Raw genomic sequence first — 230686 nt, 5'->3', positions numbered from 1 at the left:
TGATTTTGCTCGATATCATGTTGCCCTTGATGGATGGAATGGAAGTTTGCCGGGAAGTCCGGAAAACATCAAAAGTCCCGATCATCATGTTGACGGCAAAGGATTCTGAAATTGATACGGTCCTTGGCCTGGAACTTGGGGCAAATGATTACGTGACGAAACCATTCAGCTCGCGCGAATTATTGGCACGGGTGAAGGCACACTTACGAAACGTCAATACGGTCGAAGCGACACCGGCCAATGCAGGACCGGGTCCATTGAAAGTAGGAGAACTGTATATCGATACGAATTCTCATACCGTCACACGACAGGATCAAAAAATCGAACTGACACAACGTGAGTTTGAACTGTTGCATTACTTGGCGAAAAACATCGGTCAAGTCATGACGCGTGAACACCTGCTCCAAACCGTGTGGGGGTATGACTACTTCGGTGACGTCCGGACCGTTGACGTCACTGTGCGCCGTCTGCGTGAAAAAGTCGAAGATAACCCGAGTACACCAATCTATATCATGACCCGGCGCGGTGTCGGCTATTATCTCCAAGACGGGGAGAATGAATAACGATGTTAAAAGGAACGAACTTCTTCAAATCGATCCAGTGGAAACTTGTCGTCATTTATGCGTTGTTGATCTTAGTCGCGATGCAAGTCATTGGGGTTTACTTCGTTCGTTCTCTTGAAAAACAGTACATTACGAACTTCTCAAAATCTGTTGAAGACCGGGCCGGACTTGTTGCGTACAATGTCGGGAAGGAATTCGATAAGACAGGCGATGATGAGGCCTCCAAACGGCAGTTGTCTGAATCTCTTGGACAACTGCTGTCTGAGTTTAGTAGTGGCTCGACGTCAAGGAACGATATTCTCGAAGTACAGATCATTGATCAGGACTCGATCATTCAAGCGACGTCCGACGAGGACAATCAGTCAGCAGTCGGACAACGGGCGACGAATTCACTGATTAAAAAAGCACAAGCCACGAGTTCCTCCCGTGTCGATACCGTTCTTGATCCGACGACGGAAGACAAGATTCGGATCTTTGCAGTCCCCGTCACCTCGGAACGGACAGGTGCAACGACCGGGATGATTTACGTCCGGGCTTCGATGGAGTCGATTTATTCTCAGATGCAGCAAGTCACACGCATCTTAGCGACGGGGACAGTGATTGCACTTGTCATCACCTCGATTCTCGGTGTCCTGTTATCAAGGACGATCACCCGTCCGATTTCGGATATGCGGCGCCAGGCAATCGAGATGCGGCGCGGGAATTTCTCGCGGAAGGTTAAAGTCTATTCCGATGACGAAATTGGTCAGTTGGCACGTTCTTTTAATGAACTGACGGATGAATTACTCGAAGCGAACGCGACGACGGAAGCCGAAAGGCGGAAATTGACGAGCGTCCTCGAAAATATGACGGATGGTGTGATTGCGACGGACCGGACGCTACGTGTCATCCTGATGAACGACCAGGCGAAGGATATCGTCGGTGTCGATGAATCCGGTATCGTCGGGACGAACTTAAAGGATTTACTAGCGCTCGGAGACGACTTTATGATTCCGGAAGACGGGACGATGCCGCCCCGTTTGCTTGATTTCAGCAGCGAGGACGAACTGTTCCTTGTCCGGGCTTTCTTCTCTCCGGTCAAAAAGCACAGTGGACCGATTACCGGGATGATTATCGTCCTGCATGACGTCACGGAGCAGGAACAGGTCGAGCAGGACCGCCGTGAGTTCGTCGCGAACGTCAGTCATGAACTCCGGACACCGCTGACGACGATGCGGAGTTATCTCGAAGCATTGGCGGAAGGTGCGTACCAGGATGAAGAACTGGCGCCACGGTTCCTGGAGACGACACAAAATGAAACGGAGCGGATGATCCGCCTCGTCACCGATCTGTTGCAACTGTCGAAAATGGACAGCAAGGAATACAAGATGAACAAAGTCCGATTTGATTATATTCAATTCTTAAATGATATTCTCGATCGTCATGATATGACGAAACCGGAACGGATTCAGTTCCGCCGTAAGATCATGAAACGGAAAGTCTACATCCGCGGGGATCAGGATAAGTTGATTCAGGTCGCGGATAATATCTTAACGAACGCAATCAAGTATTCACCGGAAGGCGGTACGATCACCGTCCGGACGATGTTACGGGCGAAACGGATCGTCATCAGCATCAAAGACGAAGGAGTCGGGATTCCCAAAGCGAACCTGCAGAAAATCTTTGAACGCTTCTATCGGGTCGATAAAGCACGGGCCCGGAAGATTGGCGGGACCGGACTTGGTCTTTCGATTGCCAAAGACGTCGTTTCGGCACACGGTGGTGACATTTGGGCAGAAAGCGAATGGGGACGCGGGACAACGATTTACTTTACGCTTCCATACGAGGTGATCGAAGAGGTGGATATCGGATGACGAAACAGCGACTGAAATCCATCGCTTTGATTCTTCTGGTCAGTGCCTCAATCGTGCAAACCGCCATGTTATGGACGTATCATCCGAGCAGCGAGTCGATTGAACAGGAACAGGTATCGTTTAATGAAATCGATGCCTCAAAGACGGTCGAAGGCAACCAGTTGGTCAATCCGGAACTCGTCGTCTATTCGAACGGCGAAAGTGCCTATCAGACCCAAATCATCGGTCGGACGATCCTGAACCGGATTGGTGCTTCGTTTGATGTCGGTGTCCTGGTTTTGACCGATAAGGCGTCAGATATTCCCATCAGCAAACGGAGTGTCGAGATGATTTTCCCGACGCCGATCAGTTCAAAGATGCTCGAGGAGTTGCTCGGGGAAAAACAAATTGCGATGTCAGAGCCGATCAAACGGTTATATCTGCTCGATTATGAAGGACCGATCCTTCGACTGGAGTCGATGACGGGACGATTTAAGGATTTTAAATTAATCGGGGATGAGACGGTCTTAAAACGTCTATTCGCCTATGATAAGAAAAAACCGATGACGAAAGTCGAGCTCAAGGGCGGTGACTACACGTATGTCCCAAGCGGCGCGACGAAACTGGAAGAAGTATTCGTCTACGATGATATTTCGCAGGATCCGAAGCCGCTCAGCCGGATCGAGAGCGCGTTCTTTACGGAAAACTCGAACGTCCAACAAATCAAGAGCCGGGATGACCTGGACGTTTTGACGGACGGTGTCAGTGTTTCGACCTACGACCGGGATTATAATGCGTTCCGTTTTAATACGTTGTCTCCGAACACCCAAACCTCGTCCGTCGATTACAGTACAATCGTCAGTTACATCAACATCCACGGTGGATGGCTCGATCCTGTGACACAACGCAGCGGTTTCCGCTATTACTTTGATCAGATGTCGAAAGCGGAAGAGGAACAGGCGGCGACATTCCGATTGTATTTGAACCGATACCCGATTTTCGGTGAAACAGGACCGTTACTTGAACAACCGGACTTTGATCTCGCGACCATCAAAGTAACGTTCGAAGAAAATCAAATCCGTTCGCTCAGCCGCAGCATGATTCGGGCGGATCGGAAGTTGTTGCTCCGGGAAACGACATTGCCATCCATCGATCAGATCGAAAAGCAGCTTCAATCCGCTGATCTGCTGGATGAGATGTCCGCTATCCGGATGGGATATGAGATGACTTATGAAATTGAAACAAGTCGCTATGCCTTGTTTAAGCCAAATTGGTTCATCAAACGAAACGGGAAATGGACCACGGTCGATCAAGCTACCGGAAAAGAGGGATAATGTTTCATGGATTGGAGTAAAGCAAAAACGTTACTGATTTTGACGTTCCTGATCCTGAACGCCTATCTTGCCGTTCAGTTGATGGACCGAATGATTGATCCCCGAATCGTCACGACGAATGCGGACGGGAAAACTGTTTTGAAAGAACGAAAAATTGATGAAAAGAAACTGCAGACGGTCTCGAAAGAAATTGGTTATTTGACGGCGGAAGTTGATACGAGTTCATTGGCTCCTAAACCAGGCTCTTCGATCCAAGATGCCGTCACATCCGTCAAAAATCAAATCGAGTGGTCGGTTCGTCTGACGAAGCCGTTCCCGCTCGAAGCGAAAGCAATGCGGGATTCGGCAACATCGTTTGTCCAATCGTCGGCTGCATACGGGACCGACTACACGTTTTGGAAGTATGACAGCAAACACAATGAGATGACATTTGTTCAGACGTATAAGGAACAGCCGTTATACTCGACACCGCAACAGTCGCGTGAGGATGATGCGATGATTGGTCCGTCACTGCTCGTGCTTCAGTTGAACGAGCAAAAGGAAGTCGTCAGCTACAAACAACGTCACTTAAACAAAGTCGTCCGTCAGGCACAGGATGTCACGTTATTATCGGCGAGTGAGTCCGTCATTCAACTGTCGGAGCAGGGATTATTTCCCGCTTCGAAACGAATGACGAGCCAGAAACTCGGTTACTTCTGTCTCGTGACAGAAGGAACGAAATCGGTGCAGATTTTACCGCCGACGTGGCAGATCGAACTGAACGGAGAAGAACTGTATTTCGTCAACGCAATCGACGGCGGAGTCCAGACCATCGAACGGCTTGATACCGTTTCAGAGAAATGAGGAATGCACGATGAGCCTACACTACAGCGTCCTTGCCAGTGGCTCGACGGGGAATGCCCTCTATATCGAAAGTGAACAGACCCGCCTGCTCGTCGACGCCGGCCTGACCGGAAAAGCGATGCTCGCCCTGTTCGACCAGATTCACCGGTCGCCGGATCAGATTGACGGTTTGTTCGTCACCCATGAACATTCCGATCATATTAAAGGCGTCGGCATCATGGCGCGGAAGTACAACATTCCGCTTTATGCGAACGAAAAGACGTGGGCGGCGATGGAAGCAAAGATCGGCAAAATCGATCCGGCGCTGAAGTTCCTCTGGGAAGTCGGTGAGGTCAAACAGTTCGGCGACATCGAAGTCGAATCGTTTAACGTCAGCCATGACGCGGCCGACCCGATGTTCTTCCAGTTCGCCCATGAAGGAAAACGACTCGCCCACATCACCGATACGGGTTACGTGTCGGACCGGATGAAAGGTGTCATCCGCGGAGCCGATGCCTACATCTTTGAAGCGAACCATGATATCGGAATGCTTCAGATGGGGCATTACCCCTGGAGCGTCAAACGGCGGATTCTCGGCGATTACGGACACGTTTCAAACGAAGATGCCGCGATCGCGATGAGCGAAGTGCTCGATGACCGGACGAAACGGATCCACATGGCCCACTTGAGTAAGGACAACAACATGAAAGAACTGGCCCGGATGAGTGTCTCACAGACGCTCGCAAGCCGCGATGTCGATCTCAGCAAAATCCAGTTGCTCGACACGGATCCGGTCATTCCGACACCCCTCTTGAAGCTTTGATTATGGGAAATTACTGAATATGCTCAAAAGACCCCCACATTTGGCTAACTCGCCACGTGATGGGGGTATACTTGTGTAAAGAGAGTCTAAAAGGAGGCGTGTGTCGATGGATCGACCAGAAGAACCACGGAATGAATCAGATCAGCCTTACGCATCGACCGATGAGACAAGCGGCTTTCCGCCACGGCGGCCCAGTGAAGACGAGCCGGTCAGTCCCTATCGTGAACCATATGAAGAAGAACCGCAGGAACCAAAACGCCGCGGCGGCGGGAAAGCCTTTTTTGTCGGCCTGATCGGCGGAATCATCGGTGCCTTATTGATTGCCCTGATTGCCTGGCCGTTCGTCCGTGACGAAATGACAAGTCCGACGCCGGTCTCAAACGCGACGCCGGAACAGGCGGCGACGAAAGCAACGGAATCGGAAAACGATATCGTCAGTGCCGTCGGTCAGACGAAGGAAGCGGTCGTCAGCGTGACGAACCTGCAAAGCTCGTTCCAGGGTGCCGATCAGGAGACCGGAGCCGGATCGGGTGTCATCTATAAAAAAGACGGCAACAAAGCGTATGTCGTGACGAACTATCACGTCGTCGAAGGTGCAAGCCGGTTGTCGGTCACGTTGTCTGACGGAACGGCACTGGAAGCGAAAGTCCTCGGAGAAGATCCGACGTACGATTTAGCAGTTCTCTCGATTGATGCTTCAAAAGTGACACAAGTCGTCAAACTCGGAGATTCGGATACGTTACGTGCCGGGGAGACGGTTCTTGCGATCGGGAATCCGCTCGGAATCTTTGCGAACTCGGTCACACGTGGTGTCATCAGTGCCCAGGAGCGGACGGTGCCGGTTGATACGAACAAGGACGGGCAGCAGGACTTCAACACCGAAGTCATTCAGACCGATGCCGCGATCAATCCGGGGAACTCGGGCGGAGCGCTCATCAATACGTCCGGTCAATTGATCGGCATCAACTCGATGAAGATTGCCGAAGCGAGTGTCGAAGGGGTCGGTTTTGCGATTCCAATCAACGAAGCATTGCCGATTATGCGTGATCTCGAACAAAACGGTGAAGTAATTCGCCCGCAACTCGGGATTCAGATCCGTGACGTTCAGGAATTCCCAAGCGGGTTCCGGGAAGATCGTCTGAAGTTACCGAGTGACGTCAACCGCGGGATTGTTGTCGTTGGTTTGACGAAAAACAGCGGAGCAGCAAAAGCAGGGATGAAAGAAAATGATGTCATCGTTGAAATCAACGGCAAGGACATCAACTCGTTTGCCGATCTAAAAAGCGTCCTGTACCGGGATGCGAAAGTCGGCGACAACGTCAAGGTGACGTTCTACCGGGGCGGCGAGAAGCAGACACTTGATGTTAAACTGTCGGCGCAAGCGGCGACGGTGCAATAACAGATTCAAATCAACTACTCGTTTACGTGCGGGTAGTTTTTTTGTGTACAGAAAAGATGGTGTCTCCGGTTCTCATCGTGATTCGCTGTCAAGCGCTTTCCTCAGGCGAGGAACAAGCCGCGGGATTCTTGCCTGCCGGCGTCGATGCCCGGGTCTCGTTTTCCTCTGACAGCGCGGGCGAGCCGCGCTTTTTCCTGTAGGAGTCGCGTGCAGCGGACACGATGAAATGGAGGAGGTCGTCGAGCAGTGAACGGAGTGACGTCCGAGCTGTGGATAACTTTTTTCGGTCGGAGAAGTCAATTTTTGTTATACTGGTAGCGGATAAATGTGGACAACTTAAAAGGAGGAGAAGACCTGTGGATAAATATGTCTGTTTAGAACATGTCGAGTTAGCGCTCGACGAAGTAGTTGATGAAACGGAAGAGTACCCGATTTTAGAAGAGGTACCGGCAGAAAAAAACGTCACGTGTGAGTACTGTGAACAGCCCGCGACATATCTTGTGTCAAGCAAAAAATAATTATCAACATGTGGACATGTGGATAACTCTGTGGATAACTCCTGAATTTTCTGTCAGAAAGCGAGAAAAATGATGCAAATTACCATTATTACGGTCGGAAAGTTAAAAGAGAAGTACTTGAAGCAAGGAATTGCCGAATATACAAAACGGCTAGGTGCGTATTGTTCGATTCAGGAAATAGAGGTGCCGGACGAAAAAGCACCGGAACAATTGAGTGACGCCGAGATGCAGCAAGTGAAGAAAAAAGAGGGCGAACGGATTTTAGCGAAGATCGGACCGGATGTTCATGTCTATGCACTTGCTATCGAAGGAAAGCAACGGACGAGCGAACAGTTTGCGACAGAACTCGACCGACTGGGGACGTACGGCAAAAGTAAAATCGCGTTTGTCATCGGCGGATCGCTTGGTCTCGCACCGGAAGTCATGCAACGGGCGAACAATACGATTTCTTTCTCGAAGATGACGTTCCCCCATCAATTGATGAAGATGATTCTGTGTGAACAGATTTATCGGGCATACCGGATTAATCGGAATGAACCGTATCATAAGTAAGTTCAGTCAATACGAAAGACCATATCAAATGCTGTGACGCACTTGATATGGTCTTTTGTATAGCATAGCTTTTCTGACAAGAGATATGATCAAAAAAATGTATTGGAGGTCACTCATGAACTGGATCGAACTAAAAGAGGAATCGGAAATCAAGGAATTGCTCGAGCACTATGCTTATTTTCATGATGGCTGTCTGAAGGAAATGTACATGTGGACCGAAACATATGTCGAGGAGAATCTGAACATGAACGCTCCTGGCGAATTAGATACAAACGTCAAACTGTTATTTCAACGTCAATTTAAAAACCCGTCTGTAATTGAATTGTGGTTTGAAAGTGTAACCAGAATACATATCCTTCCGACACCGGAAAATTTCGCCTCGATACTGTTTGAGGCTGTTATTTTAAAACAGAATAATACTTACTACTGGTCAGATGATATTGATTTTGATCCAAGCAATATCGAACACAACGTAAGCTTTATTTCAGCTAAGAAACTTAGATGGAGAGAACGAAATGATTGGGTGGGGAAACAAAATCGATATGGAGCTATCGAATAAATCGATTTGATCCATGTGTAAACTTGGATTCATAGCGAACCTCTTCATTGATATAACGGTCAGTCCACCTTCTTCTTTTTCGTTAATATTGCTACGACTACACCAAAAGTGACCGTAACCAAACCGATAAAACCCTGTGGGATATGTCCGTACAACAACATGAAAATACCGGCACTGCTCAACGCAACACCTGATCCAATCAACACTTCTCTCACTAAAAAGACTCCTTTCGAAATCAAACTGTATATTTCCTTCACTATAACGAATATTTTTATGAAACAGCAATGAGCCGATTTATAAAGATAAGTCATGAAAAATAAAGAAATGAGTGTCCACCTACATCAAAATTTCTCCTTATGTGTATTAAAAATCAAAGACACATGTAGAACTGACAGCGAGGTCAATCCTACATGTAGGAAATTCAAATTTTTTATGTTCATTCTAATATCGTCGCCAACATCCGTTGCACGACTTTGTGGTCGCGGACATCATTCAGCTGATAATCCTTTCCGGGCAACGTGTAAACGTCGGTTGAGCCGATATGGGAGATGATGAGTTCGAGTTTTCCATCTTCCGGGCAGGTCGTCCGTAATTCCAGTTCGCCGCTGATGACGCCGAACCGGGGTGGTTTCCATGTCGACGGATCTTGGTCATCCTTTGAACGGTTTGAGCTTGCAGAGACTGCAATCAATTGCGGACCGTTGATGTAATTATGAATGCTTGCCATGAATGTTGAAGAAGCAGAACGTTATAGAGTAGTCTTGATGCGCTTCTTAAAATTCTGAGACGTATTCTTGTTCCTGTGTAACGTTCACATATCATTGAAATAGATGCTGTTACATAATATACAGTATGTTTAGAAAGAATAATTTGTATATAAGTTGTTCGTGTTTATAAGATTAGAGATATTGTGGATAAATCACTATTCGCAGCAAATAATAAAAATGATTGTAAATTTAAGGAATGAAACCGATAATCATTATGAAATGCTATCTTTTGTTAGTATATAAATTAATTTAAGAATCGGGGGAAATAACGTGTTACCTATTTCTAATTCAGAGTTAGACCGTATTAAAGCAGAGTGTAATTCAATGGTTAATAAAAGAGCGTCGGCTTCAGCCGCAGCAGCGGTTGTACCTATTCCCGGAGCAGATGTAGGAGCAGATGTCGTCATTATGATGGAGCTTCTTCCTGCAATTAATCGGAAGTTTGGATTATCCCCTGAGCAGATTGATCAGCTCGATTCTGAGATAAAAGGAAGACTCGCGATTATCATTTCTTCAGTCGGCAGCGAACTAGTTGGTAAGTACATTACCAAAACAGTAGTCGCACAGTTACTGAAAAAAATGGGTGCTAAAATGGCAATTAAACAGGTCACAAAGTACGTTCCATTTGTGGGTCAGGCCGTCTCAGCCGGAATTAGTTTTGGTGCAATGAAATACTTGGGAAATGCACATATCGAAGAATGTTATGCGGTATGTAAAAGAGCGATGTAATCCAATCAGTATCAAGAAGTATGAATTGAAGAGGTGATATGATTCATGGCAATCACATCACCTCTTTTTAACGAGAGTTTAGGCATGTGCTCTATGCTCGGGATTTAATGATAAATATTTAAGGAGATTTTTAAAGATGAAAAAAATAGTTATAAACATGTTGGTGCTTTTAGTGGTTCTCGGAGTAATCGGTGCGGGAGCCGTTTTCTATTTCAAACCTTCTCTCATTTCTACAACTAAAAGCTCTGACACTGCTCTCGTAAAAGAACGGTTAGTAGAACTGTCTGAATGGACTACTTTAAAATATGAATATAGCAAGGTCATAATCAGTCGAAGCAGTAAAAATGTACCTTTAATCGATATTAAGTTAGCAGAGGCAATCAAACTAATTGAATATGACGGTTATTTAAAAGCGGGGACGGACCTTTCTAAATTACAGTTATCTTACGGCGAAACAACTAAGCAACTATTTGTTAAGGTTCCAAATGCAACGATACTTGATAATGTAGCGGATACAGATACAGCCAGGGTAACTGACGTCAAAGGTGATATTTTTTCTGATTATCAATCCCAACAGATTTTTGATGACATCAACAAAGAAAAAAGAAAAATTGAAGAGAAAAAAATCAAGCAAGGTTTTTTGAAAGAAGCAGATTTACGAATAAAAAAATTATTAACATCTTTCCTTAAAACAAATGGGTATAACGATGTGACGATTGAATTTTACTGAATGAATTACACAAAACGGTCATGTGCGATGGCCGTCTTTTTTTGAATGATTAATAAAAATAACATAAAAGGTTAATTTAACCATTTAAGATTATAAAAAAGGAAGGGTGAGAACACCATGAAAAAACGATTATTAGGAAATACCGGAATAGAAGTATCAGAAATCGGTTTTGGTGCATGGCAATTAGGCAATGAAAAAGATTGGGGTAAAATGACTGATGCAGATGCGGTGCATTTAGTCGAACAAGCAATCGATGAATAATGTATATTTTTTGATACAGCACCTAATTATGGAGCCGGAAAAAGTGAAGAATTAATCGGGGAAGCGATCAAAGGGAAACGCAATCAAGTCATGATAAGTAGTAAATGTGGTCATCATTCAAATGGAGAACAAAATTTTGAACCGAAACAGCTCTTAGTATCAGTCGAAAACAGCTTACATCGATTACAGACGGATTATCTGGATTGTCTTTTACTACATAATCCACCGTTTTCGACATTGACGAGCGAATCTCCACAATTTGAATTACTCGAACGATTAAAAACAAAAGGTAAAATTCGAGCTTTCGGCGCTTCGGTCGATACGGGAAAAGAAATGAGAGAACTTTTGGATTGTACAAACAGTCAAGTGATTGAAGTGATGTTCAATATGTTTCATCAAGAACCTGCGATGGCGATGAAATCAGCCCATCAACAAGGAGTCGGAATCATCGCTAAGGTTCCGCTAGATTCGGGTTGGTTAACTGGAAAGTATAATCGTCACAGTACATTCAGTGGAATTCGGGATCGCTGGAGTGGCGAAGACATCGAGAAAAGAGCTACGTTAGTTGAAAATGTCCGCCGAATTCTCGGTCAAGACCCCTCGATGGTGCAGGCAGCATTACAATACATTCTTTCATACGAAGAAATATCGACGACGATTCCTGGAGCTAAAAATAGTAAACAACTGCAGCACAATATTTCTGCATCTGAAGGCGAGTTGCCGATGAATGACCTCGAGGAGATACGGATTTTGTGGGAGGATGAGATAAAAAATGCAAAGTTATCGTGGTAAAACGGTCTATACGATTTAAAAACATTCTTTTTTTTGCTAATTTAATATTTTAATGGCTTAAATTAGAATTAAAATATTAAAAAGTAAGAAATATGGTAAAATTGTTATATAAAATTTATTAAAGGAGATATTTTTATTATGAGAAAATTAATGATTCTCGTTAGCCTGATTGTTGCTACAGTGATATTAGTAGCATGTGGTGACAGTGAGTCTTCCTCCTCTAACTCTAAGGACACCAAAAAAACAGAGAATGTAAAAACGAAAGGTAAATTAAAAGAAGAAGATTATGAAAAATTATATAGTGACCCTAAAAAATATAAAGGTTACGAATTAGAGATTACCGGCAAAGTATTTGCTGAACCTGAACAGGATGAAAAAGGTACATACATTCAGATTTGGGCTGATCCAGAAAATGCTGAAAAAAACACATTAATAGCTATAAATGATCCGAAATTTAAAATTAAAACAGATGATTATGTAAAAGTAGAGGGAGTAATCAAAGATGAATTTGAAGGAGAAAATGCTTTCGGAGGAACTATAACGGCACCAATCGTCTTAGCTAAAAATATTGAAGTTGTTGATTATTTAACTGCAGTTTCTCCTACATTAAAGGAAGTCGAAATGGATAAAGAAATCAATCAGTATGGAATTAAGGTCACTTTAAAAAAAATTGAAATCGCTGAGAATCAAACGAGAGTTTATATAAAAATTAAAAACGATACAAAAGAAAAAGCTTCATTCTATCCTGGATCGGCAAAATTAATTGTGGGGAACAAACAACTTGAGGAAGAGTATATTGATTCTGAAACTACTGGGCTTCAAGAAATTCAAAACGAGATATTACCTAGTATAGAAACTGAAGGTGTAATTGTTTATCCTGCAATTAATTTAGGCGAAAAACAAATTAAATTAAACGCTGAAGTGTCTTCAGAGAATTATGATTTGGAATTTAAATCATATATTTTTGATGTATCGATAGATTGAATAGCGCTTAAAAATAAAAAAAGAAGCTAGGATGAATGTTTTTGCATTCTTGTCCTAGCTTTGTTTATTTTAAGAGCGCTCAAGCACCGTCGCGAGCATCCGGTGCACGACTTCGTGGTCGCGGATATCATGCAGCTGATAATCCTTGCCGGGTAATGTGTAAACGTCGGTTGAGCCGACGTAGGAAATGGCAAGTTCGAGTGTGCCGTCTTCCTGGCAGGTTGTTCGCAATTCCAGTTCGCCGCTGATGACGCCGACTTCATTCGTCATCACGCCGTGTGTGGCGGTGAAAGTAGAGGTTTTCGTTTCCATCGAATCGACTCCTTCTTAGTAGGTACACGTGTTCAGCATCGTTTGCAGTGCTGTTTTTTCAGAGGATTGGAGACTTAAGCCCCAACGGCTTTTCGTGTTGATCCACATCTTCGAGTATGCACAGCTGGCGCCGGCACGAGTTGGTTTCCATGTCGATGGATCCTGGTCACCCTTTGAACGGTTCGAGCTTGCAGAGACGGCAATCAATTGCGGACCGTTGAGGTCGTTTGCGAATGCCTGACGTGTCGTTGTCGTCCAGCTGCTTGCACCCGAACGCCATGCTTCCGCGAGCGGCACGACATGATCGATGTCGAGATCGGACGGGTTCGTGAATGTCAGTCCATCATAATAACTGTACCATGAGCCGGACGTGACTGGACAACTGCCGACGTAAGAATCCGCATCGCGTTTCAAGACGACTTGACGGGTGTCACAGCCGCTTCCCTGGCTGCTCCAATGCGGGAAGAGATCACGGGAGTAACCGGTCATTGTACTTTCGGTCTTGACTGTCAGTGAGTTGAGCTCAGATTGAGCCGTCGCTTTTGACGGGATGCCGGACGGGAGTGCGGAAACGGGTGAGAGGTCGAACTGAAACGCAGTGAGAAACAAAACAAACGATACGGCGAGTAGCTTGATTTTCTGGAACATGAACTGCCTCCTCTTATGTAAGTGTGATGAGAGAATCCTCTCACCTAACTCAGTATGCCACCGAACATTTTGGATAGGGTTAAAATAATGTAAACATTACAAAAGTTGAATACTTTTTACCGAAAATATTTTTTTGGAATTAAGCCTAAAGTAATAGAGAAATAAATTACCTAAAAAATTAAAATCAATATCGGATAAAAACAAAGTGAATGATTTAAAATTACAGAGACTTTTAACATAAAAAAATTCAACTCTTGTATAGTAAAGGGGTACCTCTGTTCGATTTGGACAGGAGGCACTCCTTTTTTAGGAGCCACGAGGAATTCAAACGCCAAGGAGCTGAAACGTTACCATGAACAAACAAGACATCAGTGATATCCGTCGCCATTTTAAGGTCGACTCGGAACTACTTAAAATCAACGAAATTTATAATGTATATATCCGCAAGGAAACGAGTGAAATCTTCTATGAAGAAAGCCGGCCGTTCGCTTTTCTTGAACTCGAGCAGCAGGAGTTGTTCCTTGCGAACTTCAAGAAAGTCCTAACCGGGAAACTCGACATCAAGCTGTTTGAAGTCAAGTTCCAACAGCCGGAAGAAGGCGCGACCGGACATACGCAACAACTGTTGTATGAAGGGCTATACACGGAAGAGACGGAAGACTGGACGGAGCAGATGCAACAGATTGCGCTGAAGATGGTCCAGGACGTGCAGTACGAAAACGATATCGTCGTCACGTTCATCCGGGGACAGTATTACAAGACGACGAAACGGCAGGCAGACGAGACAGAAGTGGATAAGAACGATGAAGTCTACACGACACCGTTTATTCTCAGCAGTCTCAATCAAACGGAACTGCCGAAACAGTCGCTTGTCTTCGACTACGTCGATCTCGAGTTCAAGTCGAACCTGCTAATCAATCCGGTCATCAAACTGGCGTCACCAATTGGTGGCTTTTTATTCCCGTGCTTCACGGATAATGCGGCGGACGTCAACCGTGTCCTGTATACGGCAAGCAAACCGAATAAACCGGACCTGCTGTTCATCGAAAATGTCCTGAACGGTGATCAGATCGTGACGGCGGAAGAAGACAAAGCGGTATTTGAAGAGATCGTCAAACTGGTCATCGGCGAATCAGTCGATTCAAAAACGCTCGCGGGTGTCTATGAGGAAGTCAATCACTTGCTCGTCGTAGAAGACGAAAAGGAAGACGAGCCGGAAGATATTCCGATGCTGGACGTCAAAGAAGTCGAACGGGTCTTAAAAGCGAGCGGCATCGAAGACGTCAGTACGGAACAGGTCGAACGTGCCTTTAAGACGGTCATCGATGATACGGCGTACGAAATGAAGGCGAGTAACATCGTCCCGAACTATGAAGCGAAATCGATTAAAATCAATACGAAAGTTGCAAATATCTCCGTCAGTGCTCAAGACTTGAAGTACATTAAGCAGGTCAATTACAACGGCAAACAATGTCTGTTGATCGAAGTCGAGGAAGACACGGTCATCGACGGATTCACGCTCGTTTCAGAAGAAAATATCTTAAGCTAATTTAAAAAAGCCACTCGTTTCACGTCATTCCGACAAGGAAAACACGTGAAAGACAAGTGGCTTTTTTTGAATCATCCAGAATGATTGATTAATCGGATAAAGATGCGTATGATTGGTTTTGTAAGCGGTATCTTTTAAGAAAAAGAGATATCGAACATTTTTTTAGTTATTTACGAAAGCGGTTTCGATACTTATTTTTACAAATGAATGACCTCTTATAAGCACGCTAGTAATTCGATAAAAGGAGGAAGAAACATGGGACAGGAGTATCAGCAATTGGTCGACCGGTTAGCGCAAAAAAAGACCGGTGAACAGCAGAATGGTGTCGACGTCGTCATCAAACCCGTACCGGACCGGACAGAAAGCGGCGTCCTCGATCCGCGCGTCTTGGAAGTCATGACGCAGCAACAACAGGACAGTTCACCGGCCGGTCCTTTTTCACTCGAAGCAGCGCGGGCCGGGATGGGGTGGGTCAACACCGACCTGACGATGACAGACATCACGACGGAAGACATCGTGATTCCAAGTGCGGAACAACCGATTCCGGCACGAATCTATCGTCCCCGGTCGACGGAACTGTTACCGGTAGTGGTCTACTTCCACGGCGGCGGCTTTTTCGGCGGAACGCTTGAACCGGTCGAACATCCTTGCCGGTTATTGGCGGAGCGGGCAAACGTTGTCGTGATTTCAATCGATTACCGGCTTGCACCGGAACATCCATTTCCGGCCGGACTGAACGACTGTTTTACAGCTGTTACATGGGTCCATGAACAGGCGGAAGAACTCGGAATCAATCGCGCGCAGCTAGCTGTTGCCGGCGACAGCGCCGGCGGGAACTTAGCGACGGTCTGTGCCCTGCTTGACCGCGAACAACAGACAGAGATGATCCAGTACCAGGTCCTGCTCTATCCGGTCATCAATCTCGCGGCTCTGCCGACGGATGATTTTACTTGGCGGCTCGATGCCTACGAGATGAACGAAAACCGGAAGCTGCTTGAAGGAATCGTCACAGCCCTTGAAGACACGGATGGACTGTTGAACCGGTTGTACCTGCAAGGGACGACGGACGTCCAGGATCCGCATGTCTCCCCACTGTTCAGCGATAAGCTGGCCGGACTGCCTGAAGCATTGATCATCACGGCAGAATACGATTATCTCCGTCTTGAAGGAGAGGCATACGGACGAAAACTCGCACGGGCCGGCGTCAAGACAAAACGGATTCAGTACAACGGGATGGACCATGCCTTTATCGAAAAGCTCGGACAGTATCCGCAAGCGGAAGATTGCATCACAGAAATCGCAAATGGTCTGAAGAAACGGTTTGCGACTACACAACCAACAGGAGGATGAATCGATGACGACATATACATTAGATTGGAACGCCTATACGGCACTGGCGAGGCAGACGGTCGCAGAAGGGGCGGTCCTGCTGAAGAATGACAAGCAGACGTTACCGCTGTCAGCGGGAACAACAGTTTCGGTGTTCGGACGCAATCAGTTCAACTATTATAAAAGCGGAACGGGCTCGGGCGGGATGGTTAACGTCACACACGTGACAAGTCCGCTCGAAGCGTTGCAAGACCATCCGGATGTGAAGGTAAACCAGTCGTTGCTCGACGTCTATGAAGCTTGGCTAAAAGATCATCCGTTTGATAAAGGCGAAGGCTGGGCGGCGGAACCGTGGTCGCAGGAAGAAATGCCGGTCACGGACGAAGTCGTCACAGACGCAGCGTCGCAATCGGACGTCGCCATCATCATGATCGGTCGGACGGCCGGTGAAGACCGCGATAATACAGCGGATCCCGGCAGTTATCTGCTGACGGACGTCGAGTTGACACTGATCGAAAAAGTCGCGGGAGCATTCCCGAAGACTGTCGTCTTATTAAACGTCGGCAATGTCATCGACATGCAGTGGGCGCTTGATTTCAATCCGAGTGCGATCCTGTACGGATGGCAAGGCGGGATGGAAGGCGGAAACGCGTTGGTCGATCTCTTGACGGGAGCCGTTACCCCATCCGGAAAACTGCCGGATACGATTGTCCGTTCCCTCGATGCGTACCCGTCAACACCGTACTTCGGCCATGAGGACCGGGCGATCTATAAGGAAGACATCTACGTCGGGTACCGTTACTTCGAGACGTTTGCGAAGGATGACGTCCTGTATCCGTTCGGGTTTGGTTTATCCTATACGACGTTTGATGTCACGACGGAAACGGTCGATATGACGGAGCAACAGGTCACATTGACCGTCACCGTCACGAATACAGGGACACGCAGCGGGAAAGAAGTCGTGCAGGTGTATCTCGAGAAACCACAGGGACAACTCGGCAATCCGGCACGCGGACTCGTGACGTTCGCGAAGACACAACAGCTGGAACCTGGTCAACAGGAGACGGTAACGTTGACGGTACCGCTGACGGAATACGCAAGTTACGATGATGCCAGTGTGACGGGGCATAAATCGTCTTACGTCATTGAAGCAGGAGCGTATCACCTGTACGTCGGCACGGACGTCCGGACAGCGACGCACGTGGCGACACAAACGATCGACACGTTACGTGTCACCGAGACATTAAGCGAAAACATGGCTCCGGTCACGGCGTTTGATCGCCTGAAGCCGCACAAGACGGAAACCGGTTATGACGTCACGTATGAAGCGACACCACTGCGGACAATCGATCCGGAAGCCCGTCGTCTCGCCGAACGACCGGCAGCACGCATGTATTCGGAAAATCGAGGTCTGACACTGAAGGATGTCTACGAAGGTAAGACGTCGCTAGACGTGTTCCTCGATCAGTTGACGGATGAGGATCTGGCAGCGATCGTCCGCGGCGAGGGGATGAACTCACCGCGCGTCACACCGGGAACAGCGGCTGCTTTTGGCGGCGTGACCGACCGGCTGACGGCGTTCGGGATTCCGGCGGCCTGCTGTGCTGACGGTCCGTCCGGAATCCGGATGGATATCGGAACGAAAGCCTTCTCACTGCCGAACGGGACACTTGTCGCCTCGACGTTCAACGTCGATTTAGTTGCGGATTTGTTTGAAATGACAGGGCTTGAACTTCGGAAAAATGGTATCGACACGTTGCTCGGACCGGGGATGAACATCCATCGTCATCCGCTCAACGGCCGGAACTTCGAGTACTTTTCGGAAGACCCACATTTGACGGGAATGATGGCTGTCGCCCAGCTCGACGGGATGCACCGGGGCGGCGTGACGGGAACGCTGAAGCATTTAAGTGCCAACAACCAGGAATTCCATCGCCATGATCTCGATTCGATCGTCTCGGAACGGGCCTTGCGGGAGATTTATCTAAAAGGATTTGAACATGCCGTCAAACAGGGACAGGCCTATGCGATCATGACGACATACGGTGCTGTCAATGGTCTGTGGACGGCTGGATTGTACGATCAGAATACACGGATTCTCCGTGACGAGTGGGGCTTTGACGGTGTCGTCATGACCGACTGGTGGGCGAAGATCAATACGGAAGAAACGGAAGCCAACCGGCAACAGACAGCGACGATGGTCCGTTCTCAAAATGACCTTTACATGGTCGTTGGAGAACCGGGGGCGAATCCGTTTGAGGATGATACACTGTCATCGCTTGCGGACGGGACGTTGACACGGGCAGAATTGTTGCGGAGTGCGGCGAACATCTGTCAGTTCATCCTGCGGTCACCGGTCATGGAGCGCACACTTGGTCAGGAAGCGACAGTCGACGTCACCGGATTACCGGAAGAGGCAGATGATTTGAACGAACAGGCCGTGACGCATCAGCAACTTCAAAGCGGTGTCCCGATCGTGTTTGATGAACTCGACACGTCGACTGGAAGCAGCCATGTCTTCGCCGTGACGGCGGAAGAAACCGGCATGTACCACGTCACGTTTGAAGCCCGGTCGTATGCCGGGGAACTGGCACAGATGCCGGTGACGTTGTTTGCGAACAACATGCCGGTCGCGACGTTTACGTTTAACGGGACAAACGGCGAATGGGTGACGCAGACGAAAGACGTCTTCGTCTTTAATCCGCACAACTACTTCAAGCTGTACTTTGCACTTGGCGGGCTTGAGCTCAAAAACATCACCTTTACGTTAACGGAATCGTTCCATATGAAAAACGGGTAAACTTAAACACCAGGCAGTCAGTTGCTGCCTGGTGTTTAACGCGTTTTAAAGGAGGACCCGATGCAATTCTCAAAAATGAAAAAGCAGATCTTATCGTTCGTCGCGCCGTCACTTCGACCGCGTCTCGATTTATATGCCACAGTCGACCGGCACTTTCATGACGGCGAAGCCCGAGTCTGGATGACACTGGACGGGGAAGAAATTTTCCGCGCGGAGGATTTGCGGTTTACGTTCGAAGCGGACTGTCGTTATGAGCTGACGAAGGCTCAATTGCCGGAAAAACCGGAGCGAATTACACTGGAGATTTTTCAAACGGATTGGTTCAACACATCGCGCGCATTATATGAGCAGATTGAACGTGATTTGGAGCAAGAAGGGTGGCATGCCAATTACGACGTGCAAAAGGATTTGCTGTTGTATCCGACGCTCGCGATTGAAGAAGCGTTAACGCATCCCCATGCCTTCATCCGCGGTTTCGCGTTGCTCGACCGGCGCGTCGGGAAACGGCGCTTGGAACGAGTAACATGCGATACACCGTTTGAATTGACCTGTTTGAAGATTCGATTGGAAGCGGAAGTGAACTAACGCCAAAAAAAGAGCAAGGCGCGATGCCTTGCTCTTTTACATGTTCAATTCAAATCCTTAAATCGAAAACGAATTAACAGCGTGAATGCCTTCTTGTTCGACGAATTCGTCAAGCAATGCCCGGACGTCATCCGTTGAGTTCGTGTCCATCAAACGGGCGCGCAGTTCGCTCGCCCCGCGGAAACCGCGGACATAAATCTTGAAGAACCGGCGGAGCGGTTTGAAGAGACGCGGCTCGAATTCAGCTGAATACTGATCGTGTAGGTCGAGTTGCAAACGTAACAAATCAAGTAATTCTTCGCTTGAATGGTCTTTCTTTTCGACTTCGAACGCAAACGGGTTATGGAAAATCCCGCGTCCGATCATGACGCCGTCGACACCGTACTGTTCGACGAGTTCAAGACCATGTTGACGGTCGTTGATGTCTCCGTTGATCGTCAAGAGCGTTTGCGGTGCTACTTCATCGCGGAGTTTCTTGATTTCCGGAATCAGTTCGAAGTGGGCCGGGACTGCACTCATTTCTTTACGCGTCCGCAGGTGAATCGACAGGTTGGCGATGTCCTGCTCAAGGATATGACGTAACCAGTCGTGCCACTCCTCGACTTTCGAATAGCCGAGTCGTGTCTTGACGCTGACCGGCAGACCGCCGGCTTTTGCTGCTTGAATCAGTTCAGCGGCGACATCGGGACGGTTGATCAGTCCTGATCCCTTTCCGTTGACGGCGACGTTCTGGACCGGACAACCCATGTTGATATCGATTCCTTTAAAGCCCATTTCCGCCATTCCGATACTCATCTCACGGAAATATTCCGGCTTGTCGCCCCAGATGTGGGCGACCATCGGCTGCTCATCTTCCGTGAACTCAAGGCGTCCGCGGACACTCTGTTTCCCTTTTGGGTGACAGTAACTTTCTGTATTCGTAAATTCAGTGAAGAAGACATCCGGTCGCGCTGCTTTCGCGACGACGTGACGGAAAACGACGTCCGTGACATCTTCCATTGGGGCAAGTACAAAAAATGGTCGTGGCAGGTCCTGCCAAAAGTTGTTTTTCATCGTATATAAAACCCTTTCCTTAAGGTAATTCGTTTTGCTCAATTAAAATTTCATCAACTATACACTTTAAGCGTAATAAGGAAAAAGTGCAAGCGGATGGTTCAGGAAAGAGGCTGTTGCGGATAATGAATCAACGAGGTGGCCGGTGTGACTTGTCCGTTTGATTGTTTGTAGATGATGTGGTCTGCCGACAGCTCGGTCGGCGACTTCAGACCGGCAGCGGCAGTCAGATTATATAACCCTTCCCGGAGCGAGATGATGTAGTTCGTCACGCGGAAACTTTTTTCATCGACGATCAACGCTTGCTGGAGTTTCGGATCGGTCGTCGCGACTCCGACCGGACAGTGGTTTGTATGGCAGACTTGCGCCTGGATACAACCGACGTTAAACATCAAGCCGCGGGCGATGTTGACGAAATCGGCGCCGAGCCCTAAAGCGACGGCAATCTTATCGGCACTGATCAGTTTGCCGGAAGCAAACAGTTTGATCCGGTCACGGATGCTGTGAGCAACCAGTAACTGATGCAGATACGGCAGCGCCGATTTGAGCGGTAAACCGGCTGCATCCGCAAGTTCCTGGAACGAGGCACCGGTGCCGCCTTCGCCGCCATCAATCGTGATGAAATCCGGGTGTTTACCGGACGTTGCCATATAAGTGACGAGGTCGTGCAGATCGTTGAGATTCCCGACGACGAGTTTGATGCCGACCGGCTTTCCACCGGTTTCCCGTAATAGTTCAACAAAAGCAAGCATCTCTTCCGGCGTCTGAAATTCGTTGAAACGGTTCGGGCTGTCGATACTGACACCGGCTTTGACGTTCCGGACGGAGGCGATTTCCGCCGTGACCTTCTCGCCTTCAAGGTGACCGCCCCGTGTTTTCGCACCTTGGGCCAGTTTCAATTCAAAAGCTTTGATTTGTGTCAGCTCACTTTTCTTTTTGAATTCCTCTAGCGAAAAAGCACCGTCTTCCGTCCGGACACCAAACAGTCCCGGGCCAATCTGAAAGATGATGTCGACGTCACCCTTCAAATGATAGTCGGACAGTCCGCCTTCTCCGGTGTTCATCCAGGTTCCTTCCGCCCGGCCGAGACCGATCGACAATGCCGTAATCGCCCGGTCACCGAGCGCACCGAAACTCATCGCCGACTGACCGATCAGTCCGAACACTTGAAACGGCTGACGGCATGTATGTTCCCCAATGATCGGAGCGTCAGCGGCGGGAAGTAAAAACGGTGCAATCTGCTTTTCGACCAAATGTTCTTTGCGGGTCAGGAGATTATCCTGATCGAGCTGATAGAGGTGAGTCGTAATTTTATGCTGGTTATCGATCCTCAGTTCCTGACGGTTCGTCGGAAAAAGCGCATTTTGCAGATAAAAGCCGGCTGCTTCAAAATCACGTTCGGAACCAAATCCCATCGTTCGCGTATTATATTTACCGGCCAGCACAGCTGTTTTGTAATCGTTCCGGGAAAACGGTTTGTCTTCATTATTATTTAAGAACAAATACTGGCGAAGTTCAGGACCGACTTTTTCAAGGATGTAACGGATTTTTCCGAGCACCGGAAAGTTTCTTAAGATGGAATGCTCTTGTTGTCTGTGATCGATATTCCACAGATAGAGCCCGAGCACCAATGGAACGAAGATGATGAGTGAAATCAATGTCAGGATGATTGTTAAAATGACGGTATCAGTCGACATGGGAGTGCCTCCTTTAGGAGCGGGAGCGGCGGGACGATGAAGAGGGAAAACCAAATACGTGAGTCGAATAAGATAAAACAAGACCGTTCTATCCCGATACCACTTGCCAAAAGAATACAAACCTAACGAATCAGATGAAGGAAAGGATGATTTCTTATGCATACACTGTACATGAAACAGAAAGTATTCAGTTTACGGGGACGTTTTTCGATTCAAGATCAACAGGAACAGGACGTTTATCTTGTCGAAGGCAGCTTTATGAAGCTGCCGAAGACTTTTTCCATCTCGACGGTTGAGGGGGAGGAAGTCGCCGTCATCACGAAAAAAATGCTCAGCCTGTTGCCGAAGTTCTTTATCGAAGTCGACGGGGAGACACTGACGATCGAGAAATCATTTACGTTCTTTAAAGACCGTTATACGATTGATACGGCGGATCTTGAAATCGACGGAGACTGGTGGGACATGGACTTTGAAATCAAACGTCACGGCGAAGTCGTCGGAAGCGTCGAGAAAAAATGGTTCACGTTTGGTGACAGTTATGAAATTCAAGTCTTTGATCCGGACATCGAGAAGATTTTGATTGCGCTTGTCGTCGCCATTGACTGTGTCAAAGAAGATGAAGAATCCAGTTCGTGATAAGAAAGCACTCGGGAGAGGAAACGGATATGAAACAGCTTTTGATGAAACAGTCGTTTGAATGGAACCGCCGATTTACAGTTGCGGATGAAACCGGACAAATCGTGTATGAAGTAAGAGGACAATTATTCCAGATGCAGAAAAATTGGCAACTCGTGCACGAAGGGTCCGAAGTCGGCCGGGTGACGAAACAGACGTTCAGTATGTTACCCCACGTCCTGATTGAACTGGACGGGCGCGTCGTTGCGACGATTCAAAAAACCGGATTTGTGATGTTTTCGAATTACCGGATCGACAGCCGGGAGTTGCACGTCGACATCAACTGGGCGACGATGACATTCAGCGTCATGTATCAGGGGAATAAAATCGGGCAAGGCAAAAGACGCTGGGTCCGTTTCGGTAAACAATACGAATTGACACTGCTTGACGAGACGGCAGAACAACTGTTTTTGAGTGTCGTCCTAGGTCTTGACCGGGCGAAAGCCGATAAGACGGTTTCGACGCTGTTTTCAGATGACTGGACAAGGGGGAAGAAATAAATGGAACGATGGGATATTTATACGGCAGACCGCGTAAAAACAGGCCGGACCTGGCCGCGGGGGACAGAATTAAAAGACGGCGATTACCATCTCACTGTACATGTCTGCCTGTTTAATAAGCAGGGACAGATGTTGATTCAGCAACGTCAGCCGTTCAAAGAGGGCTGGCCGAACATGTGGGACCTCAGTGTCGGGGGAAGCGCGACGGCGGGTGACACGAGTCAAACGGCAGCTGAGCGTGAATTGTTCGAGGAACTCGGACTATCGCTGTCATTCGAAGGACGGCGGCCACAGTTGACGGTGCCATTTGAAGTCGGATTTGACGACTATTACTTAATTGAAACGGAAGTCGATTTGACGACCTTGACGTTACAGGAAGAAGAAGTCCAAACCGTTAAATGGGCGACGGAAGACGAAATCATTACCGGGATCCGGGAAGGCGTCTTCATCTCCTATCATGAACCGTTGATCCGGTTGCTGTTCATCCTGCGCCATCAATACGGTGCTCACCAAAAATAAACAATCCCCAGGTCGCCGGCGACACTGGGGATTGTTTGCAATCAGGCTGTTTTTTTCGAAGCCGGCACCGATTGTTTCGGTTTGGTTTCCGGTAAAAAGAGACTAAAGATGAGGTACGTCGAACAGCTGAGGAAAAAGACGACCATCGAAGCCGTATAACCCATCTGACCAAGCGTGTAACTCCAAATAATCGTAAAGATGGTTTGGGTCGCATACGCAATCGCCCAGAACAGGCCAAACAAGACGGTAATCTTTTGTGGTGTCATGCCTTTCATCTCGTGGGCCAGGTTCATGAAAATTGGATACTGAATGTACATCGCAAACCCGGAGACGAAAGCAAAGATATACGAGACGAGCGGTGAGATATTGCCAAATGCAACCGTGACGATGAAGCTGCCAATCATCACGAAGCCGCTGATCAGAAGAATCGGTTTTCGTGGTGTCCCGCGGCTGCCGATTTTCAGACCGACAAAGGTCCCGATAATGCCGGCGCCGGAGACCAGCAGATTGACGAGCGATCCGTTTAACTCGGTATACGTGTCAAACACCGGTTTGAGTCCGACGAGCGACAGAATATACAGTGTCAGGAAGCCGCCGAACGCGATCGCATACTTCCATAAGAAGCTGTCTTTAATGGCGTCCCGGTAACCATAGGCGGTAACGACTTCGTTTTGATCGCTTGCCGTATTCAAGTCAAATTCTTCACTGAAAATCAACCAGGCGAGGAACAGAACTGCTGTCAAAGCAGCAAAAATCGTTAACGTCAGTTGCCAGTTGTTCGTGAATTGTGTTGCGAAAAACGTAAACAGCAACGAGACGATAAACGCACCGACATTATACGAGACGGTATTGAGCGCATTGATCCGGAGTTTTTCCGTCGGGTTACTGATGTAGCGGGTGACGACCGGATTCATGTAGACGATGACCATCGAGCCGCCGAGCCCCATGACCATCCGGGCTGCCGTGTACGCCCAGTAGTTCGGCAGATAAATGGCGACGATCGCCATCATCAGGAAGAACAGTGCCAGCATCGGTGCCTTCTTGGGTCCGAGCTTCATCAGAATCAATGCCGCCAAGATGTTCGCGAAGACGCGGGCGGTCGTGATTGAGTAGTTGACGAGTTGTGAAATCAACGGGTCAACGGTCCGGTCTCCGAAAAAATGAGCCGTGATTTGCGGGGTTAATGAGGAACCGGCGACCCAGTTCATGGCGAACGTCGCATAGGCGAACCAGAGAACAGCCATCATTAAATACCCTTTTCGTGCGTGACTTGCTTGTGTAGACATAATGTACCCCTTCTTTTCTTAAGCCGATTCGCTGTAAGACAGGAATTCGAACTACTTCACTTTGTTATCAATTGGTTAAATGTAGTCGAGTTCGAAGGGGAAGTAAAATAGATAATTCTTATGTTTTCCATAAGTTAAAAGAATAGATGAAAAGTTATCATATGCATTTGGTGAATACTTGAAAAAATGACGTTTTTCCTTCAGTCTGTTTGCGTATTGAAAGGCAAGCGTTCGCAAGTCAGACCGTCAGAATTTTTGACGAGACGATAGATATCCGGGTTACGCAACTGTTCCCAGTCCGGATAGCCGAAATTTGAATCGATGGATTTTAACAATAGAGCCATCGCGTTTCCGTGCGTCACCAATACGGTGTGACGGGCAGGATGAAGAAATGCCTCATGGAGGACGGATGAGGTCCGTTTCATTGCTTCACGACTGGATTCACCACCGGGAAATCGGAGATTGAGATCGGAAAATGTCGCTTTTAAGTCAGACCGCCAGTCATTTAACGAAGAAGTACTGAGTATACGTTCCTGCAACTGATTCTCCAATTCGATTGGACAATCATACATAGTGGAAAGCGGAAAAACAGTGTCATATGCGCGTCGAAATGGACTCGATATAATCCGGTCGACCGGGATGGACTTAAAAAAGTCAGCGAGTAATAGCGCTTGTTTTTGACCTTGTGGCGTCAACGGAGCATCGGCTGCTTGTCCGGTCGCTTCACAATGACGGATAAGATAATAGGTCTGCAATGTAAGTACCTCCTCGAGATGTAACCATATGAAAGAGTTCTGGTAATAGAATGGAAAATCCTCTTTCAAGTTATGAAAGAAGAAATGAAAGAATTTGATAAAACGGTTGACAAACGATCCTAAGATTACTAGTATTAGAAACAATTCAGGTGATTATGTCACCTCAGCAACCGAATAAAAAGAGAAAGCTATGATTGTCATGGGTCACACTATGGCAGGAGCAGCTTCTGGAGAGACCGTGTAAACGGCGCCGAAGGGTTCACAATCTCAGGCAAAAGGACAGAAGAGTACTAAATCTTTATTTTTTGTGTTGGCTTTGCCGACCGGAAAATGATTATTTGCTATTCTGATGATTTTTTTGAGATTGGACACCCGTCCAGTCTCTTTTTTTGTTGGACTGACAGAACAGTCTGACCGGGGGAAACAGAGAGATCATCAAAGGAGGAGTTCAGGTTTGGAACAGCAAGGATTAAAGCGGGATTTATCGAATCGTCATGTCCAATTGATTGCGATTGGTGGAACGATTGGAACGGGGTTGTTTTTAGGATCGGGGAAAGCGATTCAGCTGGCCGGTCCATCGATCGTATTTGCTTATCTGCTTGTCGGGATTGCGATTTTCTTCGTCATGCGGGCACTCGGAGAGTTACTGTTGTCAAAAGCCGGTTATCAGTCACTGACGGATATCGCGGAAGATTATCTCGGACCGCGCGCCGCGTTCGTAACCGGCTGGACGTATTGGTTCTGCTGGATCATGACGGCGATGGCCGACGTGATTGCCGTCGGTGTTTACGTTAAATACTGGTTTGATATCCCGCAATGGATTCCGGCCGTTATCGCTCTGTTGATTCTGCTCGGCTTTAACCTTCTGACGGTCAAACTGTTCGGGGAACTCGAGTTTTGGTTCGCCTTGATCAAAGTCGTCACGATTTTGGCCTTGATCGGCGTCGGAATCGTCCTGCTCGTCATCGGCTTTAATACGGATGCGGGACCTGTCACGGTCAAGAACTTGTGGCAGCATGGCGGGATGTTCCCGAACGGTGTCACCGGATTCCTGTTGTCGTTCCAAATGGTCGTCTTCGCCTATGTCGGTGTTGAACTGGTCGGTGTCTCGGCCGCTGAAACGGCTGATCCGAAAAAGAACATTCCGTCTGCAATCAATAAGATTCCGTTACGGATCCTCTTCTTCTACGTCGGTGCCTTGCTTGTCCTCTTGATGATCAATCCGTGGACCGGGCTGAATGCAACGGAAAGCCCGTTCGTCAAAACGTTTAGTCTGATCGGGATTCCGGTCGCGGCCGGAATCATCAACTTCGTGGTCCTGACATCCGCCGCATCCGCTTGTAACAGCGGAATGTTCTCGACGAGCCGGATTCTTTATAATCTCGGGAATCAAAAACAGGCACCGGCATCGTTTTCGAAGCTCAATAAAAATCACGTGCCGGCGAATGCGCTGTTCGTTTCGACATTGGTCGTCTCTGGTGGAGCCTTGTTGAGTAAATTACTTCCGGGACAAGCGTTCAGTATCGTGACGACGATCAGTGCGATCTGTTTCATCTGGGTGTGGGGCGTCATTCTCGTCTGTCACTTGAAATACAAGAAGACACAGCCGGAATTGCATGCCGCATCGACGTTCAAAGCGCCGTGGACACCGTTCGTCAACTACCTCGTGCTCGGTCTGTTCACGCTGATTTTAATCGTCATGCTCGTAGCGGACGAAACGCGTCCTGCGCTTCTCCTGACACCGGTCTGGTTCATCGGATTGTTTGTCCTGTATCAGCTGCGGACGAAAAAACATCAAAAAGCAGAACGTCACAGTGCGTGATGCATCAAGTAAATAAACAGAGACCCGATTCCCTGCTAAGTAAGGCAGGGAGCCGGGTCTTTCTTGATGTTGATGAAAAGCTCAGCGATGGAACTGTCCGTCCGCCAATTGCTTTTTCAAGGCGGTCGCCTTTTTACGAATCGCCTGCTGATCGCTTTTATCCCGTTTTGCCCACTGCCGGTACATCATCGACATCCGTTGGTTGCCGGAGAACCGTTCTTCGTGCCGGGCGATGAAGTCCCAGTATAAGGCGTTGAACGGACAGGCATTGTCACCAAGCGCGTCCTTCTGGTTAAAGGGACAGTTCCCGCAGTAATCGCTCATCTTATGGATATAGTTCGCCGAGGCAATATACGGTTTCGTCGATAGCAGACCGCCGTCGGCATGCAAAGCCATCCCGAGCACGTTCGGCAGGACGACCCAGTCATAGGCATCGATATACATTTCGTTAAACCAGTCCGCCGTCTGTTGCGGGGAAATCTCAAACAGATTGGCAAAGTTCCCGAGCACCATCAGTCGCTGAATGTGATGATTGTGCGCCGTTTCAATGACAGGTCGGAGCGACTCCGCGACACACGTCATCTTTGTTTCGCCGTCCCAGAAGAAGTCCGGCAAATCGCGGTTGTGTTTCAGGACATTGACCTGTTCGTACCCAGGCATCTCACTTAAATACACAGCCCGCATGTATTCGCGCCATCCGAGAATCTGCCGGATGAATCCTTCGACGGCATTAAGCGGTGCCTCCTGCTCTTCCAGTGCGGCCGCTGCCGCTTTGATGACTTCGTCCGGTGACAGTAAGCCGATATTGATCGACGAAGAGAGCAGCGAGTGGGATAACGTATCTTCTCCCGTCAGCATCGCATCCTGATAGGTCCCGAACGTCTCAAGCCGTTCCTCGATGAACCGGGCGAGTGCGCGCTGCGCTTCCGCTCGGGTGACCGGCCAGTGGAACGTCTTAATCTCCCCCGGGTGATTGGCAAACGACGTGTCGACCTTTTTCATGACATCACGTGTAATCTGATCCGGACGGAACCGGATCGGTGCTTTAAAATCCACGCCGTCCTTCGCCGGTTTCCGGTTATCCGCATCAAACGACCACTTTCCGCCGACCGGCTTATTCCCGTTCATCAACAAATTGCGTTCTTTGCGAAGCTGCCTGTAAAAGCGGTCCATCTTCCATGGTTTGTCCCCAAGCAGTGCGATGGCTTCGTTCTGCGTCAATAAAAAGAGCGGAACATCCGAACAGACATCGACGGTGATGGATTTCGGGAGAGCGTCCTGAAATTTTTTCATGACACGGCGCATCGGTTCGTCTGTAATGGCTGTGTAGATGAGGTGTGTCGGTTTGTACTGCTTTTGGTGTTGCTTCCACGCTTCATCAAACGAATCGGCTTCCCGGTAATCGACCGTAAATCCTTTGTCCCGGAGTTCGTCTGCGAAATGACGCATCGCTGAAAAAATCAGCACCAGTTTTTGTTTATGATATGCCTTCCAGGTTGAGCGGGATGTCGCTTCCACCATCAGGATGATATCTTCTTCTGGGTCGGCTTCTGTTAGAAGCGGTAAGCTTTGACTGAGTTGATTACCGAAAATCCAGCGTGTCGCCATAAATGGTTCCCCCCTTTTTCCTCTATAAGAGTATATAGCCGCTTTTTCTGAAAGTATGTCTCAGGATGTGCATGATCGCTGCAAGGGAAGTGTATTTATTTTTAGCTGGAGGCACCGGATATTTTAATTTATGAATGACCTGTGATAGGGTTATACTGGAAAGGTAAGTTGTCGTCATACGAGCGCTTTCAACTGGTATGACAGGTCCATAATATCAAACGGGGATAGGAAGGATATCATGAGCAGTATGCCTAAACAAACAGATGTTATTTTAATTGGTGCCGGAGTCATGAGCGCAACACTAGGGGTCTTATTAAAAGAGCTTGCGCCAGACATGAACATTAAAGTATTCGAGAAGTTAGCGAGTGCTGGGGAAGAAAGTTCAAATGAATGGAACAACGCGGGGACAGGTCACGCAGCACTTTGCGAACTGAACTATACGACGGAAAATGCCGACGGAACGATCGACATCAGCAAGGCCGTCAAGGTCAACGAGCAGTTTCAGTTGTCGCGCCAGTTCTGGTCGCACCTCGTCAAAGAACAAGTTTTGCCGAATCCGAAAGAATTCATCATGCCGATTCCACATATGAGTATGGTCGAAGGAGCGGAAAACGTCACGTTCCTGAAAAAACGATTGGAAGCGCTCTCAGCTAATCCGTTGTTTAAAGGAATGGAATTTTCGGAAGATCCGGAGCAACTGAAACAATGGATTCCGTTAATCATGGAAGGCCGGACATCACCGGAGCCGATCGCAGCAACAAAAATCGATTCGGGTACAGACGTCAATTTCGGTGCGTTGACACGGATTTTGTTTGATCACTTAAAACAACTCGATGTCGAAATCAACTACGGTCACGGGGTCGAAGACTTGAAACGGGTCGACGGCGGTTGGGAAGTCAAAGTCAAAAACGAACGCGACAACCGGATTGAACACCATACAGCGAAGTTCGTCTTTATCGGCGGTGGTGGCGGCAGTCTGCCGTTACTTCAAAAAACAGGGATTCCGGAGTCGAAACAGATTGGCGGATTCCCGGTTAGCGGCTTGTTCCTCGTCTGTAAAAATCCGGAAATCGCCGAGCGTCATCATGCGAAAGTCTACGGGAAAGCGAAAGTCGGCGCACCACCGATGTCTGTCCCGCACTTGGATACACGTTACATCGACGGTCAAAAATCACTCTTATTCGGACCGTTCGCCGGCTTCTCGCCGAAGTTCCTCAAGACCGGATCAAATCTTGATTTGATCACATCGGTCAAACCAAATAACGTCTTGACGATGCTGGCGGCTGGCGCAAAAGAGATGGGATTGACGAAGTATTTGATCGAACAGGTCTTACTGTCGACGGAGCAACGGATGAACGAACTGCGTGAGTTCATTCCGAACGCGAAGACGGAAGACTGGGATGTCGTCGTTGCCGGTCAACGGGTTCAGGTCATCAAAGATACACCACAAGGCAAGGGGACACTTCAGTTCGGAACGGAAGTCGTCAGTGCGGCAGACGGTTCGGTCGCAGCCTTGCTCGGCGCATCACCAGGCGCTTCAACAGCCGTACCGGTCATGCTGGAAGTGCTGGCCAAGTGTTTCCCGGATCAACTGCCTGGCTGGGAAGCAAAAATCAAAGAAATGATTCCGTCGTATGGGACGTCACTCGTCGCGAATCCGGAACTCTTTGATCAAATCCATGCCGAAACAACAAAAACACTTGAATTAACGGAAGCACAGCCGATTCGTTAAGAATATTCATCGGCAATAAAAAACCCCGTCCTCTTCAAGAGGACGGGGTTGCTTGTTGTGCATCAGCCGCGTTGACGGAAGAAACGTGTTTTCTTTAGGGCAATCCCGACTGGAATCGCAACAAGAATTCCGACGACGTTTTGGATGAGGTTACCCGGAATTGAACCAACTGGAGCTGTCCAACTGCTAAAAGCAATTCCTTCATGGACAAAGTACACAGCGAGCATTACAGGAACCGATAAAATCATCCCGAGTAGATTAAATTTGACGTTGTTTCCGTTTCGTCCGCCCGACCATGCGATCCAACCGACGATTAAACCTTGAAGACCACGTGCGATAAACGTTCCGGGGAACCAAATCATGAAGCCGGTCAAGATATCGTAGAGTCCCATTCCAACTGCGCCAGCAATCATTGCTGTCCGGGGTCCGAAGAGAATCGCAATCAGGAATAACATTGCTGTTCCGAGATGGACAAATCCGCCGTTTGGAGCAATCGGTAACTGGATTTTAACTAGCAGAGTTGTGATCAAAACAAGTGCAATCGACATTGAAGTGATGACGAGTTGCCGGGTACGAGTGCTTGAATACGGTGCTGCTTTTTGCATGTGTCAGACCTTCTTTATGATAGATTTTGAATACTCTCAATCTATCAGATAGCTGGACTAGCTGAAAGTGTCAATTTTGAACAATTTATAGGGGTCAGCTTGAATCTGAATCTTTACTAATTAAAGTATCGACTTAAAAGAGGATTTCCCGTGACTTCTACGGGAGAAAGCCGGGTCTCGCCTGCCCGAGAAAAGCACAGGAAGAATCATCTTTTATAACGCACGTCTCATCTTCAACTCAAAAAAAACGCCTTGCCGAAGCAAGACGTTTCCATGATCAGTTACGAATCATATAATCGAAAGCACCGAGTGCTGCTGTAGCACCTGATCCCATCGAGATGATGATTTGTTTGTAAGCACTATCCGTACAGTCGCCGGCTGCGAAGACACCCGGGATGTTCGTTGCGCCATGACGGTCAACAAGGATTTCACCGAACTTGTTGCGTTCGATCGTTTCGCCGAGCCAGTCTGTGTTTGGCACAAGACCAATCTGGACGAAAACACCTTCGAGCTCGACATGGTGCTCAGCACCTGTTTCGCGTTCGACATACGTGATGCCGTTCACTTTATCCGTACCCGTGATTTCCTTTGTCTGGGCGTTGGCCACGACCGTGACGTTTGGAAGACTCGCGAGACGGTCTTGTAAGACCGCATCCGCTTTCAGTTCCGGTGCAAATTCAAGCACCGTTACATGTTTGACGAGACCGGCCAAATCGATTGCGGCTTCAACACCGGAATTCCCGCCGCCGATCACCGCAACGCGTTTTCCTTCGAAGAGTGGACCGTCACAGTGAGGACAGTACGCAACCCCTTTGTTCTTGAATTCAAGTTCGCCCGGCACACCGATGTTGCGCCAGCGTGCTCCTGTTGAGAGAATCAGACTCTTCGTTTTCAAGATCGCACCGTTTTCGAGCTCCAGTTCAACAAGGTCTTTTTTCTCAAGACGTGTTGCCCGTTGGAGGTTCATGACATCGATGCCGTACTCTTTGACGTGTTCTTCAAGACTCGCCACGAGTTTCGGACCTTCCGTATACTTCATGCTGATGAAGTTCTCGATGCTCATCGTATCCATGACCTGACCGCCGAAGCGTTCCGCGACGATTCCCGTCCGGATGCCTTTACGTGCCGCATAAATCGCAGCACTGGCACCGGCAGGACCACCACCGACGACAAGCACATCATACGGGTCTTTATCGGAAAAATCAGAAGCGTCGACACCTGTGCCGAGTTTCGCCAAAATTTCTTCGAGCGACATCCGACCGTTTCCGAACGCTTCGCCGTTGACGAAGACTGTCGGGACAGCCATGATTTCTTTTGCTTCGACTTCCTGTTTAAAGGCACCGCCATCAATCATCGTGTGGCTGATGTTCGGGTTCAGAACACTCATGACGTTTAGGGCTTGAACGACATCCGGACAGTTGTGACAGCTGAGACTGATGTACGATTCGAAATGATACGTTTCTTTGATACCTTTGATCTGGTCGATCAGTGCGGCGTCGATTTTCGGCGCGCGACCGCTGACTTGGAGTAACGCCAAGACGAGGGACGTGAACTCGTGACCGAGCGGAATCCCGGCAAATGTAATCCCGCTCTCTTCCCCGACACGGTTGACGCTGAAGCTTGGTGTCCGCGGCAAGGCCGCCTGTTCGATGCTGATGCGTGGTGACATGCTCGCGATTTCTTCGACGAGCTCGCTCATCTCAAGAGAAACGGAGTCTGTCCCGGCGCTGACCGCGAGGACAAGATCTCCTTCCAATAAATCGAGGTATTGAGCGAGTTGTGCTTTAATATCTGCTGCTAAAGCCATCTCAAATCCGCTCCTTAAATTTTTCCGACGAGGTCAAGGCTCGGTGTAAGTGTTGCAGAACCTTCTTCCCATTTAGCTGGGCAAACTTCGCCTGGATTGTTGCGTACGTATTGTGCTGCTTTGATTTTGTTGACGAGTGTGCTTGCGTCACGGCCGATTCCGCCAGCGTTGATTTCAACTGTTTGGATGACACCGTCTGGATCGATGATGAACGTCCCGCGGTCTGCAAGTCCGTCTTGCTCGTTTAAGACTTCGAAGTTACGTGAGATGACGTGTGACGGGTCACCAATCATGACGTACTCGATTTTACCGATTGTTTCTGAAGTTTCGTGCCATGCTTTATGTGTAAAGTGCGTATCTGTTGAAACCGAGTAAACTTCAACGTCAAGCGCTTTGAGTGTTGCGTATTGGTTTTGAAGATCTTCGAGCTCAGTCGGGCAAACGAATGTAAAGTCTGCTGGGTAGAAACAAACGACACTCCATTTTCCACGAAGGTTGGCATCTGTAAGATCGACGAACTCTCCGTTGTGGAATGCTGATGCACTGAATGGTTTTACTTCACTTCCGATTAAAGACATGATAAAAATCCTCCTGTTGGGTTCTATTTAAGAATCTGTTCTAGTAGAAAGAAAAAACTGTATCTATCACACTAGAATAATTCTAATCTAATACTAATTTCATATAACCGCTCTGTTTTGTCAAGGTATAACCTGCAATTTCCTATTCTGATAAACAAAGTGTGAACAAAAAAAGAACTCCTATTTCCCTAAATGAAACAGGAAATAGGAGCTGTATAAGTTATTGCCATTCCGTATGGAACGTTCCTTCGCGATCGGTCCGGGCATACGTATGGGCGCCGAAATAATCACGTTGGGCTTGCAGGATGTTAGCGTTGGAATTAGCCGTCCGGTAGCTGTCGTAATACGTCAGCGACGTGCTGAGACACGGAGCAGCGAGTCCGGATAATGAACTTTCAGCGACTACCTGACGCAGTGCTGTTTGATAATCTTGCACCTTGTCCGCGAAGTACGGCGCGAGCATCAGGTTCGCAAGCGACTCGTCCTTTGCAAAGGCATCACTGATGACATTGAGGAAATCAGCACGGATGATGCAGCCGCCGCGGAAAATCAATGCGATTTCTTCGAGACGCAGGTTCCAGTCATACAGCTCGGATGACGTCCGGTACTGTGTGAAACCCTGCGCGTAAGCAGCGATTTTCCCCATGTAAAGGGCTTGGCGGATCCGTTCGATCCAAACGTCTTTGTCGAGCGTCTCGCGGGCTTCCGGTCCACCGAGGACGGTAGCTGCTGCGACACGTTCTTCTTTGACGGCTGAGAGATAGCGGGCGAAAAGGGCTTCCGTGATGATCGAAGAAGCGATCCCGTTATCAATCGATTGCATGCTTGTCCATTTTCCTGTCCCTTTTTGACCGGCTTGGTCCAAGATGACATCGATCAACGGAAGACCGGTTTCATCATCCTTTTTGCGGAGAATATCGGCTGTGATCTCGATCAGGTAACTTTTCAGCTCGCCTTCATTCCAAGACGCGAAGACATCCGCGATTTCTTCAACGTCGAGTCCAAGACGGACCCGGAGGAAGCTGTACGCTTCCGCAATCAGCTGCATGTCGGCGTATTCGATCCCGTTATGGACCATCTTGACGAAATGGCCGGCCCCTTTTGGTCCGATGTAGACGCAACACGGATCACCGTTCACTTGTGCCGCAATCTTCGTCAAAATCGGCGCGACTTGTTCGTATGATTCTTTTGTACCACCCGGCATGATGGCAGGGCCGGTCCGCGCACCGACTTCACCGCCGGAGACGCCGACACCGATATATTCGATGCTGTGCTGCTGCAATTGAGCAAAACGGCGTTCCGTATCATGGAAGTGGGAATTCCCGCCATCCATGATGATGTCGCCTGCTTCAAGATGCGGAATCAGGGACTCGATGACCGAATCAATCGCACTTCCTGCCGTAACCATGACGAAAATTTTTCGTGGACGGGCAAGGGATTGGACAAAATCTGCGACCTCGTAATAAGGATGTAGCGACAATCCTTCGTTATGTGCCATTAAGTCATCCGTTAAATCACGGGTGTAGTTATAGACAGCGACGTCTTCCTGATGACTTGCCATGTTGAGGGCGATGTTGCGCCCCATGACGCCCAGTCCGATGACTCCGATTGAATGTAGCATAGTATACCGACTCCTTTTTTAGACGACGAGACTGAGCAGGAGGACGAATCCAAGTCCGAAGACGGAAATGATTGTCTCAAGCAAGGTCCACGTCGCGAAAGTTTCTTTCATCGTTAATCCAAAATATTCTTTAAACATCCAGAACCCGGCGTCGTTGACGTGTGAAGCGATCAAACTGCCGGCTCCCGTTGCGAGGACGACAAGTGCGAGATTGACATCCGATTGACCAAGCAACGGAATGACGAGCCCGGCTGTCGTCAGTGAAGCGACGGTTGCCGAACCAAGTGAAATCCGTAAGATGGCGGCGATGATCCATGCGAGTAAAATTGGTGATAATGTCGTATCTTCAAACATCTGAGCGACGAACTTACCAACACCGCCGTCAATCAGGACCTGCTTAAAGGCACCGCCGCCGCCGATGATCAGTAGCATCATTCCGATTTGTGTGATGGCCGTCGTACAAGAATCCATGACGGTTTTAATTGGAATCTGACGCGCCAGTCCCATCGTGTAGATAGCGAAAAGCAAGGAAATCAGCATCGCCGTCGATGCGTTTCCGATGAATTGAACGGCAGATAAAACACTGTTACTTTCCCAACCAAGCGTTTTTTGCAATAACGTTAAAATCGTTGCGATCGACATCAGGAGGACAGGCAGCATCGCTGTGAAGACACTGATACCGAATCCTGGTGTCTCGTCTAAATTAAATTCTTTTTGTTCCCCGAGTGAAGCGATGTTGCCGGTTTTCTTGAATGAATCCGGAACGATCCGTTTCGCAATTTTTGTAAAGATGGGTCCTGCAATGATGACGGTCGGTACGGCTACAATAAAGCCGTATAAGAGAACTTGACCAAGGTCAGCTCCGTATTCCCCGGCAATAACGGTCGGTCCCGGGTGAGGCGGCAGGAAACCGTGAGTGACCGATAACGCAGCGACCATCGGAATCCCGAGATAAAGGATCGAGACGCGCAACTGACGTGAAATGGCGAAGACGATTGGAATCAACAACACCAAGCCGACTTCAAAGAATAACGCAATCCCGATGATGAATGAGGCGACAACGACAGCCCATTGGATGTTCTTTTCCCCAAACTTCGCGACAAGCGTCATCGCAATCCGTTGCGCACCACCTGCGTCGGCAATCAATTTTCCGAGCATGGCACCAAGTCCGAAGATCAAGGCGAGGTGACCAAGCGTTCCGCCGAGACCGGCTTCAATCGTCGTGACGATTTGATCAAGCGGCATTCCAAGTAGTAAAGCGACGACGAACGAGACGATGATTAAAGAAACGAACGTGTTTAATTTTAACCCCATAATTAAAACGAGTAACAGAATAATCCCGATAGCAACAATGACTAATGGCATGTGACTTCCCCCAAAAACTTAAATTAAATTTCTTTTTGAATCAGACCCCGTTGATACGTAGCGATGCGTCGATAATCCGTTTCCAGGACACGTGCCAAACTGATGAAGATCGGCAGTAACTGACGGTATTCGTGCATTGCTTCCTCATTTGGCACATGGCGATGTGTATCGCCGATCATGTCTGCTGCCACTTCGAACGAATCGACTTCCCCTGTCGCATACAATCCGAGAATACAGGCCCCGAGACATGAACTTTCAAAACTTTCCGGAATGACGACTTCCGATTCGAAAATATCCGCCATCATTTGACGCCACACTTCAGAACGGGCGAACCCCCCGGTTGCCTGAATCCGTGTGACCGGACCATCCATACATTCGATTAACGCCAGGAAGACAGTGTACAAGTTATAAATGACACCTTCGAGGGCGGCCCGAATCATATGTTCCTTTTTGTGTGACAGCGTCAAGCCGAAGAAAGAACCGCTGACATCCGGATTCCAAAGCGGAGCCCGTTCGCCTGACAAATACGGGTGGAACAGTAAACCGTCTGATCCGGGACGGACGCGTTCGGCGATTTTCGTCAGGACGGCATATGGATCAATACCAAGACGTTTCGCGGTCTCGACTTCCGCCGAGGCCAGTTCGTCACGAATCCAGCGTAAGACCATGCCGCCGTTATTGACCGGTCCACCGATGACCCAATGGTTCTCGGTTAAGGCGTAACAGAAGATCCGGCCTTTTTCATCCGTTTGCGGACGGTCGATGATCGTCCGGATTGCGCCGCTCGTTCCGATCGTAATGGCGATTTCGCCTTTCCGGATCGCGTTAACCCCGAGATTCGACAGGACGCCGTCGCTTGCCCCGATCAGGAACGGTGTAGAAGGATCTAGGCCAATTTGTTTGGCGTATTCCGGTGCTAAATCGGTAAAGGACGTTGTCGTCGAAACCGGTCGCGACAATTTGGTTGCATCGATGCCTGCGACCTGTAACGCTTCCGCATCCCAGTCGAGATCATGGATGTTGAATAAACCGGTCGCTGAAGCGAGTGAATGGTCGATGACGTATTGTCCAAACAGACGCTGGAAGACAAATTCCTTGATGCCGATGTATTTTTTCGTCCGCGCGGCAATGTCCGGATGTTCTTCGACGAGCCAGCAAATCTTACTGAGCGGCGACATCGGATGGACCGGAGTTCCGGTGCGGTGATAAATCGAGTAACCGTACTGTTCCTTGATTCGGTTCGACCAGACTTCGCTCCGGCTGTCGGCCCACGTGATGCAGGCGGTCAGCGGTTGATCGTGTTCATCTATCGCAATCAAGCTGTGCATCGCACTGCTGAAGGCGACGAACTTCGGTTGCTCGGTCGGATGTTGTTTCGTCATCAACCGGATGCTTTCGAGCACGGCATGGAAAATCTCTTCCGGATCCTGCTCCGCCGTCGAGCGATTCGGCGTGTGCAGCGGATAACCGACATTCGTTTGTCCGACGACTTCCCCTTTTGTCGTAAAGAGTACGGCTTTGGTGCTCGTCGTCCCGATATCAATCCCTAGCATGTGTTCAGTCATGTGGTTCGACTCCTTTCGTCATCAGTTGTTGCGATTTCCATAAATCCTCAACCTCTTGCACATCATCGAAGTTCTGATGCAGCGAAGCAATCATTCGTTTGCGGTCGCCGGTCTCGATTGCTTCGATGTAGAGTGCATGGTTCTCGAGAATCCGGTCAAAATCTTCGATATCGTCTTCGATTCGTTGACGCATCGACAGCAGGATGAAGCTTTCCATGACAGGTTTGAGATTCTGCCACATCATGCTGACGTATCCGTGGTCAATTGACCGGATAATTGTTTCATGGAACAGAACATCCTGATAGGAAAATTCATCTGCGTCTTTGTATTTGACGGCAATTTTCATCATTTCGAGCACCTTGCTCAGTTCACGAACCAGGTCCTTTCGATCCATCTTAACGATCCGCTCGAAGACGAACGTCTCGATTAACAGACGGACATCGTAAATTTCCTGGATGTCTTGTTTGGACAGTCCGACGACAACGGCGCCCATCCGTTCCAGCCGGATGATGCGTTCTGACGCCAACACCTTCAGGGCATCCCGGACAGGAGATCGGCTGACGGAAAAATCAGCAGCCAGTTTGTTTTCGGATAGGACCGTACCGCTCTCGATCTTGCCGGAAATGATCCGCATCCGCAGTTCATGGGCGACACGATCACCGGCGGATGCTTTTGATAACCATTTAATCGGGTATAAAAGATCAGACATAAAAAACACCCTCTTTGTCGAATAAGTATACTTGTATACAAGTAGTATAAACGAGGAAAACTAAAATGCAAGCGCTTTAATTAAATTGTCATCTTTATCAAAATTACGACTTTTCGATGTGATAGGCTAGAGAACGAAAGCGTAGAACAGATCGTAAGACATCAGTCAGATGGAGGGATAAAATGAAAATTTTAGTAGTCGGTGCCGGTGCCGTCGGTGGTTATTTCGGGGCACGATTGGCGGAAAAAGGGGAAGACGTCACATTTTTAGTCCGTGAACGCCGGTTTGAGGAATTGCGTGCGGGACTTCATGTCAAGAGTCTTCATGGAGATATTACCTGTTCTCCGCGTCTGATCCGGACCGGAGAAAAAGGAACGTTTGATGTCATTCTTTTATCGACCAAGGCCTATCATCTGGAGCAGGTGTTAGAGGACATCGAACCGTTCGTCGCAACCGATACATATATTTTGCCGTTGCTAAACGGAATGGCCCATTTAAAGCAACTGAAGCAACACTTCGGAGCGGAACGTGTGCTGGGCGGACTCTGTTTCATCGAATCAACGCTTGATGGAAAAGGACACATCGTACAGACGAGTCCGTCCCACCATCTGTTATTTGGTCCATTGCCGGGAACGCGGACAGACCGCTTGGAAGAATTGAAACAGCATTTGACCGGAACAGCGGCTCCGATCAACTATTCAGATACGATTACCCGCGATATGTGGAATAAGTATCTGTTCATCACGACGTTTTCCGGTGTGACGTCACTTTTCCGTTCAGCGATTGGTCCGATCCGTTCGCAGGAGGAAGGGATGGCGATGATGCGCCGCCTGGCAACGGAGGCTAAAGCGGCGATGGAACGTCAAGGTGCTGTGTTCAGTGATGGGATTGAACAGATTCAACAGCAACAGATCGCACAAATGGCTGAAACGATGAAATCCTCTTTACAACGCGATATGGAGAAAGGTAATGAAGTCGAGTCAGCTCATTTGTTCGGCACCCTTCTTTCGAAAGAGGAAGCGACACAAGTGATGTTACCGGCGGTTTATGCGAATCTCGAAATTTATCGTATGTTGAGAAAAGACGTTTAACTAGTTGTTATATAGGGAATAAGTGTTAGGTTGTACTAGTGACTGAATAACTTCATAATCCACAATAATGTGTAATTTTCAGCTATTCGTTGACTTGCTGAATTGCATTCAACTATTCTTGAGAAGACAAGATGGTTAAAAACCAAAATATATTTTTATATTATTTAAAATGAGAACAGAAGTGAGAGGGGAATTATTTTACATGAAACGTATTATTATCCGTGCGGGTATGACACCGTTTGAACAGTTCGACGCAGAATATTTGATGAAGCATAACTCAATCGGAGGGAACGTCGGAAACCTGATTTATCAATACAGTATTTTCCGCACTTTGATGACAGAAGGCACGACGATTACACCAGATTACTACTACTATGAAGAAGAGCGTGCAGATGAAATCAATGCGAACTTCGATTTATATGTCATTCCACTCGCTGATGCATTCCGTAAAGAATTCGTCCCGACACTTCGTAAATATACAAAATTGATTAAAAAACTAAAGATTCCGGTCGTCGTCATCGGTGTCGGTTTACGCGCACCGTTTGAAGCGAACTTAAACGACGGTTTCTCATTTGATGAAGACGTTAAAGCGTTTGTCAGTGCAGTTCTTGAGCGCTCAAGCATGCTTGGACTTCGCGGCGAAATCACATCAAAATATTTAACGCGTCTTGGTTTCCGCGAAGGAATCGATCACAAAGTCATCGGTTGCCCGTCGATGTATGCGTTCGGTCGTGATTTGAAAATTCGTGAAACGAACATCACAAAAGATTCAATGATCGGTGTCAACTCATCACGTCTTGCACCGCAAAACGTCCTTAACTTCATCACACGCGGAATGGAAGAGTACCCGAACCATTACTTCATCCCGCAATGGATGAAAGAGTTACGCTTGACGTACACAGGGACACATCCGATTGCTGACTTATCGGTCACGAACTATCCGGTCAAGATGTCGGATCCGACTTACATGAACGACCGTGTCCGTTTCTTCCTGAACGCACAGACATGGATCGACTTCTTGAAAGAAGCTGACTTCAGCTTCGGAGCACGTCTTCACGGTAACATCACGGCAACACTTGCCGGAACACCAAGTATCCTGATTCCGAAAGATGCACGGATGCGTGAATTAACGGATTATCACCAATTGACACACATCTGGGCAAATGACATCACAGACAGCACACGCTTGTCGGATGTGATTGAGTCGGCTGACTTCCAAAGCCCGACACGTGTTCAAGCACGTAACTTCGATAACTTCGTTGATTTCTTGAACACAAATGATTTAGAGCATATCTACAAAGAAACGAACTATCCGGAGAACGTTCCGTTTGATCGCGAAATGGCCAAAGCAGAGTTGCTCCCGGTCGTTAAACCGATCACAGGAATCAGTATCGAAGAAGCCGTTTCACGTTTTGAATCATACTTCCCGGCAGAAGAGCAAAAAATCGTGGCAGCTCAAAAACGCGATAAAGCGAAAATGGCTGAAAAAGATAAGAAAATCAAATCGCTTCAAGGCAAGTTGAACAGTCAAACAAAAGAAATGAAGCATCAACAAGGCACATTGAACCGCAAAGCGGTTCGGATGGCATTGAAGACAGCTGATTTGTTTGCGAAGAAATAAGCGACAGACGTCTTATACCAATTTGGTATAAGGCGTTTTTTTTTACATGATAAATTCTGAATTGTGTTGACAATTCAAAACAGGGTTGGTACTGTTATGAAAAATTACATTCTTATCCAGAGAGGTGGAGGGACTGGCCCTTTGAAGCCTCAGCAACAGGTCGAAAGATACTGTGCTAATTCCTGCGGGTGTTGTACCCGATCGATAAGCTTCCTTTGATTGTCGACCGACGCACCCATGTATGTGGGTGCGTTTTTTTAGTTTAACGAGAAAAAGAGGAGTGTGGAGGAGTAATGAAAGAAGGAACGTTTCGTCGGAAAATGGAATCCCGGCATATCGTCATGTTGTCACTCGGCGGTGTCATCGGGACCGGATTATTTTTAAGTACAGGGTATACGCTCGAGCAGACAGGACGGGTCGGAACGATTTTATCGTACTTGGTCGGAGCGCTGGCCGTATATCTTGTCATGCTCTGTCTAGGGGAGCTGGCGGTACATATGCCGGAGACGGGTGCCTTTCACAGCTACGCCACAAAATATATTGGATCCGGAACAGGCTATACCGTCGCCTGGCTTTACTGGCTGACGTGGACGGTCGCGCTCGGTTCCGAATTTACGGCAGCCGGTTTATTGATGCAACGCTGGTTTCCGGATGTTCCGGTCTGGCTGTTCAGTGCTTTATTCGTCGTCATGATTTTAGGCATCAATGTCTTGACGGTCCGCTTGTTCGCGGAAGTTGAATTTTGGTTTTCTGCCGTCAAGGTGCTGACGATTTTAGTGTTCATCGTCTTAGGAACAGCAGCAATCGTCGGGTTCTTGCCCCTTGCGGATGGCTCACAAGCACCGCTTCTCGCTCCGTTGACGGAGGGGGGCCTGTTTCCGAACGGAGCGTTCGCCATCTTGATGACGATGCTCGCCGTTAACTTTGCCTATTCCGGAACAGAGTTAATCGGGATTGCAGCAGGTGAGGCGGTCGATCCGAAACGGACGGTTCCGCTCGCCATTCGAACGACCGTCTTCCGGCTCGTCTTATTTTTTGTCGGGACGATCATTGTGCTCGCAATTCTGTTACCAAACGATTCAAAAGGAGTGCTTGAAAGTCCATTCGTTGCTGTGTTTGAACGGATCGGTCTTCCGTTTGCAGCAGACATCATGAACTTCGTCATCCTGACCGCGATTTTATCGGCAGCGAACTCCGGTCTGTACGCCGCATCACGGATGCTTTGGTCTTTATCCGATCAACGGATGATTACGCCGTTCTTTTCTAAATTAAATGCGAGCGGAGTGCCGACACGTGCCGTTCTCTTCAGTATGCTCGGCGGTCTGCTTGCCCTGTTCTCCAGCGTCTATGCACCGGGTTCCGTCTACATTGCGCTCGTCTCGATCTCGGGACTGGCAGTCGTCGTTGTCTGGATGAGCATCAGCGCCTCACAGTTCATGTTCCGTAAGCGTTATCTGCAAGAGGGGCATGATCTAAACGATTTGGTTTACCGGACACCCTGGTATCCGGTTGTACCGATTCTGTCGTTTTTAATGTGTTTGGCTTCATTGATCGGAATCGCCTTTGATCCGACGCAACGGGTCGCCCTCTATTTCGGGGTTCCGTTTATTGCGGTCTGTTATATTGTTCATCATCTGACGAAAACATCATGGAAACGGAGTGTGGAAGATGTCAAAGAACAACAATCCAGTTGAACGACTGTTAAAAGAAAAACCCTATATTTTATTGGACGGAGCACTGGCGACGGAACTTGAACGCCATGGGAGAAATCTCGATGATCCGCTTTGGTCGGCCCGGGTACTGCTTGAAGAACCGGAACAGATTCACCGCGTCCATGCGGATTATTTTAAAATCGGGGCGGATTGCGCCATCACGTCCAGCTACCAAGCGAGTGTCGCCGGCTTCAGCAGCCGGGGGATTAAAGAAGAGGAAGCGATCGAACTGATGAAACAAACGGTCTATCTGGCACAGCAGGCGCGTGCGGAAACCGGACCGGCAGCGGATCACGCTTTGATTGCGGGATCGATTGGTCCTTACGGTGCCTATCTCTCGGACGGATCCGAATACATCGGTCATTACGGAGTCGACGATGCGCAACTTGAAGCTTTCCACCGTCCTCGTCTGGAAGCGTTAATCGCGGCAGGGGCGGACGTGTTGGCATTTGAGACGATTCCCTCCTTGCAGGAAGCGAAAGTGCTGTTCCGGCTGCTCGAGGAGTTTCCGGAACAATCGGCCTGGCTTGCCTTTTCCCTGCGTGACGCAACACACATCAGTGAAGGAACACCGTTGAGTGAATGTATCGAAGCGTTAGGAGATCATCCGCAACTGGCGGCGATCGGCGCGAACTGTTTTCCGGCATCGATTGCGACAGAGTTCATCATGACATTAAAACAACTGACCGATGTACCGATTATCGTCTATCCGAATTCCGGTGAGCAGTATGATCCGGTCAGCAAGACCTGGTCCGGTGAAACAGTGTGTACGGCTTTCGAAGACATTGCTCCGGAATGGTATGCCGCAGGTGCCCGGTTAATCGGCGGATGTTGTCGGACGACACCGGAGCAGATTGAGCGGATTCAGCAAAAGGTGACAATCGGTTAACTGGAAGTCGTATCTAATGAAGGACAAAAAAAGAGAGCGGAATTTTGCATCCATCCTCTTTTTAGACTGATATTTCGTATTTTCAGAAACTCACCGTTCCCGTAATGCCTGATTAAACTGTTTCAGCAACCGACCGAACGATTCGGCATCTTCATCCGGCCAGTCATGTAATAACCGTTCGATGCTTGTTAAACGGGCTGTCCGGTAAATTTCGAGCTCTTGTTGACCGTAATCTGTGATGTTGTAAAAGAAGGCCCGGCCGTCTGTCGGGTCTTTTATTTTTTCGACTAATTTTTTCTGATCGAGCGCAGCCGCTTGCCGGCTGACGGTCGAGACGTCGAGTTGCAACTCTCGGGCAAGGGTTTTGACACCGACTTGACCGGAGTCGGATAACTGGCGCAAGAGTAAATAGGAAGCACGGTCCAGGTTCCGATTATCGGCCGTTGCCGTCGTCAAACGACGAATAAGAATCGCCAGTTCCAGTTCGATTGTTTCCAGGGATTGATTCGACATATTGTCACCTCTCATTAGCATTCATTGCCCTCATCATTACGCACGGGCTGTCCTCTGTCAATCAAAGGCAGGCTTCTTGACAGGGTTATAGTTGTATTATACAATCATAAATGTTATTTAATTGTATCGTGAAACTTGTTGGTATGAACTTATTTTATATTACAGCGTCTGATGAAGGAGAATTCTGATGAAAGCTTATCAATCGATGAAAGAAACCGTCATTACGGTCAATGAACAGGATACGATCCGGACGGTAGTAGAACGTTTTATTACATCCGGTATCAGTGGGGTTCCGGTCGTCAACGGAGAGAAGGAAGTCGTCGGCTATATCAGTGACGGCGATATCATGCGGGCCATCGGCAAACATAAAGACATCATTGTCGATACGTTTTTATATGTCGATGTCGTCAAAGGCGATGATGAAAACTATGAAGAGCGCGTCCGTCACATCCTGACACGTCCTGTCATGGACATGGCACGCCGGAAGGTCGTGACAGCGACGACAGAAACCGAGATGGAAGAAATTGCAGCGACACTCGGTTCAAAACGAATTAAAAAATTACCGATTCTAAAAGACGGCAAGCTCGTCGGAATCATCAGTCGCGGTGACGTCATCCGTCATTCGTTTAAACAGTTTATTTAAGAAAGAAGGATTTATATGGCTCTTGCGGAAAAAACAACGACACTTGCGCCTGAAACAGTTTTATCGGAAAGCAAGCATGGTTTACTGCATCAACCGATTGCTGTTTGGGCGGTATTCTTTGCCAGTATTACGGCATTCATGGGGATGGGGCTCGTCAATCCGGTTTTACCGACGATTGCCGAAAACCTCGAAGCATCGAAAAGTGAAGTGACACTCTTATTTACAAGCTACAACGCCGTCATGGCGTTTGCGATGCTGATCACCGGCGCAATTTCTTCACGGATCGGTCAAAAAGGAACATTGATGCTCGGGATTGCCGTCATTGCAACCGTTGCCGGTTTTGCGTCACAAGCTGACAGCATCTGGACACTCGTCGCGTTACGCGGCGGCTGGGGACTCGGAAATGCACTGTTCGTCGCGACAGCACTCGCAGCGATTGTCTCCTTGTCATCCGGCGGAACAGCGAAAGCAATCATCTTATATGAAGCGGCAGTCGGTCTCGGGATTTCAATCGGTCCATTGCTCGGTGGAACACTTGGTTCAATCACATGGCGTGCACCTTTTATGGGTGTTGCGACGATCATGGTCATCGCGTTTCTCGTGTTATTATTCCTGATGCCGAAACCAGTCGCAACCGCAACACCGGCGAAAAAGATTTCGTTGATTGCGCCGTTCCAGGCAATGAAACACCGGTCTTTACTGACGCTCGGTATCGTCGCCGCCTTGTATAATGTCGGATTCTTCACGATCATGGCCTATGCGCCGTTCGTCATGAAGCTCCCGGCAAAAGGACTCGGCTTCGTCTTCCTCGGTTGGGGAATGTTGCTTGCGTTGACATCCGTGTTAACCGCACCAAAATTAAAACAATGGCTCGGAACAATCAAAGCAATGGTACTGATGCTTCTCTTGTTCGCCGTCCTGTTGTTGTTAATGGGGATCTTTACCGAAACACCAGCTGTCGTCATCGTCTGTGTCATTCTTGCCGGGGCAGTACTCGGGAATAACAACACCTTGATTACGACGGCCGTCATGGATGCAGCACCGGTCGAACGTTCGACGGCATCCGCTGCATACAGTTTCTTACGTTTTCTCGGGGCAGCCATCGCGCCATTCATGGCCGGTAAATTGGCTGAAATCTATAATGCCAACCTGCCGTTTTATGTCGGTAGCGCGTTCGTCTTACTGTCTGTTGTCATCATCGGGGTCAATCTCAAACACATTCGTCACATCGATACAGCAGATAGCGGGCATTAAATTGAAACAGTAAACGAAACGTCCTTTCTTTCGCTAAATCAGCGGAAGCAGGGACGTTTTTTTGGGGAGCTTAGTATTTCGGATAGGTTGTTTCGAGAAAAGCGACCGAATGGACAATCAGTTCTCTTAAGACAAGCAGGTCGACATCTGCTAATTTAGTGATAGAGATGCAGCTTTTACCGCTCGTGTGTTTGCCGAGGCGCGCGAGGTACTGGTCCCGCTCAATACCAGTCGCAAGATAAAGGCTGATATTCGTCTTGCGCGGCGAAAACCCGACGAGAAACGAGTCGCCTTCGTGACCGGACGCATAACGGTAATGGTAATGTCCGCATCCGACGATGTTTTCTCCCCACATGACGGCCGGTTGCCCCGTCATTTCTTCGAAAATCTGGCGTAACTGTTCGCAGTCCGTTCGTTTCGTGACAGGTGTAATCTGACTTAAAAAGGCATCAACACTCTGATCTGTCGGCAACGTCTTTTGTGATGTACTCATCGGAAGTCTCCTTTCGTAAGAGGACAAACTATACCGGATTCGATATAAAACCATTCCCTGTCTGGCAGGCATTCATTCAAAAAGAGGTGATTTCGTTGAAACATATCATCCCGTTTACAGGATATGAGGAAACGCTGGCGTGGCACATCACGGAAGTGAATCAAGCGTCGGCTGTATTAAAAATCGAAGTTTGGCATCAGGCTAAAAAAATTCATCAGATGACGTTGTCGTTTGAAGAGTATGACCGGTTTGCCGGTGAGTTCCGGATGGTACACGAACGGTTTCCGGGAAGCGTTTCTTTTAAAAATAGTGAGTTTGTCTTTGAATTGATTTACGACCGGCTTGGGCATGTTCAAATCGAATGGTGTTTCGCCGGTGAATCGAAACACGTTCTGCCGTCCGATCAAAGTTACATCGGACAAGCCCTTGCTTTGATTGGTGTCTATACTTAAAAAGGGGCTGACTCAAAAGTCAGTCTCTACAAACAAAAGGGTGGCAGATTCTAATTCTGCCGCCCTTTTTTCGTTTAAACAGAAATCACTGTTTCATGCAATTCCTACAGGAAAGGGCGTGAAAAGACGAGAGATTCCTTTTTGAGTCAGTCTCTTTTCAGACATATGTTTTCAGGGCAAGACGCTTACACAATTCGATCGTTTCCGCATATTCCGACAGCGGAATCGACTCATCAATTTGATGCGCCAGTCTAAAATCGTGGAACGAAGCCACTGCAATCGGGAAGTTCCGGGCCGCCTGACTGAACATGGCACCGTCTGTCCCGCCAGGAATCGCGACACGTTGCGTTGGCTGCTTCCGGATGGATTCCATCGTTTCCGCGACGATCTGTAAGAACGGATCGTCACGGTCCGTCTCGCAGGAAGGAATGTCTTTGATGATTGTCACCTCCATCGAGAAGGTCTCATCTTGTTGAGACAGCCGTTGGTTGACGGCTTCGAGCGCCTGCAGGACCTGCTCCCGTCCAAAGCCCGGTATCGTTCGAATGTCCATATAAAAGGAAGCCCGACTCGGAATGACGTTCGGTCCTTCGCCGCCTGTGATCGACGTAATAGAAGCGACGACCGGACCGAGCTCCGGATGGCTGTGATCGGTAATCGTAAACCGGTCGGATTTGATTTCTCGAATCACACGATACAAATCATCGATGGCGTTTTGACCGAGCTGTGGCGAAGAGCTGTGAGCGCTTTTACCCGTACACGATATTTCGACGCCGACAACCCCTTTTTGCGCATAGCCGAGATAACCGCTTGTCGGTTCCGTAATCAACAGAGCGTCCAAATCATCGGCGTCACCACGGTCTGTTAAATGACGGGCACCGGTCATACCGTTTTCTTCATCCGATGTAATCAGCAATTTCAAGTGGTTCGGCAAGTCATCGTGTTGATTCAATTCGATCATCATACTGACCATCGCCATCACACCGGACTTCATGTCAGAAGCACCGCGTCCGTAGATCCGTCCGTCTTCGATTGCACCGCCGAACGGATCTTTTGTCCATTCACTGATTTTAACCGGTACCGTATCGAGGTGACCCGAGAAACCGATCGTTTTCGGGTGAACGGCAGTAGCACCGGCCTCAATCGTGGCGACGAGACAAACCCGTTTCGGTGACACCTCAATCCAGTCGGTTTTGACTCCGTGTGATGTCAGTAAATCATAGACGTACGCGGCCACGTTCTCTTCCCCGTCGAGTGGATTTGTGCTTGGAATTTGTAAACAACGCTGTAAATAAGTAATCGGTTCTGTAAGCATAGATTCTCCCCCTTTGTTTTACTTTTCCCGTTCAAAAGTAGTTCAGTGAGGTAAACTAATGGCCAAAACATTTAAGCGCACCGAATTTCTTAGGCTCAAACCGTTCAAAAATGAACAAAAAAAGCACGGCTCCACAAGTAGGAACCGTGCTGAACAGAAAACCGTAGCCGTTTATTCCGCGTCTGTTTTCCATTTATCGTCGATTAACATTTCACCCGGCCACGTATAGGCCATAATGCCGCCGTCGGCCGTAATGTCTTCGCCGGTGACGTAAGAGCTGTCATCTGACGCAAGGAACAGAGCAACCGTCGCCATCTCACGCGGTTTTCCGAGACGGCCGAGTGGAGTAATCCAGGCGTTGGCGTCGCGGAACTGTTTGCCTTGTTCTTCTTCTTTTCCACCGACGAGTGTATCGATGAGCGGTGTTTCAATCGTCCCTGGAGAAAGCGAGTTGACGCGGATGCCGTCACGGGCATAATCAATCGCCATCGCCCGTGTGAAGTTGGCAATGCCGCCTTTTGCGGCATTGTAGCCGGAACGATTCAAGTCGGCTGCACGTCCCGACATCGATGACGTATTGATGATTGATCCGCCGTTCTTCAGCATCAATGGAATGACGAATTTACTCGTTAAGAATGTTCCGCGTAAATCGACGGCGATGATTTGATCAAACAGTTCGATCGGATATTCATGGACTTTCCCGCCTTGTTGGTCAATCCCGGCATTGTTGAACAGGACGTCGACCGTTCCATATGTAGACTCTAGATGGTCGGCAAGTTGTTTGACGCTGTCGACTTGTGAGACATCGACATGAAAGGCTTCTGCGTTTCCGCCGGCTTTCTTAATTTTTTCGACCGTTACTTGTGCTTTTTCAAGATCAACGTCCGCGCAGACGACAGTCGCACCCTGTTCGGCAAAGACGAGTGCCGTTGCCTGACCGATTCCTGTGGCTGAGCCGGTAATGACGGCTACTTTGTTTTCAAGTCGTTTCATAAAAAATCTCCTCCTAAAAAAATAATGTCCGTTGTTGTGCTTCACCTTATGAAACATTCCCTGCGTCCATCGTGCTAAACCCATCAAACTGTCTAACGTTTTGGAGGAAAGGGAACAACTCAAACAGGAAAGCGCAACAGGAAGGGAATGAGAACGCTGACATCCGGACAGTTAAAACGAGCAAAAAAACTCTTAACGGAAGCCGTTCAGTATCAGATCGAGTTGAAGAATGGACGGGTGAAAGAAGAACTGATTGAGGGAACGACACCGGTCTTATGGTTTGGTGATGCGACTAAAAAAAGCTGGTTGACGGTGGCGACGAATCCATCCGCCGGACAGTTTTTAAAAAAGGATGGAACGCTGCGGTTTGACTCGACGGGACCGTTCTTTTTACTGGATCCGGGCATGTCTTTAGAGACGTATCTAACCGATGACAATCTGGAACAAAGTATCCGTAAGTTTAATGACTATTTTAAACAAAAAGATATCTACAAAACCTGGTTCGGAAAAGAACAGGGTGGAAAACTGGAAGGATTCTTAAACGGACTGGGTGCGTCCCTGTACGATTCCTCTCTCCAGTCCGTCATCCATACCGATTTCTTTCCGCTTCCGACGAAACGGTATATGGGGACGATTTCGATGCGGCATGAACTGGAGCAATCCGTTTTTGGACAAACCTTTTTCATGAAACTACTGCCGCTGTTTTCCCTGCACGGCATCATTTTACTCGGTCGGGAGCATACGGACCGGTTTCGAAAGCTTGATTCAAGTACAGTCTGGGAAAATCCCTTCTCTTTACCCGATTATCCGGACGCTGTCGTCGAATTCGGATATTCGGCTGAACTTGGTTTGCCTGTCATCGGACTTCATTTTAAACCGAGCGAACAGTTCCTCGGTCTCGGCAGCCGCGTCGATGAAAATGGACGAAGTCATGGGACGTATGGCTCGGCGAACGGGCTGCGGGAGATCGGGCGACATGTCCGCGAAAAACTCGATGCATTCTATAAGGAAGAGGATTGACAGTCGTTTTCGTATCCGTAATAATGGAAATGAATTAGCACTCTTATTGATAGAGTGCTAAAAATGAACAGGAGGTATCGAAAATGGAAACGAAACAATTTAAAGCCGAGTCGAAACGATTGCTCGAAATGATGATTCATTCCATCTACACACATAAGGAAATCTTTTTACGTGAGTTGATTTCGAATGCCAGTGACGCCATGGATAAGATTTATTATAAAGCGTTGACGGACGAGACAATCACGTTCGACAAGGATGCCTATAAAATTACGATTGAACCGAATAAAGAAACACGTCAGCTGATTTTGCGCGATACAGGAATCGGGATGACAAAAGACGAGCTCGAAGAAAACCTCGGAACGATTGCCAAAAGCGGATCGCTCGCTTTTAAAGCGGAAAATGAGTCGAAAGACGGCCATGACATCATCGGACAGTTCGGTGTCGGTTTTTATTCCGCATTTATGGTTGCAGATACGGTGACGGTCGTGACGAAACCGTTCGGCAGTGACGTCGCCTATAAGTGGGAGTCACGCGGAGTCGACGGCTATACGATCGAAGAGGTCGAAAAAGAGACAGTCGGAACAGAGATTACGTTGCATATCAAAGCGAACGAAGAAGAAGAGAACTACGATGAATACCTAGAACCGTATCGTCTCCGGAGCATCATCAAGAAATACTCCGACTTCATCCGCTATCCGATTGAGATGGAGGAGACGGAACAGCGTCCGGTCGAGGGATCAGACGAAACAGAGTCAGTGACGGTCATGAAGACGGTCAACAGTATGGTACCAATCTGGCGCAAGAACAAACGGGAGCTGACGGATGAAGATTACCGCAACTTCTATCAGGAAAAACGATACGGATTTGACGCACCGATCAAACACATTCATATCAGTGCCGACGGGGCCGTCCGTTATCAGTCCATTTTGTTCATTCCGGAGCAACCGTCATTTGATTATTATTCGAAAGAGTTCGAGAAAGGACTCGAACTGTATGCGAACGGCGTTCTGATCATGGAAAAATGCAGTGATCTCTTACCGGATCACTTCAGCTTCGTCAAAGGAATGGTCGATTCGGAAGATTTATCGCTCAACATCTCGCGTGAAATGTTGCAACACGACCGGCAGTTAAAATTGATTGCGAAGAACATCCAAAGCAAAATCAAGACACAGCTCGAAGCATTGCTGCGTGACGACCGCGAAAAATACGAGACGTTTTACCAAGCATTCGGTCGTCAGCTGAAGTTCGGCATCTACAACGATTACGGCATGCAAAAAGATACGGTGAAAGATCTTGTTCTGTTCCATTCGGCCAAGGAGAAAAAACTGGTGACGCTCGCCGAATACGTTGCTGCGATGCCGGAAGATCAGAAGTACATCTATTACGCGTCAGGTGAAAGTACGGACCGGCTGGATAAGTTGCCGCAATCCGAGCTCGTGAAAGACAAAGGATTTGATATCCTGTACTTCACGGAAGAAATCGATGAGTTTGCGATTCAAATGCTCCTTAACTATGACGGAAAAGAATTTAAGTCCGTCATGAGCAGTGATCTCGGGATTGAACAGACGGAGCAGGCGGAAACGACGGAAACACAAGCCGAGATGTTTAAAGCGATGCAGGAAGTACTCGCAGGACACGTCAAAGAAGTCAAAGCTTCGACCCGACTAAAATCACATCCGGTCTGTTTCGCGACGGATGGTGCAGTATCGATCGAGATGGAAAAAATCCTCAAAGCGATGCCGAACAACCAGGATGTCGCAGCGGTCAAAATCCTGGAGTTGAATACATCACATGACGTCTTCCAGGCGATTGAAACAGCGTATACAGAAGACCGTTCGAAATTTGAACGGTACACGAAGCTGATGTATCAACAGGCGTTGTTGATGGAAGGGTTGCCGATTGAAGATCCGGTTGCCTTTGCAAATGAAGTCTGCGCCTTGATGATCTGACATAAAAAGATCGTATAAAGAAAGCCGGACCCGATGAATTCATCAGGTCCGGCTTTTTTGGATGGCTTGTTTACTTCGTCTTACTCCGAGCGAAGTTGCGACGGCACTTCACCGCGGCGTGACAGAACATTCAACATGACGAGGAAAATCACGAAGGCGACGAGTGCACCGAGGAAGCCGAATACGGATGAACCGGTGACACCAAGAATGAGGTAACCGACAGCGGATACTGCTGCGCCGATCAACGCGTACGGTAGCTGTGTCGTGACATGGTCAATATGATGTGAACCGGCACCGGTCGAACTGAGAATCGTCGTATCGGAAATCGGTGAACAGTGGTCACCGAAAACGGATCCGGCAAGAACAGCTGCAAGTGTCGGTAACAATAGACTTGGATCAACTGCCATGATCAAATCGGCTCCGATCGGTAACATGATCCCGAACGTTCCCCAGCTCGTTCCGGTTGAGAACGCCATGACACTGGCAATCAAGAACAATAAGAACGGCAGGTAAGAAGCAGGAATCGATTTGCTGACGAAACTGGCTAAATAATCCCCGGTTTTCATATCGCCGATAACTGCGATGATCGTCCAGGCGAACAACAGAATGACGACAGCGGGCCACATCGATTTTAGCCCTGCCCAGATGCTGATACGGTAATCACGTGCCGGAATTTTTCGACCGATCAGCATCAGGAACGCAACGATTAAACTGATGACGACACCGGAAACAAGGGAACGTGTCACGTCCGTCGCTTCAAAAGCACCGATTAATGTAAAGGATCGGCCGTCCGCCGCAAGGGCTTGTGCACCTGTCCAAAGGAGTGCTGTGACAGTCGCGATGACTAGGACGATGATCGGAACAACCAGATCGCGGACTTTTCCGCCGTCGTGTTCCTTGACTTCTTCCGCCATTCCCATCGGTGTCCCTTTGTTGGAATCAAACAATTCGCCTTGTAAAGCCCGCAACTCGTGCGTCCGCATCGGTCCGACAGCAATTCCCGTATAGGCAATGTAGAGCGTCAGTAACAAAGCAAAGATAGCATAAAAGTTCAATGGCACAATCATCATGAAGGCACTGAACGCCGAGTAATCCGTAATCGAATGCGTCGTTAAAATACCGGCAATGATTGAGATGATGAAGGCACCCCAACTCGATAACGGACTGATGACACAGACCGGTGCAGCGGTCGAGTCGATGATATACGCCAGCTTCGCACGTGAGACGCCACGACGGTCCGTTAACGGACGACTGACGTTTCCGACAGCAAGACTGTTGAAGTAATCATCGATGAAAATCAAAATCCCTAACCCGAAAGCAGCGAGTCTTGCACCACGTGCCGTCTTGACATGCGTCGTCGCCCATTCACCGAAGGCATGGGCACCGCCGGATGTTTGAATCAGTGTCGACAAGACACCGAGTAATAGTAAGAAAACAAGTAATAAGACATTCCATTCATTTAACGCACCGTCTGCCCAAAACAGGCTGAAGATGTTTTTCCCGAGATAAACTGCAGTATCCAACGGATTGAAGCTGTGAAGCAGCAAGGCACCAATCAAAATCCCGACACCGAGTGAGATGACGACTTTGCGTGTAACGATCGCTAAAACGATGGCGACAAGTGCTGGTACGAGTGCGACGATAGAATCTGAATAATTGACCATGGTTGTGGTTTCTCCTCCTTTTTTAGAAGATGAGACCCGTTGCACAGAAAAAAGCAAGGGCACCGGCAACAAAGCCGACACCCTTGCTGGATGCGTCTTTCTTAGCCGAATTGGAGTGCTCCATACAATACGCGTATGGCAATCGAACGGGTCTTTCCCGGTTCGACCAGCATCGTCATGTCTGACACATGACGATACTTCGGCGGTCTCACCTTTCTTCGATCGTCTTCGTTGTCATCCTCAGACCAAATACTCATCAAGACCGCGCCTCTACCTCATCGATAAAATAGTCATATTCTTTTCATAATAAAATTTTATCGCATTCCAAAAAAAAAATTAAGGATGTTTGTTAGGTATTGAAATAAGAATTCAATTGCTTCATCAAATAGTCTTTATTTTCTTCAAACTGTCGCTTCCGATGTCCGTTTGCTCCGGAAGGATGGGGGAAACCGAACAAAACGGTATGTTTTTTGATTCGTCCCTGATGAAGCAATGTCCGGACCGTCGATTCGACGACGCGTCCGAACGGGACCAAAATGACAGGGTCGGGTAACTGATTTAATTCCGCCGCAAAATGCTCATAAGCGTAATGTTGCAACAGTGGTGTCCGGTCAATCTTCGGTTGATGTCCCGTATAATTTTTATCCCGGTAAAAAACAGGATGTCTCAGAATCGAAGTCGTGTGTAACAGTTCCTGATTTGTATGAAATAACGTGGCGGTTGAAGAAATATTCAGCAGATGATGCAGTTCCAGTTCGTCTAACATCGTTGTCAAATTACGGCGCATCGGACCGGCAAAACTGGCACTGTATTTGACGATTTTCGATGTTTCTTCGATTGTCGCGCCATGATGGAAGGCATCAGCCGCTTCTTCATAAGCAATTCGCATCTGTTCGAATCCGGGAGTAATCCCGATGAAAACGACTTTCGCGGAAGGATTGATGTATTCGCCGATCGGTGAATAATAAACGGATAAATCCTGTTCCTGTTGTAATAAAAAACTGTCCACACACAAATCCTGGCGGGTCAGAGGCCGATCAATCGGTAAAGACCGGATGGCCTGTTCAAAAATCGATAATGAATTCAGCATAATAAATCCTCTCTCTTTCTGTATGGGATTTATGATAACAAATAATGGTATTACATACAATTTAAACCCATATCAATATAGTGAGGGGTCTCTTGAGAATAAAAAAACCTTGCGACCAAATTGGAGGCAAGGCGGTTCTGACATGAATTATAAAGAAGTCCGTTCTTTGACAGAAGCGACTTCATACGTGATGATTTCACTGCCGAGCATCGGCGATTCTTCCTGTTTTCCGTCTGTTGGTTCCGGACGTTTATGAGAAGCTTTAAAGTCATCGCTGTTGCGCCAAGCTTCAAAATGCTTCATGTCTTCCCAGTACATGTTGACATTCATTTCATCATGTTCTTCGAGTCCTTGCGTCAAGAGTACTTCAACACGAACAAATCCTTCCATCGTATCAAGACCGCTTGGACGGGTGAAACGTGGTGCCATTGCGGCGGCCATTCCTTTTTTGACTTTAATCCGATTCGTAACGACGATCATTGGATTATCCCCCTTATAGAATGAAATGTGTACATTCATAGTATAGTACGATGAAACCAACAATGCTTGAAAGAAGGAATCAATTATGAATGAAAAAGAGTACGAAGAACGGTTGCGCATCGAGACGATTGATGTTCAGCATCTTTACAATGCGTTCAGCCATTACAATCGCTATGAACCGACGCCTTATGCTGCGCTGGAAGAGTTATGTGCCGTCTATCCTTTCGATTACACGGATACGGTCATTGATTTCGGCTGCGGGAAAGGTCGGTTGAACTTTTATCTGCATGACCGGTTTGATTGTTCCGTCATCGGTGTTGAGATGAACGGACAGTTTTATGAAGACGCTTTGAGGAATCAAGCGGCTTACATGAAAAAAATGAAGCGACGTCAGGGCAGCATCCGTTTTGAACATACGTATGCGGAAAGCTATCCGATTCCGGATGATGTCACGAAATGTTACTTCTTTAATCCGTTTTCCGTCCAGATTTTCATGAAGGTGGTCGACCAAATCTTGGCATCCGTTGAACGACGTCCCCGTCCGCTCGATTTAATTTTGTATTATCCGGCAGACGAATACCGGTATTATTTAGAACATCAGACCATTTTCGAACAGGTGGAAGAAGTCCGTCTGAAAGAACTTTTCGAAAAAAATCATGACGAACGGTTCGTGATTTATCGGGTGGATCTGTCCCAAGAAGTACCAAAACGGGTATAAGGTACTAACGGCAATCACCAGAAAAGTGAGGCGATTCGGATGATTCATTTGCAACACGTGACGAAAGAATTTGCGCCGAAACGAGGTTTATTTGATGTCAGTTTCATGGTCGAACCGGGCATGGTGTTCGGCTTTATCGGACCGAACGGAGCCGGGAAATCAACGGCAATCCGGCAATTGATGGGGCTGATTCAAGCAGACTCCGGTCATGCGACGATCGGTGGATATGACTGTTGGAACCAATCACAGGAGGTAAAACGAATTGTCGGTTATTTACCGGGTGAGATTAATTTACCGGGTGATTTTACGGGTGAACAGGTCCTGCATTTGATGCAGCAACTCCATCAAAGCCAACCGGAACGTCAATCGGCGTTGCTGGAACAGTTTCCCTTCGAGACGAAAACGAAAATCCGGAAGATGTCGAAAGGGATGAAACAAAAGTTGGCATTAGTCGGCTGCTTCATGAAGGATGCCCCGGTCTATCTGCTCGACGAACCGACGAGCGGGCTTGATCCGTTGATGCAGGAACGTTTTTTAAGTTTGATTGATCAGGAACGGCAACGCGGGAAAGCGATTTTAATGAGTTCGCATCATTTTCCGGAGATGGAAAAATCGTGTGACCGGGCAGCGCTGATTAAAGAGGGGCGAATCATTATCGAGTCGGACATCCATGAGCTGGTCCGTTCGAGCCGAAAACAGTACACGATTGAATTTGGTCTGGAAGCACATGCTGAACGGTTTGCACTTCAAGTTGGAAGTCAACGGTTTCAAAATCATGTTTCCTTTTTTACAAGTAACGAACGGACGCTGAATCAAATCATCCGTCTTTTAACCGAATATGATGTCCGGGCGATTCAAACTTCGGCAGATGATTTAGAACATGTCTTCTTGCATTATTACAGTGAGGAGGAACCATCATGATGACGATCGTTTGGTCGTTACTCAAGCATAACGGGAAGCCGATCACAGCCTATGCAGTCGGGACGAGTCTGTATTTATTGATGCTTGCCGCACTCTATCCGTCGATGATGAAGACGGGACTGCTCGAAGCAAAGCTCCAGGCACTGCCACCGGAAGTGTTAAAAGCTTTCCAATACGATAAAGTGACCGGTTTTGATAACGTGCTCGACTTACTCGGCGGAAATTATTACGGACTGATTTTTCAAATCATCGCGTCCCTGTTCCTGTTATCGCTTGCTGCACGCCTGCTCGCACGGCCGATTGATAACGGAGAACTGATTTTATACCTGGCTGCTCCGATTACGCGTCACCAATATACGGCATCGGCGATGATTGTGATGCTACTCGCCAGTACATGCCTGGTGTTATGCAATACGTTTGTTTTAGTAATGGCTGACTGGTTTGTTTCCGGGGTTTCGATTGACGGTATGACACTCGTCCGCTTTCAAGTGAATGCACTCTTCCTACTGTATGCCATCGGTGGATTCACGTTGTGTATCGCCACCTTATTTGATGATGAACGGCGTGCCTTTTCGATTGCCGGCAGTGTCCTTGTGCTGTCGATTGTCCTGACGATTGGAGCCGGTCTCAGTGAAAAAACGGACTGGATGCGTTACGGCTCGATTTTCAGTCTGTTTAACACCCAGCAATTATTAGAAGGAACCCATCACTTCTTTTGGCATCTCTTGATATTAGCGGGTATCAGTGTGTTGTTCCATATCGGTGCGTTTATAAGTTTCCGTAAGCGCAGTTTGTCGATTTGACACAACTGGACCGGAAAATAAGCCAAAGCGGACGTGGAAATTTACAGAAAGTGAACATTTAGGATTTGAACGTTGCGTAAGCGGCTGATTTTTACTAAGATAAAGGAATGTTATAGTTCTGGAAAAAGAAATGAGGTCTCTCTAATGAATAAACCGTCCATTTATGGATTAACACTTGAGCAGATGACTGAATGGTTATCGCATCAAGGTCACAAACCGTTCCGAGCAAAACAAGTTTGGGATTGGTTGTATCGTAAACGTGTCACTACTTTCGCAGAAATGACGAATGTCAACAAGGATTGCCTTGAGTTGTTAGATCAGAGTTTTGCGATTAATTCGATGACGGAATCCGTCAAACAGGAATCGGCAGATGGAACAATCAAGTTCCTCTTCAAATTATATGATGGCAGCTTGATCGAAACGGTCTTGATGCGTCACAAGTACGGTCTGTCAGTCTGTGTCACGACGCAAGTCGGCTGTAACATCGGCTGTAGCTTCTGCGCAAGTGGCTTGATTAAGAAGAGCCGTGATCTCTCGGCTGGAGAAATCGTCGAGCAAATCATGAACGTTCAGCATCACCTCGATGCTGTCGGTAAAGAAGAGCGTGTCAGCCACGTCGTCGTCATGGGTATCGGTGAGCCGTTTGATAACTTCGACAACATGGTCGATTTCTTGAACGTCATCAAAGATCACAACGGTCTTGCAATCGGTGCGCGTCACATCACGGTTTCGACAAGTGGACTCGCAGATAAAATCTACAAATTCGCAGATTTAAAACTTCAAGTTAACTTGGCGATTTCACTTCACGCGCCAAACAACGAACTCCGCACACAAATCATGAAAATCAACCGTGCGATTCCGCTCGAGAAATTGATGCCTGCCATCGATTACTACGTCAAGACGACGAACCGGAAAATCACGATCGAGTACATCCTTTTACGTGGCGTCAACGACCAGAAAGCCCAAGCGATCGAGCTTGCGAAATTGTTCGAAGACAAACGTCATTTGACGTACGTCAACTTGATTCCGTACAATCCGGTCGACGAGCACGGTCAATACCAACGCAGTACGTCGGAAGATATTTCAACGTTCTACGACACATTGAAAAAGAACGGTCTCAACTGTGGTGTCCGTCTTGAACACGGTACGGATATCGATGCCGCATGTGGTCAGCTCCGCAGTAAACAAATCAAAAAAGATACAGTCGCAGCAAAATAAGCAAGTGGAGCTTCCCGTCACTCTGACGGGAAGCTCTTTTGACGTTCTGTTGAAAGTAGCGCATAATGAGAGGTCACGTCTGATTAACAAATCCAACTTAAACATAAACTATAAAAATAAATGAGGTATTCTTATGTCTAAAAAACCATTCACTGATTTTCAACTCAGTACGCCGATTCTAGAAGCGATTGAACAGCTCGGTTATCATACGCCGACCGATGTCCAACAAGCCGTCATTCCGGTAGCTTTATCGGAAAAAGATATCATCGTCAAATCACGGACCGGCAGCGGGAAGACGGCATCGTTCGGAATTCCCCTTTGCGAACTCGTTGAGTGGGAAGAAAACAAACCCCAGGCGTTAATTTTAACACCAACGCGTGAGCTGGCCCTGCAAGTCACGGAAGATGTCATGAACATCGGTCGTTATAAACGAATCAAAGCGACAGCTGTGTTTGGGAAACAACCATTCCGCGGACAAGTCGCAGAACTGAAACAGAAGACACATATCGTCGTCGGGACACCGGGACGGGTGCTCGATCACTTGGAGCGCGGCACGTTATCACTTGAAAAAGTGAAATACCTGGTTCTTGACGAGGCGGACGAGATGCTCAACATGGGCTTCCTCGATCAAGTGGATACGATCTTAAAACAATTGCCGAAACAACGGACGACCATGCTGTTCTCTGCGACGTTCCCACAAGACATCCATCAGCTGAGTGACCGTTACATGCAGTCACCGAAGGAAGTCGAAATCCTGACAAAGGCAACGGAAATTGCAGAAATCGAACACAGTTATATTACGGTAACCGATAAAACGAAATTTGCGGTCCTCAAAGATGTCACGGTCGTCGAAAATCCGGACCGGTGCATGATTTTCTGCCGGACGAAAGAACATGTCGATTTCGTCGCCCAGGGGTTGGCATCAATGGATTATCCGGTCGAAAAAATTCACGGCGGAATGGAACAGGATGAGCGTCTTGCTGTCATGAAAGCCTTCCGGGCAGGTGAGTTCCGTTATCTCGTCGCAACAGACGTCGCAGCACGTGGCATCGATATTGAAAACATCACACACGTCATCCAGTACGACATGCCGGTCGAAAAAGAAAGTTATGTGCACCGGACAGGCCGGACGGGACGGGCAGGAGCGCTCGGAAAAGCAATCAGTTTAGTGACCGAGTCCGATATGCGCCGTCTGCGTGAAGTCGAACAGTACCGTGGTGAGGCCATTGAAAGACGCCAGGCACCGACTGAAAAGGAACTGATTCGGACAGCGGATGCGTTTGAAGAGAAAATTACGACGGCTGATGTCCGGGCTTCGAAAACGGAACAGCTGAATGCCGATATCATGAAGCTCTATTTTAACGGCGGGAAGAAAAAGAAACTTCGTGCCGTTGATTTCGTCGGAACGATTGCGAAAATCGAAGGCATGACCGCGCAAGACATCGGAATCATCACGATTCAGGATACCGTCACGTACGTGGAAATCCTGAACGGAAAAGGTCCGCTCGTCTTGCGGGCGATGAAGACAACAAAAGTCAAAGGCAAACAGTTGAAAGTGTACGAAGCGTTCAAAAAATAAATGGCAGCAGCCGTCTAAAGAGACATCACTCTCTTAAGACGGCTGTTTTTTGTGTCAGGTGTTGTCCGAGATAAAGACCGCTTGCAGCTGCTTGTGACAGGGAGTGCGTCACACCGGAGCAATCGCCGATGGCATACAGTCCCGGAAGATCCGTTTCAAAGACCGGAGACGTCGACAGTACCGGGGCATAAAATTTTCCGTCCATACCGTACAGTAACGTATCCGGTGAAAGTGGTGTCTCGAGGAGGTGTTCAAGACGGTCCAGGAATTCCAACAGAACGGTAATGTCGGTTTCCGGTACTTCCTCCATCAGATGACCGGCAGTCGCTTCTAAAGTCGGTCTGATTTTATTTTCGGCAAGATCAGCTGAGGAAGTCATACGGGCTGAACGCAAATCCCCCAGTCGTTGCACGACGATCCGGTCTGTTCCCTGATTGATCCGTCCGATGACGGAAGCGGCATAGTGATTCGCTTCTGCAAGTGTCGCAAAATAACGCGGTAAAAACAGCGTGAAGTTCAAGTTGGTCGTTCCGGACTCCTGTTCGCGGAAATTCTGACCATCCGGCATGACGAGACCCTCCTGATGTTTGCGGATGATCCGTCCTTTCGGATTCATACAGTACGTGACCGCCGTTCCGGCTGCTGACGCATAGGCCAGCTTCGTTTCGAATGTATCCTGTAACAGTGTCCGGAATGCCGTTTCCTCCATCTCAATCCGAATCCCGAGGTCGAGGCGTGTTTTGTTTTGAGTGAGTCCAAGCGTCTGCAGTTGTGCCTGCATCCACTCCGTACCGGAACGTCCGGTCGCGAAGACGACACGTTGACTCGAAAATGTCTCGTGTTTAGTCGTAAGCAGAAACCCGTTATGTTGTTTCTCGATCGTTTCGACAAACGTCTCAAAGCGAAAGGTAATCTGTTTCTGAAGAACGGCTTCGAGCCGTCTTAAAATACGTTCCGATAATCCTGTCCCGAGATGGCGGACCGTCGTTTCGATCGTTTCAAGACCGGCAGCGCGCGCCCGGGTTGCGAGCTCTGGATTGGATGTCGAATAGGTATCGACCTCGTCCGCGCCGTAACGACACAAGAGGGCATCGACTTGTTGCATCAGTTGGAGCATCTTCTCCGGTCCCAGTTTCTCTGCGAGTTCGCCGCCGAATCCGGCAGAATAGTTGTATTTTCCTTCCGATTTTCCGAGTCCGCCAAAACCGAGGTAGGCTTCCTGTGTTGTCCGTTGCTCAAGCGGTTTTCCGGCATCAATCAACAGAACCGTCTGACCTTGTGCCATCAGTTCGTGTGCCAGAAAGATTCCAGCGACACCGGCACCGATAATCGTCACATCATACATCGTTTGACCAGCTCCTTTTCGTCAGTATACAAAAAAACCGGATTCCTGTTGAGGAATCCGGAGCTTTCAAACGATTATTTCCAGTCTGTGATGTCGTTGATCGGCAAACGAACCGATGGGTACCCGGCGTCAACTGCTTTTCCGATGGAAAGGAGCATGACAGGAAGGTAACGGTCTTTATCCATACCGAATGCTTCAGCGATTTGATCTTTTTCGTAACCGCCGATCGGGTTTGTATCGTAACCGTGTGCACGGGCGACGAGCATCAATTGCATCGAGACGAGGCCTGAGTCGATCAGGATGCTGTCACGAAGTGTATCTGTATCTTCCGGGCTGTAGAAGCCTTTGATGGCAGGGACTTGACGATCGCGGACTTCTTGCGGCATTAATCCTTTTTCAACAGCCATATCGTAGATGGTATCGATGCTGTCGACTGCATTCATATCTCCGAAGACGGCGATGACAGCAGATGATGTCTCGACTTGAACCTGGTTGAATTTAGCAAGTGGAGCAAGCGTCGCTTTTCCTTCTGCACTGTCGATGACGAGGAAACGCCATGGTTGCATGTTGACCGAAGATGGAGCAAGTGTTGCTTCTTCAAGGATTTGTGTCATTTCTTCTTTTGAAATCTTGACGTTTGTGTCGTAGTTGCGGATTGAGCGGCGTCCTTTAACGATTTCCATAAAGTCTGTAGTTGTTTGAGTTGTCATAGTAATAATCTCCCTTTTGTTTGTTCTCTTTTTTTGATGAATATGAGTACTGCTTATTTCCAGTCGGTGATGTCGTTGATTGGCAGACGGACCGACGGGTATCCTGTGTCGACGGCTTTCCCGATTGAAAGAAGCATAACCGGTACGTAACGGTCTTTTTCCATACCGAAAGCTTCAGCGATTTGGTCTTTTTCATAACCGCCGATCGGATTTGTATCGTAACCGTGTGCACGGGCAACGAGCATTAATTGCATCGAGACGAGACCTGAGTCGATCAAGATGCTGTCTTTCAGTGCACTGGCCGGTACGCTTTCATACATTCCTTGAATGGCAGGAACTTGACGATCGCGGACTTCTTGCGGCATCAGTCCTTTTTCAACAGCTGTATCATAGATGTTTTCAAGTTGATCGATTGCTTTCATGTCACCAAAGACAGCGATAACTGCAGATGATGTTTCGACTTGCACCTGGTTGAATTTAGCGAGCGGAGCGAGTGTTGCTTTTCCTTCTTCGCTGTCGATGACGAGGAAACGCCATGGTTGCATGTTGACCGAAGATGGAGCGAGTGTTGCTTCTTCAAGGATTTGTGTCATTTCTTCTTTTGAAATCTTGACGTTTGTGTCGTAGTTGCGGATCGAGCGGCGTCCTTTAACGATTTCCATGAAATCAGTTGCAGTTTGTGTAGTCATTTGAAAGTCTCCTTTTTAGTTAACAGTTGTTTTAGGTAAGGTAAGGGCATTTGTTTCAATTCGTTGGATCATTTGTGCCAGCTGGTGTTGTTCATCTGCCGTGAATCCTTCAAGCAGTTGCTCGAGGAATTCATCTTTTTGCTGACGTAACCGGGTGATTCGTGTGGCGCCTTCTGACGTCAACGAAACGAGAATGACACGGTTATCGGTTGCGGAACGGACACGTTCAATCATGCCCTTCGTTTCCAGGTGTTTTAAATGTCGTGTCACGGCTGCATTATCAACGTTGACACGTTGTTGCAACTCTTTTTGACTGATGGTCGTATCGACCTCGAGTTGCGCTAATAAGTCCATCCGGGTTTGGCTGAAGCCGTCCGTACAGAGATCAAATTTTTGAGCAATCGTCTTATTGACGGAGACGAGCGCATAAATCAGTCGTCCTTTTTCGGTACAGGAAATACTCACGTTCATCACATCCTTCCCTTCGTTCGAAAAATCCTTGACGTATCAAAGATTGATATGTAAATGAATATAACGTGTCTGCTTGCATGCTGCAACTAATATGCTTCATCCACAAAAAAGATACCATTTCAGATGAAATGGTATCGAGTCAGACGACTTAACTGATTTTTTGTTGTTTCCGGGGAATCGTTCCGGCATCAATCGCAGCAATCATCCGGCGGAAATGCCCTAACCAAAATTGCAGGAACGGACCAATCAGGAAAATCGATAAGATCGTTCCGAAGAACACGGGTCCTCCGAGCAGCCAACCGATACCGCAAGCGGTGATTTCCATGAATGTCCGCATCATCCGGATGGATGTACCGAACCGTTCAGCGAGCGTCAGTGTCAGTCCGTCCCGTGGTCCAGCGCCGTACCCGACAGCAACATACAACCCCGCGCCCATCCCGATGATGAAGATACCGGCAATCAGCCACAGTGTATTCTGCCACAGAGAAGAAAAGGAGGGCAGGAGACCGGAACCGAGAACCAGATTCATGAACACGCCGACAAAAATCGCGTTGACGAGTGTGCCGACCTGCGGTGTAATCCGGTCGAGCAAGTATTTGACGAACACCAGTAACAAGCCGACGAGAAGAATAATCGTTCCGACGGAAAACGGCGTTTTATTTTGCAGACCAAGGTGCAGAACGTCCCAGGTCGAGACGCCGAGTTGTGCCGTGATCATCATCGATGAACCGACAGCAAGTAAAAAAAGACCGAATAAGAATAATGCCCATTTCAGAACGGAACGGAACAGCCAGGATGTTTGAATGGTCTGCTTCATGGATGGGAGACACCTCGTTTCAAAATCAAATTGATTCATTAACTGTACCATGTTTGAGGAAAGAAACTAAAGCGAATCCGATATTTTCCATCTTGAGATGGAGGGAATCCGTTCTGCTGATCCGTATACTAATGAAAAGGAGGTCCGTCCATGCAAAAAATCCGTCATTTTTTCCGTTTTACATACCTTGAGGCCATCTGTTGTGTGTTTCCGGTCGCGATTTTCCTGGCACTTGCTGCCTCCCGTTATCTGCCGGCGGAGCCGATTGCCCGCTACGATTTGCTCCTGATCTGGTGTCTCCTCGTACAAATCGTTTTACTTGTCACGCGTTATGAAACGAAAGAAGAGTTTAAATTGATTTTAATATTCCATGCGATTGGACTCGGACTGGAGCTGTTTAAAGTCCAGGTCGGCTCCTGGAGTTATCCGGAAGACGCCTTCAGTAAAGTGTTGGGTGTTCCGCTCTATGCCGGTTTCATGTATGCGAGTGTCGCCAGTTACATTTGTCAGGCATTTCGCCGTTTTGATCTCCGAATTACGCAGTTTCCCCGGCCACTGTTTGCTTTAGCGACCGGTCTGCTCGTGTACGCCAACTTTTTTACCCATCATTGGTTGTTTGATTTTCGTTGGATTTTGATGGGGATTGTTGCTCTCGTCTTTTATAAGTCCTGGGTCTATTTCCGCCTGGATGAAACGGTCTACCGGATGCCGCTTACCCTCTCGTTTGGATTGATTGCCTGGTTCATCTGGCTGGCGGAAAATATCGTAACCTTTTTTAAGGGATGGGTGTATCCGAATCAGCAGGATGGATGGGAGCTGGTCGACTTCGGGAAATTATCGTCCTGGTTTTTACTTGTCATCATCACGATTTTGATTGTCTCTGTCGAAAAATACCGGCTCGGTGATCCGTCAATCGAAATAAAAGCCTAACCATATCCAAAAAATAACCAGGTCTTTTTTTGACCAACCTATACGAAAGTCCCTTGCTATAGTTGAAAAAAAGCAAAGGGGTTGTTGAAGATGATGCAACAGATTGTGGAACGGGCGAAGACGTTAGTCGCTGGTAAAATGAAAGTAGTCGACACGGTGGAAGAATGGGACTTACTGCTCGAGGAAATCCGGGGAATCGATGAATGGGTGCAGATGTCGCGTTACTATACACCCTCCGCAAAACCGGACATTGTGTGGAACGAACCAGAAGAAGACGTCAGATTCGAACAACCTGTCGTTCCTCCTGCACAGATCAATCCTGTCATCGAACAACGTTACGCCTATACGTTTGTCCGTGAATTAAAAGGTGGTTCTTTACGGGAATGGCCGAACAGTCATATCTCGGAAACAGAAATCCGGCAATGGAACCTTGAACATGGAATGGAAATCCGTGTCCAAGTCGTACATCAGGACTCCCGCCGGACGACACTTGAAGTGATGGCTGTTGTCGCAACTGACCGGATGAAGCCACTGTCTGAACGAATCGTTTTTGAAAAATGTATCGTTAAAAATCATGGCATCATTGAATCGACGGTCGAAGGACCATTAAAGGATGAGACGGGTAAGTCCTTTTATTATGCGACACCGGTTGAAGACATGCGCTTTTTCCATCTGAAAGAAGGACAGCTCGTCGATCTCGTCATGTGGAAAGGTCGTCCGGAAACACTGACGATTGCCTGGAAGTATCCGTTCCAATATGAAGAACCGACAGTACAACTGTTAGAAACGTCGAACAGTCCAACCACACCAGGGCCTTCGTCAGTTGAACCGACTCATGGATCAGCCGTCAAAAAGTCGGGACGCTATCTGAAGCAAATGAAACGAAAGTCGAAAGTAAAACAAGAGCAGAAAACGCGCCGGATTCGTGAAAAGAAATCCCGACCGTTGACACCACTCGTCACGACGTCCGTACCGGGGCAGCCCATCGACTTCCTCGATAAGGAACCACTTGATTTTGCACCATTTGAAGGCATGCGGCTCGTCATCGTCGGCAATGAACAGCAAGCACCGGTCTACCGGACGTTTTTCGAAAAAACAGGAATCGAGCTGATTCATCTGTCGGGTGATGCCCAATCTGCGAAAAAGATTGCCAGTCTCGCGAAAAAGACCGATGCGATTGTCGTCGTGACGAGCCGGGTATCCCATGCGGCTTCAGCACACGTCATCGCGCAGGCGAAGAAACATGATATTCCGTTTGCGATGGAACGGCTCGACGGACGACGTTCGTTGTATACGGCATGCCAGCGCCAACTTGAAAAAGCACGCTTAAATCAGTTGAAAACAGGAAAATCCTGAAAAAAGGTGAAACTCCTCTCTTCATGAGCCGTAAATAAGGATAGAACTTATTTTGAGGAGGATCATATTCATGTCATCACAATTAAAAAAATCAGCAAAGGAAGCATTAAGCGGTCGTTGGGGCTTTACGGTCTTGATGTTTTTATTATTCGCAATTCTGCAAGTCATTCCGGAACTACTGTCGTCTGATTATGACGAACCTTTCCAGACGATTGACTTCCTCGGATTGATTGCAACGATCTTATTACTCCCACTTGGTGCAGGATGGGTCTGGTTCTCACTTTCTATCGCACGGGGAGAACAAACAAAAATCAGTGATTTATTTGAGCCCTATAAATATTTCATAAAAGTTGTCCTGCTTTCAATCGTCCAATTTGTATTCTTGTTCCTATGGGCATTGTTATTGGTTGTACCGGCCATTATCAAATCATTTTCGTATATGTTGACTTACTACATTTTGCGGGATGAACCTTCGATTGGTGTATTGGAAGCAATCACCCGGTCACGTCAAATGATGGATGGACACAAAATGGAAGCTTTCCTGTTGATTCTATCGTTCATCGGCTGGTTTTTCCTTGGATTGATTACGATCGGAATCGGATTCTTGTGGATTATTCCTTACGTCAGCGTCACGCTTGCAAAATTCTATGACCGGATCCGCGGCGAAGAAGCACCCGTCGAACAATCGACGTTTGTTGCCCCATATTAAGACCATGAGGATGAGAGCCTGGCTCTCGTCCTTTTTTAATACTGTTATTAATTCCGATTGGAAAACAAGGTTTAATGGTTGCTTTACTCTGCTAAAAAGTGTACGATAATTCCAATAATTCTTATCAAGAGAAGTCGAGGGAATGGCCCGAAGACACTTCAGCAACCCCGCGAGCAGCGGAAGGTGCTACTTCCTAAAGGAATCTTTTCCTTTACAGATAAGAGCAGACATGATTAATCCGTCGCTCTTTTCGATTTTCGAGAAGAGCGACTTTTTTTATAAGGGGGACATAACGGATGGAGTATGGATTTTGGTTACCGATTTTTGGCGGATGGTTACGGAATGTCGAGGACGAACAGATGCCGGCGACGTTCGACTATGCCAAACAGGTCGCACAAACAGCAGAACAAATCGGGTTTTCGACGACACTGATTGCCGAATTGAACTTAAATGACATCAAAGGACTCGAAGCACCCAGTCTTGAAGCCTGGACGACGGCAGCGGCGATTGCCGCGACGACGGAACGTCTCGAAATCATGACAGCGGTCCGTCCGGGGTTCCATAATCCGGCGACGACCGCGAAGATGGCAGCAAACATCGATCAGCTCAGCAACGGACGCTTTACGTTAAACGTCGTCTCGGCCTGGTGGGAAGAAGAAGCCCGGCAGTACAACGGAATTTTCACGGCCCACGACGAACGCTACGCACGGACGGAAGAGTTTGTCACGATCATGAAAGGATTATGGGCAGACGCTTCCCCGTACAGCTTTGACGGCAACTACTATACGCTTGAGAAGACACAACTGCATCCGAAGCCGGTTCAACGCCCGGGTATCAAATTGTATGCAGGTGGAGAAAGTGAAGCCGGCAAACAAACCATCGTCAATCATTGTGACGCTTATGTCATGCACGGCGGAACAGTGGAAGAAGTGTCCGTTAAGATTGAGGATATGAAGGCGCGCCGACAAGCGACAGGGCAACCGCCGCTTGAAAGTTTTGGACTGGCTGCTTATATCATCTGCCGCGATACGGAAGAAGAGGCGGTGCAAGAGTGGCAACGGATTACGGACGTCAAGGAAGATGGTGCCGGGTACGCCGGATACGACGATTTCGTCAGCAAATCCCAACTCGAACAACAGGTGAAACGGAATGACTATTCGGTCTCAAACCGTGGACTTCGTCCTGATTTAATCGGGACACCGGAACAGATTGCCGAACGGATTCTTGCCTTTGAAGACGTCGGCGTTACTCTGTTGCTCCTGCAATTCTCACCGCAACTGGAAGAAATGGAACGCTTCGCGCGCGACGTCATGCCGCTTGTCGAAGAAAAACGAAAGGTAGGTCAAACCAAATGACAAAAATTCATATCTTACACGAAAACCAGGAATGGACGGACCATTTAATTAAACGACTCGAGGAACTGGAGTTGCCGTATGAACAGTGGCATCTCGATGAAGGACAGGTCCCGCTTGATGAAATCCCGCCAAAAGGCGTCTTCTACAGCCGGATGAGTGCGTCTTCGCATACGCGCGGGCACCGCTACGCGCCGGAACTGACGGAAGGGGTGCTCGCGTGGCTCGAGGAACACGACCGGACGGTCTTCAACGGAACACGTGCGTTGCGACTGGAAGTCAGTAAAATCAATCAGTATACGGCTCTTCGAAAAGCCGGTATCCGGGTTCCGAAAACGACGGCTGCCGTCGGACGTGATCAGATTGTTGAAGCGGCGAAAAATATCGGCGTATCTTCGTTCATCACAAAACACAACCGTGCCGGAAAAGGGCTCGGCGTCCAGTTGTTCCACTCGATTGAAGCACTCGAGACGTATCTTGACGGTCCGACGTTTGACGAACCGGTCGACGGAATCACGCTGATTCAAGAATATATCCAGGCACCGGAGCCATACATCACACGCTGTGAGTTCGTCGGTGGAAAATTCGTTTACGCTGTCCAAGTTGATACATCAGAAGGCTTTGAACTGTGCCCGGCGGATGCGTGTGTGATCGATGACTTATTCTGCCCGGTCGGGGAAGAAGCACCGCAAACACCGATGAAATTTAAAGTCGTTGACGGATTTGATGATTCAATCATTCAAAAGTACGAAGCATTCCTGCAAGCGAATCAGATTGCGGTCGCCGGGATTGAGTTCATCAAGGATGCGGATGGAACGATTTATACGTATGACGTCAACACGAATACGAACTACAACTCGGATGCGGAAGCGGCCGCCGGTAAGTTCGGAATGCTCGAACTGGCGAAGTTCCTTGGTGCTGCCCTCGAACATCAAACGGTAAAATAATCATCACGGACCGATTCAAATAAGCCAAATACCCTGTCTGTGTGCAGTTTGAAGTTAGAACTGCACGCATCAGGGTATTTTTCAGTAAAGGGAGGGGGGGTTCGGATGGTAACATGGCACGAAGAAAAAGTCCTCGACGTTCCAATCGAGCAGGCTTGGCATTTATTTGATCACGATCGGTTGCAACGGTTAATTCCGGGTGTCGTCCAGCACGAAGTGATCGAACGCAAACCGGGTGTCGTCGGTTCGACGTATAGGCAAACGTACATGCAGGGGAACCGGTTAGAGACGTACATCGTGACGGATCTTGCGTATACAAGCGAACCGGACTTTAAGCAAAATACGATTGGCTTTACTCTTGCGAAAATCTTTCAGCTCGAGATGACGTTTACACTGAAACGGCTCGACGAAACGAGCTGTCAGCTGATTTATACCGGCAAAAACGAAGGCGCCAACTTTGTCGGGCGAAGTCTGTTGTCACTCGGAGGCGAACGGGAGACGGAAAAAATCGTGCAAGGGTTACTCCGTCGTGTGGAACAGGAAGCCGGTCAGTTGCGTACGTAATCGAAAGAGCCGTCTTGAATCGTCAGACTAAAAAAGCAGGGAGCGGATTTAACATCCACTTCCTGCTTTTTGTTAAGTTCTTATGTGGTTTAACGGTGAGAATACGATTTCTGACCCGTCGGGAGACCGGACAAGTAACCGACACCGCCTGTTTTTTGAATGCCGATGCCTTCCTGCATCGCTTGTTCGAGTTTCTTCGGATCAACGGCTGTAATCTGCTTACCGTTGAGTCCTTCACCCGGATGCTGGTAGTTGCTGAGCAGGTAGCTGTATCCGCCGACACGATCGAGTGAACGCAGTCCTGTCGCTTCCGCTCCAACCGGAACAGAGAGAATCCGTGACAGTTTTTTCGTCTTCAAGTTGTAGGCCCAGACGAAGTTATTCGTGTGCAACGAGCTGTCTTCACCGATGAAGAGTGTGTTCGATGTTGCGGAATAAGCCAGGTTATCCGGATTTGAAACAAGATTCGGATTCGCTGTGTTACCGTAGGCATCCGGCTTCGCTAAATCCTCACCGATGACGAGGGCTTGCATATTCGTCGGAACATAGCGGCTGTCGATGCCTTTAGAACGACCGAGGTCGATTTCAAACGTCACACCGGATTCGCGTTTTTCAAGCTGAATATCATCCTGAACGGCACCATCTTGTTTTTCCGTACTGCCGGAAACATAGGAGAGTGCGATATAGGCTTTTTTGTCCTCCGCATTAACCGTAATCCCTTCCATCTTGTTGAATTCAGACGTTGCCCCAAGTAACGCACCGTAACGACGGGATTCGAGGAAGGCTGCTTCTTTTTCCTTGCCTGGTTTCAGCTTCAGATACTCCACCTTTTTGCTGGCAGCTGTCTTGACTGCTTTAAAGCCGGGTGTTGGAACGTCAGCTGTTTCAAAAATGTCACTAAACTTCGTTCCTTTGTCGATTAAGCGTTTCACTTTTTTATCGGATGCATGTCCGAGTTTAATCCATTCGAGATCCCCGGCACCGCCTTCTGTTGCCTTCGTTTGTTTGAACTTGGCAGCGTACAGCGTTCCTTGTGAGAAGTCTTTCTTTTTATCGGCGACGTACATGAACATCATCGTATTATTGCCGTCATCTCCGAAGATGGCTGTTTTTTGGTCAGGCAGAATCTGCATCATTTCGTGTGAGAAACGACCGGTGCTGTAATGTTTGACGACGGAGGACTTTCCTTTACGGTCGACCGAGATTTCCGGTGTGAAGCCGTAGAAATAAGGATTCGCTTTTTCTTTTGTTCCGAAGTAACGTTCGGCGAAGGCGTTAACTTCTTTATAAGCGGAAGAAGTCGGATCCGACTCGAACGCCCGGGCATCCGGCTCATATTCTTCCGAACCGAGATGTGTGCCCCATGGTGTCGTCGAACCGTTACATGGTGTCCAGAGACCATTGACGTTCTTGAAGTCGATTTTACTCGCTTTCTTGACCGCAAGTTTCCCGGTCTTTTTATCCTGTACGACTTCTGTCAATGTCATCGAAGCGGGCAGTCCCTTGACCTCATTTCCGGCGTTATCGATTGAATCATACTCGAAGTGTGAGACCATATATTTTTTGCCGTGGACTTCAAGCAGGCTGTTTGAGTCCGGTGCGTCAGAGACGAAGTCTTCCGGCTTGTCCGGGACGCTCCGATCGATGATTGGATCACCATTGACGTCAATCGGTGTTCCGGCGGCGATCATCGCGCCTTTATTCTCAACGATTTTATCTTGTGATAAGAACAATTGATTGTAGTCGAGCGGTTTGATTTCGGTTTTGCCGTTTTGATACGTGACCTTAACTTTGGCTTCCGTATATGTTTTGACCATTTCATTAACTGTATTTGGTGCATCCATCGATAGAAACTCGACTTTCTTGATATCCCGTGCTGCATGGGATGTATGGGCATCAGCGAATGTTGGAATCAGACTCGATGACAGGACAGCTGCGGATAGACCGACGATAAGTGTTCGTTTCATGATAAATTCCCCCAAGTTGTTTGTTGTCTTGCTACTTTCTCATTTAATCAGTTGATTATGAAGAGGATGTAAACATAACAGGACAGTTTCGTTTCACTTGGTTAATCTTTCATTTACAAAAGGAGAGACGGTGTCTTGTTCAATGCAGCCAAAACTTCGGAAACTTGTATATCCTCTTTCATCTCAGCAAGAGGATGCCAGTCCATCCCGGATAGGACTTGTTGATCAAGCGGTCGTTCGGGATCCTGACCGAGGAAAGGAACCGTGGTATCAATACGTTCGACGAGAAAGCAGACTTCTTTTCCGGACGAATCGATTTTCGTATACAACGGGCGGATGACACGGACGTTCAAGTGAACCTCTTCCTCGACTTCCCGCACGACGGCCTGTTCGAACGTTTCATCGGTGTTGAGACCACCGCCCGGTAAGGTCCAAAAACTTTGAGTTTCCGTCGTAAGCCGGACCATTAAAATCCGACCGTTCTCAATCAAAGCTGCACAGGCACGGTGACGCAAATGATTTCCTCCTCTGTTCGGACTGATACATCTAGTGTACAAAAAAAGAGACCCGATCCGTTAGGACAGGTCTCTTGTTGATTGCATTAGTTTGTTGCGTACAACGTAGACAATTGTTGTTGAACAGACTCGTTGTTGAGGTATTCATCGTATGTTGTTTCTTTATCGACGATACCGTTTGGTGTCAATTCGATGATCCGGTTTGCAATCGTTTCAACGAACTGATGGTCATGCGAACTGAAGAGCATCGCGCCTTTGTAAGCAATCAAACCATCGTTAAGTGCCGTGATCGATTCGAGATCCAAGTGGTTCGTCGGATCGTCGAGGACAAGAACGTTTGAGCCGCTGAGCATCGCTTTTGATAACATACAACGGACTTTTTCTCCCCCGGATAAGACAGACGCTTTTTTCATGACTTCTTCACCGGAGAAGAGCATCCGGCCGAGGAAACCACGGAGGAACGTATCGCTCTCGTCAGCCGGCGAATACTGGCGCAACCAATCGAGAATCGTTTTGTCCGAACCTTCGAAGAAAGCGGAGTTATCTTTTGGCAGATAAGATTGTGACGTCGTGACGCCCCATTTGAATGTTCCGCTGTCCGCTTCCATCTCACCCATCAGAATTTTGAAGAGTGTCGTGATCGCGATGTCATTTTGGCTGATGAAGACGGCTTTATCCGTTTTGTTTAACGAGAAACGGACATTATCAAGGACTTTGACACCATCGATTGTTTTCGAAATGCCATCGACGATCAACAGATCGTTTCCGATTTCACGTTCCGGTGTGAAGCCGACGAACGGATAACGGCGTGACGACGGACGGATGTCGTCGAGTGTAATTTTATCAAGCAACTTTTTCCGTGATGTCGCCTGTTTCGCTTTAGAGGCGTTCGAGCTGAAACGGGCGATGAAGGCTTGAAGTTCTTTGATTTTTTCTTCTTTTTTCTTGTTTTGGTCGCCTGCCATACGTGAAGCAAGCTGACTTGATTCGTACCAGAAATCATAGTTTCCAATATACAGTTGGATTTTCCCGTAATCGAGATCGGCCATATGCGTACACACGTTGTTGAGGAAGTGACGGTCGTGGGAAATGACGATGACCGTATTTTCAAACCCGATCAAGAATTCTTCAAGCCATTTAACGGCTTTCAGGTCAAGACCGTTGGTAGGCTCATCGAGCAACAGAATGTCTGGTTTACCGAACAAGGCTTGGGCAAGCAGGACTTTAACTTTCTCTCCGCCTGTCAGTTCAGCCATTGTTTTCGTATGCAGGTTTTCTTTAATACCGAGACCTTGTAAAAGCATTGCCGCTTCCGACTCCGCTTCCCATCCGTTCATTTCTGCGAACTCACCTTCGAGCTCGGCAGCACGCATGCCGTCTTCGTCTGAGAAGTTTTCTTTCATATAGATAGCATCTTTTTCTTTCATGACTTCATAAAGGCGCTTATGCCCCATCATGACGGTTTCGATGACTTGGAATTCTTCATATTCATAGTGGTTCTGGCGAAGGACACCAAGGCGTTCGCCCGGCGTGATGATGACGTCTCCTTGTTGTGCTTCGATATCACCGGCAAGAATTTTAAGGAATGTTGATTTACCGGCACCGTTTGCACCGATGAGACCGTAGCAGTTGCCCGGTGTGAACTTGATGTTGACGTCTTCGAATAATTTACGGTCCGCAAAGCGGAGACCGACGTTTTGTACTGTAATCATATAGAGATGAACCCTCGTTTCTAGTGTGTGATGTGCTGTTACGAGTGTACCACAAAATGATACGCTTCGTTTCAAGGACAAAGTTCTTTACATCTTAGACCGGATTGCGCAATTTAGCAACCATGCTTTTAAACAAAATGAAACATTTTCCAATCTGAAGCGTAAGAGTAGTTACAACATTCATGAAGGAGGAGGACGGCGTGGCAACACTTTTCACGTTATTATTTTTTGCACTGATCGTCTTGCTGGCCATTGAACTGTATAAGTATATTCAAGATAAAATTGATAAAGGAGATTCTAAATGAGAGAAATTAAACCGAAAAAACGTATCCGGCCATCGATGATCATCGCCGGTGTGATTGTCGTCGCCCTTCTTGCGATGACGCCATTCATCGTCGAACAAATCGAACCGGGACAGGTCGGGGTCGTCTACAAACCGTCAAGCGGTGTCCAGGATGAAACACTCTCGCAAGGATGGCATATCGTTTCGCCGATTACACGCGTCACCGAGTATCCAATCCGGACACAGACGAAATCGCTCGACAATATGACACTGGCAACAAAGGACGGGAAAAATATCGTCGTCGACTTTACGTACAGTTTTTCGGTCTCACCGGATCAGGTGACGGAAGTTTTTAATAAATTTGGTCCGATTGAAATTGATGAGATTGCAGCCGGTTACTTAAAACAACGCCTTTATGATGCGTCCCGTGAACAGATTTCGAAAGTCACCGTCCTTGAGTTATTCGGGGAACAGTCTGGAAATGTCTCGACGAGTATTCAGACACAGTTTGCCGAAGATGTGAAAAAGATTGGTTTCATCATCGAAGACGTGGCACTTGGAGCACCGAAACCGGATGCGAAAACCCAGGAAGCGATTGATGCGCGTGTCAAAGCGTCACAAGAGCTGGATAAAAAGAAGACAGATCTTGCGATTGCGAAAGCAGAAGCAGAACGATTGCGCGTAGAAGCAAAGGGAGCAGCGGATGCCCGACTCATTGAAGCGCAGGGTCTCGCGAAAGCGCAAAAAGAATTACAAAAAACGTTGACGGAAGAAATGATTCAGTATGAAGCCGTCAAGAAATGGGACGGAAAATCACCACTCGTCAGTGGATCCGGTAGCATGGTCCAATTGCCGATTCCGGATCAGCAAACAACAGCAGAAGAAAAGTAAATATTTGTTTTGATAAGGGTTATCTGTTGTCCGGATAAACCGTATGAATCATGAAAAAAAGCAGATTCTCATGTCGAGAATCTGCTTTCGTTATACCGTCTTATTTAGCTGACTGAGCGAATCGTTCAGCAATTGCCACCACGACTTCCGTTGCCTTCACCATATTATCAACAGAGATGAACTCAAACTTTCCGTGGTAATTTTCGCCACCGGTGAAGATATTCGGTGTCGGGAGTCCCATGTACGACAGTTGCGAACCGTCCGTCCCGCCACGAATTGGTTTGATGATTGGTGTGACACCACGTGATTCCATCGCCGCATGGGCGATATCAACGATTTCCATGTGTGGTTCGATTTTTTCACGCATGTTGTAGTATTGATCATTTAGTTTGATTTCGACACTGCCTGCCCCGTATTTCTTGTTCCATTCTTCGACCAAAGCCGTCAGGAAGTGTTTCCGGGCTTCGAATTTAGAACGGTCAAAATCACGGATGATGTACTGGACCGTCGTTTTTTCGACCGAACCTTCAAACGAAATCAAGTGGTAGAATCCTTCGAATCCATCCGTGAATTCAGGGGCTTCGTCGCCCGGCAACCGGTTCTGGAAAGCCATCGCGTGTTTTTGCGAATTGACCATCTTATCTTTTGCCGTACCCGGGTGGACGTTCGTGCCATGGAAAATGATTTCGGCAGCAGCGGCATTAAAACTCTCATACTCGAGTTCACCGAGCGGACCTCCATCGACCGTATAGGCGAATTTTGCATCAAAAGCAGCGACGTCAAAATGATGCGGGCCGCGCCCGATTTCTTCATCCGGTGTGAAGGCGACACGAATCCGGCCGTGTTTGATTTCCGGATGGGTGATAAGGTGATGCATCGCTGTCATGATTTCGGCGATGCCGGCCTTATTATCTGCACCGAGTAATGTCGTACCATCTGTCGTCATCAACGTATGTCCGACGTAGTTTTTAAGTGCTGGGAAATCCTTTGGTGACAGGATGACAGGAAGTGTCGCATTGAGGACCAAGTCTTCTCCATCATAATCTTCGACGATTTGCGGATTGACGTTTGTTCCCGTGAAATCAGTTGCCGTATCCAAGTGGGCTAAAAATCCGATTGTCGGAATATCCGCATCGGTATTGGCAGGAAGGGTCGCCATGACATATCCGTTTGCATCAACGGTCACATCACTCATGCCAATTTCCTTCAGTTCGTCAACAAGCAGACGAGCGAGCGTCCATTGTCCGTCTGTTGTCGGAACGGTCGTACTTGCGTAGTCAGACTGTGTATCGATTTTCGCATATGTAGTCAAACGACGAATCAAATCATGTTTCAAAGAAAAAACGTCCTTTCTGAGTTAAGGTAGCTTCATCATAGCACGAAGTACGATTGTTAGAGTATTCTGAAACAGGATAAACTGATTTGAAAAAAGGGGGATTTTTTATGAAAGCTTATGTCGTCGAACAGTACGGAAAAGACGCTGCACTAACAGAAAAAGACGTCACACTCGGTCAAACAGGAAATTATGATTTGAAAATAAAAGTCGAAGGGACGAGCTTGAATCCACTGGACACAAAAATGTTTTTTGGTCATGTGGCGGCAGCTCCTGTAACTGGAATTCTCCAGGGCGATGTTACGGGGACAATCATTGAAATCGGAGAGAGTGTGACGTCTTTTTCCGTCGGCGATCACGTCATCGCATTTGGCGGTGGACTCGGCAACCGGTCCGGCGCACTAGCGGAGGAAATGCTGGTTCCTGAACAGATGGCTGTACTCAGACCGGATAATCTAGATATTGCTGCAGCAGGTTGCCTGCCTGTCATCAGTCTGACAGCGATGGAAGTGCTGAAGGAACGGGCAGCCGTTCAATCCGGTATGCGATTATATGTAGCAGGTGGAACGGGTGGGGTCGGCCATCTTGTCGGACAACTGGCTAAACATTATGGATGTGACGTGACAGCGAGTGCTTCAAGTGATGAGAAGGCAACGTGGTTAGAACAACACGGTATTCGTCCCCACCGGTACCGGGATGAATCAGCTGAACAGTTATTAGCGCGTCACGGTCATGACGGATTCGATGTCATCATTGATACCGTCGGCGGAGATCATTTGCAGGAGTCGTTCATCCTTGCAAAGGAACGCGGGAAAATTATTTCGATCGCCACCCGGACTACACAGGATTTGACACCGATGCACAGTAAAGCACTGACGCTGGAAGCTGTTTTTGTTGCGCTTCCGTTGTTGAAGGGAAAAGAGCAGGAAATGTTACGTCAACAAGAGCATCTGGCAGAAGTGGCACAACTCGTCGCGGATGGAGTCATCGATCTCGTCATCGAAGAACAGGTGCCGCGTCAGCTTGATGCATTGAATGCAGCCTACCAAACCTTTGATCAGCGGTCACATTTTGGAAAAGTAAGCATCATTTGAGATGAAAGCTCATTTTCCTAAGAATAATGATTCGATGTTCATTTTACTTTTCCTTTTAATCCCAAAAAAATTCTGCTGATGGTTTTTTCATCAGCAGAATTGTTAATTATATGATTATTTACGCCGGACCAAGACGGATTTTGAAGCTACTTCTTTTAAAGAAGCATGTTCCGGGAAGTCTTCTAAAGGAGTGCTTTCCCAAACGATTTCATACGTTTGACGTAACTTTTTAAATGCTTGATCGACCATCTTCATAAAGCGGGCTTGGTCGAATAAGGGACAGTCTGTCGTAATCAGCAATAAACCGCCGCGATGTGTCATGTGGATCGTTTGTTGAATCAAAGCAGTTAAATCGACTTCTGCCCGGAAATGACGGGCTTGTGTTTTGACGAATGTCGGCGGATGCACGATGACGAAATCAAAGCGTGTTTTCTTATCGGCTTGATCGATATAGTCAAACGCGTCCTGTACAAGAATCGTCTGTGTCGTTGTATCCAGCTGATGCAATTCAAGCTGTTCGATCGTTTTATTGCGGCTCCGTGTCGAGAAATCGACGCTTGTTGTTTCGGTTGCACCACCAAGCAGGGCAGCTGCCGTTAACGTACCGGTATCCGAAAACAGATTCAGGACACGTCGGTCTGCAGCGTGTTCTTTGACGATGGAACGGAGTTCGCGCTGCTGAATATCGAGACCGGTGCGCATGCCGGCATCGAGATGGTACAGCAGAGGGATTCCGTTTTCCTGCAAGACTTCCGGGAAATCACCGCGTTCACCGGCTAAGAAATCGTCGCCTTTGACGGGTTGTCCATCAATCTGGAAAGCCCGTTTTTCGTAAATACTCTTAAAATGAATAAGGGATTCAAGGGCAGACATGATATCAGATTTAAAAGAATAGATCCCTTCGTTTTCAAACGTAATCAGATAATGGTGATCAAAACAATCGATTGTCAGGCCGCCGATTCCGTCTCCTGAACCGTTAAAGACCCGGAACGTATCAATCAAATCACTCTCAAAAAAATCATTTCGACGATCGAGGGCAACCTCGATTTTTTCTTTGAAGAAGGTTTCGTCGATGTCTTGCAGTTCATCAGTCGTCAGTAACCAACCGATCCCTTTTTCCTGCTTGCCAAAATAACCCGTCGCAAGGTATTCTTTATCTTCTGTTGTCAACCGGAGCAAGGCACCGGCTTCTTTAAGATGGTTGGTCTTTTGGAACAGTTCTTTATACAGAAGCGGTTGTCCGTCTTTGATTTGTTCGATGGCTGTCGCTTTGACGACAACCGGATAGATTTCACGTGGCACACGATTTCCTCATTTCTAATTGTGGATAAGTAGTAAAAGTATAGCATATGGAAAGTTATCCACATGTGGATAATTTGAATAAAAAAAGATTGACCCAAATAGCTGTTAGTGTGTGGATAACTTTTGTAAAAAAAGAATCGCTTCTTTTCCATGCGCTTTCCTCAGGCGAGACATAAGCCAGAATTCTCGATTCCATGGAATCGAGAATCGGGTCTTATTTGTCTCTGACAGCGCAGATTCCTGCGCTTTTTCCTGTAGGAGTCGCATGAAAGAAGTGATCCTTTTTCACGAGTTGTAGTTTAGGATAGACATAAATGATTGATTAAAGAGAGGATGAACAGCATGTCAAAAAAGACAATTTCCGTTGTAGGTGCAGTAGTGACTAATTCAAAAAACGAAATTCTGTGTGCTCTTCGCAGTCCTGTCATGTCATTACCGAACCTTTGGGAGTTTCCGGGTGGAAAAATCGAACCGGGTGAACGTCCTGAAGAGTCTCTTTACCGCGAAATTCAGGAAGAGTTAAATTGTACGATTCAAGTAGGCAATCACATTGAAACGACACGGTATGAATATGAAAAAGTGATTGTTGAGTTATCGACTTTTCAATCAAGGATTGTATCGGGTGCACCGGAAGCACTGGAACATGCCGAATTACGCTGGGTACCCGTCAAACAGTTAAATTCTTTGAACTGGGCGCCGGCTGATGTGCCAGCTGTTGAAAAAATTATGAAAGCTTTTTCCACGAAATAGATTCTTCGCTAGTTAAAGGTTCTTTTAAAATCCATTCAACATTAATCGGTTTAGATCCGTGACTGTGTTTATGAATCAGTTCACCGAAGTACGTAAACGGTAAGGACCGGCCTTGTTCTTTTTCAGCCTTGCGGATAAACAGATGAATCTTGATTCCGCGTGCTTCGTGGTGGCGGTACAACTCTCCTGCTTTTCCGTTAGCTGTAGCAATACTTTGGGATTGCCAATGGAAATGATCTTTATCAATAAAGTAGTCTTGATAATTCAACTGATCTTCAATCGATTCATTTTTGTGTAAATTCACGAATAATACATAATCGTCTCCGGCTTGTGCGACTCCTTCACGCCATGAGCCTTCCTGGCTTGGAGATTGTAATAATCGTTGGATGACAGAACGACTGTATGTCATTCTCGAAATCAGCGATTGAGAGCTAGTCAACCAGTTTTCGCCTCCGGAAAGTTGCTCAAATGAGTGGAGACCAGCTTGAATCAGCTCCTGCAAATAGTCGACTAACTCTGGTGACGATGCTAAAACCCGGGTCATCTCTTCCGAGAAGGCATATTCACTAGCGGCAGATTCAACGAGCAAAATAATCCGATCGTGTTTTAAAGAAGTAGACCAGCGATTAAACAAATGCTGAATCAAAGGCAAACGATGTGTTGAGGCTTCCGGTGAAACGGCAAAGCGGGTTGCGGTCGATTGAATGACATCATCAGCGGAAATGCTTTGCTGGGTGAGCAACAATTGAATCATCAATAAGCTGAACGGTTCGCGGATCGGGAACCAACTTTCGATATGTTGAAGAACACGTCGTGTATCCGGATTAAGCAACAAAGCCACTTCTTCATCGGTTGCTACTTTTTCCAGTTGTTTTAATCGCAGGACACTTTTCCATTGTTGAATAATCGTTTCAATGGCCGGTGCATCCGGATGTGTCACCAAATCGTTTAGTGATGGCGTGTCGCCGATCATAGTCATTAGACGTTGATAACTTTCACGTAATTGTTTACTGGCCGAGAATTCAATTTTCTTCATTTGTTCGATGATGAATGCCTCTGTCACATGATCTAAAATCGCTAAGGAACCTTCGGGCAAAATCGGAAAATGATTTTGAACCGCATTGGCGACATGATAACGGTCGATCGAATGGAAAGATTGCTGGCCGGATAACACAAGTGGTGCTACAAAAGCACGTTGGCTGTTGCCGATGAAATCTAAAATTGTGACGTATTCTTTGGATTCATGTTTCCGTAAGCCGCGACCGAGTTGCTGAATAAAGATGGTTGGAGATTCTGTTGGACGTAAAAATAGCATGACGTTGATTTTGGGAATATCGACACCTTCATTAAAAAGATCGACTGTAAAGATAAACGATAACGGATCCTGATCATTTTCCAGCCGTTGAATGGCTTGTTCCCGTTCTGCTTCCGTTTGTTTACTTGTGATAGCCAGTGACTCGATTTGGTGCTTGTTAAACTCAGCAGCCATGTATTCGGCATGATCAATATTGACACAAAAACCGAGTCCGACCCGAGCTGTACCGCTGTGACCGAATTTAGTCATCATCTCAAGAATATATTCCGTCCGAGAAGAACGTTCGAGTGCTTCGACTAAATCTTTTTCGATATATAAGCCATTTTTTTGAGGAATGGCTTCATAATCAATGGCGTCATCATCTTGAATACCAAAGTAATGGAACGGTGTTAATAAATCTTGGGCCAACGCATCGTACAATCGAATTTCGTATGCAATATTGTGGTCCACTAACTTAAAGATATTTAATCCGTCCATTCGTTCCGGTGTTGCCGTAATTCCGAGTAAAAATTGTGGTGTAAAGTAGTTGAGAATTTTTTGGTAAGACTCGGAAGCAGCATGGTGAAACTCATCGATGATGATGTAATCAAAAGTGTTTGGATCGAATTGTTCCAAATGAATTTCTTTTGAGAACGTTTGAATGGTCGCAAAAGTAAATTGTGTATCAAGATCTTTTTGATTTGCCTGGTACCGCCCGAATGTGGCATGGATATCTGTGAAAATTTTCTTAAATGTTTCTTCCGCTTGAGATAAAAGTTTTCCGCGGTGAGCGACAAACAGAACACGTTTAGCTGCGAACTGTTTGACGTCGAAAGCCGCCAAATATGTTTTTCCTGTTCCCGTTGCTGCGATGACCATGGCTTTTGTTTGTTGTTTTAACCGTAAACGGTGTAATTGTTCCAAAGCCGGAAGCTGCATCTCATTTGGCTGAATTACTTCGTATTCAACAAGCGATTCTGCAACGCGGTCATTGACGATAAACTGTTTGATTTTCGGAGAGTCTAAATGGTGTTGTTCATATTGATCTAAAATTGCTGAAGTGCAGGGAATGGCTTCGTTACTGCTCCAGAGATTATTAAAAAGAGTTTGCGCTTGAGAAACTAAAGACGTGAGAGGAGAATGGGGAATTCGAACATTCCACTCCAGTCCGTTGGTTAAAGCAGACTTTGATAAATTGGATGAACCGATAATCGCACTATGTAAATTAGTTTCCCGCGTAAATAAGTAAGCTTTTGGATGGAAAGCCTGATTTTTTTTAATCGGTTCGTAAATTTTAATCTCGATATTTTTAAATTGCATCAGGGTACGCAATGCCTTGGCTTCTGTAATGTTCATATAAAATGAAGTTAAAATACGAATCGGTTTTTGGATGCGTTCCGCTTCTTGAAGTGAGGGGACCAATGCCTGAATCCCGGAATGGCGTGTAAAGCTGACCATCCAGTCGGCGGATTGGGCTGTTGATAATTCACCAATCAAATGATGCAACAGTTTTTCCTGATTTTCTTGACCCGGTGCAATCAAGTCCCATGCTCTTAATGATTTTTCATATTGTACAGGTGTCGTAGTAGAGGATGTTAGTTCACGATGCAAGGGCGCAACCAAAAGCGGTTCGTCTAATGCAGAGAGCCAACGGTTTGTGGTTTCAATCATTTCCCCGGTCAGTTGGTTTTGTTGAAGTTCAACAATCGATTTATAGAAGAGCTCGTTTAAATGGGTCAGTAATTCAGCGGTATAATCTGCCGGTTGAATCGGAGAGCTTTTTTCAAAAGGATGAGATTCAGTATTTTGACTGCGTAATTTTTCTTGAAACGATGACATCTGATGACCTCCAGTAAATTCCAAACTAAGTTCAGTATACGAAGGAATTGGAAATTGTGCAGCAAGAATCTAATCAAAAATAAAAGACCTCATTTCAATAAAGAAATGAAGTCATACTGTATCAGCATACATCGAAAAGAATCCTCAGACTTCCAATTCCACGATCGCCTCTAACGAAACTTTCACATTACCGGCCAGTGCCCGCGTAATCATACACGAACCTTCCGCTTTTTCAGCCAGACGGCGTGCTTTTGTCAGGTTTGCTTCGGTTGTCTCTGCCGGTAGAATCAAGATTGGTCGGTGAATGATGGCGTCATAGGTGAAGACACCATTCGTGACGTCGACGATTCCTTCCGATTCCATCGTGAGAGACACTTTCGGAATGTTGTTGCGTTCGAGCATCGCGGCCAGGGTGATGATGTAACATGTCGCTGCCGCACCCAGCAACATCTCGTCCGGATTGGTGCCTACACCGGGACCGTCCATTGCGTCCGGAATCGAAATCTTCGTTTTTAATTCGCCGGTTTCGATTTGACCGATATCATTGCGGTTGCCGGGCCAGTCTGCTGTCAAGTGAAAATGGTGTTTCATAGTAATCGCCTCCTGTTTCTTCATCATACGAGCCATTCTTCAATTTTTCGCCTAATCTGCTCAAAGCAAAACCACGCCAAGTCAAACTGGCGTGGTTTTGTTGTGTCAGCTGAAGATTTGATCAATTTGATGAATCTCGTCTTCCGTTAATTCGACATCAAGTGTCCGGATGGTATCCGTGACTTGCTCAGCCCGTTTCGCACCTGGGATGATGGCGTCGATGCCGTCCTGTGTTAAATACCAGGCGAGGACGATGTGCGCGACTTCAGCATTTTTTGCTTCAGCAATCGGACGCAACAAGTCGACTTTTGCCAGATTGTCTTTGAATACATCCTCCTGGAACAATGGATCGTTTTTCCGAAGATCATCAAACTTCGTTTCGGCATCATATTTTCCGGCAAGCAGACCGGCAGCAAGCGGGAAGTACGGTACGAATGAAATGCCGTGTTCCCGGATATACGGTAAAATCTCTTTTTCGGCGTCGCGTTTAAAAAGATTGTACTCGCCTTGATAGACGTCGACATGACCGTCCTTATTCGCTTCTTTTAACTGCTCGAGCGAGAAGTTTGAGACACCGATTGCCCGAATTTTCCCTTCGGCTTTTAATTCGGCAAGCGCTGCGACCGCTTCGTCTTTTGGTGTCGTCTCATCCGGGAAGTGAATATAATACAGGTCAATATAATCTGTCCGCAGACGTTTCAAGCTGTCCTCGACCGCTTGTTTCAAAAATTCAGGTGAGTTGTTCATGACGACCTTACCGTCGATGAGTTGATGTGCCCCTTTTGTCGCAAGAATGACTTCCTCCCGCTCCACGGTTTCACTCCAGACTTCTCCGACCAGTTCTTCCGAACGTTCCGGACCATAAATATAAGCCGTGTCGAGGAAGTTGATACCGTTCATCAAAGCGACGCGGACGAGGTCACGACCGGCCTGCTCATCGAGATTCGGGTACAGGTTATGTCCACCGACCGCATTCGTTCCGAGACCGATTGGATTGACCGTTAAATTGGATTTTCCGAGTTTGACTGATTTGTTCATGACTGTTCCTCCTTAGACAATATCAAGTGGTTCTTTTTTAGTAGGTGCCGGGAATGCTTCATCGAGTGCTGCGTATTCTTCGTCCGTTAACTCGACTAATGCGGCTTTTCCGTTTTCTTCGACATGCTTAGCCTGTCCGGCTTTCGGGATGGCGATGACGTCACCGCTGCGAATCGCCCAGGCAAGAAGAATTTGTGCCGGTTTGACGCCATGTTCTTCAGCAAGACGTTCGACAGTCGGATGATCCAGCAACTGGTCCCGTAAGCTGCCGCCTTCTGCGAGCGGGCAATAGGCCATGACCGGAATGCCGTGTTGCTTAAGAAGCGGCATCAACTCATATTCGATGCCACGCGAACCGAGATGGTATAGCACCTGATTGACGGCGCATTGATCACCTTTATCGAGCGCGAGGAGTTCTTTCATATCGTTGACATCAAAGTTCGAGACACCCCAACGACGGATTTTTCCTTCAGCCGTTAATTGCTCAAGGCCGTCGACCGTTTCCTGAAGCGGGATGCTGCCGCGCCAGTGCAATAGATAAAGATCCAAGTAATCCGTACCAAGATTTTCAAGTGTCTGTTCACAGGCTGCACGCAGCTTTTCACCGCCGGCATTATGTGGGTAAACTTTTGAGACGAGGAACACTTCATCACGTCGCTCTTTCAACACTTCGCGAATCAATTGTTCGGAAGCGCCTTCTCCGTACATTTCAGCTGTATCAATCAATTCCATCCCGCTGTCGAGTCCGACATGTAAGGCTTCGATTTCAGCCTGACGCTTACTTTGGTCTTCTCCCATCCGCCATGTCCCTTGGCCAAGTGCACGAACATGCGTCTGATCCGGAAGCGTGACGGTCTTTTGTTTCAGTGCCGCCAGTATGACGGTCCGTTCTGTCTCATTCATCTCAGTTCCTCCTTTAAAAAGCACAATAGTAGGGTTTACCACGGATAGAGCAGAAAAAAACGTCCGCCTTCCGAGCAAACGGAAGACGGACGAGATTACCAGTGCTCAAGTAAAGGTCCTTGTTGTCCATAAACGGGATCCGTCTCGGGACGTTCGACCTGGGCGATTCGCTTCAAGTTATCCGGGCGTTCACACGGATCACCGGTCAACGTATCGTAGTCTTGCCCCTTCGGATAGGCACCAACGACTTTAAACTTACGGCTTGTGTGTAAAGCCTTGTGACCCGTACCGGCAGGAAGGACGACGACATCGCCTGCGGTCAAGGTGAAGGTCTTCCCGAGTGGTCCCCCTAGTTGGAGACTGGCGTGTCCTTCAAGAATACCGATGACTTCGTGGGCGACACTGTGATAATGGTGAAAATCAAAAATCCCGTCCACCCAGCTGTTCTGCCAGTTGTGGGTATTAAAAGTCTCTTCAATAGAAGAAGGATCGTCAAAAGCGTGACGGTAAATAAGTACAGGTAAATTAGGATTATTGGGTATCTCGCCGTCATCATCGAAATAAAAAGTCTCGACGTTCATAGATGAACTCCTCTCTGATGTCAAAATGATACATTTTTTTACCCGAAATATAACTTCCTTAATCGTCCGAGCATCTTAATGGAGAATGGGAAAGGAAGGTGCTACGATACTTGAGTTAATGAAATTTTAAAGGAGGCTTTCCAATGATCGCCATTGAAGCAAAATTAGAAGTACAACCTGCCAAACGCCAGGAATTTTTAGAAGCTACCAAAACATTGATCGAAGGGTCACGGTTAGAAGCAGGTAACATCAGTTATGATTTATTCCAAAGTATCGAAGACGAGAATGTCTTCATGATGATTGAAAAATGGGAAGATCAAGCAGCAATCGAAACGCACAACACAAGTGCCCATTTCGGTCAGTTCGTGGCATTTGCACAAACAGCGCTTGCGAAACCGCTTGATGTTCAATCATTTAACGCGTAAATCACATCCGAAAAACCTGACTGCGGTCGGGTTTTTTTGTTTTTCTCATTGATTTAATATATTACAAAAAAATTAAATGACGAAATAGACTGTTATTTTTTCCATAAATAGGGCATTATCTCTTAAGAGAGTCAAAATTTAAAGGTAGGTCAGGAGGCAAATGGATGAATGAACGGAAACCACAGGCAGATGCTTCGGAGCGCTCCTTCTTCAAGATGCCTCACACGTACGCGATTATCATGGGGATTCTACTGATTGCTGTCATTTTGACGTATACATTACCAGCCGGTCAGTTTGACCGGGAAAAGCAGGACGGACAAACGGTCGTCATTGATGGTACGTATCGTGCCGTTGAATCAGCGCCGGTCAATTTCTTTGGTTTGTTTGAAGCCATTCCAAAAGGGATGGAGGCAGGGGCTGCCATCATCTTTTATATCTTTTTGGTTGGAGGCGTCTTCGGAATCATCCGACAAACGGGTGCTATCGAATCCGGCATCAATCAACTGATTAATCGGTTTGGTCAAAAAGGACACATCATGATCCCGATGACGATGTTCGTCTTTTCCGTCGCCGGTGCGACAATCGGAATGGCGGAAGAAACCATCATCTTCGTCCCGATCGGTATCATGCTGGCGCGGGCACTCGGCTATGATGCGATGACAGGGGCGGCGATTGTCAGTCTCGGGGCAGCCGTCGGTTTTGCCGGAGGGATGTTGAATCCGTTTACGGTCGGAGTCGCGCAGTCGATTGCTGAAGTACCGTTATTTAGTGGGCTCGGTTACCGGACTGCAGTTTATCTTGTCTTTTTAGTCGTCACGATTCTATATGTCATGAACTATGCACAGAAGGTCAAAAAAAATCCGGAAAAGAGTTTGGTACATGATTTGGAAAAACACCGAAAACAAGAAACGGCGACCACTTTTTCCCGATTTTCGAAAAAACATCTGTTTGTTCTAGTGGTGCTTGTCGGCGGAATCACGCTGAACGTTATCGGTATTTTTGAGTGGGGCTGGTATTTGACGGAATTGACGGCGTCATTCCTGATTATTGGTCTCCTTGCCGGGATTGTAACGATGGGTGTCAACCGGACATTCGAAAGTTTGATTGATGGGGCCAAGGCCGTGACGTTCGGTGCCTTGATCGTCGGTTTCGCCCGAGCGATTGTTGTCATCTTAGAGGACGGACGCGTCATCGATACCGTGATTTACGGCTTGTCGAACGCCGTCGGACAATTACCGACTTCTTTAGCTGTCATTGGTATGTACATCGTCCAGTTGATTACGAACTTCTTTATTCCATCGGGAAGCGGACAGGCGGCGACAACGATGCCGATCATGGCGCCACTGGCTGATTTGCTCGGAATTGAGCGGCAAGTCGCGGTCCTCGCCTTTCAGTACGGTGATGGATTGACAAATATGATTTTCCCGACCAGTGCCCACTTGATGGCGTTCCTGGCAATCGCCGGTATTCCATATGAAAAATGGCTACGGTTTGTCTGGAAACTGTTTGCGATCTGGATTGTTCTTGCGTGTGGTGCCTTACTGCTCGCGGTAGTTCTCGGAATTCAATAATCACACCCGACCTTTCGTTCAAAGTGAACGGAAGGTTTTTCATAAGCAGGAAACGGGAATTCTTACGACGAACGGATATGTATGACAATCAAGGGGGATTTTAGACAGATGACTTATTCAATCGTTGGATATTGTGAAAAAGAACAGGCTTGGGGTGTAGCGGTTCAGTCGAAATTTTTAGCGGTCGGCAGTGCCGTACCTTTTGCAAAAGCCGGTGTCGGAGCGATCGCGACTCAGTCGTTTGCCAATACGACATATGGTCCGGAAGGGTTGCGGATGATTGAAGAGGGAAAATCAGCCGACGAAGTCCTGAAACGTTTGACGGAGGCAGATGAAGGTCGGGCCGATCGGCAAGTCGGAATCGTCGATGCGTCAGGTAAAAGTGCGACGTTCACGGGAGATGGATGTAACGATTGGGCTGGCGGGATTGCCGGAAAACATTTCGCGGCACAAGGAAACATCCTTGTCGACGGCAATACGGTCAAAGAAATGGCGCGGGTGTTTGAGACGACGGAAGGACCATTGGCAGAACGGTTACTGCGGGCGCTTGCTGCCGGTCAAGCAGCGGGTGGAGATTCGCGGGGCATGCAGTCCGCCGCACTGTTAGTCGTTAAAGAAGGTGGCGGTTACGGTGGTTTCAATGACCGTTACATTGATTTACGGGTTGACGATCATGCGAGTCCGATTCAGGAACTGGAGCGGATTTATCAGTTGCATACGCTGTATTTGCAACCGAGCAAGCCGGAAGAAATCAAGCCGATCGATGATGCACTCGAATCAGAGTTGATGGATAAGCTGCTTGAACTCGGATACCGAGGTTCGTTTGCAGAAGCCTTCCGGACTTATCTGCATACTGAGAACTTCGAGATGCGGGAACAACCGGACCGTTCGATTGATACCCGGGTCCTTGCATACCTACGGACACAATGAAAATAAGGCTGTTTCGACTTTTGTCGAAGCAGCCTTATTTTAGTGGGTTAGCCCGATGTAGCATGTGTCCGGACCGGTACTTTGTAGCCGGTTGCAATAAAGCGTTCCAGTTCAGGTTCAGACTTGGCGTTCAGACCGACTGTCCCGTCCCCTTTGATGGCGACGTTCGCCAAGCGGACATGTTCGATGTTCGGACCAATCGTGATACCGTGTTTGGCTGAATCTTCAATCCGGACATCGATTAATCGGATATCTTCGGCCCGGTTATCGCCGCCGAATACCTGAATATCCGTTTTGGCTTGTCGGAATCCGCTCATCTTGACCTGGCTCAGCGTGACATTCCGTGCTTTATATTGAATCCCGATCATCGGCTGTTCCTGATAATCATAATACGGATCACCGAGGACCGTGAAATCATGAATGACAACATTTCGGTAGGCTGAGACGATGAGAGCTCGCGGTTTTGAATTTTGATACAGTGACGTATATTGTGGTGTCTGGGCAATCAGCCGGGTCGCAATGATATTGTATGCCGTTTGGGACGTCGGGTCTGTTGCTTGATGATGTCCGATATGACGGAAGTTGAACGACCGGTGATCATCGACAGACAAGTGACCGACGATTTTAACGGTCGAAGCGGCGGATGATGTCGCATGGGCCTTGATTTCAAGTCCTCCGAAACAACGGGTCGTCGCATTGTTGAACAACCAGACGTCACGGGAACCGTCATCAATCTCAATCCCGTTTGAGTTCGAGAAACCGGCCGCATGGGCACGGCCGCTCGGATCGCGCATAAAACAATTTGAGATGAACAGATGATCACTGTGATGGGTCGTGATTCCGTCGTCGCCAAATCCGGATCCCGTCAGACCATCGAACCAGATGAACGAACTGCTGAGATTAGCCCGTGCCCCGTCGCCGTTATAGTTGTAGTACGGCGTTGAAATATCAAAGCAGTGTAATCCCGGATCGACCGCATCGACGTCAAAGACCCACCCGTACGTCACGTGTGCATAGGTCAAGCAACTTGAATGATTGCCCCACGTGCTACTTTTTTTGGCGTCGCCGATCCGATCGATGTTCCAATCCAGCGTCATCCGTTCGACGAGCAGGTGATGGTTACCGAGTAAGTAATTTTGATTCGTGATCAACCGGCGTCCTTTCGGTGCCGCGTCATGCAGTTTTAAAATCGTCTGTCCTTTGCCGTCCCCGGTCAAAATCGTATAACTCGGTAGCCGGATGCCGCGGACAAGATAGGTGCCGGCTGGAACATGGACTTGCCGATGCCCGTCTGCAAGTGCTTCTTTGAAGGCGAGTGTATCGTCCGTTATCCCGTCCCCGACCGCTCCATATGTCCGGACGTCAACTTTTTCGACGTTACTGATCAATTGCTCGAATTCATATGTCAGCCGTCCGAACCAACTGGGCCGGATTTCATCCTGTTCGCTGACGAAGGCTTTCGTTAACGGCAAGATATGTTTATCCCGGTCCGTTAAAAACAGTGGCGAAATCAAGGACCGGAGATACCGGCTTGGATGCGGTGTGCGGCGCGGCGCGACAAACGGACTGTCTTTCATCAGTTGTTCCGCCCGAAGGACAGCCTCACCGTTTGATTTTGTTTCGGTATATTCTGCAATCAGTTGACCATTCTGATACGGATCATGTGTTTCATCTAATCTCAACATGTAGAAACCCCTCTCTAAAAATCACTCTTTTCCTTTTCCCGTCCCGTTTAGGATTGAAGCCCATTTCTCTAAAAAACAAAAAATTCCGATAATTAGTGTTGAACTCGTTTATAATGGATAAAAATGACATTAGAGAGGTGGAAGTATGCGATTTCGGAGTCGTCTATTGATTTTAATTGGTGTAGTCATATTGGGGCTCGGCATCATAAAACCGTTAGCTGAGACGGGATACAGCGCTTTACAAAACGTTGAAGTATTTCCGGGGGGCGGTGCACAACAACAGTGTGTCAGAGATTGTAAATCCGAACCGTTGACGTTTTGGTGGTCGTACCTGTTCAAGAAAAAAGAATTACCGCCCGTACAAGTTAAATATGGATATGAGACGGATGAAAAAGGTGATGGTGGGGGGGAACCACGAAAAGAAAAATTCATTTCACTTGGATTTCATTCGTTTTCAAAAGGCGAAGGCGAAGAAGCTGAGAGCGGATTTCCCTATCTGTTGGTTGCGATTAGTCTTGCAGGTTTGACCGGACTATTTCTGATTGTTCGGCGTTTCCGGAAACGGAAGAAGTGGGATTCTACTGAAGAGGAGGTAATCCCACGTCCGGTTCGAATAAAAAAACGCCTGGGAGAATCGAATCCAGAAGACGAACTGCCGCCATTACCGGTCGAACAGGTCCGGCAACAGGTCGTCCTGTTTAACCGTCATCTTCCCCAAAAACTGAAGCGTCGCGAGACCGAGTCATTCCGGGAATGGTTTGCCCGGATCGGTTTCCAACCATCCCCTGAGTTGCGACAGTTGTATGAAGCGGTCCGTTATGATCCGAATCAATCGCCTGATGTGACAAAGGCCGTATTGACCGACATCGAGCAAGACTTTTCCGCTTATCTCGGACAATTGAAGTGAAACTTTTCCGACCGGTAAGGCGTACAGGTTAAAAGAACGTTATCAGGAAACGGGGGGACTGAAGAGATGTACTTAGCAGATGCCGTGAAACTCAAAAGTATCTTACGGAAACAGCTCGAGCAGCTGGTCGAGGAAGTGGACCGGATTGCGTTCGTTGATCTTGAAAAAGGCGAGGATTTACCGACCGCTCATGATCGGACGCTACTCGATGTCGAGTCAGCGATGGATGAAGTCCGGCGGGATATGCGGACACTCGACCGGTTAGTCTATGCGGCAAATTTATCGACGATGATCGAGACGACGGAAGGTGAAATGCCGCTCGTCGAAGCGATTGAACTGGCAACGCAACTCCGGGCAAAGGCAACACAGTTCCAAGAACTTGCTGCTCGTCCGAAACGCGAATTCCAATACGGATTTGAAGGAACAACCGTCATTCGGCATGCCCTGTACGATCCGGATGCGTACCGGATTAAAGCGCAGGAAATCGAGCGGTCGGCGCACCGGATCTCGAATGCGATCAATGCTGCCAATTACCGGACGGAGATTGATTTTGACGGTACACGTTATATGTAAGCCTTGATCAGGTGAGACTCCTGATCAAGGACGGCGCTTCTGACACAAACCTCTTCCAATCGGGAATCTCGACGGCCACGGCACACCAATGACCCATGACCGATGACATGTTTACCTGTCACCCGTGACTACCTGCGGAAAACCAGTTTCTTTTCGTCAGACGCCAAAAACCGCGAATGCTTCGGCATCGCGGTTTTTTGTATGAACAAAACGTACATAAAAGGTATGCCGATGACTGTGTTCGGGTATAGCTTACTGGAAGTCATTCATGGAAGGGGACTTGGATATGAAAGATACATTTAAAGCATTTGTTGTTCGGGAACAGAATGGAGAATTTACAGGAACACTGGAAACGAAGCGCATTGCCGACTTGCCCGAAGGAGATGTCTTGATCCGCGTCGACTATTCCTGCATCAATTATAAGGATGCGCTGTCGGTTAAGGGCAACCGTGGAGTGACGAAAGAATATCCGCATACACCGGGAGTCGATGCAGCAGGGCATGTCGTCGCGTCAACTGATCCGCGATTTCAAGAAGGCGAAGCGGTTGTCGTCAACGGTTTTGATTTCGGGATGAATACGTCCGGTGGTTTTCAAGAATACATACGTGTTCCGGGAGACTGGATCACACCGTTGCCGGACGGATTCACGACCTTTGAAGCAATGGCTTACGGTACAGCAGGATTAACGGCCGTTCAATCCGTTGACGAACTTTTGCAACGGGTCAAGCCGGAAGATGGGCCGGTTCTCGTGACCGGTGCGACCGGGGGTGTTGGCAGCATTGCCGTTGCGCTTCTGCTGAAACTGGGATTCGTCGTCCATGCCGTCACCGGCAAAGCGGCGGAAGCTGATCGTTTGAAACGAGAAGGCGTGGCAGAAGTCTTGTCCCGGCAATCGTTTTTGGATGAGACGACCCGTCCATTGAAAAAAGGTATATATGCCGGCATCATCGATACGGTCGGAGGACCGTTGCTTGCCTCCGTCATTCGGTATGTTCAATACGGTGGACTGGTTACGACATGCGGGAATGTCGGAGGCGCCGAGATGACGTTGACGGTGTATCCGTTTATCTTACGGGGGGTTCGGTTGATCGGGATTGATGCTGTTCAACTTCCGATTGCTGAACGGGTGCGTCTGTGGCATCAACTGACGAATGACTGGAAACTGCCGATTCGCGAACGCGTGGAGACGAAAAGTCTACGGGAGATTCCAGACGTCGTCGCGTCACTTCTTGACGGAACCCACCAAGGCAGAACTGTCATCGAAATTTAACCACTGCCGGCACAGCATTCGGTGGTATAGTGATTAAAAAAGTGTCTAGGTCAATTCAGGAGGAACAATAGATGAGTCAAAATGAACAACAAACGGAACAAGACCGGTTATCCCGAAAAGAACGCCGGAAGCAGAAGCGGAATCGCCGGAGCGTGGCACTTGGTGGTATTTTAGCAACCGTTCTGATTGTCGGCGGATGGGGTTATATGGTGTCGACGAATGATGCCAGCCAAGCGACGTCGACCGTCGAGTCACCGAAAACGACCGGAGGCGAACAAGAGAAAGAAGCGAAAGACACGAAAAAATCAGCGTCGGCTGAGCAAAAGAAAAAAGAGAAGAAAGCCAAGAAAAAGACGGATCAACCAGAAATCAGCCAAGCTGCATGGGTCACGCGTCCTTTTGCGGATGTCTATCAGGATGCCAATCGGAGTAGCGTTATCTATAAAGCTGATTTAGGGGATGTCTATGAAATTTTAGATGCGGAGAACGGGATGGTTCACTTGAAATTGAGTGATGCGGTCGAAGGCTATATTCCGGAAACAGATGTCCGGATGGATGTTCCGTCGTCAGTCAAAGACAAGACATTGCTTGAGACATTATCACAAGTCGTTGCCAATCAACCAATCGAGAAGCCGGAACAATACCTCGGGCAGCCGCTCGAAAAATTCGAAGCGAAGTACGGTAAGCTCGGGAATACGCAAAAAGATGCCGTCAACACGTATCACTTCTCAAATACGGGTTATCTGCTTGTCGTATCCGACGGAATCGTCGAAGCGATTGACTGGACGAATGCATCAGCCTCCGGTCTGTCGGCTTTAGGGGAACCTGTCGTTGAAACGAGTTACGGTACATGGTACCAGGGTGAGAAATTACAATTGAAAGCTTTCCCGGACAACGGATCAACGCGACTTCGTCTCGCGCGTGACCCAGGGAAATAAGCCGGAACGGTCTGTCTTTGACAGATCGTTTTTTTTCGTAAAAAACCTCCCGAGTCATGGACTCAGGAGGTCGAAAATCCTTGGGAGGAAGTTTTCTTAGTAGACGCCGACAGCATCAAATGATTTCGCTGCTGCTGTTGCTTCTGCACTTGTTGAACCGTAAAGGTCTTTCGCTGATTGAACGACTGCTGCGCGGAGCGAGCTGAAGTTCGAGTTCGGAGTCAAGTAAACGTTGAGGGCACGGTAGTAGATTGCGCCGAGTTTCGGTACGCCGACACCAGTGACTGTGACACCAGTGTGTGTTCCACCGTTACCGAGAAGATAAGCGGCTTTGTTGACGATACCTGAGTTCGTGTGGACACCACCGTTATCCTGTGTACCTGTGTAGCGTTTTGAGTAGTGGTCCGGATCGCCGTAAGCAGCCGGGTTAGACATCGAACGGAGTGCGTCGCCGCTGACACCAGGTGTATAGATGTCTTCTCCTACGAGCCAATCGAAGTTCGATCCGACTGAGTATTCAGCAACTGTTCCCATGATATCGGAAACCGCTTCGTTGATGGCACCCGACTCATTTTGATAGACGAGTCCAGCTGTGTATTCTGTGACGGCATGCGTCAATTCGTGGGCAACAACGTCAAGTGCGCCAGAGAGGTATGTGAATGTTGAACCGTCTCCATCACCATAGACCATCTTCGTTCCATCCCAGAACGCATTGTTGTAGCTCGTTGAATAGTGGACTGAAGAGTTAAGTGCAGCACCTGCGTTGTCATAACTGTTGCGGCCGTACGTGTTTTTGTAGAAATCATACGTTTTTACTGCATTAACTTGCGCGCTGACAGCGGCACGGTCGTATGTTGTATTGAATTGGTTATCAAGATCCGCCCAAAGCGAACCTGGAAGCGTGTTACGGTTTTTTGCATCGTACGTGTAGATCCCTTTACCGCGTGTCGAATCTTGTAAGTAGTAGTAAGAACCGCTCTTCACTGTGTTGAAAGTGGCAGTAGTTCCGAGAACCGTAGTACCTGTACCGACAGAAGTCGTTCCGGTAACTGTGTTGACCGGTTTTGCGTGAGCGAGTTGGTCGTATTTATTAAGAACTTTACCTGAATTCGCATCGATGAAGTAAGTCCAGCGTGATGGCTCTTTGCCGGCGAGGACAGTTGATGTGACTTTGTAAGCATAGACCGCGTCGTCTTTGACTGGATAGATGACGAGTTCTGCTTTAGGAGCCACTTCGAATTCTGTTGCTTTGATGGCTTTTTGATAAAGTTTAAGTGCTTTTTTCTCAGAGAGTGATGCTTTTTTAGCGAGACCAGGTTTCCCTTTGACGTTGATTGCATCATTTACGACTGCTTTCAAAGTACCGTCTTTCGCAACGTTACCGACGACGACACTACCGAAGACCGGGACGCCATCCACTTCTTGTTGGAGACGTACGATGTTAGATGATCCATCTTTTTGGACATCTTGGACAGAGAAATCACCTTTTTTGTTGACGTACTCTTTAACGATTGATGCAGCTGGTTCTGATGATGCTTTCGTCAGTTTACCGGCTTGAAGACCTTCTGCTCCGACGACTGTAGGAACGACAAGTACACTTGCGACAAGCGATGTAGCGAGAAACTTTTTCAAAATAAATCGCCTCCTTGTTTGGGTTGAGTCTAACTATGCCAAAGAAAGGATGAAACGAGAATAAGTCGTTCGCATTAATTAGAATTTTCTGAATATAGTACTTAATACCCGGACTGAATAGTTAAGTGACAGAAAAAAATAAGGAATGACAGAAAAAAACCGCTCAAGAGAGCGGTTTTAAAGGATACGTTGATAGAGATGATGTGTATTGTCACGTGTCTCGTCAATTTTAAAATTCAGCGGATCCAGTGTAATACCTTGCTTCTGCGCAAAGCGCTGCATCTTCTCAAACGATTTCCAAATCTCAATGTCAGGCCCTTCATGTTTCCAAAAAATATAACGGGCAGGAGGAATGTGATGTCCTTTCATCCCTTTAGGAATATGCTCAAGCGATTCTACCGGAAGACCGATACACTGCATATGTTTTGTCCCGCGTTGTCCAAGTGACAAATCAAGTGGATAACTTCCCGGTTCAGCGGGAATTTCATGCGAGCGTCGTGAAAATTCACGCCACAGTTCCGGCATGAGTGTATGCAATTCATTTTCTTCGCATGTCAAACCAAGTCCGACAACATACAATTCGTGACGATCGACAATTTTAGGGTGCATAAGAAACTCCTTTCATGAAAATCAAGAGGCAGTGATGACAGGAGGTCTCTTCAAATCAAGAAACAGTTGTGTAAAGGAAGCATCCCATTGTGTCCCGCTGCCTTCTTCCAAAATGGCGAGTGCTTTTGCAACGGGCATTCCTTTCCGGTAAGGTCGATCGGATGTCATCGCGTCATAGGCATCAGCAATCGCCATGATCCGTCCGAAGACAGGAATCGATTCTCCCGCCAAACCTTCTGGATAACCTTTCCCATCGTAACGCTCGTGATGGTACTTTACCCCAGGAAGAATCGGTTGTAACTTCTCCGGGAGATGAACTTGCGATAAAATATGCACGCCGATGACGGGGTGTTGTTTGATTTTATCGAATTCCTCACCAGTTAAGCGTCCTTCCTTCAAGAGAACATCATCCCGGATTCCGATTTTTCCAATGTCGTGTAAAAGAGCAGATTTACGCAACAGCTCGACTTGATCGTCGGCCAAGCCGGCGGCCCGGGCAATCTCAACCGAATATTCCGCAACACGTAAGGAATGTCCGGCGGTATAAGGATCCCGGGCATCCAGTGTCGCAGCAAACAAGGTAAACAAACTATCGAGTAACTGCTCATTTTCCTGATCACGTCCTTGGATACCTTCGACCATCAAGTTAAAGCCGCCAACCAATTGAGAGAATTCATCGGAAAAAGGATTGTTGATCGTATTCAGCTGACCCGACTCAATCTGGGCAACTCCTTCTTGCAAAGCCAAAATCGGTTTTTGGATATTTTCATATAGAAGCAAACTGCAAAATGTCGCAAGACAAAGGATGACGATTAAGATTAAGGTCGACCAACTCCAGTAGGAGCGCAGGCTCTCGTTCTCTGTCAGCTGGACGGCAGAAGCGAGAACGAACAATAAAATCGGGAAGACACCAATGATCAGTGTACTGATTAACATTTTTTGCCGGAGGCTGATGAAGTCCTTTTTGGTCAGGATAAGCTCACCATGACCATATTGTTGCGATTGAACCGTTAATTCCGCCAACATAGATTCCGTTACACGATACGTCAGGAAAAATTCGATCAGGGCATGTAGAATCGCGACGAGAACGGCACCAAAACAAGCAAGACCGATCAGGTAATATGGCATTTCGAGCCAGCCGAAATGAATGGCGAGTGCCGTTAAGGAAGATGAAGGAATCGACAATCCTAGGAAATGCGGTCCGAGGATCCGTTTAATGGTCAGCAACGGAAAACGGTGAGTCGTCCGAAAAGCAGCAGTAAGTTGTGCTTGGCTTGGAGTCGATGTCTGGAAGAACTGATAGAGCGGACGCATATGTTTTCGATAGATCGTATATTCGAAGCTGAACATTAAAACAACAGAGAGAAACATGATTGTCAGCAAAATTACACGTTCTCGTGCATCGAATGTCAACGTTTCGAAAATAAATAGACAGCCGACGCCGAAAACAGCGACAAAGGATCCAATCAAGTAATTTTTCAAAAGTTGCCGTTCGAATTTTTGGAGAGGTGTCATGAGTTGCCTCCTTTTTGAATTAAGTCATGTATGTAGCGTATCGCGATACGTAACCGACAATCTGTTCTCTTTTAAAAAATGAGGGGAACGATTGATGAACGGTTTATTATTAATATCGGTCAATTTCCGTAAAAATGAACTAAATTCCAAAAATAGGTATAGTTACAAAGTACTAATTGTTCTAAAAGTAATTGATTAAGCAACTAAAACAATATATGATTTGAATATTCAGAAAAGTTATCTCAGTCATGCTTTTCACTACTACATAGGGGGTCAGTTCACGTGGGAAAAAAGAAACAGCTTAGCTTAGCCGTCTTATCCGGAATCACGGCAGCCGCATTTGCCGTTGGTCCAGTTTTACCTGGTGGGAAGGTAAAATCTGTTGAAGCTGCTGAAAAAGCAGTAGCCGGTGCACCGATGGATTTAAACACGGTTGATCAGGAACGTCTATTGAAAGTGCTTGAAAAACGTGGGGTCGTCTCAAAAGCAGCATCTGCAGCAGAAAAACAAAAAGCCGTTCAAAAGTATCTTGATAAAAAAGCAAACGGGAAACCGGAAGCCGATCATGATCATGAGACGGAAAAAGAAGCGAAATTTGATCAAAAAACAAAGGATTTCTTGACGAAACAGAAAGATCAACTGGCGAAACAACTCGCTAAAAATCACAATAACTACAAAAAAGGTAAAAAAGATGGGTTTGTCAAAGTCGATAAAGCCAAACAAGCAGCTTACAATGGTGCTACCCGGACAGACAAAGTACTCGTCTTACTTGTCGAATACAGCGACTTCAAGCATAACAACGTCGTCCAAGAACCGGGATACATGTATTCGAACGACTTTAACCAAAAACATTATCAAGACCTGATGTTCGGGGATAAAGAATTCGAGCTGTTCAACGGCGATAAGGTCAAGACGTTCAAACAATATTACGAAGAACAATCCGGCGGCAGCTATTCAGTCGACGGGAAAGTATCGAACTGGTTAACAGTACCGGGGACGGCAAAAGATTATGGTTCAGACAATCCGAAAGGCGGCAATGATAACCTTCCGGGGGCAAAAGGACCACGCGGTCTCGTTAAAGATTCGTTGAATGCAGCTGTAAAATCCGGCATTAACCTGGCAGAGTATGATCAATTTGATCAGTACGATTTAGACGGTGACGGCAACCAGAATGAGCCGGACGGTCTCGTCGATCACTTGATGATTCTTCATGCCGGAACAGGACAAGAAGCAGGCGGCGGTACACTCGGCGACGACGCAATCTGGTCGCACCGTTGGACACTTGATGGAGTTTATCCTGTTGCGAATACAACTTCAAATTCTACAAACTGGGGCGGCAAGATGGCAGCCTTCGATTATACGGTTCAACCGGAAGACGGTGCAGTCGGCGTCTTCGCTCACGAATTCGGACACGATCTTGGACTTCCGGATGAGTATGATACACAGTATACAGGTCAAGGTGAGCCGGTTGCTTCATGGTCGATCATGAGTGGCGGTAGCTGGAACGGTAGAATTGCCGGAGCAGAACCGACAAGCTTCTCACCACAAAATAAAGAGTTCTTCCAGAACGTCATGGGCGGGAACTGGGCGAACATCCAGAACGTTGATTTCGATTCACTTTCAAAAGCGGGAACGGCTTCATACCTCGATCAAAGTGTCACGAAATCAAAAAATCCTGGAATCATCAAAGTGAACTTACCGAAAAAGCCGGTTAAAGGAATCGCTCCAGCTTTCGGTAAAAAGTATTACTACAGCACAAAAGGGAATGATCTCCACACGTCAATGACGTCACCGGAGTTTGATTTGACGGCTGCGACATCTGCGAAGTTTGACTACAAAGCATACTTCGATGTCGAATTCGATTATGACTTCTTGAAAGTCACAGCAACAGCTGGCGGCGTATCAAAAGTAATCGATGTCATCGGTGACGAGGATACGGACGGCGATCAACGCGCTGAATCTTCAAAAGGTGCATGGGTCGACAAATCATATGACCTCAGCGAATTTGCCGGTAAAAAGGTTACATTGACGTTCGACTACACAGGGGATGCCGGTCTTGCCCTCGATGGTTTTGCGCTTGATAACGCAAAACTGACAGTCGACGGAAAAGTCGTCTTTGAAGACGATGCAGAAGGTACTCCGAAATTTAAATTGGACGGTTTCGTGGCTTCGGATGGTTTCAGCTATGCGGACAACGCATACTACCTCGAATGGCGGAACTATGCAGGCTCAGATAAAGCACTTGAGCATGCACGTGGCGTGAAATACAACACGGGTCTCGTCGTTTGGTATGCCGATAGCAGCTTCACAGACAACTGGGTTGGCGTTCACCCGGGTGAAGGATTCCTCGGTGTCGTCGATTCGCATCCAAAAGCAATCGTTGGAACACTCAAAGGACAACCAGTCGTCACAGGAAGCACACGTTACCAAATCGCGGATGCGGCTTTCAGCTTCGACAAAGCACCAGCATGGCTCATCGACTCGCCATCACGTGGTCTTTACGATTACAAAGGTCTTTCAGGCGTGACGACGTTCGATGATTCTAAATCGTATATCGATCAATTGATTCCGGATGCAGGAAAACTGCTCCCGAACAACGGTCTTAAAGTACAAGTCATCGGTGAAGCGAAAGATAACTCTGCTGGAGCAGTCTGGATCCACCGTTAAGAAAAAAGGAGCAGGTTCGGAGCAATCCGAATCTGTTTTTTTTAGTTCGAAAAGTGGAATCAATTGGTAAAATATTGGTCAGACAACTTGACTTTTAAAGCGCAATCATTTTATACTGACGTTAGCTTAATATTGTTATTGTCACTACTGATTCACATTGCGTCACGAACAATCTTTTCGTCGCTCCATGTATTTCGGGACAATAATGAATTTCTTTCATATGCGCGGCATATGTATTAAGTAATTTATTTTTGGAGGTTGTTCCCATGAACACAGGTAAAGTAAAATGGTTTAACGCAGAAAAAGGTTTCGGTTTCATCGAAGTTGAAGGCGGAGAAGACGTATTCGTACATTTCTCAGCAATCACTGGTGAAGGTTTCAAATCACTTGACGAAGGTCAAGAAGTTGAATTCGAAATCACTGAAGGCGCACGTGGAGCACAAGCTGCTAACGTCGTAAAACTTTAATCTTAACTTTTCAATCGTCCTTTTTCGAAAGGGCGATTTTTTTAATGAGTTAATATCTTGAATTCAAGATATATGTGCGCTATACTGACGATACAAACTATTCATTCAGAAAAGGACGTGGCAAACATGGAATTACTCGGTATTCATCATGTATCCATTTTAACGGGGATGGCAGAACGCAACTATCAATTTTATACACAGGTTCTCGGGATGCGTCTGATCAAAAAAACGGTCAATCAGGATGATACGACGTCATATCATCTCTTTTACGGAGATGCGGAAGGCAATCCGGGAACGGATCTGACGTTTTTTGATATCCCGCATTTAGGGACCGGTGTACCCGGTGCGTCAAGCATTTCGTCGACATCACTCCGTGTCAAAACAACAGCGTCCCTTCAGTTTTGGAGAGACCGCTTTATACAACAAAGCGTGGACCATGATGCGATTGTCGAACGGGCGGGGCGTCAGACGCTGGCGTTCCGTGATCAGGAAGGAACCCGGTTGATTCTTGTCGCAGAAGACGGCGAACAGGGGGTCGCAGGAGGTGTGCCATGGAAACACGATGAGATTCCGGCTGAACATGCCATCGTCGGCTTAGGTGCCGTGACGCTGACCGTCAATGATCCAGAACCGACGGCTCTTGTCTTAACGGAAGTCCTCGGCTTTAAGAAAATCGGCAGTTATCCATCGCTGGCCGGTGATTTTGCGGAGATTGATGTCTACTCGACGGGACAAGGCGGAATCGGGGCAGAAGTTCATCTCGAAGCTCGTCCGGATCTCGACCGGGAACGGCTCGGACGTGGCGGCGTCCACCATGTAGCGTTCCGTGTACCGAACAGTGAAGAGTATGACTTATGGGTGAAACGATTGAAAGAATACCGTCTGCCAAACTCAGGGAAAGTCGACCGTCACTATTTCCAGGCGCTCTATTTCCGCGAACCGAATCATATTTTGTTTGAATTATCGACGGATACACCGGGATTTGCAACGGATGAATCGGTGGAAACCCTTGGTGAGACATTAGCTCTGCCGCCATTTCTCGAACCGCAACGGGAGCAAATCGAAGCCCGTCTCCGCCCACTCGAAATCTGACAATCCTGTGACACAGGTCACAGACTGACGGGCGTCCCGTATACTAAAGACAGGAACCAGGAAAAAGGAGTGACGGGATGTTAGGAACTACGTTAGGTCAATTTCGATTGATTGCGATTTTAGAAGGTATTTCATTTTTAGTCTTACTGTTGATTGCCATGCCCTTAAAGTATATGGCAGGCATTCCGGAAGCCGTTTCGGTCGTCGGAGCCATGCACGGTGTTTTATTCGTCATGTATGCGCTATGGCTTGCTGTCGTTAAATTCAAATACCGTTGGTCGTTTGTAAAAGCAGGGATCGCCTTTATCGCTTCGTTCATTCCATTCGGGACATTTGTACTCGATCGAAAGTTAAAACAGGAAGCAACAAACGCGTAAATTGTGTATACTAGAAAAAGCACGGCTGTGGATAACTGTTTTTGTCGATTCGAAGCAGGTTATCCACAGCTTTTTTCTGTGGATAATTTTTAGGAGGATACTATGTCAACATTTGAAGCACTACACATTCAAGAACAATGGGTCAAGAAATTACAAAAACAAGGCATCAAACAACCAACGCCGATTCAAGAGCAGGCGATTCCGCATTTGCTCGCCGGTCGTGATTTAATAGGAAAAGCGCAAACCGGAACAGGGAAGACACTGGCGTTTCTTCTGCCAATTCTCGAACAAATCGATTTAGAGAGCAAAACGGTTCAAGCGTTGATCGTCGCACCGACACGTGAACTCGCACGTCAGATTGCAGATGAAACACACAAGTTAATCCGGAACATGGAAGATATCCGGGCGCTGGCTGTATACGGTGGACAGGATGTCTTCAAACAAATCCAACGTCTCGGTCGCATGCCACAAATCATCATCGGGACACCGGGTCGGATTTTGGATCACGTCGGTCGCGGAACACTTGATTTGAGTGAATTGAAGACGCTTGTCCTGGATGAAGCGGATCAGATGCTGCAAATCGGATTCTTACCGGAAATCGAAGATATCATCGCAGCAGCACCGGTTGATCGTCAGTTCGTCATGTTATCAGCAACGATGCCGGAAAAAGTCGAGCAACTCGCGAAAACGTATTTGCGTGATCCGATTGAAGTCCAAGTCGAGGCTGAAAAAGTAACGGTCGATGCGATCGAGCAGTTCGTCGTCGAAACGACGGATCGCCGGAAACAAGCGACACTCCGGACGATGCTTGACGAGATGCGTCCGTATGCCGCAATCATCTTCTGCCGGACACAACGCCGCGTCAGTAAGCTGAACGAAGAGTTACAGATGCAGGGATATGCGACGGATGAATTGCACGGCGGATTGACGCAAGGGAAACGTGAAAAGGCGATGGCGAAGTTCTATCAAGGAAAAACACCATTCCTGATTGCGACGGACGTCGCGTCACGTGGTCTTGACGTCACAGGTGTCACACACGTCTTCAACTACGATTTACCGGATGATGCCGAAAGTTACGTTCACCGGATCGGCCGGACAGGCCGTGCCGGTAACGACGGCGTAGCGATTTCAATCGTCACACCGCGTGACGGCCGCAGCTTCCGCGATATGGAGCGGGAACTCGGTGTCGAAGTCACACCGATTGTCGTCGAACTGTCGGATGAAATGATTCGTGCACAGCACGATCAAAGCAAAGGAACGAAAAAACCGGCGGAAGGCCGCGGTAACACACGCCGCTCGAGCAACCGCCGTCCGGGCCGTGATCATCATAAATAAGTAAGTAAGTAAGTAAGTAAGTGAAAATCCCCTTTTCTCCATAGATCATTTGGAGGAAAGGGGATTTTTTATTTGGCGTATACCATTTGTCCGCCGAGATGACCGGTATAAGCGAGTAAACCGCTTCCGACGATTGCGACGAGCAGGCTTAGCATAAGCATTGTTTTTTTGTTGGAACGGTAGCCGAGCAACAGGAGGACAAAGGCAATTCCAAAGGCAACGAGGCTGAACAAGGCGAAATTTTCATGATTCGAGATGGCCGCGTGTGTTGCACTGCTCAGATTGGTTTCTGCATATTCTTCTGCCCCGTCACCCGATAAATACGCTGCGACGCCGGACAGCAGACCGGCAAATAACGTGATGAGGACAAATAATTTTAACTGGACCCATTTGAAACTGAACAGTAATAAGAGTGTTGCGAACAGTAAAAGAGCAATCGGTGCATGAACGAGCAGGGGATGAAGCGGTACGCCACCTAACATAAGATAACCTCCTTGATAAGTAATGGAACATACTGTTACTTTAACCGGGTTATCTGACAGTTAGCTGACGGTCATTAAGAAATTGGAAAAAGAATCGTGAAGCGTGTTCCGGTTTCGGGTGTGGATTCAACAAAGATAGTGGCTTGATGTGCATCGGCAATCGATTTGGCGATGGCGAGCCCGAGCCCGGTTCCGGTACCATGGCGAGAGTGGTCACCGCGGAAGAACCGTTCAAATATCTTATCGTAATTTTCCGGTGGAATGCCGATTCCGTGATCAGCGATGGTTAATCGAACATCGGTTGACGTCTGTTGCAGGTAAACTTCAATATTAGCATCGCTGTAGGCAGCGGCATTTTCTAGAAAGATCGTCAACAGACGGATCAACTGGTTAGGATCGCTCTTGATCAACAAATTGGGCGCGACAGATAAGGCCAATGTCCGGTCGACTAACGTATGTTTAAACCGTTCAGAAGTCTGTGTGACGAGTGTACTTAAATCAATCGGGCTCATGGATCCGGGTTGACCTTCCCGGGCCAACAACAGTAAGTCGGAAACTAAATACTGCATCGAGGCCGTCTCTGCCTTCAAATCCGATAAGATTGTTTTTCCTTCCGTGCTGAGCGGCTCAGTCTCGAGTAACTCGATGCCGCTGTATAAAATCGTCAGCGGCGTCCTTAGTTCATGAGAAGCGTCTGATGTAAAACGGCGCTGTCGGTCAAAGGCTTGTTGGACCGGAACGACGGAACGACCGGCGAGTACGTAACTGAGACCCATCAAGACAAGGGTCGACAAAATCGTGATGCCGGCTAACATGGCGATCAGGCGCTGGAGTGTATCCTGTGTGGCAGAGATGTCTTTCATCAGGAGAATCGTGCCCTGTTCATCATTATCCCGTTGATAAAGCAGATAGTGCCGGTCGTCGAATTCGACTTTTTGAGTTTCTTCATCTGCGGTCATAAAGCGCTGAAGGGTCTTCGCCGGTAAGTCGTCAGGAAGCGATGTGAAGCGGACTGAACCGTCCGGATTCATAATCTGAAAGTAAATCGGATTGCGGATTAACCGGTCTTCGCCGTGCTCGATCCGTTCGAACAGATCGCGGTCGGACACTGACTTTAATTGGTTCAGCTCGGTTTGATCAAGCAGCCGGGCGGTCGTGAAGTAAACGCCGACTAAAATCAGAATCAACAACAGTAAAAACGTTCCGCTGAATAGTAGCGTCAGCCGTTTTCGAATGGTTTCAAGCATGAGGACCTCCGAGCCGATAACCGAATCCGCGAACCGTTTGAATCAAAGCCGGTGCACCGGCAGCATCGAGCTTTTTCCGGACGAGCCGAACGAGTGCGTCGAGTGCATTATCGGTGATATCTGCGCCGATTCCCCAAACGACTTCAATGATCAGCTCACGTCCCATGACCTGCTCCGGGCGGCGGAGCAACAGCGAAAGAAATTCGAATTCACGACGTGTCAGCTCAAGTAACTGTCCGGCATAGGAAATCGTCTGAGTCGTGATATCAAGTTCGAGTTCCTGATACGAAACAGTCGAGACGAATGCCTTTTTCTGACGCCGGCTCAAGGCGCGGAGGCGTGCTAACAGTTCGTTTGCCTGAAAGGGTTTGACGAGATAATCATCGGCACCGCTGTCCAGTCCATGTACCAAATCGATTTCCGTATCACGAGCCGTCAGCATCAGGATCCCGCCTTCGAAACGTTCCCCACGTAATTCAGTCGCCACTTCAATCCCGCTTTTATGTGGCATCATCCAGTCGAGGACCAATAAATCATAACGAAAAGTCTGGCATTGCTCGATGGCTTCGAGTCCGTCATGAGCCACATCGACCTGATAGCCGGCACGTTCCAAATGGAGCCGCAACATTTTGGCAAGCCGCTTGTCATCTTCTGCAATCAAAATCCGCATCCTTGTTCCTCCCGGTTTGTTTTTTCTTATTATCCCACAGTTGTCATCAGCTAGTTGTCAGTTTTTATCGATACAGTAAAGATAACAGGAAACGAGAGGAGAGGAAAAATGTGAAACCGAAACCGTTCGCGAAATGGATTGTGGGACTGAGCAGCAGTGTCTTTTTAGGACTTGCGATTGGTCAGTTGACCGTTGCGACAAACGATCAGCCGGCGAATACCATCAATACAGGAGATTCTTATTCGAACGAGACGACAATCCCGAGTCAGCCGTCTAACGGTGATGACGATGAATGGGGAGAGTCAGATGAAGACAACGGATATTACGACGAAGAGGATGACGACGATGACGGTAATTGGCAAAGCAACGATTCTTCCGGATTTAATCAACCGAGCGGCGGAAGTGACGGTCAGTCGAGTCATTCGAAATAGGAGGTGAAACGAAATGGAGCGGCAACTCTATTCGATGCATAATAACATTCGTTTTATCACGAACCAAAGGATCGAAGAAAAGGAATGGCAGGACATCGAGCAGTTCTTTCATTATGTGGACCGGCAATGGTCACGATTCAGTTCGTCCAGCGAAGTCAGTCAGTTGAATCAACTGCTGATTGGGCAGACGCTGACGGTATCGTTACCGCTTGCACGATTGTTACAACGGGCAATTCGTTATTTTGAACAGACCGAACATTACTTTTCGCCCTTCCTACTTGAACAGCAGCGCGCAAACGGTTACGACCGATCGTTTCCTTTCCGGCAGGCCGTTGAATCAGAAGCAGCCCTGCCGCCTGAAATCAGTCCGTTTTTAGTCGAAGGATGTGAAGTGACGCGGGTCGGTGGAGGAACGATTGACTTAGGCGGAATCGGCAAGGGAGCGGCGGCAATGATGGTTGCCCAACGTTTACGGAAGAACCAGCCACGCGGATTGATTGACGCTGGCGGAGACGTCATTGTCTGGTCTGATGACGAGCCGTGGAAAATTGCCGTCACAGATCCGAAGACAGAAACTGAGATTGCAGAAATCCGGTTACGACAAGGGGCTGTCGCGACCTCGAGCCGGATGTATCGTTCCTGGAAAGTGGGCGACAGGGCGAACCATCATTTGTTAAGTGGTAAGACAGGGCGTCCGATTGAAAGCCGATTCGTCCAAATCACGGCGTCTGCGCCACAACTCTATGAGGCAGAAGTGATGACGAAACTCGCTTTTCAGATGACAGAAGCCGAACGACAGGACAAACTGTTCAAGTGGTTTCCGAACGGACGATTACTATTGATGGATGAGTCAGGAAAAATGGTGGCGGAAGAGAAGGGAGGACAAGCCATATGGACTGGATGAAGTGGTTATTTTCAACGTGGACGATGATTCGTTTGAGCGGGTTGACCGGACATTTCTTTTTGACACTATCGGTGTTAGCCGGTCTACTCGGTTCATTCCCGGCATTGAGAAAACAAAAGGCACGTCTGCATAATATTCACCTGTACAGTGGCTGGGCCGGCTTACTCGCGATTGTGCTTCATGCGACGCTGATCGTCGTCGATACGTATGCCCCTCTGCGTTTGCTTGAAATTCTGATTCCGGGAACGGCCTCCTATGAGCCGCTTTGGAATGCCTTTGGAACGATCAGTCTGTACCTGTTTGGTTTTGTCTTGGTTACTTCTGATTTCTTGAAAGAGGCGCTCGGAAAAACATTATGGAAATTAACGCACTGGCTTGTCCTGCCGGCCTGGCTCTTGATGACGCTACACGGAATTTTCATCGGAACGGATACAGGAACACTTTTCACGACCATTTGGTATGCCTGTTCGACACTGACATTGTTTACACTGATTTTGTACCGTATGCAGGTCCGTCCGAAAACAGCAACACCTAAAAAGCGAGCGTCCTCACTAGTGAAATGAGGACGCTCGTTTTTTAGCGTTGTCTTAACCACGTGGTCCAAGCCTGAAAGGCATCTTCCCGATTGTCGATATAGTTGTGATCACTATCGACAATGATTTGTTCAAAGGCGCTGGCATCCTGAAGCAAGTCATGATGAAGTGATTTGATAGACGTCTCGTCACGTTCCGACGTCACAAGTAAGGCGGAACGTGTTCCGAGTTGTTCTTTCAGTGACAGCAGGTTCCACGTCGCATGATGTCGTTTTAGTTCGTCGAGCAGTATGTCGCCGTCGGTATGGGACAGGAACTGAGCTCCGCGGCTCAAGACACCTTGTAACGCCTCTTCATGTTCCGGATAAGAGAGTACCAGTTGACCGATCAAACCGAAGTTGAATGGAGAGATCCCGATGTAATGCGCAATGTCCGGAACATCGACGAACGCATGAAGTCCGGCAAAGCCGCCCATACTGTGGCCGACGATTGAAATCTGATCGGCTGAGATATCGTGTGCTTGCGTAAAGGCGGGAGAAATGACATGTTGCATGATGGCAGTCGCATCTTCAAGGACATGTTGGAAACGAAATGCTCCCGGACTGCCGATCGTTCCGCGGTAAGACGTCACAAGGACGTGAAAGCCGAGGTTTTGTAATTGAACCGCCCAGTCCATGTTTAATTGTTTTCCGGGGAATCCATGAAACAGGACGATGAGTGGTGCAGGAGCAGCGAGTGCAGGAGAGTAGAGACGGCAAAATAGCGACTCGTCTCCACCGCTCGGAAGTTCGAGTAATGATAAGTTGGCTTTTTTAGTGATCGTTTCCATGACATCCACTCCTTCAGAAAAAGTTGCATCTGCCATTTAGTTTGATACAAATCGTTGAACAAGGCAATGATTAAGTCTATGAATTAAATGAAAGCCCAAAAAAAGACGGAACGCGGGACTCGATCTAAAAATCGAGTCCCGGACTTCCGTCAGATGGTGTTTACCTTTAGAACACTTTTGTCGTCCACGATTCACAATTCCATAAATCCGTTGCGACGGCTTCGTAAAATTCAGGTTCGTGTGAAATCAACAGAACCGTTCCTTTGTACTCCTGAAGAGCCCGTTTGAGTTCTTCTTTTGCTTCGACATCCAAGTGGTTGGTCGGCTCATCGAGAACCAGAATATTGGATTCTGTGTTCATCAATTTACAAAGGCGGACCTTCGCTTTTTCCCCACCACTGAGGACTTCGATTTTCGATTCGATGTGTTTCGTCATCAGACCGCATTTCGCGAGCATAGCCCGGACCTGCTGCTGTGTCAGAGACGGGAATGTGCCCCAAATCTCTTCGATACACGTATTCGAATTCTTTTCCTTGATTTCCTGTTCGAAGTAGCCGATGTGAAGATTTTCTCCACGTTCGACTGTACCGGAAACCGAAGGAATCTCACCAAGCAGACTTTTGAGTAACGTCGACTTCCCGATACCATTTGCCCCGTGTAACGCGATTTTTTGACCGCGCTCAATCATCAAGTCAAGCGGACGGGAAAGCGGCTCATCGTAACCGATGACAAGTCCTTTCGCTTCGAACATCAACTTACTTGGTGTCCGGGCTGTCTGGAAATGAAACTCAGGTTTCGGACGTTCCTGCGCGAGTTCGATGACATCCATCTTATCGAGTTTCTTCTGACGGGACATCGCCATGTTCCGTGTCGAGACACGGGCCTTATTTCGGGCGACGAAGTCTTTCAGCTCGGAAATTTCCTGCTGTTGACGTTTGAAGGCCGACTCATGTTGCTTCTTCTTCGCCTCATGGACAGTCAGGAAGTTGTCGTAATCACCGACGTAACGATTGAGTCCTTGGTTTTCCATATGGTAAATCAAGTTGATGACACTGTTCAAGAATGGAATGTCGTGTGAAATCAAGATGAACGCATTTTCGTAATCATTGAGGTAACGTTTCAACCATTCGATATGTTGCACATCCAAGTAGTTGGTCGGCTCATCGAGTAACAGGATGTCTGGTTTTTCGAGCAACAGTTTCGCAAGCAGGATTTTTGTCCGCTGTCCGCCGCTCAGTTCCTGGACATCACGATCGAGACCGATCTCATCAAGACCTAAACCGCGTGCAATTTCTTCGACTTTCGCATCGATCGTATAAAAATCATTGTTCGTCAAGATGTCTTGTAAGACCCCGACTTCTTCTAACATTTTTTCGAGTTCGTCTGGTTCGACTTCGCCCATCTTTGTATACAGATCATTGATTTCCTGTTCGATGTCGAACAGATATTGGAATGCTCCTTTTAAGGCATCACGAATCGTGAGTCCTTTGGAAAGAACAGCATGCTGATCCAGATAGCCGACACGGACGTGTTTCGCCCATTCGACTTTTCCTTCGTCTGGTTCGAGCTGTGAAGTAATGATGTTCATGAACGTCGATTTACCCTCACCGTTTGCTCCGACGAGACCGATGTGTTCCCCTTTTAACAGACGAAACGAGACATCTTCGAAAATCGCACGATCGCCAAAACCATGGCTTAAGTTTGATACCGTTAAAATACTCATAGTTACTCCCTTATTTCATGAATTCAATTAGACGCCTGTCCGTTTTTTCTGGTTGTTCGTTTTTTTCGTTTTTTGGCTTGTCATTTGTTTTGTTTCTGTTCCGCGCAAACCGGTCGGACGTTTTGTCTGTGATTGTTTTTTTGCTTTTAATTGTTCAATCATTGCTTCTTGAAGAGACAATTTTTTTGGTTGTTCGCTCATGTGTGTTCACCTCGATTAATTCGTTCTTATCCTCTAGTATGCCAAAAAAAACCTGTCTTGAAAACGAACTATACTTAATTCTTTCATTAAATGATTTCTTCACCTAAATAAATCACGTAACAATTTCGGTCTAAATCGACTTCACAGCTGTCTCGTTCAAAGACGCCATGATCGGGTACGCTCAATTTATCTTTGACTAAAAAGCGCATGGCCTGGATATGATTCGGGACGGTCACCGTCTTGATGACCGGATGTGACGCACTTTCCTGGAAGCGTCGGAATTCGAGATGAATCTGGTGCGGCGGATAGACACGGTCCGCCGGATCACGGGGAGACGCTTCCACATGATCGACGATTAACTGATCGTATTCGCCATCCATTTCATTGGAACGCAACTCATATAAGTGACCTTCGATGATATGAAATTCGCAAAGTTGATGCGCAATGATTTCTTCCGGTTCAATGGCAAAGCGGCTATATTGATAAATCGATTTGAACTCATTTTGATCTTCGACATAATAGGCAAGTGACATTTGATTTCCTCCTCAAGTCTTCTTCGTTATTCTACTGGCCTTAACAAAAAAAGTTCCGGAACGACTTAGAAACTTTTTTGGTGGAAAAAGCGTATACTTAGAATAACAAATTGTGACGAGAGGGGTATGTGATGTGAGTTGGATGAAGCAGGCAACACTTGCAGCTACGTTATTAATCGGAACGACGCTCAGTGGATGTGGATCGGACAATGCAAAAGCGGAACGTCCGGATGATCCGGATTGTGATGATTATGAATATGATAACGATGAAGGTGTTTGGTATTGTGATGATTCAAGCTCGACACACTCGGGGTTCTTTTACTGGGGAGGAAGTTACTTTGCTTCGCGCGCCTTGATGCATAGTGCGATGCGAACGAAAGGATACACCCCCCGATCAAAGGACGTTAAAAGTTATAATGCCAAGACAAAAGGATTTGGGACGGGGTCATCGTCCGGCTTCTTCGGCGGATGAGGACACGACAGGAATTGTACGGGGATATCGACGCTTTTTGGGATGTGCTGGATGGAGAAATTTACGCTTTGGCGGAAGTAATGCCCGTTTCGAACGAGACGATTCAGGCATTGCGGACAGCGGCACGAGAAGCGTATACCATCTTTGAAAAAGTGATTCCGATTCTTTGGACGATGGATGACGACGGATTAATTGAACTTGGTTTTCCGAAGGATGCTTTACCTTTTTTACGGTTACAGACGATGCGTCCTTTATCAGTCATCAGCCGCTTCGATTTCATTGTCACAGAGAATCGGATTTCGATCATGGAATGGAATGCGGATACACCGACATTTATTAAGGAATCTTTTGAAGTCAACGATCGGATTGCGCAAAAAGTGGGTTTTAAGCCAATTAATGACGGACGAGCAAAACAGTTGGCGGACAGCGTTGATCGTGCGGTGAAGGCGGCCGGTCACAGGATTCGTCACGAACAGCCGCACGTCGTCTTCACGTCACATGGAGACAATATCGAAGACCGGTGGACGACAGAGTATCTGCAACAATTTGTTGCCGGTGCTACATACTGTCCTCTTGACGAACTTGAGATACGGGCAGAAGATGGGTTGTATGACCAACAGGGACGAAGAATCGATATTCTTTACCGGCAGACGTTTCCGATTGAGATGGCTCTACTCGACCGTGATGAAGACGGAAAAGAGCTGGGACACTTGTTGCTTCAGCTCGTCGAGATGGGATTGCTTGAAATCATCAATCCGCCGTCGGCATTCCTGATGCAGGCCAAGTCGGTCTTGGCTTTAATCTGGCTCTTGCATGAAACAGACCATCCTTATTTGACCGGGCGTGATCATGAGATTATTGCTCAGTATTTCTTACCGACCTATTTGAGTCCGGAGCCGTTTTTACGTCAGCAACAAGCTTTCGTCGAAAAACCGATCTTTGGACGAGAAGGGGATACGGTTACTGTCCGTCAAGGGGACGGGAATGTCCTGTTCAGCAACGAACAACGTTCATTCAGCAATCAGTCGGCCGTGTATCAACGGTATCAGGAATTACCGATGTGGTCATTAGAAGATGAAACAGAAGTCGCATATATGTTTGGTGTGTTTGTGCTTGGCGGGCGACCGAGTGCTGTCGGGGTACGGGCAGGTGAAAGGATCACGGGGAATCGATCTTATTTCTTACCGATCGGACAACGTGAAAATCAAGAGGAGGATGGATGATGAAAGCAGCTATTTTAGGAGCGACTGGTTTAGTGGGGCAAGAACTGGTCGATCAACTACTGGCGCATGATGAATATCAGGAAGTACATGTTCTCGTACGTCGTCCGATGAATCGATTTCATCAAAAACTCGAAGAATGGGTGATTGATTTTGATCATGTGACGGAAATCGAATTACCGGAAGTCGACCACGTTTACTGTGCGCTGGGGACAACGATCAAACAGGCTGGATCGCAAGAAGCGTTTCGTCTCGTGGATTATACGTATCCAATTGAAGTGGGACGGGAATTGCTTGATCTGGGAGCTACTCGATTTGCTCTGATTTCGGCACTCGGCGCCCATCCGAATGCGAAAACATTTTATAACCGTGTCAAAGGGGACGCGGAAAATGGATTACGCGTACTCGGTTACGATGCCTTACTTATTTTCCGCCCTTCGTTATTGTTAGGCGAGCGGGATGAATTCCGATTTGGCGAACAGGCGGCGGCCCGGGTGTCCACTGTATTACGTCCGTTGTTGCGGCGCAGCCCGTACGCGCCGATTGAAGCAGCGAAGGTCGCACAGGCGATGATTCATCATACGCTGCATGAACCACCGGGAGTAACGATTGTTGAATCAAAAGAGATGCAGACTTGAGTGAGCGGATTTTTCGTATCACTCTTTTTTGTGTACCGAAATTAATATTTGACTCCTCAAATGATTTACGGTTGAATGATATAGTGCTGTCTCATAAACAAAAAAAGAAGTGAGACAATTCAGGCAAAACAGTGTATTTGCGTTCAATTGGTTCGTTCATGCTTATCGTTTGGGGAAAGCGGGAAAAAGATTGGACAATGTGCACATATCGAAGGTAGACGAAAGGAGCCGTTCATATGGCAGAGTTTGATCGCGATCAGGTCTACAAGACTGTTCCGCAAAAAGGATTTTTCGGAAATCCAAAAGGACTGTTCACGTTATTCTTTACTGAGTTTTGGGAGCGATTCTCCTACTACGGGATGCGTGCCATCCTCATCTTCTACATGTATGATTCAGTTGCCAACGGTGGTCTTGGAATCGACAAACCGACTGCTGCATCGATCATGGCAGTATACGGTTCCCTCGTATACATGTCCGGTATCATCGGCGGTTGGGTCGCGGACCGGCTGCTCGGTACTTCGCGGACCGTTTTCTATGGTGGAGTGCTCATCATGCTCGGACATATCGTCCTCGCGTTACCGGCCGGAATCACGGCATTGTTCATCTCAATGGGACTGATCGTCATCGGAACAGGGTTCTTGAAACCAAACGTTTCGAATATCGTCGGTGATCTGTACAGTAAAACGGATAACCGTCGTGACGCCGGATTCAGTATCTTCTACATGGGGATCAATGCCGGTGCATTCCTCGCACCATTGATTGTTGGTAAAGTTTCAGATTCAGCAGGATATCACGCTGGTTTTGCACTTGCTGCAATCGGAATGTTCTTAGGTTTGATCGTTTTCGTCTTAACGAAGAAAAAGAACTTGGGACAAGCGGGGACATACGTCTTGAATCCGCTTGAAGGTAACGAACGGAAACGGTTCTTTACGATTGCAGCCGTTGTCATTATCGCACTTGCGGTTCTTGGTACGATTGCATCGCTGACAGGATTGTTGACGATCAGTCGCTTCACGCTCATGGTCACGTTCCTCGGAATTTTGATTCCGATTGCTTACTTCACTTTCATGCTGCGGAGTCCGAAGATTACGGATGATGAACGTTCGCGTCTGCTTGCGTACATTCCGCTCTTCATTGCAGCTGCAGTATTCTGGGCAATCCAGGAACAAGGTTCATATGTTCTTTCGATTTTTGCGGATGAACGGACAAATCTTTCGTTCCTCGGCTTTGGTCTGGAACCGGCCTTCTTCCAGTCCCTGAACCCACTGTTCATTATCGTCTTGGCACCTGTATTTGCAAGCTTTTGGGTGAAACTCGGTGATCGCCAACCGACGACAATGCAGAAGTTTTCGTTTGGTTTGGTATTTGCCGGCTTATCCTTTATCGTCATGATGTTACCGGGCTTGTTGTTCGGAACAGATACGACGGTCAGCCCGCTTTGGCTTGCGCTCAGCTTCTTCCTCGTTGTCATCGGTGAGTTATTCTTATCACCGGTCGGACTATCTGCAACGACGAAATTGGCACCGGCTGCCTTCTCAGCACAGACGATGAGTTTGTGGTTCTTGACGAACGCGACCGGACAAGCGGTCAACGCTCAAATTGTAAAATACTACGGAGCGGATACAGAAGTGGCGTACTTCGGAATTACAGGACTTGTTGCCATCATTCTCGGGATCATCCTGTTCGCTTTCGCACCAAAACTTCAAAAATATATGCGTGGTATTCGTTAAGAAATATTCACGAAAAAAAGACAGCTGGCTTGGAAGCATTCCTTCCAAGATCAGCTGTCTTTTTTTAATCATTCGTTCGGATATGACGCAGTGATTCAGCAAGCAGGGCGACGAGTGTTCCGAGTACGAGACCATTCGACATCAATGTCGTGACGAGTGGAGGTAAATCCGAAGTGGCGCCTTTCGGAAGAAGCAGAGCACCGATTCCGACGAGAACCGGTAAGCCGACCGTAATCATGGCGGTCTGGCGATTTAATTCTCGCGATGCTTCCGTGACCCCGATGATCGCCATACCGGCAACGATTGGAGCAACCATTGCGTATCCGACAGCGACCGGAATCTTTGCAATCAGTCCGACGAACGGCGTGACGATGCTGAGGAACAGACAAACAACGTTAGCAATCGCAAAGGCTTTCCGGTCCGTATTATCGGTTGAAGCGATGAAGCCGGCTGTCCCGGAAATCGCAACAGGACCGACCGTTCCGAACATTCCTGCGAAGATCTGTCCGATTCCGGCCGTGACGCCGGCTGTCGCGACTTGTCCTTTGACCTTCTCGCCGCGTTTTGCACTGATGATTCGTTCAATGACTTTGATGTTCGCCAAGACGTTTGTCATCAGCAATAACGAGATGATCAGGGCTGTCGGCAGTAGGCTCCAGTCGAGCTGAATGCCGCCGAACGGCATTAAATCAGGGAAAGTGAAGAATGGACCGTCGAACGTCGGCATTTCGGCACGACCAATCAAGGCAAACATGCTCCAACCGACGAGCAGGGTGATTAATAAGGCGTACTGACGCAACCGGTCGCTGCGTTCCAAGTAGAGTGAGATGATGACAGTTAAGACAGAAATGACGGCAGGAAGCACCTGAATCTTTCCGTCTTCGATATTCAGCAGTCCTTTCATGACGGAACCGGATAACTGAGCCGATAACAGCAACATGTAAACACCGATGACTTGTGGTGTAAACAAGGGTACGAGTCGGCGAAGTACCCCGGTCAGGGTAAGAATGATACAGATGATTCCGCTTAAGATGAGAAGAAAACCTAACGACTGTAACGTGTTGGAGTAACTTCCGTATAAGGTGATTCCGATAGAAGAGTAGAGCGCGAACACTCCCCACCAAATACCGGCAGGCCCTTCCATGATTGGCAGACGGTGACCGAATAATACTTGAATGAGACTTAAAATCGCAAAAACAAATAAGCAGCGGGATAAAAAGGCGAGGGTATCTGCACTTGACAGTTCAAATGAGGCGGCAATCGCGAGTGGCGGGGCAATGTTAGTACAAATAATAAACAAAAACCACTGAATCGTGGAGACAACAGTACGTGGCAAAACAAATGATTCCCCTTTCGAATAACGGATGCTTTTTTAATCTTAAACCAAATATTGAAAAAGAGATAGATACGCTTACATTAACTGAAAATTCAAAACAATACTTTCATATGTGATTTTGCACATTAGATTGGGTATCATAAAAGAGGAGGGATGAATATGAAAAGATGGTTAAAACGAATCAGCATCAGTTTACTGATTCTGGTAGGGATTTTAGTTGCAGCATTCATGATTTGGGCTCAATTTGATTACAATCCAACAAAAGAAGCAAAACCATATTTCGGTGAATCGGTCGGACAAGGTTACCAGTTCGGGGACGACACGAGTGAAACGGGCTTTATTTTTTATCAAGGAGCCAAAGTGGATCCCGCTGCATACAGCTATTTCGGTCACCAATTGGCACAAGAAGGATATTATGTCGCTCTGCCGAAACTGCCGTTTAATATTGCGTTGCTGGACTCTAAAAAAGGATTATCGATCATCGAAGAGCATCCAAAAATCAAACAGTGGTATTTGGTTGGCCATTCGTTAGGCGGAAGCGCCGCTTCAACGATTTTGGAAGACAGTCCGAAAATCAAAGGCATGATTTTCTTGGCCTCGTATCCGATTGATGCAATCGATACTCCGTCGCTAACCGTTTACGGTGGACGGGACGGGGTTTTACCGGTCGAGGATATTGAGGACAGTAAACAGGATGTCCGCTCCGATGCGGTCTTTCACTTGATCAAAGATGGCAACCATGCCAACTTCGGGATGTATGGCAAACAAAAAGGGGACAATGACAGTCCGTTGACGCCAAAAGAACAACAGGATGAAACGTTGAAGGTGATCCGGGAATTCGTATCTGCACAGTAAAAAAAGACCCGCTCTTCTGTCTGATTGGACAGGGGAGCGGGTTTGATGTCTTCTCATATATGTTACGTCAACCGTCGTGAAACCTCGTCAAGCGTCGGCAAGGCGGCCATGGCGCCTTTGACGGATGCCGCCAGTCCTCCGGAAATCGCAGCAAAGCGGCCGATATCCTGTAATTCGTTTTCATCCCAGTCAAACGAAAACGAGCGGATGGCACATTGATGAAGGAGACCGGACATGAACGCGTCACCTGCTCCCGTCGTATCAATCGCATCGACAGAAATCGCTTGAATCTCTGCCATCGAGCGGTCGGTATAAATCAGCGACCCTTCCGCGCCACGCGTTACAGCCAGTAACCGAATCGGATACTCTGCGAGTAGTTCGGCAGCCCCTTCATCCAGATTCGTCTGGCCGGTTAAAAAGGTCAGTTCTTCCTCCGCCAGTTTCACGATTTGAGCATCCGGTAAGACGGACCGAATCGTGGAACGGGCAGCATCTAGGTCAGACCATAACGATTCGCGTAAATTCGGATCGTAAGAGATCGGGACATTATTGTCTTTCGCGACTTCAATCGCCCGCCGTGTCGCTTCGACCGCATCTCCGGAAATCAACGAGATTGATCCGATGTGCAAGAGGTCCGCCTCGGCGAGCGAATCCGGAATGTCTTTTTCATGAAAACTCATGTCAGCACGATAACTGTTGATAAACTCGAATGACCGTTCACCGTCGGCGGCATTCGTAACGAGGACAAGACCGGTCTTATGCGTCGGATCAAAAACAAGATGATCCGTCTTCACACCGTAATGATGAAGTGTATCCTTTAAAAAGTGTCCCATCGAATCGTCACCGACGGAACCGAGGAAATAACTGTCGGCGCCGAGCCGTGCTAATCCAACGGCGACATTGGCCGGTGCACCACCCGGATTTTTTTGGAACGTTACATTATCGGCATCGAGCGGAATCAAATCGATCAATGCTTCACCAAGACTATAAATTTTCATAGGATGTACCCCTTTCAAAATCTGGCCGGATCCGTTCCACGTGAAGAGCCATATAGCCGACTTCGGATTGCGGCACAGTCGTCTGTAATTCTTGTTCCAACCAGGACGCCATGTTTTCCGCACAACGGAAAGCGTCCGTATAACGGGTTTGAACAGCGGATAAGATGACATCATCCATATCATGCAACGTTTGCCCTTGTTCGATCCGAGCTAAGACGAGCTTCATATGGGTGAAGAACCGGTAATAGGTCATCGAGGTCGTTTCAATCGTTTGACCGAAAAAGGCTTCGATTTGTTCCCGCAACTCGTTTAGTAACGTCGCCGTCTGCAGGGCGGTTGCCATGTTAGGATGCCGTTGCCGCGCATTATACAAGTGGAGAGCGATGTTCGCGGCTTCTTCTTTCGGTAAGGAAACGGCTAACTGTTGTTCAATATGGGCGACTGCCCATTCTCCAATCTGATATTCCGCTGTATACAGTAACCGGATTTCTTCCGCCAACCGGTTGTGGACGACCAGTTGTTCCCGGGCCAGACGGACGGCATGGGCGAGGTGATCGGTCAGACTGACATGAATGTAGTCATGAAAAGGTGTTTTCAGTTCGCCTTCTGCATAAGAAATAATCTGTTCCGACAAATCGATGATATCGAGTGGGGTCGTCGTCAGGATTTCCTTGAACTGTTCAGCATTCTCAAAAGACGGGATGAACATTTTTTCGATTTTCGTCGGATCAACGGGATCCTTCTTTTTCTTGCCGAAAGCAATGCCCGGTCCCATGATGATCCGTTCCTGACCTTGTTCTTTTGTGACGATGGCGTTATTGTTGAGTACTTTATGAATGATCAGTCTGACTACCTCCTTTCTACTTCCATTATACGGGTTATCGGCAGTCTAGGAAAACTGACAAATGCGACCCGAAGAGGATTCTCAAGGGGTCGCATCGTTTAATTAAGCAGCCAAATCCGTCTGTTTTTGTTTTCGTGCATCGAGACGCATCAAGATGACGGTAGCGACGAAGGCCGTTGCGACAGCAATTGCGAAACCAACGAGATAGTTGATCAAGTTGGAGGCGCCGAGCGGAGCGACGATGGCAATCATCGGAATACCGGTTAATCCGTAAGCGTTCGCTGCGACTTGTGTCAAGACGACATATCCGCCGCCAATCGCGCCACCAATCGCACCACCGATAAACGGTTTACCGAGTCGAAGGTTGACCCCGTAGATGACCGGTTCCGTAATCCCGAGAAATGCGGAAAAAGCAGACGGGAGAGCGAGTGCTTTGAGTTTGACGTTTTTCGTCATGAAGTAAACGGCAAGTCCTGCTCCGCCTTGGGCGACGTTTGCCATCGACCAGATCGGAAGTAAGAAGTTTTTACCGATACTCTTATCGGCAAGTAATCCCGCTTCAATCGCATGGAAACTGTGGTGCATCCCTGTGATGACGATTGTTGAGTACAGACCGCCGAACAGGAGACCGGCGACGACCGAGAATTGCTCATAGAAGAAGACGAGTACAAATGAGATCCCTTTTCCGAGCAACGTTCCAATCGGCCCGATGACGATCAGAGCGAGGAATCCCGTTACAAGAATCGTTACGAACGGTGTGACGAGAAGATCGAGTGTTTCCGGTGTCCGTTTACGGACCTGCTGTTCGATTTTTGCCATGACCCAAACTGTCAGGAGGACCGGGAAGACCGTTCCTTGATAGCCGATCAATTCAATGTTCATGCCGAGGAAATGCATCACTTCCGGTTCGCTGTTTCCGAGTGTCCATGGATTCAACAACGACGGATGGGTCATGATTCCACCGATGACGGCCCCGAGGTACGGATTCGCACCAAATTCACGGGCAGCCGAGAAACCGATCAGAATCGGTAAAATGATGAAAGCGGAAGACGAGAACATATCGAGCAACTGGACGATTGGCGAATCACCGCTGACCCAACCGAATGCCTTGATCATTCCGAGCAGTCCCATTAACAGACCGGCAGCGACGATGGCCGGAATCAGCGGGACGAAGACGTTTGATAATGAGCGGGCAAGACGGGCAAACGGATTCAATTTTTGCGAAGCTGCTTTTTTGACATCAAGCGGTTCTTCTCCGTCCGGCTTTACACCAGCGAGTGGGGCGAATTCAGCGAAGACCTTGTTGACAGTACCTGTTCCGAAGATGATTTGATACTGACCTGAACTTGAGAATGCACCACTGACACCGTCCAAGTCTTCGAGTGCCGCTTGATCGACTTTGGATTCGTCATGCAGGACAAGGCGGAGCCGTGTTGCACAATGGGCGGCCGTAATGATGTTTTCCCGACCTCCGACGAGTTCGAGGACATGTGCTGCAGTTTGTTTGTAATCCATGTTGATTTCCTCCTTTTAGGAAAGGCGTGCGATGGAAACAGGCCACAAAAAAAGGCAAGACCGAACAACACCTTCACGAACGAGGTGTTGAATCGGTCTTGCCAGCCGTACTGTCACAATCCGCACTATTTACTTGTTGCCCTCATCATAATGAGAAAAGAAAGCGGTGTCAACTGTTAAATCGGTTCTTTTTGAATGGAAATATCAACCTCGACGCCAAAGTGATCGGAGACGACCGGTGCCAAGATACCGTCAAAGACGACTCCGACGCGATCGACGTCGATTTTTCGGTTCGATAGAACCAGGTCGAGACGCAAGCCGTGTTGATTTTCTTCCCAACCATCAATTTTTCCTTCGACCGTCTCGACACCGACGGTTTCCTGCGCCAACAAAAAGACGTCGTGGAGGCCGCGTTGCACCATGTAGTCATAACCCGTTCCGCGTTCTAAAGCATCATTGTTGAAGTCGCCGAGGAACAGTGTCCATTCGAGTGGATCCATCCGTGCAATCAAGTGATTAAATTGTTCACTGAACGGTTCCTCCGCATCTTCCCACCATCCGAGATGACAGGAGTTGAACGTGATGTGTGTTCCATTGACATCAATCGTCGCCCGGACGATTTTCCGGGATTTCCAGTCCATCGTATCCTGACTCCGGCTGATGTAATAGGAATCAGATTTGATAATCGGATGTTTGGTCAAGAGAGCAAGACCTTCTTCGTAGGCATCATACCCGATATGCGAAAAATCCCAGACGAACGAATAGTCGAGACCTTGTTTACGTAATGCTTGTTGAATCAAGTAGACAAAATTATCTTCACGGATATTGTCATAGAGGATTGGTGTATCCATCAGCTGACTCACTTCCTGTAAAGCGATCACATCATAATCCTGCTGGATGATGTGCGTGACGATTTGATTTAATTTATCAAGTTGTTGTTCTTCCTGCCATGAGTGGCAATTTAACGTAAGTAGTCGCATCTGCTGTTCCTCCTGATTTTCAATAAAGAAAGGTGAAACTCATCATGAGCTTCACCTTTTCTTATTTACCCTAATCCATTTGGTTTATGCGCCGATTCGATCCTGGATATCCGATTTCAGGACATCCGCTTTAGGACCGTAAATGGCTTGCACGCCATTATTTTTTAGGATTAATCCAAGTGCACCATTGGATTTCCAATCAGATTCCGGTGCGACAAGACTTGGATCTTTAACCGTGACGCGTAAACGCGTCATGCAGGCATCGACTTCTTCGATGTTCGCTTGACCACCAAGTAACCCGATGATTTTTGATGCTTGTGATTGATCGGTTGTTGCAGCCGCTTCGTTCGTAGCTTGAGTGTTATCTGAAACGACGACATCATCCAAGTAGTTTCCGTTACGGCCCGGTGTTGCATAGTTGAACTTTTTAATAACAAAACGGAATGTAAAGAAGTTCAAGAAGAAGAAGAAGATACAGACACCGATAAAGCGGATCAAGTCACCGATCAGTCCCGCTTTTGCAATCAGCGGAATCCGTGTCAGCAATTCAATCGCTCCGAACGCATGGATCCGGAGATGCATGACGTCAGCTAACGCAAAGGCAACACCTGTTAAGACAGCATAGACGACGTAAAGGACAGGTGCGATGAACATGAACATGAACTCGATCGGCTCCGTGACACCTGTTAAGAAAACGGCAAGACCGGCAGATAGGAAGACCGGTTTATAAGCTTTCTTTTTGTCTTCATCAACTGACATGTACATGGCAACAGCAACACCGATTAAAGAAGCCAGAGAAGTAACGACTTGTCCTTCTTTAAAACGTGCCGGGACGACACTGTTGATCAAATCGTTGTATCCTTGTGTGTTACCGGCTTGTTTTAGGTTAACGAGATCGGTAATCCAGGCGAGCCATAACGGATCTTGACCTGCGACCGTCGAACCTTGCGCCGCACCCGTTAAGATTTTATACGTTCCACCGAGTTCCGTATAGTTCATCGGAACCGTCAACATGTGGTGAAGACCAAACGGTAAGAGCAGACGTTCCAGTGTTCCGTAAACAAATGGAGCAAGGATCGGTGCCGTATCGCGTGACGTCGCGATCCAGCGTCCGAAGTCATTCAGCAATCCTTGAACGAACGGCCAAACGAGTGATAAAACGAACGCGGCAACAACGGATCCACCGATGACGACGAATGGTACAAACCGTTTACCGTTAAAGAACGCAAGTGCATCAGGCAACTTGCTGAAGTTATAAAATTTGTTGAAGAGTACGGCTCCAAGGAAACCGGAAATGATTCCGACGAATACGCCCATGTTGAGCGCCGGAGCACCAAGGACAGAAGTGAAATAATCTTTCACGATTAAATCAGAACCAAGTAAAGAGGTGACGGTTGCTTTTGGATCAGCAAGCATCGTCGAATTGACACCAAAGATGGCACCGGTAACACGGTTGACTAAAATAAATGCAAGTAAGGCTGCAAATGCTCCGCCGGCCCGTTCTTTTGCCCACGATCCACCGATCGCAACGGCGAACAGGACATGCAGGTTAGTAATGATGGCCCAACCTAAATCTTCAACAATTCTTGCAACCGTTTGCATAAACACGATGTCTCCACCGTACATGCCGATCAACTTCCCGATCGAGATCATGATTCCGGCAGCTGGCATGACTGCGATGACTACCATTAAAGCTTTTCCTAGCTTTTGCCAGAAATCAAATGAAATCTTGTTTTTCATGTGGTCTCACTCCTCTATGTAGCTGTTATCTGTGTAATTAGTGCAAAAAATGTAAGCGATTAATGCAACCGCTTGCACTTAGAATTGTAAGCGATAACTTTTTAAAAAGCTAGTTCTTTTTTATGATTTTTTTGAAATTATATTTTAGTTAGTAAATAGTATGAAGGGAAGAAGTGTTGAAAAGTGAAATTCGGGAATAAATTAACAGGATTAAAGGTAGAAAGTCATGTGCTTAGAAAAGGAGATTACATCATGAGTGAAACGATAAGTCCTCTCGAAAATTATGGAGAGCGGATTCGTACATTACGTGAACGGCAAGAAATCAATCAGGAGCAATTGGCTGAACTGACAGAGACGACACCCGAAATGATGGAACGGATTGAGCAGAGTATCGCACACCCTTCATTTTCGATGATTGAACGTTTAGCAAAAGCACTTAACGTCCCATACGAACATTTAGTGCGGCATATTTGGCCTGCTCAAATCATCCGTCTTCACGAAGAAGGGGCAAAAATCATTGATTTACCGTCAAGTTAATTGCGTTAAAAATCCTCCACTGCCTAAGGCAATGGAGGATTTTTCGAGTCTTAGCGATTGTCGATCGTTTCAGGATATAAATCATGATTAAAGAGACGGTGTTCGGCCATCTGTTCATATTTCGTACCCGGTTTACCGTAGTTGTAGTATGGATCAATCGAAATCCCGCCGCGTGGCGTGAATTTCCCCCAGACTTCAAGGTAACGAGGTTCCATCAACTTGACGAGATCTTTTCCGATGACGTTGATGCAGTTTTCATGGAAATCCCCGTGATTACGGAAGCTGAACAGATAAAGTTTTAGTGATTTTGATTCGACCAGCTTCTCATCCGGAATATAAGAAATGTAAATGGTCGCAAAATCCGGTTGATTCGTAATCGGACAAAGGCTCGTAAATTCAGGTGCATTGAATTTGACGAAGTAATCATTTTCCGGGTGGCGGTTCGGGAAGGCTTCCAGCACTTCCGGCTGATACTCAAAAATGTAAGGGACAGACTTTTGACCAAGTAAGGACAAATCGTTTAAATCTTCTGGACGCATAATTAATCTCCTTAAACGCCGCGATCGTTTGCGAAAACGAGGGCATGTAGTTGTGGAAGAACCCGCGCATGATTAAATCGTTCATCAGTTGCGACGCGTTCCCATAAAGTTTTTAAGCCGGATAACATCCGCGGTGCAATCGTACCTTCTTCCGCAGGATCAGGATTACCGAGTGACAGATATAAGGTTTTTAAGGCATAGCGTTCTGAGATGGCAGCAGCAAAGTCAAGATCCGCCTCGTCAAAGATGACGATTTTAACGGCGCGTTGCTGTTCAGGCAACCGTTTGAAAAAGACATCAAGCCGGTCATAATCGACCGTCATGCCGCTCGAAGGCGGTTTCGGACTGATCGTGACGTCTTCGATATCGAGCACCCAGTTTTGCCAGTAAGAACCTTGAGTTTCGACCGACATCGTGATGCCACGGCTCTTCAAGGCATCGACGAGCGTACCGATCGATGCATGCAACAACGGATTACCACCGGAAATCGTGACATGACCATATGAACCGAGGGCATCGAGTTGCGTCAGGATTTCTTCTGCTGTCAGTAAATCCGGTTTCTCCGATCCGTCCCAAGTAAAGGCGGAGTCACACCAGGCGCAGGAATAATCACAGCCGCCGGTCCGGACGAACATCGTTTTTTGGCCGATTGAACGTCCTTCTCCTTGAAAGGTCGGACCAAAGATTTCAAGAACCGGAATCTTTGGTATTTTCTTCAATTGACTCATGACTCAAGCATCCATTCGCGGCGGACTTCTGCAAAAGCAGTCGGTGTTTCATACAGTTTGACGAACTCGACACGAAGACCGCGTTCATCCGGCAAGTGTTTGCCGAGTGTTTCAAAAATCCAGGCCGACATGTTTTCAGCCGTCGTATTCATGTAAGGAAGCGACTCATTCAAGTAACGGTGATCGAGTAACGGTTCGAGATGCTCTTTGAAAATTTTCTTCAAATCGCCAAAGTCGAGTGTCATACCGCGGTGATCCAGGAATCCGCTGATACCGAGATCGACGTGATACGTATGGCCGTGCAGGGCGCGGCACTTGCCATCGTAGTCATACAGGTGATGCGCCGCATCAAACGTCAATTTTTTGACGATCATGACACGTGATTTTGTATAAATAAGCGAGTCGCCGGTCGGGCGCTCGACTGTTTCGGGTGCTTCGTAGTTGAATTTCATGTGTGTTGGACCTCCTCGATGTAGGCATCTAAGCCTTTTTTCCGTAATTCGCAAGCCGGGCAATCGCCACAGCCATCTCCAATGATTCCGTTGTAACACGTTAATGTCCGTTCGCGGACAAAATCAAACGCGCCGAGCGAATCAGCTAATGCCCAGGTCTCTTTTTTGTCGAGCCACATGAGCGGAGTATGAATCACGAATGGATAGTCCATCGCGAGGTTAAGCGTCACATTCAGTGACTTGATGAAGGAATCACGGCAATCGGGATAACCGGAAAAGTCTGTTTCGCATACACCGGTAATGATATGGCGGATGCCACGTCCTTTAGCGAGGACGGCGGCGAAGGACAGAAACAGGTGATTTCGGCCGTCTACAAAGGTAGAAGGAAGCCCGTCTTCGTTTGTCGTGATCGATTGTGAGTGGTCAGTCAGAGAATTGCTTGTCAGTTGACTGAGGAGTGAGAGATCGAGCTCGTGATGTTTCACACCGAGTTCAGATGCGATTTCGCGGGCGACATCGAGTTCTGCGGCATGACGTTGCCCATAGTTGAAGGTAACGACTTCAACTTCTGAATAATCGGCGAGTGCCTGAAACAGGCAGGTCGTCGAATCTTGACCGCCACTGAAGACGACAAGAGCACGTTCATTTTTCATTGTGTACACTTCCATTCCTAGTTTTTTTGACGGAGGAGGTTACGAACTCCGGAGACACAGTCTCAACTATTCACACTAGCAGAAGGTGACACAAAAGTCGACTGACAATCGAGGATTTCGAAAGACAAAAAAGCACCCTTGAACGAAAGGACGTCCAAGGGTGCAGGAATCATAACGGGTAGTGGTAATACCGTTCTTTGACAAGCAGATCGCGGATGTTCGAGTCTTCTGAGATGACCTTCATCAAGCCGCCTGTTTGTGAGGCATGTGCCTGCAGGGCTTCGATTTTTTGATCAGTGTAGGCACTGACGTCATGGATAAACGTTCCTTCACCGAGTTCGTCACGTGTATTGTTGGCGAAAGCGACGGCCAAAAATTCAGGGCGCTGACTTTCGTCAATCGCACGAAGCGCCCGGACGACGGCACGTGCTGTTGCTTCGTGATCCGGATGGACGGCATATCCCGGATAAAACGAAATGACCCGTGTCGGTTGCGTTTTCGTAATCAATTGTCCGATTCGTTCAGCAAGCATCGCTTCATCTTCGAATTCGACCGTTTTGTCACGGAGTCCCCACATTTGTAAATCGGAAATCTTCATTTTTTCAGATGCGGCAATCAGTTCGCGTTTGCGGATCGTCGCCAGCTGTTCACGGTTCGTAAAGACAGGACGCCCCATGTTGCGCCCCATTTCACCAAGTGTCAGGCAGGCGTACGTGACGGGTCCGCGGTTTTCTGCGTGTTCAATAATCGTTCCAGCCGAGCTGAACGCTTCATCATCCGGGTGAGGGAAGATGACGAGGAGATGATCTTGTTCGTTGTACGCCATTATTCTACCTCCTCTGCGCCTTGCGCGAATGGAGTCGGACTGAGCTCGAAGGCAATCGCAAGACGTCCTTCAATGTCATGTCCGGCAATCAACAGTTGATCGCCTGCAAATTCATAATCGGTTAAACCTTCACCGTACAACCAACCGTGGGCGAGTTTCAGTCCGATCCGGTACGGACCGTTTCCGGTAATCAGACCCCGTTCGTACGTAATCTCAGCATTGCGGAAAAACATGCCGGCACTGTGGAACGTCGGATCCTGGTGGGTCGCGTACGCCCCGTTCGTCGTTTCGACGTGGACATAAAGCGGTGTATTGGCATGCTTGTCGATATAGTCTTGTACAGCGGTTAAATCAAGTGCTTGCATGATGAATCCCCTTTCCTATACAGAAAGAAGTCCGCGATCAGTGCGCGGACTTCTTGAGCGATTAAGACGTTACTGTTCGGTGAGCAGCATGGTCAGTCGGGCCGACATATTCATTCAGGCGGAATGAATGACGAATCGCAGAAGTGATAAACGATTTCGCTGTCCGGACCGCTTGCTCCACAGAAGCTCCTTTTGCGAGTTCAGCCGTAATTGCAGCAGAGTAGGTGCATCCTGCTCCGTGCGTATACGGTGTCTCAATACGCTCGTCCTCAATTAGGATAAACTCTTTTCCGTCATAAAGCACGTCAACTGCTCGTGGATGGTCAATCTTACTGCCACCTTTGACAAGAACGTATTGTGCCCCTTTTTCATGGATCCGTGCAGCTGCCAGCTTCATTTCGTCGATCGTTGAAGGGGTTTTTCCGAGACCGGACAATTGACCTGCTTCAAAGACATTAGGGGTCACGACCGTTGCGAGCGGTGTCAGGACATCGCGTAAAGCATTCGCGGTATCGGGATTCAGAACTTCATCTTCACCTTTACACACCATGACGGGATCGATGACGACATTTTTGACACCGGATGACTTGATTTTTTCAGCAACGACTTCAATGATTTCGACAGTCGGGAGCATACCCGTCTTCATCGCATCTACACCAATTCCTCCAAGGACCGTATGGATTTGTGTCCGGACGAGTTCGGCATCGATTGGGTAAACCGCATGGTGCCAAGAATGATCGGGATCTTGAGCGACGATGACCGTCAGTGCATTCATCCCGTAGACTTCAAGTTCCTGGAACGTTTTTAAATCAGCTTGAATACCAGCGCCGCCACTCGTGTCAGAGCCGGCAATCGTTAAAGCTTTACGTTTTGTCATGTGGAATTCCTCCTAAATAAAATAAGCATATCTTCTTGCCATCAATCATAGCGAATTCTAGTCGAAGCGACAACTGCAGGGACTTAATTGAGACAGAAAATCCCCACCTAGCCGACTAGATGGGGAACGAAATCATTTAATGAATAGGAAATCTAAGATGTAGTAGATGAGTGCCGCCACGGCCATTGAAATCGGCAATGTGATGACCCATGTAATCAACATCCGTTGTGCTGTTCCCCATTTAACACCTTTTTTCCGGTGTGATGTACCTACACCAAGAATGGCAGAAGAAATAACGTGTGTCGTTGAAACCGGTAGGTGAATCGCTGTCGCACCAAAGATGATGGCAGCAGATGTCAAATCAGCCGCAACCCCGTTGACCGGACGGATTTTCATGATCTGTCCACCAACGGTCTTGATGATCCGCCATCCACCGACGGATGTACCTAGACCCATTGCGATCGCACACGATAGTTTAACCCAAAGTGCGACTTCGTGATCGGTTTGGAAACCGGAAGAGATGAGGGCAAGCGTGATGATACCCATCGCTTTTTGTGCATCGTTCGTTCCGTGCGTATACGATTGAAGTGCCGCTGTTGCAATTTGCATATGACGGAAACGACGATTCGTCTTCGCCAAGTTTCCTTTTTTGAAAACTACTTTAAAGATTCCATAGACGATAAATCCAAGTGTGAAGGCAAGAATCGGTGAAATGATCAGTGCCTGTACGATTTTTAAAATCCCTTTGGCTTCAATTCCGCCAAAGCCGACAGATGCGATGGCAGCACCGGCGATTGAACCGATCAGCGTGTGCGAAGAACTCGACGGAATACCGAAGTACCACGTTAAGAGGTTCCAAGCGATAGCAGAGAGTAAAGCAGCGATGACGACATAACTTCCGTGCTCAAGCGTCGACGGATCGACGATATCGCTGGAAATTGTTTTAGCGACGCCAGTAAACGTGATTGCACCTAAAAAATTCATCGTCGCGGCAAGAATGATGGCGTGACGTGGTTTCAAAGCACGAGTCGACACCGAAGTCGCAATCGAGTTCGCTGTATCGTGGAAACCATTAATGAAGTCGAAGCTAAGTGCGAGAATGACGATTATGGCGGTGATGATAAAAAGACTATCCATCTCGTTAGCTCCTCACTTATGCGTTTTTCATGATGATCGTTTCAATGACGTTTGCTGCATCTTGGCAGTAATCGGCAATTGACTCGAGCGATTCATAAATTTCTTTGTATTGAATGATTTTGATTGGATCTGTTTCGGTTGCGAACAATGCTTTGATTGATTTACGACGCAAGTTATCGCAGATGGTTTCCTGCTCTTTTACTTTGATGACGTGTTCACGCATCGGTTGGAGTTTACGTGCGACTAACAAATCCATTGATAAAGCGAGTTCATTGACGGCAATGTGGATTTCATCCACGAAACGAATCATATGCTCGTCTGCTTGTACGATATTGTAAATTTCGAAGATAGCTGAACATTCTTCAAAACCATCAAGGACATCATCAAGTGAATTAGCAAGTGCTAATAAATCTTCACGGTCGATTGGTGTGATGAACGCGTTGTTTAAATCGATGATCAATTGATGCATCAAATCATCACCAGCTGTTTCAAAATCTTTTACTTTATGGGCGAATTCTTTGACATCGGCAATACCGTTGATTTTAAAGTCGACGAAAAATTGTGACGTTTGTTGCAGGTGTCCTGCAATCTCGGATAATTTAACCGCAAATGGATCTTGTTTTTTACTGAACATTTCTTCTGCCTCCATATTAAGAACAAGAATAGAATAGTGAAGTAACTTCACGAGTTCGATTGTATCAGACGCTATTGTAAAAGAATACAACTATGTCCCGTCTTTACGAAATCTTAATAAATCTTAATACTAAGGGGATTGTTGAATTAATAAAGAATTAAAAATTGCGACAATAAGATGGAATTGATTATTAATCGTGTGGAAACTTGTGTTTTCTCTTGTCGATTGTAAGGGAATAGAAGAAAAGCAGGAGAAGGAAGAGCGGAAGCGAATAAGAAATTAAGTTAGAGCGTCATGTAAATCAGGTATAATCATGTAAAGGAAAGAGGAGGACGTTTTGTATGCTCGTTCAAAGTTTGTGTATTCCGAAACACCAGTGTGTCAAGATTTTAGAAACCGCTACGATTCGAGAAGCGTTGCAGACGCTAGAAGAAACAGGATATCGTTGTGTCCCGGTTCTTGATCAGACCGGTCAATTGTTCAAAGGGAACATTTATAAGATGCATATTTACCGTCACGGGATGAACGGTGGTAGCCTAGATGATAACGTCATGACGTTGATCAAAAACACGACGAAATTCATTTACACAGGCAGTAACTTCTTTGAAGTCTTTTTCTCAATTAAAGAGTTGCCTTACATCGCAGTCTTGAATGATGATGGACAGTTCTTCGGCATCTTACCACACGGAAAGATGCTTGGTATGCTCGAAGAAGCATGGAATCGTGATTCAGGCAGCTATGTCTTAACGGTTGCACTCAGTGAACAAAAAGGTGCCCTTGAAAAGATCGCTAAAATCGTCAATAAGTACTCAACAGTGGCGAGTTTGATGACACTTGATGCGAAAAGCAGTGTCATGCGCCGGGTCTTGATCACTTTACCGACGGACTGTGATGAGAAGACGAAAAAGAAAATCGTCAAGAAACTAAATGAAAAAGGACTCCGTGTCGTTGCTGTGGAAGACTTGGCAGTTCGTGTATAATGACTAGGAAATCTGAAGGGACCAGTAAGTGGTCCTTTTTTTGTTGGGAGGAATAACAATGAAAATTTTAATGGTAGGGGCAGGTTCGATGAGTGAATCCTTAGTCAAAGGATGGATTGATTCTGGCATCTCTCCTCAAACGATCACGATGACCAATCGAACTGACCGGACACGTCTGTTTGCTCTGGCGGAGCAATACGGTGTTCGGACGACGGCCGAGGAACAGGTTGAACAATTTGATGTCGTTGTTTTAGCCATGCAGCCGGACGGAGTTCTCGACTACATTCAACAACAGACTTGGACGGATCAACTGGTAGTGTCCGTCGCCGCGCATATTACACCGGCAGACATCGAGGCACACGTTTCATGTGGTGCTGTCTGTGCGATGCCGAATACACCCGTCGCATTTCGGACAGGGATGACGGGACTTTGGTTTGGTGACCTTATCTCGGATCAGAAAAGACAACAAGCGACGGCATTGTTTGAGCGAGTGGGTCAGACGGTTGAAACGAATGCGACAACGATGCCTTATTTGATGGCTGCAGCAGGATGCAGTCCCGCTTTCTTCTATGAAATCGTCGGCGCGATGACACCTGTACTGACAAAAGCCGGTTTTGATGCTTCTTCTGCTAGGCAAATCATTGCGCAGGCGATGAAAGGATCGGCGGAACTGCTGTTGCATGAAGAACGTCCGACAGCGGAACTGATTGATGATGTAGCGGCTCCGAATGGACCGACGGATCGTGGAGTACGTGTTCTCCGTGAACATCACCTGGCGCAAGCGATGTATGCTGCTTTGATGGAAAGTGCGCGGGAAGATCACTAAAAATAACTTGAAACCGTCTACCGGTGCTCGATTCAAAGCACCGGTAGACGGTTTTTTGTATATGTTTGGCTCAAGTGATATAAAGCGTTTCACGTGAAACATTGATTTAATCTTGCAAAGCGGGACAGAACTTCGTATATTTAAAAAAGAAACCGTCCAGACGGTACAGTAAAACGGAAAGGAGAAAGATGATGGTCAGTACAAAAGCGTTAGAAACGCGACGCCGAATCACGGATGCGACTGTTCAGGTCATGCTGACCCAAGGATTTCCCCAATTGACACTTGAAGAAGTGGCAAAACAGGCGAATGTCTCGAAAGGCGGGCTGTTGTATCATTTTTCTTCGAAAGAAGAATTATTGATGGGTGTAATCGAAGAACAGGAACGACGTCAGTTTCAGCAATATCAAACGTACCGGAAAGAGGGTTTTGGTCCGATGGAGGCATTCGTCATGCTGCAAGCGCGACGGGACGAAGAATTTTGCCTCGACATCGATACGGTATTGTTTTTGCTGTCCCTGTTAAAGGAAAATGCCGCTTTTGTCGAAGAACGAAAAAAGCAGGTCCATCACTTTTTTGATCAGTTGATGGAACAGGCAGATCCTGTAGACGCGATGATGATCCGGTTTACGTTAGACGGCCTAAAGATGTCGGAACATTTTCAGTTCGGTCAACCTGAACCTGACGTTCGACAGGCCTTGATTGAACGTTTATTAAAACAAGCACGTAAGATTGATCAAGCATCAAAATAACAAGATGGAATTGAAAAAGAAGAGAGAGAAGGCGGATTTTTACCATGAAGCGTATCATTCAATTTTCAGTCAATAATAAGTTTGCTCTTTGGTTACTGACGATTATCATTACGGTTGCCGGAATTTATGCCGGAACGACGATGAAACTCGAGACGTTGCCGGACATCACGACACCAACCGTGTCCGTGACGACGATTTATCCGGGAGCCACACCGGAACAAGTACTCGATGAGGTCAGCCGTGAACTTGAAAGTAAGGTCGAGAACCTTGGCGGAGTCGAAACCGTCCGCTCGTCCTCTTTCCAGAATGCCTCAAATCTACAAATCGACTACAGCTTCAGTACAGACATGGACGAAGCGGAACAAAAAGTCAAAGAAGCATTGGCTAATGTAGATTTACCGGAAGGCGCACAGGAACCCCAAGTTTCCCGTATTTCATTTGATGCCTTCCCGATCATCGGCTTTGCTGTATCGGACGAAAACCGCTCCTTATCCGATTTGACGAAACTGGTTGAAAACGAGCTCCAACCGAAACTTGAAGGAATCGAAGGAGCACAGACGGTTCAAATCGCCGGTCAGGAAATCCGCCGAATTGAGATTCGATTCGATCAGAAAAAACTGCAACAGTACGGATTGACGGAAGAGAACGTCAAACAACTGATTCAAGCAAATGATTCCCGCTTGGCTCTCGGATTATATGAATTAGGCGATAAAGAACAGGCCGTTGTCCTCGATGGAAAGGCAACGACAGTCACTGAACTGAAGAATCTCCGTTTGCCGTATACGCCACAAGCAACACCAGGCGCAGGGCAAGGACAGACGCAAACACCTGCATCAGGATCAGGTACAGGACAAGGGCAGGCACAAGCACCTGCATCATCTGCACCGACAGATGCAACTGCAGGACAAACGCCGGTTGCAGCAGCGCCGACGCAGGTTCCGACCGTCAAATTGTCGCAACTGGCGAAGATTGAAGACAAAGGAATCGAAGAATCGATTTCCCGGTCGAACGGGGAACGTTCAATCGGCGTCCAGGTGACGAAATCACAGGATGCCAATACCGTCGAAGTCGTCAATGCGGTCAAAGAGACGATTAAAGACTTTGAGAAAGACAACGACGGCGTCAAAGCATCGGTCACGCTTGATCAAGGGAAGCCGATCGAAGAATCTGTCTCGACGATGATCAGCAAAGCATTGATTGGTGCCTTGTTCGCGGTCGTCATCATTCTCTTGTTCTTACGGAACTTCAAATCAACAATCATTGCTGTCATTTCAATTCCATTATCCCTGCTGATGGCGATTTTGGTCTTGAAACAGTTGGACATCTCACTCAACATTATGACGCTTGGTGCCATGACGGTAGCGATTGGTCGGGTCGTGGATGATTCGATTGTCGTCATTGAAAACATTTACCGTCGATTGACGGATCCGACTGAACTGTTAAAAGGCAAGGCGCTCATCATTGATGCGACACGTGAAGTCTTCATTCCGGTCGCTTCATCGACAATCGTCACGATTGCCGTCTTCCTGCCGCTCGGATTCGTTACAGGATTTGTCGGTGAACTGTTCCTTCCGTTCGCCTTGACGGTCGTCTTTGCACTCTTTGCCTCATTGATTGTAGCTGTAACGGTTGTGCCGATGTTTGCTGATTCACTCTTTAAACGCGGGAAGGCACCAAAACCGGAAAAAGAAGACGGTGGAAAACTCGCCAACTGGTACCGTGGTGTACTGAATTGGTCGTTGAACCATAAGCTTGTCGTCTTTGGTCTCGCTGTACTGTTGCTGATCGGCAGTTTCGCGCTTGTTCCGACCATCGGCGTCAACTTCTTGAATCAAGAGAGTGAAAAAACATTTTACGTAACTTACAATCCAAAACCGGGTCAAACATTAGATGATTCATTGAAGGCTGCCGACTTGGCAGAAGGCTATTTTGAAAAGCAACGTGATGTGGATAATCTTCAATTTACAGTCGGTGGAGAAAATCCATTGAATCCTGGAAATACAAAGCAAGCTGTCTTCATTGCCCAGTATGATCCGGATACAGCTGATTTTGCAGATGTAAAACAACAGGCAATCAAACAATTGAATAAAGAGATTCCGACCGGCGAATGGAAAGAACAGGACTTCAGCGGGGGAGCGGCCTCTTCCGGTGTCTCATACTCGGTTTATGCCAATTCGATCGAGGATCTGCAAAAGATTACACCTGAATTCGTGAAAGCGATTGAAGGCGAATCGAAATACGTACGCAAAGTAACGACTGATCTAAAAGAGTCATATACGCAGTACACGTTCGAAGTCGATCAACAAAAAGCTGCTGAATTCGGTATCTCGACAGCACAATTGGCACAAGGAATTGCCAATGTGCAAGGCGAAGAAAAACCACTTTCTACTATAAAAGTAGATGGTAAGGAACTTGATGTCATCGTTCCGAACGAACAGACGACATATGATTCCATCAACGATTTACAAAAAACAGATGTCACGACGCCGCTTGGTGTCCGGAAACTGTCGGATTTCGTCTCCGTTAAAAAAGGGACGACACCGGATTCACTCAGTGAACGGGACGGCAAATTGGTCGCGACGGTCACTGCAGAATTAAAAACAGACAAAGCAACAGAAGCTTCACAAGCCATCGATAAAACAGTCAAAAAAATTGATCTTCCGACAGGTGTTTCGTATAAAGCAGGTGGTGTGACGGAGCAAATTCAAGAATCGTTCACGCAACTCGGACTTGCGATGGCAGCAGCAGTCGCCATCGTCTATCTTGTCCTTGTCGTCACCTTTGGAGGCGCATTGACACCACTGGTCATCTTGTTCTCGCTTCCGTTTGCGATCATCGGCGGGTTACTTGCCCTGTTGATTACAGGCGAAACGATTTCCGTTTCTTCATTGATCGGTGCATTGATGCTGATCGGAATCGTCGTAACAAACGCGATTGTATTGATCGACCGTGTCATTCATAAGGAAAAAGAAGGACTCGATACGCGGGAAGCCTTGTTGGACGCGGCAGGAACACGGCTTCGTCCGATCTTGATGACAGCTCTCGCTACGATTGGTGCCTTATCACCACTGGCACTGGGTCTTGAAGGCGGCGCCTTGATTTCGAAAGGACTTGGGGTAACGGTCATCGGTGGGTTAACGAGTTCAACACTCTTGACGTTGCTGATCGTTCCGATCGTCTACGAATTCTTTGCACGCTTTCGGAAAAAGAAGTCAATGGATTAAGCGGACTTAAGATTTAATCGTTTGAACAGGTTTCCTGAAACGGCTCTAAACTGCCGTTTCAGAACCTGTTTTTTTGTTTGTTACAGAAGTGTTACGGTAAACTAACCCTGTTAATAAACTGTAACACGATGGAAGAAATCAGCATGATAGGATAAAAACAGTAATTATCTGATAATTTAGTTTTTTACATAAACGTACTTACAAAGGAGACAGACGGATGAAAAGTTCATTTTTAGTGCGTATCGTTGTATTGGCAACATTACTCGTCAGCAGCTTCGCGGCTGTTCCACAACAAACGAAAGCCAGTACATCAAAAAAAGTTGTCGTAGCGGTCGATGTGTTGAATGTTCGGTCCAAAGCGACGACAACGGGACAAAAACTGGGTCAACTGAAACTGGGACAAACAGTAACGGTCCTCGGTAAAACAGCAAACAATTGGTATCAACTCCGGTATGCGGGGAAAAATGCGTATATAGCGGCTACATACACAAAAGCATTTAATGCAAAAGCGACGACAGGATTAACTAAAAATGGAGCAGCCGTCGTATCGGTCGCGGAAGGTTTAAAAGGACGTCCGTACGTATTCGGTGCGACGGGGCCTGTCAGTTTCGACTGTTCCGGCTTCACACGTTATGTTTACAACGCGTTAGGTAAGTCGTTACCGCGGACGGCAGCGGCACAATACGGCGCGACGAAACGAACGGCTCCCGTTGCCGGAGATCTCGTCTTCTTCACGCACGGAAGTGGAATTCAGCATGTCGGGATTGTGGTGGATGGATCGACGATGATCAATGCCAATTCCTATTACGGACAAGTCGTCAAAGAATCATTCCGGAGCGGCTACTGGGGATCGCGTTACGTTGCGGCCGGCTCTCTATAAAACAGCGAACCATTCAAAAACCCGCTCTTGACGCATTTGCGAGACAAGAGCGGGTTTTCATCTATTCTTTGACTTCAACAGCCGTTAATCCACTCAGCAGAGCAGTCGGGATTTCGATTTGGGGATGATCGCGCCAATTGTCGCTGATCGCGATGGAGAAGGCTTGGCGGCCGATCGTCTCATAAGGAACGGCAACCGTCGTCAGATTCAGGACGACAGCCAAATCACTGCCGTCGAATCCGATCACGGCTAAGTCTTCCGGAATCCGGTAACCTTGTTTGCGAAGCTCGAGAATGATACCGGCGGCCACATGGTCACTGGCGGTCAACAAAGCACTTGGACGACAGGATTGATTGGACCACTGCCGGGCGATGTCGGCTCCGTCCTCAATCGTCAACGCCTGTTGATAAATCCATGCCGTATCAGCCGGCGCTACGGTATCCTGATAGGCCTGCTTCCGGGCACGGCTGTTTGTACTGTCAGGGCGACCGAGACAAATCCCGATCTGAGTATGCCCGAAAGACTGAAGTGTCTTTAACCCGCTTTGAAACGCGGTATAATGATTGATATAAACGGAAGAGACATCTTCATGATGCTCACAAAACACAATCGGCCCGTATTGTTCGTATCGTAAAATCTCATCGACCGACAGACTGTGGGACACAATAATCAGTCCATCGACTTCACGTTGGGCGAGGGCTTGAAGAACCGTCTGTTCATGTGACGCAATATAGTTCGTCTGCCACGTCAAGAAACGGTAGCCTTCCTCAAAAGCGCACTGGGCAATCCCGTGCAGGATGGCAGCATGGTAGGGATGGTCGACGTAAGGCAGCATGACGCCGATCGTTTTGGTTTGACCGGTCGACAACTGGACGGCAGTTTGATTACGGATATAACCGAGCTTTGTGATGGCGTCCCGGACGGCCCGCCGTTTATCTTCCGCGACGTACGGATGATCATTGAGGACACGCGAGACTGTCGTCACTGAAACCTCTGCTTCACGTGCTAAGTCACGAATGTTGGTCATCAAAAGTTCCTCCTAGCTGTTGGATAATTGTTGATGGATCTGAATCCAGTCCTGTCTCGTGATCGGGCCTTCAAGCCAAGCCGAACGATCGAGTTGTTCCGAAATTCTTTGAAGCAGCTCGACTTGATGAGCTGGCGGCAAGTCCGGAAACTGATCGACCAACGTATGCTTACACAAATAGTAACCGGTCGATGTGTACAGCTGTTCGATCGCTAATTCGTAAGCAACATTTTTCTGAAAGAGACGAGACAGGAATTTTTGAAATGACATGAGAAGACCTCCCTTGTAGTGTATATCAAGACCGTAATGTATGGAACGCGTTTCACGGCAAGCAAAAACTGAGAGGTCCGTCATAAAAGTGGAAAATCCGGACTGGAATTGACCAATGGAAAAAAGAGGTCTATGATTGGTTCGAATCAAGATAAAGAGGGGCGAACGTAAAATGGAATCGACAGACTCGAAGCTGGCATTAAAAATGCTCGTTGTTCTATCTCGCACAATGCATGCAGTAGCGGAACAAGTGAAAGTAGACATCAAGACCCATCAGCTGAATTTATCGGAATTTGGTGTACTGGAATTGTTGTACCACAAAGGCGATACACCACTTCAACAAATCGGCGATAAAATCTTATTAACGAGTGGCAGTGTCACGTACGTCGTGGATAAATTAGAGAACCGGGGTCTTCTTGCCCGACGATCATGCCCGACGGATCGTCGCGTGACGTTCGGAACACTGACAGAGGCGGGAAGAGAATTAATGGAAGAAACGTTCCCGAAACATGAAGCGTTTTTAACAGACTTATTCAGCGACTTGTCCATTTCAGAAAAAGAGCAATTGATTGATCAGCTAAAACGTATTGGCCACCGGGCCGATCACTATACACATTCGGAAAAAGCCTAATCATCCTGATTAAGCTTTTTTTGTTGCTTTCTTTGAAATCAAACTAATTGACAAAAGAAAATGGTGTTGGTATATTTACTTACAGAAATTACTTTAGATAAAAGGGAGAAATAAAAATGACTAAATTACTTTATGTAACTGTAAACCCGAAATCAACAGAACATTCATTCAGCCTTCAAGCTGGTGAAGCTTTCCTCGAAAGCTACAAAGCAGCTAACCCGAACGCTGAAGTCCAAGTTCTTGATCTATATAAAGAAGATGTCCAAGAAATCGATACAGACGTACTCAGCGCATGGGGCAAATTCGCGACAGGCGAAGAGCTTTCAGAAGTTGAAATCGCTAAAGTCGGTACAATGACGAAACACCTGGAGCAGTACATGGAAGCGGACGAATATGTATTCGTAACGCCAATGTGGAACTTCTCTTTCCCAGCCCGTCTTAAAATGTACATCGACAGCGTTCTTCTTGCGGGTAAAACGTTTGCTTACACTGCAGAAGGTCCTAAAGGATTGATGGAAGGCAAAAAAGCACTCCACATTCAGGCAACAGGCGGCGTATACGCTGGTTCTGGCCTCAACTTCGGAGATGACTACCTCCGTCAAGCACTCGCTTTCACTGGTGTAACAGACTACAACTCATTGTTCATCGAAGGTATGGCAATGAACCCAGAAAAAGCAGAAGAAATCAAAGAAGCCGCAATCGCAGAAGCAAAAGAACTTGGTCGTTCATTCTCAACGGTCAACGCATAAGAAACGAAAATACCCGCTGTCCGGTCAACCGGATAGCGGGTATTTTGTGTTTACAGATGCGATTTTTTTCGTAAGACAAGAGATGCAAAAAGGAGCAGGTCCTTTAACTTCTCCAGTCCGCGCGGGTGACTGGAAATCCGGTACAGCCATTCGAGCTTCAACTTTCGGAAGACCTTCGGTGCCCGTTTGCTGTGACCTGACCAGACATCAAACGCTCCGCCGACACCGATGAAAAGACCGTGATCCACTTTGTCATAAACGGATGCGATCCATTCTTCCTGTTTCGGCGCCCCGAGGGCCACTAAAATCAAATCGGCGTCGGCTGTTTGAATGACTTTGGCAGCTTGTTCTTCCTTGCCGAATCCATGAAAGGTCCCAACGAACTGGATATCAGGAAAACGGATTGATAATTGTTGAATCAGCGACTTCATGACTTCCGGACGTCCACCAAGCAAGAAGACGCGTTTCTTTAAAGCATCGGCTGTCCGGAGCAGTTCACGAGCCGTCTCGATGCCGGGTAATGTCGCAGTGAGCGGTTGCCCCATCCGTTTACTGGCTGCCGTCACGCCGATTCCATCAGGCGTGATGAACGTTGCTTGTTGTAAAATATGCTTGTACGCGGGATCACGCAAAGAACGTAAAACCAGTTCGGGATTGGCTGTAACAATAAAGGCTTTTTCATTGTTGTGTAAAATCGTTTTAATATGGGTATACCAATTCGACGGTGTTGCGTCGACAAAAGGCAAACCAAATAACTGTGTTGTTTGAATCATCTTTATTCCACCTCATGTACCATCATAGCAGAATCAAGCCGGACGAACAGGGGCTTGAGACTGAAAAAAAGGAGCGAACGGGATGCATGCAGCCTGGCAGGAGATTTTAAAAGAAGAGAAAGAAAAAGACTACTTTATCCGGCTATGGGATTTCGTCAAGACCGCTTACCGGGAAACGACGGTCTATCCGCCGAAGGATCGGATTTTCCATGCCTTTGACGCGGTGGCGCCGCAGGATGTCCGCTGCGTCATCCTGGGTCAGGATCCGTATCATGGACCAAATCAGGCAAACGGGTTAAGTTTTTCCGTCAATGACGGGATTGCGATTCCGCCGTCTTTACGTAACATGTACAAGGAACTAGGATCCGATCTCGGATGTCCGTTGCCGACGACGGGTAATCTGGAAGCCTGGTCGAAGCAGGGGGTGTTTTTACTGAATACATCACTGACGGTTGAAGCAGGGAAAGCCGGTTCCCATGCGAAAAAGGGCTGGGAATCGTTTACGGATCGTGTCATCGAAGTACTTGGACAGCAGGAGCAACCGATTGTCTTCATTCTTTGGGGAAATCATGCGAAAAGTAAAAAAAGTTTGATTGATACCTCTCGTCACCTCGTCCTCGAGTCCGTTCATCCGAGCCCGCTTTCGGCGAGCCGCGGTTTTTTTGGCAGCCGGCCGTATTCGCAGACCAATGACTGGTTACAGCAACAAAACCGAACACCAATCGATTGGTGTCTTTCGTAAAACATGAAAAAACCAATTTACTCCACAAAGACGGAGTAAATTGGTTTTTTTGAATTGTTTAATCCATCATGAATTTTTCGATGACGAGGGCAATACCGTCCTCATCATTAGAAGCTGTCATGTACTGGGCTTTTTCTTTGACGGTATCGGCAGCATTCGCCATCGCGACACCAAGACCGGCCCATTCGATCATGGTCAAATCATTGTTGCCGTCTCCGCAGGCGATGACATCTGCCTGCTTGATTCCGAGACGTTCAGCGAGTAGGGCAAGACTTGTCCCCTTCGTCACACCGGCTTCCGTAAACTCGAGGAAAAATGGCTTCGAGCGAGCGACAGCAAGCTCACCGGCTAACTCAAGCTGAAGTTTTTGTTCGACTTCTGCTAAACGGTTTTCTTCCGCAAGCATCAAACATTTGACGACCGGTTCTGTAATGGCTGCTTTGAAATCCGGGACGATGATGACGTCCATTCCTGTCAGTTCCCCTTCAATTGTCGTGAAGCCGTTAGCGCGTTCCGTCAAAATTTCATGTCCGACATACGTGTGAATGTCGATGTTTTCCCGTTTACTTAAATCGTAGAGACGATGGACGGTTTCCGGAAGAAGGGTACTGGAGAAGAGAGACTCATTTGTTTTACAGTCGATGATGGAAGCTCCGTTAAAACTCAGGATATAACTGCCGTAGCGGGCAAGCTCCAACTCTTTTGCCAAATCGATCATCGCGTAAGTCGGACGACCGCTCGCAAGCACCACTTTTTTGCCGCGACGCTGTGCATCGAGTAACGATTGTTTTGTTTTTGGAGAAATCGTATGGTCGCTTGTCAATAATGTATCGTCAAGATCAAGTACAATCATTTCGTAAGCCATGAATATAAACCCCTTTCGAATATCTGTTACATCTTAACAAGTTGACTCTTCTTCCACAATATACTCTCGCTTGAAAGAGTGTGATAAAGTTTGAGAAGAGCATGTATGGAAAGGATTTAAGTCTGATGAAATATTTTGTAATTTTCTTATCGACCCTATATTTGGCAGGATGTGGTCTTACATTGCCTCATCCGGCTTCCTTACTTGAACACCCGGCGTTATCGGAATGGGAAAAATCATTAAAAACAAAAATTGAGACCGATTTGCCGACAGAAGCGGAAATCGTGGCTCCCCGGAATCAATCCATTTCAAGGCTGTATGAATTGATTGATTTGAATCGGGATGGACGTGATGAAGCCATCACCTTTTACCGGATCGAACAACGGGGGACATTTCAAATCAAGGTGCTGGTACATGAACGCCTGAAGAAAAAGTGGATTTTACGTGTGAGCCAGCCGATTGCGACAGGACGATCGATTGATCAACTGCATGTCATCCTCGATAAATCCAAAAAAGTGAATCAACTGATGATTGGTGTGACGAGTCTTGAAGAGAACACGGTCTATCTTCTGAAAGATTTGATGAAGCCGTCGATTAACACTACTAAAATCGATACATATGATCGATTGACGATTGCCGATTTGAATCAGGACCGACGTCAGGACATGGTATTGCTTAAAAAAGGACGGACGACGGAACTTGTGTATTATGAGGAAGCCTTGAATCCGACCAACCGGCAAAATGTCACATTGCCGGTCAAAGAAGGTGATTTATTTGCGGATCATGATCTGTTTGAAATTGATACCGTGAATCCGGCGAAGAAAAAAGGGATATTCGTTTCCTTTACCCGTGAGGCAAAAATGCATCTACTCGTCTTTCAACTTGAGCGAGCCCGGTTGACCTCGGTCCGTTGGGGCAAGACATCAGAAATCGTCGAGCCGATGTATACGTTCCCGAAAGATGTCGACCAGGACGGTGTCATCGAATTTGCGCATCAATACACGCCTGAAGGAAGCATCGGACGCGTGGCCGAAGAAAAACCGAGAATTACGGCCTATTACGCATGGAACGGCTCCGACGTGGAACCGTTTCTTGAAAGCGGCTTTGAGCTTCGGGAAGAGCAGTATATTGATCTCGAATACAATTTCGTCATGCGTTTTCCCGCAAACTGGGCGACACGTGAAACGATTGAGAAAAAGGACAATCGGGTCCGGTTCATCAACCGAGAGACCGGGACGATTGATTTTGAACTGGAGATCATTCCAAAAACTCAATATATCGCCAGTCATCGCAAGAAGAAAATTAAAGAAGGCATTGATTACGTGTATGTCATCTCTACCAATCAATCCTATGAAGAGTATGCTGCCAACGTAGCGCTCGTGGAATAAAGTAAAAGCAGGAGGAAGATAAGATGACTAAAATATTAGTGGCTGAGGATGAACATGCGATTCGCAGTTTCATCGTCATTAATTTAAAACGTGCAGGATATGAAGTGATTGAAGCGGAGAACGGACGGGAAGCATTGGACTACTTCGAACAGCAGACATTCGATATCCTGCTGCTCGATATCATGATGCCGGAAGTCGACGGATTCGCAGTTTGTGAACAAGCGCGCTCGAAAGATGAGGTCGTCGGCATCATCATGCTGACGGCACGGACGCGTGAAGAAGATAAAGTCATGGGACTGAGTGTCGGTGCGGACGATTACATCGCGAAGCCGTTCAGCCCGGCTGAACTGTTGGCGCGTATCCAGTCCCTGCTCCGTCGGGTCGAAACGCTCCGTCGCCGGAAACAACCGCGTGAACTCGTCTCAGGTCCTTTTCGCATTGACCTCGGAGCAAAGCGGGTCCAAAAGGCAGGGATTGATGTCGAAGTCACACCGACAGAATACGATTTATTGTGTCATTTCATTAAAAATGAAGATCAAGTCATGTCGCGGGACGAGTTGCTCGACGCAGTGTGGGGCGAAAACTACTTCGGAGACCGGAAGACGGTCGACGTCAACATTCGCCGCCTGCGTCAGAAAATCGAAGAAAATCCAGCAGAACCCCAGTTCATCGAGACGTTATGGGGACACGGCTATAAGTGGCGTAACGAAAAATGAAACGACAGATTTTGATGCGGTTCATGACGATTATTACGGTGACAGTGCTGCTCGTCATCGGAATCCTATCTTTCGTGACGTATAACTATTATTATGTGACGGCGACAGATGTCTTGAAACGGCATGCGAACGCAAGTGCCGTCTTATTTGCAAACAGTGGTCTGGCCTATGATTTTCAAGATTCAGAAGCAACGATTCATGATGTACTTGATTCGTATGCCTACACGGATGCGGAGATCGAAGTACTGGATGCGAAGGGGATTCCCCGTTATTCATCCACGGGTTTCGTCTCGAAGCGGAATATGACGAAACAGGAAGTGACACGTCTGCTGAGCGGGGGAACGATCACGAAACGTTACGATGATCCGGCAACAAATGAACATCTGCTTGAGGTGACGGAACCGATCGTATCCTTCGGACAGACGACAGGAGCACTGCGTTATACGACGTCGCTCGCTAAAATCGATCAACGGGTCATTGAAATTTGTCTGGCGATTCTCTTGTTGGGAGTCGTGATTTGGGGACTGGCCTACATTTATTCCTCCCGTCTCGTCTCGTCGATCGTTCGACCGATTCAGGAAGTCATCGGTGCATCCGATCAAATCGCCAAACAGCATTATGATGTTAAAGTTAATGAAGAATACACGTTCGAACTGGGTGAGCTTGCCCGGACGATCAACTATATGGGACAACAGATCAAACAACAGGAAACATTAAAAGACGAGTTCATTTCCGGGATTTCGCACGAGTTACGAACACCGCTCACTTCCATCAAAGGGTGGAGTGAAACGTTGTTGGCAGAGCCGGAACGATTGCCGGAAGAAGCATCGCTCGGGATGGGTATCATCCATTCTGAGACCGAACGGTTGATTTCTCTTGTTGAACAGTTGCTTGATTTTTCAAAACTCGAAACGAGCCGTTTAGTCTTATACCGGCAAGAAGTGAATTTGACGGAAGTCATTGAAACGGTGACGGCACAGCTCCGGCAAAAACTGGAGGAAAAAAATATTCGGATTATCCGTAAGTTACCGGCACAGGTAATCGGGTTGTACGACGAAAACCGATTGAAACAAGTTTTTTTGAATTTACTCGACAATGCCATCCGCTTTTCACCGGTTGACGGCGAAATTACGATTCGTCTTGTCCGTTCCGAACGTGTCCTCTTTTTATCCTTCAGCGATGAGGGTCCCGGAATTCCGAAAAATCATCTTCGTCACGTCACGGAGAAATTTTATCAAGTTCAAAAAGGAAAAGGGGGAACAGGATTAGGACTGGCGATTTGCCGGGAACTGGTTGAAGCGCATGAAGGAAAACTGTTCATCGATAATCAACCGGAAGGCGGAGCCATTGCGACGATCCTCCTGCCGGTCACGAAAGCATAACGGCAAAGTCAAATGAGAAGCGCTTTCGAAACTGAACTGGTAAAGTAAAATGAGAATCATGCTTCACAGCAAGACGAAACGAATGGAGGAATCAGTCATGGCACTTGGCGTATCGAACGGCAGATTAAGTCCGCTTACAGGGAAACCGAACGCGGTATCGACACAGACGGATAAAGAAGCGTTGAAAATGACACCTTTACCGTTCAACGGAAATCTAGCAGAATCAAAATTTCAAATCATGCGGGTTCTTCAAAGTCTTGACCGGGTGACAGTAGTCAAAGAAGATTCAACGTACATTCATGCGGTCTTCTCAAGTAAGGTACTTCGTTTTAAAGATGATGTTGAATTTTACTTCGATGAAGCTTCGCAAAAAGTCCATTTCCGCTCAGCTTCCCGTGTCGGCTACTCCGACTGGGGCGTCAACCGCAAACGGATGGAAGACATTTCGGCACGATATAAGGAGGCTTCCCGATGAAAAGTTATCAGTTGGTCGTAATTGGTGGCGGAGCAGCCGGAATGACGATTGCGGCCGGTGCAGCCAGTCTTGGTGCGCACGTCGCATTGATTGAACGGCATACACATTTAGGCGGAGACTGTTTGCATTATGGTTGTGTCCCGTCAAAAGCGTTGATCGAAGCAGCGCATGACGTCCATGTCATGAAGCAGACAGCAGCCAAGTACAATATGACTTTGAACGGGGACGCGGTGTACAGCAAAACAAAAGCAAGCGTCGATCGTGCCCGGAACATCATCCAGTCGCATGATGGAACGAAACGCTTCAAAGATCTTGGTGTTGATGTCTATATCGGTGAAGCCAGCTTCTTGAGTGCCAATGAAGTCGAAGTGGCGGGACAACTGGTTGTTGGTGAAAAATTTGCGATTTCGACTGGTTCTGAACCGATCATTCCGCCAATCGAGGGTCTTGATACGATTCCGTACTTAACGAATGAAACGATTTTTGAACAAACAGAACGCCCGGAACGATTACTTGTCATTGGCGGTGGAGCGATTGGTCTCGAATTATCGCAAGCCTATGCCCACCTCGGAACGGAAGTGACTGTGATTGAGGGTGCCAAATCCTTGATGCCAAAAGAAGACCGCAGTATGGTCGAAGTATTGCAACGCCAAATCGAACAGGAATTGACGCTCCATCTGGATACGACCGTCACGAGTGTCCGGAAAGCTGCAAAAGGAATCGAAGTCACGGTCAAATCCGGCGAAGAATCCCGTGTCATTGAAGCGGATGCCGTACTCGTTGCTGTCGGCCGGAAGCCGCGGATTGACGCGTTACGTCTTGATCGCGCAGGTGTTCACGTGGAGAAGGGTTATGTTCAAGTCGACGCTTCCCTTCGGACGAACCAACGCCATATCTTTGCTGTCGGTGATACGATTCAATCGTTACCGTTTACGCATGTGGCCGGTCTTGAAGGAAAAACAGTCGTCACGAACGCGTTGTTCGGATTGCGGACAAAACCAGATTACCGCGCCGTTCCATGGGTGACATTTACGACACCGGAACTGTTCCACCTGGGACTGACAGAAGAAGAAGCACGTCAAAAATACAGCGACATCAAAGTCTATGAAACCGGACTTGATGAAGTCGATCGGTTTGTCATCAACGGCCGGACGGAAGGTCGTGTTAAACTGATTGCCGATAAACGCGGAAAACTGATTGGTGCCCATGCCATTGGTGAGCAGGCCGGCGAATGGATGCAGGAAGTCGTGTATGCGATGGCGCGCAAAGATAAGGTCGGTCAGTTATCCCGTGTCGTTCATCCGTACCCGATTCGTGGGGCGGCGGTCCAACGTGCGGCTGATTTATACTGGCGTGAACGTCTGTTTGACGGTCCATTACCAAAATGGTTAAAACGATACTTTGATTGGAAACAAGGAGAATAATACATGCAACAATCTGCTAAAAAACGTAATTTCGTTCCGGTCGTCATTCTTTTGACGCTCGTCATCAATCTGTTGGTCGCGCTGTTGTTTTTTGCGCCGCCTTTACAAGTCGGTGACGGGTTTGACTGGACGCTGCTTCCTTTTTTAAATGCCATCTTCAACAGCTTTACCTTTATGTTGTTACTCGGTGCCTGGATTTCGATTCGCCGGGGCAACCGGATCAATCACCGCCGCTTCATCGGCGGTGCCATGACGACGACGACATTATTCTTGATTTCGTACGTGACGTATCATGCTGTCAGTGAATCGACGAAATTCGGAGGGGAAGGATTTGTCCGTCCCGTCTATTTCTTTATTCTAATTTCGCATATCATTTTAGCAGCGGTCATCGTTCCGCTCGTCTTGATGTCGCTCGCTCATGCATTGAATCAAAATTTCGAGAAACATAAGAAGTGGACGCGTTTTACGATGCCGCTTTGGTTATACGTCAGTCTGACGGGTGTCATCGTCTACGTGATGATTCGCCCGTACTATTAAAACAGCATATCAAAACAGGCCCATTCCGATTTTTCTCGGAGTGGGCCTGTTTCGGTCTTCGGATCGTCGTAGAGCAAGGGAGGTTACGGCTTGACCTTCGTTTCATCTAAGACATTTTGTGCCTTGATGTCAATCAGTGGACGGATCAAGACTTCAACACGACGGTTTTGGCTCCGACCGTTTTCCGTATCATTCGAAGCAATCGGTTGATACTCTCCGTAGCCGCTGACCGTAAACCGTTTTGGAGCAAGCTGTGGATTCCGCTGAAGGGCACGCATGAAACTGATGGCCCGTTCTGCGCTGAGTTCCCAGTTCGACGGATACTGAACGGTATTAATCGGAATGTTATCCGTATGACCCGAAACCTGGATTTGACGCTGTCCTGCTTTGACAAGCAGGGTACTCATACCTTGAGCGATTTGAATCGCATCCCCTTTTACATCGGCTTGGGCAGGAGAAAAGAGGGCCCGGTCACGGATCGTGAAGACAAGTCCTTCATTCGTGACTTCGACTTTGATATCTTTCTCAAGCTTCTGCTGTTTGATGTAATCATTGGCTTCTTCTTTGATCTTTTCGAGCTCAGCGATTTCGTAGCTTTGTGCTTTTGTTCGGGCATCCGTTTTTTTCGAATCCTCTTCTTCCTGTGAGGTCGATAGGGAACTGTTCGTAATCATGCCGGAACCACCGTTGAAGACAGAACTGAACGATTGGGACATGGCTTTTAGTTTGACGGCATCGACGTTACTCGAAGCGAACAGCACGATGAATAAAGCGAGCAATAATGTCAGGAGATCGGCGTAAGGAATCAGCCAGCCTTCAGAGATGTGTTCATCATGCGGCTTCTTTTTCCGTTTCATACGTCGCACGCTCCTTCGGTGTCAGATAGACAAGTAACTTATCCTCCAGGTTTTTAGGAGATTCTCCGTTCTGGATGGATAAGATTCCTTCAATCATCATTTCATAGAGTTGGATTTCAGTAGCTGACTTTTGCTTTAGCTTCGTCGCAAACGGGAACCAGAGGACATATCCTGTAAAAATCCCGAACAGCGTTGCGATGAAAGCACCGGAAATCGCGTGACCAAGCTTTTCGATATCGGATAAATCGGACAGCGCAGCGACGAGGCCGACGACAGCTCCGAGTACCCCGAGAGTCGGGGCATATGTACCGGCCTGCGTGAAGATGTTGGCATTCGCATGGTGTCGTTCGGTCATGTTTTCAAGATCGCGGGTCATAACGTCTTCGACATATTCTGACGGTTGACCGTCAATGACCATCATGACGCCACGGCGCATGAACGCATTATCGACTTCTTCCAGTGCCGTTTCAAGTGACAATAAACCTTCCTTTCGAGCCTGTGTCGAAAGGGTTAAAAATTGTTGAAGCAACGTTTGTTTTGTCATCAATTGCTGTTCAAAGAAGATGACTTTAAACAAAGCAGGGATGATTTTTAAACGTTCCTTTGGAAATGAAATCATGATTGCTGCCGCTGTACCGACAAAAATGATGACGAGTGCCGCGGGGTTCAGCAATGCAATCGGGGAGGCCCCTTTTAAAATCATTCCTCCGACCAGGGTGATGAGCCCCAGTATAATACCAATAATCGACACGATATCCATTTCATTTGTGCCACCTTTCCCATGTTGTCTGATCGTGAACGAAAAAATAAAAAGAGCAGAAGAGGCGTCTTCTGCTCGGAAATCCAAAAACCGAGAATCACGCGCCGTTTTCATCGATAAGCAATTGAATGCTTTCGTTTCGTTCGTCACGTTCTATATCGGTTAATACATCGTATTTTTTTAATGCAATATACAATTCGTTTAGAATTGATTGATCCACGTGCAACGATAATAACTCCTCGAATTGATAATATAGCTGTGCGGGCATCCATTGCGATTGGCGTTCAAGCCTTCGCGAGACATCTTCAATCGAATGGTCAGCCGTCCTAGGGTCCACTGTTTCCCTCAACCTCCTTTTATGATTAAACGTCGACTTTTATCTATTTTACCAAAAAAAAACGAAAACGTTTAGCAGATTGCAGATTTAATTGAACTATCTCCACCTACACTTCACTAAGAGATGGAAGATTCCTGAGTTATCCGACCTAGCGGTCGAAACCTGATCAGGCTAACCCCGTCGTCCCGACGGTTGAAGAAGCTAAGATGCGTTCTGCTTCTTGTTTGAGATTCTGTCCTGCATTCACATCACGATCGTGGTGGATGCCGCAAATCGGGCATGTCCATTCACGTAAACCAAGATGTTTCACGTCTTTGTGTTGATGGCCGCAACTCGCGCAGAGTTGGCTGGAAGCAAAGGTCTTTCCGACCTTCACGACGGTTTTCCCGTACCAGTCCGCCTTGTATTCTATCATAAGGAAAAACTTCGACCAGCTGACGTCCGAGATGACCTTGCTCAACTTCCGATTTTTCTGCATGTTCTTTACCTGCAAGGTCTCGATTCCGATGACGTCGTGGTTTTTGACGATCTCGGTGGATACCTTGTGCAGGAAGTCGGTTCGCTTGTTGGCAATCTTTGCGTGGATACGGGCGACCTTTCGTTTCTGCTTCTGGTAGTTCTTCGACTCGGAAAGTTTCACTTTTTTATTCAAGGCCATGCGCTGGCGACGAGAGAGCTTACGTTGCTCGCGCGCCAGTTTTTTCTCGAGCGAACGGAAGTAGCGATCGTTCTTGTATACCGTACCATCCGACAGGATGGCAAAGTTTTTCAACCCGACGTCTACGCCGACGGATGAACCGGTCTTCGGCAGTTCGTGGATTTCCTGCTCGACGAGAAGGGAAACAAAATATTTTCCAGACGCGTTGCGTCGGATTGTGGCGTTCAAGATACGGCCTGTGATTTGTCTCGAGTTGGCGAAACGCACCCACTTCAGCTTCGGAAGTTTGAGCTTGTTGCCGACGATTGAGACCTCAGGAAGCTGGTTCTTTTTCTCGATATTGGTCTTGTAGGATTGGACGGGATTGCGCTTCGATTTGAATCGAGGCCGTTCGTTCTGCTTCTTGAAGAAGCGGTCATACGCATCGGTCAGGTGCTTGACGCTCGATTGAAGCGAATGGCTATCGACTTCTTTCAGCCAGTCGAACTCTTGCTTCAGCATCGGGATTTCTTTCGAACAAGAACCGTAAGACAGTCCTTTTCCAGTGGTCTTGTACAATTCATCCCACTTCGCCAAGAAGTGGTTGAAGATGAAGCGCGAACATCCAATCGTCTTCGCGATCAGAATTTCCTGCTCTTTTGTCGGGTAGATTCTGAATTTGTAGGCCTTATGCTTCAACATGATTTTCACCACCTTGAAAGGTATTATACCCGAAAGGGAGGGGGGCGATTCACCTCCCACTTTCACTTCGTTTAGAAATGGGAGTACTTTCGCCTAATTTATATAGAACAAATGTTTTTGAGGGAGTATGATAGATGCAATTGGGTCATTTCATTTAGGAGGAGTACGAATATGTTTTCACATAAAAGACGTTCACGTCTTGCGAAGTTCGGCCGGCTCGGAGAACTGATTTACCATCAGTTATTCGATAAGCCGGCCCGGTTCATTGCGACCGGCTTTACCTTGACCATCTTACTCGGTGGTTTTTTACTGTGGTTACCGGTGTCTCAACAAGCAGGACAGGATGTGTCGTTCATCAACTGTTTGTTCGTCGCGACCTCGGCCGGGACTGTGACGGGGTTATCGCCGATTAATATTGCAGAAGCGTACAACTTGTTCGGGCAAATCATTTTAATGCTATTGATTCAGGTCGGAGGACTCGGATTCATGACGATTGCGCTTGTCCTATTAAGCGTAACGGGACGAAAGATTGGTATCCGGCAACGGATCATCATTCAAGAGATGTTTAATCTCGACAGTCCGGGCGGGACCATCCGTCTTACCCGTAACATCATCCTGACGACCGTCGTCGTTGAATTGATCGGGATGCTGTTGATTGCCCTCGACTTATTCATCCAATATAAGTATACGTTCGGCAAATCACTGTATTATGGACTGTTCCATGCCGTATCGGCCTTCAACAATGCAGGCTTTGCATTATGGGGCGATAACCTGGCCGGTTTTCAACAGGATACGACTTTCATCCTGACGATTGCTGCGTTATTGATGATTGGCGGACTCGGTTTTACCGTCATTGCGGATATTTCTGCGAAACGGAGTTTTAAGAAGATTTCCTTACATTCGAAACTGATGGTATTATCACTTGTCGTCATCAATGGACTTGGGGTCCTCGCGATGATGATTTATGAATGGGTGTCGCACCTCGGATCGCTTCATGACAAATCCTTTTTTGAAGCATTGCACATCGTCTTCTTCCAAGTCGTCACGACGCGGACAGCCGGTTTCCAGACAATCGATTTAACAACGATGGTTCCGTTATCAATCGGATTGATGATGGTCTTGATGTACATCGGGGCAGGATCTGCTTCGACGGGATCCGGAATCAAGGTCACAACGGCAGCTGTCATCTTAAAAAACGTCTGGACGTATCTGCGCGGACAACGGGAGACGGTCTTGATGCGACGGACGGTTCGGCCGCAGGCGATTCAAAAAGCTTATGCGATTGCCATATTTAGTCTCCTGTTCATTGCTTTGATCACGACGTTGCTTGCGTTGTCACAACCGAACATTTCTTTTGTCGGCTTGTTCTTCGAGACGGTATCCGCATTCGGGACAGTGGGTCTGTCATTGAATGTCACAGCGGAATTAAATGACTTCGGGAAAGCCCTGATTATGTTTATGATGTTGCTCGGTCGGGTCGGATCGTTGACGATTCTGTTTACGTTTGCCGCTCAACACGATCGCTTGATTCGTTATCCGAAAGAAAATATGTTGATTGGCTGATGTTCAACAACAGCCAAAAAAAGTGTCCTCCATCCCGTATTGACCGGGATGGAGGACACTTTTTTAATGGGCGCAGGATAGGCGTTCTGAAATCGGTCGGATAACAACCCGTGAATCGGTCATCCGATCATCGCGCGTCATCCGGTTATCTTCGATAATCTGCCACTTTGAACCATGGAGGATGTTCAAAGCTGTCGCGATTTCAAAAAATGAATGACTGGAATTCCCGTTTGCCAGATAAAGACCGGGTGTATAGGTCGTGACAATCGTGTACAGCGTCTGTGCCGTATCTTCTAGAAAGGCACAGGAAGGATACCACTGTGTACTGGCAGGAATCGGACCGGGAACAGCGTGGCGTTCCAAATAATCAATCATATTGTTGGAGCCGGCTGCCTGTCCGATCTGCCAACCGATCCGGACGATGTAGGCGTCGGGATTGACCGCTTGAATCAGACGTTCGCACGTTCGTTTGTAAGCCCCGTACTCATCCATTGCTGCCGGTACGACCGCAGGGTCGTGCGGTCCTTTTTGATCGTCGGAATAGACGGAAGCCGTACTTGTAAAAAGAAACGGAATGTTTCGTTCGAACGACAGTCGTGCAAGTGTTTCGGCGAATTCAGCCGGACCCATCCCGATATGCAGCAACAGGTCGGGTTGAACACGATCGATGAACGCTTCCATGACGGCAGGATCAGTCGTTGAGACGACAGACCGGTCCCAGGCGGTGATCTCGTAGTGATGGGAACGGAAGACGTCCGCGAGGACAGGAGCGACCGTTCCGTTCATACCTGTGATTAAAACGTTCATAGTGTTTCTCCTATCTGTGAATGTTTTGTTTTGTAATAGGCGACAAGGCGAGGAATCAGTTCCGCTAAATCTGGGCAGATGATACCAGTCCCGTCCAAATCACGCAATGTGTTACTCGTATCATACCGGGCAGGATGCACGAAGTAGTCAAGCGTCTGCCGCTGCATCTGCAAGCGTTTGGCGACGCGTGGTGTCAGCAGTGATGTGACGAGACGAAACGGGACGATCCCGCGTGGATAGGACCCGTAATAGACGACGTGCAGCATTTCGTAAATTGCCCGGGCACCATGCGGGAATGGGTCTGTCAGATGATAAGTCGTTCGAACGCCTGCCGGTGCATGACTGAGATACGTCGTCGCATTGACGACATAATCATAAGGAACCAGATTGACGAGTGCATTCGCTCGTCCGGCATAAGGTAACGGCGCAAATCGACTCAGTAACCGTAAGGCATTCAGGACGAAATAAACACCGTCCCATTTGGGTGTTTCACCGGTCTGTGAATGTCCGACGACAATTCCGGGACGGATGATCGTATAGGGTAACGTTCCGACTTCTTCACGGAACCGTACCTCCGCGATGTATTTCGTTTCTTCGTAGGCATTTTTAAAGTCTGCCTGGTGCGCTAATTCATTTTCGGAGATGGTTCCTGTTCGAAGACCGGAAACGTATGCGGTACTGAAGTAGACATAGCGCTCCAAGTGGACGAGGGTATGTGCAAGACGTGTCACATGAGACGTACCGGTGACGTTAATCCGAAAAGCAACATCGTAAGCAGTCGCCAAATCATACAAGGCAGCGAGATGGAAGAGATGGGTGACGCGATGGGACAGCTCCTGCCGAATCGAATCAGGCAACCCCAGCCCCTCTTTCGTGATATCACCTTCCATTAAAATCAACTGTTCTTCCTTAAGGGGGGTCGTCCGTAAAAACTGTTCTTTCTGCAAAACGGCGCTCGCATGTTCATGTTTAAGATGCAACAGATAAAAACAGTCAATTTGTTCTGGAACAAGGGCCAAGCGTTCGATCAGCTTCGTTGCCAAAAAGCCGGGAAATCCCGTGATTAGATAAGTTCGATTCATTTTTTTTCAAAATCCTTTCGTGGATCAAGCTCCAATACAATCGTGAACGTCGATCCTTGATTTAATTCCGATTCGACAGAGATGGCACCTCCATGGGATTCGATGATTTCCTTACAGATGGCGAGTCCTAAACCGGTTCCGCCGATTTTTCGGACGGCTGAATTGTCGACACGATAAAATTTCGTGAATAATTTTTCAAAAGCGGTTGACGGAATCCCGAGCCCGTAATCGGTCACGCTCAAGATGGCCTGGTCTGTTACTTTCTCCAAACGGACATCAATATGATCGGAGGCGGGCGAATATTTGATGGCATTGGATAACAGGTTAATGATGACTTGTTTGACTTTGTCCTCATCGGCAAAAATTACGATCGGATCATCATCCATTGTGGCGTGGATCGTATGTGTCTCTGCCGTCTCGCCGAATGTTTCAATCGTTTCTGCTAAAAGTTGACGTAACGAGAACGGTTTGAAGACATAGTCTTGTTTGCCGCCTTCCATTCGTTGAATGTCTAAAAAATCATTGAGAAGATTGGTTAACCGTTTGGCTTCTTCGTGAACGATTTGAATATACCGGGTTGTCTTTTCAGGTGTCGGTTGTCGGTAACGCAACAGCTCCATGAAACCAAGGATGGACGAGAGCGGTGTCCGTAATTCATGGGAGACGGTGCTGATCAATTCATCTTTGACGTGATCCATTTTCTGTTCTTCCGTCCGATCACGAAAGACGAACAAAAAGCCGTGACGAGAAAAACGATTGCGTTCTTTTTTGATGGACGTCGCATAAAATTCAAAGTAATGATGACTGGATTCGTCTGGCTGCTGCAATGTGAAGCGGAAGGAAATCTCGGAGTGTTTCCCTGCCAATAACTCTTCGACTTGCTGTAGCATGGCGTAACGTGTTGCTAAATCGAGATTCGGAATCATGCTGATCCGCTCCTGGATTTTACTTGGTGCGATACCCGGTACATCCAGTAGTTTACGTGCTTTGACATTCATATAGGCGAAACTGCCGTCTTCCTCCGTCAATAAAAATCCTTCATTGGAAGCTTGGAGAATCGATTGAGTAATATCCCGTTGGCGCATGATGGCATTTTTTTCACGTTCCAACATTTTTTCTATTTTTTTTCGTTCGCTGATGTCACGGACGACAGCAACGCGCATCCGGGTTTTGTCATGTGTGATTTCACGAGGGAACACTTCGATTTCGACAGAGGTGCCGTCTGCCCGCCGTCCGATGACTTCATAAGGTTCTTCATAATGAGTCGTAATTCGGCGAATGACGGATTCTTGAAACTCGGGTTGGATAAAGTCTAGAATCCGGTGTCCTTTCATCAGTTCAAGTCGGGTCCGGAAAATGATCTCGGCTGCCCGGTTAGCATCGATAATGACTCCATCATCGTGAAAGATGACGGCTTCAAGGACGGATTCGGCAATCAGGCGGAACCGTCGTTCACTTTTCACGAGATGCCGCTCGACTTGTTTTTGAGAACTGATATCTGTAATGAACAAGAAGAAACCGCCATTTTGAAGACGTGTCATGTACAAGCGACCATAAAACCGGGAACCGTCTGTTCGATGATATGTCCAGTCGTTTTCTGTATCCCGGCCGTGTAATAAGAGGATATCCTCGTCGGACAGGTTTTTGAGATTCAATTGTTCGAGGTGTTGTTTCCGGAGTCGGAATTCTTCCGGATCATGGATCGAAATCGGTGTCATCTCCCGAGGCAGTGCGGCAGGATCGACACCGAACATCGTCCCGGCTGTTTCGTTGATGGCCGTGATGCGGAAATCCGGATCCGTCACGAGAACAGCGGCATCGATGGTTGAGTCCAGTAATTGATGGAAATCAAGAGACTGGATTGTCACTAAAAAGAAATCCGTTTGTTCGACTGGAGAAATCGTCAACGTGTAAGGGAGAGAAACGACCTGAACCCGGTTTGAAATCGGGAAAAGTGTGTCTTCCAATAAAAAGAATGAAGAAAGCGATGTATCAGCTGATGACAGCCGGAACTGTTTATGAAATGCAGGATTCGCAAAGTCGATGATACCGAAACGATCCACTAGTACAACAGGCTCTTCAAGAGCACGCAACGTTGCATGAATGACTCTGCTGGAAGAAGGAGATGAATGTTCTGCCATGAGCTGCCTCCTTAAAAGAAATGAACGATAAACGGATGTGTGTAAAAAAGTCAGCAGGGTGACGTATTCTCTATATATTCTCCGTCTCGTTACGTCGTTCCTATCACCTGCGCAAGAGAAGCTTGAATTTAGTATGATGAATTCAGAGAACAATCCTGATTAAAGAGGGTATCACACAGAATCAGATGGACGGATTCAGAAGGGTGGAGACAGCACGATGCAAAAACAGACAAAACGAAGAATGATTGCCTTCTTATTCGCAGTGAGCGGGGGAGCCGCTGCTTATTTTTTTTCGAGTTCTTGGGAACCTTTAATCTTGATTGTCAGTATAGTAGGGTGTACACTCTTTTTAATCCTTTCATTCCTGACCCCGTCATTAGCAAACCGGTTGGACCGGATGGAAGGACGAGAGTTTGAGGAATGGTTGGTCGAGCTTTTTGAAAGAGCCGGGTATCGTGTCGAGTTGACACCGGCCTCACGTGATTTCGGAGCAGATTTATTGATAGAAGACGCACAAGGGTATAGGATTGCGATTCAAGCGAAACGATATGGTTCGGTCGTCGGACTCGAAGCCGTTCAACAAGTAGCGGCTGCCGTCCCGTTTTACGGGATGGATGAAGGATGGGTCGTGACGAACTCGACTTATACGGAAGCCGCCTATCGTCTGGCAGAACCGAATCGGGTTCGGTTGGTTGATCGGAACGAATTACTGGAATTTGCTCATGAAATTGGCTTTCGCTAATGTTGTCGAATGATTGTCGACAAAAGGGGGTTGTCAATTTGTTCAAACGGTGCAATAATCATTTTCGTTAACGAAATATCAGTCAGATAAAGAAAATCAAAATTATATGGAATGTCTAAATATACTGGGGACGAAATACCAGCACTTTTTAGCAGTGAGAGGAGAATTTCTGTTGCGCAAAGTTGTCTATGTGCAGGGTTGCGTTTTTTCGCAAGGTCATGCCGCGATTTATGATGAATCCCACCAAATGATTGGTGCGGTTCAACACGACGAAACCGGTCGTGTCCAAGTAATGAATGGTGAAGGTAGAGGGGTAGCGTTTGGTAAGTTCATCCCGACATGCAAGAAATGGGTCGTGATGAACCATGATGGTCAAGAAGTAGGTCAAATGCGTGAGAAATTTTCACTCTTCTCGAAGAAATGTGAGTACAACGTTTACGAGCGCGGTACGTACACGATTTCCTTCGACCTGACAAAAGGAAAATTCTCAGTACGGAGTTCAGCGGGAGAAGTCGTCGCAGAATTGCTGCAAGACGGCGATGAATACCGCCTTGTCAAAGATGCGGATAAGCTTTCGATGTACGAATTACTCTCGGTTCTAAAAAGCCTGACGAATAACGTCAACTATAAGTCACTTACAGCAGTTTAAAACAAAAAAGATGTCCGGCCATCGCTTTGATGGTCAGACATCTTTTTTTGTTAAGTTTGTAAGACATGTTGAAGACGTTGCTTTGCTTCATGCGTCAGGTGCGATATACGGCGTGCATAGAGGCAGAGCTGGAGAACGTGGACCGTTTCAGGGCGGTAAGCGTTAATACGCTCTAAGGACCGTCTCAAGCGTTTTTCCGTTAACTCGATTGGACCGCTTGTTTCCGCATGTTGAGTATACACAAGATAGAAATCGAGCGGACTGATCAAGTCATCTTCATCGATGTTTGGATTCTTAAAGACGATCGTCAATAATTCACGTGTTTCTTCCAGTGAAAACAAATGCTTTAAATCATCAAGTAAGTAAATGATGGCAGCCTGGTTAATGGAATACTTTTTACCACGGTGCGGAACACCGATGATGTCGCGGACTTCACGTTTCGTCCAATTTTGAATCGTCGTTGCCGACATATGTTCCCCGATCAACGCATTGGCAAGGTGGACGATTTCATTGATGGACAAACCGTTTTTGGAAGGGTCAAACTGTTTGAGGCGGGTCATTACTTTCGGCAGATCGGCTTCCTCTTCAGATACGAGTGTTCCGATTCCTTTGCCTTCTTTTAAACGAAGCAGGCAACTGGATAACGTTTGTACAGCTTGAGCATCATACATGCAGAATACTTCCTCTCTAGAACGTCATTTGACCTTATGTTAACAAATGGAGGTTCGAAAGAGCAAACGCCAATCGAACGAAGTACAATGAAACTATCAGAAAAAGGGGGATTCGTATGGAGTGGATTGCGGCAATTGGAACAATCGTCATCGTTGGAATCGTCTTAGCTCTTCTCGAATGGACGGGAAAGAAATTGCAGGTGCAACCCGAGACGATACGGAAGTGGATTCATATCGCGGTCGGGCACTGGGTATTCTTAGCACTCGCTTGGATGGAGCATTGGTATGTCGCCATCACACCGCTGCTTTTTTTCACACTGATCAATTTGATTACCTTGAAACGAGGAACCGGACGAATGAATCAAGTGGAACGGGTTTCGTATGGAACCGTGTATTATCCGATTGCCTTGGCCCTGCTGGTTCTGTTCTTTTTCGAACAGGAACCGATGGCGCTTGTCGCAGGAAGCATGGTCCTTGCCTGGGGAGACGGATTAGCCGCCCTCATCGGAAAACGCTTTGGGAAAACATTCTACACCCGTGGAAAAATCCGTCGTTCATTCGAAGGCAGCATCGCGATGTTTTTAGCATCTTTTCTCGTATTGACAGTGACATTTCTATTTTATGAAGAACCGACCTGGCTTGCGGTCAGTTACGGCTTTTTACTGGCCAACATTGCGGCCTTGATTGAAGCGGTCTCTTACCGGGATACCGATAATCTGTTGATTCCACTGACAATCGGAGCCCTTGTCGCATTCGCCTTGTAAATTACGGACGGTGCAACAGGCGACGCATGAAATACCGGGACCGGATTGTCAGGTAGAGCGGAATGGACCGGATTCCAGCATGACGATACGTCAAGTCGCGGCAAATCGTATTAAAAACGGACCGGTACATCCGATCTTTCGTCTGATCGTAGACGGCCGCCCACATGCTGTGCTCGACCATCAGGGAAAGCATGGAATCGAGCCGGAAGACGGTTGCTTCATCCGGTTCGCCGTCCAGTGCCTGATGGAATAACTCATAACGCATTTCCGCATTGTTGGCGGCAATCGCATGGAACACCATATCGTGGTGGTGTTCCGGAATCTCGAACAGCAGTGCGTAAAGAGACTCCAGCACATGTTCGTCATGCCCGGGCATCGATTGCATCATATCGATGGTCATCAAGGTTCCTTCTCCACCGGGACCGATTTTTTTCAGATATTGGAGGGCATGAGACGCGGCCTCGCCGAAAAATTCCCGCTCGTGATAATGAACGGCTAAATGACGGTGCACACTCGGCTCCTCCGGAAAAAGCGACAACGCATCCAGGAAATGCCGTTCAGCCTCATGCTGAAAATTTTCGACTTCACTCATCAAACCGAGCAGCAGGTGCGCCCGGACATGATCGCCGGTTTCGGCACGTGCCTGTTCGAGTTGCCGACGTGCGGCTGAAAAGTTTTGTTCGTGAAAGAAGGCATAGGCTTTAGCAATCCCGGGAAGCGGATGCCCAGGGTCCAACTGGTGCAGGCGTTCAATTTTTTGCTGAAACAGCTTGGGTTCGAATTCAGACGTCAAATGAGACAACAGATCAAGTTCTGCGAAGGGAATCGTAATCTCATTTGATTGTGCATGTAACGTATGGATCATGTGAAAACCACCTTATGTCGTGTGATATCTTCATAATAATGGAAAGAGAAGACAAGAAACAGCCCATTGCTGAAGCAACGGGCTGTTTCTTGTCTTTAGCAGATAGGCTTAAGCGTGTAGATGAAGCACATCTTCCACCGATTTGTACGTGTATCCAAGATCGCGGGCAACCGCTTCGTACGTGACGAATCCTTGGGCAACATTCAGACCTTTTTCAAGAGCAGCGTTTTCGGCAAGTGCGCGGTGCGTGCCTTTGTTCGCAAGCTCGAGTACATAAGGAAGTGTCGCGTTCGTCAAAGCGAGTGTCGATGTGCGTGGAACTGCACCCGGCATGTTGGCGACCGCATAGTGAACGACACCGAACTTCTCATATGTCGGATCATCGTGTGTCGAAATACGATCGACTGTTTCGAAGATTCCACCTTGGTCGATTGCTACGTCAACGATGACAGAACCCGGCTTCATCCGCTCGACCATTTCAGCCGTGACAAGTTTCGGAGCTTTTGCTCCAGGAATCAAGACGGCACCGACAACGAGATCACTTTCAGCGACAGCTTCTGCGATCGTATACGGGTTTGAAATCAATGTGTTGATTGAATTACCAAAAATATCATCGAGTTGACGAAGACGTTCCGGACTGACATCGATGATTGTTACGTCTGCACCGAGACCAACCGCAAGTTTCGCTGCGTTTGTCCCGACGACACCACCGCCGATGACCGTTATTTTACCCCGACGGACACCCGGAACACCTGCAAGCAGGATTCCCATGCCGCCATGTGGTTTTTCGAGGAACTGAGCACCGATTTGCGATGCCATCCGACCTGCGACTTCGCTCATCGGTGTTAAGAGTGGTAACGTCCGGTTTTTTTCGACCGTTTCGTATGCGATGGCTGTAATTTTTGAATCGACGAGCGCACGTGTCAACTCAGGTTCTGCAGCCAGGTGAAGATAGGTGAACAATGTCAGTTCCGGCCGGAAGTATTGATATTCCGAAGCAACCGGTTCTTTTACTTTCAGTGCGAGTTCAGCAGTCGCCCAAACTTCAGCCGCTGTCTCGATGATTTGTGCCCCTGCTTGCGTGTACTCTTCGTTTGTAAAGCCGCTCCCCATACCAGCAGTTGTTTCAATGATGACCGTATGTCCTTGACCCGTTAATGCTGCTACCCCAGCAGGCGTTAACGCGACACGGTTTTCATTATTTTTGATTTCCTTTAATACTCCGATGATCATAAATGCGATCCCCTTTCGCGAATAAACAAACAGTGTGTTACTTCTCCTTCAGTATACGAGAAATGAAAGCGTTCTACTTTATCGGCGATTTCAAAAATACAAGCAATCCTTTGTGAAAAATCACAAAGGATAACGGTCTGCTTTTAGGTACAGGTAAAGAAGGGCACGTTCCGGAAGTGACTCCATCCGAATACCGGCTTCTTCTTCGATTCTTCGCATCCGGTACAAAATCGTATTCGGGTGGACATGCAGGTGGGAAGCGACCTGTTTGACGTTTCCATCATAATGGAGGAACCACTCCAACGTTTCGCAAAGGGAAGCGGCATGCTTCTCGTCATAGGAACGCAAGCGTTCGATTTCTTCCAAGCGGACAGTCCTTCTGCGTAACCGTTCGGAAAAAATCGGCAACAGTTGAAACAGACCCAGACGTTCATATCGTGTAACCGTGCTGAGTTCAAACGGAAAAGCATCTTTTAACCGGAGAACGATGCCGGTTTCTTCATACCGTTCCGGAATCGACTGGACGCCGGTAAACACTTCACTGCTGGCAGAGATGAAGTTCGTGTAATTAAATCGTTCGGCGAGCATCTGCCGGAACGACTGGATGAACGCATCGAACTGCAGTCGTTCATGATGGGCATCTTGATCGTTTGTGCTGATCCACAAAATAAAATCAGTCTCATCGTACGCGTACAAAAGCGGTCGGACGGTTTGCTGGATAGTCAGCAAATAGCGTAACCGATCCGCGAGACGCGGCGTGATGGCTTCTGAAAACCGGATGACCATCAGACGGCTGATTCCGGGTGGCGCAACATGTAATTTAGAGAAGGTCTTTAAAATTTCCGATTCGGGCATGTCTTCATGCAGCAGTTCAAAAAAGAATTGTTCCGTTTTTTCTTCCTGGCGTTTCTTTTGCATATCGATCGCGAGCAATTGCCGTTGGGCCAGCAAAGCTCCCTTTTTTAAGTCGGATAACTCCGTTTCCGAAAAAGGCGTACTGCGGGCAATCGACCAAATGTACCCTAAAATTTCTGTATCTTGCTTGATCGCAATCGCGACACGGTCATTCAAACCGACACCTGTACGGGCTGAAATGATCAACGGTTCATCTTGTGCCGCAAGATTCTGAATGACTTCGTCTTTCCACAGTTGATCAATGACCGATTCAGGAACGCGTCGCCCGATAATCGTTGCAATCCGGGCCGGGTCCGTATCGGCAGTATGTGTACTATAAGCAAGCAACCGGTGATTCCGGTCCTCGATCGTAATGGGAGCACTCAGTGCGACACCAATCGCTTCCGCTAAATCCTCAAGGGAATGATACGTCGCTTCCAACATAAAAATCAGACCTTCTTTCTCTTTTAAAAATACTGTTGAAGTAAGTATATCTTTGGTTGTGTATAAGAACAAAGAGTTTTCCGATAAGTTGTAAAATTTAACAAATTATAAAGAGTGGATGAATATGAAAACCAGGCACAAAAAAACCTCCCGACAGTTAACCGGATTTACCGGGGAACTGTCGGGAGGCGAAATGATAGGCAGAATCAGCGTCGAACAGACCGTCTCCGGCTGTAAACGACGAGTGTCAGCAAGAAGATAAGACTAAGGGCAATCAAGACAATCAGTGAAGCCGTATTGAAATGAAGGACTTCGAGAAGAACGCTTGTTGCAACGGTCAGATAAAAAATGCCGAGATATTTTTTGACGAACGGGCTGTCGAAATGCGCCAATTGTTTGGCCCCGATCGGCGCACCGAGTAACGCTCCGATGATCAACATGACTCCGACGAGGAGATCGACATCGGTACTTGCAACCGTATAGTTGACGAGACCGGACAAGACGATCAGTAAGGCAGAAGCAATACTTGTTCCGACTGCGCGCTTCAACTCATATCCGGCGATACCGACGAGTAACGGTGTAATGATAAAACCACCGCTGACACCGAGCAACGACGAGATAAATCCGGCAAACAGTCCGATAAATCCAAGCGCCAGATAACGGTTTTTCCAACCGGTCTGTGATCCGGTCGTTGTTTTGGGACGTAAAAATTTATTGGCGAAGTACAGGAGCAAACCGATATACACGATTGAGATGACGAGATGGGCACCGTTTACTTCTTCTAAGCGAAGAACGATTGGCGTTGCGATGGTAGAACCGATGATCCCGACGAGACCGACGACCAGACTGTCACGCCAGACCACATTTTTAAGGCGCAGGTGCGAGAGGGTACCGGATACGGTTGAACCGAGCGTCAACATTAAGCTGGTCGCGATGGCGACGCTCGGGGCAAAACCGAGAATCAGTAAAAGCGGTGTTAAGATGATGCCGCCGCCGATTCCGAAGAAACCGGAGATGATACCAATGAAAAAGCCGAGCGGTAAAAAATAATAAAATTCCATTTGAGACATTCCTTTCACGTTCTTTCATACGGTTAGTATGGCAATCCATTCGCAAAATGTAAAAGGGAACGGCTCCTTCAAGGGTGTTGAAGGAGCCGTTAAGGGGATTATTCTTTTGATGCCGCAACTTCAGTTGCTGTATCAATACCGGTATTGGCTTTGACAAGAATACGTTCGAAGTTACCGGCCACTTCGTCCGATTTTGTAACAAGTGTTCCGACGATCGCACCTAGAAAACCAAGTGGAATCGAAACAATTCCCGGATTCGACAGTGGGAATAACGCTTCCCCGACGAATAAGGCTGAACCGTCGACTGCCCAGATATTTGGACTGAGCGCGACGAGAAGCAGTGAAGAGAAAAGACCGACGACCATACCTGTGACAGCTCCGCCAGTATTGAAACGGCGCCAGAAAATCGTCAGCAAAATGACGGGCAGGTTAGCACTGGCTGCAACTGCAAAGGCCAATGAAACAAGGAAAGCGACGTTCATTGATTGTGCAAATAACGCCAGTACCATCGAAACGAGTGCGACGGCAATGGAAGCGAGGCGTGCAGCCGTCATTTGTTCTTTTTCCGTTGCTTGTCCTTTACGCAGGATATGACTGTAAAAATCATGAGCAAAGGCGGAAGCAGCCGATAAAACCAGTCCGGCCACAACGGCAAGGATGGTCGCAAAAGCAACAGCCGCAACGAAGGCGAACAGTAAGTCTCCGCCAAGCGCCTGCGCAAGGAGAGGTGCCGCCATATTACCGGCTGCATTCGCAGCGATGATGTCATCTGCTCCAACGAAGGCAGCGGCTCCAAAGCCGAGGAAAATCGTTAAGATATAAAACGCACCGATGATCCAGGTCGCATAAACAACGGATTTCCGGGCAGTCGGTGCATCTTTAACCGTAAAGAAGCGGATTAAGATATGCGGCAAGCCGGCTGTTCCGAGAACAAGTGCCAAGTTTAAGGAAATCGTATCGAGCGGTAACTTAAACTTATTACCGGGATTCAAGAAGGAGTCACCGAGCGGTGTGGCTTGTTTCACTTCCGAGAACATCTTCATGATCGAGAAGTCGAATTTAGCAAATACCATGAAGGAAATGACGGCTGTACCGGCCATCAACAAAATCGCTTTGATGATTTGCACCCATGAGGTGGCCGTCATCCCGCCAAACACAACGTACACAGTCATCAGAATACCGACGATGATGACACTTGTCGTATATGGAATTCCGAGTAACAACTCAATCAAAGCACCAGCTCCGACCAATTGCGCAATCATGTAGAAAATGGAAATAACAATCGAGTTCATCGCTGCGACACCCCGAACTTTCGAGGCATTAAAACGGGCAGCAATCATATCAGCCATCGTGTATTTTCCTAAGTTGCGCAACGGTTCGGCAACGAGATAGAGAACAACAAGATAGGCAACGAGAAAACCGATCGAATAAAAAAATCCGTCGAATCCGGCCAGGGCGATCATTCCGGCAATTCCGAGGAAGGAAGCCGCAGACATATAGTCACCGGCAATGGCGATACCGTTTTGAGCACCGGTCAAGCCACCGTCCGCAGTATAAAAATCATTCGCCGTCTTTGTTTTACGGGCAGCGAAATATGTAATGACGAGTGTTAACCCGACAATCGCAGCGAATAGGGCGACAGCGGTATAGTTCATCGTGATTCCTCCTTGATCTGTTCGACCAATCGATCAAACGAACGTGCTTTTTTGTTATAAAGCGTACAAAACGTCCACGTCATGATGAACTGCAGGAAAGCAAATAACCAAGCCCCTGTGATATCACCAAGTAATGGCCGATTCAAGAAGGTAAAATAGCTGGTCATGATGGGAAGCGTAAAATAAAAAATGAGACAAAATACAATGGCCGGTAAGATGAATGCATTTTTTTCGCGCATCAATTGTTTAAACGATGCACTTTCTACGATTGTCTGGGCAGAGCGTGTCGTTTCCGTCTTCGCTGTTTCAGATACCTGGTGCATGAGACGCCTCCTTTGAAAATGAATTTAAATTCATTATAGAGACAGTTCCTTTGGAAAATCTATCCTAATTTAGAAGGGGGAATTCGAGATATTATATTAATATTGGTCTTACCATTTTATTGTAAGCGTTTTCAATGTTGAACAAAATGTGAACGTTATTTTAAAAACATATTAATATGAAAAAATGATTCAAAAGTCCTGCCTGGAAAAATAAAGGGAAATGAATAAAAAACGTTGAAATCCGCATAATTAAAAGACACACCCTGATGGAGGATGTGCCGACAGTTGGTTATATCATTTGTTATTGTCCCCGATTTCCTGTTCAAGATCACGTAGTGACTTCGAACGTCGTGCGAGGGCGCGCCGTTTGATGATTTCTTCGACGCCACGACTGACTCCCCAGATGGCAAGTAAAATCAGGAACAAAAAAACAAGACGGATCGGTCGTTCCAAAAACGTCGACCACTCCTTACCGATTAACGAGAAGATGATGACGACGATCAGTCGACCTGCTCCAGCGGCAATCAAATACGTCCGAAGCGACAGTTGAATCATTGCAGAAATGGCTGTAATGATAAAGGCCGGCATGAACGGAAGGGAAAAGAAAAAACCAAGCGAAATCGGACTCATATGGCGAACCCGTTCAATCCACTGTTGGGCGGCTTTATGTTGTTCAAGCCACCTCGTGACGGGGCGGCGAAATAAATAACGGATACAGGCAAAGACGACAAGAGAACCGAGCATACTACCGACCCAAGAGACGAGTACACCCATCCAAAAGCCATAAGTCGCTGCATTGGCGGAAATGATAAGAACAAGCGGGAGGAACGGAAAAAGTGATTCCAGAAAAGGAGCAATCAATCCGGTCGATGCACCACCCGGAAGATCCTGGAGAAACGTAATCATTTGTTCAATCCACTGACGGACGGTTTGGAGCATTCGGAATCCTCCTTACAAAATAAACTGCTAATTTCTATTTTAACTCTTTCCCCGTCAGAAAGGAAAAACTTTATCGTACCATCTGCTGAACTGGCAATTGTACAATTCAAATGAAGTTGGTATTATACTTAAATGGGTGCGTTTTGCAGGCGTTCCCAGCTAGCTAATAGCTATGACGCTTCGTTCGCCAACGTTCGTTTTACTGCAAAAAACTGACATGGGGGCCAATGAGGATTATGAAACCTTATCGCGTACTATTATTTTATAAGTATGTTCCAATCGACAATGCGGAACAATTAACAAAAGAGCATCTTGCCTATTGCAAAGAGCTTGGCATCAAAGGAAGAATCCTGATTGCTCCGGAAGGAATCAATGGCACACTGTCTGGAACAGTCGAACAAACCGATCAATACATGCAGGACCTGCTTGCCGATCCACGGTTTAGTGACATCGAGTTCAAAATCGATGAGGTCGACGAACATGCCTTCAAGAAAATTTTCGTTCGTTATAAAAGCGAACTGGTCACATGGCGCTTTGAAGATGAATTCAACGTGCCGGAAGAACATGCGGCGTATCTTGAACCGGCCGAGTGGAAAAACATGATGCAAAATGAAGATGTCGTCATTCTGGATGTCCGGAACAACTACGAATACGATCTCGGTCATTTTAAAAATGCCGTCAAGGTCGATGTCGATGCCTCACGTGAATTTCCGCAATGGCTCGATGAAAATGAACACTTGTTTGAAGGGAAAAAAGTTCTGACGTATTGTACGGGCGGTGTCCGTTGTGAAAAATTCACGGCATATTTCCGTAAACGTCAAAACAGCGACGACATCTTCCACTTAAAAGGCGGCGTCGTCATGTATGGGAAAGATGAAGCGACACGTGGAGAAGACTGGGAAGGGGAATTGTATGTGTTCGATGAACGCATTCAAGTACCTGTTAACGAAGTCAATCCAACGGTTGTCTCGACTTGTTATTACTGTGGAAAAGACGAAACACGATACGTGAACTGTGCAAATCCGGAATGTAATCGTCAACACTTCTGCTGTGAAGAATGTGAACCGAAAGTGATGCGTTCTTGTTCAGACGAATGCCGGGAACACCCGCGCAACCGTTATGTAAAAGAACAAATGGAAGAACTGGTAAAGTAATCAGGTATGAATAAAAGCAGGCTGACAACATCCGAATCCAGGATGTTGTCAGCCTGCTTTTTTTAGGATGAAAATAAGAAACGGAGAATATCCGGCATCCGTTTTGCCCATTCGGTTTCATGATGGACGGCACCCGGAATGACTTCATAAGCCGCGTGTTGAACTTTTTTCTGCACCGCTTTCGCCAAAACCTCGTTCGTATGCAGGTAGTCATTTTCTGTCATCGGTCCGCTGACTTCCTTCGTACCGACATCCATATAACAACGATGGTCCTCGGATAAATCCGGACTGCGCTCAATGAATTCCAGTAAAGAAGAAAAGTTCGCCCAACCGGCCGTTGATAAAGCAGCGACACGCGTAAAGACTTCCGGATAAGCAAACAAGCCGTACAGTGAAATGACACCTCCCATCGAACTGCCGATCATGGTCGTATCCGTCGGAATCGTCGCATACTGCGCATCGATATACGGTTTCAGTTCATGAACGATCCAGTGCATGTATTGTTTTCCATTGCCGCCAATCGTCTTGCGATGGGAAGGATAAGCGGTGCGCATTAACAGAGCTTCGTCCGTCCAAGGGGCATACTCATCGTAGCGGTCCATTCCATCATCCGGACTGTCGATGGCGACGATCATCGCATGTAACTGAATGGTATGAAGTGCATGATGGACTTCCCATCCTTTTCCGAAAGAGGCAGTCTCACCGCTGAATACATTTTGACCGTCGTGCATATAAATGACCGGGAGTGCTTCATCGACCGGGAGTTCAGTCGGACGATAAATCCGGATTGTTCGGGGCATTTCAAGTGTGGGAACCAGTCGTTCAATTTCAGTAATCGACAAGATAATCACGACCTTTCAAAGATTAGCGTAATGAGCAGTACAGTTGCGACCGTTGTGTTTGCCGCCGACATAAAGGGCGTGATCCGCTTGACGAAGCGATTCTTCAAACGATCGTTCCGACGGATATTCGACGGTATCGACGCCGAGGCTGATGGTGATGGATAAACGATGTCCGTCGACGACAAACGGCCGGTCGAGGACAGCATGTCGGACTTCTTCTGCAAAATCGATGGCTTCGTTCTGTGGAGCTTGATGAAGTAACAGGACAAATTCTTCTCCGCCGTACCGTGCTGCGAAGACGTTCTGCTTTTTCTGTTGCACGGTCCGGATCCTGCGACCGAGTTCACGCAGAACAAGGTCACCGACCTTATGTCCATACGTATCGTTAACATGTTTGAAGTGATCGATATCAAATAAAATGATCGACAAAGGGTAGCGGTCGGAGGTAAATTGCTGTGCCCCTTCCTCGTAAAACGCACGACTGTTGGCGAGCTCCGTCAAAGCATCAGTCCGGCTCTCAGCATACAGTTGGTAAGTTTCCCGTGAACGGTGCAACACTCGACAAAAAATACGTAACAAACGCGAAATTTCGTCCGCACTTGTCTCATCATAGGCATCCGCGGTTTGATGAAACAGGACGATCGATACATCGACATCTTCGTTTGTAATGGATGGAATCGCAATCATCGAATGACGGTCAACGGGTAAGTCAATTTGAATGTCCGTCCCCCAATCGCACCTTAGACCATGGATGAGTGGTGTTTGCAGCTGCTCGGCCTTCAGGGAATGGAATAAAGGCAGGACATCGATGATTGTTTTCGTCCGGATATTGTAAATGGTTTGCTTACGCTGTTGCTGAATCGATATCCAACCTTCCGAAAAATCAATCAGATGCGGCAGGTCGCGTAATAAGGAGTCAATCGTTTCTTGTTCAAACTGGGAAATCAGCAGATGTTCTTTGGCGTCATCAAACCGTTTGGCTTTTTCATTCGCTTCGATCGTTTCCCCGCGTTGCTGGAGCAATCGTTTGAATAAAAATAAGATCAGCGTCGAGACGGAAGCGGCGATGAGCGGGTTCTCATCATAAAACCAGATTCCGAGCAGAGCGCTTAAGATACTGATACCGTAGACAAGTGTCTGCAGACGGACAAGGCGTACCCAATCATATTTCAGATATAAGATACGGTTGACGAACCGGCATTGGAGATAGGAAACGATCATGACAGTCGTCAAATAGCCGAGAAGCGGAAGGAGTGCTTTCGAGTAAGTAAAGCCGGTTCCAATCGGTCCGCCGAGTACTAAATAGACGAGTGACGGAGAGGCGAGATAAACTAAATCAAACAGGGCGTTGATTGGATACAAGTAGAAAAAACGTTGACGGCGAATTTCTTTTTTATGAGAAAAAAACTGAAAGACGAAGATGCCGATTTGGCTGAGAAGAATGGACGGCCATAATCCGTAATTAAGAAAGATGAATAAAATAATGCCTTCCTGAAACGTATAATAAATGCCTCCACGACGGACGTTGTCGAACTGGAACAGGATGATGAGCGCTAGAAGATAAGTGGCATTGCCAAATGAGAGCGGAAAGTCGATGAGTGTCGGATGTGTCAGTAAAGTGAAGGTAAGCAGACCAGCAACGAGACACAAGGCAAGCCAACTGTTTCGTGCGACTTTTTGATAGTAGACCATGATGTGTCTCCCTCCTTTAACAGTCCTTCCCTACTTATACCCGTTTTGTGGAAATTATGATAACGGATTTACAAAAAAATAAGGTTGAGAGAATGCGGTGAATTGCGTATAATGTGAAAGATATCAAACAATCGATGACGAAGAAAGTAGCGATATGATGTAATCGACCAGCGAATCAGGGAACGGTGGAAGCCTGAACAGATTAGACCATCGTGAAACGCACTTCCGAGATGCTATCCGAATCCGTGTGATCAGGCCTAGCCGGGGGAACCCCGTTATCCCCGTTAAAGTGGGTGTCGTACCGTCGACACCAAGAAGAGTGGTACCGCGGTCATTCCGTCTCTTTGCGTGTTGCGCAAAGGGCGTTTTTTATTGGAAAAAAATAAACTGTTTGGAGGAAACAAAATGAGTTACAAGCAACAATACGCCCAAGTATTACATGATGTGATTGGTGATGCATTGTCACAAGAAGAGATCGAACAGTTGATTGAACAACCAAAACATGAGGATCACGGAGATCTGGCATTCCCGTGTTTCCAACTCGCAAAAGCATTCCGGAAAGCACCGATGATGATTGCAACGGAACTGGCTGAAAAAATCGATAATCCACTGTTCTCGAACGTGCAGGCAGCGGGACCGTACGTGAACGTCTTCCTAAACCGGGAAGTGGTTTCGCGTGAAATCATTAAACGTGTTTTAGAAGAACAGCAAGCTTACGGATCAAGCGAAGCGAACGGCAAAACGATCGTGACTGACTTCTCATCACCAAACATCGCGAAGCCGTTCTCGATGGGACATTTACGTTCGACAGTCATCGGAAATGCGCTGAACCAGATTTCACGAAAAAAAGGATATGATGTCGTCGGTATCAATCACCTCGGAGACTGGGGAACACAGTTCGGGAAATTGATGGTCGCCTACAATATGTGGGGCAAGGAAGAAGACGTCCGGGCTGAGCCGATCAAAGAATTGCTCAAACTGTACGTGCGTTTCCATGAAGAAGCGGAAGAAAACCCAGGCTTAGAAGATGAAGGTCGTGCTTGGTTCAAGAAACTTGAACAGGGTGACGAACAAGCAACAGCACTTTGGACATGGTTCCGTGAAGTTTCGCTCGTCGAGTTCAACCGTGTCTATGAAATGCTTGGTGTCAGCTTCGACAGTTTGAACGGCGAAGCCTTCTATAATGATAAGATGCAACACGTGATCGACTTATTGGAAGAAAAAGAGTTGCTCGTCGAGTCGGAAGGCGCAATGGTCGTCGATCTCGAAGCCGAAGGAATGCCTCCTGCCTTGATTAAGAAAAAAGACGGAGCGACATTGTATGCAACACGTGACTTGGCTGCTGCCGTCTATCGTCTTGAGACATACGGTTTCGAGCAGGCCTTTTACGTTGTCGGCGGTGAACAGGCCCTCCACTTTAAACAGCTGTTTGCTGTTCTGAAGAAACTTGGCTTTGAAAATGTTGACGGCATGCACCATGTTCCATTTGGTTTAATCATGAAAGACGGGAAAAAGATGTCGACGCGTAAAGGACGGATTGTCCTTCTTGAAGAAGTGCTTCAAGATGCAATCAATGTCGCGAAACAAAACATCGCCGAGAAAAATCCGAACCTTGCCAATGCCGAACAGACGGCACGCGAAGTCGGTGTCGGTGCTGTCATTTTCCACGATTTAAAAAATGAGCGCATGAACAACATTGAATTTGATCTCGAGCAAATGTTGAAATTTGAAGGAGAAACCGGTCCGTACGTCCAATATACGAATGCGCGGGCAAATTCATTGTTACGTAAAGGCGAATACGATGGATCAGCGTTTGCGGGTAGCGCAGACGACTATTCATGGGGTGTCGTGTCGATGTTGAACCAGTTCTCGGCAGTGATTGACCGGGCGTTTACACGTCGCGAACCATCAATCATCAGCCGTTACGTTCTTGATTTGGCTCAAAGTTTCAACAAATATTACGGACAGGTTCGTGTCCTCGAAGACGACGCGGAAAAACAATCTCGCCTCGCACTCGTAAAATCGGTTACGATTGTATTGACGGAAGGATTACGCCTGCTCGGTGTCGGCGCTCCTGAAGAAATGTAAGATAAATCAATTAAAGATGGGGTTATCATATGAACAAAGAGACAATGGAACGGTTACAGCACGCATCTACACAAATGAATCAGGAAGACTTGGCTTCATCCATCGCTTTTATTGCTGATTTTCATGGAAAGGTCGCGACATGGCTTCCAGGTGAATCAGTCGATTTCATCTTAGATTTCGTGACAGCACCAGGAGCCGATCAAATTGCTCCGATCAGCGGTGACGCACTCGATACGAAAAGTAACTTCGAGTTCTTCATGGAAAAAAAACAGACGCGCAAAAAACTCGGTGAGTTATTGGCGTTATGGAAAGCCCCCCGTACGAAAGAGACGTTGAATCAAATTGATGCCATCGGTCTAAAAAAATGGTTGGCGCGCAATGAATTTCGTTCGGAAGACAAGCCATGGGATTATTTGAACCGCCTTCATGTCCTGTTGTTCCTCGATCAAATGACTACGGTCATCGATGATCATCAATTGACGACATTGTATGAGCAACTCGTCCGGAAGACACCGGTACCGACGAGCTTCGTCCGTCGTCAAGGTGAAGTCCGCCGTGTCGTGAATCAGTTTGCTGATAAAACAGAATTTACACAAGTGGATTTAGTTCGCGCTTCACTTGTCCGTTTTCTATAAGCGAGATGACATCAAAATCCCCCGTACCCTTCACAAATCGTGAAGGATACGGGGGATTTTGTCATGTCAGACATTCATTTGACTTGATGAAAAGTGATGGTTTCGGCGGTTGTGTCGTACAGCAACCATTCACGTTCGACCAGAACCGGTCCGACGTTGATGGCGTAACGGCCACGTTTGATGGAAATCGGGATATCATGATGAATCGCCAGACGTTTACCCTCTTTGAATAGTCCGTGCACATGACTGTGTCCAAAAAATAAGAGACGGTCGGGATAAGCGGATGTATCGGGTGTCAAATCATAGCTCCATTTCAATTGGTCGCCGTGAATGAACAAAGCAGACGCGATTTGTTTTGTCCGATTTGATGTGCGCAGTTGATCGAGATAACTGGATATCCCTGCTGGAATCAAGGAAAACAACCGTTCTTCCTGATTTCCGAGCAACGTCTCAAAAAACAGCAACTTCAAAAAATCCGGATCAAGCGTCACGATTTGTTCGATTTCTTCAAATGTATACCGTTTAGCCCGCTTTTTTCCGATGTGACACTCATGGACATCTCCAAGCGAAAAGACAATGGCTTGCGGAGCTGTCTGTTGAATATCTGTCAACACAGCACGTGTATCGGATAATGAACTGTGCAAATCCGTGATGAGTGCATACTGCATCTGGCATCGCTCCCTTGTACTAAGAGTATACCCCGCGTTTCATGCGGCTCATCCTATTTTTAATTAAGCCGGGTCGACCGTGATCCCGCGCTCGGCAAAGACCACTTTTGCGACTTCGAGTGCATTGAGGACACGCGGGAAACCGGTGTAAGGGACAAGATGCATGATGGCTTCGACAATCTCATTTCCTGTCAATCCGGCAGTTAAGCCGGTATTAATATGAAGGGCAAGTTGAGGTTCTGTCCCTTGTGTGACGAGTGTAGCGATCGTGACGATTGCCCGGTCGCGATTGACAAGCCCGTTCCGGCTGTAAACTTCACCGTAAGCAAAATCTGTAATCCATTCACCGACTGCCGGTGCGATATCTTTTAACGATTCGGCGATTTTTTCGTGCGTCGATTGAGCTGAATTTGTATCGGTGAACTCGTTTAATTTTTTTAGTCCTACTTCGTGTCTGTTGTTTAAGTCTGTAGCCATGATGAATAACTTCCTTTCTGTTATGAACGATACGATTTATCTTAAAGGAAGAATACCCATGCTACAAATACATGATTTTTATACTTGTCATTCGTTTCAGGAATGGATTTCTTGAACGAATCGAATCCATTCTCGTGTCACATAAGACTGATAGCGCCCGGTTGGAACCGCGACACCAAGTTGCCACGGTACACGGACATCAAGTGGAATCGTCTTGACACCGTTGATTGTCATCTGTTGGGCTAAAGACCGCGGCAGAACGGTCACCGCATTGCCTTCAGCGACGAGTAAACACAGGAAGTCCCATTGCGAGCTGACATGGGCGATTGTCGGTTGAAAACCTGCCGCGTCGCAAGCCTGTAAAACGACATCGTGAAGGGAGAAGGTTTCATTAAAAAGAACGAACGGCATTTCGGCGACATCCGCCAGTGCAATCGATGAGCGGTCAGCGAGCGGATGGTGTTCCGGTAAGAATAAATGCAGTTCTTCTTCAATAAAGGGATACACTGTCAAATGTTCATCGGCCGGAAAGACTGTTGCAATCAAATCGACTTCACCGGCAACGACGGCTTTTTCAAGCGCATGTCCACCGGCTTCCGTAATTTCAATCGTCACCATCGGATACCGTTCACGGAACAGACGGAGCAGACGAGGGAAAAACAAGGAACCGATTAGAGGCGGTACACCGATTCGGAGTGTTCCTTTCGTCAAGTGCATGACGTCGTAGAGGTGGGACGGCAGATCTGCGAGCTGATTCAGTATTTTTTCGCCTTCGACGAGTAAGGTTTCTCCGGCGTCCGTCAAGACGATTTGCCGTTTACTCCGGTCAAACAGTTCGATATCGAGTTCTTCTTCTAAATGGCGGACCATTTTACTGAGTGTCGGTTGCGTGACATGGAGGTGATCCGCAGCCCGGGTGAAACTTTTGAAGCGGGCGACTTCCGTGAAATATTCCAATTGCCGAAAATCCATCTGATTCACTCCTATTCGTTTTTGTTATATCTATCATAACAAGTATTCATTTTTATTATTCATTGACTAAGCGTACAGTAAAAGAAACAAACGAGTAAAGAGGAGTAGATGAAGATGAAACAACTTGAAGGAAAAGTCGCATTGATTACCGGAGCGGCAAGTGGGATCGGTCTTGAAATCGCGGAAGAATTTGCACAGGAAGGCGCAAAAGTCGTCATCGTTGATTTACAGGAAAATGCAGCGAAACAGGCGGCAGAAGCACTTCAAAGTAAAGGATTTGAAGCCTTTGCCGTAGCAGGGGATGTCACGAGCGAAGCAGCCATCAAATCAAGTATCGAACAGACGATGTCACATTACGGACGGATCGATATCGTCATTAACAATGCCGGTATGCAACACGTCTCACCAATTGAAGAATTTTCGACTGAAAAATTTGATTTACTCCAAAGCATCATGTTACGGGCGCCGTTCCTGTATACGAAATATGTCTTCCCAATCATGAAAAAACAAGGGTTCGGACGTATTTTGAATATGTCATCGATTAACGGATTGATTGGATTTGCCGGTAAGGCCGCCTACAACAGTGCGAAACACGGTGTCATCGGTCTGACGAAAGTCGCGGCACTTGAAGGAGCGACGTCCGGCATTACCGTCAACGCGATTTGCCCGGGTTACGTCGATACACCGCTTGTCCAAAAACAACTGTCTTCGCTTGCCGAAACACGGAATGTGCCGCTCGATCGGGTACTCGAAGAGGTCATCTATCCATTAGTACCGCAACACCGTTTACTTCAAGTCAAAGAGATTGCTGATTACGCGATCTTCCTCGCGAGTGACAAAGCAGCCGGTGTAACCGGTCAAGCCGTTGTCCTGGATGGTGGATATACAGCGCAATAAGCATGAAAAAAAATCCCTTTCTCCAATCGGAGTAAGGGATTTTTTGTACTTAACGGAAATTGAGGAACTGGACGTCGACCGATAATGGTAATTCACGGACGATTTGCATGACTTGTTGCAAGTCGTCGCGCGATTTGCCAGTGACACGGATTTGATCGTCTTGAATCTGAGTTTTGACTTTGAGTTTGGATTCCTTGACGGCATTGTTGATTTTTTTAGCATCATCACGATCGATGCCGCTTTTGAGAATGACGCGTTGGCGGACCGTGTTTCCGGCTGCCTGCTCGACTTTTTCGTATTGCAGGTTTTTCGTCGGGACTTCGCGCTTGATGAGTTTCGCTGTCAGGACATCTTTGACTTGATCGAGTTTAAAATTATCATCTGAGATCAGAATCAAATCTTCTTTCTCGAGTTTCATGTCGCTTTTTGATCCTTTGAAATCAAAGCGGTTCGTGATTTCCTTTAAAGCGACCTGCATCGCGTTTTTGACTTCCTCGATGTTGATTTGTGACACGATATCAAATGAATTGTCTTTTGCTGCCATAAGAATCTCCCCTTTCGTTCCACAACCATTTTAACATATTTGTCCGCAGATGCTTTGACTTCGTGCCGAAGTTTCGCCAAAAGAAAATGGAAGAGAAACAGTCGAATCGTTCATCTGGATGAAATTTTGTTATAATGAAAACCATGAAATGAAAGGGGTGCATGGCTTTGAAGCAAACAGCAGATATGTTGACGCTCACACCAGAAGAGCTGGATGAGCGGTATGCCTATAAAGGATCGGATTTAGGAGCGACATTTGATGAAAAAACGATACGGGTCCGTTTATGGGCCCCGACGGCTGAACGTGTCGTGATTCGTTTGTACCGGACATTGCGGGCAAGAAAAGTTGAAGAACTTGAATTGGCGGCGGATCAGCAGGGGACATTCGTCGTCGAACTCGATCGTGCTGTGTATGAAGGTTACTTTTATACGTTTCAAGCCAGCATCAACGGACAGAAAGTCGAAGCGGTCGATCCGTATGCGAAAGCAGTCGGGACAAACGGTAAACGGGGAGCATTAATCGATCCGTCCACAATCCAACCCGAGCGTTGGATTGAAGAACGCCCTCTCTTCCATTCGTCACAAGATGCCGTCATCTATGAATTACACGTTCGGGACGCGACGAGCCATTCGGCGAGTGGGGTTATCGAGCGGGGCACATTCCGCGGATTGACGGAAGCAGGGACACGGACACCATCAGGCGGATTGACAGGTCTTGATTACCTGACGGATTTAGGTGTGACGCATGTCCAAATACTTCCGATTTATGATTTCGGTTCAGTGAATGAGGCAGCGCCGAACGATCCGGATAACTACAACTGGGGATACGATCCCGTCAATTATTTTGCACCGGAAGGATCCTATTCGTCGAATCCGGATGATCCGGCAGCACGGATCCGGGAATTAAAAGCGTTGATTCAAGCCTTGCATGACCGAGGTATTCGTGTTGTGATGGATGTAGTCTTTAATCACGTCTATGATGCGGAAACGGCACCACTTGGACAATTCGTTCCGGGTTATTTTTTCCGTCAGGCAGCAGACGGAACACTTTCGAATGGAAGCTTTTGTGGAAACGACACAGCATCAGAACGTTTCATGATGCGTAAGTTCATTCTCGATTGTGTAACGTACTGGGCAAAAGAGTATCATCTGGACGGATTCCGGTTCGACTTGATGGGCTTGCATGATATCGAAACGATGAATCAAGTCCGTCATGCACTCGACCGGATTGATCCGTCGATCTTGATTATCGGGGAAGGATGGGATCTTGACACACCACTCGCAGCCGATCAAAAAGCCAATTACTTTAATGCTCCGCAGATGCCGGGAATCGCTCATTTTAACAACGGATTACGTGATGGTGTCAAAGGTGACGTTCAGACACCGGCTGACCGCGGATTCATCAGCGGGGCTTTCGAGCGGACAAACGAAGTCAAACGGGGAATCGCCGGAAATGTTTCTTCACAAGGCTTTGCGGATGAACCGAATCAAGTCGTTTCTTACGCCGAAGCCCATGATGATTTAACGATTTGGGACAAATTGTCCGTATCACGGCCGGAAGATACGGATGAAGTCCGTCGGAAACGACAAATGCTTGCGAATGCCATTATCTTAACCGGACAAGGCATTCCGTTTTTACATGCGGGACAGGAGTTTTTCCGGACAAAAAACGGCATTCGGGACAGCTTCAACTCCGGAGAAGTTGTCAATCAACTCGATTATGAACGGGCAGAAGAGTTCCGGTTCGGCGTCGAGTATGTCAAAGGATTGATTGCGCTGCGGCGTCAGTATCCGATGTTCCGTCTCGAAAATACCGCCATGATCCGCAAACATCTCCGCTTCCTCGAAGAAGGAGAAGGCATCATCGCCTATGAATTGAAGCGGACATATGAAGGATATGTTGAACGTCAGCGGGTGTATCACAATGCGACGGAACACGATGTGACAATCGAGTTACCGGGCGGCGAGTTCGAAATTCTCGTCGAAGAAGGGGTTGTAAAAATTCACGCGCCCCGTCTGCATGAAGAAAAACAGCTTGTCGTGAAGGCTTTGTCGACGACAGTCGTTGCCGAACGGAAAGCAGACTATAAAAAATATGCAGTGGCAGGCGGCGCTGCACTGACGATTCTTGGTTTATTGTATGCAGCGAACAAACGGCGTAAACATAATAAATGACGAGTCTTAAGCAACGAGGCAATTAGACGAATCGGAGTTCACTGATGTGGGCTCCGATTCTTTTTTTTTAGAGCCGCATCCCGCAACGTAACAGTCATGTTGCGGTGTCATCATAATGACTTAATGATTTTTCATGTTTGCTGTTTTAATTCAGGGCTTCCGGGAACATACTATAAGTAGTATTTAGAGTGCTGGTTTTTTTGAAAGGATGTATTTTATGTTCGGCTTCAATGATATCTGGAAATTTTTCTTTTCGTTTTTTTTACTCTTACCAATCGTCACGTTAATTCATGAGATGGGGCATTACTTTTTCGCACGTCTGTTTGGCGGTAACATGGAAATCAATATCGGATCGGGGAAATCGTTGTTACGTGTTGGTCCCATCCGCTTGAACCGTATCTATTTCTGGGACGGCTGGTGTCAGTATGAGGCACTTCGTCATGAAAATAAATTTACGAACATTACCGTCTACGCCGGTGGAGCCATCTTTAATCTGGCGAGCATTCTGATTGTAAACGGCTTGATTTATGCGGGCGTCTTTGAGGCTTCGATTTTTACGTATCAATTCGCCTATTTCTCGTTCTATTTCATTTTCTTCTCGTTATTTCCGATTGATCATCCGAACGGTTATCCGAGTGACGGAAAAGCGATTGTTAATGTATTCCGTTATGGAAAGTCCGAATATAATCCACAAGCTTGATTGTACAAAGAATAATGCCCTTCTTTTATGCGGCCAGCGCACGAAAGAAGGGCATGTTTGCATCATTTATCTTCTGAAGATGTATCATCCGCAGAAGAAGAGTCGGATTGTTCCGTTTCTAATTCGACCAGTTTTTGTATCAAAATATGCCGTGGCATGTGCATTAACTGTTCGAGCGGCACATTGAGACGTTTCGAAAGTTCAACAGCTGTATCAGCAGACAGTTGTAGGGGTTTCATAGTATGTGTACCTCCTTTTTGTTTCCTTTAAGTATACAGGACATGCTCTTCGAGCGCATCGACAGTAGCTAGAAATGAAGAAGGTTGATACCGTAGGGAGTAGGAAGTGATGCGTATGTATAAACCAGCCGCTGAGCTGTTGTTCCATGAATCTGTTTCACTTTTTGACCGATTTGGCGATGATCTGATTTTATACCGGGATCAAGGCGGATTTACAAAATGTGATTTGGATTTGAGAATACGGTGGGAGACAGCATGTGCGTATGTTCCGTTCACGTGGTTCTTTGAGCCGGACGGATACCGTGTGTTCATCGTTTTTGAAGAAACTTCATTGTTTGGTTTACTCGATTTAAGAGACGGACGTCTCCAATATATGAATCGCCCCATCCTCTTTGCTGATGCCTGGTTCAGTAATCTGTATGAATGGCGAGACAATCAGATTTTTATGTACTCGGCTGAGACCGATGTCGTGCGTTATTGTTTTGAAAAACAGGAAGGAACTTTTTCAGATTATGACGAAGCTCCTCTATTAGGACGTTTGATTGAACGGGGGTATCATCCGCAGTATGCGTTCGAACGTCTGCTCGCACCGGGAACAATGATTTCCTATGATGTGAATCAATCACGTTATGTCATTTGGGATGCGTTTACGGAACAGGAACAGTTGATTCCGTTTTCCGAGTATGACGATTATTTGTTGGTCGACAGCCGGCAACATCTGTTTTCTGTCACGGATGCCAATCGATTTTATCTGTACGAAAAAGAGCAACTGAAATTTAAATTTGATGGGTGCCAGTCATCGATCCTGTTAAAGACGGTTTTACTGGATGAATCGGCGCAACGTCTGGCCATCGTCTCGACGTCGGCGAATTTCGGAAATACGTGGCTCCAGATTTTTCAAAAGACGTAAACACATCCTTTGTCGTAGCAGGCGAAGGATGTGTTTCTTGTATACAGAGAGGGAGATGACAGATGGAACGTTTTGGTCAATACGTAGTCCGTTTTCGAAAAGGCATCAGCGTTACCTGGGTGGTGCTGTTGCTGATTCTTGGTTATTTTGCGGTGCAACTTCCGGATCAGCTGAAGGGAAACGGCTTTACACGGGACGGGGAATTTCAACAAGTCGAACGCACGTTAGAAAAGGAATTTAAGCAGGATCCACACCAAATCATCGTATTGTTTGAAGGGGAAAAAGAAAGCATCCGACAGGAAATGGAGCGCCATGTTAAAGAATTTCGGAAGATTCAAGGCGTCGGACAGGTCGTCGGTCCACAGGAAAATCCGGAAGCATTAAAAAACGGGAAAGGTTACGTCTCGATCGGGATACCGGACATTGATCCCTCCTGGGTGAAGGCGGTGCAGGAAAAACTGGATCCGCAAAACGGCAATACGATTCGGCTGACAGGAGAGCCGTTGATCGTTGACGATTTGAATACCGCATCGAAAAATGATTTGGTCCGGGCAGAATTGATTGGCGTACCGGCAGCGTTACTTGTCTTATTTCTTGTTTTCGGGACGCCGCTTGCTGCCGTCTTGCCGCTCATCATGGGACTCGTCACGTTCATCTTCGGAGCCGGAACGTTGTATTTCATCGCCGGACAACAGGAATTATCCATCTTTGTCTTAAATGCCGTAGCGATGATTTCTCTCGCCCTCGGAATCGATTTTTCTCTGCTTTACGTCAACCGGTTCCGGGAAGAACGGACAGCCGGACGGTCGATTAGGGCAGCAGCGGAAGTCTCGGTCGCGACAGCCGGACGATCGATTTTATTTTCCGGGATTTGTGTGTTCGTCGGGTTGGCGGGTTTGCTCGTCATTGATGTCGACGTGTTTCAAGCAGTGGCGATCGGGACGCTGGTTTCGGTACTGGGTGCCGTCATCAGCGCCGTGACCTTACTTCCGGCCCTGCTCGCACTACTCGGTGGCAGTCTGGAAAAAGGGCGGATTTTCAAAGCGGACTCGGAGCAGGGGGAAGTCCGGTGGCGTAAGCTCGCCCGGTTCGTCATGAAACGTCCGGTTGCCATTACCCTTTTTTCGCTCCTTCTGCTGTTGCCGTGTTTAATTCCGTTGCGCGACTTGGAACTGAACATTCCGCAAGCAAGCGCGTTACCGGAAGATTATGAATCACGCCTCGCATTTGAAGCGTGGGAAAAAACCTTTGGCGACGATGGGACCGATGCCGTTGTCTTGCTGAAAGCTGATTTTCAAACGGAACAAGGTGTCGAAAAACTGGAAGCGTTGACGACACGACTCGAAGCAGATGCCGGAGTAAGCAGTGTCATTTCAGCGACGGCGCTGGCGGAAGCGAATGGACAGACTGTGACCCAGCTTGCTGCGAGCGAACAGGGAAAAGAACAGTTGGCGCCTTTGATTGCATTTGATCAAGGCATTGCTAGGATCAATGTTAAGCTGACGGGAGATCCGGGAGACAAGAGTTCGCAAAAGTGGGTCCGCGACGTGCGGGACCAAGGATATCAGGTCGGAGGACCGGCGGCCTTTAATCAGGAAATCTATGATGAAATCTATTCGAAGATGCCGCTCGCGTTAGGTCTTGTCTTACTTGCGACATTCATCATCCTGTTGTTTGCGTTCCAGTCGATTTTGATTCCGATCAAAGCCATCTTGATGAATTTGCTCAGCCTCGGAGCAACATTTGGTCTGCTCGTCATTTTATTTGAATCGGGCTGGGTGTTCCCGGCCGAAACAATCGGTATCTTAACCCCTGTGTTCATCTTCTCGCTTGTTTTCGGATTATCGATGGACTACGAAGTATTCCTCGTCTCACGAATGGAAGAATACTACGATGAGACCGGGGATAATGACCTCGCAACGGAAATGGGACTGGCGAAGACGAGTAAAATCATCACCTCCGCCGCCTTGATCATGATTGTCGTCACCGGTGCCTTTGCGTTTACCGGCGTCAGTCCGATTAAACAGCTTGGTGTCGGAATTGCTTTGGCGATTTTCATTGATGCGACGATCGTCCGGATGTTCCTTGTTCCGGCACTGATGAAGCTGTTCGGACACTGGAACTGGTGGTGGCCGGGCGGACGGCGAAAACGAAAATACCGGATCTGATCATCGTTCAGAACATCAGTGAAGCACATCATTAGTCATTTAAAGCAGGGCGGGCGTATACTGACGATATTCAAGTTAAGATTTCAGAGGAGGATATGCTTCAATGGCTAATGAAAAGATGTTTGATACGTTTACACTTCCAAACGGAGTGACCCTTAAAAACCGGATTATGATGGCGCCGATGACGAACTACGCGGCGGAAGAAAACGGTGAAGTTTCAGAAGCGGAGCTTGCATACTACGCAGCACGTTCAGGTGGAGTCGGTGCAGTCATTACAGCATGTGCCAACGTCACAGCAGACGGTCAAGGATTCCCGAACGAGTTTGGCGCAGAGCGCGATGAATTGATTCCGAGCCTGAAACGTCTCGCTACAACAATCCAAGATCAAGGCGCAAAAGCGATTCTGCAAATTTTCCACGCGGGTCGTATGGCACCACCGGAACTCGTCGGCGGACAAACAGTCAGCGCAAGTGCAGTAGCACCAGAACGTGAAGGCGCAATGACACCACGTGCACTGGAAGCAGCAGAAGTCGACGCGATCATCGAAGCGTTCGGTCAAGCGACACGCCGTGCGATGGAAGCCGGATTTGACGGAGTGGAGATTCATGGTGCGAACACGTACTTAATTCAACAATTCGTTTCTCCACATTCGAACCGTCGTGAGGACAAATGGGGCGGAAGTCTTGAAAAACGTCTTGCGTTCCCACTAGCCGTCGTCGATGCGGTCGAAGCCGTTGCAAAACAAGATCCTTCGTTCATCGTCGGTTATCGTTTCTCACCGGAAGAAGTTGAAAATCCGGGAATTACACTCGACGATACGATGCAACTCGTTGATGCACTTGGGAAAAAAGATCTCGACTACCTGCACGTTTCCGTCATGGACTTCTTTGCAGGATCGATTCGTGATCAAAACGAAACGCGTTCGCCAATCAGTCTCGTACAAGAACGTGTCGGTCAACACGTTCCGGTCATCGGTGTCGGTTCACTCCATACACCGGAAGAAGTCGAGCGTTCACTTGAAGTCGTGCCACTCGTCGCTCTTGGCCGTGAGTTAATCATGGAACCAAAATGGGTCGAAAAAGTAGAAGCTGGCGAAACGGAATCGATTCGGACAGAACTCGATCCGTCGGCACAGTCGGAACTCGTCGTGCCGGATGCACTATGGCAAGGAATCACGAGCCGTCCAGGCTGGTTCCCAATCAAACAAACAACAAAATAAGAAATACGAAAAGGAGCAGCTCAGAATTCTGAGTTGCTCCTTTTTTAGTGTCAGTAAGCGACTTCACCCATCCGGACACCACAAAAATGATGCAGTTCAACGGGATGATCCATGTTCGTCCGGTCGAACATATCCTGAAGTAATAATGCACAGATATAGGCATCTTCCTTCGCATCGTGATGCTTAAAAGATACACCTAAAAACTCCGCCATCGTATTTAGCTTATGGTTCGGCAACCACGGATACAGCTTCCGTGACAATTTGACTGTACAGCCATACTGAAATGTCGGCATTTGATATAAGTCATATTTTTGAACCGCTTTTTGGAGCGCACCCATATCGAAAGCTGCATTATGGGCAACGACGAGCTCGGCCTGTTCAATTAATTCAAACAAGCCGTGTGCCGCCATTGCTTCCGGTAAGGCCGGTGCATCCCAGACGTCACTCGGGCGAATGCCGTGGACACGGATATTACCGGCATCAAAGTCTTCTTCCGGATTAATTAAGACCTGCTTGCTTGTGAGGACTTTCCCATCGGATAAAACAGACCAGCCAAAGGCGCAGATGCTGCGGCTGTTCCGGTTTGCTGTCTCAAAATCAATCGCCAGTGTATAACGTTCCATATCATCTCTCCTTTTCAAACAGCATACCGTATTTTGATTCAGAATGCATGTTCGTCTTTTCGTTTAATCAAAAAGTCCGTCTGTCTTTAGACAGGACGGACTACTTTTTGGTTATTTAGCTTGTACCGCTTTTTCTTGGGCTTCAGGTTCCGTATACTCATCGGGCTTAAAGAGCATGATCCGGTCACGGTAGGCAAAAACGACAGCCGTCAAAACGGCCATTAAATCAGCAATCGGGAAGGCGAACCAAACCCCTTGTACTCCAAAAAAGATAGGTAAAATCAGGACGAGTGGAATCGTATATAAGGTCTGCCGCGAGAGCGACAGGAACAAGGCAATCCGCGCCTTGGCAAGTGACTGATACATTCCGTTGATGATCATCTGAATCCCGTAAACGAATGAAATTGCGAATAAAATCCGCATCGCGGTCGAACCTTCATTGAGTAATGTCGCATCTTCCGTAAACATTCCGACCCAAAAACGGGGGAACAGCTGGATTAACAGCCAAAGCGTGATCGACAGGCTCAACCCGTAGCGAATGGCCAGCTTGATTGCTTGTGACATCCGATCAAACTGTTTCGATCCGAAGTTGTAGCCGACAATCGGCTGCATCCCTTGGACGATTCCCATGATTGGCATTCCGACAAGTGCCATGAACTTATTGATGACGGCAAAAGTCGCGAGTTCCGTCGTACCGCCGTAGCGGACGAGCATATGGTTGACGGTGATGAATAAGATGGACTGTGACACTTGCATGATGAAAGACGATGAGCCGATCTGTCCCATCCGACCGACCAGTTTGGGATCAAACCGAAAGGCTTCGCGGTCAAGGACAAGACTTGTTTTTTTCGCTTTGGTAAAGAAAAATCTGAAAATCAGAACGGAACCGACGATTTGCGCGACGACCGTCCCAAGTGCAGCCCCTTGAATGCCCCAGTCGAGTCCGAAAATAAATAGGGGCGTCAAGACGATGTTGATGGCGACTGTCGTCAGCATGACACGCATCTGATAACTGGCACGTCCTTCTGCCCGAAGCATGGCACTCGAAGCCATCGTCAACATGAAGAACGGGGAACCGAGTAACAGGACACGGAGGAAATCAATACTGTACGGCATGATTTCCGGTGTGGCACCAAACACCTGTAACAACGGTTCGACGAAGATGAACGCCGTGATAATCGCAAGCATACTGACGACGAAAACGGTCATCAGGACATTGGCATAGGCACGACTGGCACCTGCCAGATTTTTTTGACCAAGCCGCTGAGAAGCAATAGCCGCACCGCCGATTCCGATTGAGTTCGAGATGGCCATCAAGACGAGCTGAACGGGGAACGCTATGCCGACAGCCGCGACGGCAACTGTCCCGATTCCTTGCGCCACAAAAATCGTATCGACAATATTATAAAGAGCAGTCACAAGCATCCCGATCATCGCCGGGAGCGACAGACCGATCAGGAGTTTGTTGATGGGTGCTTCTCCCAAACGAGCCGTATTTTTATTCATCATCAGGAGAGCCTCCTTTTTTTCAAAACAGGGATATGGATTTTCATTCAGATTAGTCGCTTCGACAACCGGATGCAAGTAATCGAATCAGGCAATGTGCAAAACGATTAAAAGACACTCCGCCGATTGAAGACGAAGTGCCTGTTTGACATAACACGACCGGTTAAGATGGCGTCGGAAGATATCCTTTTGAATATTCAAAAGCGATGAAGAGAACTGCACCAAGAGCCAGATAAGCGAACAACGTAATCGTCTGTTGTTTTTTCGGCATTTGATGGTATTCAACTGATTTTTCAGCTTCGAGTAACGGTTCAATCCGCTGGTCCAGTCGACGCAACAAGGCATCGTAATCATTAGCCGAATCATATTGGTAACGAAGCAAGTCATCGGCAGCACTTTTCGCTTCTTCCGGACTTGCACTCCGTAAATCCTGGAGGTCGTGTCGGAGTGACCAGGCGATCGGATCATAGGTCGAAACGGGTGCATCGTCCGGTTCGTCGACGGTCGAGTCCGTCACAGTCTCCGTTGCTGCCAATTGTTCCTGTTCGACTTTCGCTTGCAGGACACGGCTACGGGCAGCGCGGTACAACATTAAAATCGATTTATTGTCTTCGTATTGTTTCGCAAAACGGTATCGCTTCCAGACGGCACTTCCGCCGAGAAACGCGATCAATAACAAGATGATGCTGAAGTGTGTCACACCGTATGCAATCAGGGCGGCGAGACCGGCGACCCAGACGACAATCGGCAGACCGGCTAAAATCCGTCCGCCGTCAAGCGGGCTGACGGGCAACAGGTTGAACAGGTTCAGCAAGGCCCCTAAATGGAAGATGACAAGCCAGAAATCGTTTCCCGTCACGGCGTATCCGATCAAAAGCGGGATGAGGGAGAGTAATCCGGCAAGCGGACCGCCATATGCCAAAATCGCTTCTTGTTTCGGGGTCCGGAACGTATCCTTGATTCCGATGACAGCGCCCATGAACGGAACGAAAATCGCCGGTCCGGTCTTGAAACCAAGCCGTTTGGCTGCTGCGAGATGCCCCATCTCATGAATGAACAGGAGATAAAGCAATCCGACACCAAACCAGACGCCAAAAATTTGTGCATAAAACAATAACGAGATACCGAACGAAATTAGCGTCCCACCGAATTTAGAGAACTTTAAGAGAGCGAGCAGCACTTTACCTTTTGAGAGCAAAAATGCTCCGGCGACGGCTAAGCCTCCCCAACGTTTTTTATCCATCGTTCATAACCTTCTTTCATCATCTGACTCCTGTCTCTAGTGTACGCCAAAAGACGGGGGAAGGTTTCATTTCAGGTGTTCAATGGAAGGTGATGTAAAAACAACTTCCGCCACCGGGACGAGCTTCACTGCCGACGGACAGATGATGATGTTCCGCCAGTGCAGCAGCAATCGACAGACCAAGACCGCTGCCGGACCGGTCACGGGCTTCATCGAGCCGGTAAAACCGATCGAACAGACGCTTGCGCTGCTCCGCAGATAAAGAGGTTCCACGGTCAAGCACTTCGAGCCGGTCCGGTCGAAGACGGATTTCCGGATCTTTGGCATATTTGATCGCATTATCGATGAAAATCGTCAAAATCCGGACAAGTGCTTCATGATTCGCTGTGACGGTTCCGGTGGCATCGACTGGAATAGCAGTGTCATAGGCATGGTGCATCCGGTCCGCGACTTCCGTCCCGAGCTGCTTCAAGTCGACCGTCTCCGTCGTCGTTTCACCATAGCCGAGGCGGGATAATTCGAGCATCGGTTCAATCAGTCCACTCCGCATCGTGTGCGTTTCGTTCAGGATATTACTAATGGATTCTTCGAGGACATCAGGATTTGTCTTGCCCCAGCGCTTCAGCAGTTTCGCATACCCTTCGATGACGGTCAACGGCGTCTTCATCTCATGCGAGACATCCGCGACGAACTGCCGTTGCTGTTCCATCGTTTGATCGACACGTCCGATCATCCGGTTAAAGACTTTTCCGAGCTGTCCGATTTCATCATTTTGTTGTTCCGGAACGGTCTCAAGTGTGCCGGAGTCGGAAATCCGTTCCATCGTCTGACCGAGTTGACGAAGTGGACGTAACGTTTGATAGGCGATGAAGAAACTGCTGAGAAAAGCGATGATGACGGCGATGATCAAGACGATCGAGAAGGCGAAAATCAACGTCGAGACCGTATCATCCACCGTATCGTCTTCAAACAGATAAGCTTGATCCTGATGGACGACGCCAAACCAGTTACCGGATTTGAATGGTTCGTCGCGGTTTGTCGGAATGCCGGGGAGATCGCGTGCCCGGACATCGCCGTTGACCGTCGCGGAATCGTCGTCGTCTTCATCGTTCGCGATGATCCAGCGTCCGTCGTCACGGGACAGGACGACGGAATCTTCATGCAACGTCAACAAGGCCCGGGTCGAGGAATCATCTTCCATCAGCTCCTCGGCCTGCTCGAGTTGGGTGAAACGGGATTCAATCAAATGATCACGGACGACATACGTGACGACTAAAAAAGACAACAGCAATAAAAGGGTCGTGAACAATGTGACGGATAAGGCAAGTTTCGTCCGTAACTTCATCCTTTCTCCTCCCTTAAGACATAGCCGATGCCACGAACGGTCTGAATGAGGGGAGACTGGCTGCGGTCCATTTTTTTGCGTAAATACCGGATGTAGACATCGACGATATTCGTTTCTCCGAAATAATCATAACCCCAAACCCGATTGAGGATTTGCTCACGGGTCAAGACATGTTCCTTGTTTTCCATCAGATAAGACAACAAATCGAATTCGCGTGGTGTCAAATCAAGCGGGACGTCGTTACGAAATGCTTCATGCCGGTCTAAATCCAGTAAGACATCGGCATAATGAAGTTGATTGGTTTCGACCGCAGCCTGTGTCGTCAAGCGGAGTAAGCCCCGGATTCGGGCCAATAATTCTTCGATTTCAAACGGTTTCGTCACATAATCATTGGCTCCGAGATCAAGACCGGCAACCTTGTCATACACTTCGCCCCGTGCCGTCAATAAGATGACGGGAACCGGATTACCTTTTCCGCGAAGCCGCCGAAGCACCTCGAAGCCGCTGAGCTCCGGCATCATCACGTCAAGTAAGACGAGATCGATGTCGTTCTCAGCAGCTACTAAGCCATCTTTACCGTTGAAGGCGACCTGCGTCGCGTATCCAGCGTGGTTTAATTCCAGTTCAAGTAGGCGGGCGATTTTCGAATCGTCCTCGACGATTAAGATGGTCGGTGCCATAGACTTCCTCCTTACGACTGTTCGTCGATTTCTGTCACTTGCTTAGATCCGTTCAACTCCAGTTCGACTTGTGAACCAACCTGTACATCATTATCCTGTTCCATGTTTTGCGCACGTTCAAACGTCACGTTTTTACCGTTTTGTTCAATGACGACTTGTGTGTCCGTCACACGGACCAATGCACCGCGGATGTCTTGATCTTCCGCTGCAGCATCTTCTTGGCGGTCATCGTTCCGGTCGTCCCGATCATCTGCATCTTCACGGTCGAGCTCCCGGACAAGACCGTCTGCATTCAATTCCAGTTTAACGCGATCGCCAGCTTGTGTCTGTTCAAGTTCGGCCTGCTCGCTGAAGCGGTACGCTTGATTGGAACCGTTTTGCGTCAAGACGATTTGTTCATTGGACAACTCTTTGACGACACCGGTGACTTCATTGCGGTCATCGTCGGATGAATCGTTATCTCGACCATCCCGGTCATCATTCCGATCATCTTCCCGTTCGAGTTCCCGGACAAGACCGTCCTGATTGAGTTCAAGTTTAATCCAATCGCCGGCCGTAGCTTGTTCGATTTCAGCGGATGAAGCGAACGAATAGGATTGATCCGATCCGTTACGGGTGATCGTTACAGAATTGTCGGTTACTTCTTTTAACGTTCCTTCCATTTCCTGATCATCATCCTGTAATGCACTTGGAAGCGACTGTTTGACGTTACCTGAAACTTTTGTTGAGGCCGCTTCGACTTTCTGTTCCACTTGTTCTGATGTCGTAACCGTTGAATTGACGAGCGAGTGTCCCGGACCGGTGAACAGTAGGAAGGCACCTGCCCCTGTCAAAACGGTTCCTGTGATAGCAATCGAAGCGAGCCCTCGTTTTACAATATTCTTTTTAGGTTTGTCCGTACGTTTTTCGTTTGTCATGATAATTCCTCCTCCGTAGTGGTAGCTGCTTTTCTTATTCTTAGAATAGCGACCGTACGTGAGAGGAGACTGAGGATTAGATTAAAATTTGATGAGAATTCAAATCGGTTTGATGAAACGGGCCGGATTCCCGCCAACGACAGTGTTTGGAGCGACATCTTTGACGACGACACTTCCGGCCGCGATGACGGCATTGTCCCCGATCGTTACACCCGGCGTGATGACGGCACGTCCGCCAATCCAGACGTTGTCCCCGATGACGACCGGCTTCCCGAATTCATAACCGCTGTTGCGTTCGACAGGATCTAACGGATGCGTCGCTGTATAGATGTGGACGCCCGGAGCGAGCATACAGTTATCGCCGATTGTAATCGGGCAAATGTCGAGCAGGACACAATCGTAGTTGGCATAAAACCGCGAACCGAATGTGATGTTATAGCCGTAATCACACTTGAAGGACGGTTCGATATAAAAATCTGTCTGCTCAATTTGGAATAATTTCTGGAGGAGAGACTTTCGGGCAGGTAACTCGTTGATGCTGAGTTGATTAAATTGATGGCACAATGTCTGAGCCCGCTTTCGGTCAGCGACCAGTTCCGCATCACCGGCTAAGTACAACTGACCTTGAATCATTTTCTCTTTTTCCGTCATATGAATCATCTCCTATCCTATGTATACCTTCATTAGACTAAACCAGGCACGGAGAAGCAACTCATAATAAAAAAACAGCCTTGATGTCGCCATCAAAGCTGCCTGGTTGAAAAAATTGAATTAAGCGAGTTCGATTCCGCCTGTGACACCATAAATTTGCGCCGTCACATAACTGGCATCATCCGAAGCGAGGAAGACATAAACGCTCGACAGTTCGACCGGTTGGCCGCTCCGTTTAAGCGGTGTTTCCTGTCCGAATTCCGGAATGTTTTCGCTTGGTTGTCCTCCTGAAATCTGAAGCGGTGTCCAAATCGGACCCGGTGCGACCGAGTTGACGCGGATGCCTTTTGGTGCGACTTGTTTCGCAAGTCCGCGTGTAAAGCCGTTGATGGCAAATTTCGTTGACGCGTAATCGAGTAAGTTCGCACTTGGGTTATATCCCTGAACCGAAGTCGTCGTGATAATCGAAGCGCCTTCTTTTAACAGCGGAAGAGCGGCTTTAACGACCCAGAACAGTGAAAAGACGTTGATTTCATATGTTTTGCGGAGCTGCTCCGTCGACAGGTCCATGATGTCCTCGACGGCTTGTTGTTTACCGGCGACGAGTGCCAAAATATCAATTCCGCCAAGAGATTCGTGTGCTTCTTTGACGAGTTGTTGACAGAACGTTTCGTCACTGAGGTCACCGGCAAGTAAGTATGCCTTTTGACCGGCTGCTTCGACAAGTGCTTTGACTTCTTCCGCGTCTTGCTGTTCTTCCGGCAGATAATTGAGGAACACATCGGCACCTTCACGGGCATAAGCGATGGCAGCGGCACGGCCGATTCCGGAATCGCCTCCTGTGATCAAAGCTTTTTTACCTTTTAATTTACCGGATCCTTTGTAGCTTTCTTCACCACAATCAGGAACGGGTTCCATTTTTGCCTGGACAGCCGGCGCCTCCTGATATTGTTTCGGGAAGTCATCATTGAAATATTGTGTAAGTGGATTGTTAGACTGTGACATGAATTGATTCCTCCTGTGATAGTGGTTTCGTTTGCATAAGAAGTATGTTCCCTGTCACTTCACGTCTAAACGTCAATTGGTTAACCGAGTGAAGTTTTTATCAGTTGTCGAAGGAGACTGGGCAAAGCAGCCGCAACAGATTATCGGAATCGACCGGATGAAAAATAAAAAAATCGGAATCCACAGGTGTGGACTCCGATTTGAAGAGAGAGGGGGAAGGCAATGCATTAAACGCGTTCCGATGTCAGTTCTTTCATCCCTTGTAAAGCTGCTTGATTCAGTAAGTTCCATGGTTTGTTGTAGTGCGGTTGGAAGAAGAAGTCGACGAAAGCCAATTCTTCGAGCGTCATGTCGTTTTGAATGGCCACCGATAACGTGTTCATGGCTTGTGTCAGATCAACTTTTGAGATGATCTGCGCCCCGACAAGACGGTGCGTCGTTGTTTCATAGACGAGTTTCAATTGGACATTTTCAGCTGTCGGCATGAACTCAGGACGGTAGGCATCCTGAACCGTCGTACTCGTTACTTCCAAACCGAAGAATGGGGCGGCATCTTCCGTCAGACCGGTTGACGCGATATTCAAGTCGTACAGGCGAAGGCCGGATGTTCCTTGAGTCCCTTGGTAACGGATTGTCGGAGCAAGCAGGTTTTTCCCGACGAGTGTTCCCATGCGGACGGCATTCGTTGCGAGTGGAATGTACGCGTGTGTCCGGGCCGGATTGTAGTAGACAGCACAGCTGTCACCGGCGGCAAAGATGTTCGGATTACTTGTCCGCATATAGTCGTCGACGATGATGGCACCGTTCGGTAACATGTCGATTTGTCCTTTTAACAGTTCCGTGCTTGGTCGGAAACCAACACAGAGAATGACGAGATCTGTTTCAAACGTTCCTTTATCCGTGACGACTTGTGTGACGTTTCCGTCAACACCTGTAAAGCTTTGAACAGTCTGGTTCAGTTCCAAACGAATGCCGCGATCCGTCAATTCGTTTTCAATGATGTCGGTGAATGAACGATCCAGGTATTTATTTAAGATCCGGTCGGCGCTGTCGATGAACGTGACGTCTTTTCCGTATGCTTCAAATGCTTCGACCAGTTCAGCACCGATATAACCGGCACCAACGACTGTGATACGCTCTGCATCTGTCGCTTTTTTTATGATCGTTTGCGCATGGTGATAGTTTTTACAGAGCTCGATTTGATTGAGTTCAATCCCGGGAAGCATCGGGATGATCGGCCATGAACCGGTTGTCATGATCAATTTATCGTACGTATCATAAACGGTTTCACCTGTTACGAGGTTTTTGGCAACAATCGTTTGATTCGTGCTGTCGATTTCGAGAACATCATGTTTTAAGCGCATGTCTGCACCAAGCTCAGCCAGTTCATCCGGTGAAGAATAAAACAGCGACTCCGCATGCTCGACGACGCCACCGACGTGAAGCGCGATGCCACAAGAAAGGAAAGAGACGTTATCGTTTCGTTCATAAACGGTGATATCCAATTGCTCGTGCTGTGAAGTCAATTCTTTAACTGCTGCTGTTCCTGCGTGTGTACAACCGATGACTGCTACTTTCATGAGTAAAGTCCCCTTTTTGTTTTGTTTGTGATAAAAATCACATTCATTTGATATCCTTAGTGTATTACTTCACAAAGTTGTTTTCAAGTAGTTTGTTCAATGATGAGCATAAATTTGTCCGAAATGTGAATGATTGAGCAATGAGAGGTTGTCTGTATCGTTTCTGTTAAAAACGTGTAAAACTGTTTCAGTTTCTGAAGTTCGGGTTATAATGAAAGGGACAACAAAACGAAAGGGTGGAAACCGATGGACACCGAGAGGACCGATCATCTATTCAGCTTACCTGATTTTTAGCACCGCCAATCTTCATTGAACAGGAAGGTAATGGCTTGAAAAAAATCAGGGAGAGCGAAAATAGATGAATACCCAAACGGGACAATTACATCCTCTCCCATGGAAGATACGGGAGAGGACAACACATGAAACGAATTATGACCATCTTAGCCGGAACGCTGCTTATGGCGTTTGGCTACTACACCTTGAATGAACAATTTGGTTTGGCAGAAGGCGGATTTATCGGGTTATCATTGCTCGGACGCTACTTTTTTGACATCAATCCATCGATTTCGATGATTGTACTCGACATACCATTTTTTATCGGAGCACTCTATTTTAAGGGCAAACGGTTTGTCGGGGAAGCGCTGATTTCAGCAAGCGCCTTGTCTCTGTTTTACGAAATGTGGTACCGACTGGATCTGTTTCATTTTCCGGAACAGGCCTGGCCGGCAACGCTGATTGCGGCCGTCGCAAGCGGTATCGTGACCGGATACGGTCTCGGACTCGTCTTGAAAAGCGGCGCGGCAACAGGAGGCGACGATTTATTGTCGATGGGCCTCAGTAAGCTGACCGGCTTATCAATCGGGACGATTTTATTTAGTCTTGATGCCGTCGTCCTTGTCATCTCACTCGTCTATCTGCCGTTGAGCTTAACGTTATATACGTTGCTTGCCGTCGCAATTGCGGGGCGCGTTGTTTCAGTGATGACGCGTGAACCGGTTGAGGTAGCAATTCCAGTAGCAGAGTTGAAATGAACCGAATCAAACCCTCCTGACATCAGGAGGGTTTTTGTTTTAGGATAATAAGAGAAGAAGAAAGGAGCAAAATCAAATGATCAGACAAGCGACTGCAGATGACGCGGATCAAATCGCGCCATTGATTGAACAGGCGATTCATGAAATTGCCGAGACGCTGACCGGAACGCAGGAGAAGGCATTAATTTTGGAGAGGCTCGCGCTGTTTGTTACACAAACCGGAAACCGATTGAGTCATGAGAATATCCTTGTCAAAGAACTCGACGGACGTGTCGTCGGCATCGTCATCACGTATGCCGGATTTGATGCAGCACGGTTGGATGAACCGATTAAGCGTCAGCTCCGCGAGTGGACAGCACAGGACGTGCAAATTGATCAGGAGACGGAAGGGGATGTCTTTTATCTCGATACGTTATCCGTTGATGCAGCATACGGTGGAAAGGGAATCGGGTCTGAACTGTTGCAGGCAGCGGCGGACGAAGGCGAACGGCGTGGATTACGGGCCTTTACGTTAAATGCGGATCAGACGAATACGGGGGCGCAACGATTGTATAGACGTCTTGGATTCGTACCGGTCAAGACGATTGAAATCAGTGGCGGACAATTTGACTATATGGAACGACCGTATTCAACTTGAATGACGAGGAAAGTACTTCGAATCCGGTTCAAGATTCGTTTATACGCAGATAAGACTTCACTTTCCGCTTTTCCCGCAGGAGACTTCGTCTTGCTTCTCAACGCTGCGTTTCGAAAGAACAACAAGTACACATCGAGCATCTGTGGAGGAAATCAAGATTCGTTGACCGTGACTCCTACGGGAAAAAGCGTGTGTTAACGCGCTGTCAGAGTCAAGCGAGACCCGGCTCCTTGATCAGTAGGTCAAGAAGCCGCGGCTTGCGACTCGCCCGAGGAAAGCACGGGAAAACGAATCTTTTATCTCAGTGCTTCTTCATTCAATTTTAACCGGTACAACCGCGCTTCCGCATCTTCCGGTTCGAACCGGGGGTCACTCGTAAAGCGGAAAACTTCCGTCACTTCGATTGGTACATCTGCCGCCCGTAAGCGTTTGAGCAATCGTCCTGTCAGATAGACCTCCTGTGATTTTGGTTCCGCCCGCCATTTGCTGACGGATCCAATCGGGACAATCATAGCGTCAGGACGTGCCATCAAAAATTGACGTTCTTCTTCATCCGTAAAGATGGTCGCGGACGCCGGTAAACCGGTAATGGCTTCCGCCAGCTGAATCGTAGCCGGTGTACTAGTCGCTTGTTGATACAAAGCGATACTTCCGATCAGCAATTGAATACATAAAAACGGAACGAGCCAACGGACCGACAGATGGCGGACGAGTAAAATCACAAGCAGTAAGACGAGTGGTAAGACATGCCGCGGCTTGTCGATATTTTGCGCAAACCAGACCCAAAGAAAATAACCGGTTCCGGTAACACTCCACCAGAGAGGGAACGAACGGAAACGTTGGCAAAACAAGAACAATCCCGATCCGAGACCAATCCAAGTGGCAAATCCAAGACCATGCCATATCATTTGTTTGATTGTTAATCCAAGTCGTTCGAGCAGCGAGGCTTGATCCGTTTGTGCCGTCCCTCCCCAGTCCGAAAAATGACCTGTCACGAAACTGAGCGACAACTGAGCAAAGGAGGCTGGTCCGCCGACAGAGAAGGCGACCGGCAACAACCAGGCGAGCTGAGCAAGCAGGAGAACGGCGGTTTCCGATACAAATTGCCATGCATCACGACGTGACTGCCACAGTAAAAACAAGAGGATGATTCCAAAGAGAGCATACGACAGCCGGGTCGCCATCAGCAGACCAAACAAGAGGTACGGTAAAAGACGGAACTGCCCCTGCCGTGCGCGTTCGACACTCCAGACGAACCAACAAAGAACACCAAGGGCGAGACCGTCCGACATCCCGGTTGCGGACAAGACGACAAGGGAAGCCGTCGACACGACCGTAAAAGCAGCCAGCAGACGAACCGTATCGAATCGTCTGCGTTTGAACAGCAGGTACAGCGGAACCAGTCCGCTCGTGAAGCCAAGCATCGAGACGATTCCAAGGGCACGGACAGGTTCAAGCCCGAGTCGTGCGAGACCGGTCGCGAGTAAGATGAAAAACGGGTACCCGGGGAAATGTGGCTGTAAATTCGCCAAGTCATACTGTCCGACTGCTAACGTGAAGTTGGCGATGTCGTAGCTTGCGACAAACGGGCTGACCAGATAAAGGCGTCCGGCGGTGCACACGAAGATCAGAGCGACACACATGAAAAAAAGCGATCGTCCACGTTGTTGTGGATGACCGCTGCGAACCGTCACGAGACCTCCTTCAGTTTCTTGACGGTTTTTGGCGCGCGATTTTGACGCATCAACATGAAGCCGGCGAAAGCGAAATATCCCCACCACGCGATGACCTGCTCGATGGATGGGTTGTGGCTGTAGCCGAACATCGCCCCCATGAATGTTCCGATTTGACCGCTGATCAAAGTCGTATTGCCGGTGTCCCGTAAATACTGGACTTGATCGATATAGTGTTCCGGCATGAAAGCAACGATATTATAAAGCGCAGCCGGTGTTCCATCTGCATTCGTCAACAGACTGCCGAGCAAGCCGAGATCCTGGAACCGCCCAATCGTTTGCACAAGCATGCCCGCTGCAATGAATAAAATCAAGACGCCGGTCACTTGGAAAAAGCGCTTGACGGGAATCTTCATCGTCCCGGAAACGAACAGGTAACCGAAAATCAAGGCGAGCAGGAGACCGGAGACGGCACCGTAGCTCGTCAGGACTTTTTCGATTTCACCGCCGGAAATCGCTGCGAAGAAGAAAACCGTTTCGATCCCTTCCCGGACGATGACGAGGAACGAATGGACGATCATCGTAATCGCACTGCCGGTCGAGACGGCAGCCGCGACTTTCGCCTGTGAGGCCTGCTGGTTCTCTTTCGCCTCCTTGCCCATCCAAAGCACCATGTGCGTCAAGAGGAAAACCGAGATGATCATGATCCCAAGACGTAAATACGTATCGCTGCCGAAGCTTGCGAAACTCGTAAAGACGACCTGGAACAGGAAGGCGACACCTAAACTCGCGAGTAAGGCAAGTCCAACACCGGCGTAGACCCATTTTTTATATTGTGGTGCATTGAGCCGATCGAGATAACCGAGAATCAAGCCGACGATCAAGACGGCTTCGAGACATTCGCGAAGGGTGATTAAAAACGCCTGAAAATCCATGTGTCTTCCTCCTTATTGAGCGCGTCGTTTCTTACGCTGACCGATGATGACGATGACGATTAAGATGATGACAAGACTGATGGCGACCGTTTTCCAAATATCATCCGTTCCGAAAGACTGACCGAAAATCGAGTCCTCTTCATCGAAGACACCCGTCTTCTCTTCACCTGGCAAAACGAACAGCGGGGTGACGGTATCTTCAATCTGTTTAATGTTTTGATCAAATGTTTTTCGATCGCTTGCTTTTTTCCCGACTCCAAACAAACCGGGGTTTCCAAGCGCCGCAAGTGAATCATCAAAAGCAGTATACAATGAATCACTTGTCTTTGCACCCTCACTTTCCTTGACGTAAGGAGCGAGCACATCGTATGTGCCGCGTGCCTTCGCGAGCAACAACTTGGCCTGTCCGAAGTCATCGAATTGTTCCTGCGCGAAGTGCAGACGACGTTCGATGTTTTGACGCAAAGCGACCCGGTAGGCTTGCTTGGCGGCATCAGCATCTTCCTTGGCTAACGACGCATCGATTTTTTCTTTTGCTTCCGGGAAGTAGAGCGTAAATTCCTTATCGTAGGCATCGATGGTTTCTTTGGCTAACGTGTAGTCCTTTTGGTCAAGCTGTTCTTCAAACTGTTTATAAGCTTCCGCAAAAGCTTCTTTTCCTGGATCGCCGTAGCTGTAGGCGAATGCCGGCAACGGTGTAGTGAGCAGGAACAAGAAGGCGATGACGGTGATGAAAAGCGGTTTTCTCATCCAAGATGCTCCTTTCGTTCAAAACGTTCTTCAGACGACAGTGGGACGATCGGGCGACGCCATTCCCGGTAAATCGCAGGGAGGACGCGCTGGATATAGTTAAAGCGAATAAAGGATTTTCCGGCTTCGCGCACACGGTAACGAATCGGGACTTCCTGTAGCCGGAACCCTTTCCGGACAAGGTTCAGTGTCAGCACTTGAGCGTAGTTGTAGTCGTGGATGATTTCCGCGTGTTTACACGCCGCCCGGGAAAAGGCACGCATCCCGCTTTGTCCGTCATAAATCCGCTGTTTCAGCAACAGACACTGTAACCAGGTAAAGACATGATTGCCGATATAGCGGTACAAGCGCATCCCGTCGATGGTTCCGAGAAAACGGGAACCAAACACGTAGTCGGCCTCATCGAGAAGAATCGGTCGGACGACGTCGGGAATCTGATCCGCCGGGTATTCATTATCGGCGTCAATCATGACGGCGACAGTCGCACCATGGGCGTAGGACCGGAGCAGTCCTTCCCGAACGGCAGCTCCGAGCCCGCGATTTTTAGGAAAACGATAAACATGGGCTCCGTGTTGCCGGGCAATCTCGGACGTCTCATCAGTAGATCCATCGTCGATGACGATCGTCTCGACAGGCAGTCCATCGATTTCAGCCGGAATCCGTTTTAAGACAAGCGGCAAGGAAACTTTTTCGTTATGGGCCGGAAGAAAGACAACGATTTTTTTCATGAGGATTCCTCCTTAAAGGCTTCCGTCAGTAAGACACCGCGGCTGTCGTGCGGGATATCAGCACCAAGCAACTTCGTAATCGTTGGTCCAAGTGACAGGATATGCCGGTGTGTATCAACCTTCAGACCGGCATGGACATGTTTGCCGTACATCCAAAACGGAACAAACCGTTCGCCTTCATCGAGATGACCATGACCGCCGATCCCATCGGCTTGTCCGTGATCCGCCATGACAATCAGTGTTGCATCGTCGAGCTTACCAAGCCGGTCCAGTTCTTCACAAAATTCAGCTAGTAAGGCATCGGCTTCTTCGATTTTCTGAACGTATTCGGAATACAGGGTGCCACGGCTGTGACCGGTCTGATCGGTTCCAATCAATTGAATCGCCAGTAAATCCGGATCTTCGTCCCGGACGATCTGTTTGGCTCGGTCGATGATGTTGCGGTCCGCGACATCATTATGCATGACGGCTGTCACGGTATGAACGTCTTTAGAACCGAACGCATCGACGAGATGGGCGATACCGAGAATCTTACCGGTCTTGCCGACGTCACGCAGTCGATTGAAGGCCGTGTCCGTTTTGACACCGGTCGTGTTCCAGACCATGTTCGAATGGATTCCGTGTTCTTCCGGACGGGCGCCTGTGAACATCGAGCTGAAGCAGACGACGGTCCGGGCCGGATAGACCGTCTCCATGTTCGTATACTCCGTTCCTTCCTGGCGCAATCGCTCAAGGAAAGGAGTGTCTGCTGCCATATAACGATCTTTCCGCATGCCGTCGACAATCAGGACATAGACTTTCGACGAAGCGGGAACCGGTGCATCGACGGTCGACTCCGTCGGTAATTTCGGTTTCCAATCAAACAGATAATGATGCAGGATCCAAGCGAAAACGAACAGTCCGAGCGGGAACCAGAGATAAGACCAGTCAAGCGTCTGTTCGATTGAAGCCGTTTGCCAATAGGCAAGCAACAATCCGACTTTCGGCAGTTGTTCCTGGGCGTTTCCGCTGGTCGAGTCACTGTTTTTCAGCACGAGTTTCCAAAAACGCGTGAAGTTGAGCCAGTCCGTTCCGATCCGGAGATGGTAGTAAATCGTCCCCCAGAAAAAGACGGTAAAGAAGAAGTAGAGACCGGCACCGTACGCGAATAACGGGAGCAGACGGGAATCCGTTCCTTCTATAAACAGCCAGACAATCAACGGCAGCCAAAGATAGTTCCGTAAAAATAACGGGAAATCAAACTTCCAATATAAAACGAGCAACGGCAGTGTCACGAGGAAACCGAAGCCGGCACCGCTGAGTGAACCTTGAACTAAAAGCGTGTAGCTCAGGAAAACACCCAGTGTAAAAATCGGTGTGAAGGGTTTCCCTTCATTCAGTAAGTTCCACATCCGTGCGGCAACTTTTTCAAAGCGGGAAGCACTTTTCATGCAGGTCATCCTTTCGTGTTGTGCTTCTTGAACTGGGTAAACAGTAAGTGAACCGTCTTAAAATGACGGATGAGTACATAAACCGGCGCTAAAAACGCAAACGCGTATTTAAAGAGATGGGTCATCAAGGCAAGCTCATACGGATTCGGAACACCCGACAGATGCAGGACGGTTCCCATGGCAAGTTCGTATGTCCCGAGCCCGCCCGGCGTGAATTGGGCGATGCCGGACAGGACCCCGGCGCCCATCGCGACGAGAATGATGGGAAATGGAACGGTCACTTCGGCGCCTTCGAAAAGACAAGCGACGGCAACGGCTTCAAAAATCCAGGAGAGCAGACCGTATCCGATCAATACCGGCATCGCTTGGATGAATCTGCGAACGAGCAGTAAGAGGACGAGACCTCCTGAGAGTGCCAAGGCAGCGACCCAAACGGTTTGTCCTAATAATACCCCGGCCGCCACGAAAAGACCGAGTACGGATAGGTCGATCCCGCGTTGGGCGACCAAAATGGCGGTCGTCCGTTTGAGAGGACTGCCAATGGCACGGGCTGTCAACAAGCGGACCGCTTCCCCAAGCTTGACGGGGGACAGATGATTAACAGCCAGTCCGATGTAGAGACTCGTCAGATAGACGGCTGTCGGAGCCGTTTTTTCGTCAGCTGTCCGCCAGGCAATCGCCCGGACATAAAAAGCAAGTGCGTAGCTGACCGTTGCGGCCGGTGTCCAGTAAGAAGTCGTCAATGTTTGGATATAGCGCCAGGCAGTCGGCAGTTCCAAGCCGAATCGCAGAAGTAAAAAAAGAGTTGCCAACGTCAAGAAGACGCTCGCAACTCCACGGATCACCGACGTTCGAGATGCCATGTGATCATCCGTTCGATTCCATCAGCGAGCGTAAAGGAAGGAACGTAACCAAACGTCTGCCGGGCCGCCTCGGTATTACTCCAAGTCATCGAGACATCGCCTGTCCGTGCCGGTGCCGAAATGACCGGGACGTTAAACCGTTCACCGAGTAACATGGCGATATCGCGAACCGATTCCGGACGATTGGCACCGAGATTGAAGAGGCCGGTCGCGTTGGCGTCAAGCGCCTGTTCCATGCCCCGGGTGATGTCATCGATATAGGTGAAGTCACGGACCGGATCGCCGAAAACGGTAATCGCTTGACCGTCCAGTGCTTGTTCAATGAAGCGAAACAACGCCATATCCGGTCGACCGGACGGACCATATACCGTGAAAAATCGGAAGATCGTCATATTCAGGTCATACAGATTTTGATAGGTCCGGCAAAACGTTTCCGCACTGTACTTAGCTGCTGCGTAAGGACTCATCACATTTCCCGTCGCTTGATGTTCAAGCAAGGCGCCGGTCTGTTCACCGTAAACGGAAGAGGAGGAAGCAAAAAAGACATGCGGAATACCGTGGGTTCGAGCTGTTTCGAGGACAGTCACCGTCATCGCGATGTCATCTTCGATGTAGCGATGGGGTTCAGTTAAAGAACCCGGGACACCCGGCAATGCTGCTAAATGAAACAGGGCGGCAAACGAGTGGTTGGCACACCACGTTGCCAAATCTTCGTGGACGTTGCCGTCAAAGACGTCAATTCCGTTAGCCTGTAACTGTTTTGCCCTTGTCAGCTTCAATTCGACATCATAATAGTCGGTAAACGCATCGATGACATAGACGGTGTGGCCGCTTGCTTGAAGCCGTAGTGCAAGCGCCGCCCCGATAAAGCCGGCTCCTCCTGTAATTCCGATTTGCATAGCGCATTCCTCCGATTTTAAACGATTAGTTGAGCGGCTCTAACGCGTCAGTGATCTGATCACCTGTTTTTTCTGCCTTCAGATCACCTTTTTCGACAAGAGCATACCAGGCACTCGCATCTGCCAAAACTGTTTGTGCTGTTTCTTTGCCTAAACGATTTTCGAGTGTCGGTTTCATGGCAATGACGAACATGTTAGCTTCCATCGCTTCGACGCGTGCTGTATCGATATCTTTTTTCTCGAGTGCTTCTTGTGTTTCTTCGTGGTAGCCGTCAATCTTTTCCGTTAGTGCTTTGGCGAACAAGCTCTCGATTTCTTTGAACTTAACGTCTGCCGGTTTTGTTTTTGAGAAATCATAGCGTTCTTTTAATGTAGCGACGGCTTCTTCATCGCCGCCGGCAAGTGATTCTTCGATGGCCAGCAGGAATCCGTATCCTTCAGCTTGTTCCATCTGCAATTCTTTTTCGTCTGTGCCGGCTTTGACACCGTCTTCGATTTTTTGAGCGTAACCGAGAGCAGCGAGATAGAACGACCGGTAAATCGATTTATCCGTCAATTGTTTCGCGACATTAAAATCAGCGATGTTTTTTGCCGTAATCGCTTCTTCCTGCGCTGTCAATCCGGAGTTGATGGCTTGAGCGATCGAGTCTTCGTTTTTGAAGCCGTAACTGGCATCCCGTTTTTCAGCCGTCGGAATGAAGACTGTCTCTGACATATCTTGAATGTCGTTGAGTGCAGCTGTCGCTTCGTCCGTTTTTCCGGCTTTAACGGCTTCTTCCGCTGTCGCTTGTGTTGATTTTTGAAGTTTATAGAAATAAGACTGAATGCCTTTGTCCACGAGTTGACGGGCGACATTCTCATCGAGATCTTTAGATTCGACACCTGCTAATGCGGAACTGATGACCTCATCGATCTCAGGAGCAGCTGTCGTGACGCCGCCTTTTAATTTCGAGTCATAGCTCGTTTGAACCATTTTCCAGTCAATTGCTTGACCTTCTTTTGCTTTGTCGAGTTCCGCTTTGATGGAGCTGAAGATTGTCAGTTCATCTTTTAAGGTCGTAGCGGCGATACCAGCGTTTGTTTTCGTCTCAGATGTTTGCTCCGTTTTTTCTTTTTTAGGAGCCGTCGTCGTTTCTTCGCTGTTTCCACAGGCCGCAAGCAGTCCTGCAGTCATAAAGAGTGATGCTACTTTTAAGCGTTTTTTCATAATCTATTCCCCCAGAATAAGATGATTGTGTTAAAAATGATGTCGTTTTCACAAATCTAACTATAGCGAGAATAATTCTCATTGTCAATTGAACCTGAAAATGAAAAAAATGGCTCCCGAGTTGTCTCGAGAGCCATTTTTAAGCGATATTTTACTGAACTTGGTCATACAATTTCGTAAGATAAGCAAATACTTCGTCGGAAGCTTGGAACATCATGACAGAGTGTCCGAAGATTGCTGCCGGATTAAAGCCGTGATCGAGGTCAATCGTTGAAGCAATCGTGACATCACGGTCGCTGTCGAGGACAACACGGAAGTATTTGAATTCTTGGTTGAAGTCGTTGATTGCATTTAAGATTGGGAGATCTTCGACACCGTCTGGTACGTGTGTGATTGTACGGGCGAATAACTCGACATCCGTCGCCGTTTTACTGAAGACGATCATCATCATCGGTTCTGCGCCTGATGGTGTTTTTTCTTGCGTCATAAAGAAAACGTGTGTCTCGTTTTCACGTGCTTCCATCGGAATGCCTTTTTCGACTAAGAATGCTTGGAACTCTTCCAGATATTGTTGTTGCACAGCCGTTACCCCGTTTTCATTTGTTTCCGGCTGACTGTTTTGGTTGATCGGTGTGACTTTGTTATCGTTCGTGTCTTTCGAGTTACGATCCTGGTCCATTTTAAAATCCCCCTTATAAATACTGTAATCTCAGTTTCAAGCATTTTAGATGGAATTGCAACTAATGTCCGTTATCATCGAAGGAACAATTTTATTATAAAGTTCCGACAAGTTTGTGAATCAACGAACAGATAACTTGAAAAGCCATACCTGAATGGGTATATTGGTACACATAGAACACTAGAGATCATTGGAGGAGGAAGCCGGAATGAAAACGATCATTGTAGGTGGAGTAGCTGGTGGAGCAACTGCGGCGGCGCGATTACGTCGATTGGACGAAACCGCAGAAATCATTCTTTTAGAACGTGGAAAAGAAATTTCTTTTGCAAACTGTGGACTTCCGTACTATATCGGAGACGTCATTAAAGACCGGAATAAGTTGCTGGTTCAAACTCCGGAAGGGATGAACGCACGCTTCAATCTGGACGTCCGGAATTTATCGGAAGCGATCCGGATCAACCGCGAACAAAAAACGGTGACGATTCGTAAAGTGGATACGGGAGAAGAGTATGACGAAACGTACGATCAGTTGATTTTGTCACCCGGCGCAAAACCGATCCGTCCAGGCATTCCGGGTCTAGAGGAAGCAACAAATGTCTTTACGTTACGGAACATTCCGGATACCGATAAGATGCGTCAGTATGTCGACGAAGCGCGTCCGGCACATGCGACGGTCATCGGCGGCGGATTCATCGGTCTTGAAATGGCGGAAAACTTAGTCGAACGCGGAGCACGCGTGACGTTGATCGAAATGTCGGATCAAGTCATGGCACCGGTCGATCCGGAAATGGCAGCCATCGTCCATGAACATTTACGGGCGAAAGGCGTCGAGTTGATTTTAGCGGACGGTGTGTCACGCTTTGAAGAAGCGGGGAACCGTGTGGTCTTGACGAGCGGAAAAACGATTCAGACAGAAATGAACATCTTATCCATCGGGGTCATGCCGGAAAGCAACTTGGCTTCGGAAGCTGGACTGAAGCTCGGCATTAAACAAACGATTCAAGTCGATGAGACATTGCGGACATCCGATCCTTCCATCTTTGCGATTGGTGATGCGATCGAAGTCAAAGACTATATTACCGGGGAACCGGTTCATGTCCCGCTGGCTTGGCCGGCAAACCGTCAAGGACGTCTCGTCGCCGACATCATTGCCGGACGAGATGTCCGTTACACCGGGACACTCGGAACAGCAGTCGCAAAAGTGTTTGATTTGACGGTTGCTGCAACCGGAAACAATGAAAAACGTCTTCGTCAGTCAGGACGCCGTTATGAAGCGATTCACCTGCACCCCGGTTCACATGCCGGCTATTATCCGGGAGCGAGTCCGATTTCGATGAAACTGTTATTTGATCCGGTGGACGGAACGATTTTCGGGGCACAGGCGATTGGGATGACAGGTGTCGAAAAACGAATCGATGTCTTGGCAACGGCGATTAAAGGTGGACTGACAGTGCTTGATCTTCCGGATCTTGAATTGTCGTATGCGCCTCCTTATAGTTCCGCAAAAGATCCGGTCAATATGGCAGGTTATATTGCCTCGAATATCGTACTCGGAGACAGCGAAAACGTTCATTGGCATGAGATTGACCAGATTGTTGCGGACGGCGGATTATTGCTCGATGTTCGCGAACCTTCGGAAAATGAACTCGGTTCGATTCCGGGATCAGTCAACATCTCATTACCGACGTTACGTCAATCGCTTGACGAATTGCCGAAAGATCAGACGATTTACGTGACGTGCCAGGTCGGACTCCGTGGATATGTCGCGAGTCAATTGCTGAAACAGAACGGATTTACCGTCAAAAACTTGAGCGGTGGTTATAAGACGTGGGCGACGGTCAACCGTGACCGCGAAGCGAGAAGTCAAGTACGGGAGGAAACAGCTGTGACGACGATAAAAAGCGAGCCGAAACAAGTGGCGAAAGAACAGATTACGTTACTTGATACATGTGGTTTACAGTGCCCGGGACCGATTCTGGAGCTGAAAACGAAAATCGATCAATTACAGGACGGGGATCAAGTCTTTATTAAAGCATCCGATCCTGGATTCCTGCCGGATGTTCAAGCGTGGGCAAAAAAATTGGGGCATACTGTCCACACGGCGGAAATGAATAAAGGCATCGTTGAGGTCCTCCTTGAAAAAGGGAATGCGACGAACCAACCGGTATCATCAGTCGCCGCAACTGCCGATGATGCGACGATGGTCGTCTTCAGCGGTGATCTTGATAAAGCACTTGCTTCATTCGTCATTGCGCAAGGGGCACAGGCGATGGGGAAACAAGTGACGATGTTCTTTACGTTCTGGGGACTCAACGTCATTCGTAAACCGGATGCCCCTGCCGTCGACAAGGCACCGATGGAACGGATGATGGGAATGATGATGCCGAAACATGCTGGTGATCTCCCACTTTCGAACATGAATATGGGTGGGGCCGGTCAAAAAATGATGAAAAAAGTCATGAAGGATAAACAGGTCGATGCTCTAGAGACGATGATGGCGAAGGCTCAAGCAGCCGGTGTCCGGATGATTGCCTGCACGATGTCGATGGATATCATGGGCATTAAAAAAGAAGAGTTACTCGACGATATCGATTACGGCGGTGTCGCCAGTTATCTTGGAGCGACAGATGGTTCGAACCTGAATCTGTTTATCTGAGGCAATTCAATTACCGAGGGACTGACTCAAACGTCAGTCTCTTTTTTTTGTGTAAAATCTAACATGGGATGTGAGGTTTAAGGTGTAAAACTCACGTCATACGGGTTATCGGGCATTAAAATGAATTTGATTTTCTAAAATTATTTTCGTATCATAGAACACATGTGAAAAAAGGTTACATGATCGAACGTTAAAATAAGGGGGAACATCTGTGGAAAAACAACTGATGGATTTTATCGGTAGTATTAACGACTTGTTATGGTCGAGTGTCTTGATCATCTTGTTGGTCGGTTTAGGAATTTATTTTACGATTCGAATGGGATTTGTCCAGTTTCGGATGATTCCGGAAATGTTGCGACTGTTGTTCCAAGGAACGGATAAAGGGAAAGACGGTGTGTCACCGTTCCAAGCCTTCGCCATCAGCACAGCGGCACGTGTCGGGACCGGCAATATTGCCGGCGTCGCGACAGCCATTGCGCTCGGTGGACCGGGTGCGGTCTTCTGGATGTGGTTGATTGCCTTAATCGGTTCCGCTTCGGCATTCGTCGAGAGTACGCTCGCTCAGATTTATAAAGTACGTGACGAAAAAGCATGGCGTGGTGGTCCTGCCTATTACATGGAAAAAGCGCTCGGACAACGCTGGCTTGGTGTCGTTTTCAGTATCTTGATTACCATCTCGTTTGGATTCGTCTTCAACTCGGTCCAGTCCAATACGATTTCATTATCGCTTCAAAGTCAGTACGGGGTAGATAAAACGTGGATTACAGTCGGACTTGTCCTGTTAACGGCACTCGTCATCTTCGGCGGTGTCCGAAGCATTGCAACGGTTTCAGCCTTCCTCGTTCCAATCATGGCAGGCGGCTACATCTTGATTGCCCTCTACATCATGGTGACGAATCTAGAAGCGTTACCGAACGTCTTCGGTCTGATTTTCCAAGAAGGATTACTCGAATTCAAAACACTTGCCGGTGGAGCAATCGGGGCAGCGGTCTTAAACGGCATCCGTCGTGGTCTCTTCTCGAATGAAGCCGGTATGGGTTCAGCACCGAATGCTGCTGCAACGGCAGAAGTATCGCATCCTGTCAAACAAGGTTTGATTCAATCGTTTGCGGTTTTTGTCGATACACTGCTCGTCTGTTCTTCGACAGCGATGATTGTGTTAGTCAGTGGTGTTGCGACGCAGGATGCGAATGGAGCACCGGTTGCCGGAATCGATTTGGCGCAAGGGGCACTCGCTTCTCAGGTCGGTCCGTTTGCTACGGCATTTATGGCGCTCGCGATTTTCTTGTTTGCCTTCAGTTCGATTGTCGGAAATTATTATTACGGTGAATCGAATATCAGTTTCATCAACGATAATAAAAAGGTCATGATGGTGTACCGTGTGATTGTCCTTGGGATGATTGTGTTTGGCTCGCTCGTTCAAACAGCCGGACTTGTCTGGGCACTCGCGGATATCTTCATGGGCTTGATGGCGATTGTTAACTTATATGCGATTTTCCGTTTGTCCAAAATCGCGAAACTGGCACTCGATGACTATTTAGTACAACGTAAGAATGGTCAGGATCCCCGTTTCCATAAAGATTCGATTCCGAATCTGCCGGGGAAAGAAACACTCGAGGCCTGGCAGGATGAAAATCAAAAAGAAAAAGCCATTTAATACAAAAAGGATCAGAGTCATCTGGTCCTTTTTTGTCTGGAGAGATTTTGATAATCGTCATTAAAGCGATGCGAAAGTGGGAATACTAAACAAAAACGACCGGAAAGGAGGGGGAGGATGGAGAATGTTCATTATGTTCGAGTCGCGGATGCCGTCTGGGATTCGTTTGGAGATGATCCCCACATCATCATGGACTGGATTTTGTTTATCCATGAAACACAACCCGATCATGAGCAATTATTCGCACTCGAAGAGACGACCCCACTGTATCAGTTGATGAGCCAAATCGATATCTTCATTGACCAGGAAACCCACTATAATTTGGGACGGGCGATTGTCGGGGAAGAACTAATCGTCAATGAGGAGCATGCGGCGATCGTCGGCATCCTTCCTTTACCTTTACTCATCATCTCGACTGAAGTAATGCGTAATTTTGATCGACAGGCACTGGAAGTAATTTATCAGGAGGCCGGCCGGCAAGGTGATTTCGATGAGGTTTGGGAACAATTCGGGAATCTACGCGCCTATTTTCACCAGGCGGAAGAAGCGCAGGATACGATTCTCGTCTATTATGTATAGGGCTTTCCTTGTACAACTCCATTATATAAGGACATAGAAAAAGAGAGGGGGATGTGACATCCGCCTCTCTTTCCTGTATGTGTAAAGTCAGTGCTTAAAAGTCGATTTCGTCTGGATCCGGTCCGAGACGAACATCCGTTGCCAGACGATCAATCTTCTCGAGATCATCTGCGTCCAGTTGGAAGTCAAAGACGTCAAAGTTTTCCGCAATCCGTTCAGGTGTGACCGATTTCGGAAGCGCGACAATACCGTTATCCAAATGCCAGCGCAAGACGACTTGTGAAGGAGATTTACCGTGTTTTTCGGCAATTTCCTTGAAGTCATTGATTTCGAGGAATTTCCCTTGCATGAGCGGGCTCCACGCTTCAACTTGAATGCTATGGTCCTGTAAATATTCATGCAGTTCGTGTTGCGGAAGTTGCGGATGAAGTTCGACCTGATTGATCATCGGTGTCATTAATCCTTCTTCAGCAAGTGTATCAAGATGATGTTCTTTGAAGTTCGACACACCGATTGCTTTAATTTTCCCAGCTTCGTAAAGCTCAACCATCGCTTTCCATGCTTCGATATATCCTTCAACCGGCCAGTGGATCAGATAGAGATCCAGGTAGTCGGTCTCGAGACGTTCAAGTGACTCAGCGAAAGCTTCTTTAGTGCGTCCGGCACGAATGTCATCGTTCCATACTTTAGACGTTAAGAAGAGATCTTCACGGTTCACGCCGCTTTCTTTAATTCCTTTGGCGACACCACGTTCGTTTTTGTAAACGGCAGCCGTATCAATATGACGGTAACCGACACGAATGGCTTCTGCGACGGCAGCCGGTGCTTCCGTCTCTTCGTCGACTTGCCAGACTCCGAATCCGATTTGTGGAATCGTGACACCATTTGAAAGTTTTGCGTATTGCATGTGTATACTCCTCCTTCAATGAAACGAGAATATGGAATTGCTCGTTTAGTTTAGCATGAACAAGCAAGAACGTCTGTTTCAACGCTCAAGGAAGGAAAAAGCCGGTTAGAAAGCGAAAAGAGGAGGGTAAATCTATAAAGGAAACGAGGTGTATTTTATGAAACGATCTGTTAAAAACGTACCAAAAGGTGTGTGGGCCGGCCTTGCAGCCCTGTTGGGGACACAAGCGGCATGTTTGTTCCTCGGTGCCCGGAAGACGGGACGGAATCCATGGATCTGGGGAGGCGCAGGACTGATTCAGTTCCCGCTTCCGGCGATTGCGTATTTCATTCTTAACCGCCAAGATCAAAAAAAATAAGTCAAACACAAGACCCGTCGCGGCTGCGACGGGTCTTGTGTTTTTTACGAAATATTTTTTTTACGTACATCAGCTGTTTTCCGACGCGGGAAGCCGAAAAGAATCGCAAGAAATCCGCAAACGAACAGCAGGAACGGATAAAACAGATAGGGAATCAGTTCCGGGGAAGCCGTCTTCGTCAACTCCGCTGCAATCAGCAACTGGGCGCCATACGGGATGATTCCTTGGATACCGCACGAGAAGATATCGAGAATGCTGGCCGACTTCTTCCGGTCGATGTCATACGTATCGGCGATCTCTGCAGCGAGCGGTCCGGCGACAAGAATCGAAATCGTATTGTTCGCTGTCGCAAGATTCGTTGCACTGACGAGTGCTGCCATACTGAATTCTGCGCCGCGGCGTTGTGAGATTTTTCGAGTCAGGGTTTCTTTCAGGTAAGCAATCCCGCCGTTAAAGGTGATCAGGCTGACGAGACCACCCATCAGTAATGTCAAAATCGAGATTTCCGCCATTCCCATCAACCCGTCAGATATCGACAGGACAAAACCGCTTAATCCGAAGCTGCCGTCGAGCATGCCGATGATGCCCGTCAAAACCGTTCCGCCGATCAAGACGAGGATGACGTTGACACCAAACAAGGCGAGGATAATGACAGACAGGTACGGAATGAGTTTATAAAACTCAAACGCTTTTGCTTCGACGACATTTCCTGTACTCGAGACAAAGGCCAGGATGATGATGGTCAGGATGGCTGCCGGCAGGACAATCAAAAAGTTGGTTCTGAATTTGTCGCGCATATTGGTTTTTTGCGTCCGGACCGCAGCAATCGTTGTATCGGAAATGAAGGACAGGTTATCACCGAACATCGCACCACCGACGACAGCTGCTGCGGCAATCGCAACATTGACACCGGTTGCTTCATGAATTCCGAGAGCAATCGGTGCAAGCGCGGCAATCGTACCCGTTGAAGTCCCCATCGCCATCGAGATGAAGGCGGCGATGATGAACAGTCCGCTCATCAGGAGGGACGGCGGTAAAAATGTCAGCGACGCGTTAACGGTCGCTTCGATTGCGCCGATTGCATCGGCCGTTCCGGAAAAGGCACCGGCGAGTAAGAAGATAAAGACCATAATCATGATGTCGGGATTTCCTGCACCCGTTGCAATCCGTTCCACGGTTTGATTGATGCTACCTTTTGTTGTGACCGCCGCAAAAATCAAGGCAATCAAAGCCGCAATCAGAATCGGAAATTTGTAGAAATCATCGTAAAAAATACCGGCACCGATAAAAAGAACTAAAAAGACAAGTAACGGTAGAAGTGCCCATTTGTTCGGTGTAATCGTCTCGTTCATAAAACCACTCCTTTTCTACAAGTACAAAAAAAGACTCCTTCGCAAGAAAGAAGGAGGTCTTTACTGAAAAAGACGCTCTTCTTATCTCTCAAGCCGCAGCTTGCTGGATTTGGCACAGTACGATTTAATCGTCCGCTGCCGAAACATCATCGGGCCAGTCCCTCCGTCTCTCGCGATAAAAAGAAGTCATTTAATTGTCTGAAATACGTTTTCTACCGTAACGTATCTTTTACTGCATGTCAACACTACTTCACTGAAGTGCTTGTTTGAGCGTCGTCACATTTTCATTCATCAAGTCAAAATACGAGGCATTCTGCTGTTCTTTCGTGACGGACTCCAGGTTGTGGATCGTAATCGCTTCGGCTCCGATTTCCTGTTGGATGACGCGGGCGACTTTAGGAGAAACCGTCTCCTCGAAAGCGATATACTTCAAGTCATGCAATTTGGCTTCTTTGACGAGAGCAGCCAGTTGCTTTTGGGAAGGCTCGTCCGACGGAGAGATGCCGGCAATCGGCAATTGCGAGAACCCGTATCGTTCGGCTAAATATCCGTAAGCGGCATGTGTGACGAGCAGTTCTTTTTTAGATCCGTCAGAAACAGCTTGCTGCAAGTTTTGATCGAGCTCATCTGCCTGCGTATCAAATTCAGCCAGGTTTTTTTCAAACGTCGCTTTTTTGTCTGGTACTTCTTTTGCCAGTGCCGTCGAAATCGATTGGGCCATCATTTTGGCATTATTCGGATCAAGCCAGACGTGCGGATCGTACTTGCCATGATCATGTTCTTCTTCCGCGTGTTCGTCAGCATGATCATCGTGTCCTTCATGTTCGTGAAGCGTGGCGTTTGCTTCGAGTAAGTCGATTCCTTTGCTCGTCTCGACGAAACGGACATCATTGCCTTTCAGACTGGCTTTGATTTTTTTCGAGTACGGTTCAAGCGTCGTACCGGTTAAGAGGAACAGATCGCCTTGTGCGATTTCTGTCAGTTGTTTAGACGTCGGCTCGTACGAGTGCGGATCGGCACCGGGTGGAACAATCATCTTGACGTCGATATCGGTTCCGCCAATTTCCTTGGCGATTGCCGCGGTAGCGAATGTCGATGTATACACACGAAGCTTTTGATCAGTCGCATCTTGACTGGATTCGGAAGAACCGCAGGCAGCAAGAAAAGCAGCGCTGGCAAAGGCGACCGTGAAAGCTGAAAGTAATTTTTTCATATGAATAAACCCTCCAAAAAGTATTAAAACGTAATTATTCCGATTTGAACCTTTTCACTATAACGAATCCAAAACGAAGCGTCAAGTACAAGTCGGGGAAGACGTTCGACTTCTAAATAAATCGGGTAAAAGATTAATAAGATTAGAAATCGAGAGTAAGCTTTGGAGGTGATGAGGTGAAACGGGAAACTGCTTGGCTGATGGGAGGAGCGGCAATTTTAACGACAGCCGCAGCCGGGGCGAGCATCTGGAACAACTATGGTGCTTTATTACGCTGGACGGAACCGGCGCTTCCGCTGTCGGAAGTCCAACTCGCGCCACGGACGATTTTGTTTAAAACCGTCGATCAACAAGAACTGAAGTTGGATTTATATTATCCGCCGGGTGACGGTCCTTTCCCGGTCGCGATTTATGCGCACGGGGGAGCCTTCGTCAGAGGAAATCGGGATGACGTCTTTTGTTTTACGCCAATCGTGGAACGTTTCCTGGAACTCGGCATCGCCGTTTGCAGTATCGATTATCGCTTGTTTGAGGACGGCAGTTATTTTCCGGATAATCTGGAAGACGTTCGGGATGCACTTTGTTTCTTAAATCAGGAAGCCGACGATTTACGGATTATGCGGGGACGCATGGTGTTGTGGGGAGACTCGGCCGGCGCCGCGTTAATGCTGACGACGGCACTTGCCCCGATGGAATTCATCGGCGAACAAACAGCTGAAAGCCTCCCGTTGATCAGTGGTGTCATTGCCTTGTATCCTCCGACGAACTTCCTCCTGTTCAAGTTCATTCAAACGTGGATTGCCCATATTAAGTTTTACGGAGGAGGACGGGACGAGTGGCGGGAACTCATGACACGTGTCTCGCCGGTAACGCATTTGACAGCAGACTCGCCGCCGATCATGTTGTTGCACGGAAAAAAAGATCCGATTGTTCCGTTTACGCAAGCGCTCCACTTCGTTGAAAAAGGAGCCGATGTCGGAGCCGACGTCCGGCTGTTTTCCTTCCCGAACGGCACGCATTCCCTGGCGAGCTTTGCCCAGACCGAAAACCCGCTCAAAATCGAGCGGTTACTGGAACGGATTGAAGCATTTAGTTGTCAGGTCCTGGCGTTGCCGCCTCGGGAGACTCTTCACTAAAAAAGAAAACATGATACAATCAGTCATATTTCTTTTGAAGGAGACAGTGAGATGACAGAAATTTGTTTAGTGCGTCATGGTCAAACGGATTGGAATTTAAACGAGCGGATTCAAGGACGAGAAGATATTCCGCTCAATGAGACAGGGCGATGGCAGGCTGAAATGAGCGCTGCTTACCTGGCGGAAGAAAAATGGGACGTCTTGATTTCAAGCCCCTTATCGCGGGCGGTCGAGACGGCAGAAATCATCGGACGTTCAATCGGGCTGGATGTAACGGAGACGGATGAACGGTTGGTCGAACGGGAATTCGGTTTGGCGTCAGGACAGCCCGTCGCCGGAATCTATGAAGCCGTCCAAGCGAATGATACGGAACGTGTACCGGGACTCGAAACCGAACAGGAAATCCAACAGCGGGTGTTTTCAGCAATTGAAGAACTGACAGAAAAATACCGGGGACAACGCCTGTTGATCGTCTGTCACTCGCATACGATCAAAGCGGCATTATCCTCGATTGATGATAGCTTCAGTTACCGGACACCGCTTAAGAATGCATGTGCGAACTATATTCGTTTCTCCGACCGGTATGAAATTGACCGCATCAATGTCGCGGATCATATCGTAGATCAAACGATACGTCCTTAAGAGATGGTTGGATTTTCGTGGAGGTACTGTTTAAACGTTTCTTTTGCGATACTCGTAATATGTGCGCCGCGTTTCGAACGTCGGTCTTTGTATTCCTGAATCAAGGCTTCACCGGTGAAATGGTCCTCGACGACTTCGCGTAAGATGGATTCCGACAAGTCATTTTTCATCATGACCATCTTTCCTTTGAACAGATACGATACCCCTTCACTTAAGGGAGTTGATTCGAGCGGCGTCACAATCATCGCAGCCGGATCATTATCAGGTCGTGAGATCGTAATTTCAATCAAGGCCCGTAAATTTTTGGTGAACAACTCGTCGATGATCGGTTGATCATTTTTCAGGACGACAATTTCAGCGACCCACTGTGCCGTCTGATCCGTGCTGACAGTCAATCCATCTTTGATCGTAACGGGAATCGTCGTATCCCGGCCGGATTCATCCATTAAAATACGTAAGGTGCACAATTTAAAGGTTTTCAAGAAAACGCCTCCTTGTTGAATGAACAACAGATTTTCTTCAGTATACCGTGACCGGGCAAACGATGGGAAAGTTTTAGAGAGGATTTTTTAGTGAACTATGTTTAAATGGAAGTAGAAATTAGAAACAGGAGGACCGTTCATTATGCCGCAAGCACTGATAGGAGTATTAGGAATCATTGGCATCATCTTACTTGCCCATTACATCATCTCGTATTGGCATGCTGAACCAACAGACCGTCCGACACTTGCTTATCGTATAGCGCTCCTGATTGCCTGTTTGCTTCTCATCAGTGGAAGCGACCACTTAATCAGTATTTTTTATGCGGATTCCTTGGCAGAGTTCGGTCAACGGATTACGTATATCGTTTTCATCGGAGGTGCGCTTGGTTTCGCTTGGTACTTTCGTCAACAAATGGAACAAGCGGCAATCCAAATGACAGTTACACCAAATGAAACAGCCCACTTCAGCTGAAGTAGGCTGTTTTTATGTTCACTTGTTTATTTGAGACCGCTTGCTGTCCGTGTGTCGCGAATCATATCCAGTTTCAGTTTCCAGAGACGGTCGCTGAAGGTGATGGCATAGACTTCCGGCAGACGGAGGCGTTTGTATTCTTCCCATAGACGACCGATCTGCTGTTCATGGAAATGGCGGCTTTCCTCGATGGTCGGGACCGTGTATACCAGTTCTCCGTCAACAAAAATCGGCGTCAGCAACCGTTCGACGTTAAAGTTTTCGATGCGGTTGCGGAATGACGGATCGCGGACGTCGATTAGATCGATTGCCTCCAGATCAGTCGGGTCTTCATCCAGTAATGTCACGTAATCACCCTTGAATTTATTCGTGACGCGGTCGACAATCCGGTACACTTCTTTGATGTGTGGTGTCGTCGTCTTCGCTTTTGAGGAAGAGACTTTGATGACCGGAATGAGTTCGCCGTCGACTTCGCGTGCGACCAGCTTATAGACCATACCGAGTGCAGGTTGTTCATATGCTGTGATACCGCGTGTTCCGACGAGGAACGTATTCGCCTGTGCCCCTTGAATCCGTAAGTCTTGAATGACGTATTCGTCGAGATCACCGGATAAGACGATGTCGACATCCGGGAAACCGGCTTCATCGAGCATTGTCCGTGCCCGTTTCGATAAGTAGGATAAATCGCCGGAATCAATCCGGATACCGCGCAATTTATGTCCTTTTGCTTCAAGTTCCTTCGCGACGGTGATCGCGTTCGGCAAACCGCTTTTCAGCGTGTCATACGTATCGACGAGTAATGTCGCTTGATCCGGATAGTAGGCGGCAAACGTCCGGAACGCTGTTAATTCATCATCATGGAATTGGATGTCGGCATGCTCCATCGTTCCACCGCACGGAATACCGAAGTCTCGTCCGGCAGAAGCAAGGCTCGTGACATCAAAACCGGCTAAGTACGACGCGCGGGTTCCGAAGTAAGCAGCATCGATGCCTTGGGCACGACGCGCACCGGCTTCGAGGAATTTTGCACCGGGTGCCGATTGACGGATCCGCGCATATTTCGTAGCAATCAGGGATTCGTGGTTAGCGATATTCAAAATCGCCGTCTGCAATAATTTTGCTTCGAAAATCCGGGCTTCGATCCGGACAAGTGGTTCGTTCGGGAAAACGATTTCGCCTTCTTTGACGCTTGAGATGGAACCGGAGAATTTAAAGTTGCGCAATTCCTCTTTGAACTCGTCCGGGAAACCGATCATTTTTTGGAGATACGTAATGTCCTCTTCTGTAAAACGGAGGGTCTGAACATATTCGATGATATTTTCGAGCCCGGCGAAGACGACATAACCCCCTTCGAACGGGTTTGACCGATAGTAGACGTCAAAGACAGCGCGTTCATTATGACGTCCTTCCTGCCAATAAATATACATCCACCGTGGCAGATAAAGATCAGTATGAAGTGCAAGATTACGTTGTAACATGAAGACAGATCCCTTCTTATTCGCCGACGACATCTGCGCCGATCGATTGTTTGAAATGCGTAAGTGCCCAGTCATGGCCGGCCGCGTTAAAACTTGCGACGGCGTCGGCATGGACGACGATTTTATATCCCAGATTGTAGGCATCGACCGCTGTGTGCAGGACACAGATGTCCGTACAGACACCGACGAGGTGAACTTCCTGAATCGAACGTTCCCGTAACCGTAAATCAAGATCCGTTCCGGCAAAAGCACTGTACCGTGTTTTATCGATGACATGATCTGCGACACGTGCCATCTCAGCTACTTGTCCGAAAAGATCTCTGCCGTGAGTACCACGGATGTTGTGTGGTGGGAAGAGGACGGTTTCCGGATGGAAGGTGTCTCCTTCTTCGTGGATATCGTTTGCGATGACGACATAATCCTCAGATGAGAACTCATCCATCAGTGAAGCGATGCGTCCTTCAATGGCCTGTCCTGGTTTTCCGCACGTCAACTTTCCTTCATCGGCTACAAAATCAACCGTGTAATCAATCACGATAAGCGCACGCATGAGCGTCTGCCCCTTTCTTTTTTGGGAGATAGTGTTCTCCTTCACATTGTACTCTATCTGTGCCAGAAGACAAAAGGAAGAAATCGATCAGCGAGAGGTATAAGAAACCAGAAAAGTAGGGTATAAGGTATAGGACGAAAATAATGGTGGAGGAGGAAAATGGCATGAAAAGGTTGAATGAGTATGAAGTGGAAGAACGTCTGGAAGGACTGGCGGAATGGCGTGTCGTCGATGACGAGATCGTCCGTGTCTATACATTGGATTCATTCCCGGCAGCACTTGATTTTGTACAGGAGGTTGGTTCGATAGCGGAACATCTCAACCATCATCCGAGAATCATCATTGACTATAAAAACGTTACGCTTGCTGCGACGACCCACGATTCAGGCGGTCTGACTAGCAAAGACTTCGAACTCGCGGAGGCCTGTGATGCCATCTAAACTTTCCATAACATTCGGTAGCGGCAATTTTGTTGATCAAATTCGATCGCGTGATTCCCAGATTCGGGCAGCGAGTGGAAGCGGTGAGGCTCTTTTGTTTATTGAAACAGAAGGAAAGTCCCCGTTTCAAAGCGGCAACACGTATACATTACTCGAAACACGCGGTAATTTTGATGAACAAGGCAGTTTATTTTATTGGTCGATTCCGGCAGATCAGAACAGCGGCGATTTATTTGTCCATCATGTCATGTCGGATCCAAAAGTATTGGGTGCGGAATACGACAGTTTCCAAGCCGTTCGGATCGCCCGCGTCGAGCGCGGAACAGATTTGGTCCTGTTGATTCAGTTCAACAATGACACGGATGCTTCGCGTTATGCGAAATCAGTTGAACGACTGACCGTCGACCAGTATGCTGAAGAAGCAGGGAAGTCTTTTTCGCCTTCTCCGGTCATGAAACGGTATCAACTTTTACCACCACTTTAAGAAACAGTTAAATTAGTCTAGGGGGAAAAACAGATGAAAAAGAATTACTTTTTAGTAGCAACACTTGGCGGAGCACTCGTAGGTGCGACATTATCCATGCTTCATAAAGATACACGTCAATCGCAACTGGCTGCGGTCAAACGTACATTTGGCGGAGCGGGAACACAACTTTCAGCTGTCAAACAGGATCCGAAAGGCCGTTTTGAAGAACTTCGCGCTTTATATACAGATAATCAGGAAACGATTCACAACTTGATCGATGATATTAAAGATCTTGCGGAATCGTTACGTAAATAAGTAAATAGCAAAAGCGAGCCTGTCTGAATTTCGAAAATCGGAATTCAGACAGGCTCGCTTTTTTTTGTTCTTTTTAAATGAATCGTGCCAGCAGTCCAAACACGGCGAAAGCGACGATGACATAAAAGATGATCCGTCCGAGTTGTCCGGAACCGCTCGTATGAATGATGCGACCGCCTGATGCCGGGCGTCTTCCGGTATTGAATGGTCGCGTAAACGGTACGGTGCCTTTTCCGAAGATGAAGCCGGCAAGGAATCCGAGGACGAAACCATATAAGTGACCGAAGACAGAAACGTTTGAACCGAGCAATGTGAAGATTGCCGTGATGGCACTAAAGATATACACGAGACGTGCATCATCGGCTGAGATGACGGTCCGTTTGAAACGGCCGAGGTAGACGTAAAAACCGAGCAATCCTAAAATGGCGCCCGATGCCCCGGCTTGACCATAAAACGGTTCGTTGATTTTTGTGAAATACGTCAAGACGTTCGCGAGCGTACCGACTAAAAGATAGAAGGAAGCAAACTTCGCGTGACCGATCATCCGCTCTAGCGCAGGTGCAAAGATGATCAGGGCAAACGTGTTGAAGGCGATATGCCAAAAATCATAATGCAGGAACGTCGCCGTCACGACACGCCACCATTCCCCGTTCCCGATGAACAAGTTGATGGCTGCCCCGTAATTGAGCGGCGAAAAGCCAAAGTTGAAAAAGACGTTTAACTGTTCGATGACAAACAGGACAACTTGGATTAAAATGAACAACGAAACGACCGGATAAGAACGTGTGAACGTTTGTAGGTTTTCCGTTCGACTAAACATGACAACACCTCGCTTCCTCTTCATTCTATATGAAGATGGCGAAGAATAGAACTGTGGAGGCGTCAGGAATGATTTTCGGAATAGGACTCGATCTCGTAGAACTGGAACAAATCCGGCAGACGCTCGAGCGTCAACCGCGTATCGTTAAACGGATTTTGACAGCAGAAGAACAAAAGCGGTTTCATACGTTGTCCGACGGGCGAAAGCTTGAATATCTCGCAGGACGGTTCGCCGCCAAGGAAGCGTTCGTCAAAGCGGTTGGAACCGGCATCGGTTCCGAAGTCTCCTGGCTCGATCTCGAAGTGTTGAATGAAGCATCGGGACGCCCGGTCATGACGGGTCCGTTCGAGGGGACGATTCATCTTTCCATTACCCATTCCGATCATTATGCGGCTGCACAAGTCTTATTAGAAAAGAGGAGTTCAGATGTATCGACCAACTTGGATAGAAATTGATCGCGACGCAATCGCCCACAATGTACGTGAAATCAAGGCCAGGATCGGTCATCAAACGATGATGGCCGTCGTAAAGGCGGATGGATACGGGCATGGTGCCGTGAAGGTCGCGGAAATTGCTTTGGCAAACGGGGCAGATTTACTGGCCGTCGCTTTGCTTGAAGAAGCAATCGAATTACGGGAAGCCGGGATTCGGGCGCCGATTTTAATGCTCGAAACGCTTTTGCCGGAACATGCACCGATCGCTTCGAACTATGATGTTGCCGTTCCTGTTTTTTCAGCAGACTGGTTGCGGGAAGCGAAACAACATTTAACGGATGTTGATCATTTACGGCTCCATATTAAAGTCGACAGCGGAATGGGGCGGCTCGGACTCCAGACACTGGACGAGCTGGATGCTGTTTTAAAAGAGCTGGACTCGGACGTGATGGAGCTCGAAGGCATCTATACGCATTTCGCGACGGCTGATGAATTGAACAGCCGATTGTTTGACCAACAACAGACTGTTTTCCTGCGTTTCGTCGAACGTGTGCCGGGTATTCGGTACATCCATGCGGCCAACTCGGCCGGCGCCATCCGTTTAATCGGACAGGATCCGTTTAATGTCGTCCGGATCGGGATTGCGTTGTATGGGGCGATGCCGTCGGATGAAATGATTCCCTTCTACGATTTTTTAAAGCCGGCTTTCTCATTAAAAAGCCGTTTGATGCAGGTGAAGTGTGTCGAACCCGGTCAGACGATCAGCTACGGCGCGACGTATACGGCTCCGACGGATGAATGGATCGGAACGGTGCCAATCGGATACGCCGATGGCTGGTCCCGTAAATTCCAGGGATATTCGTTGCTTGTCGACGGCTACCCGTGTGAAATCGTCGGACGGGTCTGTATGGACCGGTTGATGATCCGCTTACCGCGCAATTATCCAATCGGAACAGAAGTCACATTGATCGGGCAAGGGGTACCGATTGATGAAGCGGCTCACTGGTTAGGGACGATCAACTACGAAGTGCTCTGCCAGTTTTCGAAGCGAGTCCCGCGCATCTGATTTTTGAAAAGACATCAATATGATGGTAAAAAAATGTTATTTGTTTGAATTTTGATTGTATTTTCTGAATTTGACTGATATATTGAAGTGGAAGTGAGTCGTTCGTTAAGGTTTCAGTGAATCTGGAGGTGCCATTATCTTGGTCCAACAACGGGAAAAGCAATTTGTTGAACGAAATGTAGCGAAGGAGACGATTGGGATGAAGTCGAACCATACGACCGAAGAACGCAAGCGTCAGCTACGTGAGGAATTGAAACGTGGTTACGAAGAAATGGCAGCGATCAATTTATCAATCGTTGGCGAAATGTTCCAGATTGAAACGGAGGCGGAGTTCTCGCTCCTACGTCAAGTAAGCGGGGTGTAAGCTTTGATAGTCAAACGTGGCGACGTGTTTTATGCAAATTTGTCACCTGTGGTCGGATCGGAACAAGGAGGCGTTCGTCCTGTCCTTGTCCTACAAAATGATATTGGTAACCGATTCAGCCCAACTGTAATCGTGGCTGCGATCACGGCACAGATCGACAAAGCCAAACTACCGACCCATGTGGAAGTATATCGAGAGCGACACGGATTAGAACGTGATTCGGTCATCCTACTTGAGCAGGTCCGTACAATCGACAAACGCCGTCTAACGGATAAAGTCACGCACCTAGATCCTGACACGATGATGAAAGTAAATAGTGCCGTCGCGATCAGCCTAGGCTTGATTGATTTCTAGGCACTTACATATAACAGCGAGAAGAGTCGATACGTCTGTATACGACTTTTTTTGAACATTTTTTTAAATTTTGGTTTAAAGATGTTCAAATGCGGGAATTATATCAGAGTGACCTTTTCTTTAAGAAGGGTCATCCCATACTATTTAAACCAAATAGATAGAGAGAACACATAGCAGATTTTCCTTGAGGAGGAACTTGAAGATGGATTTAACAATCAAAACAGAACAATTAGATGGTCAGACGCATCTCTATATCGCAGGAGAGATTGATACGTATACAGCACCGAAACTTCGTCAGGAACTTGTACCGGCAGTCGAAACAAACGATGTCGTTGTACATTTAGATGAAATTCATTATATGGATTCAACAGGTCTTGGCGTATTTGTCGGAGCGCTTAAAGCATCAAAGAAAAACGGCACATCATTTACACTTGTCGGTGTTTCTGAACGCATCCGCCGTTTGTTCGAAATCACAGGTCTTTCAAGCATCATTACAATCGATAGTGGTGTACGAGGTGGAACACAATGAAGAACGAACAACTTGAAATGACACTTCCGGCAAAACCGGAATATGTTGCGATTGCCCGATTAACAGTTTCAGGTGTTGCGAATCGGATGGGTTACACATACGACGATATCGAAGACATCAAAATCGCTGTTTCGGAAGCATGTGCGAATGCCGTCCAGCATGCGTATGAAGGAGAACAAGACGGATCGATGGCTTTAACGTGTAACGTTTACCCGGATGATCGTCTTGAAATTATTGTTAAAGACAATGGGGTAACGTTCGATAAAGACAGCGTGAAGCGTCAAAGTGAACCAATCACGGAATCGCATGATTTAGACTCTCTGCACGAGGGGGGACTAGGGATCTTAATGATCGAAGCACTCATGGATCAAGTCACGATCGAGAAAGCAAACGGCGTCACTGTCCATATGACAAAATATATGAATAGAGATGAGGTGGGTCAAAGTGCCAGCAAAGTCTCAACAACGCCATCACAGTGACGATGAAGTCCTTCGTCTAATTGACCTGTACCAACAAGATGATCAAGATGAAGAAGTTCATGCTGCTTTACTTGCCCGGTATTCCGATCTCGTTGAGGCGCTTGCCCGTAAGTTCTCACGTGGCCGTCCGATTCATGATGATCTCGTCCAAGTCGGAATGATTGGTCTGCTTGCCGCGCTTCGTCGTTTTGATAAAGAGTTCGGTCGTAGTTTCGAATCCTTTGCCGTTCCGACCATCATTGGTGAGATCAAACGGTTTATCCGGGATAAGACATGGAGCGTTCACGTGCCGCGTCGTATCAAGGAACTGGGACCGAAAATCAAGAAAGCCGTCGAAGAACTGACGACAGAATTGCAACGTTCACCGCGAATCGATGAAATAGCAGCTCGGTTGGAAGTATCGGAAGAGGAAGTCCTCGAGACACTTGAGATGGGTAAAAGTTATCAAGCCTTGTCCGTCGACAGCTCGATTGAAGCGGATCAAGAAGGCAGTACGGTGACATTACTTGACCTCGTCGGCAACCAGGAAAACGGATATGATTCGGTGGATCAAAAGCTGATTCTTGAAAAAGCGTTTGCTGTTTTGACGGACCGGGAACGCTCGATTTTAGAATGTGCGTATTACCGGAACATGAGTCAAAAAGAAACCGGAGAGCTCCTTGGAATTTCGCAAATGCATGTGTCGCGTCTTCAGCGTCGTGCGTTGCAAAAATTACGGGAAGCCATCAAAGTAGAACCAAACGAAGTATTTTCAAAAGACTGATGCGGAAGCATCGGTCTTTTTTTGTGTCCCATCGATTCTTCGGTATAATGACAGAGAGGTGAGGAAAATGGAGAAGAGAATCGCAACAGAATTGAACATCAGACCAGCCCAAGTGAAAGCCGTTTTACAATTGACGGAAGACGGAGGAACGATTCCGTTTATCGCCAGATACCGTAAAGAACAAACCGGTGAACTCGATGAGGTCGAAATCAAAGCAATCCTCGATCGCCATAAAAGCATCACACAACTGGAAACGAAACGAGAAGATGTCCTGCGGAAAATTGAAGATCAGGGTGTCTTGACGTCTGAGTTACAACAAAGTTTGATGGGAGCGACGACGTTACAACAAATTGAAGACTTATACTTACCGTTTCGTCCGAAGCGGAGAACAAAAGCGGAAATTGCCCGTGAAGCAGGATTAAGTCCATTTGCCGACTTTTTACGTTCGCCGAAAGCATACGATGAGGAGCAATTTAATCAATATGTAGCGGCGCATCCGGAAGGTGAGGCAATTGCCGGGGCACAAGCGATCATCGCAGAAGAATGGGGCGAGCAGGCGAGTGTCCGCGAATATATCCGGAAGACAACTTACCGGTTTGCAGATATCGTCACGAAACTAAAAAAGGACGCAGTCGACGAAAAACGTGTCTTTGCCCAGTACTATGAGTACAGTGAACGGATCCGGCAAATCGTGCCACACCGAATTTTGGCGATTAATCGTGCCGAGGCGTTAAAAATCGTTTCCGTCAAAATCGTCCTCGATGAACAACATGTATTACCGTACTTGTTGCGACCGTTCAGCCGATTGGCAGAACAAAAACGTCAGTTGGTCGAAGAAGCCGTCCAGACGGGGTATAAAAAATCGGTTTTCCCGGCAATCGAGCGGGAACTTCGGAATGAGTTGACCGATAAAGCGGAAAACCAGGCAATTGAAGTGTTCGGAAAAAACTTACGACAACTCTATATGCAACCACCGATGAAAGGGAAAGTGATGTTAGGACTGGATCCTGCATACCGGACCGGATGTAAGTGGGCAGTGATTGATCCGACGGGAGAAGTGAAGGAAGTGGGTGTCGTCTATCTCACGATGTCGGAACAAAAAGCACAGGAGGCACGTCAAGTCTTGACGAAACTCGTGAACCGGTACGGAATCGAATTGATTGCGATCGGAAACGGGACGGCTTCCCGCGAGACCGAATCCTTCGTCGCTGACTGGATTAAAGGACATGATCAAATTGCCTTTACGATTGTCGATGAGGCAGGGGCAAGTATCTATTCGGCGTCAGAAATTGCCCGCACCGAGTTTCCGGATCTACAGGTCGAGCAACGGTCCGCCATCTCGATCGCACGACGTTTGCAGGATCCGTTGGCGGAGCTCGTCAAAGTGGACCCGCAATCCGTTGGTGTCGGACAGTACCAACACGATGTCACGCAGACGAAGTTGAAAGAAACACTCGACTTTGTTGTCGAGACGGTCGTTAACCAGGTCGGTGTCGACGTCAATACGGCTTCGGAGTCGTTGCTCGGTTACGTCGCCGGGATTACGAAGGCAACAGCTAAAAAGATTGTCGAACGCCGCTCGGAACTGGGTGCTTTTGCATCCCGGAAGGAATTGTTGAAAGTCCCGCGTTTAGGAGCGAAAGCATATGAACAGGCAGCCGGCTTCTTGCGTATACCGGAAGGCAGTCATCCGCTTGATCGGACACCGATTCACCCGGAACAGTATAAAACCGTTGAATCTTTGTTTAAGCAACTGGATTTGCCGTTGCAGAGCGTAGGAACGGAAAACTTACGGACCCGACTCGGAGAATTATCCGTACCCGAAACAGCTCAATTGCTTGAAGTCGGTGAACCGACATTACGTGATATCATCGAAGCTTTGCAACGTCCGGAACGGGATCCGCGGGAAGCACTCGATAAACCGTTACTGCGTCAAGATGTCTTATCGCTCGATATGATTCAAGTCGGAATGGAGTTCCAGGGGACAGTCCGGAATGTGCTCGACTTTGGAGCTTTTGTTGATATTGGCGTGAAAGAGAGCGGCCTTGTCCACATCTCGAAGCTCAGTAAAAAACGGGTCAAACATCCGCTTGATGTCATTGCAGTCGGTGATATCGTAACCGTTTGGGTAACGAGTGTCGAACCGGAACGGGGACGGATCGGTCTGACGATGGTCAGTCCGTCATGACGAACGAAGAGTTGCAGCAATACGTCGAGCAACTCTCGCTCGACGTGTTTGCTTTACCTTTTAGACATATTGCATTTTTTAACGATCGCTTACGGACGACCGGGGGACGTTACTTTCTGACGGATCATCATCTGGATTTCAATCGGAGCTATTTAGCCGACCGTAATATCTTTCGCGGAATCGTCATTCATGAGCTGTGCCACTATCATTTACACCTGCGTGGAATGGGACACCGGCACCAGGATCAGGATTTTAAAGAGTGGTTACAACGTTACGGCGGACTGCGCTACAGTCCGCGTCTGGAAGAAACGGAAAAAAAGAATCATCTTTATGAGTGTGAAAAATGCGGGACATTATATAGAAGAAAAAGAAAAATGAATCCGGAACGTTACCGTTGCGGGCGATGTCGTGGAAAGATTTTTTACAAAAGTAGTTGACGTTCATTTCGGAGCATGATAAATTATAGAAGTCGTCAAAACGACCGCAACTAAACAACTTCTCGTCACTAAAAACTTTTTTAAAAAAGCATTGACGAAGAGAAAGAAAGTTGCTAATATAGAAAAGTGTTCTGAAACGAACGTCACGTTCCGCAATAGCTCAGTGGTAGAGCAACCGGCTGTTAACCGGTAGGTCGTAGGTTCAAATCCTACTTGCGGAGCCATTATCTTTGGAGATGTACCCAAGTGGCTATAAGGGGCGCCCCTGCTAAGGGTGTAGGCCGGGAAACTGGTGCGAGGGTTCGAATCCCTCCATCTCCGCCAGATCTCTTATGTGAATTTGTTACTTGAGAATAATTATCAGTTTTTAAATGGCCCGTTGGTCAAGCGGTTAAGACACCGCCCTTTCACGGCGGTATCACGGGTTCGATTCCCGTACGGGTCACCATTTTGGAGGATTAGCTCAGCTGGGAGAGCATCTGCCTTACAAGCAGAGGGTCGGCGGTTCGATCCCGTCATCCTCCACCATTTTTAATTTCATACTTAAGTTTCACAAAAATGTGGTCCTGTGGTGTAGCGGTTAACATGCCTGCCTGTCACGCAGGAGATCGCGGGTTCGAATCCCGTCAGGACCGCCATTTTTGGGCTGTGGCCAAGTGGTAAGGCACTGGATTTTGATTCCAGCATGCGAAGGTTCGATCCCTTCCAGCCCAGTTTTTCGTGTCATTAGCTCAGTTGGTAGAGCATCTGACTTTTAATCAGAGGGTCGCAGGTTCGAATCCTGCATGACACACCATTTTATTTTTTAAATCCTAATTTTATATTTGCGGTCGTGGCGGAATGGTAGACGCGCTAGGTTGAGGGCCTAGTGGTGGCAACACTGTGGAGGTTCAAGTCCTCTCGACCGCACCATATCGCACCCTTAGCTCAGCTGGATAGAGTACTTGACTACGAATCAAGGGGTCGGGAGTTCGAATCTCTCAGGGTGCACCATATTTTGTTTGCTTTTGACGGGCCTATAGCTCAGCTGGTTAGAGCGCACGCCTGATAAGCGTGAGGTCGGTGGTTCGAGTCCACTTAGGCCCACCATTTTCAAAACAAACGATGACGAACTTTGAAAACTGAACGATGAGGCAAAAAACGTATCTTCGGATACAAACAATGAATGAAGCGCAAGCTTCGTCAACGTGACTTCGGTCACAACAAT

General features: G+C 47.7%; 230 protein-coding genes, 10 tRNA genes, 5 riboswitches and 1 other annotated feature (1 of these 246 cut by a window edge). Of the genes, 125 read left to right on the top strand and 115 right to left on the bottom strand.

Annotated features, from left to right (window positions below):
* From yycF to DVG79_RS10980, 9 genes are all read left to right on the top strand, one after another.
* On the top strand, positions 1 to 563 hold the 3' portion of the coding sequence (gene yycF / locus DVG79_RS11020) for a response regulator YycF (protein WP_026827044.1). The gene continues 148 nt to the left of window position 1, outside the view; 563 of the gene's 711 nt are visible here — the last part of the coding sequence; the start codon falls outside the window, past its left edge; it ends in the stop codon at positions 561 to 563.
* A 2-nt stretch (positions 564 to 565) separates the two neighbouring features.
* Positions 566 to 2416 (top strand): cell wall metabolism sensor histidine kinase WalK, encoded by a 1851-nt coding sequence (gene walK, locus DVG79_RS11015; protein WP_114596768.1) that lies wholly within the window; start codon positions 566 to 568, stop codon positions 2414 to 2416.
* A complete protein-coding gene (locus DVG79_RS11010; protein ID WP_114596767.1) occupies positions 2413 to 3729 on the top strand; it encodes a YycH family regulatory protein in 1317 nt (438 codons plus the stop codon). Before walK ends, DVG79_RS11010 begins: the two co-directional genes overlap by 4 nt.
* Positions 3730 to 3735: 6 nt before the next feature.
* Entirely contained in the window at positions 3736 to 4572 is an 837-nt protein-coding gene (locus DVG79_RS11005; RefSeq protein ID WP_114596766.1) for a two-component system regulatory protein YycI, read from the top strand.
* Positions 4573 to 4582: 10 nt separating this feature from the next.
* Positions 4583 to 5374, top strand: coding sequence for an MBL fold metallo-hydrolase (locus DVG79_RS11000; protein ID WP_026831603.1), 792 nt, complete (start codon positions 4583 to 4585; stop codon positions 5372 to 5374).
* Positions 5375 to 5480: 106 nt separating this feature from the next.
* Positions 5481 to 6773, top strand: coding sequence for a trypsin-like peptidase domain-containing protein (locus DVG79_RS10995; RefSeq protein WP_114596765.1), 1293 nt, complete (start codon positions 5481 to 5483; stop codon positions 6771 to 6773).
* A 356-nt stretch (positions 6774 to 7129) separates the two neighbouring features.
* Entirely contained in the window at positions 7130 to 7291 is a 162-nt protein-coding gene (locus DVG79_RS10990; protein WP_114596764.1) for a CxxH/CxxC protein, read from the top strand.
* A gap of 72 nt (positions 7292 to 7363) precedes the next feature.
* Entirely contained in the window at positions 7364 to 7843 is a 480-nt protein-coding gene (gene rlmH / locus DVG79_RS10985) for a 23S rRNA (pseudouridine(1915)-N(3))-methyltransferase RlmH (protein ID WP_114596787.1), read from the top strand.
* A gap of 115 nt (positions 7844 to 7958) precedes the next feature.
* Positions 7959 to 8402 carry a hypothetical protein gene (locus DVG79_RS10980; RefSeq protein WP_114596763.1) on the top strand — a complete coding sequence of 148 codons (444 nt, stop codon included), beginning with the start codon at positions 7959 to 7961 and terminating at the stop codon, positions 8400 to 8402.
* A 59-nt stretch (positions 8403 to 8461) separates the two neighbouring features.
* Here DVG79_RS10980 and DVG79_RS16050 read toward each other — a convergent pair whose 3' ends face one another.
* Positions 8462 to 8641, bottom strand: coding sequence for a hypothetical protein (locus DVG79_RS16050; protein ID WP_147269820.1), 180 nt, complete (start codon positions 8639 to 8641; stop codon positions 8462 to 8464).
* A 197-nt stretch (positions 8642 to 8838) separates the two neighbouring features.
* On the bottom strand, positions 8839 to 9129 hold the full coding sequence (locus tag DVG79_RS10975; RefSeq protein ID WP_114596762.1) for a hypothetical protein: 291 nt from the start codon (positions 9127 to 9129) through the stop codon (positions 8839 to 8841).
* Positions 9130 to 9439: 310 nt separating this feature from the next.
* Between DVG79_RS10975 and DVG79_RS10970 the strand changes: the two genes are divergently transcribed.
* From DVG79_RS10970 to DVG79_RS10955, 5 genes are all read left to right on the top strand, one after another.
* On the top strand, positions 9440 to 9898 hold the full coding sequence (locus DVG79_RS10970) for a hypothetical protein (RefSeq protein ID WP_114596761.1): 459 nt from the start codon (positions 9440 to 9442) through the stop codon (positions 9896 to 9898).
* Positions 9899 to 10034: 136 nt separating this feature from the next.
* Positions 10035 to 10628, top strand: coding sequence for a DUF4230 domain-containing protein (locus tag DVG79_RS10965; RefSeq protein WP_114596760.1), 594 nt, complete (start codon positions 10035 to 10037; stop codon positions 10626 to 10628).
* A gap of 117 nt (positions 10629 to 10745) precedes the next feature.
* Positions 10746 to 10889 (top strand): hypothetical protein, encoded by a 144-nt coding sequence (locus tag DVG79_RS16255; RefSeq protein WP_233494588.1) that lies wholly within the window; start codon positions 10746 to 10748, stop codon positions 10887 to 10889.
* A 3-nt stretch (positions 10890 to 10892) separates the two neighbouring features.
* Positions 10893 to 11681, top strand: coding sequence for an aldo/keto reductase (locus DVG79_RS10960; protein WP_255412943.1), 789 nt, complete (start codon positions 10893 to 10895; stop codon positions 11679 to 11681).
* Between the two features lie 138 nt (positions 11682 to 11819).
* Positions 11820 to 12665 (top strand): DUF4352 domain-containing protein, encoded by an 846-nt coding sequence (locus DVG79_RS10955; RefSeq protein ID WP_114596759.1) that lies wholly within the window; start codon positions 11820 to 11822, stop codon positions 12663 to 12665.
* A gap of 69 nt (positions 12666 to 12734) precedes the next feature.
* On the opposite strand, the gene DVG79_RS10950 is transcribed toward DVG79_RS10955, so the two are convergent.
* A complete protein-coding gene (locus DVG79_RS10950) occupies positions 12735 to 12977 on the bottom strand; it encodes a hypothetical protein (RefSeq protein WP_114596758.1) in 243 nt (80 codons plus the stop codon).
* A gap of 15 nt (positions 12978 to 12992) precedes the next feature.
* On the bottom strand, positions 12993 to 13625 hold the full coding sequence (locus DVG79_RS10945) for an HNH endonuclease family protein (RefSeq protein WP_114596757.1): 633 nt from the start codon (positions 13623 to 13625) through the stop codon (positions 12993 to 12995).
* Between the two features lie 352 nt (positions 13626 to 13977).
* Between DVG79_RS10945 and DVG79_RS10940 the strand changes: the two genes are divergently transcribed.
* From DVG79_RS10940 to DVG79_RS10925, 4 genes are all read left to right on the top strand, one after another.
* Entirely contained in the window at positions 13978 to 15174 is a 1197-nt protein-coding gene (locus DVG79_RS10940; RefSeq protein WP_114596756.1) for a DUF4317 domain-containing protein, read from the top strand.
* A 255-nt stretch (positions 15175 to 15429) separates the two neighbouring features.
* A complete protein-coding gene (locus tag DVG79_RS10935) occupies positions 15430 to 16524 on the top strand; it encodes an alpha/beta hydrolase (protein WP_114596755.1) in 1095 nt (364 codons plus the stop codon).
* Positions 16525 to 16528: 4 nt separating this feature from the next.
* Positions 16529 to 19303 (top strand): glycoside hydrolase family 3 protein, encoded by a 2775-nt coding sequence (locus tag DVG79_RS10930; RefSeq protein ID WP_114596754.1) that lies wholly within the window; start codon positions 16529 to 16531, stop codon positions 19301 to 19303.
* A gap of 60 nt (positions 19304 to 19363) precedes the next feature.
* A complete protein-coding gene (locus DVG79_RS10925) occupies positions 19364 to 19888 on the top strand; it encodes an SF0329 family protein (protein ID WP_114596753.1) in 525 nt (174 codons plus the stop codon).
* A 57-nt stretch (positions 19889 to 19945) separates the two neighbouring features.
* Here DVG79_RS10925 and DVG79_RS10920 read toward each other — a convergent pair whose 3' ends face one another.
* A complete protein-coding gene (locus DVG79_RS10920; protein ID WP_026827057.1) occupies positions 19946 to 20941 on the bottom strand; it encodes a tRNA dihydrouridine synthase in 996 nt (331 codons plus the stop codon).
* Between the two features lie 101 nt (positions 20942 to 21042).
* On the bottom strand, positions 21043 to 22638 hold the full coding sequence (locus tag DVG79_RS10915) for an FMN-binding glutamate synthase family protein (protein ID WP_114596752.1): 1596 nt from the start codon (positions 22636 to 22638) through the stop codon (positions 21043 to 21045).
* 156 nt (positions 22639 to 22794) lie between these two features.
* Between DVG79_RS10915 and DVG79_RS10910 the strand changes: the two genes are divergently transcribed.
* Genes DVG79_RS10910 through DVG79_RS10900 form a run of 3 tightly spaced genes read left to right on the top strand, consistent with a single transcriptional unit; the run spans position 22795 to position 24332 of the window.
* Complete coding sequence (locus DVG79_RS10910) at positions 22795 to 23274, top strand: LURP-one-related/scramblase family protein (protein ID WP_114596751.1); 480 nt, start codon at positions 22795 to 22797, stop codon at positions 23272 to 23274.
* Positions 23275 to 23303: 29 nt separating this feature from the next.
* Positions 23304 to 23813 carry an LURP-one-related/scramblase family protein gene (locus DVG79_RS10905; RefSeq protein WP_114596750.1) on the top strand — a complete coding sequence of 170 codons (510 nt, stop codon included), beginning with the start codon at positions 23304 to 23306 and terminating at the stop codon, positions 23811 to 23813.
* Positions 23814 to 24332, top strand: coding sequence for an NUDIX hydrolase (locus DVG79_RS10900; protein WP_114596749.1), 519 nt, complete (start codon positions 23814 to 23816; stop codon positions 24330 to 24332).
* A gap of 41 nt (positions 24333 to 24373) precedes the next feature.
* Here DVG79_RS10900 and DVG79_RS10895 read toward each other — a convergent pair whose 3' ends face one another.
* Both DVG79_RS10895 and DVG79_RS10890 read right to left on the bottom strand, forming a co-directional pair.
* The gene (locus DVG79_RS10895; RefSeq protein WP_114596748.1) at positions 24374 to 25618 is read right to left on the bottom strand and encodes an MFS transporter; all 1245 of its coding nucleotides are present in this window, start codon (positions 25616 to 25618) and stop codon (positions 24374 to 24376) included.
* A gap of 200 nt (positions 25619 to 25818) precedes the next feature.
* The gene (locus DVG79_RS10890; RefSeq protein ID WP_114596747.1) at positions 25819 to 26373 is read right to left on the bottom strand and encodes a histidine phosphatase family protein; all 555 of its coding nucleotides are present in this window, start codon (positions 26371 to 26373) and stop codon (positions 25819 to 25821) included.
* Between the two features lie 217 nt (positions 26374 to 26590).
* Positions 26591 to 26666: riboswitch (glycine riboswitch) on the top strand.
* Between the two features lie 161 nt (positions 26667 to 26827).
* Here DVG79_RS10890 and DVG79_RS10885 point away from each other — a divergent pair.
* On the top strand, positions 26828 to 28195 hold the full coding sequence (locus DVG79_RS10885) for an amino acid permease (RefSeq protein WP_026827064.1): 1368 nt from the start codon (positions 26828 to 26830) through the stop codon (positions 28193 to 28195).
* 81 nt (positions 28196 to 28276) lie between these two features.
* On the opposite strand, the gene DVG79_RS10880 is transcribed toward DVG79_RS10885, so the two are convergent.
* A complete protein-coding gene (locus tag DVG79_RS10880; protein ID WP_114596746.1) occupies positions 28277 to 29803 on the bottom strand; it encodes a cryptochrome/photolyase family protein in 1527 nt (508 codons plus the stop codon).
* A 238-nt stretch (positions 29804 to 30041) separates the two neighbouring features.
* Here DVG79_RS10880 and DVG79_RS10875 point away from each other — a divergent pair, with 238 nt between their 5' ends.
* Positions 30042 to 31535: a malate:quinone oxidoreductase gene (locus DVG79_RS10875; RefSeq protein ID WP_114596745.1), complete on the top strand. Its 1494-nt coding sequence runs from the start codon at positions 30042 to 30044 to the stop codon at positions 31533 to 31535.
* Positions 31536 to 31597: 62 nt separating this feature from the next.
* On the opposite strand, the gene DVG79_RS10870 is transcribed toward DVG79_RS10875, so the two are convergent.
* From DVG79_RS10870 to DVG79_RS10840, 7 genes are all read right to left on the bottom strand, one after another.
* Positions 31598 to 32140, bottom strand: a complete 543-nt coding sequence (locus tag DVG79_RS10870) for an ECF transporter S component (protein ID WP_114596744.1) — start codon at positions 32138 to 32140, stop codon at positions 31598 to 31600.
* 277 nt (positions 32141 to 32417) lie between these two features.
* Complete coding sequence (gene ahpF / locus DVG79_RS10865) at positions 32418 to 33947, bottom strand: alkyl hydroperoxide reductase subunit F (RefSeq protein ID WP_114596743.1); 1530 nt, start codon at positions 33945 to 33947, stop codon at positions 32418 to 32420.
* 14 nt (positions 33948 to 33961) lie between these two features.
* Entirely contained in the window at positions 33962 to 34525 is a 564-nt protein-coding gene (gene ahpC, locus DVG79_RS10860; protein ID WP_012371860.1) for an alkyl hydroperoxide reductase subunit C, read from the bottom strand.
* A gap of 220 nt (positions 34526 to 34745) precedes the next feature.
* On the bottom strand, positions 34746 to 36146 hold the full coding sequence (gene gnd / locus DVG79_RS10855; RefSeq protein ID WP_114596742.1) for a decarboxylating NADP(+)-dependent phosphogluconate dehydrogenase: 1401 nt from the start codon (positions 36144 to 36146) through the stop codon (positions 34746 to 34748).
* Between the two features lie 18 nt (positions 36147 to 36164).
* Positions 36165 to 37511 carry a GntP family permease gene (locus DVG79_RS10850; protein WP_012371858.1) on the bottom strand — a complete coding sequence of 449 codons (1347 nt, stop codon included), beginning with the start codon at positions 37509 to 37511 and terminating at the stop codon, positions 36165 to 36167.
* Between the two features lie 23 nt (positions 37512 to 37534).
* Positions 37535 to 39076, bottom strand: coding sequence for a gluconokinase (gene gntK / locus DVG79_RS10845; RefSeq protein WP_114596741.1), 1542 nt, complete (start codon positions 39074 to 39076; stop codon positions 37535 to 37537).
* Entirely contained in the window at positions 39069 to 39785 is a 717-nt protein-coding gene (locus DVG79_RS10840; protein ID WP_114596740.1) for a GntR family transcriptional regulator, read from the bottom strand. Before DVG79_RS10840 ends, gntK begins: the two co-directional genes overlap by 8 nt.
* Before the next feature lie 182 nt (positions 39786 to 39967).
* On the opposite strand from DVG79_RS10840, the gene DVG79_RS10835 reads away from it, so the two are divergent.
* From DVG79_RS10835 to mmuM, 4 genes are all read left to right on the top strand, one after another.
* Positions 39968 to 40876 (top strand): ketopantoate reductase family protein, encoded by a 909-nt coding sequence (locus tag DVG79_RS10835; RefSeq protein WP_114596739.1) that lies wholly within the window; start codon positions 39968 to 39970, stop codon positions 40874 to 40876.
* A 202-nt stretch (positions 40877 to 41078) separates the two neighbouring features.
* Positions 41079 to 42497: a polysaccharide pyruvyl transferase family protein gene (locus DVG79_RS10830; RefSeq protein ID WP_026827074.1), complete on the top strand. Its 1419-nt coding sequence runs from the start codon at positions 41079 to 41081 to the stop codon at positions 42495 to 42497.
* A 109-nt stretch (positions 42498 to 42606) separates the two neighbouring features.
* A riboswitch (SAM riboswitch) is annotated at positions 42607 to 42708 on the top strand.
* An 82-nt stretch (positions 42709 to 42790) separates the two neighbouring features.
* Positions 42791 to 44191, top strand: coding sequence for an amino acid permease (locus DVG79_RS10825; protein ID WP_114596738.1), 1401 nt, complete (start codon positions 42791 to 42793; stop codon positions 44189 to 44191).
* Positions 44166 to 45098: a homocysteine S-methyltransferase gene (gene mmuM, locus DVG79_RS10820; protein ID WP_114596737.1), complete on the top strand. Its 933-nt coding sequence runs from the start codon at positions 44166 to 44168 to the stop codon at positions 45096 to 45098. Before DVG79_RS10825 ends, mmuM begins: the two co-directional genes overlap by 26 nt.
* Positions 45099 to 45188: 90 nt before the next feature.
* Here mmuM and DVG79_RS10815 read toward each other — a convergent pair whose 3' ends face one another.
* Positions 45189 to 45611 (bottom strand): MarR family winged helix-turn-helix transcriptional regulator, encoded by a 423-nt coding sequence (locus DVG79_RS10815; RefSeq protein ID WP_114596736.1) that lies wholly within the window; start codon positions 45609 to 45611, stop codon positions 45189 to 45191.
* 187 nt (positions 45612 to 45798) lie between these two features.
* On the opposite strand from DVG79_RS10815, the gene DVG79_RS10810 reads away from it, so the two are divergent.
* Both DVG79_RS10810 and DVG79_RS10805 read left to right on the top strand, forming a co-directional pair.
* Complete coding sequence (locus DVG79_RS10810) at positions 45799 to 46254, top strand: CBS domain-containing protein (RefSeq protein WP_114596735.1); 456 nt, start codon at positions 45799 to 45801, stop codon at positions 46252 to 46254.
* A gap of 15 nt (positions 46255 to 46269) precedes the next feature.
* The gene (locus DVG79_RS10805) at positions 46270 to 47508 is read left to right on the top strand and encodes an MFS transporter (protein ID WP_026827079.1); all 1239 of its coding nucleotides are present in this window, start codon (positions 46270 to 46272) and stop codon (positions 47506 to 47508) included.
* 70 nt (positions 47509 to 47578) lie between these two features.
* Here the strand turns inward: DVG79_RS10805 and DVG79_RS10800 are convergent, their stop codons facing one another.
* The gene (locus DVG79_RS10800; protein WP_114596734.1) at positions 47579 to 48001 is read right to left on the bottom strand and encodes a DUF1801 domain-containing protein; all 423 of its coding nucleotides are present in this window, start codon (positions 47999 to 48001) and stop codon (positions 47579 to 47581) included.
* A gap of 95 nt (positions 48002 to 48096) precedes the next feature.
* Between DVG79_RS10800 and DVG79_RS10795 the strand changes: the two genes are divergently transcribed.
* The gene (locus DVG79_RS10795) at positions 48097 to 48453 is read left to right on the top strand and encodes a WapI family immunity protein (RefSeq protein ID WP_114596733.1); all 357 of its coding nucleotides are present in this window, start codon (positions 48097 to 48099) and stop codon (positions 48451 to 48453) included.
* A 157-nt stretch (positions 48454 to 48610) separates the two neighbouring features.
* On the opposite strand, the gene DVG79_RS10790 is transcribed toward DVG79_RS10795, so the two are convergent.
* Entirely contained in the window at positions 48611 to 49768 is a 1158-nt protein-coding gene (locus DVG79_RS10790; protein ID WP_114596732.1) for an ArgE/DapE family deacylase, read from the bottom strand.
* 171 nt (positions 49769 to 49939) lie between these two features.
* A complete protein-coding gene (locus DVG79_RS10785; protein ID WP_114596731.1) occupies positions 49940 to 50761 on the bottom strand; it encodes an SDR family oxidoreductase in 822 nt (273 codons plus the stop codon).
* Between the two features lie 147 nt (positions 50762 to 50908).
* Here DVG79_RS10785 and DVG79_RS10780 point away from each other — a divergent pair, with 147 nt between their 5' ends.
* Together DVG79_RS10780 and htpG are read left to right on the top strand one after the other, a co-directional pair.
* Positions 50909 to 51781 carry a hypothetical protein gene (locus DVG79_RS10780; protein ID WP_114596730.1) on the top strand — a complete coding sequence of 291 codons (873 nt, stop codon included), beginning with the start codon at positions 50909 to 50911 and terminating at the stop codon, positions 51779 to 51781.
* Between the two features lie 83 nt (positions 51782 to 51864).
* The gene (gene htpG, locus DVG79_RS10775; protein ID WP_114596729.1) at positions 51865 to 53730 is read left to right on the top strand and encodes a molecular chaperone HtpG; all 1866 of its coding nucleotides are present in this window, start codon (positions 51865 to 51867) and stop codon (positions 53728 to 53730) included.
* An 80-nt stretch (positions 53731 to 53810) separates the two neighbouring features.
* On the opposite strand, the gene DVG79_RS10770 is transcribed toward htpG, so the two are convergent.
* The 3 genes from DVG79_RS10770 to DVG79_RS10760 all read right to left on the bottom strand — a co-directional run bounded on the left by DVG79_RS10770 (position 53811) and on the right by DVG79_RS10760 (position 56964).
* The gene (locus DVG79_RS10770) at positions 53811 to 55394 is read right to left on the bottom strand and encodes a Na+/H+ antiporter NhaC family protein (RefSeq protein ID WP_114596728.1); all 1584 of its coding nucleotides are present in this window, start codon (positions 55392 to 55394) and stop codon (positions 53811 to 53813) included.
* A 105-nt stretch (positions 55395 to 55499) separates the two neighbouring features.
* Positions 55500 to 55675, bottom strand: a riboswitch (Lysine riboswitch).
* A 68-nt stretch (positions 55676 to 55743) separates the two neighbouring features.
* Positions 55744 to 56484, bottom strand: coding sequence for a uracil-DNA glycosylase family protein (locus DVG79_RS10765; RefSeq protein WP_114596727.1), 741 nt, complete (start codon positions 56482 to 56484; stop codon positions 55744 to 55746).
* A 147-nt stretch (positions 56485 to 56631) separates the two neighbouring features.
* The gene (locus tag DVG79_RS10760) at positions 56632 to 56964 is read right to left on the bottom strand and encodes a heme oxygenase (RefSeq protein WP_114596726.1); all 333 of its coding nucleotides are present in this window, start codon (positions 56962 to 56964) and stop codon (positions 56632 to 56634) included.
* An 85-nt stretch (positions 56965 to 57049) separates the two neighbouring features.
* Here DVG79_RS10760 and DVG79_RS10755 point away from each other — a divergent pair, with 85 nt between their 5' ends.
* The 5 genes from DVG79_RS10755 to DVG79_RS10735 all read left to right on the top strand — a co-directional run bounded on the left by DVG79_RS10755 (position 57050) and on the right by DVG79_RS10735 (position 62203).
* Positions 57050 to 57682 carry a methyltransferase gene (locus tag DVG79_RS10755; protein WP_114596725.1) on the top strand — a complete coding sequence of 211 codons (633 nt, stop codon included), beginning with the start codon at positions 57050 to 57052 and terminating at the stop codon, positions 57680 to 57682.
* A 39-nt stretch (positions 57683 to 57721) separates the two neighbouring features.
* Complete coding sequence (locus tag DVG79_RS10750; RefSeq protein WP_114596724.1) at positions 57722 to 58603, top strand: ABC transporter ATP-binding protein; 882 nt, start codon at positions 57722 to 57724, stop codon at positions 58601 to 58603.
* Positions 58600 to 59406, top strand: a complete 807-nt coding sequence (locus DVG79_RS10745; RefSeq protein ID WP_114596723.1) for an ABC transporter permease subunit — start codon at positions 58600 to 58602, stop codon at positions 59404 to 59406. The genes DVG79_RS10750 and DVG79_RS10745 overlap by 4 nt, the downstream gene beginning before the upstream one ends.
* Before the next feature lie 144 nt (positions 59407 to 59550).
* On the top strand, positions 59551 to 60624 hold the full coding sequence (rlmN, locus tag DVG79_RS10740; RefSeq protein WP_114596722.1) for a dual-specificity RNA methyltransferase RlmN: 1074 nt from the start codon (positions 59551 to 59553) through the stop codon (positions 60622 to 60624).
* Positions 60625 to 60757: 133 nt separating this feature from the next.
* Positions 60758 to 62203, top strand: coding sequence for a DEAD/DEAH box helicase (locus DVG79_RS10735; RefSeq protein WP_114596721.1), 1446 nt, complete (start codon positions 60758 to 60760; stop codon positions 62201 to 62203).
* A 25-nt stretch (positions 62204 to 62228) separates the two neighbouring features.
* Here the strand turns inward: DVG79_RS10735 and DVG79_RS10730 are convergent, their stop codons facing one another.
* From DVG79_RS10730 to DVG79_RS10710, 5 genes are all read right to left on the bottom strand, one after another.
* On the bottom strand, positions 62229 to 63548 hold the full coding sequence (locus DVG79_RS10730) for an NAD(P)/FAD-dependent oxidoreductase (RefSeq protein ID WP_114596720.1): 1320 nt from the start codon (positions 63546 to 63548) through the stop codon (positions 62229 to 62231).
* 74 nt (positions 63549 to 63622) lie between these two features.
* Positions 63623 to 64258, bottom strand: a complete 636-nt coding sequence (locus tag DVG79_RS10725; protein ID WP_026827093.1) for a nitroreductase family protein — start codon at positions 64256 to 64258, stop codon at positions 63623 to 63625.
* Positions 64259 to 64311: 53 nt separating this feature from the next.
* Positions 64312 to 64947, bottom strand: coding sequence for a nitroreductase family protein (locus tag DVG79_RS10720; RefSeq protein ID WP_114596719.1), 636 nt, complete (start codon positions 64945 to 64947; stop codon positions 64312 to 64314).
* Positions 64948 to 64962: 15 nt separating this feature from the next.
* Positions 64963 to 65418: a MarR family winged helix-turn-helix transcriptional regulator gene (locus tag DVG79_RS10715; protein ID WP_114596718.1), complete on the bottom strand. Its 456-nt coding sequence runs from the start codon at positions 65416 to 65418 to the stop codon at positions 64963 to 64965.
* A 148-nt stretch (positions 65419 to 65566) separates the two neighbouring features.
* On the bottom strand, positions 65567 to 66235 hold the full coding sequence (locus DVG79_RS10710) for a YczE/YyaS/YitT family protein (RefSeq protein ID WP_114596717.1): 669 nt from the start codon (positions 66233 to 66235) through the stop codon (positions 65567 to 65569).
* A 150-nt stretch (positions 66236 to 66385) separates the two neighbouring features.
* On the opposite strand from DVG79_RS10710, the gene DVG79_RS10705 reads away from it, so the two are divergent.
* The 6 genes from DVG79_RS10705 (at position 66386) to DVG79_RS10680 (ending at position 72093) form a co-directional block, all read left to right on the top strand.
* Positions 66386 to 67165 carry a DUF817 domain-containing protein gene (locus tag DVG79_RS10705; protein WP_114596716.1) on the top strand — a complete coding sequence of 260 codons (780 nt, stop codon included), beginning with the start codon at positions 66386 to 66388 and terminating at the stop codon, positions 67163 to 67165.
* Between the two features lie 90 nt (positions 67166 to 67255).
* Positions 67256 to 68521, top strand: a complete 1266-nt coding sequence (locus DVG79_RS10700; protein ID WP_114596715.1) for a DUF2325 domain-containing protein — start codon at positions 67256 to 67258, stop codon at positions 68519 to 68521.
* Positions 68522 to 68591: 70 nt separating this feature from the next.
* Positions 68592 to 69230, top strand: coding sequence for a DUF975 family protein (locus tag DVG79_RS10695; protein ID WP_114596714.1), 639 nt, complete (start codon positions 68592 to 68594; stop codon positions 69228 to 69230).
* A 118-nt stretch (positions 69231 to 69348) separates the two neighbouring features.
* Positions 69349 to 69454, top strand: a riboswitch (SAM riboswitch).
* Positions 69455 to 69526: 72 nt separating this feature from the next.
* Positions 69527 to 70585 carry an LLM class flavin-dependent oxidoreductase gene (locus DVG79_RS10690; RefSeq protein WP_114596713.1) on the top strand — a complete coding sequence of 353 codons (1059 nt, stop codon included), beginning with the start codon at positions 69527 to 69529 and terminating at the stop codon, positions 70583 to 70585.
* Positions 70582 to 71529: an ATP-grasp domain-containing protein gene (locus DVG79_RS10685; RefSeq protein WP_114596712.1), complete on the top strand. Its 948-nt coding sequence runs from the start codon at positions 70582 to 70584 to the stop codon at positions 71527 to 71529. The genes DVG79_RS10690 and DVG79_RS10685 overlap by 4 nt, the downstream gene beginning before the upstream one ends.
* A gap of 105 nt (positions 71530 to 71634) precedes the next feature.
* A complete protein-coding gene (locus DVG79_RS10680; protein ID WP_114596711.1) occupies positions 71635 to 72093 on the top strand; it encodes an SRPBCC family protein in 459 nt (152 codons plus the stop codon).
* Positions 72094 to 72182: 89 nt separating this feature from the next.
* Here the strand turns inward: DVG79_RS10680 and DVG79_RS10675 are convergent, their stop codons facing one another.
* From DVG79_RS10675 to DVG79_RS10665, 3 genes are all read right to left on the bottom strand, one after another.
* Positions 72183 to 74060 carry an alkaline phosphatase PhoX gene (locus DVG79_RS10675; RefSeq protein ID WP_114596710.1) on the bottom strand — a complete coding sequence of 626 codons (1878 nt, stop codon included), beginning with the start codon at positions 74058 to 74060 and terminating at the stop codon, positions 72183 to 72185.
* Between the two features lie 113 nt (positions 74061 to 74173).
* Positions 74174 to 74575 carry an NUDIX domain-containing protein gene (locus DVG79_RS10670; RefSeq protein ID WP_114596709.1) on the bottom strand — a complete coding sequence of 134 codons (402 nt, stop codon included), beginning with the start codon at positions 74573 to 74575 and terminating at the stop codon, positions 74174 to 74176.
* 86 nt (positions 74576 to 74661) lie between these two features.
* Positions 74662 to 76287 carry an ABC-F family ATP-binding cassette domain-containing protein gene (locus DVG79_RS10665; RefSeq protein WP_012371821.1) on the bottom strand — a complete coding sequence of 542 codons (1626 nt, stop codon included), beginning with the start codon at positions 76285 to 76287 and terminating at the stop codon, positions 74662 to 74664.
* 301 nt (positions 76288 to 76588) lie between these two features.
* Between DVG79_RS10665 and DVG79_RS10660 the strand changes: the two genes are divergently transcribed.
* Positions 76589 to 77461 carry a prohibitin family protein gene (locus DVG79_RS10660; RefSeq protein WP_114596708.1) on the top strand — a complete coding sequence of 291 codons (873 nt, stop codon included), beginning with the start codon at positions 76589 to 76591 and terminating at the stop codon, positions 77459 to 77461.
* Between the two features lie 100 nt (positions 77462 to 77561).
* Here the strand turns inward: DVG79_RS10660 and pepT are convergent, their stop codons facing one another.
* A complete protein-coding gene (gene pepT / locus DVG79_RS10655; protein ID WP_114596707.1) occupies positions 77562 to 78797 on the bottom strand; it encodes a peptidase T in 1236 nt (411 codons plus the stop codon).
* A gap of 107 nt (positions 78798 to 78904) precedes the next feature.
* Between pepT and DVG79_RS10650 the strand changes: the two genes are divergently transcribed.
* Positions 78905 to 79888, top strand: coding sequence for a zinc-binding dehydrogenase (locus DVG79_RS10650; RefSeq protein WP_114596706.1), 984 nt, complete (start codon positions 78905 to 78907; stop codon positions 79886 to 79888).
* A 114-nt stretch (positions 79889 to 80002) separates the two neighbouring features.
* Here DVG79_RS10650 and DVG79_RS10645 read toward each other — a convergent pair whose 3' ends face one another.
* Positions 80003 to 81190, bottom strand: a complete 1188-nt coding sequence (locus DVG79_RS10645; protein ID WP_114596705.1) for a class I SAM-dependent rRNA methyltransferase — start codon at positions 81188 to 81190, stop codon at positions 80003 to 80005.
* Between the two features lie 342 nt (positions 81191 to 81532).
* Here DVG79_RS10645 and DVG79_RS10640 point away from each other — a divergent pair, with 342 nt between their 5' ends.
* Entirely contained in the window at positions 81533 to 81940 is a 408-nt protein-coding gene (locus tag DVG79_RS10640; protein ID WP_114596704.1) for a (deoxy)nucleoside triphosphate pyrophosphohydrolase, read from the top strand.
* Here the strand turns inward: DVG79_RS10640 and DVG79_RS10635 are convergent.
* The 5 genes from DVG79_RS10635 to DVG79_RS10615 all read right to left on the bottom strand — a co-directional run bounded on the left by DVG79_RS10635 (position 81915) and on the right by DVG79_RS10615 (position 88186).
* Entirely contained in the window at positions 81915 to 85073 is a 3159-nt protein-coding gene (locus tag DVG79_RS10635; protein ID WP_114596703.1) for a DUF3427 domain-containing protein, read from the bottom strand. The two genes, DVG79_RS10640 and DVG79_RS10635, sit on opposite strands and share 26 nt — an antisense overlap.
* A 144-nt stretch (positions 85074 to 85217) precedes the next feature.
* Positions 85218 to 85664 (bottom strand): OsmC family protein, encoded by a 447-nt coding sequence (locus tag DVG79_RS10630; protein WP_114596702.1) that lies wholly within the window; start codon positions 85662 to 85664, stop codon positions 85218 to 85220.
* Positions 85665 to 85769: 105 nt separating this feature from the next.
* Entirely contained in the window at positions 85770 to 86702 is a 933-nt protein-coding gene (locus DVG79_RS10625; RefSeq protein WP_114596701.1) for an aldo/keto reductase, read from the bottom strand.
* Between the two features lie 12 nt (positions 86703 to 86714).
* Positions 86715 to 87605 (bottom strand): aldo/keto reductase, encoded by an 891-nt coding sequence (locus DVG79_RS10620; protein WP_114596700.1) that lies wholly within the window; start codon positions 87603 to 87605, stop codon positions 86715 to 86717.
* 95 nt (positions 87606 to 87700) lie between these two features.
* Positions 87701 to 88186: a cupin domain-containing protein gene (locus tag DVG79_RS10615; protein ID WP_114596699.1), complete on the bottom strand. Its 486-nt coding sequence runs from the start codon at positions 88184 to 88186 to the stop codon at positions 87701 to 87703.
* 143 nt (positions 88187 to 88329) lie between these two features.
* Between DVG79_RS10615 and DVG79_RS10610 the strand changes: the two genes are divergently transcribed.
* The 3 genes from DVG79_RS10610 to DVG79_RS10600 all read left to right on the top strand — a co-directional run bounded on the left by DVG79_RS10610 (position 88330) and on the right by DVG79_RS10600 (position 91112).
* Complete coding sequence (locus tag DVG79_RS10610; protein WP_012371809.1) at positions 88330 to 88611, top strand: putative quinol monooxygenase; 282 nt, start codon at positions 88330 to 88332, stop codon at positions 88609 to 88611.
* A gap of 164 nt (positions 88612 to 88775) precedes the next feature.
* Positions 88776 to 90182: a YfcC family protein gene (locus tag DVG79_RS10605; RefSeq protein WP_114596698.1), complete on the top strand. Its 1407-nt coding sequence runs from the start codon at positions 88776 to 88778 to the stop codon at positions 90180 to 90182.
* Between the two features lie 108 nt (positions 90183 to 90290).
* The gene (locus tag DVG79_RS10600) at positions 90291 to 91112 is read left to right on the top strand and encodes a DUF1028 domain-containing protein (protein ID WP_114596697.1); all 822 of its coding nucleotides are present in this window, start codon (positions 90291 to 90293) and stop codon (positions 91110 to 91112) included.
* A 47-nt stretch (positions 91113 to 91159) separates the two neighbouring features.
* Here the strand turns inward: DVG79_RS10600 and DVG79_RS10595 are convergent, their stop codons facing one another.
* Complete coding sequence (locus tag DVG79_RS10595) at positions 91160 to 92797, bottom strand: glycosyl hydrolase family 28-related protein (RefSeq protein WP_114596696.1); 1638 nt, start codon at positions 92795 to 92797, stop codon at positions 91160 to 91162.
* A 145-nt stretch (positions 92798 to 92942) separates the two neighbouring features.
* On the opposite strand from DVG79_RS10595, the gene DVG79_RS10590 reads away from it, so the two are divergent.
* The 4 genes from DVG79_RS10590 (at position 92943) to DVG79_RS10575 (ending at position 96485) form a co-directional block, all read left to right on the top strand.
* Positions 92943 to 93704 (top strand): hypothetical protein, encoded by a 762-nt coding sequence (locus tag DVG79_RS10590; RefSeq protein ID WP_114596695.1) that lies wholly within the window; start codon positions 92943 to 92945, stop codon positions 93702 to 93704.
* Between the two features lie 66 nt (positions 93705 to 93770).
* Complete coding sequence (locus DVG79_RS10585) at positions 93771 to 94277, top strand: hypothetical protein (protein WP_114596694.1); 507 nt, start codon at positions 93771 to 93773, stop codon at positions 94275 to 94277.
* Positions 94278 to 94563: 286 nt separating this feature from the next.
* The gene (locus DVG79_RS10580; protein WP_114596786.1) at positions 94564 to 95547 is read left to right on the top strand and encodes a YhdH/YhfP family quinone oxidoreductase; all 984 of its coding nucleotides are present in this window, start codon (positions 94564 to 94566) and stop codon (positions 95545 to 95547) included.
* A 71-nt stretch (positions 95548 to 95618) separates the two neighbouring features.
* Complete coding sequence (locus tag DVG79_RS10575) at positions 95619 to 96485, top strand: hypothetical protein (RefSeq protein ID WP_114596693.1); 867 nt, start codon at positions 95619 to 95621, stop codon at positions 96483 to 96485.
* Between the two features lie 96 nt (positions 96486 to 96581).
* On the opposite strand, the gene DVG79_RS10570 is transcribed toward DVG79_RS10575, so the two are convergent.
* From DVG79_RS10570 to DVG79_RS10560, 3 genes are all read right to left on the bottom strand, one after another.
* Positions 96582 to 98117 carry a M4 family metallopeptidase gene (locus tag DVG79_RS10570; RefSeq protein ID WP_114596692.1) on the bottom strand — a complete coding sequence of 512 codons (1536 nt, stop codon included), beginning with the start codon at positions 98115 to 98117 and terminating at the stop codon, positions 96582 to 96584.
* 177 nt (positions 98118 to 98294) lie between these two features.
* Complete coding sequence (locus tag DVG79_RS10565) at positions 98295 to 98726, bottom strand: GyrI-like domain-containing protein (RefSeq protein ID WP_012371800.1); 432 nt, start codon at positions 98724 to 98726, stop codon at positions 98295 to 98297.
* Between the two features lie 21 nt (positions 98727 to 98747).
* Entirely contained in the window at positions 98748 to 100241 is a 1494-nt protein-coding gene (locus DVG79_RS10560) for an HD domain-containing phosphohydrolase (protein WP_114596691.1), read from the bottom strand.
* 282 nt (positions 100242 to 100523) lie between these two features.
* Here DVG79_RS10560 and DVG79_RS10555 point away from each other — a divergent pair, with 282 nt between their 5' ends.
* The 5 genes from DVG79_RS10555 (at position 100524) to DVG79_RS10535 (ending at position 106179) form a co-directional block, all read left to right on the top strand.
* Positions 100524 to 102908, top strand: coding sequence for an immune inhibitor A domain-containing protein (locus DVG79_RS10555; protein ID WP_114596690.1), 2385 nt, complete (start codon positions 100524 to 100526; stop codon positions 102906 to 102908).
* Between the two features lie 266 nt (positions 102909 to 103174).
* Positions 103175 to 103375 (top strand): cold-shock protein, encoded by a 201-nt coding sequence (locus DVG79_RS10550; RefSeq protein ID WP_012371797.1) that lies wholly within the window; start codon positions 103175 to 103177, stop codon positions 103373 to 103375.
* Positions 103376 to 103501: 126 nt separating this feature from the next.
* Complete coding sequence (locus DVG79_RS10545; protein ID WP_114596689.1) at positions 103502 to 104467, top strand: ring-cleaving dioxygenase; 966 nt, start codon at positions 103502 to 103504, stop codon at positions 104465 to 104467.
* A 77-nt stretch (positions 104468 to 104544) separates the two neighbouring features.
* A complete protein-coding gene (locus DVG79_RS10540; protein WP_012371795.1) occupies positions 104545 to 104844 on the top strand; it encodes a DUF3817 domain-containing protein in 300 nt (99 codons plus the stop codon).
* A 102-nt stretch (positions 104845 to 104946) separates the two neighbouring features.
* Complete coding sequence (locus DVG79_RS10535) at positions 104947 to 106179, top strand: DEAD/DEAH box helicase (protein ID WP_114596688.1); 1233 nt, start codon at positions 104947 to 104949, stop codon at positions 106177 to 106179.
* Between the two features lie 68 nt (positions 106180 to 106247).
* Here the strand turns inward: DVG79_RS10535 and DVG79_RS10530 are convergent, their stop codons facing one another.
* The 3 genes from DVG79_RS10530 to DVG79_RS10520 form a co-directional block, all read right to left on the bottom strand.
* A complete protein-coding gene (locus tag DVG79_RS10530) occupies positions 106248 to 106661 on the bottom strand; it encodes a DUF2231 domain-containing protein (RefSeq protein WP_012371793.1) in 414 nt (137 codons plus the stop codon).
* A gap of 74 nt (positions 106662 to 106735) precedes the next feature.
* Entirely contained in the window at positions 106736 to 107908 is a 1173-nt protein-coding gene (locus DVG79_RS10525; protein WP_114596687.1) for a sensor histidine kinase, read from the bottom strand.
* Positions 107901 to 108578, bottom strand: coding sequence for a response regulator transcription factor (locus tag DVG79_RS10520; protein ID WP_012371791.1), 678 nt, complete (start codon positions 108576 to 108578; stop codon positions 107901 to 107903). The genes DVG79_RS10525 and DVG79_RS10520 overlap by 8 nt, the downstream gene beginning before the upstream one ends.
* A 110-nt stretch (positions 108579 to 108688) precedes the next feature.
* Between DVG79_RS10520 and DVG79_RS10515 the strand changes: the two genes are divergently transcribed.
* The 3 genes from DVG79_RS10515 to DVG79_RS10505 are packed head-to-tail and all read left to right on the top strand — an operon-like array spanning position 108689 to position 110476.
* Positions 108689 to 109009, top strand: coding sequence for a hypothetical protein (locus DVG79_RS10515; protein WP_114596686.1), 321 nt, complete (start codon positions 108689 to 108691; stop codon positions 109007 to 109009).
* 13 nt (positions 109010 to 109022) lie between these two features.
* Positions 109023 to 109913 (top strand): FAD:protein FMN transferase, encoded by an 891-nt coding sequence (locus DVG79_RS10510; protein ID WP_114596685.1) that lies wholly within the window; start codon positions 109023 to 109025, stop codon positions 109911 to 109913.
* Positions 109901 to 110476 carry a ferric reductase-like transmembrane domain-containing protein gene (locus DVG79_RS10505; protein ID WP_114596684.1) on the top strand — a complete coding sequence of 192 codons (576 nt, stop codon included), beginning with the start codon at positions 109901 to 109903 and terminating at the stop codon, positions 110474 to 110476. The genes DVG79_RS10510 and DVG79_RS10505 overlap by 13 nt, the downstream gene beginning before the upstream one ends.
* Positions 110477 to 110489: 13 nt before the next feature.
* Here the strand turns inward: DVG79_RS10505 and DVG79_RS10500 are convergent, their stop codons facing one another.
* The 4 genes from DVG79_RS10500 to DVG79_RS10490 all read right to left on the bottom strand — a co-directional run bounded on the left by DVG79_RS10500 (position 110490) and on the right by DVG79_RS10490 (position 113732).
* Positions 110490 to 111275 carry an alpha/beta hydrolase family protein gene (locus DVG79_RS10500; protein WP_114596683.1) on the bottom strand — a complete coding sequence of 262 codons (786 nt, stop codon included), beginning with the start codon at positions 111273 to 111275 and terminating at the stop codon, positions 110490 to 110492.
* Positions 111276 to 111441: 166 nt separating this feature from the next.
* Entirely contained in the window at positions 111442 to 112998 is a 1557-nt protein-coding gene (locus tag DVG79_RS10495) for an ABC-F family ATP-binding cassette domain-containing protein (RefSeq protein ID WP_012371786.1), read from the bottom strand.
* A gap of 27 nt (positions 112999 to 113025) precedes the next feature.
* Positions 113026 to 113199, bottom strand: coding sequence for a hypothetical protein (locus DVG79_RS16195; protein WP_012371785.1), 174 nt, complete (start codon positions 113197 to 113199; stop codon positions 113026 to 113028).
* An 86-nt stretch (positions 113200 to 113285) separates the two neighbouring features.
* Positions 113286 to 113732 carry a hypothetical protein gene (locus DVG79_RS10490; protein ID WP_114596682.1) on the bottom strand — a complete coding sequence of 149 codons (447 nt, stop codon included), beginning with the start codon at positions 113730 to 113732 and terminating at the stop codon, positions 113286 to 113288.
* A 142-nt stretch (positions 113733 to 113874) separates the two neighbouring features.
* Between DVG79_RS10490 and DVG79_RS10485 the strand changes: the two genes are divergently transcribed.
* From DVG79_RS10485 to DVG79_RS10470, 4 genes are all read left to right on the top strand, one after another.
* Positions 113875 to 114204, top strand: coding sequence for a hypothetical protein (locus DVG79_RS10485; protein WP_114596785.1), 330 nt, complete (start codon positions 113875 to 113877; stop codon positions 114202 to 114204).
* Entirely contained in the window at positions 114201 to 115427 is a 1227-nt protein-coding gene (locus DVG79_RS10480; RefSeq protein ID WP_114596681.1) for a glutathionylspermidine synthase family protein, read from the top strand. Before DVG79_RS10485 ends, DVG79_RS10480 begins: the two co-directional genes overlap by 4 nt.
* Complete coding sequence (locus DVG79_RS10475; RefSeq protein ID WP_034769584.1) at positions 115427 to 116062, top strand: NAD(P)H-binding protein; 636 nt, start codon at positions 115427 to 115429, stop codon at positions 116060 to 116062. The genes DVG79_RS10480 and DVG79_RS10475 overlap by 1 nt, the downstream gene beginning before the upstream one ends.
* Positions 116063 to 116298: 236 nt before the next feature.
* A complete protein-coding gene (locus DVG79_RS10470) occupies positions 116299 to 117792 on the top strand; it encodes a peptide MFS transporter (protein WP_114596680.1) in 1494 nt (497 codons plus the stop codon).
* A 64-nt stretch (positions 117793 to 117856) separates the two neighbouring features.
* Here the strand turns inward: DVG79_RS10470 and DVG79_RS10465 are convergent, their stop codons facing one another.
* Positions 117857 to 119128, bottom strand: coding sequence for a purine/pyrimidine permease (locus DVG79_RS10465; protein WP_114596679.1), 1272 nt, complete (start codon positions 119126 to 119128; stop codon positions 117857 to 117859).
* Positions 119129 to 119287: 159 nt separating this feature from the next.
* On the opposite strand from DVG79_RS10465, the gene DVG79_RS10460 reads away from it, so the two are divergent.
* A complete protein-coding gene (locus DVG79_RS10460) occupies positions 119288 to 119983 on the top strand; it encodes an alpha/beta hydrolase (protein WP_114596678.1) in 696 nt (231 codons plus the stop codon).
* 62 nt (positions 119984 to 120045) lie between these two features.
* Here DVG79_RS10460 and DVG79_RS10455 read toward each other — a convergent pair whose 3' ends face one another.
* From DVG79_RS10455 to DVG79_RS10435, 5 genes are all read right to left on the bottom strand, one after another.
* Positions 120046 to 120981 carry a carbohydrate kinase family protein gene (locus tag DVG79_RS10455; RefSeq protein WP_114596677.1) on the bottom strand — a complete coding sequence of 312 codons (936 nt, stop codon included), beginning with the start codon at positions 120979 to 120981 and terminating at the stop codon, positions 120046 to 120048.
* On the bottom strand, positions 120968 to 121819 hold the full coding sequence (locus DVG79_RS10450; RefSeq protein WP_255412942.1) for a PRD domain-containing protein: 852 nt from the start codon (positions 121817 to 121819) through the stop codon (positions 120968 to 120970). The genes DVG79_RS10455 and DVG79_RS10450 overlap by 14 nt, the downstream gene beginning before the upstream one ends.
* 108 nt (positions 121820 to 121927) lie before the next feature.
* Complete coding sequence (locus tag DVG79_RS10445; protein WP_114596675.1) at positions 121928 to 123340, bottom strand: sucrose-specific PTS transporter subunit IIBC; 1413 nt, start codon at positions 123338 to 123340, stop codon at positions 121928 to 121930.
* Positions 123341 to 123516: 176 nt separating this feature from the next.
* Positions 123517 to 124320, bottom strand: coding sequence for an endonuclease/exonuclease/phosphatase family protein (locus tag DVG79_RS10440; protein ID WP_114596674.1), 804 nt, complete (start codon positions 124318 to 124320; stop codon positions 123517 to 123519).
* Positions 124321 to 124404: 84 nt separating this feature from the next.
* Positions 124405 to 126060 (bottom strand): PTS transporter subunit IIBC, encoded by a 1656-nt coding sequence (locus DVG79_RS10435; protein WP_114596673.1) that lies wholly within the window; start codon positions 126058 to 126060, stop codon positions 124405 to 124407.
* 252 nt (positions 126061 to 126312) lie between these two features.
* Between DVG79_RS10435 and DVG79_RS10430 the strand changes: the two genes are divergently transcribed.
* The gene (locus tag DVG79_RS10430; protein ID WP_026827148.1) at positions 126313 to 126597 is read left to right on the top strand and encodes a helix-turn-helix domain-containing protein; all 285 of its coding nucleotides are present in this window, start codon (positions 126313 to 126315) and stop codon (positions 126595 to 126597) included.
* Between the two features lie 50 nt (positions 126598 to 126647).
* Here DVG79_RS10430 and queF read toward each other — a convergent pair whose 3' ends face one another.
* From queF to DVG79_RS10385, 9 genes are all read right to left on the bottom strand, one after another.
* Positions 126648 to 127136, bottom strand: a complete 489-nt coding sequence (queF, locus tag DVG79_RS10425; protein ID WP_012371770.1) for a preQ(1) synthase — start codon at positions 127134 to 127136, stop codon at positions 126648 to 126650.
* Positions 127137 to 127147: 11 nt separating this feature from the next.
* On the bottom strand, positions 127148 to 127864 hold the full coding sequence (gene queE, locus DVG79_RS10420; RefSeq protein WP_114596672.1) for a 7-carboxy-7-deazaguanine synthase QueE: 717 nt from the start codon (positions 127862 to 127864) through the stop codon (positions 127148 to 127150).
* Positions 127861 to 128316 (bottom strand): 6-carboxytetrahydropterin synthase QueD, encoded by a 456-nt coding sequence (gene queD, locus DVG79_RS10415; RefSeq protein ID WP_012371768.1) that lies wholly within the window; start codon positions 128314 to 128316, stop codon positions 127861 to 127863. Before queD ends, queE begins: the two co-directional genes overlap by 4 nt.
* Entirely contained in the window at positions 128313 to 128969 is a 657-nt protein-coding gene (gene queC / locus DVG79_RS10410) for a 7-cyano-7-deazaguanine synthase QueC (protein ID WP_114596671.1), read from the bottom strand. Before queC ends, queD begins: the two co-directional genes overlap by 4 nt.
* A gap of 169 nt (positions 128970 to 129138) precedes the next feature.
* The gene (bshB2, locus tag DVG79_RS10405) at positions 129139 to 129795 is read right to left on the bottom strand and encodes a bacillithiol biosynthesis deacetylase BshB2 (protein ID WP_114596670.1); all 657 of its coding nucleotides are present in this window, start codon (positions 129793 to 129795) and stop codon (positions 129139 to 129141) included.
* Positions 129795 to 130160: a YojF family protein gene (locus tag DVG79_RS10400; RefSeq protein WP_026831717.1), complete on the bottom strand. Its 366-nt coding sequence runs from the start codon at positions 130158 to 130160 to the stop codon at positions 129795 to 129797. Before DVG79_RS10400 ends, bshB2 begins: the two co-directional genes overlap by 1 nt.
* A gap of 61 nt (positions 130161 to 130221) precedes the next feature.
* Positions 130222 to 131037, bottom strand: coding sequence for a bifunctional hydroxymethylpyrimidine kinase/phosphomethylpyrimidine kinase (locus DVG79_RS10395; RefSeq protein ID WP_026827153.1), 816 nt, complete (start codon positions 131035 to 131037; stop codon positions 130222 to 130224).
* A 132-nt stretch (positions 131038 to 131169) separates the two neighbouring features.
* The gene (locus DVG79_RS10390) at positions 131170 to 132174 is read right to left on the bottom strand and encodes an inorganic phosphate transporter (RefSeq protein WP_114596669.1); all 1005 of its coding nucleotides are present in this window, start codon (positions 132172 to 132174) and stop codon (positions 131170 to 131172) included.
* 16 nt (positions 132175 to 132190) lie between these two features.
* Positions 132191 to 132808 (bottom strand): DUF47 domain-containing protein, encoded by a 618-nt coding sequence (locus DVG79_RS10385; protein ID WP_114596668.1) that lies wholly within the window; start codon positions 132806 to 132808, stop codon positions 132191 to 132193.
* Positions 132809 to 133149: 341 nt separating this feature from the next.
* Between DVG79_RS10385 and cbpA the strand changes: the two genes are divergently transcribed.
* The 5 genes from cbpA (at position 133150) to DVG79_RS10360 (ending at position 139467) form a co-directional block, all read left to right on the top strand.
* Positions 133150 to 133788, top strand: a complete 639-nt coding sequence (gene cbpA / locus DVG79_RS10380) for a cyclic di-AMP binding protein CbpA (RefSeq protein WP_114596667.1) — start codon at positions 133150 to 133152, stop codon at positions 133786 to 133788.
* Positions 133789 to 133846: 58 nt separating this feature from the next.
* Complete coding sequence (locus DVG79_RS10375; RefSeq protein WP_114596666.1) at positions 133847 to 134614, top strand: pyrroline-5-carboxylate reductase family protein; 768 nt, start codon at positions 133847 to 133849, stop codon at positions 134612 to 134614.
* Positions 134615 to 134805: 191 nt separating this feature from the next.
* Entirely contained in the window at positions 134806 to 135363 is a 558-nt protein-coding gene (locus DVG79_RS10370; protein ID WP_114596665.1) for a TetR/AcrR family transcriptional regulator, read from the top strand.
* A 44-nt stretch (positions 135364 to 135407) separates the two neighbouring features.
* The gene (locus DVG79_RS10365; protein ID WP_114596664.1) at positions 135408 to 138587 is read left to right on the top strand and encodes an efflux RND transporter permease subunit; all 3180 of its coding nucleotides are present in this window, start codon (positions 135408 to 135410) and stop codon (positions 138585 to 138587) included.
* Between the two features lie 217 nt (positions 138588 to 138804).
* Complete coding sequence (locus tag DVG79_RS10360) at positions 138805 to 139467, top strand: C40 family peptidase (RefSeq protein WP_114596663.1); 663 nt, start codon at positions 138805 to 138807, stop codon at positions 139465 to 139467.
* A gap of 61 nt (positions 139468 to 139528) precedes the next feature.
* On the opposite strand, the gene DVG79_RS10355 is transcribed toward DVG79_RS10360, so the two are convergent.
* Positions 139529 to 140494, bottom strand: coding sequence for a LacI family DNA-binding transcriptional regulator (locus DVG79_RS10355; RefSeq protein ID WP_114596662.1), 966 nt, complete (start codon positions 140492 to 140494; stop codon positions 139529 to 139531).
* A gap of 12 nt (positions 140495 to 140506) precedes the next feature.
* Entirely contained in the window at positions 140507 to 140764 is a 258-nt protein-coding gene (locus DVG79_RS10350) for a hypothetical protein (RefSeq protein WP_114596661.1), read from the bottom strand.
* Positions 140765 to 140936: 172 nt separating this feature from the next.
* On the opposite strand from DVG79_RS10350, the gene DVG79_RS10345 reads away from it, so the two are divergent.
* Positions 140937 to 141395, top strand: a complete 459-nt coding sequence (locus DVG79_RS10345; protein WP_114596660.1) for a MarR family winged helix-turn-helix transcriptional regulator — start codon at positions 140937 to 140939, stop codon at positions 141393 to 141395.
* Between the two features lie 116 nt (positions 141396 to 141511).
* Positions 141512 to 142144, top strand: coding sequence for an NAD(P)H-dependent oxidoreductase (locus tag DVG79_RS10340; protein ID WP_114596659.1), 633 nt, complete (start codon positions 141512 to 141514; stop codon positions 142142 to 142144).
* A gap of 50 nt (positions 142145 to 142194) precedes the next feature.
* Here the strand turns inward: DVG79_RS10340 and DVG79_RS10335 are convergent, their stop codons facing one another.
* Positions 142195 to 142917: a WecB/TagA/CpsF family glycosyltransferase gene (locus DVG79_RS10335; RefSeq protein ID WP_114596658.1), complete on the bottom strand. Its 723-nt coding sequence runs from the start codon at positions 142915 to 142917 to the stop codon at positions 142195 to 142197.
* A gap of 82 nt (positions 142918 to 142999) precedes the next feature.
* Here DVG79_RS10335 and DVG79_RS10330 point away from each other — a divergent pair, with 82 nt between their 5' ends.
* Positions 143000 to 143659, top strand: coding sequence for a uracil-DNA glycosylase (locus tag DVG79_RS10330; RefSeq protein ID WP_114596657.1), 660 nt, complete (start codon positions 143000 to 143002; stop codon positions 143657 to 143659).
* 58 nt (positions 143660 to 143717) lie between these two features.
* Here the strand turns inward: DVG79_RS10330 and DVG79_RS10325 are convergent, their stop codons facing one another.
* Positions 143718 to 144524 carry a Cof-type HAD-IIB family hydrolase gene (locus DVG79_RS10325; protein WP_114596656.1) on the bottom strand — a complete coding sequence of 269 codons (807 nt, stop codon included), beginning with the start codon at positions 144522 to 144524 and terminating at the stop codon, positions 143718 to 143720.
* Between the two features lie 125 nt (positions 144525 to 144649).
* On the opposite strand from DVG79_RS10325, the gene DVG79_RS10320 reads away from it, so the two are divergent.
* The 6 genes from DVG79_RS10320 to DVG79_RS10295 all read left to right on the top strand — a co-directional run bounded on the left by DVG79_RS10320 (position 144650) and on the right by DVG79_RS10295 (position 150446).
* Positions 144650 to 145912 carry a hypothetical protein gene (locus tag DVG79_RS10320; RefSeq protein ID WP_233494587.1) on the top strand — a complete coding sequence of 421 codons (1263 nt, stop codon included), beginning with the start codon at positions 144650 to 144652 and terminating at the stop codon, positions 145910 to 145912.
* A gap of 23 nt (positions 145913 to 145935) precedes the next feature.
* Positions 145936 to 146628: a response regulator transcription factor gene (locus DVG79_RS10315; protein WP_114596654.1), complete on the top strand. Its 693-nt coding sequence runs from the start codon at positions 145936 to 145938 to the stop codon at positions 146626 to 146628.
* On the top strand, positions 146625 to 148010 hold the full coding sequence (locus DVG79_RS10310) for a sensor histidine kinase (protein ID WP_114596653.1): 1386 nt from the start codon (positions 146625 to 146627) through the stop codon (positions 148008 to 148010). The genes DVG79_RS10315 and DVG79_RS10310 overlap by 4 nt, the downstream gene beginning before the upstream one ends.
* A gap of 97 nt (positions 148011 to 148107) precedes the next feature.
* On the top strand, positions 148108 to 148485 hold the full coding sequence (locus DVG79_RS10305) for a DUF1499 domain-containing protein (RefSeq protein WP_114596652.1): 378 nt from the start codon (positions 148108 to 148110) through the stop codon (positions 148483 to 148485).
* Positions 148482 to 149909 (top strand): dihydrolipoyl dehydrogenase family protein, encoded by a 1428-nt coding sequence (locus DVG79_RS10300; RefSeq protein WP_114596651.1) that lies wholly within the window; start codon positions 148482 to 148484, stop codon positions 149907 to 149909. The genes DVG79_RS10305 and DVG79_RS10300 overlap by 4 nt, the downstream gene beginning before the upstream one ends.
* 3 nt (positions 149910 to 149912) lie before the next feature.
* Entirely contained in the window at positions 149913 to 150446 is a 534-nt protein-coding gene (locus DVG79_RS10295; RefSeq protein WP_114596650.1) for a DUF420 domain-containing protein, read from the top strand.
* Positions 150447 to 150529: 83 nt separating this feature from the next.
* On the opposite strand, the gene DVG79_RS10290 is transcribed toward DVG79_RS10295, so the two are convergent.
* The 4 genes from DVG79_RS10290 to tnpB form a co-directional block, all read right to left on the bottom strand.
* Positions 150530 to 151303, bottom strand: coding sequence for a flagellar motor protein MotB (locus tag DVG79_RS10290; RefSeq protein WP_114596649.1), 774 nt, complete (start codon positions 151301 to 151303; stop codon positions 150530 to 150532).
* On the bottom strand, positions 151278 to 152063 hold the full coding sequence (motA, locus tag DVG79_RS10285) for a flagellar motor stator protein MotA (protein ID WP_012371742.1): 786 nt from the start codon (positions 152061 to 152063) through the stop codon (positions 151278 to 151280). The genes DVG79_RS10290 and motA overlap by 26 nt, the downstream gene beginning before the upstream one ends.
* Before the next feature lie 97 nt (positions 152064 to 152160).
* The gene (locus tag DVG79_RS10280) at positions 152161 to 152400 is read right to left on the bottom strand and encodes a hypothetical protein (RefSeq protein ID WP_012371741.1); all 240 of its coding nucleotides are present in this window, start codon (positions 152398 to 152400) and stop codon (positions 152161 to 152163) included.
* A 166-nt stretch (positions 152401 to 152566) separates the two neighbouring features.
* Positions 152567 to 153739, bottom strand: a complete 1173-nt coding sequence (gene tnpB / locus DVG79_RS10275) for an IS200/IS605 family element RNA-guided endonuclease TnpB (RefSeq protein WP_114596648.1) — start codon at positions 153737 to 153739, stop codon at positions 152567 to 152569.
* Between the two features lie 171 nt (positions 153740 to 153910).
* Here tnpB and DVG79_RS10270 point away from each other — a divergent pair, with 171 nt between their 5' ends.
* On the top strand, positions 153911 to 155302 hold the full coding sequence (locus DVG79_RS10270; RefSeq protein ID WP_114596647.1) for a TrkH family potassium uptake protein: 1392 nt from the start codon (positions 153911 to 153913) through the stop codon (positions 155300 to 155302).
* A gap of 63 nt (positions 155303 to 155365) precedes the next feature.
* Here the strand turns inward: DVG79_RS10270 and DVG79_RS10265 are convergent, their stop codons facing one another.
* Genes DVG79_RS10265 through DVG79_RS10255 form a run of 3 tightly spaced genes read right to left on the bottom strand, consistent with a single transcriptional unit; the run spans position 155366 to position 159332 of the window.
* Positions 155366 to 156109 carry a sugar nucleotide-binding protein gene (locus DVG79_RS10265; RefSeq protein ID WP_114596646.1) on the bottom strand — a complete coding sequence of 248 codons (744 nt, stop codon included), beginning with the start codon at positions 156107 to 156109 and terminating at the stop codon, positions 155366 to 155368.
* Positions 156106 to 157191, bottom strand: a complete 1086-nt coding sequence (locus tag DVG79_RS10260) for an SDR family oxidoreductase (RefSeq protein WP_114596645.1) — start codon at positions 157189 to 157191, stop codon at positions 156106 to 156108. The genes DVG79_RS10265 and DVG79_RS10260 overlap by 4 nt, the downstream gene beginning before the upstream one ends.
* On the bottom strand, positions 157188 to 159332 hold the full coding sequence (locus DVG79_RS10255) for a PAS domain-containing sensor histidine kinase (RefSeq protein ID WP_114596644.1): 2145 nt from the start codon (positions 159330 to 159332) through the stop codon (positions 157188 to 157190). Before DVG79_RS10255 ends, DVG79_RS10260 begins: the two co-directional genes overlap by 4 nt.
* 217 nt (positions 159333 to 159549) lie before the next feature.
* On the opposite strand from DVG79_RS10255, the gene DVG79_RS10250 reads away from it, so the two are divergent.
* Positions 159550 to 160074 carry a restriction endonuclease gene (locus DVG79_RS10250; RefSeq protein WP_114596643.1) on the top strand — a complete coding sequence of 175 codons (525 nt, stop codon included), beginning with the start codon at positions 159550 to 159552 and terminating at the stop codon, positions 160072 to 160074.
* Positions 160075 to 160246: 172 nt separating this feature from the next.
* Positions 160247 to 160723 (top strand): LURP-one-related family protein, encoded by a 477-nt coding sequence (locus tag DVG79_RS10245; protein WP_026827182.1) that lies wholly within the window; start codon positions 160247 to 160249, stop codon positions 160721 to 160723.
* Between the two features lie 50 nt (positions 160724 to 160773).
* Here DVG79_RS10245 and DVG79_RS10240 read toward each other — a convergent pair whose 3' ends face one another.
* Positions 160774 to 161394, bottom strand: a complete 621-nt coding sequence (locus DVG79_RS10240) for a DUF1836 domain-containing protein (protein WP_114596642.1) — start codon at positions 161392 to 161394, stop codon at positions 160774 to 160776.
* Positions 161395 to 161510: 116 nt separating this feature from the next.
* On the opposite strand from DVG79_RS10240, the gene DVG79_RS10235 reads away from it, so the two are divergent.
* Positions 161511 to 162158 (top strand): diacylglycerol/polyprenol kinase family protein, encoded by a 648-nt coding sequence (locus DVG79_RS10235; protein ID WP_114596641.1) that lies wholly within the window; start codon positions 161511 to 161513, stop codon positions 162156 to 162158.
* Position 162159: 1 nt separating this feature from the next.
* Here the strand turns inward: DVG79_RS10235 and DVG79_RS10230 are convergent, their stop codons facing one another.
* The 7 genes from DVG79_RS10230 to DVG79_RS10200 all read right to left on the bottom strand — a co-directional run bounded on the left by DVG79_RS10230 (position 162160) and on the right by DVG79_RS10200 (position 169581).
* The gene (locus DVG79_RS10230; RefSeq protein ID WP_114596640.1) at positions 162160 to 163023 is read right to left on the bottom strand and encodes a tetratricopeptide repeat protein; all 864 of its coding nucleotides are present in this window, start codon (positions 163021 to 163023) and stop codon (positions 162160 to 162162) included.
* Positions 163024 to 163131: 108 nt separating this feature from the next.
* The gene (gene ald, locus DVG79_RS10225) at positions 163132 to 164256 is read right to left on the bottom strand and encodes an alanine dehydrogenase (RefSeq protein ID WP_114596639.1); all 1125 of its coding nucleotides are present in this window, start codon (positions 164254 to 164256) and stop codon (positions 163132 to 163134) included.
* 120 nt (positions 164257 to 164376) lie between these two features.
* Positions 164377 to 165594, bottom strand: a complete 1218-nt coding sequence (locus tag DVG79_RS10220; protein WP_114596638.1) for a PucR family transcriptional regulator — start codon at positions 165592 to 165594, stop codon at positions 164377 to 164379.
* Between the two features lie 206 nt (positions 165595 to 165800).
* On the bottom strand, positions 165801 to 166655 hold the full coding sequence (locus DVG79_RS10215; protein ID WP_114596637.1) for a sulfite exporter TauE/SafE family protein: 855 nt from the start codon (positions 166653 to 166655) through the stop codon (positions 165801 to 165803).
* A 107-nt stretch (positions 166656 to 166762) separates the two neighbouring features.
* Entirely contained in the window at positions 166763 to 168319 is a 1557-nt protein-coding gene (locus DVG79_RS10210; protein ID WP_114596636.1) for a solute symporter family protein, read from the bottom strand.
* Positions 168316 to 168642 carry a DUF485 domain-containing protein gene (locus tag DVG79_RS10205; RefSeq protein ID WP_114596635.1) on the bottom strand — a complete coding sequence of 109 codons (327 nt, stop codon included), beginning with the start codon at positions 168640 to 168642 and terminating at the stop codon, positions 168316 to 168318. Before DVG79_RS10205 ends, DVG79_RS10210 begins: the two co-directional genes overlap by 4 nt.
* A 294-nt stretch (positions 168643 to 168936) precedes the next feature.
* On the bottom strand, positions 168937 to 169581 hold the full coding sequence (locus DVG79_RS10200) for a TVP38/TMEM64 family protein (RefSeq protein ID WP_114596634.1): 645 nt from the start codon (positions 169579 to 169581) through the stop codon (positions 168937 to 168939).
* A 236-nt stretch (positions 169582 to 169817) separates the two neighbouring features.
* Here DVG79_RS10200 and trhO point away from each other — a divergent pair, with 236 nt between their 5' ends.
* Positions 169818 to 170735 (top strand): oxygen-dependent tRNA uridine(34) hydroxylase TrhO, encoded by a 918-nt coding sequence (trhO, locus tag DVG79_RS10195; protein WP_114596633.1) that lies wholly within the window; start codon positions 169818 to 169820, stop codon positions 170733 to 170735.
* A gap of 62 nt (positions 170736 to 170797) precedes the next feature.
* Here trhO and DVG79_RS10190 read toward each other — a convergent pair whose 3' ends face one another.
* Both DVG79_RS10190 and DVG79_RS10185 read right to left on the bottom strand, forming a co-directional pair.
* The gene (locus DVG79_RS10190; RefSeq protein ID WP_233494586.1) at positions 170798 to 171586 is read right to left on the bottom strand and encodes an alpha/beta hydrolase; all 789 of its coding nucleotides are present in this window, start codon (positions 171584 to 171586) and stop codon (positions 170798 to 170800) included.
* 6 nt (positions 171587 to 171592) lie between these two features.
* Entirely contained in the window at positions 171593 to 173269 is a 1677-nt protein-coding gene (locus DVG79_RS10185) for a GGDEF domain-containing protein (RefSeq protein WP_114596631.1), read from the bottom strand.
* Positions 173270 to 173394: 125 nt separating this feature from the next.
* Positions 173395 to 173616 (top strand) — a binding site (T-box leader).
* Between the two features lie 58 nt (positions 173617 to 173674).
* On the opposite strand from DVG79_RS10185, the gene argS reads away from it, so the two are divergent.
* Entirely contained in the window at positions 173675 to 175357 is a 1683-nt protein-coding gene (argS, locus tag DVG79_RS10180) for an arginine--tRNA ligase (protein ID WP_114596630.1), read from the top strand.
* Positions 175358 to 175386: 29 nt separating this feature from the next.
* Positions 175387 to 175992, top strand: a complete 606-nt coding sequence (locus DVG79_RS10175) for a hypothetical protein (RefSeq protein ID WP_114596629.1) — start codon at positions 175387 to 175389, stop codon at positions 175990 to 175992.
* Between the two features lie 74 nt (positions 175993 to 176066).
* On the opposite strand, the gene DVG79_RS10170 is transcribed toward DVG79_RS10175, so the two are convergent.
* The 3 genes from DVG79_RS10170 to DVG79_RS10160 all read right to left on the bottom strand — a co-directional run bounded on the left by DVG79_RS10170 (position 176067) and on the right by DVG79_RS10160 (position 178109).
* A complete protein-coding gene (locus DVG79_RS10170; protein WP_114596628.1) occupies positions 176067 to 176660 on the bottom strand; it encodes a metallophosphoesterase family protein in 594 nt (197 codons plus the stop codon).
* Between the two features lie 63 nt (positions 176661 to 176723).
* Positions 176724 to 177137: a carboxymuconolactone decarboxylase family protein gene (locus tag DVG79_RS10165; protein WP_114596627.1), complete on the bottom strand. Its 414-nt coding sequence runs from the start codon at positions 177135 to 177137 to the stop codon at positions 176724 to 176726.
* A gap of 96 nt (positions 177138 to 177233) precedes the next feature.
* A complete protein-coding gene (locus DVG79_RS10160; protein WP_114596626.1) occupies positions 177234 to 178109 on the bottom strand; it encodes a LysR family transcriptional regulator in 876 nt (291 codons plus the stop codon).
* Positions 178110 to 178223: 114 nt separating this feature from the next.
* Between DVG79_RS10160 and DVG79_RS10155 the strand changes: the two genes are divergently transcribed.
* Entirely contained in the window at positions 178224 to 179006 is a 783-nt protein-coding gene (locus DVG79_RS10155; protein ID WP_114596625.1) for a 3-hydroxybutyrate dehydrogenase, read from the top strand.
* Positions 179007 to 179055: 49 nt separating this feature from the next.
* Here the strand turns inward: DVG79_RS10155 and DVG79_RS10150 are convergent, their stop codons facing one another.
* Positions 179056 to 179550, bottom strand: coding sequence for a YajQ family cyclic di-GMP-binding protein (locus DVG79_RS10150; RefSeq protein ID WP_026827201.1), 495 nt, complete (start codon positions 179548 to 179550; stop codon positions 179056 to 179058).
* Between the two features lie 161 nt (positions 179551 to 179711).
* Here DVG79_RS10150 and pulA point away from each other — a divergent pair, with 161 nt between their 5' ends.
* Together pulA and DVG79_RS10140 are read left to right on the top strand one after the other, a co-directional pair.
* Positions 179712 to 181724, top strand: a complete 2013-nt coding sequence (pulA, locus tag DVG79_RS10145; RefSeq protein ID WP_114596624.1) for a type I pullulanase — start codon at positions 179712 to 179714, stop codon at positions 181722 to 181724.
* A 217-nt stretch (positions 181725 to 181941) separates the two neighbouring features.
* Entirely contained in the window at positions 181942 to 182424 is a 483-nt protein-coding gene (locus DVG79_RS10140) for a site-2 protease family protein (RefSeq protein ID WP_114596623.1), read from the top strand.
* 62 nt (positions 182425 to 182486) lie between these two features.
* On the opposite strand, the gene DVG79_RS10135 is transcribed toward DVG79_RS10140, so the two are convergent.
* The gene (locus DVG79_RS10135; RefSeq protein WP_114596622.1) at positions 182487 to 182663 is read right to left on the bottom strand and encodes a YycC family protein; all 177 of its coding nucleotides are present in this window, start codon (positions 182661 to 182663) and stop codon (positions 182487 to 182489) included.
* A 115-nt stretch (positions 182664 to 182778) separates the two neighbouring features.
* On the opposite strand from DVG79_RS10135, the gene DVG79_RS10130 reads away from it, so the two are divergent.
* From DVG79_RS10130 to DVG79_RS10120, 3 genes are all read left to right on the top strand, one after another.
* Complete coding sequence (locus DVG79_RS10130) at positions 182779 to 183573, top strand: hypothetical protein (protein WP_233494585.1); 795 nt, start codon at positions 182779 to 182781, stop codon at positions 183571 to 183573.
* 62 nt (positions 183574 to 183635) lie between these two features.
* Positions 183636 to 185741 (top strand): MMPL family transporter, encoded by a 2106-nt coding sequence (locus DVG79_RS10125; protein WP_114596620.1) that lies wholly within the window; start codon positions 183636 to 183638, stop codon positions 185739 to 185741.
* A 103-nt stretch (positions 185742 to 185844) separates the two neighbouring features.
* Positions 185845 to 186960, top strand: coding sequence for an NADH-dependent flavin oxidoreductase (locus DVG79_RS10120; RefSeq protein WP_114596619.1), 1116 nt, complete (start codon positions 185845 to 185847; stop codon positions 186958 to 186960).
* Positions 186961 to 187010: 50 nt separating this feature from the next.
* On the opposite strand, the gene DVG79_RS10115 is transcribed toward DVG79_RS10120, so the two are convergent.
* From DVG79_RS10115 to DVG79_RS10075, 9 genes are all read right to left on the bottom strand, one after another.
* Positions 187011 to 187583, bottom strand: a complete 573-nt coding sequence (locus tag DVG79_RS10115) for a 3'-5' exonuclease (RefSeq protein WP_114596618.1) — start codon at positions 187581 to 187583, stop codon at positions 187011 to 187013.
* A 111-nt stretch (positions 187584 to 187694) separates the two neighbouring features.
* Positions 187695 to 189092, bottom strand: coding sequence for an MATE family efflux transporter (locus DVG79_RS10110; RefSeq protein ID WP_114596617.1), 1398 nt, complete (start codon positions 189090 to 189092; stop codon positions 187695 to 187697).
* Positions 189093 to 189252: 160 nt separating this feature from the next.
* Complete coding sequence (locus DVG79_RS10105; protein WP_114596616.1) at positions 189253 to 190332, bottom strand: site-2 protease family protein; 1080 nt, start codon at positions 190330 to 190332, stop codon at positions 189253 to 189255.
* Between the two features lie 79 nt (positions 190333 to 190411).
* On the bottom strand, positions 190412 to 191677 hold the full coding sequence (locus tag DVG79_RS10100) for a sensor histidine kinase (protein ID WP_114596615.1): 1266 nt from the start codon (positions 191675 to 191677) through the stop codon (positions 190412 to 190414).
* The gene (locus tag DVG79_RS10095; RefSeq protein WP_012371705.1) at positions 191674 to 192357 is read right to left on the bottom strand and encodes a response regulator transcription factor; all 684 of its coding nucleotides are present in this window, start codon (positions 192355 to 192357) and stop codon (positions 191674 to 191676) included. The genes DVG79_RS10100 and DVG79_RS10095 overlap by 4 nt, the downstream gene beginning before the upstream one ends.
* Before the next feature lie 11 nt (positions 192358 to 192368).
* Positions 192369 to 193274, bottom strand: a complete 906-nt coding sequence (locus tag DVG79_RS10090; protein WP_114596614.1) for a hypothetical protein — start codon at positions 193272 to 193274, stop codon at positions 192369 to 192371.
* A 99-nt stretch (positions 193275 to 193373) separates the two neighbouring features.
* Complete coding sequence (locus tag DVG79_RS10085; RefSeq protein ID WP_114596613.1) at positions 193374 to 193925, bottom strand: maltose acetyltransferase domain-containing protein; 552 nt, start codon at positions 193923 to 193925, stop codon at positions 193374 to 193376.
* Between the two features lie 120 nt (positions 193926 to 194045).
* Positions 194046 to 194930 carry an SDR family oxidoreductase gene (locus DVG79_RS10080; protein ID WP_114596612.1) on the bottom strand — a complete coding sequence of 295 codons (885 nt, stop codon included), beginning with the start codon at positions 194928 to 194930 and terminating at the stop codon, positions 194046 to 194048.
* A gap of 227 nt (positions 194931 to 195157) precedes the next feature.
* Positions 195158 to 196510, bottom strand: coding sequence for an FAD-dependent oxidoreductase (locus DVG79_RS10075; protein WP_114596611.1), 1353 nt, complete (start codon positions 196508 to 196510; stop codon positions 195158 to 195160).
* 419 nt (positions 196511 to 196929) lie between these two features.
* Here DVG79_RS10075 and DVG79_RS10070 point away from each other — a divergent pair, with 419 nt between their 5' ends.
* Entirely contained in the window at positions 196930 to 197541 is a 612-nt protein-coding gene (locus DVG79_RS10070) for a YitT family protein (protein ID WP_114596610.1), read from the top strand.
* Positions 197542 to 197617: 76 nt separating this feature from the next.
* A complete protein-coding gene (locus tag DVG79_RS10065) occupies positions 197618 to 198178 on the top strand; it encodes a GNAT family N-acetyltransferase (protein ID WP_114596609.1) in 561 nt (186 codons plus the stop codon).
* A gap of 296 nt (positions 198179 to 198474) precedes the next feature.
* On the opposite strand, the gene DVG79_RS10060 is transcribed toward DVG79_RS10065, so the two are convergent.
* From DVG79_RS10060 to DVG79_RS10020, 9 genes are all read right to left on the bottom strand, one after another.
* Positions 198475 to 199959, bottom strand: a complete 1485-nt coding sequence (locus DVG79_RS10060) for a hypothetical protein (RefSeq protein WP_233494584.1) — start codon at positions 199957 to 199959, stop codon at positions 198475 to 198477.
* On the bottom strand, positions 199869 to 200786 hold the full coding sequence (locus DVG79_RS10055; protein WP_114596607.1) for an FTR1 family iron permease: 918 nt from the start codon (positions 200784 to 200786) through the stop codon (positions 199869 to 199871). Before DVG79_RS10055 ends, DVG79_RS10060 begins: the two co-directional genes overlap by 91 nt.
* Positions 200787 to 200798: 12 nt before the next feature.
* Positions 200799 to 201536 carry a hypothetical protein gene (locus DVG79_RS10050; protein WP_026827221.1) on the bottom strand — a complete coding sequence of 246 codons (738 nt, stop codon included), beginning with the start codon at positions 201534 to 201536 and terminating at the stop codon, positions 200799 to 200801.
* Complete coding sequence (locus DVG79_RS10045) at positions 201533 to 202264, bottom strand: glycosyltransferase family 2 protein (protein WP_114596606.1); 732 nt, start codon at positions 202262 to 202264, stop codon at positions 201533 to 201535. The genes DVG79_RS10050 and DVG79_RS10045 overlap by 4 nt, the downstream gene beginning before the upstream one ends.
* Complete coding sequence (locus DVG79_RS10040) at positions 202261 to 203694, bottom strand: alkaline phosphatase family protein (protein ID WP_114596605.1); 1434 nt, start codon at positions 203692 to 203694, stop codon at positions 202261 to 202263. Before DVG79_RS10040 ends, DVG79_RS10045 begins: the two co-directional genes overlap by 4 nt.
* Positions 203695 to 203699: 5 nt before the next feature.
* Positions 203700 to 204557 carry a lysylphosphatidylglycerol synthase transmembrane domain-containing protein gene (locus DVG79_RS10035; RefSeq protein ID WP_114596604.1) on the bottom strand — a complete coding sequence of 286 codons (858 nt, stop codon included), beginning with the start codon at positions 204555 to 204557 and terminating at the stop codon, positions 203700 to 203702.
* The gene (locus tag DVG79_RS10030) at positions 204536 to 205456 is read right to left on the bottom strand and encodes an NAD-dependent epimerase/dehydratase family protein (RefSeq protein WP_114596603.1); all 921 of its coding nucleotides are present in this window, start codon (positions 205454 to 205456) and stop codon (positions 204536 to 204538) included. Before DVG79_RS10030 ends, DVG79_RS10035 begins: the two co-directional genes overlap by 22 nt.
* Before the next feature lie 25 nt (positions 205457 to 205481).
* Entirely contained in the window at positions 205482 to 206663 is a 1182-nt protein-coding gene (locus DVG79_RS10025) for a hypothetical protein (RefSeq protein ID WP_114596602.1), read from the bottom strand.
* Positions 206664 to 206814: 151 nt separating this feature from the next.
* Positions 206815 to 207342, bottom strand: coding sequence for a type III secretion system chaperone family protein (locus tag DVG79_RS10020; protein WP_012371690.1), 528 nt, complete (start codon positions 207340 to 207342; stop codon positions 206815 to 206817).
* Between the two features lie 208 nt (positions 207343 to 207550).
* Here DVG79_RS10020 and DVG79_RS10015 point away from each other — a divergent pair, with 208 nt between their 5' ends.
* The 3 genes from DVG79_RS10015 to DVG79_RS10005 all read left to right on the top strand — a co-directional run bounded on the left by DVG79_RS10015 (position 207551) and on the right by DVG79_RS10005 (position 212234).
* A complete protein-coding gene (locus DVG79_RS10015) occupies positions 207551 to 209998 on the top strand; it encodes a CoA-disulfide reductase (protein WP_114596601.1) in 2448 nt (815 codons plus the stop codon).
* Positions 209999 to 210209: 211 nt separating this feature from the next.
* A complete protein-coding gene (locus DVG79_RS10010; RefSeq protein ID WP_114596600.1) occupies positions 210210 to 211655 on the top strand; it encodes an alanine/glycine:cation symporter family protein in 1446 nt (481 codons plus the stop codon).
* A gap of 117 nt (positions 211656 to 211772) precedes the next feature.
* Complete coding sequence (locus DVG79_RS10005) at positions 211773 to 212234, top strand: hypothetical protein (RefSeq protein ID WP_114596599.1); 462 nt, start codon at positions 211773 to 211775, stop codon at positions 212232 to 212234.
* A 94-nt stretch (positions 212235 to 212328) separates the two neighbouring features.
* On the opposite strand, the gene DVG79_RS10000 is transcribed toward DVG79_RS10005, so the two are convergent.
* Positions 212329 to 213141 carry an aldo/keto reductase gene (locus tag DVG79_RS10000; protein ID WP_026831792.1) on the bottom strand — a complete coding sequence of 271 codons (813 nt, stop codon included), beginning with the start codon at positions 213139 to 213141 and terminating at the stop codon, positions 212329 to 212331.
* Positions 213142 to 213298: 157 nt separating this feature from the next.
* Between DVG79_RS10000 and DVG79_RS09995 the strand changes: the two genes are divergently transcribed.
* Positions 213299 to 213499, top strand: coding sequence for a hypothetical protein (locus DVG79_RS09995; RefSeq protein WP_114596598.1), 201 nt, complete (start codon positions 213299 to 213301; stop codon positions 213497 to 213499).
* A 44-nt stretch (positions 213500 to 213543) separates the two neighbouring features.
* Here DVG79_RS09995 and DVG79_RS09990 read toward each other — a convergent pair whose 3' ends face one another.
* Both DVG79_RS09990 and DVG79_RS09985 read right to left on the bottom strand, forming a co-directional pair.
* Entirely contained in the window at positions 213544 to 214851 is a 1308-nt protein-coding gene (locus DVG79_RS09990) for a Na+/H+ antiporter NhaC family protein (RefSeq protein WP_114596597.1), read from the bottom strand.
* Positions 214852 to 214929: 78 nt separating this feature from the next.
* Positions 214930 to 215033: riboswitch (SAM riboswitch) on the bottom strand.
* A 68-nt stretch (positions 215034 to 215101) separates the two neighbouring features.
* Complete coding sequence (locus tag DVG79_RS09985; RefSeq protein ID WP_114596596.1) at positions 215102 to 216064, bottom strand: metal ABC transporter solute-binding protein, Zn/Mn family; 963 nt, start codon at positions 216062 to 216064, stop codon at positions 215102 to 215104.
* A gap of 176 nt (positions 216065 to 216240) precedes the next feature.
* Here DVG79_RS09985 and DVG79_RS09980 point away from each other — a divergent pair, with 176 nt between their 5' ends.
* Positions 216241 to 217200 (top strand): alpha/beta hydrolase, encoded by a 960-nt coding sequence (locus DVG79_RS09980; RefSeq protein ID WP_114596595.1) that lies wholly within the window; start codon positions 216241 to 216243, stop codon positions 217198 to 217200.
* A 51-nt stretch (positions 217201 to 217251) separates the two neighbouring features.
* Positions 217252 to 217842, top strand: a complete 591-nt coding sequence (locus DVG79_RS09975) for a histidine phosphatase family protein (protein WP_114596594.1) — start codon at positions 217252 to 217254, stop codon at positions 217840 to 217842.
* Here DVG79_RS09975 and DVG79_RS09970 read toward each other — a convergent pair.
* A complete protein-coding gene (locus DVG79_RS09970) occupies positions 217839 to 218324 on the bottom strand; it encodes a YwpF family protein (protein WP_114596593.1) in 486 nt (161 codons plus the stop codon). The genes DVG79_RS09975 and DVG79_RS09970 overlap by 4 nt on opposite strands.
* A gap of 142 nt (positions 218325 to 218466) precedes the next feature.
* Here DVG79_RS09970 and DVG79_RS09965 point away from each other — a divergent pair, with 142 nt between their 5' ends.
* Complete coding sequence (locus DVG79_RS09965; protein ID WP_114596592.1) at positions 218467 to 218796, top strand: hypothetical protein; 330 nt, start codon at positions 218467 to 218469, stop codon at positions 218794 to 218796.
* Between the two features lie 26 nt (positions 218797 to 218822).
* On the opposite strand, the gene DVG79_RS09960 is transcribed toward DVG79_RS09965, so the two are convergent.
* Both DVG79_RS09960 and DVG79_RS09955 read right to left on the bottom strand, forming a co-directional pair.
* On the bottom strand, positions 218823 to 220274 hold the full coding sequence (locus DVG79_RS09960) for a nicotinate phosphoribosyltransferase (RefSeq protein ID WP_114596591.1): 1452 nt from the start codon (positions 220272 to 220274) through the stop codon (positions 218823 to 218825).
* A 16-nt stretch (positions 220275 to 220290) separates the two neighbouring features.
* Positions 220291 to 220824 carry a cysteine hydrolase family protein gene (locus DVG79_RS09955; RefSeq protein ID WP_114596590.1) on the bottom strand — a complete coding sequence of 178 codons (534 nt, stop codon included), beginning with the start codon at positions 220822 to 220824 and terminating at the stop codon, positions 220291 to 220293.
* A gap of 164 nt (positions 220825 to 220988) precedes the next feature.
* Between DVG79_RS09955 and DVG79_RS09950 the strand changes: the two genes are divergently transcribed.
* The 3 genes from DVG79_RS09950 to DVG79_RS09940 are packed head-to-tail and all read left to right on the top strand — an operon-like array spanning position 220989 to position 222045.
* Positions 220989 to 221264, top strand: coding sequence for a 4a-hydroxytetrahydrobiopterin dehydratase (locus DVG79_RS09950; protein WP_026827240.1), 276 nt, complete (start codon positions 220989 to 220991; stop codon positions 221262 to 221264).
* Entirely contained in the window at positions 221254 to 221748 is a 495-nt protein-coding gene (locus DVG79_RS09945) for a hypothetical protein (protein ID WP_114596589.1), read from the top strand. Before DVG79_RS09950 ends, DVG79_RS09945 begins: the two co-directional genes overlap by 11 nt.
* A gap of 33 nt (positions 221749 to 221781) precedes the next feature.
* The gene (locus tag DVG79_RS09940) at positions 221782 to 222045 is read left to right on the top strand and encodes a hypothetical protein (protein ID WP_026827242.1); all 264 of its coding nucleotides are present in this window, start codon (positions 221782 to 221784) and stop codon (positions 222043 to 222045) included.
* Between the two features lie 73 nt (positions 222046 to 222118).
* Here the strand turns inward: DVG79_RS09940 and DVG79_RS09935 are convergent, their stop codons facing one another.
* The gene (locus DVG79_RS09935; protein ID WP_114596588.1) at positions 222119 to 222865 is read right to left on the bottom strand and encodes a rhomboid family intramembrane serine protease; all 747 of its coding nucleotides are present in this window, start codon (positions 222863 to 222865) and stop codon (positions 222119 to 222121) included.
* Between the two features lie 68 nt (positions 222866 to 222933).
* Between DVG79_RS09935 and acpS the strand changes: the two genes are divergently transcribed.
* The 19 genes from acpS (at position 222934) to DVG79_RS09840 (ending at position 230568) form a co-directional block, all read left to right on the top strand.
* Positions 222934 to 223320, top strand: a complete 387-nt coding sequence (gene acpS / locus DVG79_RS09930) for a holo-ACP synthase (RefSeq protein ID WP_114596587.1) — start codon at positions 222934 to 222936, stop codon at positions 223318 to 223320.
* Complete coding sequence (gene alr / locus DVG79_RS09925) at positions 223292 to 224365, top strand: alanine racemase (RefSeq protein WP_114596586.1); 1074 nt, start codon at positions 223292 to 223294, stop codon at positions 224363 to 224365. The genes acpS and alr overlap by 29 nt, the downstream gene beginning before the upstream one ends.
* Before the next feature lie 139 nt (positions 224366 to 224504).
* Positions 224505 to 224729, top strand: a complete 225-nt coding sequence (locus DVG79_RS09920; protein WP_012371670.1) for a hypothetical protein — start codon at positions 224505 to 224507, stop codon at positions 224727 to 224729.
* A 3-nt stretch (positions 224730 to 224732) separates the two neighbouring features.
* A complete protein-coding gene (locus tag DVG79_RS09915) occupies positions 224733 to 225083 on the top strand; it encodes a type II toxin-antitoxin system PemK/MazF family toxin (protein WP_014971520.1) in 351 nt (116 codons plus the stop codon).
* Between the two features lie 202 nt (positions 225084 to 225285).
* A complete protein-coding gene (locus DVG79_RS09910) occupies positions 225286 to 225612 on the top strand; it encodes an STAS domain-containing protein (protein ID WP_012371668.1) in 327 nt (108 codons plus the stop codon).
* The gene (gene rsbW, locus DVG79_RS09905; protein WP_012371667.1) at positions 225609 to 226091 is read left to right on the top strand and encodes an anti-sigma B factor RsbW; all 483 of its coding nucleotides are present in this window, start codon (positions 225609 to 225611) and stop codon (positions 226089 to 226091) included. The genes DVG79_RS09910 and rsbW overlap by 4 nt, the downstream gene beginning before the upstream one ends.
* Positions 226057 to 226854 (top strand): RNA polymerase sigma factor SigB, encoded by a 798-nt coding sequence (gene sigB / locus DVG79_RS09900; protein WP_012371666.1) that lies wholly within the window; start codon positions 226057 to 226059, stop codon positions 226852 to 226854. The genes rsbW and sigB overlap by 35 nt, the downstream gene beginning before the upstream one ends.
* A gap of 67 nt (positions 226855 to 226921) precedes the next feature.
* Entirely contained in the window at positions 226922 to 229042 is a 2121-nt protein-coding gene (locus DVG79_RS09895; protein WP_114596585.1) for a Tex family protein, read from the top strand.
* Positions 229039 to 229479, top strand: coding sequence for a SprT family protein (locus DVG79_RS09890; RefSeq protein WP_114596584.1), 441 nt, complete (start codon positions 229039 to 229041; stop codon positions 229477 to 229479). The genes DVG79_RS09895 and DVG79_RS09890 overlap by 4 nt, the downstream gene beginning before the upstream one ends.
* Before the next feature lie 149 nt (positions 229480 to 229628).
* Positions 229629 to 229703 (top strand) — tRNA-Asn (locus tag DVG79_RS09885).
* 8 nt (positions 229704 to 229711) lie between these two features.
* Positions 229712 to 229803, top strand: a tRNA-Ser gene (locus DVG79_RS09880).
* 49 nt (positions 229804 to 229852) lie between these two features.
* Positions 229853 to 229927 (top strand) — tRNA-Glu (locus DVG79_RS09875).
* Positions 229928 to 229931: 4 nt separating this feature from the next.
* Positions 229932 to 230007 (top strand) — tRNA-Val (locus DVG79_RS09870).
* Between the two features lie 34 nt (positions 230008 to 230041).
* Positions 230042 to 230117, top strand: a tRNA-Asp gene (locus tag DVG79_RS09865).
* Positions 230118 to 230121: 4 nt separating this feature from the next.
* Positions 230122 to 230193 (top strand) — tRNA-Gln (locus DVG79_RS09860).
* Positions 230194 to 230199: 6 nt separating this feature from the next.
* Positions 230200 to 230275 (top strand) — tRNA-Lys (locus DVG79_RS09855).
* 30 nt (positions 230276 to 230305) lie between these two features.
* Positions 230306 to 230391 (top strand) — tRNA-Leu (locus DVG79_RS09850).
* Positions 230392 to 230395: 4 nt separating this feature from the next.
* Positions 230396 to 230472, top strand: a tRNA-Arg gene (locus DVG79_RS09845).
* Positions 230473 to 230491: 19 nt separating this feature from the next.
* Positions 230492 to 230568 (top strand) — tRNA-Ile (locus DVG79_RS09840).
* Positions 230569 to 230686 lie beyond the last annotated feature (118 nt).

The sequence above is a fragment of the Exiguobacterium sp. RIT594 genome, from assembly GCF_003339585.1.
GTDB lineage: Bacteria > Bacillota > Bacilli > Exiguobacteriales > Exiguobacteriaceae > Exiguobacterium_A.
The sequence above is the reverse complement of the archived record's forward strand: the minus strand, read 5'-3'. Positions and strand labels throughout refer to the sequence as shown.

Bases quoted from the DNA above. Each gene is read 5' to 3' on its own strand.
- walK (WP_114596768.1), top strand. From the start codon at position 566: ATGTTAAAAGGAACGAACTTCTTCAAATCGATCCAGTGGAAACTTGTC.
- DVG79_RS11010 (WP_114596767.1), top strand. From the start codon at position 2,413: ATGACGAAACAGCGACTGAAATCCATCGCTTTGATTCTTCTGGTCAGT.
- DVG79_RS11005 (WP_114596766.1), top strand. From the start codon at position 3,736: ATGGATTGGAGTAAAGCAAAAACGTTACTGATTTTGACGTTCCTGATC.
- DVG79_RS11000 (WP_026831603.1), top strand. From the start codon at position 4,583: ATGAGCCTACACTACAGCGTCCTTGCCAGTGGCTCGACGGGGAATGCC.
- DVG79_RS10995 (WP_114596765.1), top strand. From the start codon at position 5,481: ATGGATCGACCAGAAGAACCACGGAATGAATCAGATCAGCCTTACGCA.
- rlmH (WP_114596787.1), top strand. From the start codon at position 7,364: ATGCAAATTACCATTATTACGGTCGGAAAGTTAAAAGAGAAGTACTTG.
- DVG79_RS10980 (WP_114596763.1), top strand. From the start codon at position 7,959: ATGAACTGGATCGAACTAAAAGAGGAATCGGAAATCAAGGAATTGCTC.
- DVG79_RS10975 (WP_114596762.1), bottom strand. From the start codon at position 9,129: ATGGCAAGCATTCATAATTACATCAACGGTCCGCAATTGATTGCAGTC.
- DVG79_RS10965 (WP_114596760.1), top strand. From the start codon at position 10,035: ATGAAAAAAATAGTTATAAACATGTTGGTGCTTTTAGTGGTTCTCGGA.
- DVG79_RS16255 (WP_233494588.1), top strand. From the start codon at position 10,746: ATGAAAAAACGATTATTAGGAAATACCGGAATAGAAGTATCAGAAATC.
- DVG79_RS10955 (WP_114596759.1), top strand. From the start codon at position 11,820: ATGAGAAAATTAATGATTCTCGTTAGCCTGATTGTTGCTACAGTGATA.
- DVG79_RS10950 (WP_114596758.1), bottom strand. From the start codon at position 12,977: ATGGAAACGAAAACCTCTACTTTCACCGCCACACACGGCGTGATGACG.
- DVG79_RS10945 (WP_114596757.1), bottom strand. From the start codon at position 13,625: ATGTTCCAGAAAATCAAGCTACTCGCCGTATCGTTTGTTTTGTTTCTC.
- DVG79_RS10940 (WP_114596756.1), top strand. From the start codon at position 13,978: ATGAACAAACAAGACATCAGTGATATCCGTCGCCATTTTAAGGTCGAC.
- DVG79_RS10935 (WP_114596755.1), top strand. From the start codon at position 15,430: ATGGGACAGGAGTATCAGCAATTGGTCGACCGGTTAGCGCAAAAAAAG.
- DVG79_RS10930 (WP_114596754.1), top strand. From the start codon at position 16,529: ATGACGACATATACATTAGATTGGAACGCCTATACGGCACTGGCGAGG.
- DVG79_RS10925 (WP_114596753.1), top strand. From the start codon at position 19,364: ATGCAATTCTCAAAAATGAAAAAGCAGATCTTATCGTTCGTCGCGCCG.
- DVG79_RS10920 (WP_026827057.1), bottom strand. From the start codon at position 20,941: ATGAAAAACAACTTTTGGCAGGACCTGCCACGACCATTTTTTGTACTT.
- DVG79_RS10915 (WP_114596752.1), bottom strand. From the start codon at position 22,638: ATGTCGACTGATACCGTCATTTTAACAATCATCCTGACATTGATTTCA.
- DVG79_RS10910 (WP_114596751.1), top strand. From the start codon at position 22,795: ATGCATACACTGTACATGAAACAGAAAGTATTCAGTTTACGGGGACGT.
- DVG79_RS10905 (WP_114596750.1), top strand. From the start codon at position 23,304: ATGAAACAGCTTTTGATGAAACAGTCGTTTGAATGGAACCGCCGATTT.
- DVG79_RS10900 (WP_114596749.1), top strand. From the start codon at position 23,814: ATGGAACGATGGGATATTTATACGGCAGACCGCGTAAAAACAGGCCGG.
- DVG79_RS10895 (WP_114596748.1), bottom strand. From the start codon at position 25,618: ATGTCTACACAAGCAAGTCACGCACGAAAAGGGTATTTAATGATGGCT.
- DVG79_RS10880 (WP_114596746.1), bottom strand. From the start codon at position 29,803: ATGGCGACACGCTGGATTTTCGGTAATCAACTCAGTCAAAGCTTACCG.
- DVG79_RS10875 (WP_114596745.1), top strand. From the start codon at position 30,042: ATGAGCAGTATGCCTAAACAAACAGATGTTATTTTAATTGGTGCCGGA.
- DVG79_RS10870 (WP_114596744.1), bottom strand. From the start codon at position 32,140: ATGCAAAAAGCAGCACCGTATTCAAGCACTCGTACCCGGCAACTCGTC.
- ahpF (WP_114596743.1), bottom strand. From the start codon at position 33,947: ATGGCTTTAGCAGCAGATATTAAAGCACAACTCGCTCAATACCTCGAT.
- ahpC (WP_012371860.1), bottom strand. From the start codon at position 34,525: ATGTCTTTAATCGGAAGTGAAGTAAAACCATTCAGTGCATCAGCATTC.
- gnd (WP_114596742.1), bottom strand. From the start codon at position 36,146: ATGCTACATTCAATCGGAGTCATCGGACTGGGCGTCATGGGGCGCAAC.
- DVG79_RS10850 (WP_012371858.1), bottom strand. From the start codon at position 37,511: ATGCCATTAGTCATTGTTGCTATCGGGATTATTCTGTTACTCGTTTTA.
- gntK (WP_114596741.1), bottom strand. From the start codon at position 39,076: ATGACTGAACACATGCTAGGGATTGATATCGGGACGACGAGCACCAAA.
- DVG79_RS10840 (WP_114596740.1), bottom strand. From the start codon at position 39,785: ATGTCTGATCTTTTATACCCGATTAAATGGTTATCAAAAGCATCCGCC.
- DVG79_RS10835 (WP_114596739.1), top strand. From the start codon at position 39,968: ATGAAAATTTTAGTAGTCGGTGCCGGTGCCGTCGGTGGTTATTTCGGG.
- DVG79_RS10830 (WP_026827074.1), top strand. From the start codon at position 41,079: ATGAAACGTATTATTATCCGTGCGGGTATGACACCGTTTGAACAGTTC.
- DVG79_RS10825 (WP_114596738.1), top strand. From the start codon at position 42,791: ATGAAAGAAGGAACGTTTCGTCGGAAAATGGAATCCCGGCATATCGTC.
- mmuM (WP_114596737.1), top strand. From the start codon at position 44,166: ATGTCAAAGAACAACAATCCAGTTGAACGACTGTTAAAAGAAAAACCC.
- DVG79_RS10815 (WP_114596736.1), bottom strand. From the start codon at position 45,611: ATGTCGAATCAATCCCTGGAAACAATCGAACTGGAACTGGCGATTCTT.
- DVG79_RS10810 (WP_114596735.1), top strand. From the start codon at position 45,799: ATGAAAGCTTATCAATCGATGAAAGAAACCGTCATTACGGTCAATGAA.
- DVG79_RS10805 (WP_026827079.1), top strand. From the start codon at position 46,270: ATGGCTCTTGCGGAAAAAACAACGACACTTGCGCCTGAAACAGTTTTA.
- DVG79_RS10800 (WP_114596734.1), bottom strand. From the start codon at position 48,001: ATGAGTACATCACAAAAGACGTTGCCGACAGATCAGAGTGTTGATGCC.
- DVG79_RS10790 (WP_114596732.1), bottom strand. From the start codon at position 49,768: ATGCTTACAGAACCGATTACTTATTTACAGCGTTGTTTACAAATTCCA.
- DVG79_RS10785 (WP_114596731.1), bottom strand. From the start codon at position 50,761: ATGAAACGACTTGAAAACAAAGTAGCCGTCATTACCGGCTCAGCCACA.
- DVG79_RS10780 (WP_114596730.1), top strand. From the start codon at position 50,909: ATGAGAACGCTGACATCCGGACAGTTAAAACGAGCAAAAAAACTCTTA.
- htpG (WP_114596729.1), top strand. From the start codon at position 51,865: ATGGAAACGAAACAATTTAAAGCCGAGTCGAAACGATTGCTCGAAATG.
- DVG79_RS10770 (WP_114596728.1), bottom strand. From the start codon at position 55,394: ATGGTCAATTATTCAGATTCTATCGTCGCACTCGTACCAGCACTTGTC.
- DVG79_RS10765 (WP_114596727.1), bottom strand. From the start codon at position 56,484: ATGCTGAATTCATTATCGATTTTTGAACAGGCCATCCGGTCTTTACCG.
- DVG79_RS10760 (WP_114596726.1), bottom strand. From the start codon at position 56,964: ATGATCGTCGTTACGAATCGGATTAAAGTCAAAAAAGGAATGGCCGCC.
- DVG79_RS10755 (WP_114596725.1), top strand. From the start codon at position 57,050: ATGAATGAAAAAGAGTACGAAGAACGGTTGCGCATCGAGACGATTGAT.
- DVG79_RS10750 (WP_114596724.1), top strand. From the start codon at position 57,722: ATGATTCATTTGCAACACGTGACGAAAGAATTTGCGCCGAAACGAGGT.
- DVG79_RS10745 (WP_114596723.1), top strand. From the start codon at position 58,600: ATGATGACGATCGTTTGGTCGTTACTCAAGCATAACGGGAAGCCGATC.
- rlmN (WP_114596722.1), top strand. From the start codon at position 59,551: ATGAATAAACCGTCCATTTATGGATTAACACTTGAGCAGATGACTGAA.
- DVG79_RS10735 (WP_114596721.1), top strand. From the start codon at position 60,758: ATGTCTAAAAAACCATTCACTGATTTTCAACTCAGTACGCCGATTCTA.
- DVG79_RS10730 (WP_114596720.1), bottom strand. From the start codon at position 63,548: ATGTATGATGTGACGATTATCGGTGCCGGTGTCGCTGGAATCTTTCTG.
- DVG79_RS10725 (WP_026827093.1), bottom strand. From the start codon at position 64,258: ATGACAACTCAAACAACTACAGACTTTATGGAAATCGTTAAAGGACGC.
- DVG79_RS10720 (WP_114596719.1), bottom strand. From the start codon at position 64,947: ATGACTACACAAACTGCAACTGATTTCATGGAAATCGTTAAAGGACGC.
- DVG79_RS10715 (WP_114596718.1), bottom strand. From the start codon at position 65,418: ATGAACGTGAGTATTTCCTGTACCGAAAAAGGACGACTGATTTATGCG.
- DVG79_RS10710 (WP_114596717.1), bottom strand. From the start codon at position 66,235: ATGAAGCAGACCATTCAAACATCCTGGCTGTTCCGTTCCGTTCTGAAA.
- DVG79_RS10705 (WP_114596716.1), top strand. From the start codon at position 66,386: ATGCAAAAAATCCGTCATTTTTTCCGTTTTACATACCTTGAGGCCATC.
- DVG79_RS10700 (WP_114596715.1), top strand. From the start codon at position 67,256: ATGATGCAACAGATTGTGGAACGGGCGAAGACGTTAGTCGCTGGTAAA.
- DVG79_RS10695 (WP_114596714.1), top strand. From the start codon at position 68,592: ATGTCATCACAATTAAAAAAATCAGCAAAGGAAGCATTAAGCGGTCGT.
- DVG79_RS10690 (WP_114596713.1), top strand. From the start codon at position 69,527: ATGGAGTATGGATTTTGGTTACCGATTTTTGGCGGATGGTTACGGAAT.
- DVG79_RS10685 (WP_114596712.1), top strand. From the start codon at position 70,582: ATGACAAAAATTCATATCTTACACGAAAACCAGGAATGGACGGACCAT.
- DVG79_RS10680 (WP_114596711.1), top strand. From the start codon at position 71,635: ATGGTAACATGGCACGAAGAAAAAGTCCTCGACGTTCCAATCGAGCAG.
- DVG79_RS10675 (WP_114596710.1), bottom strand. From the start codon at position 74,060: ATGAAACGAACACTTATCGTCGGTCTATCCGCAGCTGTCCTGTCATCG.
- DVG79_RS10665 (WP_012371821.1), bottom strand. From the start codon at position 76,287: ATGATTACAGTACAAAACGTCGGTCTCCGCTTTGCGGACCGTAAATTA.
- DVG79_RS10660 (WP_114596708.1), top strand. From the start codon at position 76,589: ATGAGAGAAATTAAACCGAAAAAACGTATCCGGCCATCGATGATCATC.
- DVG79_RS10650 (WP_114596706.1), top strand. From the start codon at position 78,905: ATGAAAGCTTATGTCGTCGAACAGTACGGAAAAGACGCTGCACTAACA.
- DVG79_RS10640 (WP_114596704.1), top strand. From the start codon at position 81,533: ATGTCAAAAAAGACAATTTCCGTTGTAGGTGCAGTAGTGACTAATTCA.
- DVG79_RS10635 (WP_114596703.1), bottom strand. From the start codon at position 85,073: ATGTCATCGTTTCAAGAAAAATTACGCAGTCAAAATACTGAATCTCAT.
- DVG79_RS10630 (WP_114596702.1), bottom strand. From the start codon at position 85,664: ATGAAACACCATTTTCACTTGACAGCAGACTGGCCCGGCAACCGCAAT.
- DVG79_RS10625 (WP_114596701.1), bottom strand. From the start codon at position 86,702: ATGAACAAATCAGTCAAACTCGGAAAATCCAATTTAACGGTCAATCCA.
- DVG79_RS10620 (WP_114596700.1), bottom strand. From the start codon at position 87,605: ATGAATGAGACAGAACGGACCGTCATACTGGCGGCACTGAAACAAAAG.
- DVG79_RS10615 (WP_114596699.1), bottom strand. From the start codon at position 88,186: ATGAACGTCGAGACTTTTTATTTCGATGATGACGGCGAGATACCCAAT.
- DVG79_RS10610 (WP_012371809.1), top strand. From the start codon at position 88,330: ATGATCGCCATTGAAGCAAAATTAGAAGTACAACCTGCCAAACGCCAG.
- DVG79_RS10605 (WP_114596698.1), top strand. From the start codon at position 88,776: ATGAATGAACGGAAACCACAGGCAGATGCTTCGGAGCGCTCCTTCTTC.
- DVG79_RS10600 (WP_114596697.1), top strand. From the start codon at position 90,291: ATGACTTATTCAATCGTTGGATATTGTGAAAAAGAACAGGCTTGGGGT.
- DVG79_RS10595 (WP_114596696.1), bottom strand. From the start codon at position 92,797: ATGTTGAGATTAGATGAAACACATGATCCGTATCAGAATGGTCAACTG.
- DVG79_RS10590 (WP_114596695.1), top strand. From the start codon at position 92,943: ATGCGATTTCGGAGTCGTCTATTGATTTTAATTGGTGTAGTCATATTG.
- DVG79_RS10585 (WP_114596694.1), top strand. From the start codon at position 93,771: ATGTACTTAGCAGATGCCGTGAAACTCAAAAGTATCTTACGGAAACAG.
- DVG79_RS10580 (WP_114596786.1), top strand. From the start codon at position 94,564: ATGAAAGATACATTTAAAGCATTTGTTGTTCGGGAACAGAATGGAGAA.
- DVG79_RS10575 (WP_114596693.1), top strand. From the start codon at position 95,619: ATGAGTCAAAATGAACAACAAACGGAACAAGACCGGTTATCCCGAAAA.
- DVG79_RS10565 (WP_012371800.1), bottom strand. From the start codon at position 98,726: ATGCACCCTAAAATTGTCGATCGTCACGAATTGTATGTTGTCGGACTT.
- DVG79_RS10560 (WP_114596691.1), bottom strand. From the start codon at position 100,241: ATGACACCTCTCCAAAAATTCGAACGGCAACTTTTGAAAAATTACTTG.
- DVG79_RS10550 (WP_012371797.1), top strand. From the start codon at position 103,175: ATGAACACAGGTAAAGTAAAATGGTTTAACGCAGAAAAAGGTTTCGGT.
- DVG79_RS10545 (WP_114596689.1), top strand. From the start codon at position 103,502: ATGGAATTACTCGGTATTCATCATGTATCCATTTTAACGGGGATGGCA.
- DVG79_RS10540 (WP_012371795.1), top strand. From the start codon at position 104,545: ATGTTAGGAACTACGTTAGGTCAATTTCGATTGATTGCGATTTTAGAA.
- DVG79_RS10535 (WP_114596688.1), top strand. From the start codon at position 104,947: ATGTCAACATTTGAAGCACTACACATTCAAGAACAATGGGTCAAGAAA.
- DVG79_RS10530 (WP_012371793.1), bottom strand. From the start codon at position 106,661: ATGTTAGGTGGCGTACCGCTTCATCCCCTGCTCGTTCATGCACCGATT.
- DVG79_RS10525 (WP_114596687.1), bottom strand. From the start codon at position 107,908: ATGCTTGAAACCATTCGAAAACGGCTGACGCTACTATTCAGCGGAACG.
- DVG79_RS10520 (WP_012371791.1), bottom strand. From the start codon at position 108,578: ATGCGGATTTTGATTGCAGAAGATGACAAGCGGCTTGCCAAAATGTTG.
- DVG79_RS10510 (WP_114596685.1), top strand. From the start codon at position 109,023: ATGGAGCGGCAACTCTATTCGATGCATAATAACATTCGTTTTATCACG.
- DVG79_RS10505 (WP_114596684.1), top strand. From the start codon at position 109,901: ATGGACTGGATGAAGTGGTTATTTTCAACGTGGACGATGATTCGTTTG.
- DVG79_RS10500 (WP_114596683.1), bottom strand. From the start codon at position 111,275: ATGGAAACGATCACTAAAAAAGCCAACTTATCATTACTCGAACTTCCG.
- DVG79_RS10495 (WP_012371786.1), bottom strand. From the start codon at position 112,998: ATGAGTATTTTAACGGTATCAAACTTAAGCCATGGTTTTGGCGATCGT.
- DVG79_RS16195 (WP_012371785.1), bottom strand. From the start codon at position 113,199: ATGAGCGAACAACCAAAAAAATTGTCTCTTCAAGAAGCAATGATTGAA.
- DVG79_RS10490 (WP_114596682.1), bottom strand. From the start codon at position 113,732: ATGTCACTTGCCTATTATGTCGAAGATCAAAATGAGTTCAAATCGATT.
- DVG79_RS10485 (WP_114596785.1), top strand. From the start codon at position 113,875: ATGAAGCAGGCAACACTTGCAGCTACGTTATTAATCGGAACGACGCTC.
- DVG79_RS10480 (WP_114596681.1), top strand. From the start codon at position 114,201: ATGAGGACACGACAGGAATTGTACGGGGATATCGACGCTTTTTGGGAT.
- DVG79_RS10475 (WP_034769584.1), top strand. From the start codon at position 115,427: ATGAAAGCAGCTATTTTAGGAGCGACTGGTTTAGTGGGGCAAGAACTG.
- DVG79_RS10470 (WP_114596680.1), top strand. From the start codon at position 116,299: ATGGCAGAGTTTGATCGCGATCAGGTCTACAAGACTGTTCCGCAAAAA.
- DVG79_RS10460 (WP_114596678.1), top strand. From the start codon at position 119,288: ATGAAAAGATGGTTAAAACGAATCAGCATCAGTTTACTGATTCTGGTA.
- DVG79_RS10455 (WP_114596677.1), bottom strand. From the start codon at position 120,981: ATGAAAATTTATAGTCTTGGTGAAGCATTGATCGATTTGATTCCGCTC.
- DVG79_RS10445 (WP_114596675.1), bottom strand. From the start codon at position 123,340: ATGGATTACAAACAAACTGCAGCACATGTCCTCGAACTCGTCGGAGGT.
- DVG79_RS10440 (WP_114596674.1), bottom strand. From the start codon at position 124,320: ATGCGACTACTTACGTTAAATTGCCACTCATGGCAGGAAGAACAACAA.
- DVG79_RS10435 (WP_114596673.1), bottom strand. From the start codon at position 126,060: ATGAAAAACAAGATTTCATTTGATTTCTGGCAAAAGCTAGGAAAAGCT.
- DVG79_RS10430 (WP_026827148.1), top strand. From the start codon at position 126,313: ATGAGTGAAACGATAAGTCCTCTCGAAAATTATGGAGAGCGGATTCGT.
- queF (WP_012371770.1), bottom strand. From the start codon at position 127,136: ATGCGTCCAGAAGATTTAAACGATTTGTCCTTACTTGGTCAAAAGTCT.
- queE (WP_114596672.1), bottom strand. From the start codon at position 127,864: ATGAGTCAATTGAAGAAAATACCAAAGATTCCGGTTCTTGAAATCTTT.
- queD (WP_012371768.1), bottom strand. From the start codon at position 128,316: ATGAAATTCAACTACGAAGCACCCGAAACAGTCGAGCGCCCGACCGGC.
- queC (WP_114596671.1), bottom strand. From the start codon at position 128,969: ATGAAAAATGAACGTGCTCTTGTCGTCTTCAGTGGCGGTCAAGATTCG.
- bshB2 (WP_114596670.1), bottom strand. From the start codon at position 129,795: ATGGCGTACAACGAACAAGATCATCTCCTCGTCATCTTCCCTCACCCG.
- DVG79_RS10400 (WP_026831717.1), bottom strand. From the start codon at position 130,160: ATGCAAGCACTTGATTTAACCGCTGTACAAGACTATATCGACAAGCAT.
- DVG79_RS10395 (WP_026827153.1), bottom strand. From the start codon at position 131,037: ATGACAAAACGTAAAGCTTTAACGATTGCCGGCTCTGACACGAGTGGC.
- DVG79_RS10390 (WP_114596669.1), bottom strand. From the start codon at position 132,174: ATGGATAGTCTTTTTATCATCACCGCCATAATCGTCATTCTCGCACTT.
- DVG79_RS10385 (WP_114596668.1), bottom strand. From the start codon at position 132,808: ATGTTCAGTAAAAAACAAGATCCATTTGCGGTTAAATTATCCGAGATT.
- cbpA (WP_114596667.1), top strand. From the start codon at position 133,150: ATGCTCGTTCAAAGTTTGTGTATTCCGAAACACCAGTGTGTCAAGATT.
- DVG79_RS10375 (WP_114596666.1), top strand. From the start codon at position 133,847: ATGAAAATTTTAATGGTAGGGGCAGGTTCGATGAGTGAATCCTTAGTC.
- DVG79_RS10370 (WP_114596665.1), top strand. From the start codon at position 134,806: ATGGTCAGTACAAAAGCGTTAGAAACGCGACGCCGAATCACGGATGCG.
- DVG79_RS10365 (WP_114596664.1), top strand. From the start codon at position 135,408: ATGAAGCGTATCATTCAATTTTCAGTCAATAATAAGTTTGCTCTTTGG.
- DVG79_RS10360 (WP_114596663.1), top strand. From the start codon at position 138,805: ATGAAAAGTTCATTTTTAGTGCGTATCGTTGTATTGGCAACATTACTC.
- DVG79_RS10355 (WP_114596662.1), bottom strand. From the start codon at position 140,494: ATGACCAACATTCGTGACTTAGCACGTGAAGCAGAGGTTTCAGTGACG.
- DVG79_RS10350 (WP_114596661.1), bottom strand. From the start codon at position 140,764: ATGTCATTTCAAAAATTCCTGTCTCGTCTCTTTCAGAAAAATGTTGCT.
- DVG79_RS10345 (WP_114596660.1), top strand. From the start codon at position 140,937: ATGGAATCGACAGACTCGAAGCTGGCATTAAAAATGCTCGTTGTTCTA.
- DVG79_RS10340 (WP_114596659.1), top strand. From the start codon at position 141,512: ATGACTAAATTACTTTATGTAACTGTAAACCCGAAATCAACAGAACAT.
- DVG79_RS10335 (WP_114596658.1), bottom strand. From the start codon at position 142,917: ATGATTCAAACAACACAGTTATTTGGTTTGCCTTTTGTCGACGCAACA.
- DVG79_RS10330 (WP_114596657.1), top strand. From the start codon at position 143,000: ATGCATGCAGCCTGGCAGGAGATTTTAAAAGAAGAGAAAGAAAAAGAC.
- DVG79_RS10325 (WP_114596656.1), bottom strand. From the start codon at position 144,524: ATGGCTTACGAAATGATTGTACTTGATCTTGACGATACATTATTGACA.
- DVG79_RS10320 (WP_233494587.1), top strand. From the start codon at position 144,650: ATGAAATATTTTGTAATTTTCTTATCGACCCTATATTTGGCAGGATGT.
- DVG79_RS10315 (WP_114596654.1), top strand. From the start codon at position 145,936: ATGACTAAAATATTAGTGGCTGAGGATGAACATGCGATTCGCAGTTTC.
- DVG79_RS10310 (WP_114596653.1), top strand. From the start codon at position 146,625: ATGAAACGACAGATTTTGATGCGGTTCATGACGATTATTACGGTGACA.
- DVG79_RS10305 (WP_114596652.1), top strand. From the start codon at position 148,108: ATGGCACTTGGCGTATCGAACGGCAGATTAAGTCCGCTTACAGGGAAA.
- DVG79_RS10300 (WP_114596651.1), top strand. From the start codon at position 148,482: ATGAAAAGTTATCAGTTGGTCGTAATTGGTGGCGGAGCAGCCGGAATG.
- DVG79_RS10295 (WP_114596650.1), top strand. From the start codon at position 149,913: ATGCAACAATCTGCTAAAAAACGTAATTTCGTTCCGGTCGTCATTCTT.
- DVG79_RS10290 (WP_114596649.1), bottom strand. From the start codon at position 151,303: ATGAAACGGAAAAAGAAGCCGCATGATGAACACATCTCTGAAGGCTGG.
- motA (WP_012371742.1), bottom strand. From the start codon at position 152,063: ATGGATATCGTGTCGATTATTGGTATTATACTGGGGCTCATCACCCTG.
- tnpB (WP_114596648.1), bottom strand. From the start codon at position 153,739: ATGTTGAAGCATAAGGCCTACAAATTCAGAATCTACCCGACAAAAGAG.
- DVG79_RS10270 (WP_114596647.1), top strand. From the start codon at position 153,911: ATGTTTTCACATAAAAGACGTTCACGTCTTGCGAAGTTCGGCCGGCTC.
- DVG79_RS10265 (WP_114596646.1), bottom strand. From the start codon at position 156,109: ATGAACGTTTTAATCACAGGTATGAACGGAACGGTCGCTCCTGTCCTC.
- DVG79_RS10260 (WP_114596645.1), bottom strand. From the start codon at position 157,191: ATGAATCGAACTTATCTAATCACGGGATTTCCCGGCTTTTTGGCAACG.
- DVG79_RS10255 (WP_114596644.1), bottom strand. From the start codon at position 159,332: ATGGCAGAACATTCATCTCCTTCTTCCAGCAGAGTCATTCATGCAACG.
- DVG79_RS10250 (WP_114596643.1), top strand. From the start codon at position 159,550: ATGCAAAAACAGACAAAACGAAGAATGATTGCCTTCTTATTCGCAGTG.
- DVG79_RS10240 (WP_114596642.1), bottom strand. From the start codon at position 161,394: ATGTATGATGCTCAAGCTGTACAAACGTTATCCAGTTGCCTGCTTCGT.
- DVG79_RS10235 (WP_114596641.1), top strand. From the start codon at position 161,511: ATGGAGTGGATTGCGGCAATTGGAACAATCGTCATCGTTGGAATCGTC.
- DVG79_RS10230 (WP_114596640.1), bottom strand. From the start codon at position 163,023: ATGATCCATACGTTACATGCACAATCAAATGAGATTACGATTCCCTTC.
- ald (WP_114596639.1), bottom strand. From the start codon at position 164,256: ATGATCATCGGAGTATTAAAGGAAATCAAAAATAATGAAAACCGTGTC.
- DVG79_RS10220 (WP_114596638.1), bottom strand. From the start codon at position 165,594: ATGTTGGAAGCGACGTATCATTCCCTTGAGGATTTAGCGGAAGCGATT.
- DVG79_RS10215 (WP_114596637.1), bottom strand. From the start codon at position 166,655: ATGGAATTTTATTATTTTTTACCGCTCGGCTTTTTCATTGGTATCATC.
- DVG79_RS10210 (WP_114596636.1), bottom strand. From the start codon at position 168,319: ATGAACTATACCGCTGTCGCCCTATTCGCTGCGATTGTCGGGTTAACA.
- DVG79_RS10205 (WP_114596635.1), bottom strand. From the start codon at position 168,642: ATGCACCAGGTATCTGAAACAGCGAAGACGGAAACGACACGCTCTGCC.
- DVG79_RS10200 (WP_114596634.1), bottom strand. From the start codon at position 169,581: ATGCTCCAAACCGTCCGTCAGTGGATTGAACAAATGATTACGTTTCTC.
- trhO (WP_114596633.1), top strand. From the start codon at position 169,818: ATGAAACCTTATCGCGTACTATTATTTTATAAGTATGTTCCAATCGAC.
- DVG79_RS10185 (WP_114596631.1), bottom strand. From the start codon at position 173,269: ATGGTCTACTATCAAAAAGTCGCACGAAACAGTTGGCTTGCCTTGTGT.
- argS (WP_114596630.1), top strand. From the start codon at position 173,675: ATGAGTTACAAGCAACAATACGCCCAAGTATTACATGATGTGATTGGT.
- DVG79_RS10175 (WP_114596629.1), top strand. From the start codon at position 175,387: ATGAACAAAGAGACAATGGAACGGTTACAGCACGCATCTACACAAATG.
- DVG79_RS10170 (WP_114596628.1), bottom strand. From the start codon at position 176,660: ATGCAGTATGCACTCATCACGGATTTGCACAGTTCATTATCCGATACA.
- DVG79_RS10165 (WP_114596627.1), bottom strand. From the start codon at position 177,137: ATGGCTACAGACTTAAACAACAGACACGAAGTAGGACTAAAAAAATTA.
- DVG79_RS10160 (WP_114596626.1), bottom strand. From the start codon at position 178,109: ATGGATTTTCGGCAATTGGAATATTTCACGGAAGTCGCCCGCTTCAAA.
- DVG79_RS10155 (WP_114596625.1), top strand. From the start codon at position 178,224: ATGAAACAACTTGAAGGAAAAGTCGCATTGATTACCGGAGCGGCAAGT.
- DVG79_RS10150 (WP_026827201.1), bottom strand. From the start codon at position 179,550: ATGGCAGCAAAAGACAATTCATTTGATATCGTGTCACAAATCAACATC.
- pulA (WP_114596624.1), top strand. From the start codon at position 179,712: ATGGCTTTGAAGCAAACAGCAGATATGTTGACGCTCACACCAGAAGAG.
- DVG79_RS10140 (WP_114596623.1), top strand. From the start codon at position 181,942: ATGTTCGGCTTCAATGATATCTGGAAATTTTTCTTTTCGTTTTTTTTA.
- DVG79_RS10135 (WP_114596622.1), bottom strand. From the start codon at position 182,663: ATGAAACCCCTACAACTGTCTGCTGATACAGCTGTTGAACTTTCGAAA.
- DVG79_RS10130 (WP_233494585.1), top strand. From the start codon at position 182,779: ATGTATAAACCAGCCGCTGAGCTGTTGTTCCATGAATCTGTTTCACTT.
- DVG79_RS10125 (WP_114596620.1), top strand. From the start codon at position 183,636: ATGGAACGTTTTGGTCAATACGTAGTCCGTTTTCGAAAAGGCATCAGC.
- DVG79_RS10120 (WP_114596619.1), top strand. From the start codon at position 185,845: ATGGCTAATGAAAAGATGTTTGATACGTTTACACTTCCAAACGGAGTG.
- DVG79_RS10115 (WP_114596618.1), bottom strand. From the start codon at position 187,583: ATGGAACGTTATACACTGGCGATTGATTTTGAGACAGCAAACCGGAAC.
- DVG79_RS10110 (WP_114596617.1), bottom strand. From the start codon at position 189,092: ATGATGAATAAAAATACGGCTCGTTTGGGAGAAGCACCCATCAACAAA.
- DVG79_RS10105 (WP_114596616.1), bottom strand. From the start codon at position 190,332: ATGGATAAAAAACGTTGGGGAGGCTTAGCCGTCGCCGGAGCATTTTTG.
- DVG79_RS10100 (WP_114596615.1), bottom strand. From the start codon at position 191,677: ATGAAGTTACGGACGAAACTTGCCTTATCCGTCACATTGTTCACGACC.
- DVG79_RS10095 (WP_012371705.1), bottom strand. From the start codon at position 192,357: ATGGCACCGACCATCTTAATCGTCGAGGACGATTCGAAAATCGCCCGC.
- DVG79_RS10090 (WP_114596614.1), bottom strand. From the start codon at position 193,274: ATGACAAACGAAAAACGTACGGACAAACCTAAAAAGAATATTGTAAAA.
- DVG79_RS10085 (WP_114596613.1), bottom strand. From the start codon at position 193,925: ATGACGGAAAAAGAGAAAATGATTCAAGGTCAGTTGTACTTAGCCGGT.
- DVG79_RS10080 (WP_114596612.1), bottom strand. From the start codon at position 194,930: ATGTCACAGTCTAACAATCCACTTACACAATATTTCAATGATGACTTC.
- DVG79_RS10075 (WP_114596611.1), bottom strand. From the start codon at position 196,510: ATGAAAGTAGCAGTCATCGGTTGTACACACGCAGGAACAGCAGCAGTT.
- DVG79_RS10070 (WP_114596610.1), top strand. From the start codon at position 196,930: ATGAAACGAATTATGACCATCTTAGCCGGAACGCTGCTTATGGCGTTT.
- DVG79_RS10065 (WP_114596609.1), top strand. From the start codon at position 197,618: ATGATCAGACAAGCGACTGCAGATGACGCGGATCAAATCGCGCCATTG.
- DVG79_RS10055 (WP_114596607.1), bottom strand. From the start codon at position 200,786: ATGGATTTTCAGGCGTTTTTAATCACCCTTCGCGAATGTCTCGAAGCC.
- DVG79_RS10050 (WP_026827221.1), bottom strand. From the start codon at position 201,536: ATGAGAAAACCGCTTTTCATCACCGTCATCGCCTTCTTGTTCCTGCTC.
- DVG79_RS10045 (WP_114596606.1), bottom strand. From the start codon at position 202,264: ATGAAAAAAATCGTTGTCTTTCTTCCGGCCCATAACGAAAAAGTTTCC.
- DVG79_RS10040 (WP_114596605.1), bottom strand. From the start codon at position 203,694: ATGAAAAGTGCTTCCCGCTTTGAAAAAGTTGCCGCACGGATGTGGAAC.
- DVG79_RS10035 (WP_114596604.1), bottom strand. From the start codon at position 204,557: ATGGCATCTCGAACGTCGGTGATCCGTGGAGTTGCGAGCGTCTTCTTG.
- DVG79_RS10030 (WP_114596603.1), bottom strand. From the start codon at position 205,456: ATGCAAATCGGAATTACAGGAGGAGCCGGCTTTATCGGGGCGGCGCTT.
- DVG79_RS10025 (WP_114596602.1), bottom strand. From the start codon at position 206,663: ATGAAAAAACGCTTAAAAGTAGCATCACTCTTTATGACTGCAGGACTG.
- DVG79_RS10020 (WP_012371690.1), bottom strand. From the start codon at position 207,342: ATGGACCAGGATCGTAACTCGAAAGACACGAACGATAACAAAGTCACA.
- DVG79_RS10015 (WP_114596601.1), top strand. From the start codon at position 207,551: ATGAAAACGATCATTGTAGGTGGAGTAGCTGGTGGAGCAACTGCGGCG.
- DVG79_RS10005 (WP_114596599.1), top strand. From the start codon at position 211,773: ATGGAGAATGTTCATTATGTTCGAGTCGCGGATGCCGTCTGGGATTCG.
- DVG79_RS10000 (WP_026831792.1), bottom strand. From the start codon at position 213,141: ATGCAATACGCAAAACTTTCAAATGGTGTCACGATTCCACAAATCGGA.
- DVG79_RS09995 (WP_114596598.1), top strand. From the start codon at position 213,299: ATGAAACGATCTGTTAAAAACGTACCAAAAGGTGTGTGGGCCGGCCTT.
- DVG79_RS09990 (WP_114596597.1), bottom strand. From the start codon at position 214,851: ATGAACGAGACGATTACACCGAACAAATGGGCACTTCTACCGTTACTT.
- DVG79_RS09985 (WP_114596596.1), bottom strand. From the start codon at position 216,064: ATGAAAAAATTACTTTCAGCTTTCACGGTCGCCTTTGCCAGCGCTGCT.
- DVG79_RS09975 (WP_114596594.1), top strand. From the start codon at position 217,252: ATGACAGAAATTTGTTTAGTGCGTCATGGTCAAACGGATTGGAATTTA.
- DVG79_RS09965 (WP_114596592.1), top strand. From the start codon at position 218,467: ATGCCGCAAGCACTGATAGGAGTATTAGGAATCATTGGCATCATCTTA.
- DVG79_RS09960 (WP_114596591.1), bottom strand. From the start codon at position 220,274: ATGTTACAACGTAATCTTGCACTTCATACTGATCTTTATCTGCCACGG.
- DVG79_RS09955 (WP_114596590.1), bottom strand. From the start codon at position 220,824: ATGCGTGCGCTTATCGTGATTGATTACACGGTTGATTTTGTAGCCGAT.
- DVG79_RS09950 (WP_026827240.1), top strand. From the start codon at position 220,989: ATGAAAAGGTTGAATGAGTATGAAGTGGAAGAACGTCTGGAAGGACTG.
- DVG79_RS09945 (WP_114596589.1), top strand. From the start codon at position 221,254: ATGCCATCTAAACTTTCCATAACATTCGGTAGCGGCAATTTTGTTGAT.
- DVG79_RS09940 (WP_026827242.1), top strand. From the start codon at position 221,782: ATGAAAAAGAATTACTTTTTAGTAGCAACACTTGGCGGAGCACTCGTA.
- DVG79_RS09935 (WP_114596588.1), bottom strand. From the start codon at position 222,865: ATGTTTAGTCGAACGGAAAACCTACAAACGTTCACACGTTCTTATCCG.
- acpS (WP_114596587.1), top strand. From the start codon at position 222,934: ATGATTTTCGGAATAGGACTCGATCTCGTAGAACTGGAACAAATCCGG.
- alr (WP_114596586.1), top strand. From the start codon at position 223,292: ATGTATCGACCAACTTGGATAGAAATTGATCGCGACGCAATCGCCCAC.
- DVG79_RS09910 (WP_012371668.1), top strand. From the start codon at position 225,286: ATGGATTTAACAATCAAAACAGAACAATTAGATGGTCAGACGCATCTC.
- rsbW (WP_012371667.1), top strand. From the start codon at position 225,609: ATGAAGAACGAACAACTTGAAATGACACTTCCGGCAAAACCGGAATAT.
- DVG79_RS09895 (WP_114596585.1), top strand. From the start codon at position 226,922: ATGGAGAAGAGAATCGCAACAGAATTGAACATCAGACCAGCCCAAGTG.
- DVG79_RS09890 (WP_114596584.1), top strand. From the start codon at position 229,039: ATGACGAACGAAGAGTTGCAGCAATACGTCGAGCAACTCTCGCTCGAC.